At 59.7% G+C, this 230,686-nt stretch carries 167 protein-coding genes, 3 tRNA genes and 1 riboswitch (1 of these 171 running past the window's edge); of the genes, 72 read left to right on the top strand and 98 right to left on the bottom strand.

The window, feature by feature from the left end:
- Positions 1-55: 55 nt before the first annotated feature.
- The 4 genes from CRI94_RS04900 to hpf all read left to right on the top strand — a co-directional run bounded on the left by CRI94_RS04900 (position 56) and on the right by hpf (position 5,191).
- Entirely contained in the window at positions 56-3,001 is a 2,946-nt protein-coding gene (locus CRI94_RS04900) for a glycosyltransferase family 117 protein (protein WP_098074553.1), read from the top strand.
- Positions 3,002-3,789: 788 nt separating this feature from the next.
- Positions 3,790-4,167 carry a cold-shock protein gene (locus CRI94_RS18075; RefSeq protein WP_098074552.1) on the top strand — a complete coding sequence of 126 codons (378 nt, stop codon included), beginning with the start codon at positions 3,790-3,792 and terminating at the stop codon, positions 4,165-4,167.
- A gap of 119 nt (positions 4,168-4,286) precedes the next feature.
- Positions 4,287-4,757 carry an rRNA maturation RNase YbeY gene (ybeY, locus tag CRI94_RS04890; protein ID WP_098074551.1) on the top strand — a complete coding sequence of 157 codons (471 nt, stop codon included), beginning with the start codon at positions 4,287-4,289 and terminating at the stop codon, positions 4,755-4,757.
- Positions 4,758-4,879: 122 nt separating this feature from the next.
- The gene (gene hpf, locus CRI94_RS04885) at positions 4,880-5,191 is read left to right on the top strand and encodes a ribosome hibernation-promoting factor, HPF/YfiA family (RefSeq protein ID WP_245846073.1); all 312 of its coding nucleotides are present in this window, start codon (positions 4,880-4,882) and stop codon (positions 5,189-5,191) included.
- 113 nt (positions 5,192-5,304) lie between these two features.
- Here the strand turns inward: hpf and metF are convergent, their stop codons facing one another.
- Positions 5,305-6,261: a methylenetetrahydrofolate reductase [NAD(P)H] gene (gene metF / locus CRI94_RS04880; RefSeq protein ID WP_098074550.1), complete on the bottom strand. Its 957-nt coding sequence runs from the start codon at positions 6,259-6,261 to the stop codon at positions 5,305-5,307.
- Positions 6,262-6,454: 193 nt separating this feature from the next.
- Here metF and CRI94_RS04875 point away from each other — a divergent pair, with 193 nt between their 5' ends.
- A complete protein-coding gene (locus CRI94_RS04875; RefSeq protein WP_098074549.1) occupies positions 6,455-7,060 on the top strand; it encodes a 5'-methylthioadenosine/S-adenosylhomocysteine nucleosidase family protein in 606 nt (201 codons plus the stop codon).
- Positions 7,061-7,172: 112 nt separating this feature from the next.
- On the opposite strand, the gene CRI94_RS04870 is transcribed toward CRI94_RS04875, so the two are convergent.
- The 20 genes from CRI94_RS04870 to hemN all read right to left on the bottom strand — a co-directional run bounded on the left by CRI94_RS04870 (position 7,173) and on the right by hemN (position 40,014).
- Entirely contained in the window at positions 7,173-7,484 is a 312-nt protein-coding gene (locus tag CRI94_RS04870; RefSeq protein WP_098074548.1) for a hypothetical protein, read from the bottom strand.
- A gap of 190 nt (positions 7,485-7,674) precedes the next feature.
- Positions 7,675-8,160, bottom strand: coding sequence for a cytochrome C oxidase subunit IV family protein (locus CRI94_RS04865; RefSeq protein WP_098074547.1), 486 nt, complete (start codon positions 8,158-8,160; stop codon positions 7,675-7,677).
- A gap of 46 nt (positions 8,161-8,206) precedes the next feature.
- The gene (locus tag CRI94_RS04860; protein ID WP_098074546.1) at positions 8,207-8,935 is read right to left on the bottom strand and encodes a cytochrome c oxidase subunit 3 family protein; all 729 of its coding nucleotides are present in this window, start codon (positions 8,933-8,935) and stop codon (positions 8,207-8,209) included.
- A gap of 161 nt (positions 8,936-9,096) precedes the next feature.
- Positions 9,097-10,842 carry a cytochrome c oxidase subunit I gene (ctaD, locus tag CRI94_RS04855; RefSeq protein ID WP_098074545.1) on the bottom strand — a complete coding sequence of 582 codons (1,746 nt, stop codon included), beginning with the start codon at positions 10,840-10,842 and terminating at the stop codon, positions 9,097-9,099.
- Between the two features lie 161 nt (positions 10,843-11,003).
- Complete coding sequence (coxB, locus tag CRI94_RS04850) at positions 11,004-12,002, bottom strand: cytochrome c oxidase subunit II (protein ID WP_245846072.1); 999 nt, start codon at positions 12,000-12,002, stop codon at positions 11,004-11,006.
- A gap of 89 nt (positions 12,003-12,091) precedes the next feature.
- Positions 12,092-12,991, bottom strand: coding sequence for an SCO family protein (locus CRI94_RS04845; RefSeq protein ID WP_143815305.1), 900 nt, complete (start codon positions 12,989-12,991; stop codon positions 12,092-12,094).
- Positions 12,992-13,126: 135 nt separating this feature from the next.
- Complete coding sequence (locus CRI94_RS04840) at positions 13,127-13,951, bottom strand: hypothetical protein (protein ID WP_098074542.1); 825 nt, start codon at positions 13,949-13,951, stop codon at positions 13,127-13,129.
- Positions 13,952-14,166: 215 nt separating this feature from the next.
- On the bottom strand, positions 14,167-15,429 hold the full coding sequence (locus tag CRI94_RS04835) for a hypothetical protein (protein WP_098074541.1): 1,263 nt from the start codon (positions 15,427-15,429) through the stop codon (positions 14,167-14,169).
- A 129-nt stretch (positions 15,430-15,558) separates the two neighbouring features.
- Positions 15,559-16,236: a c-type cytochrome gene (locus tag CRI94_RS04830; protein ID WP_098074540.1), complete on the bottom strand. Its 678-nt coding sequence runs from the start codon at positions 16,234-16,236 to the stop codon at positions 15,559-15,561.
- A gap of 84 nt (positions 16,237-16,320) precedes the next feature.
- A complete protein-coding gene (locus CRI94_RS04825; RefSeq protein ID WP_098074539.1) occupies positions 16,321-16,944 on the bottom strand; it encodes a DUF3341 domain-containing protein in 624 nt (207 codons plus the stop codon).
- Positions 16,945-17,028: 84 nt separating this feature from the next.
- Entirely contained in the window at positions 17,029-18,528 is a 1,500-nt protein-coding gene (gene nrfD / locus CRI94_RS04820; RefSeq protein WP_245846071.1) for an NrfD/PsrC family molybdoenzyme membrane anchor subunit, read from the bottom strand.
- Positions 18,529-18,607: 79 nt separating this feature from the next.
- Positions 18,608-21,850 carry a Fe-S cluster-containing hydrogenase gene (locus CRI94_RS04815; RefSeq protein WP_098074538.1) on the bottom strand — a complete coding sequence of 1,081 codons (3,243 nt, stop codon included), beginning with the start codon at positions 21,848-21,850 and terminating at the stop codon, positions 18,608-18,610.
- 216 nt (positions 21,851-22,066) lie between these two features.
- Positions 22,067-22,714: a cytochrome c3 family protein gene (locus tag CRI94_RS04810; RefSeq protein ID WP_098074537.1), complete on the bottom strand. Its 648-nt coding sequence runs from the start codon at positions 22,712-22,714 to the stop codon at positions 22,067-22,069.
- A 942-nt stretch (positions 22,715-23,656) separates the two neighbouring features.
- Positions 23,657-24,817, bottom strand: a complete 1,161-nt coding sequence (locus CRI94_RS04805; RefSeq protein ID WP_098074536.1) for a hypothetical protein — start codon at positions 24,815-24,817, stop codon at positions 23,657-23,659.
- A 13-nt stretch (positions 24,818-24,830) separates the two neighbouring features.
- The gene (locus tag CRI94_RS04800; RefSeq protein WP_098074535.1) at positions 24,831-31,643 is read right to left on the bottom strand and encodes a choice-of-anchor D domain-containing protein; all 6,813 of its coding nucleotides are present in this window, start codon (positions 31,641-31,643) and stop codon (positions 24,831-24,833) included.
- A gap of 105 nt (positions 31,644-31,748) precedes the next feature.
- Entirely contained in the window at positions 31,749-33,062 is a 1,314-nt protein-coding gene (locus tag CRI94_RS04795; RefSeq protein WP_098074534.1) for a CsgG/HfaB family protein, read from the bottom strand.
- A gap of 300 nt (positions 33,063-33,362) precedes the next feature.
- Positions 33,363-34,379: a CsgG/HfaB family protein gene (locus CRI94_RS04790; protein ID WP_179862166.1), complete on the bottom strand. Its 1,017-nt coding sequence runs from the start codon at positions 34,377-34,379 to the stop codon at positions 33,363-33,365.
- Between the two features lie 225 nt (positions 34,380-34,604).
- Positions 34,605-36,821 (bottom strand): serine/threonine-protein kinase, encoded by a 2,217-nt coding sequence (locus tag CRI94_RS04785; RefSeq protein ID WP_098074532.1) that lies wholly within the window; start codon positions 36,819-36,821, stop codon positions 34,605-34,607.
- A gap of 68 nt (positions 36,822-36,889) precedes the next feature.
- A complete protein-coding gene (locus CRI94_RS04780) occupies positions 36,890-38,056 on the bottom strand; it encodes an FHA domain-containing protein (RefSeq protein WP_098074531.1) in 1,167 nt (388 codons plus the stop codon).
- Between the two features lie 545 nt (positions 38,057-38,601).
- On the bottom strand, positions 38,602-40,014 hold the full coding sequence (gene hemN / locus CRI94_RS04775) for an oxygen-independent coproporphyrinogen III oxidase (RefSeq protein WP_098074530.1): 1,413 nt from the start codon (positions 40,012-40,014) through the stop codon (positions 38,602-38,604).
- Positions 40,015-40,537: 523 nt separating this feature from the next.
- On the opposite strand from hemN, the gene CRI94_RS04770 reads away from it, so the two are divergent.
- A complete protein-coding gene (locus tag CRI94_RS04770; RefSeq protein ID WP_098074529.1) occupies positions 40,538-43,051 on the top strand; it encodes a heme lyase CcmF/NrfE family subunit in 2,514 nt (837 codons plus the stop codon).
- Between the two features lie 231 nt (positions 43,052-43,282).
- Positions 43,283-43,753 carry an SRPBCC family protein gene (locus CRI94_RS04765; protein WP_098074528.1) on the top strand — a complete coding sequence of 157 codons (471 nt, stop codon included), beginning with the start codon at positions 43,283-43,285 and terminating at the stop codon, positions 43,751-43,753.
- Between the two features lie 28 nt (positions 43,754-43,781).
- Here CRI94_RS04765 and CRI94_RS04760 read toward each other — a convergent pair whose 3' ends face one another.
- Positions 43,782-44,492 carry a rhomboid family intramembrane serine protease gene (locus CRI94_RS04760; RefSeq protein WP_098074527.1) on the bottom strand — a complete coding sequence of 237 codons (711 nt, stop codon included), beginning with the start codon at positions 44,490-44,492 and terminating at the stop codon, positions 43,782-43,784.
- Positions 44,493-44,655: 163 nt separating this feature from the next.
- On the opposite strand from CRI94_RS04760, the gene CRI94_RS04755 reads away from it, so the two are divergent.
- The 4 genes from CRI94_RS04755 to CRI94_RS04740 all read left to right on the top strand — a co-directional run bounded on the left by CRI94_RS04755 (position 44,656) and on the right by CRI94_RS04740 (position 50,082).
- Complete coding sequence (locus CRI94_RS04755) at positions 44,656-45,447, top strand: UDP-2,3-diacylglucosamine diphosphatase (protein WP_098074526.1); 792 nt, start codon at positions 44,656-44,658, stop codon at positions 45,445-45,447.
- 134 nt (positions 45,448-45,581) lie between these two features.
- The gene (locus CRI94_RS04750) at positions 45,582-47,915 is read left to right on the top strand and encodes a penicillin-binding protein 1A (protein WP_098074525.1); all 2,334 of its coding nucleotides are present in this window, start codon (positions 45,582-45,584) and stop codon (positions 47,913-47,915) included.
- 80 nt (positions 47,916-47,995) lie between these two features.
- Positions 47,996-49,294 (top strand): metallophosphoesterase family protein, encoded by a 1,299-nt coding sequence (locus tag CRI94_RS04745; RefSeq protein WP_098074524.1) that lies wholly within the window; start codon positions 47,996-47,998, stop codon positions 49,292-49,294.
- A 242-nt stretch (positions 49,295-49,536) separates the two neighbouring features.
- Positions 49,537-50,082, top strand: a complete 546-nt coding sequence (locus CRI94_RS04740; protein ID WP_098074523.1) for a hypothetical protein — start codon at positions 49,537-49,539, stop codon at positions 50,080-50,082.
- A gap of 93 nt (positions 50,083-50,175) precedes the next feature.
- Here CRI94_RS04740 and ispE read toward each other — a convergent pair whose 3' ends face one another.
- Positions 50,176-51,060: a 4-(cytidine 5'-diphospho)-2-C-methyl-D-erythritol kinase gene (gene ispE, locus CRI94_RS04735; protein ID WP_098074522.1), complete on the bottom strand. Its 885-nt coding sequence runs from the start codon at positions 51,058-51,060 to the stop codon at positions 50,176-50,178.
- A 330-nt stretch (positions 51,061-51,390) separates the two neighbouring features.
- Here ispE and CRI94_RS04730 point away from each other — a divergent pair, with 330 nt between their 5' ends.
- A complete protein-coding gene (locus tag CRI94_RS04730) occupies positions 51,391-52,758 on the top strand; it encodes a DUF5686 family protein (RefSeq protein ID WP_098074521.1) in 1,368 nt (455 codons plus the stop codon).
- A 182-nt stretch (positions 52,759-52,940) separates the two neighbouring features.
- Here the strand turns inward: CRI94_RS04730 and dut are convergent, their stop codons facing one another.
- Both dut and CRI94_RS04720 read right to left on the bottom strand, forming a co-directional pair.
- Positions 52,941-53,399: a dUTP diphosphatase gene (dut, locus tag CRI94_RS04725; protein ID WP_098074520.1), complete on the bottom strand. Its 459-nt coding sequence runs from the start codon at positions 53,397-53,399 to the stop codon at positions 52,941-52,943.
- 333 nt (positions 53,400-53,732) lie between these two features.
- Positions 53,733-55,307 carry a peptide MFS transporter gene (locus CRI94_RS04720; RefSeq protein WP_098074519.1) on the bottom strand — a complete coding sequence of 525 codons (1,575 nt, stop codon included), beginning with the start codon at positions 55,305-55,307 and terminating at the stop codon, positions 53,733-53,735.
- Between the two features lie 403 nt (positions 55,308-55,710).
- Between CRI94_RS04720 and aspS the strand changes: the two genes are divergently transcribed.
- The 5 genes from aspS to CRI94_RS04695 all read left to right on the top strand — a co-directional run bounded on the left by aspS (position 55,711) and on the right by CRI94_RS04695 (position 60,740).
- Positions 55,711-57,594, top strand: coding sequence for an aspartate--tRNA ligase (gene aspS / locus CRI94_RS04715; RefSeq protein WP_098074518.1), 1,884 nt, complete (start codon positions 55,711-55,713; stop codon positions 57,592-57,594).
- 78 nt (positions 57,595-57,672) lie between these two features.
- Positions 57,673-58,113 (top strand): inorganic diphosphatase, encoded by a 441-nt coding sequence (locus CRI94_RS04710; RefSeq protein ID WP_245846070.1) that lies wholly within the window; start codon positions 57,673-57,675, stop codon positions 58,111-58,113.
- 221 nt (positions 58,114-58,334) lie between these two features.
- A tRNA-Lys gene (locus tag CRI94_RS04705) sits at positions 58,335-58,407 on the top strand.
- Between the two features lie 85 nt (positions 58,408-58,492).
- Positions 58,493-58,578: transfer RNA gene (locus CRI94_RS04700), tRNA-Leu, on the top strand.
- Positions 58,579-59,039: 461 nt separating this feature from the next.
- Positions 59,040-60,740: a hypothetical protein gene (locus CRI94_RS04695; RefSeq protein ID WP_143815304.1), complete on the top strand. Its 1,701-nt coding sequence runs from the start codon at positions 59,040-59,042 to the stop codon at positions 60,738-60,740.
- Between the two features lie 383 nt (positions 60,741-61,123).
- Here CRI94_RS04695 and CRI94_RS04690 read toward each other — a convergent pair whose 3' ends face one another.
- From CRI94_RS04690 to CRI94_RS04660, 7 genes are all read right to left on the bottom strand, one after another.
- Complete coding sequence (locus CRI94_RS04690; RefSeq protein WP_098074515.1) at positions 61,124-63,196, bottom strand: TonB-dependent receptor family protein; 2,073 nt, start codon at positions 63,194-63,196, stop codon at positions 61,124-61,126.
- A 545-nt stretch (positions 63,197-63,741) separates the two neighbouring features.
- Positions 63,742-65,277, bottom strand: a complete 1,536-nt coding sequence (locus tag CRI94_RS04685; protein WP_281253291.1) for an aldehyde dehydrogenase family protein — start codon at positions 65,275-65,277, stop codon at positions 63,742-63,744.
- 895 nt (positions 65,278-66,172) lie between these two features.
- Positions 66,173-66,502 (bottom strand): hypothetical protein, encoded by a 330-nt coding sequence (locus CRI94_RS04680; RefSeq protein WP_098074513.1) that lies wholly within the window; start codon positions 66,500-66,502, stop codon positions 66,173-66,175.
- A 231-nt stretch (positions 66,503-66,733) separates the two neighbouring features.
- A complete protein-coding gene (locus tag CRI94_RS04675) occupies positions 66,734-67,354 on the bottom strand; it encodes a metallophosphoesterase family protein (protein ID WP_098074512.1) in 621 nt (206 codons plus the stop codon).
- Between the two features lie 350 nt (positions 67,355-67,704).
- Positions 67,705-68,520 (bottom strand): ferritin-like domain-containing protein, encoded by an 816-nt coding sequence (locus CRI94_RS04670; protein ID WP_098074832.1) that lies wholly within the window; start codon positions 68,518-68,520, stop codon positions 67,705-67,707.
- Positions 68,521-68,573: 53 nt separating this feature from the next.
- The gene (locus CRI94_RS04665; RefSeq protein WP_218919351.1) at positions 68,574-69,155 is read right to left on the bottom strand and encodes a ferritin-like domain-containing protein; all 582 of its coding nucleotides are present in this window, start codon (positions 69,153-69,155) and stop codon (positions 68,574-68,576) included.
- A 389-nt stretch (positions 69,156-69,544) separates the two neighbouring features.
- On the bottom strand, positions 69,545-71,725 hold the full coding sequence (locus tag CRI94_RS04660; protein WP_098074510.1) for a Cdc6/Cdc18 family protein: 2,181 nt from the start codon (positions 71,723-71,725) through the stop codon (positions 69,545-69,547).
- A gap of 369 nt (positions 71,726-72,094) precedes the next feature.
- Between CRI94_RS04660 and CRI94_RS04655 the strand changes: the two genes are divergently transcribed.
- Positions 72,095-72,841 (top strand): DUF3047 domain-containing protein, encoded by a 747-nt coding sequence (locus CRI94_RS04655; protein WP_098074509.1) that lies wholly within the window; start codon positions 72,095-72,097, stop codon positions 72,839-72,841.
- Positions 72,842-72,859: 18 nt separating this feature from the next.
- Here CRI94_RS04655 and CRI94_RS04650 read toward each other — a convergent pair whose 3' ends face one another.
- The gene (locus CRI94_RS04650; RefSeq protein ID WP_143815303.1) at positions 72,860-73,132 is read right to left on the bottom strand and encodes a hypothetical protein; all 273 of its coding nucleotides are present in this window, start codon (positions 73,130-73,132) and stop codon (positions 72,860-72,862) included.
- Between the two features lie 534 nt (positions 73,133-73,666).
- Here CRI94_RS04650 and CRI94_RS17460 point away from each other — a divergent pair.
- From CRI94_RS17460 to CRI94_RS17620, 4 genes are all read left to right on the top strand, one after another.
- Entirely contained in the window at positions 73,667-73,945 is a 279-nt protein-coding gene (locus CRI94_RS17460; protein WP_143815302.1) for a hypothetical protein, read from the top strand.
- A gap of 41 nt (positions 73,946-73,986) precedes the next feature.
- Positions 73,987-74,460 carry a CBS domain-containing protein gene (locus CRI94_RS04645; protein ID WP_098074507.1) on the top strand — a complete coding sequence of 158 codons (474 nt, stop codon included), beginning with the start codon at positions 73,987-73,989 and terminating at the stop codon, positions 74,458-74,460.
- 357 nt (positions 74,461-74,817) lie between these two features.
- Positions 74,818-77,727: an aminomethyl-transferring glycine dehydrogenase gene (gcvP, locus tag CRI94_RS04640; RefSeq protein ID WP_098074506.1), complete on the top strand. Its 2,910-nt coding sequence runs from the start codon at positions 74,818-74,820 to the stop codon at positions 77,725-77,727.
- Positions 77,728-77,977: 250 nt separating this feature from the next.
- Positions 77,978-78,130 (top strand): hypothetical protein, encoded by a 153-nt coding sequence (locus CRI94_RS17620; protein WP_179862165.1) that lies wholly within the window; start codon positions 77,978-77,980, stop codon positions 78,128-78,130.
- A gap of 212 nt (positions 78,131-78,342) precedes the next feature.
- Here the strand turns inward: CRI94_RS17620 and CRI94_RS04635 are convergent, their stop codons facing one another.
- Entirely contained in the window at positions 78,343-78,555 is a 213-nt protein-coding gene (locus CRI94_RS04635; protein ID WP_098074505.1) for a hypothetical protein, read from the bottom strand.
- Positions 78,556-78,785: 230 nt separating this feature from the next.
- Between CRI94_RS04635 and CRI94_RS04630 the strand changes: the two genes are divergently transcribed.
- The 6 genes from CRI94_RS04630 to CRI94_RS04605 all read left to right on the top strand — a co-directional run bounded on the left by CRI94_RS04630 (position 78,786) and on the right by CRI94_RS04605 (position 86,466).
- Positions 78,786-80,189, top strand: a complete 1,404-nt coding sequence (locus CRI94_RS04630) for a TolC family protein (protein WP_098074504.1) — start codon at positions 78,786-78,788, stop codon at positions 80,187-80,189.
- Positions 80,190-80,306: 117 nt separating this feature from the next.
- On the top strand, positions 80,307-81,380 hold the full coding sequence (locus CRI94_RS04625; protein WP_098074503.1) for an efflux RND transporter periplasmic adaptor subunit: 1,074 nt from the start codon (positions 80,307-80,309) through the stop codon (positions 81,378-81,380).
- A gap of 83 nt (positions 81,381-81,463) precedes the next feature.
- Entirely contained in the window at positions 81,464-84,778 is a 3,315-nt protein-coding gene (locus tag CRI94_RS04620; RefSeq protein WP_098074502.1) for an efflux RND transporter permease subunit, read from the top strand.
- Positions 84,779-84,831: 53 nt separating this feature from the next.
- Entirely contained in the window at positions 84,832-85,140 is a 309-nt protein-coding gene (locus tag CRI94_RS04615; protein WP_098074501.1) for a hypothetical protein, read from the top strand.
- Positions 85,141-85,203: 63 nt separating this feature from the next.
- Positions 85,204-85,410, top strand: a complete 207-nt coding sequence (locus CRI94_RS04610; RefSeq protein WP_098074500.1) for a YgaP family membrane protein — start codon at positions 85,204-85,206, stop codon at positions 85,408-85,410.
- Positions 85,411-85,659: 249 nt separating this feature from the next.
- Positions 85,660-86,466, top strand: coding sequence for a hypothetical protein (locus tag CRI94_RS04605; protein ID WP_098074499.1), 807 nt, complete (start codon positions 85,660-85,662; stop codon positions 86,464-86,466).
- A gap of 129 nt (positions 86,467-86,595) precedes the next feature.
- On the opposite strand, the gene CRI94_RS04600 is transcribed toward CRI94_RS04605, so the two are convergent.
- Together CRI94_RS04600 and CRI94_RS04595 are read right to left on the bottom strand one after the other, a co-directional pair.
- Positions 86,596-86,877: a hypothetical protein gene (locus tag CRI94_RS04600; protein ID WP_098074498.1), complete on the bottom strand. Its 282-nt coding sequence runs from the start codon at positions 86,875-86,877 to the stop codon at positions 86,596-86,598.
- Between the two features lie 662 nt (positions 86,878-87,539).
- Positions 87,540-88,244, bottom strand: coding sequence for a DUF4159 domain-containing protein (locus CRI94_RS04595; RefSeq protein ID WP_098074497.1), 705 nt, complete (start codon positions 88,242-88,244; stop codon positions 87,540-87,542).
- 186 nt (positions 88,245-88,430) lie between these two features.
- Here CRI94_RS04595 and CRI94_RS04590 point away from each other — a divergent pair, with 186 nt between their 5' ends.
- The 5 genes from CRI94_RS04590 (at position 88,431) to CRI94_RS04570 (ending at position 92,418) form a co-directional block, all read left to right on the top strand.
- Positions 88,431-88,628 (top strand): hypothetical protein, encoded by a 198-nt coding sequence (locus CRI94_RS04590; protein WP_098074496.1) that lies wholly within the window; start codon positions 88,431-88,433, stop codon positions 88,626-88,628.
- Positions 88,629-88,672: 44 nt separating this feature from the next.
- Complete coding sequence (locus tag CRI94_RS04585; RefSeq protein WP_098074495.1) at positions 88,673-88,861, top strand: Clp protease/crotonase-like domain-containing protein; 189 nt, start codon at positions 88,673-88,675, stop codon at positions 88,859-88,861.
- Between the two features lie 95 nt (positions 88,862-88,956).
- Entirely contained in the window at positions 88,957-90,138 is a 1,182-nt protein-coding gene (locus CRI94_RS04580; protein ID WP_098074494.1) for a cupin domain-containing protein, read from the top strand.
- A gap of 27 nt (positions 90,139-90,165) precedes the next feature.
- Entirely contained in the window at positions 90,166-90,744 is a 579-nt protein-coding gene (locus tag CRI94_RS04575; RefSeq protein WP_098074493.1) for a DinB family protein, read from the top strand.
- A gap of 192 nt (positions 90,745-90,936) precedes the next feature.
- Positions 90,937-92,418: an amidase gene (locus tag CRI94_RS04570; RefSeq protein WP_098074492.1), complete on the top strand. Its 1,482-nt coding sequence runs from the start codon at positions 90,937-90,939 to the stop codon at positions 92,416-92,418.
- Between the two features lie 15 nt (positions 92,419-92,433).
- Here CRI94_RS04570 and CRI94_RS04565 read toward each other — a convergent pair whose 3' ends face one another.
- Both CRI94_RS04565 and CRI94_RS04560 read right to left on the bottom strand, forming a co-directional pair.
- Positions 92,434-94,065: a hypothetical protein gene (locus CRI94_RS04565; protein WP_179862164.1), complete on the bottom strand. Its 1,632-nt coding sequence runs from the start codon at positions 94,063-94,065 to the stop codon at positions 92,434-92,436.
- Positions 94,066-94,624: 559 nt separating this feature from the next.
- Positions 94,625-95,197 (bottom strand): outer membrane beta-barrel protein, encoded by a 573-nt coding sequence (locus CRI94_RS04560; RefSeq protein WP_179862163.1) that lies wholly within the window; start codon positions 95,195-95,197, stop codon positions 94,625-94,627.
- A gap of 277 nt (positions 95,198-95,474) precedes the next feature.
- Between CRI94_RS04560 and CRI94_RS04555 the strand changes: the two genes are divergently transcribed.
- Complete coding sequence (locus CRI94_RS04555; RefSeq protein ID WP_098074489.1) at positions 95,475-96,359, top strand: mechanosensitive ion channel family protein; 885 nt, start codon at positions 95,475-95,477, stop codon at positions 96,357-96,359.
- Between the two features lie 348 nt (positions 96,360-96,707).
- Here the strand turns inward: CRI94_RS04555 and CRI94_RS04550 are convergent, their stop codons facing one another.
- On the bottom strand, positions 96,708-97,295 hold the full coding sequence (locus CRI94_RS04550) for a DJ-1/PfpI family protein (protein ID WP_098074488.1): 588 nt from the start codon (positions 97,293-97,295) through the stop codon (positions 96,708-96,710).
- An 80-nt stretch (positions 97,296-97,375) separates the two neighbouring features.
- On the opposite strand from CRI94_RS04550, the gene CRI94_RS17995 reads away from it, so the two are divergent.
- Positions 97,376-97,498, top strand: a complete 123-nt coding sequence (locus tag CRI94_RS17995) for a hypothetical protein (RefSeq protein ID WP_281253289.1) — start codon at positions 97,376-97,378, stop codon at positions 97,496-97,498.
- Between the two features lie 77 nt (positions 97,499-97,575).
- Here CRI94_RS17995 and CRI94_RS04545 read toward each other — a convergent pair whose 3' ends face one another.
- A complete protein-coding gene (locus CRI94_RS04545) occupies positions 97,576-98,838 on the bottom strand; it encodes a T9SS type A sorting domain-containing protein (RefSeq protein ID WP_179862162.1) in 1,263 nt (420 codons plus the stop codon).
- A gap of 370 nt (positions 98,839-99,208) precedes the next feature.
- Here CRI94_RS04545 and CRI94_RS04540 point away from each other — a divergent pair, with 370 nt between their 5' ends.
- The 4 genes from CRI94_RS04540 to CRI94_RS04525 all read left to right on the top strand — a co-directional run bounded on the left by CRI94_RS04540 (position 99,209) and on the right by CRI94_RS04525 (position 102,086).
- On the top strand, positions 99,209-99,760 hold the full coding sequence (locus CRI94_RS04540; RefSeq protein ID WP_245846069.1) for an NUDIX hydrolase: 552 nt from the start codon (positions 99,209-99,211) through the stop codon (positions 99,758-99,760).
- A gap of 112 nt (positions 99,761-99,872) precedes the next feature.
- Positions 99,873-100,415, top strand: coding sequence for an LOG family protein (locus CRI94_RS04535; RefSeq protein ID WP_098074485.1), 543 nt, complete (start codon positions 99,873-99,875; stop codon positions 100,413-100,415).
- Between the two features lie 58 nt (positions 100,416-100,473).
- Positions 100,474-101,127, top strand: coding sequence for an alpha/beta hydrolase (locus CRI94_RS04530; RefSeq protein WP_098074484.1), 654 nt, complete (start codon positions 100,474-100,476; stop codon positions 101,125-101,127).
- Positions 101,128-101,183: 56 nt separating this feature from the next.
- Positions 101,184-102,086 (top strand): alpha/beta fold hydrolase, encoded by a 903-nt coding sequence (locus CRI94_RS04525; protein WP_098074483.1) that lies wholly within the window; start codon positions 101,184-101,186, stop codon positions 102,084-102,086.
- Positions 102,087-102,189: 103 nt separating this feature from the next.
- Here CRI94_RS04525 and CRI94_RS04520 read toward each other — a convergent pair whose 3' ends face one another.
- Positions 102,190-102,648 (bottom strand): DUF4385 domain-containing protein, encoded by a 459-nt coding sequence (locus tag CRI94_RS04520; protein WP_098074482.1) that lies wholly within the window; start codon positions 102,646-102,648, stop codon positions 102,190-102,192.
- 384 nt (positions 102,649-103,032) lie between these two features.
- On the opposite strand from CRI94_RS04520, the gene CRI94_RS04515 reads away from it, so the two are divergent.
- Positions 103,033-103,608 (top strand): hypothetical protein, encoded by a 576-nt coding sequence (locus CRI94_RS04515; RefSeq protein ID WP_098074481.1) that lies wholly within the window; start codon positions 103,033-103,035, stop codon positions 103,606-103,608.
- Between the two features lie 78 nt (positions 103,609-103,686).
- Here the strand turns inward: CRI94_RS04515 and CRI94_RS04510 are convergent, their stop codons facing one another.
- Together CRI94_RS04510 and CRI94_RS04505 are read right to left on the bottom strand one after the other, a co-directional pair.
- The gene (locus CRI94_RS04510; protein WP_098074480.1) at positions 103,687-105,033 is read right to left on the bottom strand and encodes a TRAP transporter large permease; all 1,347 of its coding nucleotides are present in this window, start codon (positions 105,031-105,033) and stop codon (positions 103,687-103,689) included.
- A gap of 66 nt (positions 105,034-105,099) precedes the next feature.
- Complete coding sequence (locus CRI94_RS04505; RefSeq protein ID WP_098074479.1) at positions 105,100-105,705, bottom strand: TRAP transporter small permease subunit; 606 nt, start codon at positions 105,703-105,705, stop codon at positions 105,100-105,102.
- Between the two features lie 194 nt (positions 105,706-105,899).
- Between CRI94_RS04505 and CRI94_RS04500 the strand changes: the two genes are divergently transcribed.
- Positions 105,900-106,523, top strand: coding sequence for a porin family protein (locus tag CRI94_RS04500; RefSeq protein ID WP_098074478.1), 624 nt, complete (start codon positions 105,900-105,902; stop codon positions 106,521-106,523).
- 174 nt (positions 106,524-106,697) lie between these two features.
- Here the strand turns inward: CRI94_RS04500 and CRI94_RS04495 are convergent, their stop codons facing one another.
- The 3 genes from CRI94_RS04495 to CRI94_RS04480 all read right to left on the bottom strand — a co-directional run bounded on the left by CRI94_RS04495 (position 106,698) and on the right by CRI94_RS04480 (position 114,098).
- Positions 106,698-108,071 (bottom strand): AAA family ATPase, encoded by a 1,374-nt coding sequence (locus tag CRI94_RS04495; RefSeq protein WP_098074477.1) that lies wholly within the window; start codon positions 108,069-108,071, stop codon positions 106,698-106,700.
- 79 nt (positions 108,072-108,150) lie between these two features.
- On the bottom strand, positions 108,151-110,718 hold the full coding sequence (locus CRI94_RS04490) for a serine/threonine-protein kinase (RefSeq protein WP_098074476.1): 2,568 nt from the start codon (positions 110,716-110,718) through the stop codon (positions 108,151-108,153).
- A 2,015-nt stretch (positions 110,719-112,733) separates the two neighbouring features.
- Positions 112,734-114,098, bottom strand: coding sequence for an NAD-dependent succinate-semialdehyde dehydrogenase (locus CRI94_RS04480; protein ID WP_098074474.1), 1,365 nt, complete (start codon positions 114,096-114,098; stop codon positions 112,734-112,736).
- A gap of 590 nt (positions 114,099-114,688) precedes the next feature.
- On the opposite strand from CRI94_RS04480, the gene CRI94_RS04475 reads away from it, so the two are divergent.
- From CRI94_RS04475 to CRI94_RS04455, 5 genes are all read left to right on the top strand, one after another.
- A complete protein-coding gene (locus CRI94_RS04475; protein WP_098074831.1) occupies positions 114,689-115,699 on the top strand; it encodes a zinc-dependent alcohol dehydrogenase family protein in 1,011 nt (336 codons plus the stop codon).
- Between the two features lie 48 nt (positions 115,700-115,747).
- Entirely contained in the window at positions 115,748-116,479 is a 732-nt protein-coding gene (gene rnc, locus CRI94_RS04470) for a ribonuclease III (RefSeq protein ID WP_098074473.1), read from the top strand.
- Positions 116,480-116,868: 389 nt separating this feature from the next.
- Positions 116,869-117,294 (top strand): arsenate reductase ArsC, encoded by a 426-nt coding sequence (locus CRI94_RS04465; protein WP_098074830.1) that lies wholly within the window; start codon positions 116,869-116,871, stop codon positions 117,292-117,294.
- Positions 117,295-117,439: 145 nt separating this feature from the next.
- Positions 117,440-118,366: an OmpA family protein gene (locus CRI94_RS04460; RefSeq protein ID WP_179862161.1), complete on the top strand. Its 927-nt coding sequence runs from the start codon at positions 117,440-117,442 to the stop codon at positions 118,364-118,366.
- Between the two features lie 349 nt (positions 118,367-118,715).
- Positions 118,716-118,800: transfer RNA gene (locus CRI94_RS04455), tRNA-Leu, on the top strand.
- Between the two features lie 78 nt (positions 118,801-118,878).
- On the opposite strand, the gene CRI94_RS04450 is transcribed toward CRI94_RS04455, so the two are convergent.
- From CRI94_RS04450 to CRI94_RS04415, 8 genes are all read right to left on the bottom strand, one after another.
- A complete protein-coding gene (locus tag CRI94_RS04450) occupies positions 118,879-119,298 on the bottom strand; it encodes a DUF6884 domain-containing protein (RefSeq protein ID WP_098074471.1) in 420 nt (139 codons plus the stop codon).
- A gap of 67 nt (positions 119,299-119,365) precedes the next feature.
- Entirely contained in the window at positions 119,366-120,517 is a 1,152-nt protein-coding gene (locus tag CRI94_RS04445; RefSeq protein WP_143815300.1) for a hypothetical protein, read from the bottom strand.
- Positions 120,518-120,608: 91 nt separating this feature from the next.
- On the bottom strand, positions 120,609-121,052 hold the full coding sequence (locus tag CRI94_RS04440; protein ID WP_143815299.1) for a hypothetical protein: 444 nt from the start codon (positions 121,050-121,052) through the stop codon (positions 120,609-120,611).
- 260 nt (positions 121,053-121,312) lie between these two features.
- Positions 121,313-122,200: a phosphorothioated DNA-binding restriction endonuclease gene (locus CRI94_RS04435; protein WP_098074468.1), complete on the bottom strand. Its 888-nt coding sequence runs from the start codon at positions 122,198-122,200 to the stop codon at positions 121,313-121,315.
- A gap of 117 nt (positions 122,201-122,317) precedes the next feature.
- The gene (locus tag CRI94_RS04430; protein WP_098074467.1) at positions 122,318-122,992 is read right to left on the bottom strand and encodes a hypothetical protein; all 675 of its coding nucleotides are present in this window, start codon (positions 122,990-122,992) and stop codon (positions 122,318-122,320) included.
- Between the two features lie 718 nt (positions 122,993-123,710).
- Positions 123,711-124,340 carry a thioredoxin family protein gene (locus CRI94_RS04425; protein ID WP_098074466.1) on the bottom strand — a complete coding sequence of 210 codons (630 nt, stop codon included), beginning with the start codon at positions 124,338-124,340 and terminating at the stop codon, positions 123,711-123,713.
- 62 nt (positions 124,341-124,402) lie between these two features.
- Entirely contained in the window at positions 124,403-126,598 is a 2,196-nt protein-coding gene (locus tag CRI94_RS04420; RefSeq protein ID WP_098074465.1) for a protein-disulfide reductase DsbD family protein, read from the bottom strand.
- A gap of 200 nt (positions 126,599-126,798) precedes the next feature.
- Entirely contained in the window at positions 126,799-129,201 is a 2,403-nt protein-coding gene (locus tag CRI94_RS04415) for an ABC transporter permease (RefSeq protein ID WP_179862160.1), read from the bottom strand.
- Positions 129,202-129,477: 276 nt separating this feature from the next.
- On the opposite strand from CRI94_RS04415, the gene CRI94_RS04410 reads away from it, so the two are divergent.
- A complete protein-coding gene (locus CRI94_RS04410) occupies positions 129,478-130,512 on the top strand; it encodes an NAD-dependent epimerase/dehydratase family protein (RefSeq protein ID WP_098074463.1) in 1,035 nt (344 codons plus the stop codon).
- Between the two features lie 1,305 nt (positions 130,513-131,817).
- Here the strand turns inward: CRI94_RS04410 and CRI94_RS04405 are convergent.
- The 6 genes from CRI94_RS04405 to CRI94_RS04385 all read right to left on the bottom strand — a co-directional run bounded on the left by CRI94_RS04405 (position 131,818) and on the right by CRI94_RS04385 (position 142,024).
- Positions 131,818-133,173 carry a protoporphyrinogen/coproporphyrinogen oxidase gene (locus CRI94_RS04405; protein ID WP_098074462.1) on the bottom strand — a complete coding sequence of 452 codons (1,356 nt, stop codon included), beginning with the start codon at positions 133,171-133,173 and terminating at the stop codon, positions 131,818-131,820.
- The gene (locus CRI94_RS04400) at positions 133,166-134,704 is read right to left on the bottom strand and encodes a hypothetical protein (RefSeq protein WP_143815298.1); all 1,539 of its coding nucleotides are present in this window, start codon (positions 134,702-134,704) and stop codon (positions 133,166-133,168) included. The genes CRI94_RS04405 and CRI94_RS04400 overlap by 8 nt, the downstream gene beginning before the upstream one ends.
- 483 nt (positions 134,705-135,187) lie before the next feature.
- Positions 135,188-136,513 (bottom strand): DUF4856 domain-containing protein, encoded by a 1,326-nt coding sequence (locus CRI94_RS04395; protein ID WP_179862159.1) that lies wholly within the window; start codon positions 136,511-136,513, stop codon positions 135,188-135,190.
- A 110-nt stretch (positions 136,514-136,623) separates the two neighbouring features.
- Complete coding sequence (locus CRI94_RS04390; RefSeq protein ID WP_098074459.1) at positions 136,624-139,191, bottom strand: TonB-dependent receptor; 2,568 nt, start codon at positions 139,189-139,191, stop codon at positions 136,624-136,626.
- A 91-nt stretch (positions 139,192-139,282) separates the two neighbouring features.
- Positions 139,283-139,486, bottom strand: a complete 204-nt coding sequence (locus CRI94_RS17455) for a hypothetical protein (RefSeq protein WP_143815297.1) — start codon at positions 139,484-139,486, stop codon at positions 139,283-139,285.
- A 207-nt stretch (positions 139,487-139,693) separates the two neighbouring features.
- Positions 139,694-142,024, bottom strand: a complete 2,331-nt coding sequence (locus tag CRI94_RS04385; RefSeq protein WP_179862158.1) for a PAS domain S-box protein — start codon at positions 142,022-142,024, stop codon at positions 139,694-139,696.
- A 488-nt stretch (positions 142,025-142,512) separates the two neighbouring features.
- Here CRI94_RS04385 and CRI94_RS04380 point away from each other — a divergent pair, with 488 nt between their 5' ends.
- A complete protein-coding gene (locus CRI94_RS04380) occupies positions 142,513-143,028 on the top strand; it encodes a YybH family protein (protein WP_098074457.1) in 516 nt (171 codons plus the stop codon).
- A 54-nt stretch (positions 143,029-143,082) separates the two neighbouring features.
- On the opposite strand, the gene CRI94_RS04375 is transcribed toward CRI94_RS04380, so the two are convergent.
- Positions 143,083-143,577, bottom strand: a complete 495-nt coding sequence (locus CRI94_RS04375; RefSeq protein WP_098074456.1) for a 6-pyruvoyl trahydropterin synthase family protein — start codon at positions 143,575-143,577, stop codon at positions 143,083-143,085.
- A 246-nt stretch (positions 143,578-143,823) separates the two neighbouring features.
- Positions 143,824-144,414 (bottom strand): hypothetical protein, encoded by a 591-nt coding sequence (locus CRI94_RS17615; protein ID WP_179862157.1) that lies wholly within the window; start codon positions 144,412-144,414, stop codon positions 143,824-143,826.
- 90 nt (positions 144,415-144,504) lie between these two features.
- On the opposite strand from CRI94_RS17615, the gene CRI94_RS04365 reads away from it, so the two are divergent.
- From CRI94_RS04365 to CRI94_RS04350, 4 genes are all read left to right on the top strand, one after another.
- A complete protein-coding gene (locus CRI94_RS04365) occupies positions 144,505-145,677 on the top strand; it encodes a sensor histidine kinase (protein WP_179862156.1) in 1,173 nt (390 codons plus the stop codon).
- Positions 145,601-146,314, top strand: coding sequence for a LytR/AlgR family response regulator transcription factor (locus tag CRI94_RS04360; RefSeq protein WP_179862155.1), 714 nt, complete (start codon positions 145,601-145,603; stop codon positions 146,312-146,314). Before CRI94_RS04365 ends, CRI94_RS04360 begins: the two co-directional genes overlap by 77 nt.
- Before the next feature lie 149 nt (positions 146,315-146,463).
- Entirely contained in the window at positions 146,464-147,624 is a 1,161-nt protein-coding gene (locus CRI94_RS04355; RefSeq protein ID WP_098074452.1) for an exonuclease SbcCD subunit D, read from the top strand.
- Between the two features lie 94 nt (positions 147,625-147,718).
- A complete protein-coding gene (locus CRI94_RS04350; RefSeq protein WP_179862154.1) occupies positions 147,719-150,787 on the top strand; it encodes an AAA family ATPase in 3,069 nt (1,022 codons plus the stop codon).
- Between the two features lie 11 nt (positions 150,788-150,798).
- Here CRI94_RS04350 and CRI94_RS04345 read toward each other — a convergent pair whose 3' ends face one another.
- From CRI94_RS04345 to CRI94_RS04310, 8 genes are all read right to left on the bottom strand, one after another.
- Positions 150,799-151,047: a hypothetical protein gene (locus CRI94_RS04345; protein ID WP_098074450.1), complete on the bottom strand. Its 249-nt coding sequence runs from the start codon at positions 151,045-151,047 to the stop codon at positions 150,799-150,801.
- Positions 151,048-151,137: 90 nt separating this feature from the next.
- Positions 151,138-154,584 carry a UvrD-helicase domain-containing protein gene (locus tag CRI94_RS04340; protein WP_098074449.1) on the bottom strand — a complete coding sequence of 1,149 codons (3,447 nt, stop codon included), beginning with the start codon at positions 154,582-154,584 and terminating at the stop codon, positions 151,138-151,140.
- Between the two features lie 71 nt (positions 154,585-154,655).
- Positions 154,656-157,760: a PD-(D/E)XK nuclease family protein gene (locus CRI94_RS04335; protein ID WP_098074448.1), complete on the bottom strand. Its 3,105-nt coding sequence runs from the start codon at positions 157,758-157,760 to the stop codon at positions 154,656-154,658.
- A 56-nt stretch (positions 157,761-157,816) separates the two neighbouring features.
- Positions 157,817-158,446, bottom strand: coding sequence for an SGNH/GDSL hydrolase family protein (locus CRI94_RS04330; protein ID WP_179862153.1), 630 nt, complete (start codon positions 158,444-158,446; stop codon positions 157,817-157,819).
- A 124-nt stretch (positions 158,447-158,570) separates the two neighbouring features.
- Positions 158,571-159,935, bottom strand: a complete 1,365-nt coding sequence (locus CRI94_RS04325) for a hypothetical protein (protein ID WP_179862152.1) — start codon at positions 159,933-159,935, stop codon at positions 158,571-158,573.
- Between the two features lie 213 nt (positions 159,936-160,148).
- A complete protein-coding gene (locus CRI94_RS04320; protein ID WP_098074829.1) occupies positions 160,149-160,892 on the bottom strand; it encodes a M48 family metallopeptidase in 744 nt (247 codons plus the stop codon).
- Positions 160,893-161,173: 281 nt separating this feature from the next.
- Complete coding sequence (locus tag CRI94_RS04315; RefSeq protein WP_098074445.1) at positions 161,174-161,923, bottom strand: sll1863 family stress response protein; 750 nt, start codon at positions 161,921-161,923, stop codon at positions 161,174-161,176.
- Between the two features lie 97 nt (positions 161,924-162,020).
- The gene (locus CRI94_RS04310) at positions 162,021-163,109 is read right to left on the bottom strand and encodes an endonuclease/exonuclease/phosphatase family protein (RefSeq protein WP_098074444.1); all 1,089 of its coding nucleotides are present in this window, start codon (positions 163,107-163,109) and stop codon (positions 162,021-162,023) included.
- A gap of 274 nt (positions 163,110-163,383) precedes the next feature.
- Here CRI94_RS04310 and CRI94_RS04305 point away from each other — a divergent pair, with 274 nt between their 5' ends.
- Positions 163,384-164,487, top strand: coding sequence for a PA0069 family radical SAM protein (locus CRI94_RS04305; protein WP_245846068.1), 1,104 nt, complete (start codon positions 163,384-163,386; stop codon positions 164,485-164,487).
- 17 nt (positions 164,488-164,504) lie between these two features.
- Here the strand turns inward: CRI94_RS04305 and CRI94_RS04300 are convergent, their stop codons facing one another.
- The 5 genes from CRI94_RS04300 to CRI94_RS04280 form a co-directional block, all read right to left on the bottom strand.
- A complete protein-coding gene (locus CRI94_RS04300) occupies positions 164,505-164,720 on the bottom strand; it encodes a hypothetical protein (RefSeq protein ID WP_098074443.1) in 216 nt (71 codons plus the stop codon).
- Between the two features lie 183 nt (positions 164,721-164,903).
- Positions 164,904-165,140: an N-acetyltransferase gene (locus tag CRI94_RS18145; RefSeq protein ID WP_098074442.1), complete on the bottom strand. Its 237-nt coding sequence runs from the start codon at positions 165,138-165,140 to the stop codon at positions 164,904-164,906.
- A gap of 155 nt (positions 165,141-165,295) precedes the next feature.
- The gene (locus CRI94_RS04290; protein WP_098074441.1) at positions 165,296-167,290 is read right to left on the bottom strand and encodes a PAS domain-containing sensor histidine kinase; all 1,995 of its coding nucleotides are present in this window, start codon (positions 167,288-167,290) and stop codon (positions 165,296-165,298) included.
- 609 nt (positions 167,291-167,899) lie between these two features.
- The gene (locus CRI94_RS04285; protein WP_098074440.1) at positions 167,900-168,094 is read right to left on the bottom strand and encodes a type II toxin-antitoxin system prevent-host-death family antitoxin; all 195 of its coding nucleotides are present in this window, start codon (positions 168,092-168,094) and stop codon (positions 167,900-167,902) included.
- Positions 168,095-168,900: 806 nt separating this feature from the next.
- Positions 168,901-169,692, bottom strand: coding sequence for a hypothetical protein (locus CRI94_RS04280; protein WP_098074439.1), 792 nt, complete (start codon positions 169,690-169,692; stop codon positions 168,901-168,903).
- Positions 169,693-170,058: 366 nt separating this feature from the next.
- On the opposite strand from CRI94_RS04280, the gene CRI94_RS04275 reads away from it, so the two are divergent.
- Positions 170,059-171,141, top strand: coding sequence for an alkaline phosphatase D family protein (locus tag CRI94_RS04275; protein WP_098074438.1), 1,083 nt, complete (start codon positions 170,059-170,061; stop codon positions 171,139-171,141).
- 168 nt (positions 171,142-171,309) lie between these two features.
- Positions 171,310-171,600 carry a DUF3817 domain-containing protein gene (locus CRI94_RS04270; protein WP_098074437.1) on the top strand — a complete coding sequence of 97 codons (291 nt, stop codon included), beginning with the start codon at positions 171,310-171,312 and terminating at the stop codon, positions 171,598-171,600.
- A gap of 100 nt (positions 171,601-171,700) precedes the next feature.
- Here CRI94_RS04270 and CRI94_RS04265 read toward each other — a convergent pair whose 3' ends face one another.
- Positions 171,701-172,735, bottom strand: a complete 1,035-nt coding sequence (locus tag CRI94_RS04265) for a peptidylprolyl isomerase (RefSeq protein WP_179862151.1) — start codon at positions 172,733-172,735, stop codon at positions 171,701-171,703.
- A 416-nt stretch (positions 172,736-173,151) separates the two neighbouring features.
- On the opposite strand from CRI94_RS04265, the gene CRI94_RS04260 reads away from it, so the two are divergent.
- From CRI94_RS04260 to CRI94_RS04245, 4 genes are all read left to right on the top strand, one after another.
- Positions 173,152-173,397 carry a hypothetical protein gene (locus CRI94_RS04260; RefSeq protein ID WP_098074435.1) on the top strand — a complete coding sequence of 82 codons (246 nt, stop codon included), beginning with the start codon at positions 173,152-173,154 and terminating at the stop codon, positions 173,395-173,397.
- A 167-nt stretch (positions 173,398-173,564) separates the two neighbouring features.
- The gene (locus CRI94_RS04255) at positions 173,565-173,777 is read left to right on the top strand and encodes a hypothetical protein (RefSeq protein WP_098074434.1); all 213 of its coding nucleotides are present in this window, start codon (positions 173,565-173,567) and stop codon (positions 173,775-173,777) included.
- 81 nt (positions 173,778-173,858) lie between these two features.
- A complete protein-coding gene (locus tag CRI94_RS04250; protein WP_143815292.1) occupies positions 173,859-174,542 on the top strand; it encodes an SAM-dependent methyltransferase in 684 nt (227 codons plus the stop codon).
- Between the two features lie 90 nt (positions 174,543-174,632).
- On the top strand, positions 174,633-174,992 hold the full coding sequence (locus CRI94_RS04245) for a DoxX family protein (protein WP_098074433.1): 360 nt from the start codon (positions 174,633-174,635) through the stop codon (positions 174,990-174,992).
- A 33-nt stretch (positions 174,993-175,025) separates the two neighbouring features.
- Here CRI94_RS04245 and CRI94_RS04240 read toward each other — a convergent pair whose 3' ends face one another.
- Together CRI94_RS04240 and CRI94_RS04235 are read right to left on the bottom strand one after the other, a co-directional pair.
- Positions 175,026-177,005 carry a PAS domain-containing protein gene (locus CRI94_RS04240; RefSeq protein WP_098074432.1) on the bottom strand — a complete coding sequence of 660 codons (1,980 nt, stop codon included), beginning with the start codon at positions 177,003-177,005 and terminating at the stop codon, positions 175,026-175,028.
- Between the two features lie 800 nt (positions 177,006-177,805).
- Positions 177,806-178,000 carry a type II toxin-antitoxin system Phd/YefM family antitoxin gene (locus CRI94_RS04235; RefSeq protein WP_098074431.1) on the bottom strand — a complete coding sequence of 65 codons (195 nt, stop codon included), beginning with the start codon at positions 177,998-178,000 and terminating at the stop codon, positions 177,806-177,808.
- 580 nt (positions 178,001-178,580) lie between these two features.
- On the opposite strand from CRI94_RS04235, the gene CRI94_RS17990 reads away from it, so the two are divergent.
- From CRI94_RS17990 to CRI94_RS04210, 5 genes are all read left to right on the top strand, one after another.
- On the top strand, positions 178,581-178,775 hold the full coding sequence (locus CRI94_RS17990) for a type II toxin-antitoxin system Phd/YefM family antitoxin (protein WP_098074430.1): 195 nt from the start codon (positions 178,581-178,583) through the stop codon (positions 178,773-178,775).
- Between the two features lie 632 nt (positions 178,776-179,407).
- On the top strand, positions 179,408-181,774 hold the full coding sequence (locus tag CRI94_RS04225) for a choice-of-anchor B family protein (protein WP_098074429.1): 2,367 nt from the start codon (positions 179,408-179,410) through the stop codon (positions 181,772-181,774).
- A gap of 101 nt (positions 181,775-181,875) precedes the next feature.
- Entirely contained in the window at positions 181,876-183,000 is a 1,125-nt protein-coding gene (locus CRI94_RS04220; protein WP_143815291.1) for a YncE family protein, read from the top strand.
- Between the two features lie 117 nt (positions 183,001-183,117).
- Complete coding sequence (locus CRI94_RS04215; protein ID WP_098074428.1) at positions 183,118-184,938, top strand: FG-GAP repeat domain-containing protein; 1,821 nt, start codon at positions 183,118-183,120, stop codon at positions 184,936-184,938.
- A 359-nt stretch (positions 184,939-185,297) separates the two neighbouring features.
- A complete protein-coding gene (locus CRI94_RS04210) occupies positions 185,298-186,041 on the top strand; it encodes a hypothetical protein (protein ID WP_098074427.1) in 744 nt (247 codons plus the stop codon).
- An 8-nt stretch (positions 186,042-186,049) separates the two neighbouring features.
- On the opposite strand, the gene queF is transcribed toward CRI94_RS04210, so the two are convergent.
- The gene (queF, locus tag CRI94_RS04205; protein WP_098074426.1) at positions 186,050-186,550 is read right to left on the bottom strand and encodes a preQ(1) synthase; all 501 of its coding nucleotides are present in this window, start codon (positions 186,548-186,550) and stop codon (positions 186,050-186,052) included.
- Positions 186,551-186,780: 230 nt separating this feature from the next.
- On the opposite strand from queF, the gene CRI94_RS04200 reads away from it, so the two are divergent.
- The 3 genes from CRI94_RS04200 (at position 186,781) to CRI94_RS04190 (ending at position 196,182) form a co-directional block, all read left to right on the top strand.
- Positions 186,781-187,572 (top strand): 7-carboxy-7-deazaguanine synthase QueE, encoded by a 792-nt coding sequence (locus CRI94_RS04200; protein ID WP_098074425.1) that lies wholly within the window; start codon positions 186,781-186,783, stop codon positions 187,570-187,572.
- Positions 187,573-187,633: 61 nt separating this feature from the next.
- Positions 187,634-190,144, top strand: a complete 2,511-nt coding sequence (gene pbpC, locus CRI94_RS04195; RefSeq protein ID WP_098074424.1) for a penicillin-binding protein 1C — start codon at positions 187,634-187,636, stop codon at positions 190,142-190,144.
- A 350-nt stretch (positions 190,145-190,494) separates the two neighbouring features.
- Entirely contained in the window at positions 190,495-196,182 is a 5,688-nt protein-coding gene (locus CRI94_RS04190; protein ID WP_179862150.1) for an Ig-like domain-containing alpha-2-macroglobulin family protein, read from the top strand.
- 134 nt (positions 196,183-196,316) lie between these two features.
- Here the strand turns inward: CRI94_RS04190 and nagB are convergent, their stop codons facing one another.
- The 12 genes from nagB to CRI94_RS04130 form a co-directional block, all read right to left on the bottom strand.
- Positions 196,317-198,290, bottom strand: a complete 1,974-nt coding sequence (gene nagB / locus CRI94_RS04185; RefSeq protein WP_098074422.1) for a glucosamine-6-phosphate deaminase — start codon at positions 198,288-198,290, stop codon at positions 196,317-196,319.
- A gap of 60 nt (positions 198,291-198,350) precedes the next feature.
- Positions 198,351-199,571, bottom strand: coding sequence for an AGE family epimerase/isomerase (locus tag CRI94_RS04180; RefSeq protein ID WP_098074421.1), 1,221 nt, complete (start codon positions 199,569-199,571; stop codon positions 198,351-198,353).
- A 33-nt stretch (positions 199,572-199,604) separates the two neighbouring features.
- Entirely contained in the window at positions 199,605-200,567 is a 963-nt protein-coding gene (locus tag CRI94_RS04175; RefSeq protein ID WP_098074420.1) for a DUF4434 domain-containing protein, read from the bottom strand.
- Positions 200,568-200,616: 49 nt separating this feature from the next.
- Positions 200,617-201,279: a carboxylesterase family protein gene (locus CRI94_RS04170; RefSeq protein WP_098074419.1), complete on the bottom strand. Its 663-nt coding sequence runs from the start codon at positions 201,277-201,279 to the stop codon at positions 200,617-200,619.
- 144 nt (positions 201,280-201,423) lie between these two features.
- Positions 201,424-204,180 carry a glycoside hydrolase family 38 N-terminal domain-containing protein gene (locus CRI94_RS04165; protein WP_098074418.1) on the bottom strand — a complete coding sequence of 919 codons (2,757 nt, stop codon included), beginning with the start codon at positions 204,178-204,180 and terminating at the stop codon, positions 201,424-201,426.
- Between the two features lie 47 nt (positions 204,181-204,227).
- A complete protein-coding gene (locus tag CRI94_RS04160) occupies positions 204,228-206,063 on the bottom strand; it encodes an FAD-dependent oxidoreductase (RefSeq protein WP_098074417.1) in 1,836 nt (611 codons plus the stop codon).
- A 100-nt stretch (positions 206,064-206,163) separates the two neighbouring features.
- Positions 206,164-207,840, bottom strand: a complete 1,677-nt coding sequence (locus CRI94_RS04155; protein ID WP_179862149.1) for a T9SS type A sorting domain-containing protein — start codon at positions 207,838-207,840, stop codon at positions 206,164-206,166.
- 166 nt (positions 207,841-208,006) lie between these two features.
- On the bottom strand, positions 208,007-209,659 hold the full coding sequence (locus CRI94_RS04150; RefSeq protein ID WP_098074415.1) for a T9SS type A sorting domain-containing protein: 1,653 nt from the start codon (positions 209,657-209,659) through the stop codon (positions 208,007-208,009).
- 298 nt (positions 209,660-209,957) lie between these two features.
- Positions 209,958-211,778 (bottom strand): sodium:solute symporter family transporter, encoded by a 1,821-nt coding sequence (locus tag CRI94_RS04145; protein WP_098074414.1) that lies wholly within the window; start codon positions 211,776-211,778, stop codon positions 209,958-209,960.
- 57 nt (positions 211,779-211,835) lie between these two features.
- Positions 211,836-213,626: a glycoside hydrolase family 10-like protein gene (locus CRI94_RS04140; RefSeq protein WP_218919349.1), complete on the bottom strand. Its 1,791-nt coding sequence runs from the start codon at positions 213,624-213,626 to the stop codon at positions 211,836-211,838.
- A gap of 63 nt (positions 213,627-213,689) precedes the next feature.
- Complete coding sequence (locus tag CRI94_RS04135) at positions 213,690-215,246, bottom strand: SusD/RagB family nutrient-binding outer membrane lipoprotein (RefSeq protein WP_179862148.1); 1,557 nt, start codon at positions 215,244-215,246, stop codon at positions 213,690-213,692.
- Positions 215,247-215,329: 83 nt separating this feature from the next.
- Complete coding sequence (locus CRI94_RS04130) at positions 215,330-218,512, bottom strand: SusC/RagA family TonB-linked outer membrane protein (RefSeq protein ID WP_098074412.1); 3,183 nt, start codon at positions 218,510-218,512, stop codon at positions 215,330-215,332.
- A gap of 452 nt (positions 218,513-218,964) precedes the next feature.
- On the opposite strand from CRI94_RS04130, the gene CRI94_RS04125 reads away from it, so the two are divergent.
- From CRI94_RS04125 to CRI94_RS04110, 5 genes are all read left to right on the top strand, one after another.
- Positions 218,965-219,975 carry a LacI family DNA-binding transcriptional regulator gene (locus CRI94_RS04125; protein WP_098074411.1) on the top strand — a complete coding sequence of 337 codons (1,011 nt, stop codon included), beginning with the start codon at positions 218,965-218,967 and terminating at the stop codon, positions 219,973-219,975.
- A gap of 95 nt (positions 219,976-220,070) precedes the next feature.
- Entirely contained in the window at positions 220,071-220,994 is a 924-nt protein-coding gene (locus tag CRI94_RS04120; protein ID WP_098074410.1) for an ROK family protein, read from the top strand.
- 619 nt (positions 220,995-221,613) lie between these two features.
- Positions 221,614-223,212, top strand: a complete 1,599-nt coding sequence (gene pckA, locus CRI94_RS04115; RefSeq protein ID WP_098074409.1) for a phosphoenolpyruvate carboxykinase (ATP) — start codon at positions 221,614-221,616, stop codon at positions 223,210-223,212.
- Between the two features lie 417 nt (positions 223,213-223,629).
- Complete coding sequence (locus CRI94_RS17610) at positions 223,630-223,776, top strand: hypothetical protein (RefSeq protein WP_179862147.1); 147 nt, start codon at positions 223,630-223,632, stop codon at positions 223,774-223,776.
- 166 nt (positions 223,777-223,942) lie between these two features.
- Positions 223,943-224,311: a hypothetical protein gene (locus CRI94_RS04110; RefSeq protein WP_098074408.1), complete on the top strand. Its 369-nt coding sequence runs from the start codon at positions 223,943-223,945 to the stop codon at positions 224,309-224,311.
- A 116-nt stretch (positions 224,312-224,427) separates the two neighbouring features.
- On the opposite strand, the gene accD is transcribed toward CRI94_RS04110, so the two are convergent.
- The 7 genes from accD to CRI94_RS04075 form a co-directional block, all read right to left on the bottom strand.
- On the bottom strand, positions 224,428-225,279 hold the full coding sequence (gene accD, locus CRI94_RS04105; protein WP_098074407.1) for an acetyl-CoA carboxylase, carboxyltransferase subunit beta: 852 nt from the start codon (positions 225,277-225,279) through the stop codon (positions 224,428-224,430).
- Positions 225,280-225,459: 180 nt separating this feature from the next.
- Complete coding sequence (tsaB, locus tag CRI94_RS04100; RefSeq protein WP_098074406.1) at positions 225,460-226,185, bottom strand: tRNA (adenosine(37)-N6)-threonylcarbamoyltransferase complex dimerization subunit type 1 TsaB; 726 nt, start codon at positions 226,183-226,185, stop codon at positions 225,460-225,462.
- Between the two features lie 43 nt (positions 226,186-226,228).
- Complete coding sequence (locus CRI94_RS04095; RefSeq protein WP_098074405.1) at positions 226,229-226,993, bottom strand: 3-oxoacyl-ACP reductase; 765 nt, start codon at positions 226,991-226,993, stop codon at positions 226,229-226,231.
- Positions 226,994-227,066: 73 nt separating this feature from the next.
- A riboswitch (TPP riboswitch) is annotated at positions 227,067-227,161 on the bottom strand.
- 138 nt (positions 227,162-227,299) lie between these two features.
- The gene (locus CRI94_RS04090; RefSeq protein WP_098074404.1) at positions 227,300-228,208 is read right to left on the bottom strand and encodes a DsbA family protein; all 909 of its coding nucleotides are present in this window, start codon (positions 228,206-228,208) and stop codon (positions 227,300-227,302) included.
- A gap of 53 nt (positions 228,209-228,261) precedes the next feature.
- The gene (locus tag CRI94_RS04085; RefSeq protein ID WP_179862146.1) at positions 228,262-229,188 is read right to left on the bottom strand and encodes a thioredoxin domain-containing protein; all 927 of its coding nucleotides are present in this window, start codon (positions 229,186-229,188) and stop codon (positions 228,262-228,264) included.
- A gap of 165 nt (positions 229,189-229,353) precedes the next feature.
- Positions 229,354-230,139, bottom strand: a complete 786-nt coding sequence (locus tag CRI94_RS04080) for an SDR family NAD(P)-dependent oxidoreductase (protein ID WP_098074402.1) — start codon at positions 230,137-230,139, stop codon at positions 229,354-229,356.
- Between the two features lie 145 nt (positions 230,140-230,284).
- On the bottom strand, positions 230,285-230,686 hold the 3' portion of the coding sequence (locus CRI94_RS04075; RefSeq protein ID WP_098074401.1) for a hypothetical protein. Its footprint extends 231 nt past the window's final position; only the last 402 of its 633 coding nucleotides appear in the window; the start codon falls outside the window, past its right edge — the gene reads right to left on this strand; the stop codon is at positions 230,285-230,287.

Raw genomic sequence — 230,686 nt, 5'->3', positions numbered from 1 at the left:
AGCGCGGGCCGCTCGGCCTGCTGCTTCGTCTTCTCCCCTTTGGTAATTCGACAGAATGAACTGGAAGTGGACTGATCGTATCGCCGCCGGCTTCGTCTTCGTGTGGGCCCTGGTGCTTTACTCGCTGACGGTTGCCCCGACGACCTCGTTCTGGGACGCCGGTGAGTTTATCGCCAGCGTGTACAAGCTCCAGGTGATGCACCCTCCCGGGGCTCCATTTTACATGCTCATGGGGCGGTTCTTCTCCATGTTCGTCCCCACCGATTACGTCGCCCTGGCGGTCAACATGATCTCCGTACTCTCAAGTGCGGGTACCGTCTTATTGACCCATCTGATCATTCTCCGACTGGTTCGACGGTGGCATGGCGCGCCGTCGACATGGTCGCCCGAACAACGCGTCGTCGGACTCGGGAGCGGCATTATCGGAGCCCTCGCCTTCGCAGCAAGTGACACCTTCTGGTTCAACGCGGTCGAAGCCGAGGTCTACGCCCTCTCGATGTTCTTTACGGCGCTGGTGGTCTACCTCGCCATGCGCTGGAGCGACGAAGCTGCTGCTGAGGAACGCCTCCTCGCCGGTGGTCGCCACCCGTTTGGCCTTAGCGCGAACCGCTACCTGGTTCTGATCGCCTATTTCTTCGGGCTCGCTATTGGCGTTCACCTGCTGAACCTGCTGGCGTTCTTCTTCGTCGCACTCATCATCTTCTTTACCGAGTACGACCAGCCGGAGTGGGACTCGGGTAAACGCTTGAAGATGATCCTTGTGACGGGCGTGGTCGCGTCGATCGTCTTCTTTACGATCTACCCCGGCGTCATTCTCTACGTGCCGAAGTTCATCGGTGCCGTTGGCTCGCCGCTGATTGCCGTTTTCCTGCTCGTGGCCCTTGTCCTCGGTGGTCTCTACGTGACGCACAAACGGCAGATGCAGGTCGCTAACATCGCGCTTCTCTGCCTCACGGTCATCCTGGTCGGGTATTCGTCGTACGCGCTCATTTTCATTCGCAGCGCGACCGAGCCGAACATTGACCTGAATGATCCGGACACACCCGAACGGTTCGTCTCGTATCTCGAACGCGAACAGTATGGGTCAACGCCTCTTCTGAAGGGCATGACCTACGACGACGAAAGTGGGGTTGTCCCGCGCGAAGGAGAAGCCAGCCCGGAGTGGTTTCCCCGACGCCACTCGATCAGTCAATCGCACTGGCGCGTGTACGATCGGTATGATTCCGACTGGGAGTTTTTCTGGGAATACCAGGTCGGCCACATGTATGTCCGGTACTTCCTCTGGAACTTTGCGGGCCGGCAGAGCGACGTGCAGGATGCTCCGGCCGTGACGGGTATTTCGTTCGTCGATCCACCGGACACCCAACTTCGCCAGACGCCGAGCGAGAAGGCATCACACAACGTCTACTTTGCCCTTCCTCTTCTTCTCGGGCTGTTTGGTGCATTTTACCACGCAAGCCGCGACTGGCGTCGTGCGTTTAGCGTGTTTACCCTGTTCCTCGTGACGGGGATCGGGATTATCATCTACCTGAACCAGTCGCCCAACCAGCCGCGAGAACGTGACTATGCCTACGTAGCGAGTTTCTTCGCCTTCTCCCTGTGGATCGGAATCGGGGCCGGGGGCATGCTCGAACTCGCGTACGACGCCATCCGGAGCAGCCTGAAGAGCATGCAACGAACAAGCGTGATGACGGGCGTTGCTGCTCTCATCTTCGCCGCGGTACCGCTGTGGATGACGGCCGAAAACTATGACGACCATGATCGCTCCGGCAACTTCGTGGCGCGTGATTACGCGTACAACATGCTAAACAGCGTCGCGGAGAACGGCGTTCTGTTCACGAACGGCGACAACGACACGTATCCGCTCTGGTACATGCAGGAAGTTGAAGGTATTCGTACCGATGTCCGGGTGGCGAACCTGTCGTTGCTGAACACCGACTGGTACGTCAAGCAAATGAAGAACGAGCAGGCGTACAAGTCCGAACCGCTACCGATTTCCATGTCGGAGCAGCAGATCAACAACCTGCGCCCGACGCGCTTTGAACCACGACGCGTGCAGATCCCTGTTCAGGCGGATGCAGCGGATCAATTCAGTGACGTCTACCTCGCGGAGCGGACGACCGACTCCCTCTCCATTCAGCGTCCGATGTCGTGGCGGCTTGAGGGGCGGGCCTACGGCCGAGATGTCCGGGTTCTGCAAGTAGCCGACCTTGTCGCCTACAACATGATTCGGACGGCGGCAGAGGACGGCTGGAATCGCCCGATCTACTTCGCAACGACGGTTGCGCGCGATGGCACGTTGAACCTCGACCCCTTCTTCCAGCTCGAAGGACAGGCCAACCGGGTCGTACCGATTCGTAGCGATGCGGCGATCGGCCGAGCAGTGCCCGGGCTGACCGAGGAGCGCATGAACGCGTTCCGCTTCACAAACCTCTCGGATCCGGACCTGTATCTGAATGAAAATGCGCGTCGCATGATTGACGGATACCGGATTAGCTTCTCCCAGGCTGGAGAACAGCTTGCCCGCCAGGGCTACCCGGACCGGGCTCGCAACCTCCTCGGTACCTTCCTAGACCAGGTGCCCTTCTCCACCGTTGCGGGCGACATCCAGACGTTCGTCCTGATGGCCCGAGCCCTCGAGGTGGCTGGCGACATGGACCGAACGATCCGGGTGATGCAGGAGTCCGAACCCGTCGTACTACACGAGGTGCGACAGGGATCGCGCCGCTCCATGACCTACGCGCTCCAGTATGCCGGTTCGATCCGTGGAGCATACCGGGACGCCGGCATGGAGGAAGCACTCGCGTCGTTTGACAGCGAACTCGAGCAAGCACTCTCTGACGCCAACGTGGCCCTATCCGATCGCCAACGCCAGATGCTTGGACTTGCAGGATCTGGCGACACGAATGGAATGCCACCTGAGATGCTGCAACCGGAAGGCGCTCAGCCGAATGTCGCCCCTCCAACAGAGAACCAGAATGGAGGTGGCGGTAGGCCATAACATCCAAGCCTGATTCCGTATCGATTGCGCCTTTAAGAGGGGACGAGCCGTGTGCTCGTCCCCTCTTTTCATGCGCCCGGCTTAATAAACAGAAAAAATGGTTCCTGGCACCGATTACGTCTAGCACCTTTTTGCGACGTGTCCTCTCACCATATCCCACCTGCCTTTACGCACAAATCCACCACGCTGTCACCAACAGATCAGTAGCACTACAACACTCATTCGACATTCTCTTTTATGTTATATATGACATCACTAACAGTGCCGTCTTCCCGCGCTCTTTTACTGCATGACTGGCACCGTGCTGTGATATTGAATCGTTAAGATTATGTATCTTTAGGGGTCACATGCAGCGTTTTTACAGATGCTGCGCCCCTGGCCCTTCACAATTTCTACGATATAGCGCTGGGGAAGCAGATTGCCCCAATATAAGCCTTCGACGCCCTGCCAACGGGTGTATTTGTCGCACTGCGTCGCTTGACAGCGAGGCGAACGAGCGTCTATATTTCTTTACCAAGCAGGTCATGTGCCGTGGTGCTCCCCAACTCGGGGTGCAGGGAACGGAGCTTTAGTGGACATGACATCTCCCTGCGCCAGTAATGCTCGCAAGTCCGTTGAATCGAAGCCTTGGTTGTGGTCCCCCATTTCTGCTCTGGAAAGGACTGAATGGTTGCATGCGCTCTCTAATCGTCGTCCGCACACCGGACACAGGGAATGCGCGCATCTAATCGTCCACGAGAGTTTCGGGGGAAGCCCGGTTTTGGCTTCGTCTACGTGGAGGCCCAGACATGACGACTCAGTATAGTACGGTGAAGTGGTTTGACGCCAAGAAAGGCTACGGCTTCATCAACCATCCGGAAGGAGGCAACGACGTATTCATTCACTACTCGCAGATCGATTCAGACGATGACTTCAAGACCCTCCGAACGGGTCAGTCCGTCCAGTTCGAGATGAACGACGGACCGAAGGGATTGCACGCTGTGAACGTGCGTGCACTAGAGGAGGACGACACGTCCACATCGCAGCCGTCTCCCTCATCCGAGCTCGACACAGAAACGAGCGACATCGAACCCGTCCAGCCGGAAGAACATCTCGAGGCACAGCCCAGCCTGGACGCACCAACCGAGAAGAACGCCCCGGATGAAGGAACCTCGCCAACTCTCTGAGCACGGAGAGTTAGCGATCCGTCCTAGCATATCTCGCTGGGTAGAGTCGCGAACAACATGTCCCCACGGGCGTGAGGGCGTGGTGTGTTTGTCCGACAGTATTCAATCCGCGTGACGATATGTCCGACGCCCCATCGTATGCCGAGCCCGTTTCTATTGTCGTCGATCATGATGACCGTACGGTTGACACGGAGTCACTCACCGACCTCGTTCATGCGGTCGTGAACGGTGAAGGCAAATCCATTCGCCACGTCAGCATCGTTTGTGCTGACCACCAGACGGTGCGCAGACTGAATCGGGAATACCTCGACCACGACTATAACACCGACGTCCTGTCGTTCTCATTGGCCGATCCGGCTGAATCTGCTCTTGAGGGTGAGGTCTACATCGACCTCGACACAGCTGCTGAGAGACATGAGGAGTTTGGTTCGACCTACGAGACGGAGGTCGGGCGCTACGTAGCCCATGGTGTACTTCATCTCGCGGGATACGACGACGCAACCGATGAGGAGAAGCAGCGAATGCACGAACTCGAAGATCTGTATCTTCGGCAGGCCGGATGGTCGCCTGAGTCCGACGGCCGATCGTGAATCCGACAGCCCATCGAAACATTGCAGCGGGGTCGGGAATGTGTACAGTCCTCGAACCCTCGCCTCTCGTTTCACAGAGCGTTCGAGCCTCAGTTATTCGCTCAATCAACCGTCTCAGTATTATGAACACGCAGATCACGGTTCGGCACGTTGACGTTACGGACCACGTGAAAGAGTACGCTGAAAAACGTGCCGAGAAGCTGGAACGCTTTTACGACGGGATCGTGAGCACCCACATCATCCTTGGTGAGGACAATTCGCCCGCCCAGGACAAACAGGTGGAAATCAACATCGATGTCTATCAAAAGCGCCTGACGGCCGAGAATTCGGCCTCGACCTATGAGCAGGCCATCAACAGCTGCGTGGACCAACTGAGGCGCCAGCTCGAGAAGTATAAGTCTCAGCTTCGAAGTAAAAAGCGCGACGCGCACTAGGCGACACATATCTTCCTTTGCACCACGCGTGTGCGAACCAAGAAAACCGCCCGGAACGGTTCATCCCGTTTCGGGCGCTTCCTATGTTGACACTGACGGCATCGTATCAGCCGTTACGCCATCTCGCGGAGAGGCTCCACGATCCGTTTCACCGTTTTGGCACTTGACATGATATAAAAGTGGGCACACGGGACGCCTGCACTCATGAGTTCCTCGGTCTGGCGAAGAGCCCACTCCACGCCAACATCATCAACATGCTCCGGATCAGCAGCCTCAACTTCCGCCGCAAGGTCTTCCGGAATCTCTGTATGGAAGTAGCGCGGGAGCGACCGAAGGTGCCGCTTGTTGGTGATAATCTTGATTCCAGGAATAATTGGAACGTCGATTCCCACCTCTCGGCACCGGTCCACAAAGTCGAAGTACTTCTCATTATCAAAAAACATCTGCGTCACGACATAATGGGCACCGGCATCCACCTTTTTCTTCAGGTGCATGATGTCCCAGGCCAAGTTGGGCGCCTCAAAATGCTTTTCCGGGTATCCGCCAACCCCAATGCAGAAGTCGGTTGGTGCCGCCTCCATCAGGTCCTCCAGATATTCCCCGTGGTTCATCGCTCGAACCTGGCGCACGAGGTCCACCGCATATTCGTTCTGCGAACGTTCATTCGGAATCTGCTTATCGTATCCTTTGTCGTCGCCTCGTATGGCGAGCACATTGTCGATCCCGAGGTAGTTCAGCTCGATGAGTGCGTCCTCGGTTTCTTCTCGCGTAAAGCCCCGGCAGAGGAGGTGTGGGACCGTATCAATCCCGAAACGCGCTTCGATCGCAGCGCACAACCCGAGCGTGCCCGGACGTTTCCGCTTCACACACCGCTGCCACGCCCCATCCGGCATCTGTTTGTAGGACACTTCGGCGGAGTGACTGGTAACGTCAATAAATGGAGGTTCGTACGGCATCAGCTCCTCCACGACGCCTAGCATTTGCTCAGCCGAGCCTCCACGCTTTGGGGGAATGATCTCATAGGAGATCAGGGGATTATTCGCTCGCTCAAGATGCTCTATGACTTTCATGCGACGTGACTTTCAGCCGTTCGATGGTTTACTTAATAGCCCGTCCGTCGAACCGACAGACAGATTGTAATCTCGACAGGATGGATAGGTGCAAAGACCGATCCCAGGCAAGATCCTGGAAGCGTACGTTCAATTCTGCGGCCTAGCAGCCGTAAACACCGTTTGTCATACCTTTCAACCCACCCGGTGTTCGATGACAGGATTAGTGTTTACAACGGCGGAAGAAGCGGACGACATTTTGTCCTCTCTGGACGGAATACGTCCCGACAATCTTATGGAAGGCGATATTCTCTCCCTCGGTGACGTAGTCCTCGGCGTTCTTGGCGTAGGTAAAATCAAAGCTACGCTCAATACAGAGCGCCTCTTGCGCGATCATTCTGTCGCCCGTCTCATCCACGTAGGTACATGCACGGCGCTTTCTGACAACTACGATGTCGGGACACTCCTCGCGGGGTCGTTCGTGCTCGAAGGCGACCGAGTTCACCTCGATGCCCCGAGCTACCCTCGAATGCCGTTAGATTGCCCGTTCGAAACGGATGCGGAATGTACGATTGTCACGCAGGACCATGACATCGGTGATGACGAAGAGCACAGCTATTGGCAACGGATCGCGGATGTCAACGACACGTCGAGCTACGCACTCGCTTATGTAGCCGCGCAGCGCGGAATCCCCTGCCATATCGTTAAGGTCGTTGCGAGTCAGATGGGCGTAGACAGCGACTCGTTTCTTCGGGATCGACAGAAGGCTCACGAGCGGCTCAGTTCGTTTCTTTCCTCCCAGATCCTTGCCGAGGCCTGAGGTCTGTACACCCGACGTCGCTCTTCCAGCACACGGGAGCAAACGCAACCGCCGATTCCAGAAGATGGAACCGGCGGTTATTCAATATGAGAATGTTCTGTTTACAGCACCGCTAATTGCGACGTCGCCAGAGATCTTCGCGCCAGGCCTCTGGAAAGCCATCTGAGCCACCCCAGAAGTAGTTGTAGTCCGGGGATAGGATCTGAGCTCGCTGCCGCTTCTTCCGACGCTGATCGGCTCTGATCTCTCGTACACCGACCGGCACACTCTGTCCTGCTCGCCTCGCCTTTTCGCGAAGCATGACCGGATCCTTCTCGAACGGCAGTGGCTGCTCGGGAAAATATATGCGATACGCTGTCGCCGCGACCCACAGCAGCAGGAAGACGAGGATGGGGCCGAGGATCGTAAAGAATAGCAGAGACATAGTTAGGTGAAGGCTCCGACATCTGCGGTCAAGGAGCGGCCCCGAAAGTCGGGCCCGTGGGGCAACCTGATATGGGGTCAGTTGCCCCTCTTCATGGTATATGCATCCGGCGCAGTCGAAGGTCCCACCCGTTTGGCTCAAGCCGCCGTCGCCACGCAGCGTATACCAGAATGATTACTTCAGGGCTGAATTACTCGGTCGTCTCTGTGGTATCGGATGCCGTCGTATCCGAGGCAGCCGACGTGTCAGAAGACTCACCGTTGCGAAGCGCCTCGTAGTCTGCAGGACTGACGGCCATCTGCTCGGCAGAAAACGTCTTCTGCCGCTCACTCGCTTCGGTCTCCTGCTGTGTGATCTCGTCCACCGTTTCGGCGGATACGTCGCCTAGATCCCCACGAAACGCAGTATCGAAGAGCGTAAACGTGATAAAGATCACGACGAAGAGCGTCCCAACGGAAAACGTCAGGGAGTTGACCGGCTTATCGTACTTCAGCGCCATGAAGAACATCACGACGAGCGAAGCCTTAACCACCGCAATCAGAATAGCCACCGGCATGTCGAGCGGGCCAAGAGGCAACTGAGCGGCAACGACTGTGAGCACAGTCAGACCAATCAGAGATGCAAAGACCGTGGCGAGGGTCTTGAAGGGGATGATGTGATGCGATTCGTGCGACATAGGGAACGTCTTGGATTCGGTGTGTAGCGAGGAGGCAGTTCGAGCGCTACACGAGGTAGAGGAGCGGGAAAAGGAAAATCCAGACCAGGTCGACCAGGTGCCAGTACAGGCCAGACAGTTCGATATGCGTGTAGTACTCGCTATTGAAGTGTCCGCGGTACGTCCGGCTCGCAATCCAGCCGATCAGGATCATTCCCACGACGACGTGGAATCCGTGGATGCCCGTCATGACGAAGTAAATGCTGAAGAACTGCGGGGCGTAGGCATAGCTTGCAAGCGCTCCGTAGTCGACGCCGTGCGCCGTGCCATGAGGGTCAAACATGGCGCCGGGAAAGACGCCGTGTTCGAATTTGGCCGTGTACTCGAAGTACTTGATTACGAGGAAGACGCCGGCAAGTGAGATCGTCGTTATTTGGAGCCAGAAAGATCGCATGGTCTCCCCTTTCTGGATGTAGTGGATCGCCAGAGCGATCGTAAACGACGACGCCAGCAGGACGACCGTGTTGAGTCCACCCAAGTGCCAGTCAAGCGTTTGGCTGGCCACACTGAAGGTTTCCGGGTGCCACTGGCGGAAGACGGCATACGCGACGAACATGCCGCTGAAGAGCAGGACCTCCGTGATGAGAAACAGCCACATGCCGAGCTTCGCGGAGTCAAACTGCTGCTCCGACGAAACAAAGTGGTGTTGCAGGTGAGAGAGGTGCTCCTCGTGGTGATGATCCACCTCCGTCTGTGCCGGAGCGGCCGGCGTTTCGGTCGTGGTATCCGTTGCCATGAATCTAGCGTTCTAGCGATAAAGAGGCCGATGGTACCGCGCGCCGGGGCGCGCAGCGCCAGTCTCCGGATAGCGGGGCAATCCGAGGTGGGGTACACCGGCACGTACAGAGTGAGAAAGCCGTGGCAGGCACGTGAATGCCTGCCACGGTCGGAGTGTGTTTAAGCCTTCGATGACTCTTCTGCTGTCTCCGGTGCAGCGGGAGCCGGCTCCGGGACATCGAGGGTTTTCGTGGCTCCGTCTCCCATGCCGTCGCCACCGAATACCTCGTCGGCGAGGTGGAAGTCGTACGGGCCGCGCGTTACAAGCGGTGTCCGGACGAAGTTGTGCGGATCGGGCAACGCAGCGACGTTGGTCCACTCGAGTGTGGCAGCGGCCCAGGGGTTCGCGGACGCCTTCTCGCCGTAGAAGAGAGAGTAGAGACCATAGAACAGCACGAGGAAGAGGCCGGCACCGAGGATGTACGACCCATAGGTCGAGATCTGGTGGAGAGCCTCGAAGCGCTCAACGTAGTCATAGTAGCGTCGCGGCATACCCTTCGCGCCGAGAACAAGCTGCGTGAAGAATGTCGCGTTGAACCCGACGAAGATCAGGAAGACGGCGATCTTCCCGAGCGTCTCGTTATACATTCGCCCCGTGATCTTCGGCCACCAGTAGTGCATGCCGCCCAGAAGCGCCATGACTGAACCGCCCATCATCACGTAGTGGAAGTGTCCAACAACGTAGTACGTGTCGTGGAGGTGCACATCCACGGCGAGAACACCGACCATAATGCCGGTGAAGCCACCAATCGTGAACAGGAACAGGAAGCTGAGAGCGTAGAGCATCGGGGTCTGCAGCCAGATCGAACCACGGTACATCGTGGCGACCCAGTTGAAGACCTTAATACCGGACGGGATGCCGATCAGGTAGGTGATCAGCGAGAAGATAATCGACGAGATCGCCGACTGCCCGGAGACGAACATGTGGTGTCCCCAGACGAGGAAACCAAGCATGGCGATCGCGACTGAGGACAGGGCGATAGCGCGATACCCGAAGATGCGCTGGCGGCTGAACGTTGCAATCAGCTCGCTCATGATCCCGAATGCCGGCAGAATCATGATGTAAACCGCCGGATGTGAGTAGAACCAGAAGAAGTGCTGGAAGAGCACCGGGTCCCCGCCGAGCGCCGGATCAAAGATCCCTATTCCGAGAGTGCGCTCGAGGATCAGGAGAAGCATCGTGATCCCGATAACCGGAGTCGCGAGCACCTGTACGATGGACGTCGCGTAGAGCCCCCAGATGAAGAGCGGGAGCCGGTTCCAGGTCATCCCCGGCGCACGCATCTTATGGATGGTCACGATGAAGTTCAGCCCCGTAAAGATCGAAGCGAACCCGGAGACGAAAATAGCGGACGTCATCCAGAGGACCCCGCCGCCGGTCGTCGAGGAATATGGCGTATAGAACGTCCATCCTGTGTCAACGCCGCCGAAGTACAACGCGGCGCACGTCATGATGGCACCAATCATGTACACGTACCAGCTCGCCAGGTTGAGACGAGGGAAGGCTACGTCCTTGGCGCCAATCTGAAGGGGCAAGACAAAGTTGCCCAGGATGGCAGGAATCGATGGCACCAGGAACAGGAAGACCATCAGGATGCCGTGCATCGTGAACACCTGATTGTAGGTGTCCGCATCCATGATCGTCTCGCCCTGGGAGACGAGCTCGGTCCGCACCATCAGTGCGAGGACGCCGGCTACGAGGAAGACCACCGCAAGCGAGACGGCATACATGATGCCGATCTTCTTGTGGTCCTTCGTCGTCAGCCAGTTCCAAATGCCTGGCTCGTACTGGAGATAATTCTGGTCATGCGCCTCGTCGTGGTGCTCCTCATGCCCCACTTCGGCCCCTTTCGTCGCGGAGTCCATGTGTGCGTTGGTCCGGTAAATGGAGGTTCGTACAGATGCTTCTCATTTCGATACTCGACCGGACCGGCGCGTGGTTCCAGCGCCGACCGGAGCTCGGATCATGTTACGAAAACCGAGCGGTCGGATCTTGTGTCGCAAATGTCTGCGACGGCGTCTGGTCTTTAGCTGCCGGATCCGTCTTCGGCGTACTGACTGTTTGCCTTCATGAATTCGATCAAAGCAGCCAGCTCACGCTCGCTGAGCGACGAATACGATGCGGGCATCACATTCTGATACCCCTCGACAATCTTGGCTCCAGGCTCGACAATCGCTTCCTTGAGGTAGTCCTCGTCGGCCGTCACGGTCGATCCATCTGCCATAGGGTGATTCGGCTTGCCGTACAGATCTTTCCATGTCGGTCCAACCTTCGGCGAGCCGTCCATCGAGTGGCAGGTCTGGCAACCCTGCTGCTCGTACAGGAGTTCGCCGAGCTCCGGCAGCGGCATGTCGTCTGTCGCTCCCCCACCGGATTCGAGCCACTCGTTGAACTCGGACTGAGAGACAACCTTCACGGTCGCCATCATATCCGAGTGCGCTGTGCCGCAATACTCCGTACAGAAGACGTCGAAGTTTCCAGTCTCGGTTGCTTCGAACCATACCTGACTATACCGATTCGGGACAACATCCTTCTTGACGCGGAAGGCCGGCACGAAGAAGCTGTGGATGACATCTTGGCTGCTCATCTTCATCTTCACCGGCTGATTGACCGGCACGTAGAGATCCTGGCTCGTCGTCCCGTTGGGGTACGTGAATCGCCAGTTCCACTTCCATGCCTCGGCGCGAATCTCGTATGCGTTCGGCGGGGCAACGCCCATCTTGACGAACGACTTGAAGCCCCAGTTGAAGACCAGCAGCACCAGAATCGTAGGAACGACAATCCAGGAAATCTCCAGGATCTTGCTCTCTTTGATCGGCTGCGGACGGTCCCCTGGGCTTTTACGCCGGTAGCGAATCGCGAAGTACAGCATTGCCAGTACGACCCCAACAAACAGAATCGTGCTGACCCACGTCACGAACATAAACAGGCTGTCTACCTCCGGCGCGATCGTGGAAGCGCCGTCTGGAAGCCAAAATGTGCCCTGGTCGCCCATATTCAGGTCGGTAATGGTGTTCAGTTGCAAATGGGGTTACGGCCGATGGCCGAAGCACTCCAGCCCGGAAGAACCTGTGTCTACGACACGATGCTTCCGTCTGTGAGTGCGGGGGAGGTTCATCCGAAACGCTCTTTCAATGCGCCGGTGTCCTCGAGTTCGTCAATTTCCTTTAGAGGATCACGATCCTCCATGTCGCGGAGATCTTCATTCTCACGACGCCAGAAGAAGAACAGGGCGCCACCGAGTATAAAAACGGTGATGACACTCCCGATCTTCATCAGGTTGAATGCGTCGGCCGTATACGTATTGGCCTCCGGATCAAACTGAAAGCAGTACATCGCAACCTGATCAAGGGGGTTCCCCACCGACCCGTCCGATGCTTCAACGAGCGCCTTGCGGACGTCGCCTGCCTTCGGTTCCATTCCATAAATGTACTGCGTGATCTTTCCATTGCCACTGAGAAAGACCCACGCGGTCGGATGCGCATATTCTTGCTGCTCTTCCACCCATCGAAACTGGAATCCAGTCGAGGATGTCAGCGCGTCGATGGAGGCTTTACTTCCCGTGAGGAAGTGCCATCCATCGGCCGCATCCGGTTTTCCAAGCTGTTTGATATACGTTTCTTTCGCCTCCCGTGCCACGCTGGACGTCTCGCGATGGTTGAAGCTGATCGACAACACGCGAAACTCCTCCCCGGGCGTCCACGACATCTCCGACAGAGTGGACGTCATGCCGTTTAGCATGAGGCCGCACAACATCGGGCACTCGTGGTACAGAAAGTTGATAATGACGGGTTTCTCTCCGTCGAAGTACTGCTCCAGGCTAACGGGATCGCCCTCGCTATTCCTAAAGACGAGGTCCTTCGGAATCGTTTGACCGTGCTTCGCATCAATGCCCACCCCCTCGAATTCGCGACGCTTCTGCTTCTCTGGTGGCGCCTGGGCGGCCGCCAGAGACACGCTCGCGAAGAGCAGAATGAGTACGGTGACAAGCACCGTGCGGGTGCGTACCATCATTCGGGTTCAGTCTTTCAAAAGCGCTTCTACCGCCAACAACACAAGGAGGGCGGACCTGACGGAACCTTGGTGTTCTCGTGTGCCGACAGGAGGCGCCGTAGCCACACCTGACACGCCGCTCGGTGTCAAACTAGGTTACGGCTGCCCATCTGGGATATCGTCCTGATTCTGTGCGCCGCCGGTTACCGCTGGCGACTCGCCCACACGTTCGGCCTGCTGCGCGCGGAACTGCTCTGTAGCGATGATGTCCATCGCTTCCTCAATCGGAATCCGGTACACACCGGCCTGCTCATCAACGACACCGGACTGACTCAACTGCTCGTCGGCCTGTGCTTCAATCTCGCGAAGCTGCGTGTATTCGCCTGCCTGACTTGAGGCTTCACGCTGGACAGCCGTCGTTGTATTGTACCAGTTGAACAGTACGATGACGGCAATCCCAATCGCGACGAGGATCGACAATGCGATCGACATGATCTGACCGGTCGCCACGCCCTCGTAAGCAACACCCATCTCCTTCTCTTTCTCGAACCGACTTTCCGGCTCAAGCATTTCTGAGGAGACGTCTTGCTTCGCGGCACGTACGAGTTGGGTTGCAGGGCCCATCTCTTCAGCGGGCGACGAGATGACGCGGTTTGCGTCCTGCTCAGTGGCCGCAATGAAACTCTCGATGCGCTCTCCGGGCGTCTCGCCCCCGTTGCCGCGGGCGATCACACGCCAGAAGTAAGTACTGTTGTCGGTCGGAAAATAGTCTCCAACGGTGACAGCCGTTTGCTTCCCGACGTCCTCCCGCAGTACGACGTTGTTGAACTTCGCATCCGACGACACTTGAAGCGTGTAGGCGTCCGCACCGTCAACGTCATCCCATTGGAATGTGACTTCGCGGCCATACACGACCTCGGCCCCTCGCGGGGATACAAGAGCCGGAGACTCCAAGCGTGTATTCGAGTCGGTGGTATCCATGAACGGTCTCTGCTCAGCGTATGGGTTAGGGAAAAACGCGGACCCGGGTTAGTTGGTCGTCTCCACGCGTGAAGATCATCGAAAATTATACGCACGTGTGACGCAGCTCTACGCCCCGCCTAACAATGTCTCTACATGCGTGATGCCACCCAAGCGGGCAGCACCACGGATATCGCTCGTATTGGTGCGTGGAGACGTACACAACGCTCCGACACCTACACGTTTTCAAAATGTAGCGAGTCTCCCAGGTACGGATCCTTCTCAGGCACCAGGGAATGTCGAGTGAGGCGGTACACGATGGTCCCGGCAAAGACGAGGAAGAGACCCAGTCCAAGGGTCAGGTCAAGCCAGTGGAACGTGTGGTGTGCATCGTGGACCGGGGCCGCAATCCAGTGAATGTCGAACCAGTGCATCCCGATCAACCAGACGGCCATGAAGGAGAGCGTCGGCAGCGACCGCTTCGTGAACCGGGGAAGGAGCACGAGGAACGGGACGATAAAGTGGAAGAGTACAAGGAACGCGCTGTGCCATTCCCATCCGTGCATGAGTCGGTGCTTGTAAAAGATCGTCTCTTCCGGAATGCCGGCGTACCAGATCAGCATGTACTGGCTAAAGGCGATGTAGGCCCAGAAAACCGTGAAGCCAAACATGTACTTGCCGAGGTCATGGTAATGCTCGGTCGTCACGACGCCATCCAGCATGCCACTGATCCGCTGGAACGAGGCGAGGAGAACGACCATGAGCGACACGGCGGCTAGGATGCCGCCAATGAAGAAGTAAACGCCGAAGATCGTCGAGAACCAGTGCGGATCGGTAGACATCAGCAGGTCGTAGCTCGCGAATGCCGTCGCGACCGCTGTCAGCGGAAGCCCCCACGCGGAGGTTTTACGGAGCTTTGCGGGCAGCCCTTCGCCTCCTTCCACATCGCTCCGAACGGAATCCGCATAGAGCTTGTAGCTGAGGAACGTCCACAGCGCGAAGTACACGACGACGCGGGCGATCCAGAAAGGCGTATTCAGGTATCCACGTTTTCCAGCGAGGATGGGATCGTACTCTGGACCTCCGACAACGTAGAGCTCTTCATGCGTCCAGTGATACAGGTCGTGCATCCCGAAGACGATTGGGATGCCTAAGACAAACAGTAAGGGAAAAGCCCAGACGATCGACTCATTCACACGCCGAACGACGACGCTCCACGACGCCTTCGTCAAGTGGTTGAAGAACAGGAAGAACAGCGCGCCCACAGCAATGGTGAGGCAACTAATCCATCCGATGAAGTAGGAGAAGTAGAACTGCGAGGCGTCCGTGGCAAAGCCGACGAGGCTCACCAGCAGCAGGGCCACACCAATCGCGAGAGGCGCCAGGTAGGAGCGCCGGTCGGCGGTAAAGCGGTAGGCACGCTGAGCGGCGTCAGCAGTCGATGCCAGCGGGTCGGCCAGCCATCCCAGTACGGAGTTGGAGCGAACGGAGTCGGCCATGGGGTGTGTCGTGTTCGGTGGTGTCGGGACGCGCCTGAGGGACGGAGTCCCGAAAACGGTCGTGTCGAGTACGAAGGGTTCCGGTGACGTCGTGGCGCGAGCCACCAGAAGGAGTCAGAGGCGGTCGAGTTATTGCGAGCTAGAAGCGCCGGAACGGGATCCGTCGATGTTGGCGCTACGTCCGCTCTGGATCCGGGCAATTTGCTCTGACGTCAGATCCTCACGTGTCGCGTTCTGACTTAACTGTAGCGCCTTGATGTAGGCGACAATGGCCCAGCGATCACGAACCGGGATCTGCTGTGCGTATCCGGGCATGTTGCGAATGCCGTTTGCGATCACGTCGTAGAGATAGCCATCACTCACCTGCCGGAGGCGATCAACGTGGTAACTAGGTGCCGGGGTGTAGCCATACCCTTTCCCCTGTGGACCGCCAACCATAATTACGCCGTTGCCATCGCCGGACTTCCCGTGGCAAACGGCACAGAAAATTTCATAGCGCTCCTTCCCGCGCTCCAGCAAGTCGCGAGTGGTTTCGATCGGAAGGCGCTCCACGTAGTCTCCTGCCTCGGTTCGGCCCGTATAGAAGATCGGGTCCTCTTTCAGCAGTCCACGTGCCACAGTACCAGCAACGGGCTTCCGCATGGCGGCTTCGTCGGCGAAGAACGTGTTCTTCTCCTGGGCCTGGTACTTCGGCTGCCAGTCCATGTTGGGGTTCGGGTGAATCGGATTGCGATCCGACGTCGTTCCCCGGCATCCGGCCAGCAGAAGGACGCTGAGAATCAGTCCGGTCGTGAGTAGGTTGCGCATCAGTCGTCGGGTATCGGTGGTCAGCGGCCGTCGCGGGACAGAAGCACTCCGAGACGGCGGCGGCAGCGGAAGGAGCGGTAAGGTCTAGAGGCTAGAGGCAGGCGCCGTTTCTGCGGTCCCGTCGTCCTGCACGAGTTCGACATTCAACGCCCCCGCCTTGCGGAGCAGGTTCGCTGTGTCTGTCTCATCGAACTGACTGTCGCTTGCAGCGATGTGCAAGAAAAAGGCATCGTCGGTCACGCGCTCGAACCGCTCGGAGTAAAACAGCGGGTTGTACGGGCGGGGCAGACCGTTCAGGGCGAGCATTCCCGCCACAGCGCCGAGCGCGCCGAACAAAATGGTCAGTTCGAACATGATCGGCACAGACGGCTCGACGGCGAAGAACGGCTTGCCGCTGATGTTAATCGGGTAATCGACGGCCGATGTCCACCACTGCAACAGATATCCGACAGCGAGGCCGGTGACAGCGCCCCCGAACGAGAAGAAGCCAACCTTCGAGTTGCCGAGCCCCATTGCACGGTCCATGCCGTGAATCGGGAACGGGCTGTGCGTATCGAAGTGGCTGTAGCCGTTTTCGCGCACGGCCTCCGCCGCGTGGAGCAGAGCCCCGGGATCTGAGAACTCCGCGAGCAGGCCGTAAACCTGCTCCTCGTCGCTCTCATAGATGCCCATCGTGGCTTTCAGTTCGCGTGTCAGTTCGTCTAGCATAGCTCAGGGAGCATTCGTAGTGCGCGTCAGGGTTGCGGCGCGAGGCTCGATCCGATGAGCCTCGGCCGGTATTGCCGGGCCGGATTACTTGCCGCCCCGGGTCTCACCGGCTTCGTTTCGTCCGTTGTCTTCCTGTGCCGGCTGGATATACGGCACCTTGCTTTCAGCCGTATGGCCGTCACCTTCGTCGTAGTAATGCGGATCGGCTTCCGGCATCACGCCCTTCACCTCTGCCATGGCAACCATCGGGACAAACCGCAGGAAGAGCAGGAAGAGTGTAAAGAAGAGGCCGAACGAGCCGATGAACGTCGTGACGTCGGTCAGCGTCGGCTCAAAGTAGCCCCAGGAACTCGGCAGGAAGTCGCGGTGCAGCGACGTGATCGTAATCACGAAGCGCTCGAACCACATACCGATGTTCACGACAATAGAGAGCGCGAACATGACCGGAATCGACCGGCGGAGCTTCTTGAACCAGAAGAGCTGCGGCGAGATCAGGTTACAGGTCATCATGATCCAGTACGCCCAGGCGTACGGACCGAAGGCCCGGTTAATAAAGGCGTATTGCTCGTACTCAACCTGCGAGTACCACGCCATGAAGAACTCTGTGATGTAGGCAAAACCGACGATCGTACCCGTCACGAGAATGATGATGTTCATCTTCTCGAGGACGTCCAACGTGATGACGTTTTCGAGGCCGTAGACCTTTCGCGCGATAACCATGAGCGTCACCACCATCGCGAAGCCGGAGAAGATGGCACCGGCAACAAAGTAGGGTGGGAAAATCGTCGTGTGCCACCCAGGAAGGACGGAGACGGCAAAGTCAAAGGACACCACGGAGTGAACCGAGAGAACGAGCGGCGTGGCAAGACCGGCGAGAAGCAAGTATGCTTTCTCGTAATTGCGCCAGTGCCGGTTGGCACCGGTCCAGCCGAGTGAGAAGAACCCGGTCACTTTCCTGCGCAGCCACGTGCTCGAGCGGTCGCGAATCGTCGCAAGGTCCGGTATCAGTCCCACGTACCAGAAAACAAGCGAAACGATGAAGTAGCTCGAAACAGCGAATACGTCCCAGAGGAGCGGGCTCTTGAACTGCGGCCACATCTCCATCTGGTTCGGGATCGGTAGCGTCCAGTAGATCACCCAGACCCGGCCCACGTGGAAGGTCGGGAAGATGAGTGCACACATCACGGCAAAGAGCGTCATCGCCTCTGCCGCCCGGTTAATAGAGGTACGCCATTTTTGCCGGAAGAGGAAGAGAATCGCCGAGATCAGCGTTCCGGCGTGACCGATACCAACCCAGAACACGAAGTTGACGATCGGCCAGCCCCAGGCGACGGGCTGGTTGTTGCCCCATACGCCGACGCCGTTCCAGACCTGATAAGCCAGGCTAAGGAGTAGCAGCGCGGCCATGGAGGAAGCCAGACCGAACGCAATGTACCACGCAAGCGGCGTCTTCTTCTCTGTGTGCCGCGACACCATCTCCGTGATGTCGTGGAACGAGAGATTGCCTTTGACGAGCGACTCGTTGTGAGCGTGCCCGGCACTGTGGTGATGTTCGGCCGTGGGTTGGCTGGTCGTGTTGTCCACGGTGATCTCGCTTAGATTCTAGGGTGAACGTCAGGGCGCAGGTGCGCCCTGGTAGTGCACGGTGTGTTTCGTTTGGCGGTTACGCCGTCGCTTCTGCCGTCTCCGGCTCGTCGGCGCTTTCCGGCGCGGCGGGCCCTTCCTCCATATCGAGGCCGAGCGCCTCCTGAATGCGCGGGTTGACGTTGCGAACCCGGCCCAGGTACGACAGGCGCGGCTTGACGTTGAGGTACGACAGCAGCTCGTAGCGGCGCGGGTTCTTCCGCTTCTCAACCACCGAACTTTCGGGGTTGTTGAGATCGCCGAACGTGATGGCCTCTGTCGGGCAGGCCTGCTGGCATGCCGTCTGGATTTCATCCGCACGAAGATCGCGCTCTTCCTGATTCGCCCGGTGCTGATTGTCGCGAATCCGGTGAACGCACCAGGAGCATTTCTCCATGACGCCACGGGACCGAACGGTGACGTTCGGGTTCTGCGCCATTTTGACTTCCTGCGGCAGCGTCTTCGTCCAGTTGAAGAAGTTGAACCGGCGGACCTTGTACGGGCAGTTGTTGGAGCAGTACCGCGTCCCGATGCAACGGTTGTAGATCATCTGGTTGGTGCCATCCGGCGAGTGCACCGTGGCTGCGACCGGGCAAACCGACTCGCAGGGAGCGTTCTCGCAGTGCTGGCACATCACCGGCTGCATCATCATCTCGGGCTCTTCTCGGTCGTCCTCACCCGAGTAATAGTACCGGTCCATCCGGAGCCAGTACATGTGACGGCCGTTACTTACGGATTCTTTCCCGACCACCTGCACATTGTTTTCGCTCGTGCAGGCCACGACACAGGCGTTGCAGCCCGTGCACGTGTTGAGGTCGATGACCATGCCCCACTGGTTATCGAAGTAGTTGCTATCCTTCATCGCCGCAGCTTCGCTGGGGTGATTCTTCGCCCACAGCTCCGGAAACTCTTCGAAGGAGTCGTACTCGTCGCCCGGGACCGGTTCGGTCTCCTCCTTGACAAACTCAGGGTTGTTGCGAAACTCCTCGAGAGATCCCCAGCGCACGATGGCTCGACCGTGCATGGAGCCGGTCTCTTGGGTGGTCGCGATCATGTAACCACTACTGGCTTTCTCGACCGTCGCCCCCGTTGCTATGCGCGACCCGGATGGGCGCAGATGCGAGGTCCGCACACCAACGGAATTGACCGGCTCACCATCAGATCCAACCCCTCCAGCAATCGGTCCGTCGAAGTAGACGTCCGTCGCGTTATCTGTATCCCAGAACGGCGTTCCTTCCGGATCGCGTGTGGTCGAGATCGCGCGGCCGTAGCCGTGCGTCAGACCAATCGTTCCATCGGGAAGACCCGGCTGAACCCAGACGGGAATGTTGATGGTTTCGCCGTCGATTGTCAGATTGACGCGATCGACGAAGAAGTTTCCTTCGCTGTAACCGTTTTCCTGACCCTCGTCGTACGTACCGTCGGCGGAGAGGCCGAGATCGGCAGCCGTCGCGGCACTCATCACGGCGACGTTATCCCACGTAATCTTCGTGACCGGGTCCGGCAGCTCCTGCATCCACGCGTTATTTCCATACGATCCGTCGAGAACGGACGGATCAAGGCGAAAGATCACCTCCAGCCCGTCATCGGACGGCGTATCGATGCTGGGAACGCTGGCCGAACCGGGTGATGCCGTCGGATAGGCGGAATCAGCAAGGTAGCCGTCGTGGAGAACGCGGCGCCATCCCTCTTCGAACGAACCCGAGATTTGACCACGCCAGGTGTCCCGGACAAGGTCATATCCCGACTCATCCATTCCCGTACCGAGGAGGTTGAGCACCTCGATTTCGGAGTGGGATGCGCTGTAGAGCGGGGCAATAAGTGGTTGAATGACCGAGAGCGTACCGTCGAAGGTACGACCGTCGCCCCAGGCTTCCAGATAGTGCGCTCGCGGCAGATGCCAGCGTGATGCGCGGGCGGTTTCGTTTCGGCGAAGCCCGACGTGGATGGTGTTGTCCACCCGCTGTAGCGCCTCGCGGAAATTGAGCCCGGCGGGCGCATCGTAAACGGGATTGACGCCCATCATCAGGACCGTGCCCACACGACCGGCGTTCATGTCGTCGACGAGCGTAGCGAGCTCTTCGTCCTGCGCCTCGACAGACTCGACACCCGTATCGAGGAGCATTACGCTGTTCCCGATCGCGCCAAGGCGCTCGTTAATAGCCATCGCGAGGGCGTGAACCTCCGGAGGCTGCGTTTCGCCAGCAACAACAACACCGCGCGAGCCAGCTTCCTGGAGATCTCGAGCGATCTCACGGGCGTGAACAGCCTCTTTCTCGCTCCAGTCGTAGTCGGGAGCGGTACCGAGACCCATCTCGGCAGCGACGGTGGCCGCAAACGCCGAAACGACGCTGGCCTTCATGCGAAGGCGGTGATCAGCCGTCCCGCCCGTTGTGGAATACTGACTTTCCACAACGTAAAGGCGGTTCATGTCGTCATCGACGGAGTCGACGCGCCGACCGGAGAAGAACGTCCGGTTGTTATTCAGAAAGTCCGGCGACTTGCCGTCGAGGAAGTCCGCGTCGAGGCTCAGGACGACATCCGACTGCTCAAAGTCGTATTGTGCGCGGTACGGACGTCCGAATGCTTGCTGCATGCCGAGGCGAGCGTTGTCGTTGCCCTCGGTTGCGTATTCCACGACCCGAACGGAGCCGAAGCGACCGCGCGCCCTCTCTAGCATCGCCTCGAGCGTCGGCGACGAACTCGTTGGCATGAGGATAGCGAGCTCCTGATTCGCCGCCCGATTGGCGAGTTCAACACAGAACGACTTGAAGTCGGCCCATTCCGCCTTGCTACCATCGCGCCAGACGGAGCGTGAGCGATCTGGATCGTACAGGTTGAGAACGGATGCCTGCTCAAACGGGCTGGTCCCCCCGTTCGACCCAGGGTGATCAGGATTGCCTTCCACCTTGGTCGGACGCCCTTCGTGGCTCTCAACCAGCAGCGGGCGCAACGACCCACGGAACGGCATGCCCGTGGCAAAATGCTGTGGAATCCCCGGAATGACATCTTCCGGCTTCCGGGCGTACGGAAGGATGCGCTGATCGGGTCGACGGCAGGCGGTCAGACCCGCCATGGCCATCGCTGCTCCCATCAACTGCAGGAACTGGCGACGAGACGCCTTGCTCGGCGGCTCGCTGGCCCCATCGGAAAACTCAGGTGTCGGAGTGTCAGCCCCATCGCCGGACGTCTTCCGCTCAAGCTGCGGAAGGCTTCGCCAGAAGCGCTCACTAGGCTCCTCGCGGTCGGCCGACTTGGGATCGATGACGTCAAGCTCAATCATGCTACGTAGCAGGGTCGGATGGCGTATTTCGAGAGGCGGGGTGCCGCAAAGGGGCGACAGCTTTCGAGCGAAACCATCTCTCTGTCGTCCAGCCCACGGGCTGGTCAGGCGTAGGCGTATGTTTCAGCCCACTGAGAGACGAAACGGCTCACAATCCGGGGCGGCAGTATGCAACCGCACTGATAGCGAGCCAGAGAGCCGCTCCTCGAACGTGAATTAGTAGTGGCAAGCCGAACAGTTGGTCGGCGGTTGAATCCCCTCTTCCTGAATACGGGCGAGGTTGATCTCGACAAAGTTTTCGGGGTGAACATACCCCATCGTCGTCACCTCCTCGTTGGGACGGAGGTAGAGCTCCGGCTGGCGGTGACACTCAAGGCACCAACCCATCGACAGCGGCTCTGCCTGGTACACGACCTCCATCTTGTCGATACGGCCGTGGCAGGTCTCACACCCCACGCCGTTATTGACGTGCGACGCGTGGCTGAAGTGCGCGTAATCCGGCAGGTGATGCACTTTCACCCACTGAATCGGCGTGTCCGTGGCCCAACTCTCTCGGACCTTCAGCAGCTGCGGCGACTGCGTCTTAATCTGGTTGTGGCAGTTCATGCACGTCTGGGTGGGAGGCACGTTGGCGTGCGCAGAGTTCTCTACCCAGTTGTGGCAGTACCGGCAATCCATTCCAAGCTGACCGGCGTGAAACTCGTGGTTGTATGCCACGGGCTGATCGGGCTGATAACCAACCACCAGAAACTCGGGAGAGAAGTAGTACCAAACCAGGAATATGAGCGCGACGCCGCCCAACAGAGCGCCCCCCAGAGAGAGGATCGGCAGGACGTTAGCCTTCTTCGGAAATATCTGCGGCATACGATCTCGGCGTTGAAACGGTGGTCGACCGGGACACGGACGTAAAAGGTACGTTACGACCCGCGGAAAAGCGGTACCACAGCGCTTGAAATTCGAGTTAAGGGGTCCCGGAGCGCGGGTATCAAATCAGTCGATGCTCATCATAAGGCGTAAGGGGCATTCACCTCAACCCATTCCTGTTGATTCGGCTAAATCCCACGCGAATTACGCCGAACTTTAATCCGATGCGTCGGACCCCTGACAACCCGCACCATACTCGCGTTAGACATTTTGCGAGGAAAAGAAGAGCTGATCACGGAAAAGAGGCCCTCAGATTCACGTGAATGTGACGCCTTGTGCGTGGGATCACCACAATCTTTTCCATCCCGCATCGAGGCTCAGGGTCATCAGACGGTGTTTTTCCAGCCTGGTCCCACCGGTCGACGTAAAGGTGGTGTCACGTTCTCCGGATGAACGAGATCGCTTGAGTCCACGCGCTTCGCAGCCTTGCGAGGTGAAAAGAACGCGTACGCCGCAAGTAGATTCTTATATAGACTAGATCCAAACAGTAGATATCCTCTCCAATCGTCTTAGCATACGACGACATGAAGCACCGGACATCCCGTCGTCGGGGTGTCTGTCTCGGACAAAATCATTACAGTTCAGCACGTGATGTGACCGGGTGATCGATGGCACGAGTCCAAACGATATGACGCACTCGTGCTGCAAGCACCTCGCTCTAACACGCTGCGCCTATGCAACCGAAGTGGGGCCCGACCTGCTCCACTTATACCGTTTCGACTTTAAAATGTCAGTGTCTCCAACGGCTTCGACTCGGCAGACGCGCCACACCCTAACAAAAGAACGTTCGAACATGTGTTGTTGAAACGTTTCTCTTCCCAACTCGGAGCCGCTGCGAGGACACGGTTTGGGCAATCCCGACAATAACATTCGGAAAACGTATTACAGACGAACTTCCGTCCGAATTCGGGCCTCAAACCGTTCGACATCGCCGATAGCATACCCAACTCCGGGGGTGAGATATACGTCGCCCGGCAAATGGAAGGTTGGGGCCACTTCGACCGCGCCCACGACAGCCTCCTCCTGGACAACCGTTTCCTCAAAGCGTTGCCCGGTCAGCGTTACGCCCAGATCCATCCACTCGACGACTCGAGACGACCCACGCGCACGCAGAAGCCACTCCGACGGTACAACCTGATTGTCCTCAAAAATCGGTTCGGCTCCAAAGCCGAGATTGGGGACGAAAATGCGGCTCTCGGGCCAATGCTGAAGTTGTCCCACGACGCGAACCGTCGTAAAATCACGCTGGAAAAGGTACTGAACGGTCCCGGCCAGCTTGTACCGAGCTTCGTAGCGCTTCTCCCCTTCGACGGTGTCGGACCCAAATCGCGTATACGAAAGGTCGGTCGAAATCGCGTGGTGCTGCCCGACGCGCACGTCCGCCCCTCCAAACACCTCCACCTCATTCCCCGGATCGTACGCACCCTGAAGAGCCTCTGTGGGCTCGTACGGGCCGCGATACGTGTAGCCTGCGCCGATTCCCAGCATCACGTTTTCCCGAACCGGCACCGCCCACGTCAACCGTGGTTCGGCGTTGAACCCCTGACCGAATCCACCCACGCGAAAGCCGTAGATGTTTTGACTCGCGAGAATGGACGTCCGCCATTCCACAGCTGAGAGGTTTCTTTTCCCCGTCGGAATCGAGAGGTCCGCCGCCATCACGAGGCTCCCGAGTGATAGCGCTCTAGCGTACGATGCACCAAGACGAACATCGTCCAGCCCCTGCACCGATTCGAGACCGTTCGCATCCGACTGCGCCACGCTGGCCCGAACGTACGCCTGCAGATTTCTGAGCAACGGGACGGACGCCATCAGCCGGGTGCTGAACTGCGACAACTCGCGCCCCTGATGCGTGACGCTCTGATACGCCGGCTCCACGGCGATACGGATCGGGGGCTGCTGACTCGTAAGCGTCGGCCCCGTCTGCCCGTACACAACAGGCGCGGAGCACCATAGCAACGCCATGCCAGAAAGGGCAAGTGCGATGAAGTGTAGAGTCGAGCGCATCAGAGAGAACCGCTTGTCGGAGAGAGAATGCGACATGAAGGGCACGAAGCTATCGAATGAGGGTCATTTTCCGGGTCGCGGTGAAGTCACCCGCCCGCATTCTCAAGAAGTAAACGCCACTCGCGAGGCGAGACCCTCCGCCCTGTGCTCGCCACGTGATCGTGTGCGGACCAGCGGACTTTTGGCCATCAACGAGTACGGCGACACGGCGCCCGAGAAGGTCGTACACCTCCATGCGCACATGCATGGGCTTCTCGAGCTGAAAGTCGATCGTTGCCGCATCGGTGAAGGGGTTGGGATACGTCTTGTCGAGCGCAGTATCGATCTGCTCTAGCGCAATCTCGTCATTATTGCTGCGGGCGAACGACTTGGTTCCCGCTACAACACGGAGCCGGGTCGGAGACGTCCGGCTCACCGGCACGGACACGGATCCATCCGTCACCGGCAACGGAATCTCACGTTCGAGGTCGAACACGAAGAGGTCGAAGCCTTCTGGACGTGCTCCATGCTCGAGTAGGTTCAATGTCACCTGTTCCTGGCCACCACTGCGCGTCTCTTTCGTAAATGCCGTCACGTCCACATCCCATGCCTGCCCCTCCGCATCTAACGGACGGTAGCTGCCGGCCAGGAGACGATTCTTCTCCCGGACGCTGACTCGAACGTGATCTCCAATCGGAGGCGCTTCAGCGAAGTCCAGGCTGTCCGCTCCGGTCGCTGCGCCCTTCCGGATTCCGAGGTAGTTGATGTCGTCACGAAGCGTCTCGCCATTCGAGCGGACGCGTGCCTGAAGTTGCATGGTATAGCCATCCTCCGGTCGGGCCGGGGCACGCGCGGCAGTCTTGGCCGCGAGCGCAGGAGGCTGATCGCGTTTGGCGTTTGCCGCACGCGGCGGGATCGAGATCGTAACAGCCTGACTCGTCGGATTGAACACCCAGGCGCCGTCCCACGGGCGAAGCACGGAGCCGGTGTAGTCGTATTGCGAACCGCTGTAGATCACGGGCGCCTGGAGTGCGCCGGTGTTCTCGACATCAGACCAGGCAATGGGAAAGCCGAACGGCGTCGCGATCTGATTCCATCCGGGGAGGACCTGCATCGTGACGGGTTGCGAGGCGTCGGTGCTCACGCCCGAGCCGACGGTAAAGGGGGTTCCTTCTCGCGTGGCAAGCCACAAGCCCTGTCCAGTCTCGACAGATCGGATTCCCTGTGCTTCGCGATAATCGCTGATTTCGGGATCGTAGCGAAGGAGTCGCCACACGCGGGGATCGAACGCCCCGTAGTCGTCGCCAAAGATTTCGGTGGCGTCCGACGAATTTAGCTGTGCAGGGATGGAAATCATGCGGTGCGCTCCGGCGGGCAACTCGATCGGCGCCGTGATTTCCTCAAACGCAACCTGTGCATGCACCGGAGACGCTTTCGATTGCGCAACGGTGGCCTCCGGTAATGTAATCTGATCCGTCTCGTCTTCGATCAGAAGGAAATAATCGAGCCCACGAAGTGTCGAAAAACGGCTGGGAATTTGAGCCGTCCATTCGGTTTCTGTCTGGCGCGTGAGGGGGATGGCCTCGTACTGCACATCTCCGCCCGCGCGGACGTAGAGACTACTGTCAAGGAGCGTCGTGAAGGTCGGAAGCGTTGCGACCACGTTCGTCGGCTCGTTGAAGCGCGTGTCCGCAACTTGAAGATCGATGTCGACAGCCCGAAGCCGTACGTCGAACGCAGGGGAGCCCCCGTCGGATGCCACCTGAAAGACCCGCTGCGTTTCCCCGAAGGTTGAAGGGTCGGCAGTCATCGTGAAGGACAGGGTGTCGCTGGGAGCGATCGTCCCGACAATATCCTTCGAGAGGGTGAACGTGCCGTCCGGCGACTCGAACCCGGCGCTGGAAATCGTCAGCGTGGCACCGCCCGTATTGATAAATCGGATCGGAAGGGTTCGGGTTGTCTGCCCCGGGATAACGGCTCCAAAGTCCAGGTACGTTCCAGGGTCGACGGTTAGGTTCGGTGGCATGACGGCATTCGCCGAAATCGGAACCGTTTGCTGTGTCGTGTACGGCAGGGCGCCATCGGAATCCAGATCGCGCGTCGTTTCAACCGCCAGCGTGTCCTGAATTTGACCGACAGGATCGTTCGGGTTATAAATAACGACCAGCGTCTCCGTCTGTCCGGCCGGCACCGTAACAGGCAGGGGCGTATCGATAACCATGTCGGCCGTGCCTGCAGCAAGAGCCGTATTTTCGGTAATGCTTATCTGCTGAGAACCTGTATTTTCAACCGTGACCGACAGCGTATCGGATGTGTCGACAAATACCTGGCCGAAGTCGAGATTGGCCGGTGAGATGGCCGGCGCGGGCAAAACTTCTCCCGAGAGGGCGATACTGACTGCCCCGGTCGTCGCCGTGATATCGAGCGAGGCGGAGAAGATGCCGGGCACCGTTGCATCGAGCACAACCGGAATGGAGGTAGACGCACCCGGGCTTAGCGTGGGTAGCGTACTCGGTTCGGCGACGACGAACGCAGATGCGTCCGTCCCCGACAGAGAGAGACTGGTAATTTCGGAGGAGACGTCGTTTTCGTTTGTGACAACCGCATTCAATGTGTCGGGCGTCTCCGTTTCGAGTCGCGGTGGGAAGGTTAGCTCACTTTCCGTCGGTGACAGCTCTTTGATCCCCCGTCCCTGAAGATCAATTCGGATGGTTCCGGTCAGCGTCAATACATCAAGTGCAGCCGTCTGAAGTTCGGCAGCTGTCGGGCCGTAATCGAGCGAGATCTCCAGTACTTCGCCGCTGGCAAGCGACAGCGTACTGCGTCCACTGGTAATGCTAAATGGGCTACCCGAAGGCAACGACAAACCGAGAATCGACAGCACAGCCGAACCCGTGTTCTCGATCGACACGGTCCTGACCGCCGAACGGGTGCCAAGCTGCACCTGGCCGAAGTCCACGACGCTCGTCGTCAGGTTGGAGGCGTAAAACAGCCCGGACCCTTCCAGCGGAACGGACGCTGAGGCAACGACAGAACCGTTCACGCTGCCCTCAACCGTGAGATCAGAGGTGCGCGTTCCCGAAGCGGATGGCGTAAACGTGACCGTCACGGTCCGCGTATCCCCCGCCGCGATCGTACCACTCGTCTGGCCACTTGTGATGGAAAAATCCGCTCCATCGTTCGAGGTGATGTCGCTGATGGTATAGTCGACCGCTGCCGAGCCGTTGTTCTCCAGCGTCACGACTTCGGATGTCGACGAGTCGACAGGCACCGACGCGTACGTAACCTGACTTTGCGTAAATGCAAGCCCGTAGTTTTCGACCGACGCCCCGATCGGCACCTGTAGTCCACCATTCGGCGACGCCACTTCCAACACCGCGCCTTCCGTTCCAACAATCGACGACGAATGAACGATGTCGACGGCGACGGAGCTGTTGCCCGGCACTCCCGTCGGAAGGGGCGTTGACGTATCGAGCGCAAAACCCGTAGTGCCATTCGGCTCCGAAATCGAGATCGACGAAATGGTGTAATCCACTGTCGTCGAGTTCGATAATGTCACCGTCGTGGTGGTCGTGGTGCCCGTCGACACCGCCCCCAGATCAACGGGATCCGGTGATGCTGTCAGCGTGGGCGATATCGCTGTCCCACGAACCGTGGTAGAGTTGTTCAGGTTGTTTGTGACGTACACCGCGAGCTGCGCGCTGTGGTCTCCGGCAGCCGACGGAGCGTAGGTGACATCGACAAACAGCTCATTCGCGCTCGAATCACCACTCAGATCCAGCGCAGTCCCGCCGTTGGTGAAACTCGTTCCGTTAACCGGGTACGTCGTACCCGTTTCATCCCTGATCTCGACAATTTCGAACTGGTTGGGCGTTACCCCACCGAGGGCAATCTCTGTGACATCTTGATTTGAGCCTGTATCGTTGGAGATCGTGATCGTCTCGGTAGAGGAACGGTCGCCGGGTGCCGTATCGGAAAAGCTTGTTGAACGGTCAAATGTAAGCGTGTCGTTGCTCTGACTGTCGATTCCAGCTCCCGACAGATCGACGACCAACCCGCTCGTGGACCCCGACAGATCATCGTACTGAATCGTTAACGTTCCAGAATTCGTCTCGATATTGTCCGGCGTGTACTCAACTGCGATCTCCTCCGACGTGCCAGCCGCTAGCGACGTGCCGAGCGTCGTCTCCGTATCGTCGATAGAAAACTCGCCGTCTCCGTTATTCGCGATCGATCTCGAAATACCGTTGATGTCGACCGTTCCCGTATTGGAGACAGTCACGAGAATCTGGTCCGTCGTGCTGCGCTGCGTTCCCGCGAACTCGACAGGACGCGGACTCGCCGAAATACCAAAGTCCTGCGCTTCCCCTTCCAGGGTGAGGGTGCGATCGAATCCTGCATCCGTATTGACGGTCAGCGTACCCGTCACCGTTCCCGTCGTCGCGGGATCGAAGGTTACGTCGACCGTTTCTGGGGCATTCCCGGCGACCGTAAATGACGTCGGGCTTGCGATCTGAAAGTTGCTGTTGTCGACCGAGATGTCCGTAACCTCAACATCCACCGACTTCGGGTTTTCGATGGTAAACGTTTTAGTGAGGGTAGCATCATCTTCGATTTGGCCGAATGCGAGGGGGTCTGGACTGATGAGGAGCTCCGGCGCAACCCCTACACCTGTGAGGTCCACGCGGCTCTCGAGTCCCTCCGTTGTGTTGACGACCAGTTCGCTCGTACGCGTGCCGCTGACGCTCGGCTGGAAGGTGACATCAACAGCAATGGACCCGTTGGCAGAGAGTGTAGTCTGATCCCCGCCCCCGGTCACGCTGAAGTCGGTGCTACCACTGGACGAGATCCCGATGCCGCTGATACTCAGGTCATCGCTGCCCGAATTCGACAGAGTGACGGTTTGGGTCACCGATGTACCGGTCTCGAGGGAGCCAAAGTCCGCCGGGTTCGGGGACGCCGCAATCGACGCGTCCAGTCCCGTTCCCTCCAGCGGCACGTCGAGCGTAAGTCCACCATCGGTCTCGACACGAAGCGTCGCGCTCCGCATCCCACTTACCGCTGGGGAGAACGTCACATCGACCGGTTCCGTCGAGCCCGAATTGATGGTCACCCCGGCAAGACCCTGCGCACTGAACTCATTCTCGGTGTCGTTCAACACCGTCGCCGAACTGATCGTGACGTCGGAGTCCGAGCTGCTGATGTCGACCGTTTTTGTCCGCGACGTGCCGAACTGAACATTCCCGAAAACAAGCGGACTGGGCTGCCCGGAGAGTCCGGACTGAACGGCCTGACCCGTTAGAGGGACCTCCAACTGTCCGTACAGCCCGGTCGAGATCACGAGCGTGGCGTCGAACGTGCCGGCCGTGCTAGACGAGAATCCCAGATCAAGCGAGTAGTTGTCGCCCGCCGGGATCCCTTCAGAAATCAATGTAGACGCCCCTCCCACGCTGTATTTCTCTGCCCCCGTACCGAGGACATTGACATCCGTGACGGTCAGCGTTGATGCTCCATTCGGTTGGCTGATCGTGACGCTCGAAGACGCCAAGTCATCGACAAGTATGGTTCCAAGGGAGAGACTTTGCGGTGAAACGGACGGGCGCATCGATCCGGAAAGGACAAGCCCATCCTGCGCAGGAACGGCCACATCACCGTTTCCAGCAATTGTAGGCGGTAAATTGGGTGTTGATGCCGCCGGAAGGGGAATGCTCGGCAGGGACTCACCGGATCCGCCGGCTAAAATCTCCACCCTGTACGTTCCGGAGTCATTCGACGTCAGGTACACGGAGGGGTCCGCGTCCCGAAACGATGGAGCCGAAACGTCTGCGTCGATATTACGAGCCCAGATCTCTTCGCCTTCAGAGCTAAACCGATGGACGGTACTAACTCCTGCAGGGTCACTGCTCGTCGTCGAAAGATATACGTCGCCCTCGGGACCGACGGTCAACCCCTTCGCCTTGCCCGAAGTGATTGTCCGCTGCCACCGGAGCCCATCCTCTTCCGAGCTGTTGATATCGATCGCAACAAGCTCTGGACTACTTCCGACCAGATCATTATCCGGATCTGCGGCCGTGATTAGATACAAAACACCGGTATCGCTCATAGCGGGCGGCAGGAGAAAGTCTCCTTCGACATTGGCCATCGACTCGCCCACATCCCCCCCGGGCGACATCGCAATGACCCCTCCGTTCTGCGTTCCAACGACAATGCGTCCGTCCGATGCAATGACAGGAGCAGTGACACGCGTGCCGTCCGTTTCGACGCCCGCAATTACGCTAACATCCGACTCTTGCACGAAGAGCACGGACCCGTCGAATCGTGGGACATAAATGACGCCGTCGTTGCCAATGGTCGGTGTCCCTGAGAGGGGAGTACCGTCGTCGACCACCGTTTCGGGTATGCCCCCGTCCAGCGGTACACGAAATAGAGAGGCGAACGAATCCGAGTTCGAGGACGGCGCAACGAAGTACACATGGCCGGTCTCCGAGATGATCGGTGACGCGCGGAGTTGAGGTGCGGTATTATCCGTCGTATCCGTCACATCGATCTCCCACCGCGTCGTGCCATCGGGCGCATGGGAACGAAGCCGCATGGTCGTCCCATCGTACGTCAGGAAGTACAGGTTTCCATTGCTATCCGTCGCGACCGGTGAATAAACGGGATTTGTCGGCTCGGTCAAAGCGGGTACATCCTGGAGCGCATTACTTTGACTCGTCCTCCGATTGTCGGCCTGGCTTGTCACCCAGGGTCCCGGGTCGAGCTGCGCGCGAGCCGGCGACGAGCCCATCGAGGACGCGAGGACCAGCAGGCAAAGAGCCCAGAGGACCGCCGACCATCGGGCCGCGGTAGGCGGGCGAGGCGAATGTGTAGCGTATTGTTTCATATCGAAGGGGGGACCGAAGAAGAACCGGATCAGCGCTGCGAGCGAGGGGAGGGATCAAAGGGCGCCGCAGCGCACGCAGTGTCGGAGGGCGTGCGTTCGGTCTGATCAGTTTGGGGGCTGGTCGGCGGGAGGTCTCGGAGGAGGCGGCAATGCCTCCGGCGTTCCTGTGACGCTCTCCTGGGCGGGTTCACGAATCGTTTCGGGGGAAAGAGACACCCCGAAGCCCATATTGCGGAGGCGTTGGTCGAGAAGGTCGATCGAAGTCGCTCCGGCCTGTGCCTGAGTGGCAGAAGCCATAGCATTCTGCGGCGATCCGCCACCCGCACCGAGGGCCTTCATCTTATCCTTACGCTGACGCGGCGCATCGAACGTCGGATCGAGCGCCTGCGACCGTCCGTAGTGCCGCTCTGCGGCACCGAAGTCGCCACGATCTTCGTCTTCCAGTCCGCGACAATAGGCCAGAAACGCTTGGAGATTCTCCGTCGGCACCTCTTCGATCTTGGCCCGCTCACGCGGTGTCAACTCGACATCCAGCCCATCGATGATGCGGAAGACAAGTTGCTTCTGCAGCCGGAAGAGATTTCGCAGTTCCCCGGACTCGCCGTCGATGTCCGGAAACTGGACGCCCGCACCAATGGATGCAAGCGTGACGTCAACGCGAAGGCGTTGGTCCGTGGTCACAAAATAGCTTCCACCCACCAGGCGACCCGCGCCGAGCATGCGCCCGAGCCGAGGCGCCGTCGACGAGTTGACATACTCCGTCTGTCCGAGCTCCAGTTCGTCGAGAAGCGCCTGCAGACGAATGCGCTCGACGACCTTCAGGCGACCGATGCCGGCGAGGTCAGTCGTAACCATGGCTGCCAGACCGCGCCCAAGGGGTTTGTACTGGTCATCGGCTCCCTGAAACTCGAGCGGAAGAACGGCCACAACACGCTCAGACACTTGCTGATCCGCAATCTCTGTCTCGCGCTGCATCATCTCGCGCATGTCCTCCTTCGCCTCCTCACGCACGAGCCATTCGTACCGGCCCTCCATGAGTGTGCGATAGTCCGATGCGCGGGACACCTCACCGTACTTTTTGAAAATGCGCAGGGCAGCCTGCTGCTTGCCCACGCCCTCACTTGCAAGCCCGAGATAAAAAAGCGTCTTCGGGTCCTCCGGCTGGTAGGAGTATGCCTTCTTCAACAGGTCATACGCCTGTGCCGGCCGCTGCGTACGCATGTAAATCGCACCAAGGTCGCGGAGGGCCTTCGCGTCGTCGGGTCGCTCGGACAGGCGCGCCTCGAGGTTTTGAACCTCTTTGGCGTACGCCTCCGGATCTTCCTCAAGCGAAACGGAGGGCGAGGAGCACGCCATTAGGCCGCAAGCTAGAACGGCGGCAGCCAGGACGCACCCGATGCCTCGAATCCACATCATCATGGGGGTACGGGAGAACTGAAGAGTCGGGGTACTGGAGGAGAGCCAAGCCTGGAGATGCCTGCCCTCCGTCGCTCGGTGGATGCGCTACGCGACCACCCGTTCGAAAGCAGCACGACAGAGGCCCCGCCCGCAACTCGGACGAGGCAACTGCATGCATCAGGTCGAATCCAACGACCGAAGGGAGCCGTCGCGACGCGTCTGTTGGCGGTACGCCGCAACTCGACGCTGCGACCTAGACCGAGCTAACAAACAAACGCTTGGGCGGAGTCAAGATCAGGCAATCGCCGAAACGTGAGGACGTCAGCGATTCATCTGCGTCGTCGACGTTTCAGAACCTTCCACACCGGCCGTCGAAGCGACCATCGGCTTGATGCTTTCCGCCTTGATGCGTGCACGACTGAAGCTTTCGTCGTACTCGACCGCCTGCAGGAATTTCTCGCGTGCGGCCCGGTACTTTCCATCCTCGAGCAGGCTGAGCCCATCTGAGTACGCCATCATGGCGTCGAGCGACTTGGTTTCACTCGTTCCCATCTTGGCCTCCTCCATCTCGACATTCACGGACCGCGTGATCTTGGTGCTCAACTCTTCGATCAACTCAAAGAACTCGTCCGGTTTGCCCGTGACCTGCTCGCCGAGAAGTACTTCTCCTGTCTCGACCTTCACGACGCGAGCAAGAATCATCATCTGCCCCTCAAACACCGTATAGCTGCCGAAGACGACCGAATGAGCTCCAAGGAGCTTGCCGGTCCGGACCGCGGTGGACTGGTCCACCTTCTGGTCGTCGCGCTGAAGCTCGAGTTCGTTTAGAAGCCACTGAATCCGCTCTCGCTCAATGACCTTCAGATCCGTCCCGCCATTCAGGTAATTGATCATCATGGACGGCAGGCCCTTCTCAAGCCCTTCGAAGCGCTCGCGCTCATCGACGGAGTCGTTCGAGAAGTCCATGACGGCCAGCGTCTTGAGCCCGGCGTCATTTTGCACGCCATATCCATCCATCTCTTTGCGCACATCATAGTAGATCTGCATGATGGGTGGCGGCTCCACATCGGGATCGAACTCGGCCCCCGGCTTCATCTTGAGAAGCTGCCGGACAGCATCACGCGCCTTCGACTGTTTATTCTTCGCAACGTACACGCGAGCCAAGTACCGTAGCGCCTGCGATCGATCCGCTTTGGAGGCAGATTCATTGTCCGCTACCTGCGCAAAAAGTTCGCTCGCCTTATCATACTCCGCGAACTGATACTCCTCCTTCGCCTGCTTGAGAACCGAATCCTGGGCGTGGACGGCCGTCACTCCCATCAGGAGGAGAACCGTCACCAGCAACAGCGGGTGAAGTCGAGACCTTCGAGTCGTAGCACGTTCCTGCATATGGGGTCACCTTAACCTATTGATCGTGCAGCAAGAGATAATCCAATGGATGAATCCAGAAACTCTGTGTACTCCATCCCGCAAGGCGCGGGCCACATTTAGACAAAAAGAAATTACTTTCCGCCCACTACGTGAACGATCGGGGCATTTTGTACCACGAAACTGAAAACAACATTACGATTCCGGGGAGAATGTGATGTAATGCTTGTATTTCTGAAATGCGGGCTCAATCTCCACGTCGTAATAGCTCGTTTCGAACGTTCGCCGCGCCTTGTTTTCCCCGCCTTGAGCCGGAGTGAGGCGGTACGTACCGCCTTGGATGCGAAAATCATCCTCTCGCTCCTTTCGAATCTCGACGCGATACGTTCCTGGCGGCAACGACTTCTCCCCCGGCGTGCTTATTTTGGAGTTGACGCCGTCGATATAAATATTGCCCCAACTCGCGAGAGAGTTGACAGAAATTACGTGCTGATACACGCAGGATATCGATACCGTGTCATTTTGAGACACATTTACCTGCCTTTCGATGGTCTGATACCTGGGATGAAGGCACCGCACCGTTCGAGTGCCTGATGCGAGGCGGAAGGTACCGCCTCCTGTCCGCTCTTCGCCATCGACCCAGACTGTAACTTGAGACGGGGCGGTCACGGATATACGTCCGGACGCCGCCGGCTGCCGGGAAGGCGCAGATTCCGCAGGAGCACGTGTCGACCGAGTAGACGCCTCATCGGCCCGATCGAGCTGTAGTCCCGCCAGCGTGACCTGGCTCCCGGGCTCGAAGGTTATGGTCGTATCGAACGAGGTGTACCCGCCCTTCTCCAATAGCACCCGTGCCTTCCCGGCCTCCACGGTCGCGCCTTGAATGGGCGTGGTGCCAATTTCGCTGCTTCCGACGAGAACGCGTGCACCCGATGGAGCAGAAGACACAGCGAATTGTACCGGTTGCGGGCGTAGTTCGAACCCGCTCAGCACGAGAGTCTGTCCTTCTTTGACCGTGACCGACGTGTCGATGGGCTGGAATCCAGACTTCCGGATCTTGAGTCTGTGCGTCCCCGCCGGCAGTTGATGGTTCGCCAGTGGCGTGACTCCGACACTATCATCGGCGATCTCGATAACCGCAGAACCCGGTTTCGTTTGCAGGGTCAACGTGGACATCGCGGTGCTGCTCGGCTGGAAGAAAACGTACCCGCCTCCAGCGACGGCAAGCATCGCGACCACAATGGCGGCCACAACGCCGACCGGGACACCTTTGTCTGTTGTCCCGTCTCGACCGCGATGATCAGAGGCACTGGGGGCGTGCTGCTTCGTTGGGGCGGGGCCGCCGGACGCTTTCGCCGGTGGTTGGGTCGCGCCCCCGTCGATCTCGTCCAGCAGCGAGTCGTCGAGGATCGTTCCATCGTCCGCCTCCGACGTGTCATCCGCCGGTGACGTATCGGCGGTCGGGTCGCCGTCGGCCGTATCCGCGGCCGTGTCTGCATCGGTATCCTGCGACTGCGTTTGCTCGGGCGCATCACTCTCGGCAACATCCCACATCGCCGACGGACTCGTGTCGTCGATTCGCTCAGCCGCTTCGTCCAGCGCCTCCAGCATGGCATCCGCTGAGGGATAGCGGTCGTCTGCCTTTTGCTCGGTCGCGCGTTCGATCACCGTTGCGAGCGGAGCCGGCAGGTTTGGGACGAAGTCTCCCGCAGGCGGAACGTCTCCCTCAACGACCTTCCGCATAATGTCGAAGTCCGTATCCAGCTCATCGAACGGGAGGCGTCCAGCGAGCATCTCGTACATCGTCATGCCAAGAGCATAGAGGTCGCTGCGGTTGTCAACCTCATCGATCTTCTCGATTTGCTCCGGCGACATGTACTTCAGCGTCCCGCCCTGCCCCCCCTGTGTCACGGTTTCCCCGGAGTCCCGGCGACGGAGCTTCGCGATGCCGAAGTCTGTAATTTTGACGTCGCCATCGGACGTCAACATGATGTTCTGCGGCTTGATATCGCGATGGATCACCCCCGCGCCGTGCGCATCGCGGAAGGATCGCAGGATTTGCTGAACGATGGGTACAGCCTCAGCCGGCGTCATGGGGCCCTCCACGATCCGATCTTTGAGCGTACCCCCGTCGACATACTCCATGACGATGAGCAGCCCGATATCGGTATCACGAAGTGCGTAAATGCTCGTGATATAGGGGCTGTTAATCCGCGCGAGTGCTTTCGCTTCAGCGCGAAAGCGACGCAGGAACTGCTCTCGGTGCGCCTGGGCCGGATTAATCCGTTTGAGTGCAACCGGACGAGACAGAGCGACATCTTCGCCTTTGTACACGACCCCCATCCCACCACGACCGAGAATGCTCTCGATGTGGTAGCCGTCTACCTCCTTTCCAATGACTGCGTCGTCCATGCTCCCGTTCTTCTCCTTCCGTCTATCCGGTGACCGAATTACGTCGGGCCCACCCTCTCATCCGTATTCTATCGATCCTCCACGATTTCGCTCTTGTCCACGTCCCAGGCCTTCGCCATGCGATCGAGGTACGCGTCGATGTACGTGGGGCGAAATAGTTTTTTCTCCAGCGCTCCCCACTCCATCGAGTAGAGTTCGCGCCATTCTTCGTATAGCTTCTTGATCGGCTTGCCGCCCTCACTTCCGGCAGAAAACAGGTTCGAGAAGCCTCCACCGCCCGTGCTGCGGGCCTCGTCGTAGGCGTCGCTCGGGTTCACCTTGCGGAGAAGGTCTTTACTTCCCTTCATAGCCGCTTTTTTGTACCCCGCAAGCATGGCGACGTTATGCGCAACGAGTGTGTTGACGGCCTCCCGAAGGTGCTCAAGGCGCTTCTCTCGCTCTGCATCGCCGATGTCCGGATCCAGCACGTGCTGGCGAAGTGAGTCGATATCGGCTCTGTGTAGAAAGGATTTCTCCGGGGGCTGAACCACCGTGCTACCACTGAACTCTCGCCAGAAATGCGTCGGGATGCTGATCATCCGCGCGACGGACTCGAGCAGCATGTCGACGACCTCGTTCACATGCTCGGGCGCCTGGCCACGGCCGTCCGATGCGGGCGACTCCGCTTGGGCCGATGCCGCGCCGTCGCCCCCGACCTCCATTCCCATCTGAGCAAACATCGTCTGCACCACCTGCTCATCCGTCTTCGCTCCAGACAACGCGCCGCCCAACGCACGGTCGAGTTCCTCGTCTCGCTGGTCGGCAGGCGCATACGTGTACGTTTCGGCCAACCCCTTCATAGCACTCGCGAGCTGTGCAGCGTGCTTCTCGAACGGGTTCTCATTTTCGGACGCACTCGCAAACGCCGTCTGCTCCGAGGACGGCATAAACAGAGGAACGAACTCGATCCGAAAATCCCCGACATTGATCACATCGCCACTCTTCAGAACATACGGCCGATCTTCACCGACCCGGGCTCCGGCAACGAACGTGTGGTTCTTGCTCTCCCGGTCGTGCAGATAATAGTCTCCGCCATCCTGAACGATCCTGGCATGCTGCTTACTGACCTTTTGATCAGGGATGGTGAGATCATTTCCACTTCCTCGCCCAATGGTAATTTCCTCCTGTTCAAACAGATAATCGGCCGGGTCATTACCCTCGGCTCCTTCCTTCACCACCTGAAGTTTGATCGGCATAAGTCGACGCGTTGCAACGGGGAAGACGATGAATGATGTGAAGATAGCTGGCCCGGAAATGGCGGGCGGTCCTTCGGCACCGCGTACATCTTGTATCGCGCAATTTGCGCCAAGACGAGGCCAATCGTGTAACCTAATACGGTTTAAACCTAATCAGCAAGCTTCAAGCCAGCCACACAGGTGAAGAAAGAGCACACGATTCTTACGTCTTCACACTCCGAGTGCTGGCTCCATTGCCCGAGGCATTCCGGTAGAGATGATTCACCGGAAGTGACCTAAGGTATCTCCGTTAGATAAGCAGAGGCGTAGACGCATACAAATCTCGTTGCCGTATTTGCGACGACAACGGCGCTTCATAACCGCACGTTTGCGAGAGGAGCGCGGCTTGAGACATTCGCGTACAGACTCAGAGACCCGGGCGCACCTGAAGCGCGAAGGGACCCGAAACGACGTGAAGCCCGACACCCCTTAACTCTCGGATGCGCGGGCTCCTCGTACGTGGTTCAGCCGCTACCATTTTCGAAAATGTCGACGCTGGACCTCCTCTATACTGTTTTAGAGTAAAGAGGCCGCTTTTGAGAGGCATTCAGATAGGCATCGAACGCCATCGCCGCGTTTCGAATGAAGAGACGCCCCTCGGGCTCGACGCGTACAGCGTCCTCGGTGACCGTCACGAGCCCATCGTCCACCATTGGCTCGAGTGCTTCCATAGCAGACGTGAACGTCGCGTCGAAGTCGATGTCGAATCGAGACTCAATGTCCGCCTTCAACACGAGTGAATTGCACATCAACTCCATAATCACCGCCCGTCGGACTCGGTCATCACGAGTAACCTCGTAGCCGCGGTAGGTTGCCAGGCGTCCCTCATCGATGCGAGCATAGTAGTCTGGCAACCCCTTGATATTCTGTGTGTACGCTCCGTCCAGCTGACTGATGCCGGACATGCCGAAGGCCACTACATCCGCACCGGCCCGCGTCGAGTAGCCTTGAAAGTTGCGGTGCAGGTTGCCGGTATCGAGCGCCACCGCGAGTTCGTCGTCAGGACGAGCGAAGTGATCCATTCCAATAAAACGATAGCCCCCTTCGCCGGTTAGTCGCTCGGTTGCCATCTTGAAGATGCGAAGCTTCTCTTCCGGCTCCGGCAGATCCGCCTCGGGAATAAGGGTCTGGTGCTTTCGCAGCGACGGAATATGTGCGTAGCTGAACAGAGCGATGCGTTCCGGGTCGAGCCGCATGACGGTATCGACCGTATCAGAAAACGTCTCGGACGTCTGGTGCGGCAGACCGTAGACGAGGTCAAGGTTGATGCTTCGAAAGCCATGCATCCGCGCCCATCGGACGGCGTTCTCCACGAGTTCGGTCGGCTGCACGCGGTTGATGGCCTCCTGCACCTTCGGGTCCACGTCCTGCACGCCGTAGCTGATGCGATTGAATCCAGCGTCCGCCGCCGCAGCGAGGTGCTCTTCCGTGAGTCCGCGCGGATCCGCCTCCAGACTAATCTCGGCGTCGGGGTCGAAGGAAAACACCGATCGCGTATGGGTCATCAGGTCGCCGATTTGCTCGGGAGTCAGGTAACTCGGCGTCCCTCCCCCCCAGTGCACCTGTACGACCCGACGATCGAGATCGATGTACTGCGCAGCAATCTCCATTTCGCGTTTTGCGTACCCGAGGTACCGCTCGATCACCTCCGGACGGTGGGTCACCTTCATATGGCACCCGCAATAGTAGCAGAGCGAGCGGCAAAATGGGAGATGAACATACAGCGACAGCGGCGTCTCTGCATTTCCCTCTGACAGAGCTTGTGCAAATGCGTCGTCCGTTACCTCCTCTGAGAAGTGTGGAGCGGTCGGGTAGCTGGTGTACCGCGGTCCGGGCTGGTTGTAGCGCCGGACCAGGTCGAGGTCGACGTGAACCGTGTTTGAGTCGGACGTCGCCGGAGAAGAAGAAAGGGCGCGCATAGATGTCATGGGTACGAACGGACGCGATGCGATCACAGGGTAAGAATGCGCCAGCAGGCAGTGTCGGCACATCACTGAACTACGCGATGTGGTTCGTTCAACCCTGAGAGGATGCTGCCCGTCGCTCCGTGGGGGTCGCCCACGCGACCGTGTGGGGGGATTTCTTACGGGGCCGACGCGAAGCCACATCGTCGTTCCGTGGATCTACCTCCCTCGCCCGTGCCCCCTGGATGGAGATGGCAGGTGAACGGATTTCGTGAACCAGCAACTCGCGGGAAAGCATACCGATGGGTTGTCGCCCCGCAATACCCAATTCGCGCAGCATCCGTCGGCGATGCAAACAAAAACGACCATCAATCCGCCAGAACGTCTGTCTGCCGCGGCCTCTACGGCCAATTCACGGTGAATCTGAACGGGAAGATCTGCGCTGGCTTAGGATCGGGCTATCGATCGCGGAACTGCCGGTCGACACTGCGTTACCACCCTATCGCAAACGTCCTGTGCCCAATTTCCACGTTCGCTCATGCTGGGTACGATTGGTGAGTTTCTCATCCTCGTCTCGTTCGTCGCCTGCGCCGTTTCGGCGTTAGCCTTTTTCCGCGCTGCTCAACGCGAGGGCGCTGCCGGTGCCGTGCTGTGGAAACGCGTCGGCCGCTGGGGCTGGGGCTTGTCAAGTCTGTTCGTCGTCGGCGCATCGGGCATCCTGTGGTATCTGCTGCTTACGCACCACTACGAGTACGCGTATGTCTATCAGCAGTCGTCGAATGATCTCCCGCTCCACTACCTCATATCGACGTTCTGGGCGGGACAGGAAGGTTCATTTCTGCTGTGGATCCTGATGATGTGCGGCGTGGGCGGCGCCCTGATCGGCTACGTTCACAAGGAGTATGAAACGTCGGTCATGACCGTCGTCGCCCTCTGTCAGCTGTTTCTGCTGTCGATGGTGGTCGGCCTTCAGATCGGTCCGGTCGAGATTGGTGCTTCGCCATTCCTGACCCTGGCGGAGAAGTTCACGGATGCACCGATCTTTCAGCAGAACCCGGACTTTGTCCCGGCAGACGGCCAGGGCCTAAACGACCTGTTGCAGAATCCCTGGATGACGATCCACCCGCCGATGCTTTTCGTCGGCTTCTCGTCCATGGTCGTCCCGTTCGCCTTTGCCGTCGCAGCGCTCTGGAAGAAGCGGTTCACGCAGTGGGTCCGCCCCGCCCTGCCGTGGACGCTCGGCGCCGTGCTCATGCTCGGCGTCGGCATCGCGATGGGCGGCTACTGGGCGTACGTCACGCTATCGTTCGGTGGCTACTGGGCATGGGACCCGGTCGAGAACTCCTCGCTCGTTCCATGGCTCGTTGGCGTCGCCGCGTTCCACACGATGCTCGTGCAGAAGAAGAGCGGCGCCAGCCAGAAGGCGTCGATCTTCCTCAGCATCCTCGCTTACATGTTCGTCATCTACAGCACGTTCCTGACGCGGAGCGGCATTCTCGGCGACGTGTCGGTCCACTCATTCGTCGACCTTGGCCTCTACAACCAGCTGCTGATCTGGATTGTCGCGATCGCCGTGGGCGCGTTCGGGCTCTTCTTCTATCGGTACAGCGAACTGCCATCGCCAAAGGAGGAGCCACGCGTATTGTCGCGCGAGTTTATGATTTTCTCCGGGGCCATCCTTCTGTGCGCTACCTCCGCCGTGATCATTCTCGGCACCAGCTCCCCCATTCTGGGTCGCATCTTCCGGGACAGCCCCTCCGCCGTACCGATCGAGTTTTACAACGAATGGACTCTTCCGCTTGCGCTCGGATTCGTCTTCTTGGCCGGCCTCGGGCAGTTGTTCTGGTGGAATAAGATGACCGTAGAGTCGCTCAACCGGGTGCTTCTCGCTCCCGTCGCACTCGCAACGGTCTGCACCATCGCGGTTCTGGCTCTGACACCGTTCACGACGGAAACGGTCGTCGTTCCGGCCACCGCTGCCGCGTCCACCACGCCGACGGAAGCGGGCGTCTTCAGCGGACTGCAGGAGTTCTGGGCCACGTACGGCTTTGCGCTGCAGATGCTGATGCTGGTCTTCGTCGGCTTCTTTTCCCTCTTCGCCAACGGCATGGTGCTGTGGCGCATTGCGCGCGGCAACCCGAAGATGGCGGGCGGCGCGCTCTCCCACGTCGGCTTCGCAATCCTGATCCTGGGTGTCGTGGCGTCGAGTGGGTTCAGCAGCCCCCTCCCTCAGATCGGGCACATGTCGTCGGCCGACGAGGACAACCAGCCACGTGAGAACTTCGTGGTTGCCGAGGGACAGACCCGCATGATCAACGGCTATCGGGTCACCTACAAGGGCCAGTCGACCAATGACCGCGGTCGCGGCATCTACCACCTCGCGTTCACCGACCCGAAAGGCCGATCCTACGACATGAACCCGGTGGCCTACGAGGGCTCGGGTGGACAGTGGTTCATGCACCCGGACGTAAAAGCTTTCGTTGAGAAGGACATTTTCGTCGCCGTCACGCCTCGCGAAGCCACCGGAGCAGCGGATGAATCGAACGGCGGCGAGATTGAGTTGGCTAAGGGCGACTCCACGCTTCTGGGCGAAAAGGAATATGCGGTCGCATTCTCCCACTTTGAGGTGCTTCGAGCGCCGGAAGGCATGCCGATGTCCAGTCAGCAGAACCCACCCGAGGCCGCCTCCTCGCGCGTTCCGGACAACGCGCAGATCGCCGTCGGGGCCGTACTCCACGTAACTCGCCTCGAGAGCGGCGACACCCGCACGCTGATGCCGATCTACATGGTGATGGACAACAATCAGCAACAGTACGTCGAGAACCGGATCGACGACTGGAACCTGCGGATCGCGTTCACGCAGATGAACGTCGGCAGCGGAAAGGCAACATTCGCCGTGGACGGCGTCGACGTGATGCCGGAAAACTGGGTGGTCGTTCAGGCCTACGCCAAACCGATGATCAGCCTGGTCTGGATTGGCATTATCGTCCTCTCGATCGGCTTCATCATTTCAATCGTGCGCCGCGTGGGAGACATCGTCGCCGCACACTGATGTGCTCTGCCCCATTCCTCCCAGAGAACAAAAGGCCGAGGGCGATCCCCTCGGCCTTTTCTATGCTTCATATGTAGGTTTCCGTCCCGGATTCCGCTGCGCTCGACTTCCGTTTTGCGTCCGAGTGTGCGCTATCCGATCTTCCTCGCGCACGTTGACCTCGGATGGCCCTACGTCCGTTCGTGCACTTAATTCTCGCCAAAAACGGATGCCCACTCTTTGCAGCCACCTATGCTTACCGTTCGCGACGACATCTGGATTGCTGCGTCCCCGGAAGCCGTATTTGACTACGTCGACGTGCCCGAACGTCAGCCCGTGTTCACACCAAGCCTTCGACGGTCCGAACTGATCGAACGGCTTCCCAATGACGGCGCACGTGCTCGATACACGTTTTCCCTGCTCGGGCTCTCGCTGTCTGGAGAGGTGCGTGCAACGGACTATGAGCCACCGGAACGAATCGTGTTCGCAATGACCGGCAACCTGCGCGGCTCCATTCGCTGGTACCTCGACGCAGAGGACGGAGGCACGCGGTTTACGTACGCCGCGACCTACGCCGTGCCCGGCCCGGTTCTTCTGCAGCCACTTCTGATGCCAATCATTCGCGGATACAACCGGAGCGAGATTCGTACGCTCCTGCACAATCTGAAGACCCAGGTCGAGCAGCACGAGGAGACAACTCAAGATCCCGACACTGTGTCTTAAGTGATGTTACCGCCAGCCCGTGGAGACCCTATCGCCATCGCTGATCCGATTGCTTCGGCTCTAGGCCCGGAAGCTTCCCGCGCCAGTACTGCGTGAGGAGGTAGCCGACCAGCGCACCGCCGAGGTGAGCGAAGTTTGCCACGCCGGTCTGTCCACCGGAAAAGCCGTAGAAGAGCTCGAGCAGCATCAGGCCGGTGACGAGCCATTTCGCCTTGATCGGAAACAGGAAGTAGAGATAGATTGGCTGGTTCGGGAAGAGGACGCCGAAAGCGATGAGTACACCGAACACACCACCGGAGGCCCCTACCGTTGGCACGGGCGCACTCACCATAAACATGTGAAGGAGCGCCGCACCGATGACGCAGGCAAAATAGAAAATGGCGAATCGCTGCGATCCCCAGCGGTTTTCGATCTGCACGCCAAACATCCAGAGTCCGAACATATTGAACAGGATGTGGCCGAACGTAGCCGGGCTGTGCAGAAAGCTGTAGGTGACGATCTGCCACGGCCAGAAACCTGGGATCTCACCCCGTGCCCCGAAATAGCTCACTCCCGCCTCCCCACTTCCGGGAGGATACAGCGCCATGTAGTTCAACACCTCGGCGAGGAGCGTTCCATGCTGAGGTGCTGCCACCTGAGCCGCGAGGAAGAACAGCCCATTGATGATCAGCAGATTCTTGATCACCGGCGGAAACACCGAAAACTGGGTGGGGGGCCGGTAGTACGTCTGTCGATTCATACGAGAGGTTGAAAGCATCGATCGAGGAGCATTCCGCGCGATGCCCGTGCGAAGGGATCGGCACAGTGCTCCATTCATTTCAACATCGTCCTACGCACCGACCCGATCAGCGTTCGGCGCGTAACAGGCCGTTCCCCTTCCTTCGTCATTTCCCCACGTCGCTGTGGTTCTGTTCGTCTCGGACATGCACTTCGGACGCACCGGTGCACCGGATGCCGAAAAAGCAGAAGAGGCCGACCTGCTCCGTTGTCTCGACGCGTTCGACGACGAGCTGGAGCATCTCTACCTTGTCGGCGATGTGTTTGACGCATTCATCGAGTACTCGCGGCTGGTGCCAAAAGGGTTTGTCCGGTTTCAGGGACGCATCGCTTCCCTCACGGATCGAGGCATTCCGGTCACGTACCTGCTCGGGAATCACGACCCCTGGCATGCCGACTACTTCACGGAAGAGCTCGGCGTCGACGTCGTCCCGGACCACTGCGTCGCCACGCACTACGGGCACCGTGTCCTGTGCGCTCACGGCGACCATCTTGCGGGTTCGGCGGGCGGACTGACGACACGCTTCCGGTCTCTGCTGAGGCATCCCGCGTGCGTCGCTCTGTATCGCACCCTGTTACCGGCAAACCTCGGATTCGGACTCGCCCAGTGGGTTAGCCGCCAGATGCACGACCGCACGCCGAACCCGGATCTCGTCCAGACGCTGGCGGAACGCGGGCACGACCTGATTAAGCAAGACCGCGCTGACATGGTCGTGATGGGTCATAGTCACGTTCCCACGCTTCAGCAAAACGAGCACGGCATGTATTTGAATACAGGCACCTGGTTTGCGGACCGTACGTTTGTCGTGCTTACCGAACCTGCCGCGCGACTCATGCAGTGGAACGGGAGACGTGCTGAAATCATTGAATCAGCCGATTTCCAGAACGACATGGCCGAAGCCGGCCGATCTACCTGAACCGGGCCTTTTTCTCTCCGTCTCTCCGGCCCGAGCCCGTTCTGTTGTACTTATTCATCGAGCCCGGACACGAATTCGGATCTCCGGTCCGTTTTTTCTGTCGCACCCGGCTCATCCTAGACGAACCACGCCTCATGTCTGAGTGGTCTTACTCGGAAGAAGAACTCGACCAGTATTTCAACGAGCCGACTGTCCGTGACAGCCAGGTATCGGAGAATGGTCACGAGAAGCCGTCCCCCGGCGGCATCCGTGGCTATTTCTACGATAAGTTCGACGATCCCCGGAAGGGGCAGGCTGCGTTTCTGCTATCGATGCTGGTTGGGGCTGTCCTCGCCGGCGTGCTCTTTTTGAGCGGTTGGCTGCTCATCGTCTCAAGCGACCTACCGTCTACGCAGAGCCTGGAGAACCCGACGTTTCAGCTTGCCACCGTTGCGTACACGGCGGACGGCGAAGAGCTTGCCCGTTACGCACGGCAGAACCGCTCCTGGCTCCGCTACGACAGCATCGCCACACCGGCCGTCAACGCGCTGGTAGCGACGGAGGACCACCGCTTCCACGAGCACTGGGGCGTGGACATGCGCGGTATCTTTGCTGCGGTCGCGGATATTATGACCGGCACCTTCCGCGGTGCGTCGACGATTACGCAGCAGCTCGCGCGAAACCTATACAACGAGAAAGTGGGCCGTGAGGTGACAATCTCGCGTAAGCTCAAGGAAATGGTTACCGCCGTGGAGCTTGAGCGGCGGTATACGAAGCCGGAGATCATCGAAATGTACCTCAACACCGTCAGCTTCGGATCGAACGCCTTCGGCATCGAAGCGGCGGCGCGGACGTACTATGGCACGTCGGCGAAAGATCTTGAGGTGAGGCAGGCTGCAACACTGATCGGCCTCCTGAAAGCCACGACCTACTACAATCCGGTTCGCAATCCTGAGAATGCGCGTCTCCGGCGCAATGTTGTGATGCAGCAGATGGTCAAGCGGGGCTTTCTCGACCCGTCGTATTACGCCGAGACCAAGGACAAACCGGTTGAAGCAAAATACCACTCTGCCGAGCTCTACGCTAGCCTTTCGCCCTACTTCGCGGAATACGTCCGCAACTGGGCAGAGGACTGGGCAGACGAAAACGGGCGCGACCTCTACGCTGATGGTCTCCGCATCTATACGACCATTGACAGCGAGATGCAGGCCATCGCGCGATCGGCCGTCGAACAGCAGATGAAGGACCTGCAGCGGATTGTCGATTACGAATGGAGCGAGCGCTCCGGTGCGCTGCTTTCTACCAACGTCGCTCCGTATCGCGAAAAAACGCCGGGCGAGGACTTCGAACCATTCCGGTATTTCTGGGAATCGAAGTCTGGCGTGGTTCGTGACTGGATTCAATCAACCGATCATTACAGCTCGCTCCGCGATCAGGGTCTCAGCGATGAGGAAGCCCTTGCGCAACTGAAGGAGACCGAGTCGTTCGTCGATTCGCTGAAGAACATCCGGACGCGCCTCGAGTCGGGCATGGTCTCGATCGATCCACGAAATGGGCACGTGAAGGTCTGGATCGGTGGCCGTGATTTCCGGACCGATAAGTACGACAAGGTCGCGATCGCTCGACGCCAGCCGGGATCGACGTTCAAACCGTTCACCTACACTGCAGCTATCGACAACGGGTATAGCCCGTACGACACGTTCAAGGACAGTACGGTGGTCTGGGAGGACACCGGCGCGGACACGACATGGACGCCCGAGAACTTCGGCGGATCAACGAACCAGGATATGACGCTCAGCCAGGGCCTTGCGCGCTCAATGAACACGATCACGAGCCGCCTGGTGCTGGAGATCAACCCGTCGACCGTGGCGACCTACGCGCGCCGCATGGGCATTAAGAGTGAACTCCAGGAAGTGCCCTCCATTGCGCTCGGAACGAGTGATGTGACCTTGCTCGAGATGGCCGCTGCATACTCTACGCTTGCCAATGGTGGCCTTTACCATGAGCCGACGGCCGTTACGCGCATCGAGGATCGCTACGGCAATGTGCTGTACGAAACCCAGCCGACGCCGCGTGAGGCGTTATCCGAGCGCACAGCGTACACTGTGGTCGACATGATGCGTGGCGTCATTGACTATGGCACTGGGATGCGCGTCCGCACGCAGTTCGGCCTCGGTAAATACGACCTCGCAGGCAAGACCGGAACGACGCAAGAGTCCGCTGATACGTGGTTCATGCTGATGCACCCCGAACTGGTGACCGGCTCGTGGGTCGGCTTCAACGACCGTCGGGTCACCTTCCGCACGAACTGGTGGGGACAGGGCGCCCACTCGGCGCTCTTCCTCGTCGGCGACTTTTACCAGGGCCTCGCCGAATCCGATAGCGTGAAGCTGCCGGAAACGACCTTCCCGATGGTCGAAGATTACGGCAGCCCTGAAGGCAACCGTCAGGACGAGGGATCCGATCGCGATGATCGCTTCGGCTGGTAAACGCTCCTTTCAGCCTCGGAGCACCTGCCCTTCACTCCCTGTCTCCTTTCTTCTCCCACTTCTCTTTCACTCGCTCGACCATGCGCGTTCTCCACACGGCCGACATTCACCTGGGAGTGAAGACGTACGGCAGTCGCGACTCTGCGACGGGACTCAACACGCGGCTGCTGGACGTGAAACACTCATTCGAGGCGGTCGTCCAGCGCGCACTGGACGAGGACGTGGACGCGTTTCTATTTAGCGGCGACGCCTATCATACAGCCGACCCGACGCCGACCCAGCAGAAAATATTTGCGGAAACCCTGCAGCCCGTCGCGGATGCAGACATCCCAATCATTCTCATCGTCGGCAACCACGATCACCCGGTTACCTTTGGGCGCGCCTCTTCCCTCGACATCTTCGAATTTCTCGACGGAGACGTCCACTTCTTCTCGAAGCCAGCACAGAAGGTACCCGTCATCCCGACGAAGAGCGGACCGCTCCAACTCATTCCGCTCCCGTGGCCCGTCCGGAGTCAGATCATTTCGCGCGACGAGTACCGGAAGATGAAGCCGGATGAGTTGAAAGCCTTCATCGAGGAGTTGTACGTGACCTACGTTCAGCGACGGACAGATGACATTCGATCCCGTGGCGTCGGTGTGACGAAGGACGGAGAGGACGTGCCTCTCTCTCCCGAGAATGCGACGATTCTTGCCGGCCATGTGACGGTGCAAGGCTCTGAACTGTCAGGATCGGAACGAACGAGCCTCATAGCCTCCGAGCCGAAGTTCACGGTAGGCCAGTTAGCATTGTCGCCGATCGACTACGTTGCGCTCGGGCACATTCATCAGTTTCAGAACCGGAATCCCGAGGGCCACCCGCCCGTCGTGTACTCCGGAAGCGTGGAACGTGTGACCTTTAAGGAACGGGACGAAACGAAGGGCTCGGTTCTCGTTACGATTGACACAGAGGCCGCCCCGGGAATGTCGTCGCGTACGTCAACGTCGTTCGAGCCGACGCCCGCGCGCCCATTCATTGCTGTCTATGTAGATGCTCGCGATACGCCGGACCCGACGGAGCTCATCCTGCAGGCGATTGAGAAGCACGACGTAACCGATGCAATCGTTCGCGTGCGGTACCGTGTCGATGAATCACAGATCGCCGTCGTCGATTCCGCTCGAATCCGAGACGCCCTTGCTGATGCGGAAAAGGTGGCGGCCATCGAACGCAGCGTCGACCCGTCCGAGCGACGACGCCGTACGGTGGTGACGCGCGACTCCGACCTGGAGGACGCGATGCGGCAGTACGTGGGCCAGCACGACGAACTACAAGACATGGAGGACGACCTCGTCAATGCAGCCCTCACCCTCCAGAATGAACTCGACACAACGCGCCAGTAAGGTGTCGGTAAACGTTTGCCCGAGCAATGTCCGTTCATGCCAACCGAAACGTAACATTCAGAACAACCAGCGCCATCCGGTCACCGCTTGACCGGTTGTTACGCAAAACGTCGTAGACACAGGCGAACCGTTCGCCGTAATCCTACGTACGGTATTTCCAAGCAAACTCGATACGCGGCTCCGAGCCCTCGGCTCGATTCGATGGACCTGGCCGCATCCGCCCAACTGACGTACTCAGACCCGTGACGATTCAAGAGCGCACTGTCGACATCCCCCGCAAGGAGAACACCACCAAGAACGACGAGCCGGTCAAGATCTGGCCTGTCGTCCAGGATGCCCTCGATAAAATCGAGGCGGATGAGCCAACGCGGGAGGCCGCGGAGGCTGCCCTGGAATCAAGTGATGGATGCGTGACACTCGCCAACTACCTCAACGGTCAGGCGAAGCGGGTTCACAAGATGGACTACCGGTTCAAGGTCCCGCTCGTCGTGCTCGGAGCACAGATGGCCCGCGAAGACGATGGCGCGGAGTCGATCTACGACCCGGAGGAAGGGGCAATTTACTTCGAAACCGAAGACCACCAGTTCTCCTTCCACATCGACAAGGAGTGGACCGTCGACTGGGAAAAGGTGGCCGACCGCATCCAAACCGGCTATGAATGGGATGGGATGGAGAAACAGGTCTGGGCCCTCGACTGGCTCATGGCCTATCTCGAAGTCCCGATGGACGACTACATGGTTAGCAGCGACGACGAGGAGGAAGACGACCAGCACTTCTCCCGCATCTGATCTGCCCAGAAGCTTCTGATCTACGAACGCTCCGGCGCCTGCCCTGGCACCGGAGCGTTTTTCTTTTGCCCCCAGCACGTGCCAAGATAGGGCTTACACTCCCCGTCCGACCTCGTACCCACGTGCTCGCGCCTGCACCTCCGCCGCATCTGCGTTCGTGCTGTCGTCGAAAACACCGTAGACAGCGGACCCCGACCCGGAAAGGGAGACGTAGCTTGCGCCCATCTCTACGAGCATGTCGTGGGCGCTCGCCACTTCCGGGTAGGCATCCAGTACCGTTGCAGAAAAGTCATTCACGAGTTCGCGTCGCCAGCGCGTGACATCGGCTGACGCGACCAGGGATCGGAGGTCCGGTCGCTCGTTCTCACGCGGCGTCACCCGTCCATACGCATCCGGGGTCGAGACCTCAACCGGCGGCACGACCACTACCAGCGGCGCATCCAGCTCGAACCCGCCCACCTCTGCTCGTAGCGGCTCCAAGATCTCCCCCCGACCGGTCGCATACGCTGCAGGCAGATCCTCCAGGAAAAACGGCACGTCCGAACCCACGCCGGCGGCCACGTCACGCAGCATCGCGTGCACCTCCGCACGGGGAAGCTCTCCCGCGTCATCCGCCGACAGCCACAGGTCTGCGAGCAGGAGGAGCGTTATTGCCGCATCACTCGAACCGCCGCCCAGCCCCGCGCCATAGGGCACCCGTTTCTCCAGATGAATCTGCGCTCCCGCCATAACGCCCGCTGCATCCTGCAGGTCGAGCGCGGCCTGCATGCAAAGGTTGGCCTCGTCCGTGGGAAGATCCGGATCGGAGCACGTCATCGACAGCCGATCCGCCGGTTCGACGGAAACGACATCGGACCAGCCGATCCGGTGGAAAACGGTCTCAATATCGTGATACCCGTCGTCGCGCTTCCGCAACACGTGGAGACCAAGATTAATTTTGGCCGGTGCCCTCCGTGTTAACCGCTCGGAATTCGCCATACAGATTCAGGTTCTGGTTGAAAATGACTGAATGGAGACGACGTGATCGCTCGAAACTCCGCAGTCCCTGTGGCCACGTCATTTCGCTTGCAACGTACGCTATCGGTGCCCTCACGTTCGCCCCGATTTGCTTTCCAAATCCAGTAACACTACGCCTGCACTGAACGTGCTTTTTATGATTCATTCCGACCCAGAGTGACTGTCCGCGCGCCGGAGAAATCGGATGTGTACCGTTACCTTTAATCATCGGTACGCGGCTATCTCAGCACCTTCGTCACCCTCCCTTCGAGCCGCTGACGCTCCACTTTCACTTCGACCGCTGGTTCTGTCATGAACGTCGCCACCCGCTCCTACCCGACCGCATACGCGCTCTCGATCGCTCTTTTCGCTGTCAGTGTTCTACTTCTGCTGATGGCGATTCCGGCCTCGAGCCAGCCGGCTCCTCCTCCCTCCTATCAGGCTGTCGCCGACTCGTCTGACGGAAACGCACCGGACGCTGAATCCGACCCCAAGCCGTGGGAACGCCGGATCGGCTCGGTCTACCCCGGTCGCGTCGTCCGAACCCACGGCGGCGACTACGTGGGCAACGCGGAGTCATGGCCCTACCGGAGCACCGCGATCGTCGACCGCGACGCTCCACCCATCCGCTACAATCGGGTGGAAGGTCTGACGATCGGCGTTCAAAGAAATTCGCTCGACCTCGAATCGAACGACCGGGCAAGGGTGTTCGGCCAGTTCGGCTTCGCGACCGAATTGAACCGGATTCGAGCGACCGGCGGCACGGAATTTCGCGTGTACTCGGCTCCTCGTCACGCTCTCAAGTTCGGCGTCAAGGGCTACTACAACACGTTCACGGAAGACGCCTGGAAAACCTCCTATCTGGAGAACTCGCTCGCTGGCCTCATCTTCGGCCATGACTTCTTCAACTACTACCAGGCGCGCGGAGCGAGCGTCTACGCCGTTCAGCACATCGCACAATCGGTGCGCCTGTCTGCAGGCGTCCAGACCGAGTTGCAAAGCCCGCTCCGAACCCGGACCACCTGGTCGATCTTCGACGGGGACGGATTCAGCGCCAACCCGCGTGCGGAAGCGGGTCGCTCTACAGCCGCTGTGTTCGCCCTCGACGCCGGACACATCCGCGACTTCGACGGTCTGCCTACCGGTGGAGCGCTACGCGTGAGCGCAGAGATCGGTCACGGGCTCTCCGGACAGGACGACTGGCTCGACTCGTCGCCAACCGAGGACCTGCAATACAACCGCTACACGGCCGACGGTCGCGTCTACCTCCCCACCTCGTACGACACACGGCTCGCCCTCCGCCTTCGCGGTGGCTATGCAACCTCCGACGCCCCGGCACAGAAGCTGTTCTACCTCGGTGGAATCGGTAGCATGCGCGGCTACGGACAGAATTCTGTCATCGGGACGAAGTCTCTCCTCGCCAACGCCGAGTTCATCATCGACGGCGCTACACTTGTTGACGATATTCTCGACGACCTGTATGTCGCGATCCACGGAGATGCAGGATGGGTCGGCCAGCCCGGTGAGGCGTTCGACATGAACGACGTGCTGCCCTCCGCGGGTTTCGGCATCGGCCTCGGCGACCGCGCCGTTCGCCTGGACGTCACGTGGCCACTGCGCGACGTCCCGGAAGCAAATTCCGGTCCGTCCATCTGGCTCCGGATTACGCCGCACTTCTAGACTGGCAACACATCCGGATCTCGAGGTCCCCCTCAGCGCCGTCTCCAGCCATCATGCGTTGGAGGCGGCGTTTACGGTACATGGTTAATGGTTGGTAGTGAATTGGATTGCCCCTGATCGATGAGGCGATTCCTGTCGGGGTCAATCCTATTAACAACCCACAATACACCATCCACTAATCCCTACTTCTTCCCTGTCGAGCCGAAGCCGCCGGCGCCTCGAACGGTTTCTTCGAGCGAGTCCTGCTCCATCCACTCGACGCTGGCGTGCTGGGCAACGACGAGCTGCGCGATACGCTCCCCGCGCTCGATCGTGAAAGCATCCGGGCCGTGATTGATGAGGAGGACCTTGACTTCGCCGCGGTAGTCGGCATCGATCGTGCCCGGGCTGTTCAGAACCGTAACGCCGTGCCGGTACGCGAGTCCGCTACGCGGCCGCACCTGCCCCTCGTACCCGGCCGGAAGCGCGATCTGCACACCGGTCGGGATCAACTTCCACTTTCCGGACGGCAACACGACCGGCTCATCCTCCGGGACGGCAGCACGCAAGTCGGCTCCGGCGCTGAGATCCGTTTCGTGCGACGGCAGGTCAAGCCCGTCGGCGTGAGGTAAACGGCGAAGGGCGATGGTCAGGCGGTCCATGGATTCGAGGCGTGAGGGAAGGCAGAAAAACGTGGTGTCAACGTCGGCATGATCCTCGTCAAAGTCATCTGCTTGCCCGGAAATTCTGCCGTTGTTGAATGAGTGGGGGTTGGTCAGTCGTTTGTTGTGGGTGGTTGGTTGGATTTTCCTTTACGGGATAGGCTATCTGCGATGGGACCGCCAAACGTCCAGAGGTACCATTTCGCATTCCAAATTTCGCATTTCCCACTAGAAAAGGCCTCCCTGCCGGAGCAGGAGAGGCCTTTTCGTACAGTCACAGAATGCAGGAGCGAAGGCCACTTCGACCTTCACACTCCGCATTTCGGGCTTGATTTATTCCACGTCACCCATGAGCGGCTTAACGAACGGCGACGCGACGAGCGCCACGATACCAGCACCACTTGTGATCCATGCAACCATCCAGAACAGGTTGCTCGGGGACAGCGCTTCGAGCTGTCCAGCCAGCAGTCCGGCGAAGAGGTTACCCAGCGCCGCAGCGACAAACCAGATACCCATCATCTGCCCCACGCGGTTGTCCGGCGCGAGCTTGGTCATCGATGAAAGACCGACTGGGGAGAGGCAGAGTTCACCGCAGGTGTGAAGGAAATACGTCACGATGAGCCAGGCCGGTGTGACCGGGTCCTGCGCCGTGGCATTCGCCGCTCCCCAGGAGAGAACGAAGAAACCGCCTGCAAGACCGAAGAGACCAAGACCAAACTTGACCGGGATCGACGGATTCTGACTCCGATTGGCCAACCACGTCCAGAGCCCGCCAAAGATTGGAGCGAAGATGACGATGAACAGCGGGTTGATGAGCTGGAGCGTGCTGGCTGGAACCAGCGTGCCCATGATGTCACGATCTGTCAGCTCTTTAGCGAACAGGTTCAACGACGAGCCTGCCTGCTCAAAGCCGCTCCAGAAGACGGCGGCCAGAATGAATAGCCAGAAGATGACACCGAGTCGCTTCTGCTCTTGCTGCGTGTGTCCTCCGAAGAAAATGATATACCCAAAGAATCCGACCGTGATCGCAACAACCAGATATCCGAGGTACGCAGCGAGCTCCTGGAGCGTAATTCCCAGAGCGCCAACACTGAGCAGGTATCCGACGCCGACAATCACCAGCGCGAAAGCGAGTGCCGCAAAATAGAAATTGCGCTTCGTCGACTGCAGCTCTGACGGCGTTTTATCCGTCTCGAGCAGACCAGCGTCACCAAGACGATCCGAACCGATCTGGTACGAAATCAGACCTGCGAGCATGCCAAAGCCAGCGAGGGAGAACCCGGCGTGCCAGTTCGCTTCAAAGCCCAGCATTCCCGACTCCGCGAGCCAACCGCAAAGTAGCGGACCGAGGATGGCGCCGATGTTAATGCCCATGTAGAAGATTGAGAATCCGGCATCACGTCGGGCTCCCCCTTCCGGGTACAGATCGCCAACCATCGAGGAAACGTTCGGCTTCAGCAAGCCCGTTCCGACTACGATCAGAGCGAGTCCAAGGTAGAACGTGGACACGTCGGGCAGACCGATGATCGGCCCTGCCATGGTGAAGTGTCCGGCCGCGATGATGACGCCACCCACGAGCACTGCGCGCCGCTGCCCCCAGATGTTATCCGCGACCCATCCACCGGGGAGTGACAGAACGTAGACGAAGAAGGTGTAGAGGCCGTAGACGGCCGTCGCTTTTGCGGTATCGAAGCCCAGGCCCGGATTCGCGCCTGCAGCAGCAGCGGTCATGAACAGGACGAGCAGAGCCCGCATGCCGTAGTAGCTGAACCGCTCCCACAACTCCGTAAAGAAGAGGGTAGCAAGACCGCTTGGATGACCGAAAAAGCTCTTGTCGAGCGTAGCAGTAGATGCGTCGGCACCCGCCGATGACGGCGAGGGCGTCGAGGAGGGATTGTTCGAAGCCATAGGGATGGGATGCGTCGAAAAAGGGCGAACAACTCGGCGCGACGGCCGGGGACCGAGTACCAGACCTACCTGCAGGACGTTGGAGTACAGTAAGTATTGTACACCTGCAGCCGGTGGGCCACTCGGAGATCGCGGAGGGTCCAGCAAAAAGAAAACGTACTACGGAACCGTTCCGCGTGCGTAACAGGTTCATAATACTGTTGACAAAGGTAGGTCACAACCTGCTCTCTGTCTAATTCTGCATCTAAATTCACGGTGAGGATGAACCGGGGCTTTCCTCTGCCGTTCGGATCATGCTATTCTAATGGTGTCTGTCTACCCAGGCCCCGGCCTTGTTTGTCCGGCCTGCGGCGCACCAACCGCCGTTTACTGATCTCGTCCGCTTCTTTCCCGACTCCTGCTCATGTCTGAACACCCTCGATCCGACCTGATCGCTGCCGACACGCACGGCACCCGCACGCACACCTGCGGCGACCTTCGTCCGGAGAATTCGGGAGAAGAGGTCGTCCTCAAAGGCTGGGTGGACACGCGCCGCGACCTCGGTGGGCTCGTGTTTATCGACCTGCGCGACCGGCATGGACTCACGCAGATCGTCTTCTCATCGCAGATGAACGAGGAGGCGTACGACATTGCAGGCAAGCTTCGCAGCGAAGACGTCATCAGCATTCGGGGGACGGTGCAGGATCGCTCCGACTCGGCCAAAAACGACAGCCTGCCGACGGGCCACATCGAGGTGTCCGTCGACGACATCTGCGTGCTCAACACGAGCGAAACGACGCCCTTCGTCGTCACGGCCCACGACGACCGGCGCGTAGAGGCGAATGAAGACCTGCGCCTGAAGCACCGGTATCTGGACCTGCGCCGCCCCGAGCTCCAGAAGAACCTCGCGCTGCGTCACCGTCTCTACCAGACGACACGCCGCTTCTTCGACGAGCATGACTTTCTGGAAATCGAAACGCCGGTCCTGACGAAGTCGACGCCAGAGGGGGCGCGCGATTTTCTGGTTCCCAGCCGCATGCATCCCGGCCGGTTCTACGCGCTGCCGCAGTCGCCGCAGACCTACAAGCAGCTCCTCATGGTCGGCGGACTCGATCGCTACGTGCAGATCACGAAGTGCTTCCGCGACGAGGCGCTCCGCGCCGATCGGCAGCTCGAGTTCACCCAGATTGACGTCGAGATGACGTTCGCGACGGAGGAAACCATCTATGACCTGATGGAAGGGCTGATGGCCGCGCTCTGGCGGGATATCAAGGATGTGGAGCTCCAGACGCCCTTCCCGCGCATGCCGTACCGCGAGGCGCTCGAAACGTACGGATCGGACAAACCCGATGTCCGCTTCGACCTGAAGCTGAATGACGTCAGCGACGTGTTCGCCGAGTGCGGCTTCCGCGTCTTCGAAAGCATCGTCGACAGCGGCGGCAAGATCATCGCGATCCGCGTCCCGGGCGAAGGCGATCGCGGCCGCTCCGCGATGGACCGACTCGAGGACCACGTCACGAAGGACATCGGCGCAGCGGGCCTGATCTACTTCAAGCTGCCGTCCGACGGATCGGGTATCCAGCAGAACGTGAGCGAGAACGCGCTACCGACGGAGTACGTCGAGCAGGCGGTCGAGCAGGTCGGCGCGGAGACCGGGGACCTCGTCCTCGTCCTTGCCGGCGACGCCCCCACTGTGTACAAGCAATCCGGTCACCTGCGTCTCCACGTCGCGAAAGAGCTGGACCTCGTGCCAGAACCGGGCGAAGGCGATGACCAGTTCCTCTGGATCACGGACTTCCCGCTGGTCGAGCATGACGAAGAGGAAGACCGCTACGTGGCGCTGCACCATCCGTTTACGTCGCCTCACCCCGACGATCTTGACAAGCTGGATGATGCACCGGACGAAGCACGAGCCCGCGGCTACGACCTCGTGCTGAATGGCAACGAGATCGGCGGAGGATCCATCCGTATCCACCAGCGGCATATCCAGGAGAAGATGTTCGACGTTCTCGGCATCGGCAAGGAAGAGGCGCAGGATCGATTCGGCTTCCTCCTCGACGCCTTCCGTTACGGCGCTCCGCCCCACGGTGGCATCGCCTTCGGCCTCGACCGCCTCGTCATGCTTCTTGCCGGAGCGAACTCCCTTCGGGATGTCATTGCCTTCCCGATGACGCAGTCGGCACAGGAGCCGATGGTGAAGTCGCCGGACTGGGTGGACCCACAGCAGCTCAAGGAGCTCCACATTCGTCTCGAGCTTCCCGACGACGTGGAGCCGCCACAGCGCACGCACTCGCGCCTGGCCAGCTAACGTAATCGGTCGCCCCGCGCTGTGAACTGTTAGGCAGCGCGGGTACCGTTTCAATGTGTACGCGACTTCCCCGTACTCTTGACGCCTTCCGCCCGACGATTTCCGCGCAACCGCTCCGCGTATCGATCGATGCTGAAGGAGCACTTTCCGTGGGAACGCTGGTCCCGACTGATTCGCGACCGCGGCGTCGTGGTTGAACGACCGGCGCATGAGCCGCACCCGGACTACCCCGAGATCGTCTACCCCATCGACTACGGGTTCGTCCCTGAAACCATTGGCACCGACGGGGACGGCGTCGACTGCTTTCTCGGAACGGCGGATACCGGACTCGTCGGCCTAATCCTGACGCGCGACTACCGTCACGGCGATCGCGAAGTAAAGCTCCTGATCGATTGCACGCCCACCGAGATTTACACCGCACAGGGCTTTATCAATTACGACCGGACGCTCCTGGACGGCATTCTCGTCCTCCGTCGTCCAATGCATCAGATCTGGAAAATAATCTCGCGCTCATCCTGATCGGCCCTCCGAAAGCCCGGCTCCGTAAATCCACCGTGAAACCGTCTCCTCCAAGAGAACCTTGTGCTCCCCGACCGTAAAAGGGACTTGCAACAGACGCGAACGTCGCGAGACGGTCGGATTGCCTCACAAACGCTTCAAGCGAAAACAGGTGTCTTCACGAGAACCTGTTTTGCATCGAGGCATAAGCTGTTGTACGATGTAAAGCCCGAAACGGGAATGACTCCGTAGCTCAGTTGGCAGAGCAGCTGGCTTTTAACCAGCGGGTCGCAGGTTCGAGCCCTGCCGGAGTCACTGGTAGCACCTCGCATTCGAAACGCGTCGGAGACGGACCTCACCTCCACTCTCGGCCCTTCGGATGCGGATTTTTTGACGTAATGCCCGAGTGGCGGAATTGGTAGACGCGCATGGTTGAGGGCCATGTGGCCGTTATAGGCCGTGGAGGTTCGAGTCCTCTCTCGGGCACACAGAAAAACCCTTCTTGATACGCTTCGGCGTGATCGAGAAGGGTTTTTTGTATTTATACGCCTTCCATTCCAAAATGGCGAATGTCATAATGGCCTCGTGCTACCAAACCCGCCCACGATACACGTTCTCATTCCATCAAAATGGTCAATGTGGACGCGTACGATTGTTTTCAGAATAGCAGGCGGATGCAGTTGCACCCATCGATAGATAAGACGGTTACGACACACCGTAGCTTCACCCACACTTCACACCATTGTTTGAGATTCCACCAGATCAGCGTTTACGTTTCCGCACTGATGAGAAAACGTAGCTTTCCCTGTACGTAGTCTTTGCAAATGATGCCGGTCAAGTTGGACCGGTTATGCATGATGTTTCAGACTTCGAAAGCCAGATTGGCATCTCTATCCCCGTTCGACCACGTTCGTAGCGTCATCGGTTTTCTCTTATTACCGCTGATTGTGGGACTTCTGGCAGCGGGCTGCGACAGCACGAGTTCGAACGCACCGGACGTGGACCAAACACTTGAGGCCGGCGACGCAGCCAAGACGGACGACGGCGTGTACATGGTTGCGAGCGAGGGGTCAATCGAAGAGCCGGTCGCGATATCGAGTCGGAAAACTCAGGATCCCGAAGCCGAATCCCTTCTGCCCGAGGAAGCGAACAGTCCCGACATGTTCTACCGGGTGTCGGGGGATCGAGACGTTGACCTTTCCGCCGATACGCCGCCTCTCTACACGGCTCTCCCCGTCCCCGACGACGCGGATCCGTCGAATATTGCCCTCGCCGTCCGGATTCCGCGGGAGTATACAACGGACGAGGCATCCTCCGAGGGCTACGGCTGGGACGTTCTTCCCGGCGCCTACGAACCGGAGCGAGACCTTCTGGTTGTGCCGACGCGTTTTGTCGTCGGCAACGGAATCGTCTTTGGCGTCGTCGAGAACAGCGATTATAACGCTCCGTCCATGGAGGGTACTTCAGGCTCCACGCTTCTGGATAAGATCCAAACCTCTTTCTCCAAGCGCGCGCCTACAGAGAAAGCCAGTACAAGCGACTTCAAGGTCAAGTGCAAAGGATTCGGGGGAAGCGGATGCGGCTCCGACGAGAAGTCCGACGTCAAGAACTACCTGGTTGACGTCTACGACGACTACGTCTCTGACTTCAAGAAGCCGGACCTTCGAACGCCGGTCTTCGGCAACAAGTACATCTGGATCATCAAGAAAAAGGGGAAAGCCTGGTGTAAAGGCGACACAGCCGGGAAATACCTTTCCCTCACCAACAAAGCCATCACGTGCTTCGACCCCAGCTCGGGCGGCGATCCCTCGGAAAGCACGACCCGACACGAATTCTTTCACGCCATACAGTACAATTACGCGCCGATTAGCTGGAGCAAGCTACCCAAGCAGCGGCCGGACTGGGTGATTGAGGCGACAGCTGAGCTGACCGAATCCACGAATTCCAATGCATCCAACGTGGAGCGGGCGAACACGTCGCTCCGGGCCATCGACACACCGCTGACGGAGGTTTCAGGCAAGCCGGACTACCCCGAGTATCGTGCGCAGGACTTCTGGGTGCACCTGATCAGTAGCCGTTCCTCGACGCCGGCCGATATTCTGGAGCCGGTGTTCGACCAGCAGTCCAACGGAACGAATAAACCGACGGCCAAGAAGGTCGACGAACTCTACTCTCTGGCCGACGATCACTGGGACTGGGTGCGAAATCAAGCGTTTACTGCGGAGATCACGTCAGGATACAGCGGGGCACTCAACAGCGAATGTGTCATCGATTCGAGCGCAGTCTCACCCACGACCGTTTCGTATGACGCCGGCGCGCGAACGAGCCCGAAGCAAGAAACGATCAGCGCGTCTAAGTTGACAGGGCACGTTGCCGCCGTCGAGGTCCAGACGGGAGCCGACCGGATCGATCTCGAGATCAAAGCGAGTACCAGCGACTCGAAGAGCTACGTACAGATCTATCCTTACACAAAGTCATCCAACACGAACTGCTGGAACAACGCGGCCAACAGCTCTGACACGGTCACTGATATGGTGGTGGAGAACTCGGACAAAACGTACTACGTCCTGGTCGCCGCCACAATGATCTCATCTTCGGAATCCGACTTTACGATCGAGATCTCGCATGAAGATAGACTGACGAAGTGATTCTACAGCCGGCTTGAACCGGTTGAACGTGGGGGGTCCGTTCAACGCCGATCTGATCTGGTTGTCCAGCGCGACGCCGTCCGCTGTTCCAGTTCGGTCTGCTAGGAGAAGTCCGCGTACCACAAGCGGGTTCTGCAAACTGACAATGTCGGATCTCCAGCGAGCCTACATCGAGAGTCCGAGGCGATGCTGATCGGTTCGCGTCGCGTTCTGGGGACCGAATCGACGTCTTCGCTCGCCACGGGTGCGCCTTGCTGATCGATCGCGTGCCACGGCACGTCTTCCCCTCCTTCTCAACGACTTCGGCATGGCGGCAGACGATCTTGTGCGATGTTGGGCATAGAGAAAGCTGACGCTGTATTTCGAGGCACAGTTCTGTCGCCCTAGTCAAAACTCGCCGATATCCCGATGCGGTAGTTACGACCGGCAGCCGGCTCGTAGAAACGCCCGCCAAAGGCATTAACGACGGTGTCGTTGTATCGCACGTCGAAGACGTTATTTACGGCTGCGAACGGGGAGATCGAGAGATCTCCAACTTGTGCGGTGTAGCTCAACTGCAGATCGAAGAGAACGTATCCGTCGTTCTCCGCCGTATTCTCGCTGTCCACCTCGTAGTCACTCAGCCCGTTGGCTCGGATCATCCCTCCGATCCCGTTGCGGCGGATGTCGATTGACCCGCTGAACATGTGCGGCGGCACGCCGGGAATGCGGTTTCCATTGAGCGAGGAGCCATCGGCCGTTTCTGCGTCTGTAAATTCCGCCTTCACGAACGTGTAGCTCCCCCTCACGTCCATCCAATCCGTCGCTGACCAGCGAAGCGCAGATTCAACGCCTGTATGTCGCGTCTCGCCGGCGTTGCGGAAGAAGGTCTGCTCATTGGCCCCTTGTCGCGGCACCAAAAGATCGCTGACACGCGTGCCGAAAATAGCCAGATCGTACCCGAAGCGATACGATGGGAAAACGCCCTGCACGCCGACTTCTACGCCCCAGATGTTCTCCGGGTCAAGTTGAGGATTGAATCCCGTGCGGCCGTCGGCTCTGTTGCTCAGTTCGTTGGCCGTCGGCGCCTCCAACCCGCTGGCTACATTGGTAAAGAAGCGAGCCGTGCCCACATCCACCGAAAGTCCCACCGACGGACTAAACGTCTGAAACGTGCGCGCCCCGTCGTTGTCGTTCAGGTTGTCGTCCGCCTCAAACCGCATCCAGTCGTAGCGGACGCCCGCACTCAGTCGCACACGACCGAGCGGGTAAGAGGCCCGACCGAAGAGTGCGGCGTTGTCGACCGTTTCGAGCTGATCCAGCTCGATGTCCGTGGGCTCACCGTCCTGATTCCCGAATTCGCGCCGATCGTCGCGCTGCACCTTGCCTTCGGCGCCGAAGCCCCACTCCAGGCGCTCGCCATCCGGTCCGTTGTCGCTCTCAAGCGTGACGCGCGTACCACCGACGCGGCGGCTCAAATCGATGTAGCCGAACGGGATCGGGTTCTCCAGGTCGCGGATGATGCCGTAAAGCGTCGTATTGATCGTGCCCACTCCCACGTCGTTGTAATAGGTCGCCCCCACCTGTCCCTGCGTTGCGGTCTTTCCGGTGTCGAACGTGCGCACCGCATCACGCACTTCTCGCGGCGTATCGGCCGCCGCCTCAGCGTCGAGCGTGCTCGGATTCTGCGCCCGCGGCATGTATTGAAGCGCCGCGATCGTCTTGATCCCACTGTCGTCGGTGAGGCGCAGGTTGCCGGTCAGACCGTACCGAAAGAGCTGCGTCTGGCTGTGGGCCCGGTAGCCCTCCTGTCCGAGGTACGAGCCGTACATGCTCAGGCGGTGCTTGCCGACGTCCGGCGTAACCTGCAGGTCCGTCTTGATCAGGCCGTATGACCCGCCCGTGACCTTTGCACGACCGAGATGGGCTCCACGCTCCGGTTTCGTGGAAAGGGCGACCACACCCCCGCTCGCGTTCCCCCAGAACGTCGAGGCTGGACCACGAATGACCTCGATGCTGCGCACGAACGATGGGTCGACAATGCCGATCATCGCCTGTCCATCGGCCACCGTGAGTGGTATGCCATCGAGGAGCACCTGCACGCCCCGAACGCCGAACTGCGCGCGCCAGCCGAGCCCGCGGATCGTCAGCCGGTCGCCCAGCGCGTAGTGCTCGCGGCTACCGACAAAGAGCCCGGGAATACCATCTGCAACGCGCTCCAGACTGAGGGACGGTGAGGTGTTCAGGTCCTGTTCCGTTCGCTCCAGCGCCGTCACGGCGAACGAAGCAGCCTCGCCCGTGATTTGAAAAGGCGTCGCCGTCACTTCGATCGGATCCATGCGAACCTGCATGGCCGTCGTCGTGTCTGCTTCTGCGTCCTCCGTCTCCTCTTGAGCGAGAACGGATACAGGCGACATCACCAGAAAAAACAGCAGCAAGACATAGACACGCTGCAGGACATCGGAGAAGTACGTCATCAAGACGGGTGCGGGGGTATGGAATGATGCGGGATAGGGGTAGACGATCGAACGTCTCCGCGTTATTCCGTTTCCTTAATCGAGAAGGCGAAGGCCTGAATGTCCTCGATTTTGTCATCACCGGTCCAGGCACTCCGCGAAGGCATAGCCGCACGTGGATGTTAAACAGATTCTGACCGTTCTCGATCTCGGGATTCAACGCCCGCTGTTGAAGCCGAGTATATTTTGGTCACGTTGCTGTCCTCGGACCATCAAGACCGTGGAACGGAGGTGCCCAGACGTTCCGCGCTGAAAGAGGCGACAGCGTCACGGCTACCAGAGCATCATCGAACCGCACAGAAGGGAGAAGGAGACGGTCCAGTCGAAACAGTGTATCACGGGTGTCGGCTGAGAACGACCGGACCCGCTACAAACTAGTAGAGCGTGAGGAAGACTCTATGAGCGAAAACGGGGAAACCTAAGTCTCAAACGCACCGGAAGAGCGCCCCCGGTCGAACCAGGAGCGCTCTCCGAACGCGTTCTCGACACGAGTCCATCGACGAGCTTTAGAAGAAGCCCATCGCGTTCTTGTCGTAGCTGACAAGCATGTTCTTCGTGTTACGGTAGTGGTCGAGCATCATCTTATGATTCTCTCGACCAAATCCGCTCTTCTTGTAGCCCCCGAACGCTGCATGCGCCGGGTAGAGGTGATAGCAGTTCACCCAGACGCGACCGGCCTGAATCGCGCGCGGTACCCGGTACGCCTGGTGCATATCCCGCGTCCAGACGCCTGCGCCGAGACCATACAGCGTTTCGTTCGAAATCTCGATCGCGTCGGCCTCATCCTTGAACGTCGTGAGCGACGTCACCGGCCCGAAGATTTCTTCCTGGAAGACGCGCATGCGGTTGTGGCCGCGGAAGATGGTCGGCTCGATGTAGTAGCCCTTGTTCGCAGGCTCGCCATCACCGCCGGCAGCCACGGCGACTCCTTTCGCCTTCGCGACCTTTCCTCCGACGAGTACTTCAGCGCCCTCTTCGCGACCGACATCGAAGTAGTTCTTGATTTTCTCGAACTGGTCGTTCGATGCCTGCGCGCCGACCTGCGTCTCGCTGTCGAGCGGATTGCCGACGCGAATGTTCTTGACGCGCTCGACGACACGCTCCGTGAACTCTTCCGCGATAGACTCCTGTACGAGGATGCGAGACGGGCATGTGCAGACTTCACCCTGGTTGAGTGCGAACATGGCCGCACCTTCGAGGCACTTGTCAAAGAACTCGTCGTCGGCATCCATGACGTTCTCGAAGAACACGTTCGGGCTCTTACCGCCGAGCTCCATCGTCACGCGCGTCAGGTTTTCCGAGGCATACTGCATGACAAGGCGGCCCGTCGTGGTTTCGCCTGTGAAGGCGACTTTCGCCACGCGTTCGCTTTGAGCGAGGGGCTTGCCGGCTTCCGGCCCGAAGCCCTGCACGATGTTCAGTACCCCGTCGGGTAGGATGTCGGCATCATCAATGAGCTTGATCCACTCCATGATGGAGACGGGCGTTTGCTCTGCCGGCTTCACAACCGTACAGTTGCCCGCAGCCAGGGCAGGCGCAATTTTCCACGCGGCCATCAGCAACGGGAAGTTCCAGGGGATGATCTGCCCAACGACTCCCAGCGGCTCGTGGACGTGGTAGGCGACCGTGTTTTCATCGTGCTCCGCCATCGAGCCTTCGTCCGCGCGGATGACGCTGGCAAAATAGCGGAAGTGGTCGACGACGAGGGGTAGATCGGCCGCGAGCGTCTCGCGGATCGGCTTCCCGTTGTCGACGGTGTCACAGCGAGCGAGGAATTCGAGATTCTCTTCGGTGATGTCCGCGATCTTATTCAAGACGCGAGACCGTTCGGCAACCGGGGTTTTGCCCCAGGCGTCCTTCGCCTCGTGTGCGGCATCGAGCGCTCGCTCAATGTCGTCGGCGTTGGAACGAGCAACGCGGCAGAAATTCTCGCCATCGATCGGCGAGGAGTTGTCAAAGTACTCCCCGCTGAGCGGCTCGACGAACTTTCCGCCGATGTAGTTGCCGTAGGATTTTTGGAACGTCGGGCGATCGTATATCACGGGTGGATGACAGTTGTTAATGGAAATCAGAACGGGTCTTCAGGACAGCAGAGCCAGCGCAACGGGAACGCACGTTGTGGCGTCCCTCTGAACGCGCCTTGCAGGATTCGCAGGAAGAAGACGACCTGCCGCCCGTGAATGAAATGCGCTTCCTCTCGGATCGTATGTAGAGTAGGAAGCGCTTCCATCAACAAACCTTCACATCCTCTCAAAAAATATCGCGATCGCTTCAGAAGTAACGGCGCAACGACCGGATCGCGGGAAAAACGTTATTTTTGAGCTTCATGTTGGACCCACGCGTGCAAATTCTTGTCGGGAAGCGGCGTTAAAGTATAAGGGTGTGTGAGTATGGGGGCTGGGAGTATGAAAGTGTGGACGTGTGGACGTGTGAACGTTTGGACGTGTGAACGTTTGGACGTGTGAACGTTTGGACGTGTGAACGTTTGGACGTATGAAAGTGTGGACGTGACAAAGTGTGGACGTTTGGGAAGAGAGTATCGGAGAGGAAGGGTATGAGGGTCGGGGCAATGAAGCCGTATTGAGATGAACAAATCCGTCTGTTCATCGCCAAGCGCTGAGTCTTGAACGCTGGCTACGGGGCCGTTTAATTTCGAACCGGAATGTCTCCGTATGTCATCGAGAAACGGATCTCGTACGTCTCATCCGTTTCGGAAATGAGGCGTGGTCAATAACGACGCACTCTCACACTCGCATACTCACATACTCCCGTGCATTTCGGAGCAGCCGCGGCGGGAAATGCTGAATTGACACACGCTCCAATGAAAGTGTCCGGTAGGTAGCCCTGAACCCTGAACCTTGAACCCTGAACCACGAAAAAAGCCCCAAACCTGGCGGGCAGGTCCGGGGCTGCGATTTCGTCGTGGATGTCGGTCGTTTATGCCGGCTCCGTTTCTCGCGACTGGTCGCGCTGCTGCGACCGAGCGCGTCGGTCGGATGCGCGGATCTCCTCCACGATCGCCGTGTCCTTCCACTTTCCGCTATCTTCTTTCGGCTGGGACGACAGCACCGTCCGCTCCACCTCCGGCTCAATAAATGGCATTGCATCGGGCGTCGGCTTGGAGGTCGTGGGCTCGGAAGACCGACTCGGGCGAACCATGATCGCGGCAATAGCAGCGGCAGCCAATACGACGACGCCAAGCATGACTGCCAACAACATGAGCGGATCGATCACAGGGTCGACGTACGTGTAGTTTTGCAGCATCATGATCGTAAACCTCCCTGCCCGGCTTCCTGAAACGAGCGCGGCCTCGGGGCAGGCGCTGTTGAATGGAGTCGCTAAAGAAATCGGGCCTCACGGCTCTCGTTTTCTCACTTCATCATACGCACTTAGGCGTATTGAGGTTGACTCCAGAAACCTGTTAGAGGCGTGGGGCGATCTTGTGATAGGATGTCGGGGAGACCCTTACACGCCCCGGGTCTACCCGATGGACCTAAATTACGAAGCCACACTTCTGATAAGCCCCACCGGACCGGCGTTGATGACCGTCGTGTCCCCGACCCTCTCCTCCTGCTCCCAGCTTCCGTGAATATGCCCGCACACCACGAGCTCCGGGCGCAGCTGGTCGATCGCCTCCCGAATGGCCATGCTCCCCAAAGATGTGCCGCTGGAGTCGCGGTCCACGAGTCCCTTTGGAGGCGAATGGCTGACGAGAACGTCGACGGTTGTCCCGTTGGCGGTCACATCCCGGAGCCTCTCTCGCGCTTCGTCCTCGGTCAGATCATAGCTCCAATCACCGAAGGGCGTCACCGGGATGCCCCCGCCAATTCCAACGACCTCAATGCCAGCTATCGTCGCTTTGTCGCCGTGAAGTACCATCGCCGCCGGCCAGTCCGAGCACGCGCGCCGTAGCTCCTCCTCGCTCTCCGCATTGCCGGGTACGAGTACCGTCGGCGTATCGATCGCCGACAGCGTATCAATGACCGCCTCGAGACCACGCCGCATGTTGCAAAAGTCACCGGCCCCAATCACGAGATCGACCTCCGACGCACGATTGACAAGGGACCGACAGGCTTGCTGGTCGCTGTGCACGTCACTGAACAGGAGAAGCTTGGGCATGGAAATCAGTTCAGATTGTCCGAGATGATAGGAAAACCGGTCGCTCCGCGCACTGACGTCGACACGTCACAACCGCGTGCGGGCATTCTCGATCACTCGATTCTATCATACCGATACGAAAGTCCGTCTGATTCTCTCATGCTTGACGATCGTGTTTATCCGCAGCCCCCACCTTTACCTAAAAAACGGAGAGCACCGACCCAGAGGGATCCGGTGCTCTCCATCAGGACCGTGACGACGAACGGCCCCGATCCGAGCCGCGTCGTTCGCGCCTCCGGCGAACGGTGAGGAAAAGCGGCCCGGAGATGCGTCTGTTACCGTTGATGTACGCGTTTGCTGACGAACATCGATCACGCAAAGAACGGCGCCGCAATTCCGTTCGAGCCGGCAACATCGTCCATTGTCAGCGGCTCGTCGTATGCCTCCGTCGCTTGAGCTGACGTGTAGGAGCCCAGCGTCGTCTGGTCCACGCCGGCCTGCGTCACATTGTCTTCTCCCGCGTACACAGCATCCGGGGCGCCGCCCGTCTCCACGCCCGTGATCCATGGTTTCAGCGATGCACCGGCCTCGGCCCGCAATCGGCGAACTTCTGCTGCGTGCCGCGCCTCCACGGAGTGGATCTGCAGGGCCGGGGTGAGCAGATCATTCCCGGCTAGGAAGCCTGCCTGCCCTTTGTACGCCCGAACGCCCGTGTCTTCGAACGCCTGTGACAGCACCAGATACGTCGCGTAGTTCTCGAACGGATCATAGGTGCCTCCCGCAGTGAAGTCGAAGTCGCTATCCGTAAAGGAAACCGGCGTGCCGCCGAGGCTATCGATCGTATCTGCCAGAAGCTGCACATGGGCATCCTCGTGCTGCGCGATCTTCCCGTAGATCGTTCGCGCATCCCCCTGGATGAGCTGCGATCCGCCTGAAGTCATCGCGTCGAGTCCCTGTCGGTAAAAGGACTCTTCGAGGTACTCTAGGGTCAGCGCATAGTTGAGAATGTCCACTCCGCTCGGCGCCGACTGAGCCTGCGCGGTCTGTGGACGGCCCGCTAGTCCGAACGGAATCGTAGCTGCGGCGAGTGCCGTGCCCGCCCGACCGAGTTGCCGAAGTGCCGAGCGACGCGTAACGTCGTCTTCGTTGTCCGTATCTGCCGTCGAAAGGAAATCGAGAATCTTCATGTCGAGAATGAGGTCCAGATGAGAAAGTCGGCCGTGAGGAAATGCGTGATCGATCACGCGTTCTGCACTTCGATCTGCGTCGTGACGAATCCTGTGTTGGCCACGGCTGCAAGCACCTCCGCAGGGGGAACGGCCGCGTCAAGCCCGGTCATCGGATCGACAATGTCGTCCCCGGCGAAATCCGCCGAGCCGGGATTCAGGATGGAGCGCACGGCCGCCGCATGCCGCGCTTCGACAGACACAATCTTGCCGGCAATCGTCAGCAGATCGGGATTCTGCAGATAAATCCCCGCTCCGTTGTAGGCCGAGACGCCCGTATCTTCCAGCGTCTTCGCGACACCCAGAACCGACGCTCGATTAGAGAAGTCGACGCTGCTGAAGTCGACCGACAGATTCGGAATGAGCTCTCCGCCCAGGGATGGGATGGCGGCTGCCAGGAAGTCGCGGTGAAGGGCCTCGTGCGCCGCAAGGTCAGCGAAATACTGGCCTTCCACCGAGGAGGCGTCCCCGTAGAAGTTGGCAGCGGCCTCAGCGTAAAATGCGGCCTCGAGTTGCTCCAGCGCGTATGCATAGTTCAGCACGCCGAAGTCGGTCGAGAAGTCAAGGACGACGGGCATGTCGTCAGAATTGTCCATACCGCCCCCGCTGTCGCAACCCGTGGCTGCGAGCACGGTGGCCAGACCTACGCCGCCGCCGACGTACTGAAAGAATTCGCGACGTGAAGATGTCCTGGACGGGGACCGGGTGTCCGGTTGGTCGGGTTGCGTATGTTCTTTAGTAGACGGGACAGACTCAGCGTCAGGCGAAGTGTCAGGCGAAGTGCGATGCGTCGTTTCCATGACGTCGAGGAGAATCGGTCAGAAGGTTGGCGGACGCCTTCCGTCGAAGACGCATCCCCATTCTGCCCATTCATCGTCTCGCGCAACAGGCCATTCTTTGTTCACCTGGTACCCAGCCGGTGTCGAGTCACTCGTTTGTTACACCGATTCCCCCCTCAAACGTACGAATAATCAATTCCTCGACATCAGTCGTTTTCACCGCGGTCGCCCACCTCATCCCGCCACAGTAGATCGGCAACGTGTTGGATGCCCCGCTTCAGATACCGCCGGTACGTGCTGAAGGCAAGATTGAGATGCTCGGCGGCTCGCTCCTGAGTAGGCTGTGGGTTGAGATACGTCGCTCGCACGGCCCGGTAATACTTCGCCGTTTTCGGATCGCTGTCGAGCGAGTACGCCGCCTCATCAAGTCGCGTCCGGAGCGCCTCGATCCGTTCATCAGCGGAGGCGTCTAAGCCCGTTGCCTCTGCGATCAGACGGGAGCGAAGGAGTGGATTGTCGTGCATCGCTTCCGGTCTTGCGTGCGCCTTGAACGCTTCTTTGACGGCATCGTCGAAATCGGATCGGCTGAGCACGATCATGGTCGGAGACGCGGACGCCGGTTCGGGCATCGCAGGCGAAAGGTCGCGGTCGGCGAGACGGTCGAGCCATGCCTGTGGTGGCACCACGCGCCAGTCGTGACCAAACACAGCATACGCGTCGTCTCCCACAGAAAAGTCTGCGGCCGAGACGCGATGCATGTCACCATACGCGAAGAGGAGCTCCCACTGCTCCGGCTTCGCAGCGGGAATAAAGGTGTACGCGAGACCGGGCGTCGACAGGTAGTAGCGAACGCGATAGGCAGAAATCAGGCTCTGCACGGGAGAGATGTCCTGATAGCTATCTCGAGCCATCCAGAAGCGAAAGTGAGATGCGATTTCCCCTTTTCGGAGGGGTGCATCGGTTTCCAGAAACGAACATGCAGCCTCCACGGCTGGATCGGCGTCTCGGTCTTTCTCCGTGACGGCACTCAGGTCGATCTGCATCAAGAAACCGGCCGGTGTGGTGTTATCGTCTCGGAAGACGTGTACCGTGCTCGCATCATGGTTCCACCAGTGCTCGAAGCACTCGGCCGAAGCCTCATTTTCATTCTGAGCCACCATCTTTCTCAGAGGCCCGCGATCCTCACTCGTCGCAGCGTCGCGAACAGGGGGCGTTCGAGCATTCCATTCGTTCCGCAGGCGCTGGAAGAACGGCCGAACGACTGGATTATGGCGAAACAGGTACAGGTAATCCGTCAGGATGCCCTGGGCCTCATTGCCAGCGTCCGTACCGACGGTCTGCGTGGATGTCGCGTCGTCCAGAGCATCGAGGTAGTGCGTACGGGCCCGTTGCTGGAGGCGATCAAAGCGATCATGATCCCGCCAGCGGAGATCGGCAGCAATCGCGGTCCGAACGATGTCGTGTGGAAAGATCCCCTCCGAGCTCGTCTCGATGAATGAAAGTTGTCTCAGCCACGTAAACAGGTCGTGGGCACCGATCAGCCGTTCCGGCGTCCCGTTTCCCGTTGCGTACCCCATCGATGAGCCTCCGTCATCAGTTCCTTTCAGAAGCGTAGACAGCAGTGGCTCCGAGCAGACGCGGACGAGCGCACACGCTTCCAGGGCCTGACGATGACGGTCGGACGGAACGCGCTCCAGGAAACGTCGAACGAGCGTACCCACGAGGTCTGGCGAGTCGATTGGGTCGAAATTCGCGTCCGCCCCCTGCGCCACCGCATCGGCCGCGAGCGACAGAGCGAGCGGGTGACCGTGCGAGAACCCGAGGATGCGCTCTCGAACATCCCCTTCGATCCCGCGCCGGTCCAGGTAGCGCTCCCCGAGACGCCGCGGCAGATTTCGTAACGGCTGGATTTTTAACAGCGGCTCAAGTCCGAGGTCCGATCGCCATGAAGCGGGAGGCGGTGTTCGTCCCGACAGAACGACGATTAACGACGCCGGAAGTCGCGGGATCAGATTCGACCGAAACCATTCGTAAAGCGGTGTCCAAGCCTCAAAGGTATCGACGAACAACACCTCCATCGAGTCGGGCGCTGAGGGATCGACGGACAAGTCCAGCCCCGCCTCTTCGATCGCTTTTTCTGCTGCCTGCGGGGTCGGCTCCACGTTCCGTGCATCAACAGCACACACGGATACGGATCGGTCGGCGCAACGGAATTGCATTTCCTGCGTCAATGCCGTTTTTCCAACGCCTCCCGGACCGTGGATGTAAAGCACGGCGAAGGGGGGCACGTCCGCATCAATAGCGTGTTCGAACGCGTCTAGCTCGCCCTCCCTCCCGACAAATCGGTTCTGGTGGGCAGCACGAAGTCGATCGGCAAATGATGGCATAGACGAGAATCGGATGGCGGCAGCTGTGGGAATACACGACGGCAATGGGCCGTGGTCACCGACGGAGCACGGGCTTGTGGTCGCGTGATGCTACATGCTCAGGGCAATAAAGGATCGCTTCAATTCAGAAAAGAACGCAGCGCGTATCCCTGAGCAGCGATAGCAAATCATCGTGCTCTTTTGCCCATGACCTTCACGCATGGAGCGAAGTTCGGGTCGTGTCAGGTGGCGAGAAATATGTAACATCATGCGCATGAGCAGACTCTGAACACGACCTGATCTGTTAACAGGCACACGTAGAGGATATGCTTCCCGTGCGTCCATCCATTGATGCTCACGTTTATCTACCGTAAACCTGTTTCGACTGCCATGTCCTCGATCCGCTCCTCCAAGACGGTCGCCGGCCTCGCTATCATTCTTCTCCTTGTCGTAGCAGGGGCCGCCACCGTCCACCCCGACGTGCTCACGATCGGTGCCTTTTCGTCCGCCTCGGCCCAGCAGATCACCCCAACCGGATGGGAACGCATCACATTCGGCAAGATCGACGTGGAGACGGAGTACAACCTCGTCCGCGCACCGGACGACTCGACGGTCGTGCTCCGCGCTACCAGCGACGGCGGAGCGTCCGGGCTCGTGACCCGGCGACGCATCGATCCAAACGAATATCCAATTCTTCGCTGGCGGTGGCGCGTCAGCAACGTCCTTGAGGACGGGAACGCGCGAACGAAGGATGGTGACGATTACGCAGCGCGGATCTACGTAACGTTCGACCACGACCTGGGGATCGGCGGACGCATCAAGCGAACGGCGCTCAAGGCGCTTGGCTATGACGACATCCCGTCCCGTGCTCTTAACTACGTCTGGGCCAATCAAGTGGACGCCGGACAGATTTTCCCGAGCGCGTATACGGACTGGGTGATGATGATTCCCGTTCGCAGCGGCTCGTCAGACACCGGGCGATGGGTGACCGAGCAGCGCAACATCCTGGAGGATTATCGCCGGGCTTTTGGCGAAGACCCACCGGCCGTAACGGGAATTGCAATCATGACAGACACGGACAACACGGGTGGAAAAACGACGGCTTATTACGGAGACATCATTTCCGTTCAGAGATAGACGACCGAACCCGTTCCCCTATTCGTCTAGACCCGCGACTCGCTCGAGCGCCTCACCGATTCGCTGGATCTCTTGAGCCACGGCATCAAGACTCACGTCGGCCCGAGCGGCATTCTTTTTGACACCCTCTAGTTGCTCGCTGGAGGCGTCCTCTTCGAGCCTTTCCTCGCACAGCGCCTGTATTTCCCCAAGTGCACGACAAGCTGCCGTAAGTGATTTTTCAGCTCCGTGTGCGGCGTCTCCCATTTCTGCCAACCTAGCGTTTAAAGCGGGAATCAGTCCCTCATCCATGTGCATCAGTGAGTCAGGTTCAAACGGTTACGTAAACCTCGACCCGCACCCAGGCGCAACAAACAGATCGACCTGAGCAGGTCAGAAGCGTAACGTAACAGCTGGTTGTCGAGCACGCAAACGCACTTGGCGACGCCTTTCCAGGTCGGACCGACACCGAGAAATGGATGACACCGTATCCTCTTTTGGATGAAAAGAGCCTTTCCTCAGGCAACTTCGCCTTTCCGAAAGAACCGTAATATGCCGTACGGGCATCCCTGACCGGCAAGTTCACAGATACTACACGCTCGACCTGACTTGTCCCCACACCCTCCCTGCAGATGTCCCTTCACATACCGGAGCGTCGATTACAGTAATTGTGAACGTACCCCGAGCAACCACTGACCGCGGATCGATTATCCGGACAAAGAAACCGGGAGATTGGGATTGACGGTCGAAGCCCGTTTGCATCTGCCGACGTGTCATCGCGGTCGACTCAGATCCAGGCGAACGCTCGTGGGATCGTGTTATCTGAACCTGCTGTCCCCGAACGCTATGAGCCGCTCCCGCTCCCCACGTCGCCCCGGCACAACCAACGTGTGCTGCGAGCACTGCAACGAACCGGTCGTCAACCTTGATCAACTTCTCCTGCTAACCTCCACGGATAGCACACCTGAATGCCGCGTGGCGGTTACGATCCACGCAAAGTGCGCTGATGACTTCATCGAGAGTCACCCTGGGGCATGGCAGCGGTACGCGGGTCGCTCGAGTAGCGCCAGCTGGTTCCTCCCGATGATGATCCGTTGGCCCGGTCCCCGCACGCAGCAGCCGTAACCTGCCTCGTCCCACCCGTTTCATCGAAACCCTGTGATCCCATGGCTGCCCACGTCCGCGACATCCTCAAGCAAAAAGGAACGAATGTATTCACGGTCGACTCCGATGCGACTGTGTTTCACGCAATCGAGCTGATGGTGCAACACAACGTCGGTTCGCTGCTGGTTCTGGACCCGAACCCCGACCCAGGTGAGTCACCGGTCGAGGGTATCTTTACAGAGCGCGATTATCTTCGTCGCATCGCTCTGAAAGGTCGCACCTCCCGCACGACGAAGGTTGAAGAGGTGATGACCTCAGAGGTCATAAGCGTCTCCCCATTCAACACTGTGAAGGAGTGCATGCAGTTGATGACGGAGGCCAAGATCCGTCACCTCCCCGTCGTTGAGGATGGCGAACTGCAGGGCCTGATTTCGATCGGGGACTGCGTGCGCCAGGTCTCGCGCGACGCACAAACCGAAGTCGCCCACCTTCAGAGCTACATCCAGAGCGTGGTCATGGGACGGTACCCTGCTTGAGGTTTGGATGTATGAAAGTGTGGAAGTTTGAATGTAGGGAGAGGAGAAAGATTCTGAGGGTGTGAGCGTGTGGGAGCCTTAACGGGTGGCAAACTCCCCCTCACGACTCAAAGCCCTCAGGCTCACTCCCCAACCCTGAACCTTGAACCCTGAACCTTGAACCCTGAACCCTGAACCCTGAACTTTCCTCCGTTCATGTAACCGCAGTGAAACCCCTTCCGAGGAGGTGTTTCTTTCGGACGAATTGGCGAACATGAAGTCGTGTCTGGTCGTTAGATCGCTGCTTTCAAATAGGACTGAAAGCGGCGTTTTTGCGTCCCCGTTCCCGCCCGGTTCTCGTCCCAACCGTTCCTCGACATGGCCATCGACCTTTCCGTCACCGATCGTTTTGCGTCCCGCCACATCGGCCCGTCCGACGCAGACGTATCGGCGATGCTCGATACCCTCGGCGTTGACAGTCTTGACGCGCTCGTAGATGAAGCCATCCCGGCTTCCATCCGGTCGGATCGTCCTCTTGATCTGCCCCCGGCTGTCACCGAGCGCGCACTCCTCAACCGTGCGCAAGAACTCGCCGGGCAAAACGATTCCCATCGCTCGTTCATCGGCATGGGATACAGCGGCACAGTCACGCCACCGGTGATACAGCGCGACATCCTGGAGAATCCGTCCTGGTACACGCAGTACACGCCGTATCAGGCGGAAATTGCACAGGGCCGCCTGGAGGCGCTCCTAAACTTCCAGACGATGGTCATCGACCTGACCGGGCTGGAGATCGCGAACGCCTCCCTCCTCGACGAGGCCACGGCGGCGGCGGAAGCGATGATGATGCTCAACCGCATCACGAAGCGGCAGAAGTCGCGGACCTTCTTCGTCGCCGAAGACTGCCACCCGCAAACGATCAGCGTCGTGCAGTCGCGTGCCGAGCCGATTGGCGTTAACGTGGTTGTCGGTGACCCGAACACGTTTGAGTTCAATGACGACGTCTTCGGTGTGCTGCTCCAGTACCCGACGACGGACGGCTCGATCGAGAACTACCGGGACATCTGCGAACGGGCGCACGAGAACGATGCCTATGTCACCGTTGCAGCGGACTTGCTCGCACTGACGCTCCTCACACCACCGGGTGAGATCGGAGCGGACGTCGCTGTCGGCTCGACGCAGCGCTTCGGCGTTCCCCTCGGCTTCGGCGGGCCACACGCTGCCTACTTCGCGACCAAAGAGCGCCATAAGCGCCAGGTCCCAGGTCGCATGATCGGCGTGTCGAAAGACGCCGAAGGCAATATGGCGCTCCGCATGGCGCTGCAAACCCGCGAGCAACACATCCGCCGCGGGCGCGCAACGTCCAACATCTGCACGGCCCAGGTGCTGCTCGCTGTAATGGCGTCCATGTACGCGGTCTACCACGGGCCGGAAGGACTGAAAGATATCGCCACCCGCGTGCACGACCTCACGAAGATCCTGGCGAACGGCCTGGAGCAAACCGGCCACTCGATCCGCAACGACCACTTCTTCGATACGCTCCGCGTCGACCTCGACGGCATCACGCAGGACGCCATCCGCGAGGCCGCCGAAGCGCACAAGATCAATCTGCGCTACTTCGACGACGGCTCCGTCGGCGTCTCGCTCGACGAGACGGTGTCCGCCGATGACCTGGACGCCCTGTTCACGGTATTCGGCGCAACGAACGGGAAGAAGCTCTACGCGAAAGACGTTGCCACCGACCTCGACTCCGGCTACGACGGTCCGCTCCAGCGTGAGACCTCGTACCTCGATCATCCGGTTTTCCACAAATACCAGTCGGAAACCGAGCTGACGCGGTACATCCATCGCCTCGCACGGCGCGACCTGTCGCTGACGCAGAGCATGATCCCGCTCGGCTCCTGCACCATGAAGCTTAACCCGACGGCAGCGCTGATGCCGATCTCGATGCCGGGCTTCACCGACGTTCACCCGTTCGCTCCGTCCGATCAGACGGAGGGCTACCGGGCCGTCATCGAGGAGTTGTCGGATTCGCTCGCAGAAATTACCGGGTTCGACGGCGTCTCCCTCCAGCCGAATTCCGGCGCGTCCGGAGAGTACGCTGGGCTCCTCGTCATCCGCGCGTTCCACCGCGCCAACGGCGACAAAAACCGAACCGTTTGCCTCATTCCGGAGTCGGCCCACGGCACCAACCCGGCCTCCGCGACGATGGCCGGCATGAAGGTCGTCACGGTCGACTGCGACGACAACGGCGATGTCGACCTGGAGGACCTGACGGCGAAAGCTGAGAAGCACAGTGATGAACTCGCCGCGCTGATGGTCACGTACCCGTCCACCCACGGCGTCTTCGAGGACCATATCCAGGAGCTCTGCGACGTGGTGCACGAGCACGGCGGCCAGGTCTACATGGACGGCGCCAACATGAACGCACAGGTCGGCCTCTGCCGCCCCGGCGAGTTCGGCATCGACGTGTGCCACCTGAACCTGCACAAGACGTTCAGCATTCCGCACGGTGGCGGCGGCCCGGGCGTCGGCCCGATCTGCACTGCCAAGCACCTGTCTCCTTTCCTCCCCGGGCACCCGATCGTGGAAACGGGCGGCGACCAGGCAATCGACCCCGTATCGGCTGCACCGTACGGCTCCGCCCTCATCACGCTCATTTCCTGGGCGTACATCAAGATGCTGGGAGCCGACGGACTCACGCAGTCGACCAAGACGGCGATCTTGAATGCCAACTACATCGCCAAGCGGCTCTCCGACCACTACGACGTCGTCTACTCGGGCGATCACGGACGCGTCGCCCACGAATTTATCCTCGACCTTCGCCCCTTCCGAAAAAACATCGACATCAGCGAGCAGGACGTGGCGAAGCGACTGATGGACTTTGGCTACCACGCCCCGACGATGTCGTGGCCGGTGGTCGGTACGCTCATGGTTGAGCCGACGGAGAGTGAGTCGAAGGCAGAGCTCGATCGCTTCTGCCAGGCGATGATCAACATCCGGACGGAGATCGAAGAGGTCGAAAACGAGAGTGTGGACCTCGACAGGAGCCCACTGAAGCAGGCACCGCACACGGCGGAGATGATCGCGCGCGACGGCTGGGACCTCCCGTACAGCCGCGAGCGTGCGGCCTTCCCCGCGGACTGGACCCGTGCCGACAAGTTCTGGCCGACCGTCCGCCGCGTCGACGACGCCTTTGGCGACCGGAACCTCATCTGCGCATGCCCCCCGATGGAGGCATATCAGACGGATGACGAGGAGGACCTCAAGGAGGCGTTAACCGCATAATTCCGAATTCGACGGGCGAAATGGGAAGGGCGAAGGGTCCAACTCCCCTCCCCATGCAATTACGAAGCGCCGAGCGGCTCCCAGCGATGGGACGCGGTTCGGCGTTTTCTCTTTATTGCCTGATTCCACTGACCGGCTCGAACACAACACACTGGGACGACCGTATTGTTAGGCCCCCGGCTCCCGGATCAATCTGAGACGCGACCTTCTCCCCTTCCTTTTTCGCGATCCATACGGCAAACAGGTTATCATGCCCGAACATAAGATCTGGCTGATCGCCGGCGCGATCATCATCGTCGACCTCCTCATCTTCATGGTGCCGATCGTCCCAATCGTGGCGGCCTACATCCTTGTCGCCCGTCCGCCGTGGTTCAAGACGTTCATCGACGACATTTATAAATAGCCCCACGCCGACCTCCCGTTGATCCTACCGGAGACCGGAGGCCACAAATATACATCACGTTCCCGACGCCGGGTCGCTCTCTGCAGCGGTCCGGCGTTTTCTATTTGCCCTCTCTCCTCTCCCGGCTCTGTCCACGGGTGTACGCTCCCCTTTTGTTTGGAAAATCTGGGACACGTACACCGTCACAGCATCTTCTGCCAGTGCAGCCGCATCTACCGGGCGCCTCCATCGAACTGAACATACTCGAACGTTCTGCCTCGAGCCCCGGTAGCGCGGTCTGCCCACGTCGTACGAACGGGCTCGCGTGCGCTCGACGCAACCCCGTCCGGCTCAAGGTCCCCCGTCTCGGGCGTGCGAATATCCCCCACATCAAGACGCACCCATGAACCACAACGATATTCTTCGTCGATACTATATTCTTTCATCGGGATGTAGTTACCTTACATGAATCAAACAAACCTCGATCAACAAACCGTCCCCAAAGCGCTCTGAGTACACTTATGGATCTGAATTCCAGCAGATTTGCACACGTACGCTGGACTACTGCGCGATCATATGCCATTGGAACAGATCCTGTAATGCCCCATTACATTACTCGAAAGTGATACAGTATCACACACAGCACCCTTTCTCGCAGGCCATTCCCCGCCCGTTCATGACGTCACCCTCGATCCGTTTTCGTCATCTGCCCGTTCCATCAGGTCTCTCCGTCGCAATCGCGATCATGCTGGCGGGATGGCTCGCCACTGGGGCCACACCGCAGGTGAAGGCCCAGCCTGTCACTTCCGCAGGCGACACGCTGTCCCTCACACTGGAAGCAGCTCTGCAGAAGGCGCGCGCGGAGAGCTTCCCCGTTCGCGACGCGGAGGCGCAGCACCGGGCGCGCCGTGCACAGAAGCGACAGTCACTGGCGGTGTTCTTTCCCCGTATCTCTGCCGCAGAAGAGGGCGCAACGACGACCGATCCACTCAATGCGTTCGGCTTCAAACTCCGACAGGAGACGGTGACGCAGGCCGACTTCGCTCCCACGACGCTTAACGACCCAGAGCGCATCGATAACTTCACGACACGCGTGCAGGTTGAGCAGCCGCTCGTCAACCTGGACGGCCTTTTCGACCGTCGAGCTGCTTCCAGTGCCGTGAAGGCCGCTGCGAAGCAAACCGAGCGAACGCGCGAGGTTGTCGCCTTTCAGGTCAAGAAGGGCTACTTCGGGCTCGTCCTGGCCCGGGAGCAGCTCGAGGTCATCGATGAAGCCTTGAACGCCGCTCGCAAAAATGCACAGCAGTCCGAAGATCTGTTCGACGAGGGTATGATCACGCGTGCTGACGTGCTGGCCGCCCGGGTCCGGGTGCTGGACCTCGAGAGTCGACGCACCGATGCCGTCGCCCGCTTCCGAAGCGCGTCCGATCAGCTGCGCTTCCTTCTCGGCGTCAAAGAACGGGTGCACGTCCAGGCTACGGACTCCCTCACACAGGAAGCACCACCCCAGGACACACTCACGGCCGCAACCGCCAACCGTCACCGGTCGGACATGCAGGCGCTTCGCTTGCGTGCTGATGCCGCACGGGCACAGGTACGTGCCCGGTGGATGGCCTTCGTGCCCCGACTGAATGCAAGGGGCACCTACGCCTGGAACGACGACACGGCGTTCGGGACCGATGCGGCGGGTTACACGGTCGGCGCCTCGTTGACGTGGAGCCTATTCGACGGCTTCCAGCAAATCGGCAAGGCCCAGCAGGCAGAAGCCGAATTGCAGCGGGCCGACATCGCCCTGCAGCGGCAGTCGCTACAAAATGAAGTCGACATCACCGAAGCACAGCGCAACCTCATGGCCGCTCGGCAGCGCATCAAGCAGGCCGAAGCTGCCGTCGAGCAAGCCGAGGAAAGCCTTCGCATCCGCTCCGATCGCTACGCGGAAGGCCTGGAACGCACCTCCGACTTGCTCCAAGCCGAAGCTACGCTCGCCGAACGTCGACTCGCACACTTGCAGGCGCTCTACCAGCACAACGTCACGCTCTACCGGCTTGAGCTTCTCACCGAACGGACTCTCACGAGGTGAGAGAGGTAGGTAGTTGGTAGTGAGTGGTTGATTGGATTTCGCCTCTCACTTTCGTCGAAAACCGAAATGTTTGAATCCGCTCCAATCCACAATCCACCATTCACAATCCACATTTCAATGACCCCTTCCCGCTTACTTGCTGCCCTTCTGCTCGCCTCCGCGCTCACGTTTTCCGCCTGCAGCTCCGAGGAGTCGACAGATCCGTCCGATGCAGAGCCGATGTCTGTAACGACCGCGGTCGCAGCCGAATCGGCGGAGCCCACCGTCTACCGATACAGCGGCACCATTCAGGGCGCCCGCCGCATTCCGCTCTCAACCAAGATGATGGGGACGATCACGTCACTCGACGTGGAGGCCGGTGACCGCGTCCGCCGCGGCCAGACGCTCGTTCAGGTGCGCAGCCAGAACGTTCGCGCACAGAAACGACAGGTCGAAGCTCGGCTCCAGGAAGCACGTGCTGCGCTGAAGAACGCGAAAACCAACTTCGAGCGGATCGAGTCGCTAAAGGCAAAGGATAGCGCAACACAAAAGGAGTTCGACGATGCGGAGACGGGCTTTGAACGGGCCAAAGCACGCGTCGAGGCGCTGGAGAGCCAGCTGGCGGAGATCAACGATACGCTCGACTATTCGACCATAACCTCCCCGATCGACGGGTTCGTCGTGGAGAAACGTGCCGAGGAAGGCGCCCTAGCGACGCCGGGCCGACCGCTGCTCGTCGTCGAGACGCTGGACGAGTTGAAGGCCGTCGTACAGGTGCCGGAAGCCGAGATCAACCGCTTCAAGATGGGCGAATCCGTCAACGTCGAGATTGGCGCCGCAGATGACGCCACATTGTCCGGCGAGGTCACGCAGATCAATCCCGGCGGCAACTACGCGAGCCGTCAGTTCGAGGTACAGGTCAAGTTGAACCGGGACGATGCCGGGGATATCAAGTCAGGCATGTATGCAGAAGTCCTGTACCCCGTGGAAGAAGCCCCAACCCTGACGGTCCCCGCGGACGCGATCGTCCACCGGGGCCAGCTCACGGGGCTCTTCGCCGTACACGACTCCACCGCCCTCCTACGCTGGGTGCGCGTTGGCGAACAGCGAGGCGACCGAATCGAGGTTCTCTCGGGCCTGCGTCCAGGTGAAACCTACATCGCCGACGCAACCGGTCGAATCCTGGACGGCCAGACCGTTCGCACGCAATAAACTCTTCTCTCGCCCTCTCTCCGCGCCCTGCGGCTCGTGACTGAGCGAGCTCGCACGTACCGATTTTAATCCCGCACCTCACCATGGCACAGACGAACGGACTTGCCGGCAGTATCGCACGCGGCTTCATCAACTCAAAACTGACGCCGCTGCTAATGGCCGCCTTCCTCGGCATCGGCCTCTATAGCGCCTGGCTGACGCCGAAAGAAGAGGACCCGCAGATCGAGGTCCCAATGGCCGACATCGCGGTTCGCTATCCCGGCGCAACCCCACAGGAGGTCGAGCGCCGCGTGGCTGAACCGCTGGAGCGCCTCGTGACGAATATCGAAGGCGTCGAGTACGTCTACTCCACCTCGATGCCCGGGCAAGCGCTGGTGTCGGTCCGCTATTTCGTCGGGGAGCGTTCCGAGGAGAGCATGGTGAAGCTCTACGAGGAAATGCTCAAGCACATGGACCAGATGCCGCCCGGCGCCAGCATGCCGCTGATTCAGACGCGGGCCGTGGATGATGTCCCGGTGCTGACGCTCACACTCCACGCCGACCATGAGGACTACGACGACTACCAGCTCCGGCGGATCGGCGAAGAGATGGCGATGGACCTGAAGGCCGTCGATGGCGTCGCGGATGTCAGTGTACACGGTGGACGCGCGCGAACGATGCGCGTCACCCTCGACCCGAACCGCCTGGCCGCTTACCAGATCGATCCACCTTCGATCGCCCAGCAGCTCCAGGCTGCCAACCAGCAGATGGACGCCGGTACGTTCGAGAAGGGCGATACGTCCTTCATGGTAGAAACCGGTGCCTTCCTCTCCTCCGCTGACGAGGTGAAAAACCTCGTCGTGGGTGTACACCAGGGCAGTCCGGTGTACCTGCGTCAGGTCGCTGACGTGCAGGATGGACCGGCCGAACCCAAGAAGTACGTCTCCTTCGGATACGGAGCCGGACATTCCGACAACGCGGAGACGGAATCGACGTCGGCTGAGCAACGTACCGGTGGGCTCCGCCCGGCCGTAACCGTTGCCATTGCCAAGCGAAGCGGCAAGGACGCGATGACGATCGCCGAACGAGCGCTGAAAAAGGTCGAGGTGATGGAATCGACGCTCGTCCCGAACGAAGTGAGCGTGACCACGACGCGCAACTACGGAAAATCAGCGTCGGACAAAGTCTCGGAGCTACTCATCCACCTTCTCGGTGCCATCGCAGCCGTCACGATCATCGTGAGCCTCGCCATGGGCTGGCGCGGCGGCCTCGTGGTCTTCCTCTCGGTGCCGATCAGCTTCGCACTGACGCTCTTCGTCTACTACTTCTTCGACTACACGCTGAATCGGATCACCCTCTTCGCGCTCATCTTCGTGACAGGTATCGTGGTGGACGACTCCATCATCGTCGCGGAGAACATGGAGCGACACTTCAAAATGAAGCGATTGCCGAAATTCCAGTCGGCCATCGCCGCCATCAACGAGGTTGGCAACCCGACCATTCTCGCCACCCTGACCGTGATCGCCGCCGTCCTGCCGATGGCGTTCGTCAGCGGCCTGATGGGTCCGTACATGAGTCCGATGCCGATCGGTGCGTCGATGGCGATGACGTTCTCCCTCATCGTAGCACTGATCATCACCCCCTACCTCGCCTACCGTCTCATTGCCGGCGGAAATGACGAGGAGGAAGACAATTCCGAATCCGACTACAATCTCGAGGAAACGGCCATCTACCGCTGGTACGCCGCGACCATCGAGCCCATGCTGAACAGCCCGTGGAAGCGCTGGTCGTTCATCGGCGTGACCACAGTGCTCCTGCTCGGCGCGGTGTCGCTGTTCTACTTCCGGGTGGTGACGGTCAAGATGCTGCCGTACGACGACAAGGATGAGTTTCAGGTCGTGGTCGACATGCCGGAAGGCACAACGCTGGAGCGTACCGATGCCGTCCTCCGAGAAATGTCGGCCTTCCTCACGAAGCAGCCGGAGGTTGTCGACGTCCAGACGTACGCGGGTGACGCCGCGCCCGTCAACCTGAATGGACTGGTTCGCCACTACGACATGCGCTCCGCCCCACACCAGGGCGACATCCAGGTGAATCTCGCCTCCGCGCACAACCGGAACGAGCAGAGTCACGCGATCGCCAAACGGATGCGCGCCCCCCTCGCGGAGATTGGGTCGCGGTACGATGCCAGCGTGAAAGTGGCCGAGGTGCCGCCGGGGCCGCCCGTGCGCGCCACACTCGTCGCGGAAATCTACGGCCCCGACTTCGACACGCAGGTCACTCTGGCCGACAGCGTACGACAGGTGTTCGAGGAAACAGAAGGCGTCGTTGACGTGGACTGGCGCGTCGAAGACGATCAGACGAAGTACACCTTCAACGTCAATAAGGAGAAGGCGATGCGAGCAGGTGTGCCCGCAGCCCGCATCTCCGAGACAATGCGCCTTGCCCTCGGCGGACAGGACGTGACGACGATGCACCTTCCCGAGGAACGGTCACCGGTCGGCGTGCACCTAAGACTCGGACAGGAGCACCGGTCGAGTCTTGCAGATCTGAAGAACGTTCGCGTGCAGTCGCAGACGGGCGCCATGATTCCCGTCGCGGACCTCGTCACCGTCGAAGAAGGCGTCCGAGATAAGTCGATCGACCGCAAGAATCAGCGCCGGGTCGTCTACGTGATGGCCGACGTCGCTGGAGACATTGAGAGCCCCATCTACGCCATGCTCGACATGGAGGAGAAGCTGGAGGCGATCGATGCGCCCGCCGGCTACGGCTTCGGTCAGCTCTACACCGACCAACCGTTCGCGACCGACGGCTACTCGCTGAAGTGGGACGGCGAATGGCGCATTACCTACAAGGTGTTTCGCGATCTCGGCATCGCCTTCGCCGTCGTCCTGCTGATCATCTATATCCTGATCGTCGGGTGGTTTCAGGACCTCCTGGTGCCGCTCGTGATGATGGTCGCGATCCCGCTGTCGCTCATCGGCATCGTGCTCGGCCACTGGATGCTCGGGGCCTTCTTCACCGCCACCTCCATGATTGGATTCATTGCTTTAGCCGGAATCATGGTGCGTAACTCAGTCCTCTTAATCGACTTCATTAACCTGCGGCTGGCCGACGACGTGCCGCTCCGGCAAGCGGTAATCGAGGCGGGTGCCGTACGGACGCGCCCCATTCTGCTGACCGCAGGTACTGTCGTCATTGGCGCCGTGGTGATCCTCTTCGATCCTGTCTTCCAGGGACTCGCGATCTCTCTCATGGGTGGCGCGATCGCATCGACAGCCCTTACGCTCCTGATCGTCCCGCTGATCTACTTCATGCTCCGCAACGAGCTGGACGATACGACCCTCGTCAGCGACCCCAGCGAAGGCGTTCAACGTTCAGAGTTCAAGGTTCAAGGTTCTAGCGTCCCAACGTCTTAACGCTCCAACGCCCCAACAATTCGCAATTCGAAATCCCCAATCCACAATCAACCATGAAACTCGTTGCCGTCATGAGCCTGGACTCGAATCGGGAGGAGTTGCACCGGATGTACCGGGAGCACTCGATCCAGGTCTTCAGCGAAATCGATATCAGAGGCTATCATCACACCCAGACGCCGTCGGCCGTGGATGTCGGATGGTTCGGGCACGCCTCGCATCCCGCCTACTCGACGCTCACCTGGGCCTTCCTTCCGTCCGATCAAGCCGAACACCTGCTTGACGCGATCGCGGAACTCAACCATGAGACCGACCCGAAACACCCGGTCCGAGCGTTCGAAATGCCCGTTGACCGGAGCATCTGAGTTCTCGGGATCGAGAGCGAAATCAGCCCTCGCGCCAGCAAGATCACGTAACCATCGATTCCTATGCGCATCTGCAACGTACCCTCCACCAGCGAAAAGATCGTCCGCGTCCTCGCTGGCGTCGTGAGTCTCATCGGCCTCGCAATCGGCTACTTCGGTCCCGACTGGGGCTACCTGCTGACGGTTTTCGCCAGTATCAACGTCATCCAGAGCGCCTTTACCGGGTTCTGCCCACCGGATGTCCTGTACCGGTACTTTCAGTCCTCCTGAGAGCTCGTTCTCGGCTCTCTTGAGCAGAGGGCCGTGCGCTTGTCCGGACACACCGTACGAGACAAGCATATTTCTCTCCACGCCTGAGATGACGGACAGGTGATGACACAGACCGCGATAATCCGTATCATGCACTAATCATTTCGCGCATGAACGAACCCGTCGCGTTCTGCCATGACCCGCAACAGACATCCTGTGACTTCAGAACAGTCGACTGACCGTTCGTCGGCCACCTCATCGGAGCGTTCCGTGCCGGACACCAACGAGGACATTCAAGGCGAGACTACTTCGGCGCTCAGACTTCGCAGTCCGTCATGGCTTCCAGAAGCGATCCGCTCGCGAATGACCGGGCGTCGCCTCGCACTGGTCGGGTTTGCTTTGGCGCTCGCTCTCTCCTTCTCCGTCGGGCGCGGGGAAGCGTTCATCGAGGCGGTCGTCATGATCGGCATCCCACTCTTCATCATACTGAAGGTCGCCCGGTCGCGCCTCCGCCAGTCAAATATTTCCCATACCTCGCTCCGTGAGACGCCTCGATCAACCATGGTGCTGACGGCAGGCCGACTTGTCGCTTGGGGGGTGCCGACGTTCGGCGGAGGATTCTACGGACTGGTAGCGACCATTACCTTTGTCGCCTACCAGATTCGCGAGCTCGGTGACGCGGATTGGCTTCAGCCAGACGCCTGGAACGGAGCCGTGACTCGCGCCTATGCCGACCCATTCGCGTTTCTCGCGCACGATGTGGCGATGATGCTGTGGGACCTCCTCCTGCCCATCAGCGCCAACTGGATTCAGGGCCTGATACGCGCCGCCATCTGGCCGGTATACGTCCTGTCGTGGGGCGGCCTCTTGGGCCTAGCTGGGGTGATCATTCTGGGATTCGCATACACCCGATTGATGCCGCGACTCTGGCCGGTTGTGCTGGCGCGCATCGCCACGCGCAACGCACGGATTCGTCCCGTTTCCTCATCTGAAACGCCCATTGTGGAGGTGACAGATTCGGACAAACCTCGCACAGTCAAACAGCTTCCCCGTCGTGAACAGGAACGGGAAGAGTAGTACACCTGCGAGGTCGCTCTCCTGTCAAGCCATCGGGGACATAGAAAAGCCGGCATCCCGAAGGACAACCGGCTTCTTGTCAATCTGAATATGTATCGCCGTAACGCCAGGACGCGGCGAGCAGTCCAACTATGCCGCCCGAGAGTCGCCAAAGCCAAGGTCGGGGCCGTCCTGCAGCGAGCGGTTCATCCGATCCCAAACCTCGTTTAACGAAGCATCTTCAGCTGTCCGATCCTCTGGAGACTCGTCCACTACGTCTTCTGCACCCGTGTACTCTTTGAGGGAAGAAACGCGACGACGCAACAGGTCTTCGATCAGGCTTTCCACGCTCCGGCCCTCGCTGTCTGCAATGCGCGCGGCGCGCTCAAGGAGAGATGCGTCGATCTGAACGCCAACCGATTCCGTAGCCATGATAGAGGTCTGGGGTTGTTTCGTGTCCTTCGTGATGGGCAGTACATACAAGTTGCGTGCCGATCATTCATAACGAAGAACCACGGGGAAGAGTCCGCTGCATGTTCAGTTCTTACACAGCACTCACACTCCTGAGGTAGACCTTTAGAGTATCCGACATATCAAGCGCTCCTCCAACACGTGCTTCACGAAAGCAGCACCAGGGACGCTAAAATAGCCTCTCGCCAAATTCCAACATCTGCGTCAGGCCATATTGACATCTCGAGGCATTGGCCTGGCAAACCAACCAGATTCGACGATGTCCGTGGATGAACGTCGTTGAAGCGATATAAGATGAATCATGCGTCAGGGCAGGAGCACCACTGCAGCCGCGGCATGCACTCACGAGCGCAGGGAGATATTGCCGGGACGTCTGTACCGATACTGGGGAATATTTTCCCATACGCATTAAAACCTATTTGGCAAACAGCCTCCGGCCGGCCAAGAGTGCGGACCTCTCGACGGTCGGTCCTCGCTATGCCCGCAGCACGTTAGCTTCGTGAACCGTACCCACCGTGGCTCCTGCAATCGGATCCGAAGATACCTTCGTTCGGGCCAGAGACGTGAACCCTCGACCGTTCCTTGGCTCATATCAGCTCAAGATCCGGCCATGAAACAAGGTTCTAATGCGTCATCGCGTACGTGAGAATATTTGCTCCCATGCGCAAGGCAGCTTGGCGCTTCTCCGGGGAGTTGTTGTGAACGGACGCAGGCTCCCATCCGTCTCCAAGATCCGACTCGTACGAGTAAAACACCATGATCCGACCGGCATCGTCTCGTATTCCCAAGCCCTGCGGTGCCTTCCCGTCGTGCTCGTGAATCTTGGGCAATCCGTCCGGGAAACGATACCGCATGTTATAGATCGGGTGATCGAAGGGAATCTCTTCCAGTTCGCGGTTTGGAAAGACCTTCTTTAGCTCGCGGCGGATGTGTTCATCCAGGCCGTAGTTGTCATCGACGTGTAAAAACCCGCCGCCCTCCAGGTACTGACGAAGACGCTCGACCTCCGACGGAGAGAGCGATACGTTACCGTGCCCCGTAAGATAGAGGTAGGGGTAGGCAAAAAGGTTGTTGCTCGTCAGTTCGACGGTCTCCGCCTCGGGGGCCACACTGAGCAAGGTGTTCTCGCGAACGAACGACAAAAGCTCTGGCAACGACTGCTCATCGCTGTACCAGTCGCCCCCGCCCCCGTATTTCACGCGGGCAATGACCACACTCGGCTCATCGGACTGCGCCCAAGCCGGAACCGCCTCAGAGAAAAATAGAAGGCTGATGACCAGAAAGGTGAACCACCGGACGCGAAAAGAAGAAGTCAGTGTAAGAGCCATCGACAGCGAGGGACGAAACGATTCAACGGAGGACATGCCGGATGTTAACCCATGGCTGCGGTGCAGGATTCAGCCAGTCCGAACAACCACACCTCCGGGTGCCATTCTTTTCTATCAACGGACGAACCCCTCCACAGAGCAGGCGTTTGCACCTCGAACGCGACTCAACCACAGGCCCGACCCCTCATGTCCCGCTTTCTGAAAGCTCTGCTCATCACCGGCATCGCAACCGGTGCCGCGGCGGTCCTTCTTCGCTCGCTCGATCTCGAATCCGCCCAGCCCGAGATCGACGACGATATCGCCGCTCTTGGCTTCGATCCGAATGATATTCCAGACGAGGATGCGGAACTGCTGCTAAAAGAACTTGCTTCGCACCTGATGTAAATGCGAGCTCGTTCTCGATCCGCGTGGTATCCGAATCCCGTCTTATGCCCGAAGAATATAGCAAATGCCCGTCCTGTGCACTCGAATACGAAGATGACGGCGACGTGGACGTCTGCCCGTACTGCGGCTACGAATTCCCCGAACGCGCCAGGAGCACCCGCTGGGTAGCGTGGGTCCTCGTCCTCCTGATGCTTTGGCCCGCAATCAAAGGCATCATGTACCTGCTCGGCTAATGCCCTACCACAGACGATAGAAGGCGAAAACGCCTGCCCTTCGCCCTTCGCATTTCGCCCTTAGCATTTCGCACCTCGCCCTCCCCCTCTCCTCCATGCCCATTCCTTCGACCCTTCTCGGAGATCTTTCGCCGGAAACATTTCTAAACGAGTACTGGCAAAAGAAGCCGCTCCTCATCCGCGGCGCACTGCCCACCTTTGAATCGCCACTGGAACCAGGCGAACTGGCAGGACTCGCGTGCGAAGAGGGTGTCGAGAGCCGCCTGATTCTCGAAGAGGGCGGCGAGAAGCCATGGGAGCTTCGCTTTGGCCCGTTCGACGAGGAGGATTTCCTGAGCCTTCCGGAGTCGAAGTGGACCGTGCTCGTCCAGGAGGTCGACCGCCTCATCCCCGAGGTTGCTGACCTTCTCGATGCCTTTGCGTTCGTCCCGAAATGGCGTATCGACGACGTCATGGTGAGCTACGCGCCAAAGGACGGAAATGTCGGCGCCCACATCGACAACTACGACGTCTTCCTGCTTCAAGGGCAAGGCACGCGCCGGTGGGAATGGGGCGAGGAGCCGGTCCAGAACGAAGAGATTGTGCCCGACCTCGATGTTCGCATGCTGAAGGACTTCGAGGCGGACCGCGAGGCCGTGCTCGAACCGGGCGATATGCTCTACCTTCCCCCCCGCGTGGCACACCACGGCGTGTCGCTCGACGATGAGTGCATGACCTATTCGATCGGCTTCCGCGCGCCGAGCCACGAAGAACTCATCGCCGACTTCATGCAGTACGCGATGGAACGGATCGACCCGGACGCGCGCTACGGCGACCCCGACCTCACCGTCCCCGATGAGCCGGGAGAAATCTCGGCCGATGCGCTTGCGTCCATCCGTGGCCTCCTTCGCAGTCTCACGGAAGACGACGACACGATCGACCGGTGGTTCGGCGCGTTCGTGACGGAACCCAAACGGGACCGATTCGCGATGCCCCTCCCCGAGGACGTTTCTGCGGGCGAGATCGCCGAAGCCATACGGTCGGGCGAGGGACTTCGCCGCGGCCCGGCGACAAACCTCGCGTTCATCCCCCACGACGATGGAACGGCGAGCCTCTTCGCCAACGGGTCGGAGATCCTCCTCGGAGACGAGATTGCGTTCGCCGCTCCGCTTTTGACGGGCACGGAATTCATCCCCTCCAGAGAGCTCACTCCCCATCTGGACGATGACGCCTTCCTGTCGCTCGTTCAGCATCTCGTGAACGACGGGCTCCTCGAGCTCTCTCCTCCCGTCGAGTAGCCTCTTTTCTGATAGACCTTTCCCCGAATGCCCAGCCCCGACATTGCCTCGCCTCAGATCGAGCGGTACCTCCAGGGTTTCCGTGACATCAAATCCAACGCGGAGGCTCTCGTGCATGGCACAGACGACGAGATTTTGAACACGCCGCCCGCGCCGGATGCGTGGTCTGCCATTCAGTGCTTCGACCATCTGAACACGGCTGGCTGGCTCCTGCTCGCGCGCATGGAACGGTCAATCAATGATGCGGAAGAGAACGGTCCATACGGAGAAGGGCCATTCGAATACGGCTTCGTGAGTCGCATGATGATTCGACTCATGCAACCGTCCTCGCGGCTTTCGATTCCGGCGCCCGCGTCGTACGCCCCCGATGCTCACAACACCCTCGAACCACACGCGGTCACGACTGAATTCCTTCAGCTTCAGGACGACTTGATCCACTGCTGCGAACGCTCCACCGGACTCGACCTGCGCAACGTACGCGTCGCATCTCCCGCCGTCCCGATCGTCTCGATCAGCCTGGGCGCCTGGTATGAAGCGACGATCGCCCACGAAGAACGGCATCTTGCACAGGCGAGGAATGCGGTCCGCGCGGCTATTGACGTGTGAAGGTCTGAAGGTTTGGAGGTTTGGAAGTATTAGAACCTGTTTTGCGAACAGCCTTCGCCCATCCAGAGGTACAGACCTCCCGACGGTCGGTGCTCCGTCCATCGTGAATGGCCGACTGCTTTTTCCTCGGGTGAGTTCGCCGGACGCCTGTCCGTGACTCCAATACACAATCCACAATCCACCACAATCGCGATGTCCGCTCCTCTCGTCGATCCCCGGCAGTTTCCGGACGCGACAGACCTTGCTGAGGCCATCCGGTCGGGTGCCCGATCCGGCGAGTCGGTGGTCGAGCTGCATGTCGAGCGCATCGAACGGTTCGATGACACACTGAACGCCGCCGTCGATGTGCTGGGCGAGAGCGCGTGGGCGAAGGCCGAGGGACAGGCCGCGAGCGGAGGCCCCCTGGCAGGCGTGCCGATCAGCATCAAGGAGACGTATGGCCTGAAAGGTGAACCCGTCACCGCCGGGTCCGTCCGTGCGCCCGAGCATCTCCCGTCTCAGGATGCCATCGTGGTGCAGCGACTGAAAAAAGCCGGCGCCGTCGTCCTCGCTCGGGGCAATGTCCCGGAGTTTGCGATGACACACGAGACGGTGAACCTCCGATATGGGAAAACCAATAATCCGCTGTCGCCCGACCGCATTCCCGGGGGATCCAGCGGAGGAGATGCCGCCCTCGTTGCATCGGGCGGCGTTGCTTTCGGCATGGGACCGGATTTAGGCGGGTCGATCCGCTACCCGGCGCACTGCTGCGGCGTCGTTGGCTTTAAGCCAGCCTCCGGTCGCGTCGACCCGAATGGAACGTGGCCTCCTCGCGACCCAAATGCGCCGGAGCTTTTTGCCGACACGATGATGTCGCTCGGGCCGATCACACGGTCCGTGCGCGATGCACGCCTCGTGTACGAAATCATTGCGGATGAGCCCGTCCCAGCGTCATACGTCAAGACGCCTCGCATCCTCGTGCCGCAGGACTTCGAGATGGAGATTCGCGAGGATGTGATCGACGATGCCTGGTCGGACGCCGCGCGTGCCCTCGCCGATGAAGGCAATGAGATCGAAAAACCGTCTGCGTTCCCTCCCGCCGGGCGCATCTACAGCGATTTCCTCAACGTCATCATTCGCGACTATAATCGCTTTTTCTGGAAGGGCCTCCAGACTTCGGAGGGCGAGGACCTGTCGGTGCCCATGGAGCTGTTTCGCCACGCCACCGGCTCGCCAACCGTGCACTGGCATTTCCTCCGCCTCCTCCTCGGCATGCAGGCGATGCGACCGTCGAACGAGGAGGCCGTGCGCAGTCAATCTCGCCTGATTCGCCACCGCCGCACCATACGTGAACACCTCGGCGATGACGGTCTGCTCCTGCTCCCGACGAACGGCGCGCTGGCGATGAAGCACGGCCGGGCGGCATCGTACATGGCGCGGCCCGGCGTCCGCAAGCTGTTCACCCCGACGATCTTCGCGAACGCGATGAACCTGCCGGCGATCAGTGTGCCCGTTTGGACAAGAAGGGATCGCAGTACCGGTCTCGTCCCCGGCGTTCAACTCATGTGTGCGCCCGGCGCCGAAGACCTACTTTTCCGGACGGCCGAGACACTCGAAGCTACGCTCCGCAGTCCGGCGTCCATCACCGATCGCGAAGCGGAAGCGCTCAAAGACAGCACTGACACATCCAACTGAGCGAGCGATTGGATATTATCTCAGCATTTCGCCCGCCGCTTGCTCGATTTGCGACGCCAGCCATTCGGCCTCTGCGTGATCGGCTAGAAGACGAGCCGCGACCACGCGATGTCCCGTCAGGCCACGTCGCTCCAGATAGGCGTTCCAAGATTCTCCCGAGCCCGGCCTCCCGATCCCAAGGTTGCTGAACATACGGCGCGTTGTGCTCACTGTATCATCCCGTGCCGGCCGTACGCGATGAACGTGAAGCTGGTACATATTTGCGGACGGCGCAACCGTCACCCGATCGACATTGTCGGCTACAAGTTGCGTTGTCGATTTCATTCCCAGGGCTCCTTCCTCAATCCTCACACCCTCATGTGTTACGGTGATGCGGCTCCGATGCGTTGCGTAGTTGTACGTGGCCCAAGCAAAAAGGAGGGCGACCATCCCGAACACGACACCCGAAAAAACATGCGCGTGCAGGAGAAAAGAATAGCCTCCTGTCCCGAATGCCGCGGTCAGAACCGTGAATGCGGCGATGTACCACGGATGGCGAGATGGACCGAAATAAATATCAAGCCCTCCTCCCGGCAGGCGTTCCACGTCTGCCTCTCCACGAGCTGACGCCTCGTCGTAGTCGACCTCAAATTCGTCGTAGTGAGGGACGCTGTCGGCTTCAGGGAGCGGGACCGGAAAAACGGGTACCTCGATGACGCTCGTGTAGTCCACACCGGGGACGGCGGCGGTTGTCCGTAACACCCACTCGTACCGCACATCCGTACGTTCGGGCGTGGACGACGGGCGGTCGGCGGGCAGGTCGAAGCTCACGGGCACGTCGACGGTTTCCCCCGACGACGGCAGGGGACGCATCTGCTTCTCGTCACGCCAGAGCAAATCGCGTCGGACATCCCTTTCCCCACGACCGCGCGCGACAAGTCGACGCCGGTAGCACGACAGCTTTACCCGCACGCCCTCGCCCACGACCTGATCGGCCGGGATCTCCGTTTCGAGGACGGCTCGGAACGGGCCGCCCAGCACACCGGGATGCGGATTGAGCTTGAGCGTCGACGCACCAAAGCGCAGTCGCTGCCGCATTCGGTACAGACCGATAGTCAGCGTCAGCAGGCCGAGCGCACCGAACACGCCGGCCAGGATCCACTGCTTTTCGCCCCCCCAGACCGACAGCGCCAATAAGCCACTTGCAACGACAATAGCACCCGTACCGATGATCGTGGTTGTACGACCCGTGGCTATTTCTTCGAAGGTCGAACGATCGGACGAAATCGTTCCGTTCCTCCATTCTTCCCGAACGGTCCACGGCTCCTCGTCGGAGGACAGCCGATCGATTTCAGAACCCGGCTCCTGCGCATCGTCCGACTCGGGATCTACACCGGAATCGACTGACTTTCGGCCGCCTCTCGCGTCGTCCTTTTCATCCCGCGCCACATCGACAATAGAATCCGACTCGACGTCTTCGGGCTCGACCTCCTCCATCGATGCTTCGGAAAGCGTTCCGTCCTCGGCCGCGGACGACGAATCGTTCCAGAGATAGATTAGCAATCCCGTTCCAATCCCACCACACCCAAGAACGACCGCAGTAAATACACCAATTTCCTCGCCCGTCATGGACGAAGAGGTCCCAAACAGGAGTAGAGCAGCAAACATGGCTGCAGCGAGAAGGGGTAGCGCGATCAGATGACCGCATCCCATTTTCAGGGTTCTCAACATGGGGGAGATTCAGAAATCGAGCAAGCACGGAGAGAGGAATCGAGAGCCTGTTTGGCGGACAGCCTTCAGCGATCCAACGGTTACGGACCTCCTGACGGTCGGTCCTCGCTAAGCTCACAATAAACGACTCGGTTGACCCTCCGTACCGCATCTACTGCGTCATCGCAAAAGGCTCACCGTTCGTCCAACTAATAGGCACAAACAACGGTCTCTGCGTATCGCGATCCATCCGCCAAACAGGTTGTGAACGTCACGCATTTGAATATGCGCAATCGAGGCGACCAACCGGAAAAATAGCCTGCGACAACTGGAGTGGCATCGCGTGTTTCATCTGCCACTCACAAACGATGGTCACGACGACTCTGCCAGGGCAAAGCATTCAACAATTACAACGAATAAAGGCAAAGACCGGAAGTGAATTCAAATCCCTCCGATCTTTGCCCTTGATTCTCTCTCCGTTTTGTAACCGAGCCACCCGTACTCGGAAAGGACCGTGCTAGAACCTCCATCCAACGGACGCGCCGACGCTAATGTACGTTAGATCCACCTCGAACTCCGTCCCGGCAACGTCTACATCCTGCGAGAGCGAGTGGTACCGGATGCCCGGTTTGATGGACCACTGATTTCCAAACGTGAAGAGCGGTCCGACCTCGACCTGCCAGCCGAGACTGTGGTCGGTACTAAAATCACTACTTTCCGTGTCAAACTCCATGTGATTGAGAAGGCCTCCGGCCCGTAGGAAGTAGCCAAAGCTGCGATCCGGCAGAAGGTTTTCGAACTGCACACCAAACGTGTATCCCGTTTCCTCGAGAACGACATCATCTCCGCCGAATGTATCGTCGGACGTGAACCGGTGGTATCCAAAACCGGCGTACAATCCGAACTGAGGCAGGAATCGGTACGATACAATGAACTCGGTGCCGAAGCCCGTATTGAGATCTGCTTCGCCGACGTCCTCAGTTGCAAAATGCGCTCCGGCGCGAAATTCAGCGCCAAACCGATCCTGGGCTATCGCCGGCGAGGTGACAAAGATGAGCGTTGTGACAAGTGCTACAAGAAGTCGTTTCATGGTGACGTGTAGATATTTGTCGACTGACCGCATCTCGATGCGGCATTCGGCCGTGAATCTACGTCTATACCAGGTCTACGGATGTAGTGGATTTCCACATTCTGTCGAAGGGCCTGTTTGACATCCGACCTAGGATCACCTGCTATCGTGACGTTCCGATGGGGTGAAAGACAACATCGGCGGAGCACGAAATCCACGTCTTTCCGCGCCCCCCAATTGTCGATCGCTGCAGGAGCCGTTATGTTGTACCCATTCCTACGATACGACTACCTGCGACATGAAATCTTTTTTCTCCGGTATCATCGAACGTCTGCGCTCGGACCTGAACCCGCAGACGCTCGCCGACGGTACGGCCGACCTGCTCGCGAATGTGGTCGTCGGCGGGCTGGTCTTTGTCGTGTTTTATGTTCTCTGGAGACTGATCAATGTCGCTCTGCAGCGCGGCCTGAACCGCTCGACGATCGACAAGACCACGGCAAGCTTCATCCAAACCATCGTCAAGTACGTTTTGCTGGGAATCGGGCTCATCCAGGCGCTCGCCAGCATCGGAATTGACGCGACTGCCTTTCTCGCGAGCCTCGGCATCGTCGGTCTCACCATCGGCTTCGCAGCTCGCGATGCGCTGTCCAACCTCATCTCCGGATTGCTAATTTTCTGGGACCGTCCCTTCGTCATCAACGATCTCGTGGAGGTGGAAGGAAGCTACGGCCGCGTTGATACGATTACTCTTCGATCGACGCGTGTCGTCACAACCGACGGACGGATGCTCGCCATTCCCAACACGACGATCGTAAACTCCGTCGTGGCCAGCTACACCAACTTTCCGCACGTTCGGCTCGATATTTCCGTCACGATTGATGTCGAGGAGGACCTGAATCGAACGGAGCAAATCCTGCTGGACCTGGTGATGGAAGATCCCGACTACCTGTCTGAGCCGATGCCGCGCGTAGTCGTGACCGCGCTGAATGACTACAACGTGGAATTGCAACTTCAGGCCTGGTACCGAAACGAGTACAACCATCTCGCGGAACAATTCGACCTCCGAAAGCGGGTGTTTGAGGCGCTTACCACGGCCGGGGTTGCCATGCCATACGAAACCATCGAGGTTCGAACGGGCCCATCTCACCCGTTCCAGATTGCGGGTCAAACGAAAGAGGGGTAGTGTTCGCAGGCGGCCCCGGTCTCGTCCATCTCATGCCACGTTCACGCTCGAACGCAACCCGATTTAACTCAACGACAAAAAGCCCCGAAGGAGATCGCTCCACCGGGGCTTATGCGTCGCTACGAGACACAATGGGGCTCCGAAAGTAACGGTCGTGCTTGCGGAGCACGTGCTCGTGCCAGCGTCGCAGACCGGATCGCTGTAGCTACCGCCGCCTCGCTGGTTGATGTTGTCCGTGTAGGCCCCGTCGTTCGGCGTTGTCGTTGTTACCGCACCATCGTGATACACATCGACGTTCGTTCACATGGCTGGCGTCCCAGAAACGAGATTCACCGTTCTGATCTTGGCCTATTCCGTCCGACCACCGGCGTACTCGAGATACGCTCGCACGCGGTCCGCTTCCTCCCGCGTTGACCAGGCCTCTACGGCAGCCAGCGCCAGATCGATGCCCGCCGTTACGCCAGCCGAGGTCCAGATCGAGCCGTCTTGCACGTACCGAGCGTCCTCATCGAGGTCCGCCTCGGGCCACGCCCGCACTTCACCAAACGCCTCACGGTGCGTCGTGACTGTTCGCCCCCTTAGAAGACCGGCCGCTCGAAGAACTCGGACGCCGGTACACACGGACAGCACCGCGCGCACGTCCTTCGACACGTCTCGTACGAATTCGATGAGGTTGGCATTCTTGGCGGCTTGTCGGGATCCATCGCCCCCGGGGACCACCACAGCCTGAAGCGGCGGAGTCTCCCCGATGGACACATCCGGCGTCACCGTCAACCCGAAGCGACACCGTACCGGATCGGTGCTTGCTCCGATCGCAACGCATGGCGGACCACTGCCCGTCTCTCCCCAAGCGGAGAACACCTCCCAGGGCCCGGCAAGATCAAGTTCTTCGATGTCGTCAAATACCAGAATGCCGATGGCCGCCTCATCGCTCATGGTGTTTTTTTCTGTAACCAGGGATAAGCATGAATCGTATAATTAATTAAACACATCCCTCTTACTTTTCCCGGCCGACCATGCTTCACATCGTGCGGATGATCCAAAAACGGTATCCAGAACACGGAGACACCATCGTACTCGCTATTGTCGTCAGCTCCGGTGCGGCTCTTGTGGCGGGTATCGCCCTCCTTCTAGCGTGAGTGTCTGCGTTCACCCTGAACGACGGAAGCCCCGACGCTTGACCCGCCGGGGCTTCGTACGTCGTTATCCTTTGATTCTACCGGGCCACGACGACTTTTTGCGTTTGAACCTGGTCTCCAGCGACGAGTCGAAGCAGGTAAATTCCCGACGCGAGACCGTCCAGCTTGACTTGCCTGGCCGTGCGCCCGGTCGCCCCGACGGCGAACGTCCGAACGGTCCTGCCAAGCATATCGTGGAGCGTCAGTTGCACATTGGCAACGGTCTCCGGGACCTCAAATTCCACAGTGAACTCGGACTGGGCCGGGTTCGGGTAAACAGAGCGAAGCTGCAACCGCTGGGCTGCCGTTCGGTCGACAAAAACAGCATCGGAGAATGTCGCCGTGCCGTCCACATCGACCTGCCGTAGACGATACGCGATCCGGGATGCGTCGAATGGAAGGTCAGTATCGGCGATACGGTATGTTTGCTTTGCTGTCGTCGTGCCGGCCCCCTCGACGGAAGCGACGGTCGTCCAGCCTTTATCAGCGACACGGCGCTGGACATCGAACCCGGCGTTGTTCGTCTCCGACGTCGTCGCCCATTCCAGGACCACGGTTCCCTCATTCAATGCGGCGGTAAATGACGCGATTTCGACCGGGAGAGGTGTCGCCGTCAACGTCGCATCGCCAAAGGAATCGGGCTGGCCAAACGCCTCTTCTGTACCCTCGTCGTTCCAGGTCAGCTTGTGATCCCGTCCACCTCCATCGTCATCGTCGTTGATGTGAACGTCGATGCCGATCACGTCACCAGCGGTCGGAGCGGATGCGCCGAGCGCCGTCCATGGAATGGATGCTTCGACACGATATCCACTGGCAGTCCCGGACTCGGCAAACGTGACGGCCGGCATATCATCGCCGCTCGAATCGCCCCCGAAGTTGCAGTACCCGAGGTACGTGATATCGTCCTCAAAAATCAGCTGATAGTCATTGTCATCGTAGTAGCAGTTTGGCCGTGAGCTGCCGGGCGAAGCGTTCCCGCCATGATCCAGATCGATGTATAACTCGGGCGAGTCATCGTCGACTCCAAAACCATCATTCGCCTCGTTGTCGTCGTTCACCTGGTCGTCCGTGACCTCGATGAGAATGTAGAGGTTCGTATCGTCCCAGGCGGCCCGCCACTGAGCCTGCAGATCACTCGCATCGGTCGGCCCGGACACGCCGTCCACCGTCCGATCGATCGGTGAAATGGTAGCATCATCCCAAAGGTCGTCGACCTGACCGTCGATCGTAATGGCATCGTTTCCGGTGAGACGCTTCAGGTCTACAGAACGCGTCTGCGCCTGCGCCTCGATCGAAAACACAGACAGAAAAAATAGAAGCAACCCGAGGCTGCGCAAGGCCCGTATCCAATAGTGTGTTTCTGCTGTAGCGTGATGCATCATCAAGAAGGAGGATCAGGGAAAGATCGAGTGATTGCAACGTCGTCCCACGGCTTCAACATAACCCCATAAAGACTCATTTTCTACTGCCTTTTACCGTGCGTGTATTTACATCACGTTCTACTAATACTCGGAAATCTTCTGCTACGCAATCGCACCTTGCACCACAGCCAGATCGTCGCTCACGGTGGATTAGCGAATTGGGAAAAGCCGGCCGCATGTGGATACATTCCTCTGGACGCAACGTATGGACTACAGATTCACCGATCCTCTTCGCAAAAGGGCTTGCACCGTGGACTCCTGGACCCTGCTCGATCGATCGCACCTGGGCAACTTCCGCGTATTCGACGTATTTCGTCACCTGCTAAAGTCACCCGAAACCGGTGAGGCCCACGACTTCTACGTCATCGACGCACCGGACTGGGTCAACGTGATCCCGATCACGTCGGATCGCAAGGTCGTCTGTGTCCGGCAATACCGCGCCGGCACCGATACGGTCACGCTCGAGATTCCGGGCGGTATGATGGACCCGGGGGACGAGGATCCTGTCGCGGCGGCCGTCCGCGAGATGCGCGAAGAGACCGGCTACGTTGCGGAACGATACGAGTCACTCGGAGACGTCGCTCCGAATCCTGCAATCCAGAGCAATCGTTGCTATACGATCTGCGCGTGGGATGCCTACCGCGACGGCCCACAGGCCCTCGACGGCACGGAAGTGATCGACATCGAACTCGTCGATCTAGATGCCATTCCATCCCTCATCGTGAACGGACGCATCACAAACAGCCTCGTGGTCGCCGCCTTCTACCTGCTGGACCGATCCAGAGAGCCGTCGGCAACCTGAGACCCCGCTGACACACAAAGTCGGATCGTGCGTCGTTGATCGTTGGTCGGATTGGGCCCACGATCAGCTCTCTCTCCCTATCCCCCTCTCTCCCCCTTTCCCCCTCTTCCCCATGCCGCACATTGGCGTCTTCTGTTCCTCCAGCAATGCCATCGACTCGTCCTACCCGCCCATTGCCGAGACGCTCGGCGCCGGCATCGCCCATCTCGGGTACACCTTCGTTTACGGCGGAGGAGATGTGGGCTTGATGGGAGCCGCCGCGCGGAGCGCCACGGAGAACGGAGGCAGCGTGGTCGGTGTCATTCCTCGCAAACTGGAATCGCGAGAGGGTCTGTACACGCTCGCCGATGAGCTTATTATTACGGACACAATGAGCGAACGGAAGCAGACGATCTACGACCGATCCGACGCCTTCGTTGTGCTGCCCGGCGGATACGGCACCCTCGAGGAGTTCATGGAAATCCTGACGCTTCGAAATCTCGGCTATCACGGCCATCCAATCATCCTCGTTAACACGGACGGATTCTACGATACGCTCATTCAGTTCTTCGACGAGCTCTTCGACAAACACTTCGCTCGAGAGCGCGCCGAGGAGGTCGTACACATCGTGCCAAGCGCCGAGAAGGCTCTGGAGCTCCTGGCCTCCCTTGACTGAATTGGAGCACCGCCGGACATCACTGCAAGACGCCTTCTTCTTGCCAGCAATTGCGCCTATGCCCGAACGTACTCGACGCACGCTCACCGTCTCACGAACAGCCCGAATTTGCTGTTTGGGCAACCCGGACGCGCCCGAACATGTCTTCGTTCTGCATGGCTACGGCCAGAAAGCTGACGATTTTATCCGGCCCTTTGAGCGAATTGCAACGGACGGGCGGTACATCGTCGCGCCCGAGGCCCTCTCGCGGTTTTACACGGACGAGATGGGCGAGCATAAAACGGTCGGTGCATCGTGGATGACGCGGCGTGATCGCGAGCAAGAAATCGATGATTACGTCGGGTACCTCGATGACGTCGCCACCTCCGTTTCGGCAGAAGAAACGCCCAACACGCGGACGGTTGTCGGATTTTCGCAGGGAGCAGCCACGGCCTCGCGGTGGGCGCTGCTTGGCTCGACCTCCGTTGACCGGCTAATTCTATGGGCCGGGGCACCGGCACAGGACCTCGATCTTGACGAGCATGCACCGCGGCTACGGGACATGTCGCTTACGATCGTTGTCGGAAGCAACGATTCGTGGATCACTCCGAATCGACTGGAGCGCATGACTCGCGTCCTTGAGGCATACGACATCCCAACCGACATTCACCGCTTCGACGGCGGTCATCGGCTCCATGGCGACACCCTCCGGTCGCTATTTTCGTCCGTGTAGGTTTAGGCCGCCTGACCGTGCATCGTCTCACCCACCCCGACAGATAATCGACTGCCATGCCGCCCCTTGACGCGACCGATCTCCGACACCGCTACGTGTCCGCCAATGGCGTCCGACTTCACGTGGTTGAAGCAGGTCCAGAAGACGGCGTACCCGTGATTCTCCTCCACGGCTTTCCCGAGATGTGGTATGGCTGGAAACACCAGATCCCTGCTATGGCGGATGCGGGATACCGAGTCATCGCCCCCGACCAACGGGGCTACAATCGAAGTGGGAAGCCGGCGTCCGTCGCTGCCTATGACCTTGACCTGCTGGCAGGAGACGTCGTTTCCCTAGCTGATGATGCGATCGCCCGTTCGCCGGCAGACGGCGTCCATGTCGTCGGGCATGACTGGGGAGCGGTTGTCGCATGGCATCTTGCGTCGACAGCATCCGACCGGCTGAAGAGCCTCTCGATCCTGAACGTACCGCATCCGTCCGTCTTCATCGACACGCTGACGTCGGATCTCGATCAGCTCTCGCGAAGCTGGTACATCTTCTTCTTCCAGATCCCGTGGCTGCCAGAAGCGCTGCTCCGTCGAAACGACTTTGCCGGCCTTCGCAAGATGCTTCGCGCCTCCGGCCACCGGAACACGTTTACGGCCGCCGATGAGGAAAGGTACGTCGAGAGCTGGCGCACACCGGGTGCTCTCTCCGGGATGATCAACTGGTACCGCGCGGCCGCCCGGCGAGGACTCCGACAGCGTCCGGACCGATCGTCCATTCCGGCGCCAACACAGGTGATCTGGGGGGAACAGGACGTCGCACTCAAAGCGTCAATGGCCCAACCGAGCGTCGATCTGTGCCGAGACGGTCGACTTGAGATGATTCCCGAGGCCACGCACTGGGTCCAGCATGATGCCCCCGACCGCGTGAATCGGCTTCTACTTGAACACTTTGAGCGGACAGCGGGAGGTTGATCGTTAATTGTGGATGGTAGATTGGATTGCTGCGCGTCCGTTGGGGGCATCCGAAACTCGATTCGATTCCCAATCCACAACCCGCAATCCCCAATTCGCAATCTTACATCGGCGAGACCTCCGGCTCGAACACCTCGTCAACGTGGCGCTGCTTCCGTTCCTGGTAGAGATCGTCTTCGCGCACCTCCTGCCATGCCTGGCGAAAGATGACTGCGGCTTCGCGCTTATCCGGATCCGCCCACTCCTGAGGCTCTCGCTTCTCCCCGTCGTCGTCGTACTTCTTTCCGCCGGGATACTTTGCATATCGCATCGCCCGCGTGAATCCCATCTGCAGGTATTTCCGGGCCATATCCATCCCGACAAAGTCGTTCGCGTCCCGGTACGTTAGATAACGTGACTGGATCGCCGCCACGGACTTCTCCGCTGCCTCTGCATCTACGTACGACCAGTGCGGCAAGAGCTCGCTTTTGTACGGCTCGACCTTGAACACCCCGCGCTCGTCGGAGGAGTACCGATAGGCCTCCGGCTGGCTTCGGAAGTCGATGTCATATTCGACAGGCATACGTCGTTGAAATCGTTAGTTCGGTACGACAAATCGAAAGCGTGCCCCTGCTCCATCATGGGTGGTGTTCACAGACGGGGTGTGCCTGCCTAGACGGTGAACTGGCGTGTCCTTCACTCACGGAATTAAGACGGTGTGTTCTCTTCACACGTTTCGCACCGACATTCTTCCAGGATCATCTAGACGATTACCGCAGGCCACGACATACCGGTCAATCACTGCTTTTCTCCTCAATATCCATCGCACAAGCGCATACCATGAAAGGGGACGTGTCCGCTCTACCATCGGGTTTACGCCTATACCATTACAGTCGCGTAAATGAGATGGCGGCTGGCATTAAATAGTTGGCACTAACTCTACCCCCTTCAGTACACGACTCCCCCCATGGCTACGCGTGCAACGTCCTTTCTTTTCACCCTCTTTCTCGCGGTTACGCTCACGATGGGCCTGACTGCCTGTGATTCGAGCGACTCGGACGACGGTATGTCCTTCGGCGGATCGGCAGATGTTACCGTATCAGGAGCTAGCGGCGGAGGAGGCGACTTCAGTGGAAACTCCCTTTTCGCCACGAGCAATGATCTTGACCAGACCGAACCCGCCTTTTCGATCGTAATGTTTAATGTTACGTCATCGGATACTACCATCGTCGCGATCGGCCGGGATGGCGACGCACTCCCAAGAACCGGATCGTTCGATATCGGAGATGGCTCCGAGAGTACGGAGAAGTTTACGGGCGTATACATCTACTCGGATGGAGGCGACATGCCGAACCTGGGTATCTCGAAAAGCGGGACGCTCAACCTCTCAACGGCGACGGAGTCGAAGATGACGGGCGACTTCAATTTCTCCGCGGTTCATCCCTTCGGTACATCGGACATGTCCGTGAGTGGCAGCTTTGACGCCGACCGCGCCACACCGGAACAGATCGACGAACTCGAGTCTGTTCTGAACGAGTACTAGAAGCATGCTGGACATTGAAGACGTAGCGGAAAGGGTGCCTGGCCGAGCGCGGGGCACCCTTTCTCTATTTGAAAGCGATCAGATGCCCCAGGTGACGAGCTCCGGATAGAGGATGATGAGGATCAACCCAATCAACTGAATCACGATAAAGGGAATGGCGCCCCGATAGATCTGCATGGTCGATACGCTGTCTGGTGCAACCCCGCGGAGGTAAAAGAGGGCGAATCCGAATGGAGGCGTCAGGAACGAGGTCTGAAGGTTCATCCCGACCATCACGCCGAACCAGACGAGCGCGGCATCGGCTGTGGCCCCGAACTCCGGTGTAAGCAGGCGCGCCGCAGGGACGGCGAGTAGCGGGATGATGATGAAGGCGATCTCGAAGAAGTCGATAAAGAAGCCGAGGATGAAGATAGCGAGGTTGGCCACGATGAGGAAGCCGATGATGCCGCCCGGCAGATTCGTGAGCAGGTCCTCGATCCAGAAGTCCCCGCCCAGTCCGCGGAAAACGAGCGCAAAGGCGGTCGACCCCACGAGCAAGAACATGACCATGGCCGTGAGCCGCGTCGTCTCGTCCATCGTCTCGCGCAACGCCTTGAAGGAAAGACGTCCGTTTGCCGCTGCGAGCCCGATCGCTCCGACGGCGCCGAGTGCACCGGCCTCCGTCGGGGTCGCGACGCCAGCGAAGATACTTCCGAGCACAAGCAGGATCAGCACGAGCGGGGGCATCATCACCAGACCCACGCGACGGAGCAGCTGGCTACGGTCGATATCGAGCGCTTCGTCCGGTAGCGCGGGAGCCGACGTTGGACGAAGGAACGCGACCGAGATCGCGTACAACCCGTACAGTGCGGCAAGCGCCAGTCCCGGGACCAGTGCTCCAATGAAGAGGTCGCCGACGCTAATGCCCAGCTGATCGGCGAGGACGACGAGAACGATGCTCGGCGGAATAATCTGGCCGAGTGTGCCCGACGCCGTGATGACGCCCGACGCGAGTTCCTCGGAATAACCGTACCGGAGCATCACGGGCATCGAGATCAGCCCCATCGCGACGACCGACGCGCCAACGACGCCGGTTGCCGCTGCCAGCAGGGCACCAACCAACACGACAGCAATGGCGAGGCCTCCGCGGGTCCGTCCGAACAACTGCCCGACGGTCTTAAGCAAATCCTCCGCGAGCCTGGACTTCTCCAGCATCGTCCCCATAAAAATGAAGAAGGGGACGGCAAGAAGAACGTAGTTCGACATGACGCCGAACACGCGATCCGGCAGCGCCTGCAGAAGCGCCCAGTCCAGCAGCCCCACCTCCACGCCAATCGCAGCAAAAGCCAGCGCCGTCCCTCCCAGCGCGAACGCAACGGGATATCCAGAGAAGATGAGCACAAGCGCGCCAATGAACATCAGGGGCGCGATAACATCAGGATCCATAAGAAAGACAGGAGAGAGTCAGACGAAGGGGGCGGGGAAGCAAGCGGGGGAGAGAAAAAACCAGAGCTACATCCCCGCAGAGGTGTCGTCGGACGGCAATGTCGGATCCCGCGGCTCAACACTGACGGAATCGCTGGGGTCGACCTCCTCGGGATCGTGACCGCGCAGAATGGCGACCTGTTTGATGACCATCGACACCCCCTGAATCAGAACGAGGGCAAACGCGATCGGAATAATCGTGCGGATCGGATATCGCGGTAAGCCTCCCGGATCCGGGGACTGTTCGAGGACGGCCCAAGAGTTCTCGACCATCGGAATCGACATGTACAGCATCAGGACGCAGAACGGGAAGAGAAAAAGAATCGTCCCGGCGAGATCAATCCAGGCTTTCCCGCGCGCCGAGAGATGGCTGTACAGCACATCGACGCGGACGTGGTCGTCGTGCTTGAGGGTGTAGGCGGCACCCAGAAGGAAAACGAGCCCGAAAAGGTACCACTGCAGCTCGAGCCACGTATTCGAACTCATTCCCAGCCCGGTATATTTATCCGTGTATCGGGCAATGGCATTGAACGCGCCGATGACAATCATGGCCAGCGTGCAGTAGTAGATCACGCGACCCGTTCGTTCGCTGAAGCCGTCGATTCGGTGGGCCCAGCGGAGCCAGATGTCCATATAGACAGGAAATTGCAGACAGAAGGACGGGAGTCGTGTAGGATATGCGTCAGAGCCCGAAGACTCAAGACTGAACCTTGCCCGAACTCCATCATTTGCAGTAGGCGACAAACCGTCATCTGCCCAGAGCAACGGGCCGAGGTCTTCTTTGTCTGCCCCCACTTGCTCTATCCCTCGTTTCCAATCATTCCTCCATGATCAAAAAACTTACTCTCGCGGGCCTTCTCCTCCTTCTCATTGGCGCATCGCCTACCTTCGCCCAAATCGACATCAAACCCGGCGTGAGTGTTGGCCTCAACCTCGCCAGCGTTCGTGGAGATGACGCTCCCGATGAACTCGACCGACGCAACGGTTTTCGAGCCGGCGCCATCCTGATGATCGACCCCGTTGGTCCGCTCGCCTTTCAACCCGAGGTATTGTACCAGCAGAAGGGGTATAAGAGCACCATTGAGTCCGGCCGACAGGAAATCACCTCGACGTACAAAATCAATTACGCGCAGATCAATGGGCTCGTCAAATTCCAGGTACCCCTCGCTGGACCGGTATCCCCGTCGTTCTTCGCTGGTCCCGCCATTGGCTTCAAGGTAAGTGAGTCTGTAGAGAGAAGCGGAGATACGGGGACGATCTCGTTTCCCGACCAAGACGCGTCCGGAACCGACGTAAGTGCCATCCTCGGCCTCGGAATGGATATCTCGATCGGCGTCACAACGCTCACCGTGGACGCGCGCTACGGCCTTGGCCTCACCAACCTACCGGAGGACGGCGATACCTCAATAAAAAACAGCACGTTCGGCATCTCGGCTGGCGTCCTGTTTTAGGCCCTGCAACATACTGAGAAGGAACACAGCGCGTCTCCGCTCCGGCGGGGCGCGTTTTTTTGTTAATCGTAGATGGTCGGTTGTGGATTGGATTGATGTACGAACGTTCGGATATGACGGCGACGACTGCCGCACAACCCAATCAACCATCCACAATTGACAACCCACAGTTCCTCAAGACGTGTCCTTATCCTCCGCGTAGCGGTGCGCGCGCTTCGTGATCTCCTCGGCGGCATCCCGGTCGCGCCACTCGGCCAACCGCTCCGCCACTTTTTCCTCGTAGCCCTGGTCCGTGGGCTGGTAAAAGTACACCCCTTGCATTTCGTTCGGCAGGTACTGCTGCGGCGTGTAGTGCTCGCGGTAGGCGTGCGGGTACTTGTACCCCTTGCCGTGGCCGAGCCCTTCCTTGTCCCGGTTCGCGTCCTTCATCGGATCCGGCACCTCGCCGGACGTCTCCTTCTTGACGTGCTCCAGCGCATCAAAGTACGCGAACGCCGTATTGCTCTTCGGTGCCGTGGCGAGGTACAGACAGCACTCGGCGAGCAAGAACTGGCCCTCCGGCATGCCCACGTACTCAAAACCTGCCGCTGCGCTCTGCGCCATCTTCAGCGCCTCCGGATCGGCGAGGCCGATGTCTTCCGCGGCGAAGATCAACATCCGTCGGAGAATGAAACGAGGATCTTCTCCGGCGTAGACCATACGCGCGAGCCAGTACAGCGCCGCGTCCGGATCGGAGCCGCGCAGGCTCTTGATGAACGCGGAGATCGTGTCGAAATGAGCATCTCCCTCCTTGTCGTAGAGGACCGCACGCTGCTGGATGGAGTCCTCCGCCACTTGCAGGTCGATGTAGATCGTTCCATCGTCCGGGCGGGTCGTTTCGATTCCGAGTTCCAGGGCATTCAGGAGGGAGCGTGCGTCCCCATTCGACGTGCTCACGAGATGATCCATCGCCTCCTGGGTGACCGTCACGTCCAGATTCCCATAGCCGCGCTCCGCGTCCGTGATTGCCATGGCCGCCACCCTGCGCAGGTCCGCTTCGTCCAGCGTCTGCAACTCGAACACACGCGACCGGCTCACCAGAGCATTGTTGACCTCGAAATAGGGGTTCTCCGTCGTCGCGCCCACGAACACGACGGTCCCGTTCTCGACGTGCGGAAGCAGCGCGTCCTGCTGCGACTTGTTGAACCGATGCACCTCATCGACAAACAGGATCGTCCGCGTCTGGTGGTGGCGCAGCCGATTTTTCGCCTTCTGGATCGCCTCGCGGATGTCCTTGACGCCCGAGAGGACGGCGTTCATCGAGGTAAAGTGCGCCTCCGTCGTGTTCGCGATGATCCGCGCAAGCGTCGTTTTGCCCGTCCCCGGCGGTCCGTAAAAGATCACGGAGGTGACGCGGTCGGCCTCGATCGCGCGACGGAGGAGCTTGCCTTCGCCAAGGATATGATCCTGCCCCACAAACTCGTCGAGCGTACGCGGACGCATCCGGTCGGCCAGCGGGGCGCGCTCCTGTCGGGCCTGCTCGGCCTGCGCGTCGAATAGATCAGCCATTGGGGGGTGAGGTTTGCGGTGTGGGGGATGAGGGACGGAGCGCCCCTGCTACGGGCCGATCGACACAGCTACGACGGGATCAATCGGTTGTGGTTGCGGCGGTTGTATCCGTTGAGGCTGCGAAGCGATCGGCCTCTTCCGGTCGGTCCCAGTCAGTGTAGAACTGGTGGACCTGGGACCGGGCGCGATCAAGCGCGGGCGACTCGTGATCCAGACCGGAGCGAATAATTTCCCACCCTCTTAGGATCTCTATTTCCGCCTCTTCGAACCGGTTCTGCCTGGCAATTGCCTGGCCGATCCGGAGATAATCGTTTCCAATGTAGAAGTGGCCGGGAGGGAGAAGGTTTTGGTCCATGGCGAGCACGTCGCGATATCTCGTTTCAGCCTGCCGGTAATCGCCCCGTCGCATGCTCAGACTGGCAAGATTGCTCAACGTCGATGCAATACCGGGATGGGCCTCGCCGTGATTCGAGCGGAGGATCTCGAGGGTTTCCCGATACAGCTTTTCCGCCTCATCGAAATCCTTCTTTCTCTCCAGGCACACCGCGAGGTTGTTGATCGTGGATGCGAGCCGCGGATGATTGCTATCGAGGCGCTGTCGCTTGAGTGCCAGAGCCTCACGCAGCAGCGCCTCCGCCTCCTCCAGTTGCATTTGCTTCATGTGGATGACCGAGAGGCTCGACATCACACGCGCAAGCGAAAGCGGCCCCACACCCGGACGGTTTCGATAGAGCCGCAGACTTTCGGTAATCAGCGACTCTGCCGGTACCAGCGCGCCTTCTTCTCCACGTAAAATACCCAGCCCGTGCAGTATGTCGGCCCTTTGCCCTCGCTGATCGAGTGGAAGCGTCTCTTCGACCGACAGGGCCTTCTCGTAGCTCGCCCTGGCCTCGTCATTTCGGCTCATTTCACGCTGCGCATCCGCGAGCCGGTCTAGCGCATGAACGAGGTCGGAGCCGGCATCGTCGGCGTCCGTCAGTATAGCGATCGATTCGACGAGCAACGATTCCGCCCGTGCGTACTCTCCCTGAGCCATCCGAAGCCCCGCGTGCACGTGATACGCCACCGCCAGCTCGGAATCGCGCATGTTGAAATTCCGCTCGTGCGTTTCAACCGCCAGCGTAAGAAGCGAGTCTGCTTTCTCATACTCACCGATACTCTGATAGGCGCGTCCCATCACGCGAAGAAGACGCGTTTGAACGCGCGGTTGATTGCCGAGTAGGCCGATGCGCTCCAGACCTTTGTCGAGGAGCTCTGGTGCCGTCGGTGGATCTGCTTCAAGCCGGTTCGGGTCGGTGGCACCAAACAGGTCGACCAGGTAGTCGGTCACAGCTGCACTCGTTTGCGCCTCCAGTCGAACACGGTCGCGCTCTTCGGCAATGCGTTGACGTTGCACCGTGACCGTGGCGAGGTACGCGAGCAAGAGCGTACAGACGATCGCTCCCGCCACAACGATCGGACGGTTCCGCCGGACAAACTTGCGCGTTCGATAGCCAAGCGTGAGTGGACGCGCCTCGATCGGGAGTCCGTTCTGTGAGCGCTCCAGGTCGATGCGAAGAGCCTCGACGGACATGTAGCGCTGCTCCGCATCCTTCCGCATTGCCTTACTGACGATGGTCTGCAGATCGCCGCGGAGTGCGTGTACGATGCCAGCACTCTTGCCCTCTCGTTCGGCCGCCTCCGACAACGGGTCCGCGTCCGTTTCCAGGACCACCCGCTCGATCTCCGTAAGGCTTCGACCCTGGACTTGAAACGGACGGGTCCCCGCCAGCAGTTCGTAGAGCAGAACGCCAAGCTGGTAAACATCCGTCGCCGTCGTGATCGCCTCCCCTCGCACCTGCTCCGGCGCGGCGTACTGCGGCGTCATCAGATACTCTCCCGTGCGCGTCACTGGCGCCGTCCACGCCGTGTCGTCCTCGTCCAGCAGCTTTGCAATACCGAAGTCGAGCAACTTCACAGCCGGGCCGTCGGCCGTTTCGGTGACGAGAATATTGCCGGGCTTCAGATCGCGATGGACGATGAGGCGACGATGTGCCTGCTCGACCGCACGACAGACATCTTCGAACATGGCGAGCCTCGCTTCGACGGAGCAATTATTCGCTTCGCAATACTCCGTGATCGGGACCCCATCTACCAGTTCCATTGCCAGAAACGGTCGTCCCGACTCCGTGACGCCTCCGTCAAGCATCGACGCAATGGACGGATGCGTGAGATTGGCCAGGATCTGCCGCTCGGCTCGGAAGCGAGCAATCCGCCGTTCGGAAGAAAACGCACGGGGCAGCACCTTCACTGCCACCTCCCGGTCGAACTGTCCATCCACGCGACGGCCACGGTAGACGACACTCATTCCCCCGCGCCCGATCTCCTCCTCCAGGCGATACGGGCCGAGACGCGCTCCGGCCGCATCATCCGCGAACTCTGCCTCAACGATCTCTGCTGCCAGTGGCCCCGCGATCGAAGCCGCATCCCGCTCGAGCACAGCATCCACGTTTGCCTCATCATCGAGAAGCGCTGCAACCTCGTCGCGCAGCGCCGCGTCGCCATCGCAGAGTTCGAGCAAAACCTCTGCACGGTCAGCGCCTTCGTCTTCACGGTCGAAATACGCGTCCAGGATGCGCTCGATCTGCGCCCAGCGTTCAGGAGTCATGGAGGGACCAACATTTCGTTAGGGGTGCAGCCCAAGGTACAATCGTAAACCGAGCCGATCCAGAACGCCTTAACATCGACCGATCTATCGTTCTGGCTGTCGGTGTTCTTGATGGTACCGGGGCAAGCCGTGACGTGAACCGAAGCAAACGGGCCCCTGGAGGGATGGGACTTTTCGGTTCTTGTTTTTCGACCCAATTCGAGGTGAGCATGAAAAGGGCTGGAGGGCGTTTCCACTCGGTGGTGCCGGTTTTTTGCTTGACCAAAAAACCGGCAAAAAAGGTCAAGGCCTCCCGAAGATCGCCTGAGCGGCTTTTCACCTACGCTGAAATTCTCCAAACTTGGTCTCTCTGGATTCGCCCGAGATACTACTGTCGAGGTTGCTTCGAGACCTTCACACAGGGAGAATTTCCCCATCGATCGATTCGCCAACCCACAATCGATGGCAATTGAGGGGACGCTCCGGTTCGCGGCCGCTCTCTCCGGCGATCTTCGCAAGGGCCGAAACTGCAAAAGGCCACGCATCCGTACTGAAAACTGATCGCGTTTCTCCCGGCCTTGCGCGGTTCGTCGTCTCGAGCGTGGAGACGGAGCCACGAACAAAACGAATCCTTGTTTGAGCGAGCTTGTCTCGCGAGTCCACGGGATGACCCTTTGGCCGTTCGGATTCGTTCCGCGACGCGAGCAACGCGAGCTAGTGCCCGTTGGTGGGAGTTTTTTTACGTCTCGTTGTTTGGCGACCCAAAAAAATGAGACCGTGAGGATCGGGAACGCCCCCATCCCCTGGTGCCGATTTTTGGCTTGACCCAAAAACCGGCAAAAAGGTCAAGGCCTGCCGAAGATCGCCTGACCGGTCCTCCACCTGCGCTGAAATTCTCCGAAGGGCCTGAAAGGTCATCCCGTGGACTCGGTCTCTCTGGATTCGCCTCATCAGACCCTGAACGGATTGCTTCTAGACCTTCAAACAGGGAGAATTTCCCCTTCAATCGATCCGGCTAGCCAGCAATCCATGGCGACAATGGGACGCTTCTGTTGCGGACCGCTCGTTCCGACGATCTTCGCAAGGGCCAAAATGACATATGGATTAGAGGCTGGTGTCACTCAACCAGAAGCCGCTTCCCGGCGATGTGAGCGAAGCGAGCGAGCGGCATAGGTACCAGGCTCGAACGAGGGGGCTGCTCCTCCCGGCCTTGCGCGGTCCGGCGATTCAGGTGACGTAGCGAGGACGCGATCAGAACGAATCGTTGTCTGAGCCTGCTCTGCAGGCGAGTCCACGGGATGCCCCTTCGGGCCCTTTCGATTCGTTCCGCGACCGAGAGAAGACCCCAGCCGGAGCGCGAACAGACGGCGACTTTTTCGCGTCTCGTTTTTCCTGGTCGCCCAAAAAAAGAGACATCAAGGATCGAGAAGACCCTCCCCATCCTTCGTGCTGGTTTTTTGCTTGACCAAAAAACCAGCGAGAAAAAAGTCAAGGCCCGCCGAAGTTCGCCTGACCGGTCCTCCACCTGCGCTGAAATTCTCCAAACTCGGTCTCTCTGGATTCGCCTCATAAAACCCTGAACGCATTGCTTCGAGACCTTCAGACAAGGAGAATTTCCCCTTCGGTCGCTCCGGCTAACCGGCAACCGATGGCGACAATGCGACGCTTCCGTTGCGGACCGCTCTTTCCGGCGATCTTCGCAAGGGCCGAAACTGCAAAAGGCCACGCATCCGTACTGAAAACTGATCGCGTTTCTCCCGGCCTTGGGCGGTTCGTCGTCTCGAGCGTGGAGACGGAGCCACGAACAAAACGAATCCTTGTCTGAGCGAGCCGTGCTCGCGAGTCCACGGGATGACCCTTTGGGCCGTTCGGATTCGTTCCGCGACGCGAGCAACGCGAGCTAGTACCGGTTGGTGTGGCGAAGGCGAAGCGCTAGACGAAGCGCGGACAGCCGGCGACGTGAGCGAAGCGAGCTAGTGCCCGTTGGTGGGAGTTTTTTGCGTCTCGTTTTTTGGCGGCCCAAAAAATGAGACATCTCATTCGACCCAGATCGTCTTGGCATTGACAAACTCCCGAATGCCGTGCCGTGAAAGCTCCCGGCCGTAGCCGCTGTCCTTGACGCCACCGAACGGCAAGCGCGGGTCGCTTTTCACCATCTCATTGACAAAGACGCAGCCTGCCTCAACTCGCCGGGCGAGCCGTTCGCCTTTTTCCCGGTCTTCGGTAAAGATCGACGCGCCGAGACCAAACCGCGTATCATTGGCCAGGTCGACCGCCTCACGAGCGTCCTCCGCAACGATAAGCGACGCGACAGGACCGAAGATCTCCTCGTCGAACGCAACCGTTCCCCGCTCGACCTCCGTAAGGACCGTCGGCTTGTAGAAGAAGCCGTCCCGGTCGACCGAATGCCCGCCGGCCTCTGCCACCGCACCGTCGCGAATCGCCCGCTCAACCTGATCGTGGACCGTGTCACGCAGGTCCTCCCGCGCCATCGGCCCAATGTCCGTCATGTCATCCATCGGGTCGCCGACCTTGAGGTCCTCAACAGCCGAGATGAACCGGCGCGTGAATTCCTTTGCGATCGACGAGTGCAGGATGAATCGTTTCGCCGCGATGCAGCTCTGTCCATTGTTCTGCATCCGCGCCGTCACGCCGATGTCGACGGCCCTGTCAAGATCTGCGTCGTCGAGCACGATGAACGGGTCCGATCCACCGAGTTCGAGGACGGAGGGCTTGATCGCATCTCCCGCCTCTCGCCCGATGGCCGAGCCGGCAGCCACGCTCCCTGTGAGCGCGCTTCCACGCACGCGACGATCCTGGATGATGTCCGAAACATGCTTCCTGGCCGGACGCACCACCTGAAATTCGTGGTTTTCGAAGCCTGCCTCCTTGAACAGATCCTCCATCGCGTCCGCGCAGCCCTGCACATTGGATGCGTGCTTCAGCAGAACGACGTTGCCGGCCATGAGCGCCGGTGCCGCGCAGCGGAACGCCTGCCAGAACGGGAAATTCCACGGCATCACCGCGAAGATCGGCCCGAGCGGTTCGTACGCCACGAAGCTCCGTTTGGCCGGCGTCTCCTCCGGCTCGTCTGCCAGAAAGGACTCCGCATGCTGCGCGTAGTAGCGGCAGACCCAGGCGCACTTCTCGGCCTCCGACACCGCCTGGTCGATCGGCTTGCCCATTTCCCGAGTCATCAGCTCGCCGTACTCACGGGCCCGTTTTTCCAGCAGATCAGCCACCGTCTCCAGCCGCTCGGCCCGCGCATTGTACGTGCGGTCTCGATGATCCTTGAACGCCTCCATCGCCCAGTTCAGCCGTTCATCGATCTCATCCGCGTCGTGGGTGCTGTAACGAGCGATCTCTTCTCCGGTCGTCGGCGAAACCGTCTGATAGGCCATGGCAGCTGTCTGTCGGGATCGTAATTACGGTCGATACAAAATATACTTGCACTTCGGAAATGGGTTTGGCACAACGACAAGTTCAGAGTTCAACGTTCAGAGTTCAGAATACTGATAGTTCAGTGTTCAGAGTTCAGAACCTGTTCGGCGGACAGCCTTCGGCCACTCAACGGTACGAGCCTCCTGGCGGTCGGCCCTCGTGACGCTCACAACGCAGAGTCGTCGCAGACTTTCGCTTATCGTGTCTACTGCGTTCGCGTCAAATGATTACCTGCAGGCGTAGCTGATACTCGACCCTCGCCTCCTGCTTTTCGCGGCCCATCCGCCAAACAGGGTGTCAACGTTCAGAGTTGGGGGGCACACCATCAGACTTCCGATCACCGGCGAAACCCGTGACACGCCGCGCCATCTCGTACCGCTCTCATACTCCCACATCCTCACACCCTCATCCCCTCACACTCAAACACGTCCACACGTTCATACATCCACACTTTCATACTTCGGGGGCAACAGCGAACGGACGGCATCGTAGGTACCATGTCCATCGACTTCCTGCACCAGCAGCCACAGCCATGCCCCTTCCCGATACGATGAATGCGTGGGTCATCGAGGAATTTGGTGGCCCAGAGGTTTTTAGAAAAACGACGCGCTCCGTTCCGTCGCCCGGCCCCGACGAAGTCCTCATCGATGTAGCCGCAACGAGCGTCAACCCCATCGACTACAAGCTCCGGAGCGGCGTGGCGGAGGCGTTTGCGCCCGACCTGCCGGCCATCCTGCACGGGGATGTCTCCGGCACGGTTGTCGCCGTCGGGGACGATGTCGACACGTTCGAGGTCGGCGATAGGGTTTACGGATGCGCAGGCGGATTTAAAGGGGCTCCGCACGGCGCGCTGGCCGACTTCATGCCGGCCGATGCCGATCTGCTGGCGCCGATGCCCGAGTCTCTCACATTCGAGCAGGCCGCCGCGCTTCCGCTGGTCACGATCACGGCCTGGGAAGCACTCATCGAGAAAGCCACGATTGGCCCGACGGATCACGTCCTGGTTCACGGCGCAACGGGCGGCGTCGGGCACGTTGGACTGCAGATCGCGCATGCACATGGTGCGCAGGTCTCGGTCACGGCGTCGTCCAGTGACGCGCTCAACATGGCGATGGACCTCGGTGCCGACCACGGCATTCGCTACGACGAAGAGGCCGTGTCCGACTACGTCGACCGACTCACCGATGGCACCGGATTCGACGTCGTTTTTGACACCGTCGGCGGCGACAACATCGAGCGCTGCTTCGAGGCGACCCGTCTCAACGGTCGCATGGCCACGATTGCCGCGCGCGAAGAACACAACCTTCTGCACGCCTATGTCAAGGGGCTGTCGATCCACACCGTCCTGATGCTCATCCCGATGTTGCATGGCGTCGACCGCGCCCGCCACGGACAGATCCTCCGCGATGCCAACGTCCTCATCGAAGGCGGCAAACTCCGCCCACTGGTGGACGAACGAACCTTCACGTTCGACGATATCGGTGCCGCTCACGAGTACACCGCCTCTGGCGCGCATCATGGCAAGGTCGTCGTCACCCGAACGGCTGCCGACCCAGCTTGACCGACTCGCGTCTGCATAACTCGCTCTCCGCTCGCTTCTGTCCGACTTATGTCCTCCCATTCGAAGACACCGGCCGATGGTGCCCCACTCACCACGTCCATGGTGTCCGACCTCCTCCAAACCCCCATTCAGGATCTTACTCTGTACCGTCGCGCACTGACGCACCGGTCGATGCTTCGAAGCCGAAACCGGGAAGCCAACGAGTCGAACGAACGACTCGAGTTTCTGGGCGATGCGCTGCTCGACCTGATCGTCGGTGAACTTCTCTACCATCGCTTTGCCGATCGAAACGAAGGATTTCTCACCCGGCTGCGCGCCAAGCTCGTCAGCGGCAAAGTGCTCGCCGAGTACGCCCGTCGGATCGATCTCGGCGACTACCTTCTCATGAGCAAAAACGCCGCGAAGGGCGAGGGGCGAGATAACCAGAGCATTCTCGCTGACGCGTTCGAGGCCATTGTCGGCGCGCTCTACCTCGAGCAGGGATACGAGGCGGCGCGAACATTCGTCCGAGATGAGGTCCTGGACGGCATCGACCTGCTGGAGGTGGCGGAGCAGGAGGAAAACTACAAAAGCCTGCTACTTGAGCGGATGCAGGCCGACGGTCGCCCCCAACCGACGTATCGCGTCATCCAGGAGGAAGGCCCGAGCCACGACAAAACGTTTACCGTCGAAGCCCTCGTCGACGACACTGCCTACGGACAGGGTCAGGCCGGGAGCAAGAAACAGGCAGAACAGCAGGCCGCGCGGGAGGCGCTGAAAACGATCAATAATAGTTCATAGTTCAGGGTTCAACGTTTAGTGTTTTTGCGTTGAAACGTTGAACGGTGATGCGTTGGGCGTTTGGGATTGTGAATCGTGGATTGTCGATTGTGGATTGGCTTCTATTTTCGCGTTTTCGCGTTGGGGCGTTGAAGAGTTGGAACGTTAAAGCGTTAGACGTTGCTAAAACAGCGTGCCTGTATCGAACCGTCCAATCTTTCGCACTTCCAGACCTCCGCACATTTTCCCTTTCCCCCACTCTCCCTTTCCCCCAGACGCCCTGGCCTCCCGAGCCGGAGCGCCAGCCCCCGGAATTCACACCGACTGACCCGGGAAAGCCTTGCGGCTTGGCCACGTTCTGCTTTACTTCAGCGTTGCAGTTTCGCTCCAGTCTGCTGCCTCTCACGCTCATGACTGCCCAGGATACGACGCGGGTTCTCTTCGTCTGCACGGCGAATGCCGCCCGGTCTCAGATGGCCGAAGCCCTCCTTCGCGCTCGCGGAGGGGACGCTTATTCCGTCTACAGCGCGGGCTCCGAACCCACGGAGGTGCATCCGTTGGCCGTGGAGGCCATGGCCGACCTCGACATCGACCTGACCGGTCACCGATCCGAGTCGCTCGACACCTATCGCGACGACGTCTTCGACTACGTCATCACGCTTTGCGCTGGCACGCGCGACGTCAGCCCCTCGATTCGGGCCAATGAGATGGTCATCCACCGTCCGTTCGACGACCCCGACGGCTATCCCGAGGCGAAGCAGCCCCAGGCCTTCCGCCGCATCCGCGACGAAATCGCCGACTGGATCGACCAGCTCTTCCTCCTCCAGGCGGCGTAGGTGCCGCTCTGCCTTCATCCGCCCGCCTCGCGATGATCTTTCCGTAAGGGCGCATCGCACGAATCCCACGCATGCATTTTCTCCGCATGTATACGGGCGCATCGCAATGCGCCGCAACGTGTATATTAATCGAATCGGCTCAATCATGGCACTGCCTTATCCTATGCGGATGCTTGCACTCGCACTGACGATCGTCCTCGCCAGCCTGTTCAGTGCGTCAGCGCACGCACAGGAAACACAGCCCGTTAGGATCGAAGACGAGCAAGGCAACACGATCACGTTCGAGGTCGGAGAAAAAGCCTTTGCCGACACCGTCACCTCGTTCGACCCGGGCGACCCGATGTCAAAGCAAACCGCTGAGGACGGCACACTCGCCCTCGGCCTCCCGAACTACGAGCGCGGCCGCGGCATCGAGACAGCAATAACCCTCGGTTGCGGCGGCGTGCTGGAGCTTCAGTTTACCGACAACGTCCTCATCGACCGCGAAGGCCCCGACCTGCACGTGTTCGAAGTCGGCCCGGACGTCGAACCGACGTTCGTGTCCGTCTCCACCGATGGGAATGAGTGGAACGAAGTCGGAGGCATCGAAGGCGGCACCGCCTCGGTCGATATCTCCGACGTCGCTGACGCGGGCGATGTCTTCCGGTTCGTTCGGCTGACCGACGACGGCGAGGACTGCAGCGGCAACTATCCCGGGGCTGACATCGACGCCGTCGGCGCCATTCACGCGAGCCAGGTGATCGAGCTCGCCGGCGCCCTCCTCTTTGATCTCGACAGCAGCGCCCTCCGTGCGGAAGCGAAGGTCCGCCTCCGCGAGATCGCCGAGACGCTGGAGAAACGCGAGGTCGAGTCCGCCACCATCGTCGGCCACACCGATTCGCAAGGCTCTGCCGCCTACAACGACTCGCTTTCGCTGGAGCGCGCACAGAGCGTGCGGACGTACCTGACCGAGACGCTCGACGTGAGCGGGATCGAGTTCACCGTCCGGGGTGCCGGCGCCAGCGAGCCGGTCGCGCCGAACGACACCGCCGAGGGTCGCCGCCGCAACCGCCGCGTGGAGTTTATATTTTGAGCCGCACACAAAACTTCATTCGGCCTGCAAGCGTGCCCCAAGGGCACTTGATCGCTTTGCTCACAGCGCTCCAAGGGCGGGTCGCCGCGTTCCGCACCATAGGCACCAGGTTCGCGTCGCTGCATCGTCGTACCGCTCCGAGTACGACTGCTTCGCGCGCCTTGCGAGCCCACCCTTTCGCTCGCTTTCGGCATCAAAGCAAGTTTTGTGAACGACTCTTAGCGCCCACTGCGGTGTGCGCCGGTAGCCTCCCTCAATGCAACTTCACGAAACAAAGACCCAGTATAGAGACTTCAAGCGTCACGAAAAAACGGGACGCCGGCCCCGCGCCGCGCCCCGACAGTCACTCGCCCGAGTGGCGGAATTGGTAGACGCGCATGATTCAGGTTCATGTGGCCGTTAAGGCCGTGGAGGTTCGAGTCCTCTCTCGGGCACACCCAAAAACGCCCTCTGACGCTCTCAACAGCGATCGGAGGGCGTTTTTCTTTTGGGTAAACCCGTTTTAGTATTTCTCATCCGTCGAGCTGCTCATTCAGATACCGGAGTTGCTCGCCAAGTCCGAGCCCTTCCATTGGAATGCGCACGGTGACTCCGTTCTCACGGAGAGGGTCGATGATGTACTCGCGGTACCGCTTGCCGGCAAGGATTAGAACCTCATCGTGGATACGCAGAAGTGGATGCAAGCTCTTCAGTACGGAGGAGGTCCATTCCCAACGCTGATCGGCGCTAAAATCGTAAAGCGTCGTTTCGTAGGGAGGAATCTTCGTTTCTGGATGAAGCAATCCGTGTTTGGCAGACAGAATACGCCACGTCTCGCTTTCTTGAATCGCGTACTGTCGAGCCTTTTTAAACCATGGACTGGTGTACAATTGCTCGGCTGGTGCCGGCTCCGATCGTTTCGTCTTTACGCAGGCCACGAGAGCTAAAGACATCCTGGATTCGACTGGGATTCCGTGTCTAGCGAGTTATAAAGCGTCGCAATGCAACTACGCCTCTATATCAGTGCATCCGAAGAGCCCAATGGTCTTCAGCAGGCTTGTAAGACTTTGCGCTATTTGACTGCAAGCCCGTGTCTTCGAGGATGCCCGCGTGCTGCAGGATACGCTTCATCTGATAGAAGGTCGTCGAGCGGTAGTGCATACCGTCAACCTGATCCCACAAGATCCTTCCGGCTTTGTCCATCATGCTGTCGATTCGCTCCGGCGTAAAAAGAAGTGCCGGCGTCCGGTCGTGGTCGATGGAATCGCACGTTTTCGCAAGCTTCGGCATCGCGGCCTCCTTATCATCGAATTGCCGTAGCGCACGCACCAGCAGGCGAACTTCGGGTTCTCGAAGAAGCAAAATCCGAAGTGCAGCGCCAGCGCGAGGGAAGACGTCAGCCAGCGGCTTATAGATTGCCCGTTTGTGAATGTCGTTCCATTCCTCAAGCGAGGTATCTAAAATGTCTCGTACGGCACAACCCGTGGGCGTCAGCTCGACTGTATTGCCGTGACGCCGTACAAGCCCCAGCTTCTTCGCCCCGCGGAGTGCTGCCTTCCAGTCCTTGGGCATGCGGTGGTAGGGAGCGATCACATCTTTCACGCTGCCCGTAGCATGCAGCATCTCCGGATCCAGTGCGAGCGTCCACGCCAGATAATGAGTTGGCAGATTGTAGGTAAACGTGCTCCATCCCTGTGCACGCAATCCAGTGTCGATCTGGCGCCAGACGGACCGATATGCTGTCTGCCATGGCTGCCTGGGCCGCGGCCAATAGAGCGGCGTCACCTCTTCCGCCACGGTCAAAAGCCCCACATTCTTCTGTGCTGCCATGCGTTCGATCGCACTCGTAAAACGGTCTGCAGGAAGAGCAAAAAAACTTCTCTGCACACCTTCCTGATACCGTTCCGCCTGACCGATCCCTTTCACGAGATCGCCCTCCCCTTTGGCTTCGACGGCAAATAAGCTTTCACCATCCGATAGCTGACCAACAAGATCAGGATGCATAATTTCGTCGGCGTATGGCATCGAGACCCGCTGGTATGGTCCCAGTCCGCCGTGCTCAACCAGCGTGTGGTGCGCATCCGTGCATAAATGCTGGACAGACGTTTCTTCTGGAAATCGAGTGTCGAGCAAGAACGATCGGACCCGCTCGATAACCTCTGGCTCAGTCATTCAATGCCCTTGTGTTAACACTGAGACTCGCTCGCAATGCCAGCATGACTAAAGCAATGTTGCTGGACACTGTTTTTCGCGCCTTACACAGTTATTCCGCATACATTTCTTCCCAGGTCCGCGTGACCCTACGGCGCTGATTGTCTGCCGTATTGACGAATTCAATTTGCAGACCAGCGTTCGTCGCCGTGAGGTTCAGCTCGATATCTGGCGTCCCGATCGGATTGGGAATCTGCTCGATGTCCACTGCCTGTAAATACTCGCTTGCGGACAACTGGTAGGCCCGAGCATATATTTCCAGAAGGCTCATGTAAGTGATCATCGACGTGAGATTGACGAAGTTATCTCGACTGATAATTCCGTCCTTCGGAGCCTCCGCGTAAAGCTTCACCTGGAGGTTATTCGTCTTCTGTCCCTCCACGTTCAGCTTCAAGAGTGCATACTCCTCCATCATCATCTTGTCACCTCGAATCTGGACAATGTCCTCGCCGAGTTCGGCTTTCCAATCGGGCGTCTGAGCCTGAACTACAGACACAGAAACGAGAAGAAGCAAAAGTACAGCAGTTAAACGGTGCATGACGAGCATTCTCTTCTAAATTTGAGATATAGATAGCGAAGGAACTATCTGAAAAACTTCTAGGACGTGCACATCCAATCCCGCTTGCCTACGTAGCCAATAAGGAGCTATTAAGTGACCTTCGAACGTCACATATCGGCCTCAGAGCAGAATCGTAACGACCGGTGTTGCGAAATAATTCCCCACCTATCAACGACCGTGGATTCGTTCGGCGAAATCTATCCGGCGGCGTACTCCCCGCGGAAGACCTCTTTCACGTGCCACTGCACGAAATTCTCGTCCGGATAGTATGCGTCTCGCTGCGGGACGTGAATTCGCTGGCCTTCCTGATCCTGCAGTTCCCGAAAGTGCGGATTGGATCCATGCAGCGACTCCGAGAGCATCAGTTTGAGGTCGACCGTAAAATGAATGGCACCTTTGTCGAGCATCTTGTGATGCAGGGCGCACAGGCAGATGCCGTTCGAGACCTGGTCCGGTCCTCTCGCCTGGCGCCACTTGATGTGCGCGGCTTCCAGGCCGATCGGACGCGCGTCGAGTTTCAGGTCAAACCCGCATACGGCGCACCGGTAGCGATAGGCACGGAGCACATCCTGCCTGAACGCTGGATCGCGCGATGGACGCTTCGTCGACCGATACGTCAGGTCTAATCCGACGGCGTCGAGGATGTCCTCATGGAGAGAGTCGGCGAAGTGCTCGTCCAACAGCATCCGGGCGATCTCGTGACGGAGTGCTGCGTCGTCTTCGAGCGCTGACCAGACGTCCGGCAGGAATCCGGCCCGTGTGTTGTGTTCTTTGAGCTCGCTCTTGAGCGGATCGGTGTTCGAGGCACGGCGCGTCAGATTCTCCGCATCCAGCACCGTCCAGACACCGTCGTTCTGCAAACGCCAGAACGGATACTCCGCGTGATGGCTCTTCCGCGGTGGACCAAACTCTTTTAAAAGAGCCGTCACATGCTCATCAACATCGAGAAAGCCCACCCACCGATTTCCTCGCTCCAATTCTGCGAGAGCGTAGAGAACGAGTAACGGCTTATGCGGCGCACGTTGATCTCCCCGACTCCAGACAGTCAACTCCTCAAATCGGCTACGTATCGTGTCGCGTTCCATACAAAACGTGTACAAACGAGTCTACTACTTCGGAAAACGGATCTCGATATACGCTACGATCGAAATACTAAAACGTAATATGACCTTTCACGATGAGAAGTTGCCAAGTTTGCCATTTCACACCACCGTACCAGGAAGCGATGCGACCAGCAGGAGCCGATCCCCACAGGCCTCGTCCACTCCCAGATCGTCGAGGAGCGTGAAGTTGTGCTTTTCTTTGACGGCGTCGATCCGCTGCCGCTCGACCGTGGAGTAGCGCGTGGACGGCGCCTCGTTCTTGAGCACGAATGGATGTTCTGAGGCGGCACGCTCCGCTCCCTTGTATCGGCGAATGGCTCGGGCAATCTGAGCCCCTTCCTCCGTGTACGCGCCCGCCACACCCGGCTCTGCGCCAGTCCAGAGCGTTTGCACGGCGTGGACGCTGGACGGCGTCGCGGCCGTACCCCAGCAGATGACGTTCATTCCGAGCTGGTCTTCCCGCCTCCGGGCATCGACGATAAACCGGGCGTAGAGCCCTCGCACGCGACCGGTGTTCTTGGCCGACGAATCCGTCGCGCTCAACCCCATGTAGACGGCCGGACGCTGCCTGCCCTCGACCTCTAATTCGTGCCACGCAACCAGAAAGAAGGAGTGGATGTCGCCGCTCTCCCAAAGTCTGTATAGATCTGTCGCCTGTTCGACTTCCCGGCGGATGAGCGGCCAGCCGTCTTCGTAACTCGGCTCAATAAGCGGATGCAACTGCTCACTCAACTCCTCGCGATCCAGATCAGAAAGGCGGTTATGCGTGATCATTGGACAGGCTCGTGAACGAGATGTATCCGAATGCCCCCAACCTGCTGCCCGCTGGCGTTAAAGTCAATTCTTTGGTTGGGGATGTCAGTTCTGAGAATACCCAAGTGTGGTTGGTGTGGTCGATCGTTGGAGTCTTCTTCGGCCCGAGGTACCGGTTTTTTGCTTGACCAAAAAACCGGCGTAAAAAAGTCAAGGCCGGGGAGACCTTCGCCTGACGTCCGCTCCTGCTCCGCTGAAATGCTCCAAGGCCTTGACCTCTCTGGTAGAGACCTGCAAATAGCTGACGGTCCTGCTTCGAGGCCTGCGGGCAGGGAGCATTTCCCACCAAACGTTTTCGCTAACCGGTAGACCAAACAGCGATTGGACGCGGCGCCTCCGCTCCCGTTCGGACGACGAACGTCTCCAAGGGCCGGAACGACGCACGTACTATCACTGAACCGAGGGTGCTGTCTCCCGGCCTTGCGCAGTTCGTCGTCTCGAGTGTGGAACGGGCGGTGCGGCAAAAACAAATCGCTGTTCGAGTCCGCGCCGCGGACGAGTTTCGATTTGTTTAGCGCCGCCCGTGAAGCACTAGACGAAGTGCGGACCGCCGGGGAGCTTTTTTGCGTCTCGTTTTTTGGCGGACCAAAAAATGAGACAGAAAGCAATTCACAACAAGAACGACCCGCCAGCCAACGCCAGCAGGTCGTCCCGTTACTGCTCAAAATGCCATCAAGAACTACCGGGCCGCATACTTCACGGTGCAACCGTACGGCTTCGCGGTCTGAATCTCAACCTCCTCCCCGTTCATCGCGGCGTCGAGCGCCAGCTGGACGTAGTTCGTCGCGCCCTCGATGTCGGCAACGTCGGTGGTCGGCTTGTCATCGATGCCGCCCATGTAGATGAGCTGGCCCTCCGGATTGATCACGTACATGTGCGGCGTGACGCGAGCGCCGTACGTCTGGCCCACCTCCCCCGACGGATCCATCAGGATCGCGGTCATCTCGCCGTCGTGCTTCTTTTTCTGCTCGACCATCTCGTCCGGCGGGTAGTAGCCCTGCTTCCCTTCCGCGCTCGAGACGATCGACAGCCAGACGACGTCCTTCTCGGTGTATTCCTTCTGTAGCTTCTGCATGTTGCCGCTCTGGTAGTGCTTCTGAACGAACGGGCATCCGTAGTTGAGCCACTCGAGGACGACGTACTTCCCCTCAAAATCGGACAGGCTGTGCGTCTCCCCGTCAGCGGCCTGCAGCGTGAAGTCCGGAGCCGGCTGGTTGACCTGAGCCTGCTGGGCCTGCGCGGCGAGAGGGCCGAGGCCCACGATCAGAAGGAGCGTGAGAAATGTGGCGATGCTTCGGCGAAGTATCATGGGATCGAAACGTGAGGTATGATTGGGTATCGTTCGAATGCAGCTTTAGCTAATCGATAAGGTCAGGACGACCCGTCGAGTCGGCGTAGCACAATGTCTTTTGTCAGGACTTCGGGCAGAATGTCGGGGCGGGCGTCGGGGCCGTCGTAGTAGACGTACAGCGGGACGCCGCTCCGTCCGTGCGACTCAAGAGCCCGGGTAATCTCGGCGTCCCGATTGGTCCAGTCCGCCCGGACGAGTGCGACATCTTTTTCGCGAAACGCCTGCTCTACGTCCGGTGAGGTAAGGACGGTCTGCTTATTCACCTGGCATGTGAGACACCAGGCGGCGGTGAAGTCGATGAAGACGGGGCGTCCGCTCGCCCGAAGGCTGTCGACAGCAGCCGCAGAATAGCTCTGCCATGCCGAATCCGTCGACATCGACGTGTTGGTCGAAGCGCTGACAGACTGGCTCTGCGAACCGAGAATAGCCAGCGCCACTCCTCCAGCGAGTAATACTGCTGCCACGGTGCGCGAAGCGACCCGCGCGGTCCGAGTGAGCGTGGCCGGCGACCATCGGTTCAGAATCCATGCGGCAACGCCGAAGAGCAGCACCCCCAGCAGGAGCATCGCAACGGCGGTGTCACCGGTCTGCTGCGCAAAAACCCAGACGAGCCAGATGGCCGTCGCAAACATCGGGAAAGCGAACGCCTGCTTCAGCGTCTCCATCCAGGTGCCGGGGTTCGGCAGCTTCTCCAGCAGACCGGGCGACATCGAGAGCGCGACATACGGCGTGGCCATTCCAGCGCCGAGCATGGAGAAGATGGCGAGTGCCCCGACGGTCGACGACGCGAGCGCCACACCCAGAGCGGCTCCCATGAACGGAGCCGTACACGGCGTTGCGACGACGGTAGCGAGAACGCCCGTCAGGAAGGCGCCACGGTTGCCGTCACTCGGACCGGCCGTCTGCATGCGCCCGCCCCAGTTCATGAGGCTCGTGCCGACATCGAAGGAACCCAACAGATAGAACCCGATCCCGGTGAACAGCAATGTCATCAGCGCGACGAACGCCGGCGACTGAAGCTGAAAGCCCCAGCCGATCTCACTTCCCGCTGCTCGCAGCCCCAGGAGCGTCCCCGCCAGAATCCACATGGAGACGAGCACGCCCGCGCCAAACAGCCAGCCGTGTCGCCGCATCGCGGAGGGATCGTCGCCGGAGGAATCGGCAAACCCGAGGATTTTGATCGAGAGAACGGGAAAAACACAGGGCATCAAGTTGAGTAGCATCCCGCCGGCGAACGCCAACACGAGCGCCCAGACCAGCGACACACCGCCTGCCCCACTCGACCCGGCCAAGGCAGCCCCGTCGAGAATCGAGAGCTGGCCTGTGCCTTCCTCAACGACGGGTGCGGAAATTTCGATAGCTCGCACCTCTCTATCCGGGTGCCATGACGCCCCTTTCGGTGCGACAAGAACGCCTCGAAGCGTATCGACAGGGGACCTGGCGTACTGCGATTGCTGCAACGCCATGAGAAAGGCATCTCCCTGTCGGGTCAACGGCTGCGCAGCGGTATGGTCGAGCACCTCGCCCTCAGTCGGGAAAAAGCCAGCACTGTCGATCGCGGGCACGTCACCATCCGTCTGCGTGAACGCCAACCCATAACTGCCCTCGCTCTGCGACGCCTCCGCAACCCATCCGTCGAGTTGCTTCGGAATCTGCTGTCGCGTTGTCTCGATACGCTGCACCTCCTCCGCTGAAGCCGAGACCGCCTCTTCGCGCACCTCAAACGTTCGCTCAATCGTGCCCGAAGCCGGCAGACAGACGTCCGCACAGATCAGCCACGTAGCATCTCCTGAGATGGTGATTTCCGTCCCGGCCTGTAGGTCGTCCGGCGCCTGAACCTGCGCGAGCAGCTGCACGCGGTCGGAATACCCGTAACTCGTCAGAATACTGGCGTCGATGCGGTGCGGAAACGGAAACTGGAGCTCTCCGACAGTAAATCCACCCGGGAGCGACCAGTCGACATCGATCGGTTCCCCGGAATCACCCGGATTGATCCAGTAGCTGTGCCACCCGGGCTCCATCTCAAGATCGAGGGCCACGGTGAACGTCTGGCCGGGTGCAATCGCCTGCACGTCGCTCGCCAGAGACGCTTCGCTGTGCGGACTCGAATCCGTCGTGTCGATCGCCGTCTGAGCGACCGCATTCGGGCCGGTTAGGAAGAGACTGGTCATCCCGAGCACGACGACCCAGACAGAGAAGCGAAGCGTGGACAACATGATGCGTGTACGCAAGGAAAGGTGGAAGCCAGAGCGCGATCGGAGTAACGCGTGCCGACAATGTATGTCACAGGCGCGAAAAAGCACTGTTCTGACCGTCTTTCCACCGGCGAGGTCCATTCCGTATCACGAATTACACATTTGTGTTCGCAGCGGAAGGGACGTCGTTACGAGCGGTTGATCATTGCCGCGACGATATACTACTCCGCGCGAAGCACCGCAGAGGGATCAACGGAGGCGGCCCTCATGCCGTGAGCGGTTACCGTGGCAACTGCAACCAGGAAAGCGACGGTTCCGGTAACAACAAATGGCCAGACCGGGATCTCCGTTGCAACGGCATACGATTGCAACCACCGATGCACCGCGACCCACGCAATCGGAGCACCGAGCAGAAACGCGGCGGCGATGATTCCGAGATACTCGCGATTCAAAAGCGCCAAAATGCTCGTCTTCGACGCCCCGAGCGCTTTCCGAATCCCGATCTCTCGCTTCCGTTGCTGCGTGAGTTGCCCGACCAGATTGGCCAGTCCGACGACTGCAAGTAGCAGTGCGAGACCGCCAATTCCTGCTGCAAGCAGCGTGAAGCGTCGCTCCTGCGCATAAAACTGTTCGTGTTGCTGCGTGAGAAACGTTGCCGCAAACGGCGTATCCGGACGAATGCTCGACCATATCTCTCGAAGATGCTCCATGCCGTCCTTCGTCTGGCTTGTCCGGAAGCGGACTACGGCGTTCCCGGCCCATGGTGGGTTCGAAAAGACTCGATACACCGCGGGCGGGATCGCGTGACGCTTCGACACCAGATGCAGATCCGGAATGACGCCGTCGATTTGGAATCCGGTCGCGGACGGATCTTCGGGCTGAAAACTCCAGGTTGCTCCTACTGGATCGCCCTTCACCAGATCGGAAGCCGTTTCATTGATCAGCCATCGGACGGGAGCGTCGTCCCCCTGGGCGATCATCGAGTCCACGACCGAGTGCTCGATTCCCATGGCCTGGCACCAGTGAACATCGACCGCATGACTCGCGCCCGCCTCGAACGTCCGTCGGTCTCCATCCTCGCTCGTAATGGCAAATGCGATATGGCCTTCGATGTCATTCGGCACCGCGGAGCCCATACCGACAGCTTTAACGGTAGAGGATTGTAACGCGAGACGACGAAATCGCTGGTACGCCTGGCGATCGTTTTGAATGCTCGTCACCTCCACGACACCGCCCGGGTCATACCCGAGTTCGTCCGTCTCCATACTCTGCAGGTGCTGGTAGGCGACGAGACTCACGCTCCCGAGCAGGATCAACGTGCCAAACTGCAGAGCGATCAGGGTATGCCGCATCGACCACCCGCGTCCCGCAAGACCGGACGGACGCATCGACGGGCGCAAGAGATCGGTTACACCTTTCCGTGACAATACGATCGTTGGATAGCTCCCTGCGACCAAGCCCGCAAGCGCAGCCACCCCGGCCAACGCAGATATGATGGTTGGCTCGACCAGCCACGCTCCCGAGATGTCCGTTGCCATCACGTGATTTAAAACAGGCAGCCCTACTGTAGCGAGTGCCATCGCCAGCGGGACACTCGCGACGGCCAGAATCAGGGTTTCCGCCAAAAATGTCGTCGCAATCTGCCAGTCATCCGCGCCGACGGCCTTTCGCGCGCCAATCTCCTGCGTCCGCCCCGCATGGAGAGCCAGTCCGAGGTTCGCGTAGTTAATCACGGTGATCATCAACACGAGAACAGCGATTCCCACAAAGATCCAGAGCGACCGGATATCGCGATTCGGGCCGCGGTCGTAGAGGGTGGGAGCGCTCAAGTAGACATCCGTCAACGCCTGAAGACGCGCTCCCTCCCAATCGCTGTCTGGTTCTGTTAGCGAGGGATTCACGGTGGTCATCGCCGACTCGATCGCTTCGTCAAGAGCATCCGGTGCTGCACCTTTCTGCAGAAGCACGTACTGAAAGGCAGCGGAGTGGTCGATTACGGACACACGGGTCGCGATCCCAAACTGAATCCGCGAGTCGTCCGGTGGCTCTTCGATCACCGATCGCACGGTGAATGCCGACGTCTCCCCGCCGCCGCGATGCACCGTTAATGTCTGTCCGATCGGATCGGCGTCGGCAAAATACCTTTCTGCCGTAGGTCGCGTGAGAACGGCCGATCCGGGCTTCTCCAACGCCTGACTTAGCGGGGCACCGGAGACCTTCTCAAACGAAAACAGGTCAGCAAATGCGGCTCCGGTGTTCGTCACCAGGCGCGGCGGGGACACGTGGCGACGGCCATCGGGCGTCTCGATATAGTCCAGAGCCTCTTCGCCTCGAAGAATCGTAAACTGGGCGGCCCGCTCGACTTCCGGAATCGAGGCCTCGAGCTGGTGCGGGAGTGCGAGCTGTGCGACCGGATCGTCGTGGGCCGATCGAGAAAAAGAGACGCTTGACCAGAGCTCCCCGCCGCGCTCGCTGATGACCCGGTAGATCCGTTCTGCGTCGTCGTGGTGCTGCTCCCATTGGCGCTCGTGCTGTACGAAGGCGATGGCCAACAGGCAGCATGCCAGCCCCGCCCCCAGACCGCCCAGATTAATCGATGCGTACATCGGAGAACGCATCAACATGCGAACGGCGGAGCGGAGCGAATGAAACACCATAGCAAACGATATATCTCAAACAGAGCGAATACGCCGGCGCACCTCGAGGACAAAGTATACAATATGCCTGCAAAAAGGCGACTTCAGGCGTCTATCGATTCGCTCAGTCTCTGGAAACCAGTTACTCGTAGCCGATCGTTGCCGCGACTCGGCCCTGATGAACCGGGATACTGCTCGAGGAATGTGAGGCAATGAGGAACGACAGCGAAATCCCGCTCGACGCGGCCTGTGCGTGCGGCGCGCATGAATCTACGTCTTCCTCTCCCTGGTACCATTCACCTATTGGGTTCGCACCATCAGCGCTCAGAAATGCAGGTTGTCGTCACCGGCGCAGCCGGATTCATCGGATCGCATCTCGCGGAACGCCTCGCACGAGATGGGCACCACGTCGTGGGCATTGATAATTTTGCGCCGTTCTACGACCGTTCGCAAAAACGACGCAACGCGGAGCGGCTCGCAAATCTCGGCATCACCATCCACGCAGCGGATCTGGTCACCGACCCGCTCGCGCCGATTCTGTCGGACGTCGACGCCCTCTTTCACCTCGCGGCGCAGCCGGGCCTCTCTCCATCGACGACACCTGAGGCATTCACGCGCAACAACGTTCGGGCAACGGAGCGTGTCGTCGCCCATCTCGACGACCACCCGACGCTCCGCGCCTTTGTCTACGCCTCCTCGTCCTCGGTCTACGGCGCCGATGCTACGGTCGCGGAGGACGGCCCTCTTGCTCCCACATCGATCTACGGAGAAACGAAGCTAGAGGGCGAACGCATCATCGATGCTGCAAGCGATCACGCGAGCTGGGATGCGTGCACCCTCCGGCTCTTTTCCGTCTACGGCCCCCGCGAACGGCCCGACAAGCTGATCCCAAAGGCTGCACGGTGTGCTATCAAGTGCGAGCCGTTTCCTCTCTTTCGGGGAAGTGAACATCACCGTCGGAGCTTCACGTACGTGGGGGACGCCGTGGACGGGCTCGTCGCCGCCCTGGACCGCTTCGACCAGTGTGCGGGCGAAACCATCAACGTCGGAACCCCCAGATCCGTATCCACCATGGAGGTGCTCCGCTGCATCACGGACGTCGTCGGTCGACGCCTGTGTATCGATCGGCTTCCGCCGCGGGAGGGCGACCAGCAACGAACCGAAGCCCGCATCGACCGGGCCCGACGCCTACTCGACTTTGAGCCGCGCACGTCGCTGCTGGAGGGCATCCGGGCCGAGGTGGATTGGATCCTTCAGGTCCTTGATCCGCGGACGGTCACGCCCTGCGGATTGTCGTAACCGATCTATCGCTCCTTTTTGGACCGTACGTACTCGTTTCTTCCTGCGACAAAAATGAGACTCAAGAAGCGGAGGTCTTCTTTCCCCATCGGGTATACCGGTTTTTTGCTTGACCAAAAAACCGGTGCAAAAAAGTCAAGGCCTGCCGAAGATCGCCTGACTGGCCCTCCGCCTCCGCTGAAATTCTCCAAACTTGGCCTCTCTGTTACGGTCCATAGCGCAACCTGACGTGATGCTTCGAGGCCTTCAGACAAGGAGAATTTCCCCTTCGATCGATCGCGCCAATCAGCAAGCCAGAGAGATAATGGGACGCTTCGGTTTCGGTCCACTCGTTCCGGCGATCTTCGCAAGGGCCGGAACGGCCCTCGGGCCCAGAGGCCGAAGCCAATCACAAGGGCCAAATTGGGAAACCGCCATGGGTAGCTTAGTAGTGCTGTTCCCCCGGCCTTGCGCAGTCCGGCGGTTCAGGTGGCGAAGTGAGCTAGTGCCAGTTGGTGTGATTTTTTTGCGTCTCGTTTTTTGATCATTCAAAAAAATGAGACAAAGCAAGAGCAAGGATCCGTTCTCAATCGGTGGTGCCGGTTTTTTGCTTGACCAAAAAACCGGCGAGACGAGCGAAGCGAGGGCCGAAGGTCATGCCTCTGGTACTCATGCAATAAAAAAAGTCAAGGCCGGGGAGACCTTCGCCTGACGTCCGCTCTGGCACCGCTGAAATGCTCCGAAGGGCCTGTAAGGTCATCCTATGGACTTGATCGCTCTTAAGCTGTGAACTCAGACCTGGAATTCGCTGCCGTGCGATCTTCAGACAAGGAGCATTTCCCACTGAACGTTTTCGCTAACCGGCATACCAACCAGCAATTGGACGCGGCGCGTCCGCTCCCGTCCGGGCAACGTGAGCAAAGCGAACTAGTGCCTGTTGTGCGGCGAACGCCTCCAAGGGCCGAAACGACCCACGGATTCACTGGCTGCGGACAGCCACAGCGGCCGGTATAGCAAAAGCGACATCGCTTTATCACTAGTGCTGTTCCCCCGGCCTTGCTCGGTTCGTCGTCTGGAGCGCAGAGTCGGAACCACGACCAGAACGAATCCCTGTCTGAGCGATCTGTGATCGCGAGTTTGGATTCGTTCCGTGGTGACGTCGGAGCGCTAGACGAAGCGTGCATAGTCGGGTCGCTTTTTTGCGTCTCGTTTTTTGGCGATTCAAAAAATGAGACGAACAGGGTCCGGAAAGCTCGCTTCATGGGCAAAAGGCGACTACTCCCTGCAGAAACGCACACCGCGTAAACGCGCAAACGTCCCAACGACCTAACGAGCCACTGCAGACCCCACAAGCTCACCCGCCAGTGCCTTCGCCTCCGCGTAGAGCTCATGAACGTGCGTGTAGGCGAACCCGGCGCTCCGCCCCAGCAGGTGGAGATTTTCGAATCGGTCGAGGTAGTCACGGATCTCGGCGGCGACATCGGCGGCGCCGACCTCCAGGATCGGGTACGCGAACGGCATCGCATGATGCTCACGGGCGACGACCTCGTCCCGGTGCGCGAGACCCTGCGTTTCCAACAGATCACAGGCAGCTTCGAACAGGGCATCGTCCGGCTGCGTCCATGCGTCATCGTCCGACTGGCACGGCCGTTCGAGCACGACGACGGTCTGATCGGCCGGCGCAGTGTCGGCGCTTCGGTTCTTGGGCTCGTAGAGGCGAGTAAACGGAACGGAGCGTTCGGGAAAGTATAGCGAGGCGTTCCGTGTGACATGCGGCCGGTCGAGGCCAAGCACGACCAGCCGGAGATTGCGAAAGCGAATCGAGTCGGCAAGCGCAAGCACCTCCTCCGGCGGTGCCGGATGAAGTTGGCGGAGAAGGATCGTGAGCGGTAAGGTGCTGACGACCGTCTCCACGTCGGCAATTTCTTCGCCATTCACTTCGACGTGCATGATGCGCCGGCCGTCGTGGACGAGCCGGGTGATGCGCGCTCCGGTCCGGATGTTCTCCCGTCCAGCCGCATCGGCCGTCGCGTCCGTGATCTGTCCGTAGCCGTACTTCGGGTAGTAGAACGAGCCGTCCAGGTGCCGCGCCTTCCCGATGCGTGAGCCGAAGGCTTCCAGAAAGAACGTCTTGAGGTCGAGCCCTTCGAGCCGATCGCCGGCGACGCGGGGCGACAGCTCACTCGAGTCGGTCCCCCACAGCTTCTCCGTGTAGTTCAGCAGAAAGAGATTCGCTAGTGTCGGGCCGTAGCTCTGCAGCGCCATCTCGTGGAAATGCTCCGCCCCGACGGAGACGCGCGGAATCGAGAACTGCTCGCGAGAGATCCGCCCGAGAAGCGACCACGGCAGCTTCCGCATCAGGTCGTACGGGGCGAGCGGGAAATCGATACGGCGGCCACGCCAGCAAATCTGACTCGGCGCGTCGACAAGTCGGAGGTCGTCGCCCAGGAGCGCTTTGACGTCGGCCGTGATCTCGGCGTCCTTATCGTGCCAGCGGTGGGCGCCGGTGTCGTAGCGAAACGGTCCCAGCCGCAATGTCCGCGCATTTCCCCCGACCTCGTTGTTCGCCTCATACAGCTGGACGTCCAGCCGTTCGCGACGGCCATACATACCCATCGCCAGTCCGGCCGGACCGCCGCCCAGAATCGTGATTCTCTGTTCGTCGGCAATATCCTTACTCATCGTTTGCATGCTGCGTGGCGTCGTGGGACCGGCGGTGCGATTCGTACATGCGCACCGTGATGTCCGACCACATTCGGTTGACGAAGGGGTTGTGATAGAAGGTACGGGTTCGACTCTCCGGTTGATCGACCAGTCCGGGATAGGTACCAACGACGATGCTTGCGCCGGAATCGGCTGTCATTGCACGCCGTACCGCCGCTGTGTCCACGACGGAAATGTACCGTGCGTCGATGTCTTGAGCATCCAGGTAGGTGTTCACGAGCGGGTCCGAAATCACGCGGAGCGGTCGGCCTGTCGCTTCTTCCCTCTCGACGAATGCTTTCACCTGGGCGATCGCGGTCGGCGACCGGTGCTGCCAGACGAGAACGAGCGATACCGCCGCGTAGGCGATTAACGTGAGCGATACTGCCGCCCGCGAGAGCCTCTGTTGGCGCGCAGCGTTCCAGAGGACCGTCGCCCCCATGCTGGTCAGCCAAAGAACCATCGGCAGCAGCGGCAAGATGTGGCGACTTTTGTGGATTACATTCTGGAAAAAGAAGACCCAGACCGCATACGCAAGCATCCCGGCCGCACCGACCCAGACGTCGGTTCGATGCCAGACGTTTTCTCGCAGAAGTTGCCGAAGACCGAGGGCACCTAAACCAAGAGCACCGGCACTTACAGCTAGCGTTAGTGGATGACGTCCCGGCCACCAGGCGCCAAGACCGTCGGCCCACACGCCCCGGACGAAGCGCACGATGCGGCGTCCCATGTCGCTCTCCGTCTGCACCGTGCCGCCAAACTCGGTGAAGTGACCCGTCGTCTGCGCACTAGCCACCTGGACAAGTTCACTCCATCCGGTGTCGATAATCATCGGGATGAGCCAGACCGCGACGCTCACGACACCCGCCAGAATGATCCGTCCGAGAGTAGCCATCTGCCGAGCCGCGAAAAGTCTCCAGAGAACCACCAGAACCGGTATCGAGAGAAGCGGCAGGTAGGAGAGTCGAAGTCCGGCAAGCCATCCTGTCAGGATCACGCCGAACAGAGCCAACCCCCGATTCACCCCGTCGTCGCTCGTTAATGACCTCAGCAGAAGCGCAAACGCGGCCATAGCACAGGCCGTCCCGAGCAGGTCGGGCATGTATCGGTTGCCCATCAGCCAGATCAGCGGATTAAACGCAACAATAGCGGCGACAATGGCTCCTTCGGTTGAGACCAGAGGTTTTTTCCACAGAAACAGTAGCGCCGCGATGATTCCCGCCGTTGCAAGGCCGCCGACGACCGAGAACGCCGTGCTGAACGAGCCGAGAACCACGTACAACGGCTTCACGACCGCCCAGAACACGGGATAGCCAGGAAAATGCGGCTGCATCGCCGCTACGTCGTACTCATTCGCCACACTTAACGCGAACCGGAGGCTGTCGGGGTCTTCGATGTAGGTTATCGTCGTGGCAACCCGGGTCAGCACGCAGACCCCCACCAGCAATAGCCACGCTATCCGGGGAGACAGCGCCTGGATTGCATTGGTTCGTGTTTGACGTGTGTACACCACAGGGGGTAGAACTGAACGTGGATTGTCGATTGTGGATGGTTGATTGGATGCGCCTCAACCGCGACAGTATCAACCGAACACTGGGAAAGTCAACGACCAGATTTTACTCGCTTTTTCCGGCCTTTTTCGGTGCGGCGTCTCGGAAGGCGGAGTAAAGTGCAGCGACGCCTCGCGAATCCCTGTCTGAGTGAGCACAGCGAACGAGTTTGGATTCGCGGTCGCGCAACGGCACGCAGCCTTCAGACGCAGCGCAAATAGCCGGAGGGCTTTTTCCGTCCCCCTTTTTGGCCCGTCAAAAAGGGGACACAAACGGAAAAACACGGAGAAACTCTCGGTTGGCAACTCGAATCGTGCGAGACATCTCAACCACTCAAGCCTCCAGAACCAGGACAGCCCTCCCCTGCCGGAGCAAGGGAGGGACCGTCGCGGGAATCAACATCATGCAGGACGGTTACGCTGTATTCGTCCCACATCGTCCAGCTACCAGTTGTTCATGTTGGCGTCCGGGAACTGGTAGGCACCTTTGATCAGGGCCTTGGCGTCGTTGATGTCCTGCACGACCTCCGCCTTGGTCTTGCCGTACGGAGGGGCGCCTCCGAGGATCTGGTGGAGCGACTCGAGCTCCGAGTCGGAAATCTTCTTGTCCGGATTGTACTGCAGCGCCCAGGCGAACGGCTTGGCTTCGCCCCAGTGCTCGTTGAACGACTCTGCTCCATCCGAGCCGAGTGCGGCGCGCGTCACGGTATCGCTATCGGAGAGACCGGCGACGTCGCTTTCCATCGCGTTCAGGTAGTGAACGACGTTCGAGGCAACCAGGTCGTCCCACGTCGAGCGTGCATCGGCAGCATGAGCGCGGATACTGTCGATCGACGCCTGATTGATGATGGCCGTCCGGCCTTCGCGGAAGGACTCGAACAGGTCAATGTGGAAGTTGATGCCGTTAACCGTGCCGCGGTCGACGGAGTAGTCGGCCCAGGTGAAGACGACTTCGCTCTCGAGGTCGATCTCACCGTCGCCATTGCGATCATCGGCCTTCGAAACCAGACCGTTAGCATCGTAGAAGACGCCGGACTCGCTGAAGTCGCGGGCAGCGCCGTAGTATCCGTAGGCTTCATCCCAGACGTGGCCCATTGTGGAGTACGGCTTCTGTCCGTCCTGCGTGTTCGGGGAGGCCTGCTGCGTCAGCACGTCCTCGAGGTACTTGGCCGTACCCTGCGAGTACGCGACCGCGCCGAGGAGCAGCTTGTTCACGATCTGTCCCATGTCGACGCCTTCTGCCGTCGTGTAGGCTTCCGGTGCCGTCTCGCCATCGGCGTAGTTCGTCGCGATAGAATCGAGGTATGCACGGATCACGACGTCAGCCGTGGCACCCGAGGAGAAGTTGGCGAGATCACCGACGCCAATGAGAGCCACGTCGGAGTACGAAGCCGTCGCTTTGCCCGAGAGGCTTTTTCCCGTTGCGATGTCCGGGTAGACGGACTGGGCCGGCGCCGGATCGGTCGAGAGCAAAATGTTCAGATTCTGCGCATCGTACTCGTAGCGGTTGAAGAGATCGTCCCGCGTCGGCGTGCCGGCGCGCTGATCCGTGAGGGCTTTGATGTCGGAGATCAGAAGGTTACGCGTCACCTGACCGGGATAAGCCACCGCACTCTCTCCTTCCACGAAGCGGCTCTGGAAGGTGTACGTGGCCGGAACCTCGATCTGGTCAGCGCCATCGTCGTCGCTCATCGAGCCGGTGCTGTCGCAACCGGTCAGGACGAGCCCCACGAGGAGGAGGGGGAGAAAGAGAAAAGAAAAGCGTCGCATGATAAACGGTTCTGAGTACAAAAGCAGTAAAGGAAAACGTGGATGGCGGTCGATGACCGCAGGCATGGAGCAGGCGTAATCGGACGTGCTGCGTGTCCGAAAAAGCAAGCTTAGAAGTCGTAGGTCACAGACAGATTTACCTGGCGACGCGCACCGGGAATGATACCCGTGCTCAGACTGGCGTCTCGCTGCCGCGGATTCGAGTGGATTCGGGAGCCGATGTAAACGTTGTCCGTCACATTCTTGGCCGTCAGCTGCAATCGGACGGCGTCGGTCGCGTCGTAGCGGATGCCGGCGTTGAAGATCGCATTCGACGGCACCGGTCCGCGTTCACCGTGACTCGGTGGCGCCCCGGACTGATTCACCGGCAGGTTCTCGAGATCGGTGAAATACATCCCGCGATATCGCATGTCGCCGTAGACCATCAGGCCGAGATCCTCGAGTGTTTTGGAAACCCGAACCGTTGCGGTGTGATTTGGCGCAGCCGGTAGCTGGTTGCCGCTGATGTCGACGAGGCCGGTCCCAAGCGCACGCGGAATGATGCCCTGGACGACCTCGGAATCGAGATAGGTGTAGGTGGCATCAACGCGGGGCATCCAGCCGACGTACGTGCCGAAGTCGAACGACGCCTGCGTTTCGACGCCGTAACTTTCCACCACACCCAGGTTCTGCTGAAAGCTCGTCCGGCCGCCGACGAGGTCTTCGACGTAGAGGTAAAATCCCGCCACCTCGAACTGGGCGGCGCCGGATCGACCGCGGAGGCCGAGTTCAGAATTCCAGCTCTTCTCTGCCCGGAGGTCGAACCCGTCGTCATCGCCGGGAAGCGCACTCGGGTCTTCGAATCCGACGATCTGAAAGGTCGCACTCGAGGGCGGCGTGTATCCGCGATGAATGCCACCGAAGAGCCAGAGACGGCTGTTCTGGAAGCCACTCCCAAGATCGTAGTTACCCAGGTCGAGGTTGAAGCCAAAGCTCGGGAGCGGCACGACGCTTGTCTTGTCGTCGTAGGTCGAGCCGGCGAGCCGGTTGATGCGCGACTGCTCGAACACCTCGAGGCGAAAGCCCGGTGTCATGCGCAGACGGCCCCACTGAATTTCCTCCTGACCGTACAGCGCGAGCGCCGTGGTCTCGTAGGTCGAGCTACCACCGACGATCTCGATTGAATCCAGATTGGACGGGTCTCCGCGGAAGTACACGCCCTCCTTCTTGCCGACCTCATCGCTGATCTTCCGGTCGTCACGGAACCGTTCCCAGTGCACACGTCCGCCAATTTCGAGGTTGGACGGCTGACCGAAGACCCCGTGATCGATCTCGAACGTTTGCTCCACGCCGCCCACGTAGAAGCGACGTTCGTTTCCGTAGTACGGCCCCGTCAGGTCGCCTTCGACGGCGTCACTGATCCCGACGCGAATGAGTGGACCCGGCGTGGACGGCGCAACGGGCTCGGCGTCAATGTTGGGGTTCTCGTACTCGTCCGCCCGAACGAACACATCCTTTTCCCGCCACCACGGGCGGTCGAGCACGTTGGCGTAAACCGTTGTCGATGCCTCGACCCGATCGCTGAACCGACGTTCGTAGATCGCTCCCAGCGACGCGCGGAAGATGCGATACTGATCGTCGTCCTTCGGATTAAAGTCAGGATCGGTCGCCAGCGTGTAGGGCGTGACACCCGTGTACGTGGCGTTCATCCGCTCGTAGTCGACGTTCGCCTTGACGTAGATCGAACGCGCCGACCCGATCGTAGCCTGAAGCTTGGCGGTCCCGTTGAACTGAATGAAGTCGTTGTTTTCCCGAAAACCATCGCCCCGCTTGAAAATCATCTGCACCTGCGGACGGACATCCGGCGTGCCGAACCCACCGAATTCGCTAAAGACGCTCGCATACCGGTTCGTGCCTCCGGTGACCTTAATCCTCCCTCCCGGCGTGATGCGGCGCGGGCGACTCGTCACGTAGTTGATCACGCCCGCCATCGTCTGCGGACCGTGGCGAACCGACGACGCCCCCTTGATCACCTCCACGTTGCGGATGCGATCGATCGGCGGGTTGTAGTAGAGCGGCGAAAAGACGTACGGAGCCGGCTGAATGGGAATACCATCTTCCATCACCAGTACGCGCTGCGTGCGTCGCGGCTGGAGCCCGCGAAGCCCGACGGACATCCGCGTCTGCCCCATGCCGTCGTCCGACAGGCCGTAGACACCCGGCACGTACGACAGCGCCTCCTGCATCCCGATCGGATCGATCCGCTGGATCTCCGCCGCATCCACCGTTGTCATCGCTCCCGTTAGCGCCGTTCGCGCCTCCTCGTTCGACCCGGTGATCTCAACACCGGCAAGGGCAACCGTCGATCGCTTCAGAGCGACAGACAGGGTTGCGACCTCTCCGGCACTCACGTCCACCGTACGCGTCTCGGTAATGTATCCGACGAATCGAACCTGAACCGTGACCGAGCCAGGCCGAACCTTTGTGAGTTCGAAGCGCCCGTCGCGGTCCGTCGTCGTGCCGCGCGTCCGGTTCGCCCCCTTGATCCCGACCGTCGCCCCCACAAGTGGATCGTCGTCGCTTTCCGCAACGATGCGACCCTCAATTCTCCCGAATGAGGCGTCCTGGGCTAACGCGGGTCCGTTATTTAAACTAAGTAAAAATACGGCGGCCAAAAGAAGCCGGCTGCAATCGAGCATGAGGCAAAAATCAGCTTAGTGAAACGACATCCGGAGGACACAACCCCGTTCGTCTTGCGGGCGACAGGGTTGGCTCGAGATTGAAGAGACGTTAGAACTGCTCCGGATTTGGAGACGTCTGGGCGGTATCACCCGGCGCAAACTGCTTAATCACACCGTAACTTCCTCCGCCATCGTCGGATGGACCTTCGGGTCCCAGAATGGGATCATCCGCACACCCGGTAGCGATGACCATCACGAAAAAGATGATGACCCCGGCAATAGTGGAAATCGAACGTCGAAGCAAAGGAGACACGGCGATAGCGGGCTTGTCTATTTGGACTGGTTCTATATAAGAGGATCTCGGAATCCAGTCAAGCGCTCATCGCATCTGAGTGTGAAGAAGATCGCAAAGACGTTGCGACCTGAGCGACGTTACGAGAAACGAGCAATTTGCCCGTCGAAATGCGTGCTCCAATACCGGTGAATCCGATGTCTGTAGCCCGGAGCATCGTCGCCGTTGCTACGCGCGCGGGATCCGCAACGTGACGGTCGTTCCAACGCCTTTCTCAGATTCCAGCGTCACACAACCGCCCAGGAGATCGGCGTAATGCCTCACCAGGGCAAGGCCGAGTCCACTTCCCTCGTGTGTCCGCGAGTTGCCGGTGGACTCCTGCTCGAACGCCTCGAAGGCTTTCTCTGCAAACACCGGAGACATCCCGACCCCGGTGTCTTCTACCGCGATGAACACCGTACTGCGATCGGCGGAATCTTCCTCCGAGGGCGTTTCCGCCCAGGTGCGTATCGATACGGACCCGCCTTCATCCGTGAACTTGATGGCATTCCCGACGAGGTTTACCAGGATGCGGTACAGGATATCCGGATCGGTTTTGAGATCACCGGACAGGCCTTCCGTTTTGATCCGGATGCCCTGCGCCTCTGCAAGGGGTCGGAGTTCTTCGAGGACGGCCCGCACTTCATCGTCGACGCAAACCGGTTTCTTTGCGGCTGCAACGGCACCGGCCCGGAGCTGAGAAAGATCAAGGAGATCGTTCATGGTCCGCAGCAAGCGATCACCACTCTCGCGAATAAGGTCAGCGAAGCGATCGAACGGATTCTTCAGATCGGCGGAGCTCAGCACTTCCGCAAAGCCGATAATCGACGTGAGGGGGGTCCGGATTTCGTGACTTACGTTGGCAAGCATAGCAGATTTTAACCGGCTCGCTTCTTCTGCTTTCTGCTTCGCCTTCAGCAGCCTGTTTTCCCACTCATGCGCCTCCGTCACGTCGCGAATGTTGGCGAGCACGCGTATCTCTTCACTCGTCGTCTGAATCTGGCGCCCGCGAATAGCGAGATACCGAAGGGATCCGTCGCGGTGACGATACTGACCACTGACATCGATCGTCATTTCGGGATCAGCGAGCGCATTCCGGAACTGCTCCTTAAACTCCCCGACATCTTCCTCGTGCACGCGATCGAACGCATAGACACCAATCAACTCTTCCCGGGGGAACCCGGTTACGCGCTGGGCGGAGGGAGATAGATACTCGAACTCTCCCTCCTCATTCAGGGTCACGATCACGTCCACGGCCTGCTCGGCCACGGCGCGGAATCGTTCTTCGCTCATCCGCAGCGCCCGCTCGGCCTCCCACTGCGATGTGATATCCTTAATGGCGAAAACCGCCCCGGTCGGCTCTCCCTCACGCTCGGCGGCTCCAGAGCACAGAACTTTGCCGTCCTTCGAAAACGAGATGTCATCATTCGCAAAGAGAGGAGCCCCGCTCACAGAAAGAATCCGCCGGGATTTATCGGGCCAGGCAATCTTCATCTCGGCATTATGCAGCGGTTCCGCGGTCGACATCACCCGAGTGAAGGGCAACTCCTTCTCGCCCATCGGAGTGCCATCCGGATGCGTGATGTCCCATTCCATGTCGTTGTATCGACAGCCCTCGACATCACGAGGCGGAAGCCCCAACACCTCCTCCGCACGTTTGCTCGCTTCAATGATCTCTCCCGCACGATCCAAGACCACGATCGGAGCGGGACTCGCCTCACAGATGCGCGCGAGCAGATTGCGCTCCCGCCGCAGGGCCCGCTGAATCTGATACCGCTCCGTGATGTCCATATGCGTCCCGGCCATCCGGCGAGGCGTTCCGTCCAGGTTCCACTCGAGAATGCGACCGCGATCCAGAATCCAGCGCCAGGAACCGTCCCGGTGCCGCATGCGGATCACGAGATCGATCTTCTCTTTTTCCCTTCGGACGCACGCATCGATGGCCTCCCGGACACGGTCGACATCCTCCGGGTGCACATGCTGAAAAAAGAAGTCGGCACGATGCTCGATTTCGCCGAGATCATAGCCGATGATTTCAGCCCAGCGCTCGTCGTACATGCAGCTCTCGGTTTCAAAGCCGTACTCCCAGGTGCCGAGATCCGCGCCGGCGAGTGCCATCTGGAGCCGCGCCTGCTTCTGCTTCAGGTCCTGCGTTTCAATCGAGGAGCGCATTGTCACGTACACGGCAACGCTCGACCCGGCCGGATACAACCGCGTGGGAACGGGCTGCTCGTGATGTGGAACGGTCAGGTTGAGGCACACCGGCCTATGGGTCCGAGCCTGTGACAGCGCTGCCTGAAAGGGTGCGGAGCGGAAAACAGGGACCGATTCGACCGGTGTGCCAACCAAGTCATCAACGGAGCTCCCGAAAAACTGAGCCGCTTCGGGCTGGAGATCCTGAAATCGCCCTTCCTCGTCGATGATAAAAATGGCTTCTCCCCCCGAGCCGCTGACGGATCGACAAGGCCGCGGTAGCGACCACTCAGACAGAACGTCATCCACCGTACCGGAATCATGCATCCCCGTCGTTACCTTTGCACTGATTCGATGTCTACTCATCCTCCACCAACAAACTTCTGGGAATGCCGCCTTTCCGATGCAGCCGCTTTTCTGCTGGCAACGCCCTCCATCGGACTCAAAACAGCCAATTTCTCGGCTGTGCCATTGCATCACCGAATCGAATCTAGCTTCTTCTCAATGTCGATGACTGCCCGCGCATATGCTTGCCCGAAGCGAAGAATAGATGGTACCTGTTAGCGGTGAGTGAGCCGCTGACTACCGGGCGAAGCGACAGATAGAATGCGTGAAGAAGTTGTTACCCACTCAGACGAACAAAGAGTGCGCCGATTCGGCGTCCGCCATCGGAGAGGCGACTCTTACGCGCGGAGTCTTTAAATTCCGGACAGTTAGACCTGAACCACACCGGGCAGGGACGGGCTGCACGATCCATGTGATTTCGGTGGACGCCGTGCCACCGGTAGATTTTCTCAACACGACGCGTTTTCACCATGACAGTACCTCGGGACGATTCCCACCCCAAAATCGGTTATGGTCCGGCGAACGAACCCGGTCGTATCGCAGAGCTCTGGGTCGAGGCGTGGAATCGGCACGACGCCGACGAGATCGCCGGACTCTTCGCCGATGACGCGGAGTTTGTCAACGTCACGGGGCTCTGGTGGCACTCCCGAGAGGACATTCGCCGCGCTCATGCCTACGGCTTCGACCGGATCTTTGGCGACTCGACCATCACCCTTTTGGAAACCTCGACGAGGTGGCTGTGCGGGGACGAGGCTGCAGAGGGGCACGCCGTGGCGCTGATTCATGCACGAATGAAGCTCCGTGGTCAGACGGCCACGGGTGACACCGAATCGCCGGGCATCCGCCGAAACCTCTTTTCCTTCGTCGTCCGCCGAACCGGAGCCAGATGGATGTGCGTCTCTGCCCACAACACGGACATCGTGCCCGGTTCAGAAACGAATGTCGTGGACTCCGACGGACGGCTCCAATCGGTGAGTTATCGCTGACGCCGACGGAGAGCGTGACTTATGGCTGCCCGTTCCCGAACACCACCGGGCCCGCTATCGCATCGCCGCCAGCACTTCTTCTGCAGAAGCGGGATCGGAACGCCCCTCCGGTACCTCCCGCTCTACTTCTGCGTAGCACGTCTCCGTTTCCCAGACCTGCACGCGGATCGTGTGGACACCGTGCGTACGCAAGACCGACGCGCCGTCGTCGCGGACGCTTTCCGCCACGTGCCGTGCAATGTTTTCGGCCGTAGAATCGTACGGCATGACGTACACTTTGGACTCCAGCGCCTCGATCGCCTCGCGCAGCTCCGTATCCGACGCGTTGACGATGGTCGCGTGATCCATCGCATCGACGAGTGGCTTGACGATCCGCTTCACGTGCTTGAAGTCGATCAACATCGCGCTCCCGCCCGGCGTGTTCTCGGTCGGCTCTCCTTCCAGTTCGACCATCATGCGATACGAATGGCCATGCATGAAGCGGCACGATCCCTCGTGCCAGGGCAAACGGTGAGCGGCCTCCCAGCGGAAACGTTTGGAGACTTTCATGTCGGTGGAATACGATGCGTCGAGATGATAGGCGGATCAGGTATTTTACCCACCAGCGGCTGCATTGTCTCATTCCGAAGCATGAAGGTCAGACGGATCATTGGCTGAGTCCCGGCAAACGCCCTGACCTCACGCGTAAAGAATACATTGCCCCTGCCGGCGAGGATGCCAACGGATCCGATTGACACCCTCAACCTCGGGGCCTCGCGCCGGAGTCCGACCCGGCCCGGCGCGTCTCCAACAAATCTACCGCGAGAACGACCGCGCGGCCAATCGCAGCAGCACCGCGATGGCAAAAATGCCGATCCCCATCGCCGGTCCGATCATAGAGAGCTTCAGTCCGCCGGCCACGAGCGCGGGGGATACCGCTCCCACCCGTTCGATCGCGCCCATCATCTGATACAGGCTGATGGCCTGGCTGAAGAGCCCGAACACAAAGGCGAAGAGTCCAATCTGAAAGGTGAGTTCTCCATACCACTGGGCGGATTCTCCATTGTGCACAAAGGCCATAATCGCTGCTCCCACCACCGCGAGGGCTGCGATGACGAGCGGAACGGTGAACGTGAGATTTCCCTGGACGAGAAGCTCAAACATGGGTCGTTGACGGCTAACTAATTGGATGTCGATCGTTGCGACCGTAGAGTCGGGATTCGCGAGCACAAAAATGAGACATTTCGACGGGTGGCTGCCACTCAACGACCGATTCGGCAATGATCGATGGATCGCCTGCTCGTGTAGACGGATGCCGATCACCATCGCGTGATGCCCACTCACCGACGCATCGGTGCGAGTCGTCGACGAGATGATGTAACTCAACGAATCCGTGTCCCGAGACACGCCTTGCCTGCAATACCTGCGACGGCTTTCTTGTTTGCTCCTGGCACTTCCCCTCCATGCGCCGTTCCGGCCTTTTCAACCGCCATTATCATGTCGCGCCGCTTCCTCGACCGACGTCCCAATGCCGCCTCGTCCCGGGAGAAGAATCGGACGCTTATCGCAGTCCACGCGGGTTTCTGGGTCGCCGTCTTCGGGTTCTTCGTGTTCTACTTCGGGCGCGGCGACGGAAGTTTCAGACAAAGCCTCATCTTCGTGACGCTGTTGCTGCCCGTCACGATGGCGACGACTTACACGGTGACGTACGTGCTCATTCCCCGCTTCCTTCTTCAGCGGCGGTTCGGAAAATTCGCGATCTACGGCCTGTACACGCTGGTCGGTTCGGTCTATCTCGAACTCCTGGTCGTTCTCGCGGCTTACATCTTTCTCGCGCAGTACGAGATCGAGGCGATGAACCCGGCCACGCTCGACATCGTCGGGCTCATCGTGGGAACGTACGTCGTCGTCTTTCTTGCTGTATCCGCGAATCTTGGTCTCCGCTGGCACCGGCTCCGCGAACGCAACCTGCAGGCCGAACTCACGCTACGTCAGGCGGAACTGGATCGGCTAAAAACGCAGATTCGCCCGCACGTTCTGTTCAACACGCTGAACAATCTGTACGGGCTAGTCCTTGAGCAATCGGAGAAGGCGCCCGATGTCGTCCTCCAGCTGGCGGACCTGCTGGAATACATGCTCTACCGCGCCGATGATACGTTCGTCCCGTTGAACGCCGAAATCGAACATATTCGGACGTACCTCGACATCGAGCGGCTGCGCGTCGAGGAGCGTGTGAGCATCACCTTCGATGTCGACCCTGTGCCCACGGGCGCTCGCATCGCACCGCTGCTCCTGATTCCCCTCGTGGAGAACGCCTTCAAACACGGCGTCCGCCGCCGGTCAGGCGCCTCCTGGGTTCGGCTGAACCTGCGCGTACGGGAGGAGCAGATGTTCTTTTCCGTAGAGAATAGCCGGCTGCCCGACGACGATGACGAGCAGGATCCGTCCATCTCCGGAATCGGACTACCCAATCTCCGAAAACGACTCCAGTTGCTCTACCCGTCGGCTCACGACCTCGACCTCACGAGGGACGAAACGACATTCACCGCCCGGCTCGCGCTCCCTCTTCACCCGCCCGCTCCACAGGCCTCCCATGATTCGAACCCTGATCGTCGACGACGAACCCATCGCCATCTCGGTCCTGCAGAACCATCTGGAGCACCTGAATGATGTCGACGTCGTTGCCACGGCATCGTCCGCGCTGGATGCTCTCGAGATCGTGCGGGAAGGCGACATCGACCTTGTGTTTCTCGACATCGAGATGCCCGGCCTCTCGGGAATGGACTTCGTGGACACCCTCTCCGACCCGCCCGAAGTCATCTTTGCAACCGCTCATCGCGATTACGCCGTGGAGGGATTCGAGGTCGACGCGGTCGATTTTCTCGTCAAACCGATCCGACTACCGAGACTGATCAAGGCCATCGAAAAGTACCGGCGCCGCACCGGCACGTCATCCGACCTGGACACGGCCCGGCTCCCCGAACGCGGACCGACGCTCAACATCCGCGTCGATCGCCAGACTGTCCGCGTGGACATTTCGGCGATCCGCTTCGTCGAAAGCCTCAGCGACTACGTCACCGTGCGCACGATTGATGACTCCCACATCACAAAAATGACGATGTCAGATGTCGAAGATGCGCTGACACCGCACGGCTTTGCGCGCGTCCATCGGTCGTACGTGGTGAATCTTCGACGCGTCGACGCCTTCACGCCCCGCGAACTGGAGGTCGGGAACAAGACGATTCCGGTGAGCCGAACGTATCGGACCGACGTAATGGAGCGCCTCGAGTCTTCGGATCGGCGATAGGAAAAGCTGAAAACGGGTATACTCTGTGACTGCCTGCGAGCACGACTGCACGAAAACCAAAGCAGGTTCTCACATCCAGCGGTTGTAATTCTGCGGACGAGTAGATTAGCATTACGGTCCGCCCCCTTCGACCGTTAGTATGCTTCTCCATGCGATTCCTCCACACCGCCGACTGGCATCTCGGCAAGCTCCTCCATGGTGTTCACCTGACCGACGACCAGCGCTACCTCGTTGACCAAATCGTCGAGATTGCAGATGACGCCGACCCGGACGCGGTCGTTATTGCCGGAGACGTGTACGACCGTTCGGTCCCACCGGCAGACGCCATAGAGTTGCTCGATGACGCACTGACGAGGCTCGTGGTAGACATCGGCGTCCCCGTAATAGCGATTGGCGGGAATCACGACAGCGCCGAGCGACTCGATTTCGGTTCGTCGATCCTGGAGCGGCAGGGACTGCATGTTTTCAGCCGGCTCCGCAAGAAGCCCGGGCACGTGGTTCTGGAGGACGAACATGGGCCGGTGCACTTTCTCGCGTTCCCCTTCGCCGAGCCCGCCATGGCGCGGTCGGTGTTTGGGAAAAGCGACATTCGCTCCCATGACGAGGTGCTCGCGGCCCAGGTCGAATCCGCCTCAGACCTTCTGCCCGACGGCGAGCGGGCGGTCGCGATTGCCCACGTCTTCGCTCAGGGCGGCGATCTTGCCGACTCCGAGCGTACGCTCTCAATCGGCGGAGCAGAGACGGTTCACATCTCTCGCTTCCAGCGCTTTTGCTACACCGCCCTCGGTCACCTGCACCGCCGCCAGCACATCGGCGCGTCGAACGGCGAGGCCCCGCGGCACGTCCGCTACTCCGGCTCGCTGATGAAGTACTCGTTCAACGAAACCGGCCATGATAAGTCGGTGCACATTGTCGATGTGGATGGGGACGGAACGTGCGAGATCGAGACTATCCCACTAGAACTCCGACGTGACCTCTGCCGGATCGAAGGTACGATGACGGAGATTCTGGACGGCCCCGCGGACCACGTCGACCCCGACGACTACATCTGGGTCACACTCACCGACGACGGTCCCGTCCACGACGCGATGAGCCGGATCCGCGAGGTCTACCCAAATGCTCTCCACATCGAACGCCCGCGACGCGTCGAAACCAACAAACTTCAGCAGATGACAGGCGACGCGTCCTCACTGTCTGTTGACGAGGTGTTCGAGACGTTCTTCACCTACGTCACCGGTCGCGACGACATGCCCGAGCAGCAACGGGACATCCTGCACGATGCGCTCGAACGGAAACACAAGGAGAGCTGAGAAGCACTTGCACGCCCCATTTCGCAGTTCGAGTTCCCCACTTCGAACTTCGTGCTCCGCATTTCGCATTTCGAATTCCGCATTTCGCCCTCGAATGACGCCCCTTCGCCTTACGCTCTCCGAGTTCGGTCCGTACACGAATACGCAGACGATCGATTTCGATGAGCTCGACAACCAGCGCCTCTTCCTGATTCACGGCCCCACCGGCTCCGGCAAGACGGCGCTGCTCGATGCGATCTGCTTCGCCCTCTACGGCGAAACGTCCGGCGACGAACGGGACGGGCAGGAGCTACGCAGCGATTTCGCTAATGACGATGATCCGACCGAGGTCGAACTCGACTTCCAGCTGGGCGAGCGACTCTTCCGCGTCACGCGGCGGCCGCGACAGGACCTCGCCAAGCAACGGGGCGACGGGCTCACGACCCACAGCGAAGACGCGACATTGTGGGAGCGCACGGACGTAGACGACACGGGCGGCCCCGACGAAGGCAAGGTCCTCGCCGAAGGAAAGCGCTCGGTGGACAGCACAATCCACGACCTGCTCGGGTTCGAGGTCGACCAGTTTCGGCAGGTGGTCATGCTGCCGCAGGGAAAATTCCGACGCTTCCTCTCCTCCAGCTCCAAGGACCGCGAGAACCTGCTGAAGGTGCTCTTCGAAACGCGGCCGTACGAGGAGCTGGAAGACACGCTCAAGGCGATGAAAAAGGAGGCGCGTGAGGCCGTCGATCAGGTGTTGAACCGGCAAACCGTGGAGCTCGAACGACACGGCGTGGAGGATGTCGATGCGCTGGAAGAAAAGCGCGATCGAGCCCGCGACATTCACCAGAAGGCGCTTGCCTGGCTGAACGACCTGAAGTCGCGGCACCAGGAGGCCGTCGAAGCACTTCAGTCGGCGAAGAAGGACCGCGAGCGGCTGGACGAATTGGACGAAGCCAAGGATGCGCTAGCAACCCTGGAGCAGCAGACCGACGCTCACGCCGAGAGGAAGCGAACCCTCCAGGCCGCGGAGCAGGCGGCGAAGGTTTTTCCCTACCAGAAGACCCTCAAGGAACGGCGCGAGGAAGCGGAGCAGGCAAAAAAAGCCCTGGATGACGCCGTGTCCGCTCAGGAGGACGCCAAGGTGAAGCTCGAAGCCGCACAAGATGCGCTTGCCTCGGAACGGGATCGCGACGAGCAGCGGGACTCCCTTCGCCAGCGTCTAGCGCAACTTGACGAACTGGAGGACACCGTGGAAGAACTTGACCGGGTCGACGGTGACCTCGACGCAGCGATGTCGGAAAAGGAGAAAGCGGAGACGGCATACTCGGAGGCCAACACAAAGAAAGCCACCGTCGAGGAGAAGCAGTCTGAGGCGCGCGAGCGGCGAGAAGAAGCGCAGCAGATGGTCGTGCAGCTGGAGCTGTTGCAGACGAAAGCCGAGGACGCGGAACGGCGCCTGCAGGAAGCGACGGCCCTCGAAAGAAAGCGGGAGGAGCTGGAAAAGGCCGAAGCCGCCGTACGCTCGGCTAAGGAGGAGATTCAGAAAAAAGAGAATCGTTTATCCGACGCACAGGCTCATCTTGACGGTCTTGAGCAGCGTCGGATGGAGGGCTACGCGACTGTGCTCGCTGAGAATCTTTCGGCTGCCGAACCATGCCCCGTCTGCGGCGGGCGCGAGCATCCCGCACCGGCGACCGGCGCCCACGACGTTCCCGAACCGTCGACGCTAGAGGAAGCACGTGCTGCCATCACGGTCGCACGTGAGGAACTCACCGTCGCACGAGATGACCTTAGCGAGGCAAAGAAGGAGGAGGCACGCGTTCAGACCGCGATCGAAGGCATCCTCAAACGGGACGACGACCTGCAAGACACGGACATCCCATCGCTGGAATCGGCGCGCCATTCCGCCCAGAAAAAGCTCGATGCCGCGCAGTCGGCAAAGAAAGAGCTGCTGACCATCGACGAGACGATCGAGCAGCACGATGAGAAGTTGTCGGAGCTTGAGGACGAGATTTCCGCGGCGCGTGCGGCTCTGCAGGATGCCGACACCGAAATTACGCGCCTCCGCTCCCGACGCGACACCCTCGCCGAAAAGGTCCCGGGCGACCTCTCGACCTCGGACGCGCTCAGCGAGGCCCGGGAGACGGCGGCGTCCACGCTCGAAGAGCTGGAGGAGGCGCTTGAAACCGCAATACAGACTCGCGACAATGCGAAGACGGCGTTTGCTGAAGCCCGTGCTACCGTCAAGAGCGCTCAAACCCGACTGAACGACGCAACCGAGAAGGCATCGAAGGCGGAGGAAACGTTCCGCGATGAACTGGGAAGTGCCGGATTCGAGAGCCGCTCTGCGTATGACGACGCCCGTCGACCGGAAGATGAGAAGGAGCGGCTTCGCAAACGCATCGAACAGTTCGAGTCGGATCTAAGCGACGCCCGGGGACGTGTCCAACGAGCGCGAAAAGAGGCCAAGGGAATCGAGGCTCCCGACGTCGAGGCCGCTGAAGCACGGAGAGATCAGCTGGCGACATGGGTCGAGCATCAGCAGCAGCGCGTGTTCAAGATCAAGAACGCGGCAGACGAAGCAGCAGACGGACTCGAGGCACTGGCGGACCTTCGGGATGCACTGCAAGCGGCCGATGAACGGTTTAGCGACGTGGGTGCACTCGCCGATGCCGCACGCGGCGACAACGACCACAATCTGAGTCTTCAGCGCTTCGTCCTCGCCACCCGACTGGAAGAGGTGCTGGAGGTCGCAAACGAGCACGTCGCGCGGATGAGCCAGGACCGCTACCGGCTGCGACGCCACGACGAGGTGCGTCACGGCGGCCGCGCGGCCGGACTCGACCTGATGGTCCATGACGCATTCACCGGCACCGAGCGACCCGTCAGCACGCTGTCCGGCGGCGAAGGCTTTCAGACGGCACTGGCCCTCGCGCTCGGACTCAGCGATGTCGTTCAGCGCGTCGCGGGTGGACGGCACATCGAGACGATCTTTATCGATGAAGGCTTCGGGAGCCTCGACCCGGAAGCCCTCGACCGGGCGATGGAGTCATTGCTGTCGCTGCAGGAGAGCGGGCGCCTCGTCGGAATCATTTCACACGTCACAGACCTGAAGCAGCGCGTACAGGCCCGTATCGAGGTCATGCCTTCGCAGCAGGGAAGCACCGTTGAGTTGGTGAGATAACTCCGTCGGATTCACTCGGAACCATCCTCCGCACGTTTCTGCAATTTTTCTGATGCAGCATCCAGAATCCTGGCTGACTCGCGACAGAGTCCCCGCAGGTCTTCCAGATCTTTACGCAGATCGTCCGGCGTCTTCTCATCCTCGCGTTTCTCCTCGTACGCCTCCGTCATCCGCGCCGACAGCGATTCGAGAGCCGTCGCCACCTGTTTGACGGTCTTCATCGTCGCCATCAAACGATATTCGTCAGCCTCATACTCCATCTCGGTCGACCTGATTACGTGATGATGCTGGAGGTGAGAAGTGCTTGTACCGAACGGACATCGCGTTTCACTACGGGTGCACGGTAAACATCACCGCTCCGATTCGGCGGGACCTGTAGTATCGGGGCTCTGCACGACGGACACAAATGCATCGGCGTCCGCAAACCAAATCCCCGCGTGATCGACTTCCTCTCCCTGCAGCCGACGCCACGCAGCTACGTACGCCTCAACCTGAGTGCTGTACTTACCTTCGGCCCGCTTCTTGGCGTCCGTCGCTGGATTATTCGGATCGAGGCGATCACTCTTAAAATCGATCACGGTCCAGCCGTCGTCAGTTTGATAGAGCAGGTCGACCTGACCCCGCGTCAACTCGTCCGGCCCCTCATCCGATGCGGTCATGTGAGCGAACCGATACTCTGTGCGAACATCGGAAGCCTCTTCGATCTCGTCCCAGATCCACGACGCCCGGAACGAGTCGACCATTCGCTGCAGCGTCTCTACCCGTTCCTCGACCGTCGCGTCGGTCGAACGGTCCAATCTCAAAATGCCCTCTGCCTCCAGCACCTGTCGGAGCATCGGCGCGGTCAGGCTTGGTGGATCTGTCCGGTGCTCGACCAGCAGTTCCAGACAAGCGTGGAGCGCGTTGCCCAGTGCGCGTCCGTAGCCCGGAGCTCCAGCAGCCCCAGAAGATGACTCGGCCTCGTCGCTCGCAGCCCTCGTTTCGTCATAGCTCTTTTGCGCTCCAGCCTCGATGCGCGCCTCCAGATGCGCACGCGCGCCGTCGAGATCCGGTGCCGACGCCTCAACGGTCGTCGATTCAGAAGCATCACGTTCGGGAATGTCGAGGACGGGAGCGGTTTCGTCTGTCAGGTACGGATGCAGCGCGCCCCAGTACCCTGCGCCGGCCTTCTTCGGGTATGTCGACACGACCAGCAGCCGCTCGGCACGCGTCGCCGCGACGTACAGGAGTCGATGCTCTTCCGCCTCGCCGATCCGCTGCTCCTCGGAGATAAACGACCGCTCGTTATCTTCGTGCCACCCGCGAGGAGCGTGCGTAATCTTCGAGTACACCCCCTCGCCTTGAATCACTGGGACCACCACGTCGTCGTGCTCCCTTCGCACGTGCTGCTCCGGGGTCGGTGACGAACCGCGGGTGTAGGGGTCCGCGAGGAAAACAACCGGCGCTTCCAGCCCTTTTGCCTGATGCACATTCATGATGCGGACGGCGTCGTCCTGCCCCGTCTCTAGCGTCATGCCATCCATCTCCTCCTCGCCCTGAAGCACGAGGTCCAGTTCCTCGACGACCTCACTCCAGCCGAGTCCGTCGCTCCCCCACGCCTGCACGACATGAAGCAGCCTCATGACGGCTCCCGCCCGTGTGGATGCCTCCGACGCCTTCTCCGGATGGGTGGCGCCGGCCAGCAATCCCGTCCGGTCAATCAACTGCTCGATCCCGACGCCCGGACGCGTGTCGTGAACGATTGTACGCACCGCCTCAAGCTGCTCGGCTGCGTCCTGAAGTCGCCCACCGCGCTCCTCATCGAGCTGATCGATGGCTGTCTCGTGCTCTTCCGCACCAAATGCTGAGAAGCTTCCGCCCGCCATCGCGTAGCGATACAGGTCGTCGTCACTCGCGCCGACGAGTAATCCTTTCAGGTAAGCCACCGCGTCCACGGGGTCGTCCGGTCGGAGCGCCGCGCGCAGCACATCGACGATGGCCTTCAACTCCTCCGAATCGCTCATGTCGCGGCTTCCGGTGACCGTGTACGGAATGCCGTGCCGGGCGAGCGCGTCCGTGTATTCGCTGAGTCGCGTTCGCACCCGCGTCAGAATGAGGAAGTCGGAGAACCGCACCTCACCACGGAAGACCGCTCCCTCCTCGTCATGATAAAACTCCGGTTCGGCATCGCCGGCGCGCGCGACCTGAATGAAGCGCGCAATCTGTTCTGCGTCCTGACGCGCGATGCGAGAACCGTAGTTGCCCTTCACAGCATCGACAGGCTTGCGTCGGATGGACGTATGCTCCGGCCCCGCGGGGCGCTGCGGATCGAAGTCGACGTACTCCGCCTGTACGTCGGCAAAGGCTTCGTCGCCAAAAAGATCGCCGAACACATCGTTGCACCACGTGCAGATCGGGGCGCGCGAACGAAAGTTCTTTGTGAGGTCGACCGCCTCGCCATTCGGCTCATCATCAATTCGCTGACGAAATGCCTCAAACACATCCTTGTCCGCGCGGCGGAAGCGATAGATCGACTGTTTGTCGTCCCCCACGATGAAGAGGCTGCCGTCGCGGGGCCGACACGCCCGCCAGTCCGTCTCCTCCGGGTTATTGCTCGCAAGGAAAGACAGGATCTCAGCCTGAAGCGGGTCGGTGTCCTGAAATTCGTCCACGAGCAAACGAGGATACCGCTCCTGGACGTCGCGCAACACGTCTGGACGATCTCGCAGCATGTCGCGCGTAAGGCTGAGCAAGTCGTGGAACGTCAACATCCCCTCGCGCCGACGCAGCTCGTGGTACCGTTCGACCGCAGGAGCCGTGCACGCTACGGCCACGCGATGCACGTGCGCCTCCCACTCCCGGAGCACCGGCTGCACGGTCGATCGGATCAGGTCCGGCAGCAGCTCGTCGCGCAGTATCTTCGCCCAGCTTGAGTTATTGACGTTCTCTCCCTTCCAGTACGTCGTCTTGACACTGGCACGATCGGTGTCCGACACATTCGCTATGACGGATAGAAATTCTGCCTTTTGTGCCGGCGCGTCCATACCGAGGTACAGAACCATGCGCTCCGCCTTGTCAAATGCCTTCATGACCGCATCCGAACCTTTCACCGGCTGATCCGGACGGTATTCGCTCCATTCGCGGATCTTCTCCCGTACCGCTGCTACGGCAGCGTCCATTTCCGGCGGCTCGTCCGCACCGTCCGTGAACGGCTCCAGGTCAGGAAAACGGCAGAGGCGTTGAAAGAAGGACGCAAGTTTCTGGGCTTCGAGACCACAGTCGGAAAGCTGATCCAGATGGTCTCCGTCGCCATCGTGAAGGGCCTGCAGGTGCTCGTGCCACGCGCGCTCCCGTAGCTGCCGCTCGTCTCGATCGGACAGGCCTGCAGTGAAGTCGGGGGGCAGCCCAGCGTCAAGCGGCCGCTCGCGGAGGAGACGGGAGCAAAACGCGTGGATCGTCCCGATGAACGTCGACTGCACGTTTCCGAGCGCTGCGACAACCCGACGATACTCCGCGGAATCCTTTGGCAGGTCACGCCGGGCCTCCTCCAATTCTCGAGAGAACCGCGCGCTCATCTCCCCCGCGGCCTTTCGGGTAAACGTAATGGCCGTCAGGTCCTCGACCGGAACGCCCGAACGAACGAGTGCCACCATTCGCCCGACGAGCGCGGTCGTCTTCCCGGATCCGGCCGCCGCCCGGACGACAAAGTTCGTGCTGGCGTCGAAGTCAGACAGGTCCGGCACGCCGGACGGTGCCCAGGGCCCGATGCGTCGGCGCACGGCCTCATCGTCACGAACAGCTTTCGTTTCGTTACTCATCCTGTACTGCAGTTAAGGAATACATCTGTAGTAAGCTCGAAAGCACGGGTCGCTCCCGAGATCGCTCGTGACTAAAACGAGGGTGGCTTCGGGCGGTCGTCCGGGTAATTCTTGTTCTTGGCCCGAACCTCCTTCTTTCGTGCGCCGAGGTCCTGGACGAGCCGGTCGTAGCCGTTCCACTTCCAGTCCGTGACGCCATCGAGGCGGGGCGTGACGGGGAACGTGCCGGTCCGGGTCAGGTCGCGCAGCGTTTCGATAATCTTCTCCGCCTCCGATCGATGCGGCGCCGGTGGAAACCCGATGCGGGCCCCAACCTCCGTCGCATTGGCAAAATAGTATCCCGCCCTTTCGACCGTTTCACCGGTGAGCGCTTCGAGCGCGAAGGCGTAGAGCGCCCACTGCAGCGTCTTTCCGTCCTGCAGCGGATCGCTCTCGTCGTAGGATTTCGCCCGCCCGGTTTTGTAGTCCCAGATCGAGAGCGCCCCCGTCCCGTCGTGACGGTCCACGCGGTCGATCTTGCCGTGCACCTGCAGCGTGGCCCCCGCGACCGACAGGTCGGCGGCCTCGAACGCATTGTTGTCTTGATCATCCAGACCAAAGCCGATCTCGAACTCGTGCGGGATGGCATCGTTGTCCCGGTCCATTTCCGCACGGAAGAAGACCCTCGCGTGCGTTTTGAGTTCACGCAGTGCGGCGGATCGAACGAGATCGCTCGATGGCTCGAAGCGTTCCGTCTCCTCCTGCAACACCTCTTCCACGATACGGAGAAGAGCTTCCTCGTCCGACATTTCGGGGATACGACCGTCCAGCTCCCGTACGAACCGTTCATAGATAGAGTGCAGAAGTGTGCCCTTTCGGAGACTGTTGAGCCACGCCTCATCGTCAATAGCCGGTTCATTGAGCGGCTCCACACCCAGCACGTACTTGAGAAAGTAGATGTAGGGTGCCTCAGCGAGTGTTTGTAAGCGCGAGGCCGAAACGGGACCGGTCGTGGAGGCGAAGAGATCGAGGTCAGAGTACTCGCCCTCCGGGAGCAGTCCGTCATGCTCGGTGTATGTCTCAGATGCGCGCGCCGCCCGTGCAGCCGCTCCATCCAAAATCGACGGGTGGCGTTCGGCCAGCCGATCGCGGGCCGACGTCTTCTCATCTTGCTCGTGCCTGCGGGCGTAAGCAGCAAGCCACGCGTCCCGATCCGAGAGCGGGATATCGCCCGACTGGGGAATCAACGGTACGGTTCGAGCGGTAGCGATGTCGCCAGCCTGACGCTCACGGGCGAGAAAATAGGCAGACGGATCGCACTCTTCGCCGGCACCGACATCGAACGTGCGGCTGTAAAACATGATCGGGCCGCGGTGACGAGCGAGGGCCTGATCCGTGCGCCAGAGAAGTTTGTCTGCAGCGGTCAGAGACGAATCCCGAGTCGCAGCATCTAGCTCCTGCAGAACATGGCGGTCTTCTTCTCCCAGCAGACTGTTTTCGCCGACCGGGGCATCGAAAGACGCACTATCCATCCCGACAACGTAGAGGTGGGTTCTGTCGCTGTACCCGACGGCATCGAGTGGGAGGATCTGCACGTGTCCGGGCCGCACCTGCTGCGGCTGCACGTTCTGCGCGGTCAGCCACTTCTGGAGGAGACGCGCGATCCGTCCCGCGTCCGTTCGCAGGGAAATGTCTGCATGCTGCAGGTCCTCCAGCTCTTCGTACAGGCGCCGGCGCGCGACCTCATCGAGCGTACGCTCTTCCTCCGGCTTGTCGGAACCGTCCGGTGGACCGAACGAGCGGAGATAGCGCCGGGTGCCTCGCGCAACCTGTTCCAGCGTAACCGGCTCATTTAGCTTTGACGGGTCGATGCACGTCAGCGCTCCGTCGCTCACATCCGCATCCGGGCGGCGCGTCCCCGGCTGCAGCAGGTCTACGAGAAACAGCACGTGCTCAAAAAGCTTCGTTCGCTCCTTCAATTTCGAACGTGCGGCGTCGGTGCGTTTCTCATCTGCGTCGTTTCGGGCCTGATCCACCGCTTTGCCCAACCCTTTCAGCAACCCCGAACGGCCCGCTTCGTACGACCGCTCTGCGATCAGCGTCGCTGCCCGCTGTGGCGTCAGGAGACCCGGGGCGGCCGTGTCCCCATCCTGGTCCTCCATCCGGAGAAGATTCTCCCGGAGCATCGTTATCAGCGGAACGGCGCTGAAGTCGTCCCGCACCCATTCGTAGAGGTAATGGAGCGCGCGACCGGTGCGCGTCATCATCGCCGGCTGTCCGGCTCCGGAGACAAAAGGCAGGCTCGCCCGGGCCGCCCGATCCGGAAGTAGCGTTGCGTACGGAGTCGACGACGTGTACGCGATGGTGACGTCGTCGAAGGCCACGCCCGACTCCAGGATGTCACGAATCACGGCATCGGCCTCACTCAGCGCGCCCACGCACCGTACGAACGCCCGGTCGTCGGACGCTCCATCCGATTCCACCTGGATCTCCGAAACGTCACTGAACCGTGCGCACGCCGACTCTCGGGGCGCACGCTGAGGCGTCGACACGCCTGCACGAAGAAAGCCCGTCGCTGTGTCCTGAACGGCTCGAACAAAGCGATAACTCCGCTCGGGAAGGTCGACGCCGTTCAGCAAAACGACCACGCTGTCTTCGATGCCCGGTGCCGACCCGCTCCGCACCCGACGCTCGGCCCACGTCAGCAATTGCGCATCGTCGTAGAGACCGTTGCTTTCCAGACGATCGAGATACGCATCGTAGGCATCCGCAATGATACCGAGTGTGCCGTCGCGTCCTTTCTCCGCGGCATACGTGCGGAGGCGGTCCGGATCGACGGCGTCGAGGCGTAGTGTCTGAATCGCATCGGAAACCGTGCGTGCGAGGTGGTGTGCCCCGGGCGCAGACGTGTCGCGCAGGGCTGGAGCCATGTCTCGAAGAATATCGGCGGCGTAGAACAGCCGTCCGACGGAAAGCATCTGCCTGCGACCGGACGTTAGCGCATCGATCATAGCGACCTTCTCCGCGAGGTTCGCGGGAGGTAGCGACTCGATTCCATGCCAACTTCCGAGCCGACGGGCGAGGTCCGTTTCCAGGGAATAGCCAACCTGAAGGGTTGGGACAAGCACAATGAGGGGCGCCTCCGGATACGATCTGCGCGCCGAAACGAGCTGATCAAGCACAGAACTGGGGTACATCACCGAGACAAGGGAGCGAGGGGCGAAAACAGAGGGAAGACGTACGCGACTAGAGATCAGCCGCGAGGAGAAAGGGGAACGCTGCAGGTATCGGGCTCCGTGATCGCGGAATGGATCGCCGTCGCGATTTTGCGTCCACCCTTCTCGTTGGGCTCGATCTGCCGCACGTAGTCCGACGTTTCGTCGCAGACCCGTCCAAGCTCGATGATCGGGCAACCATGATCGAGCGCGGCCTGCGTGATCGCGTGATTCCACATCGTCAGCGCCGCCGAGATGACGCGCTGCTGACCCTCCTCGCTGAAGTCGCCGGGATAGATCGTGCAGACCGTCGTCGGCAGCCCGAGGTTGAGCACTTGCTTGAGGCATCGGCGATAGCTGCCGGCGAAGTCGTCGACGATGTCCTCCAGTTCGAGCAGAGCATCCGCGATCGTATCCACGGATTGCGTCAACGCATTGACGCTGAGAAGTGCGTCGTTCCCTCCGACGCTCAGGACGGCGTGAGTGGCTTCATCCTTGACCGTATCAACCTGGTAGCCGACGTCCCGCATCCGAGCTCCGTCCACCGCCGCCAGGGACGCAGAGCCGTCGGGGCCAAGCAGGTCGTTGAGAATAGCAGTCACGTGCGGGCCGCCGGCGGTGTAGGCGGCATTATCAAGCGTCGAGTCGCCAATCAGCGTAATGTGCATGTAGACAGGCAGGAGACGAGGACAGAGCGAAACGCTCGGGTCGAATGGAATCAAGAGAGTACGGAATGCGGCGCGTAGAAGAAAGCCGCCGCTCTCCCATTCGATGTGCCACACCCTCATTCGCTCAACGATCTTCCTGGAATCGGAGATCGTCCAGACCCTCCTGGCCCCTGGATTCCGCCTGGGATTCGCCACGGACATCCCAGAAGCTGTCGTCGAGATTGAACTCCGGAGCCGTATCCGTGAAGGGCGGCTGCAACCGGGCTGTCATCATTTCCTGCGACTGTGGAACCAGATCGGTCGGTGGCTCCTCGTCCTCCTCTGATTTTATCAGGTTCGGTAAGCGGATAATCTGCTCGCGATACTTCACGCCGATCGCTACGCCCACCATGCCCATCAATATTCCAACGAGGAGAAGCCACCATCCATTCACCCCGGCCGTGGATTCGCGTGGCACCCGCTTCGTCGGCGGGATCCCCTCGACACGAGCAACCGACCGAACGTCCTCGCGGGAGGAATGTCGAAGCTCCGGGTCATCGGATTCCAGCGGAATGGGATCGCGATCCCTCACCTGGTCGGCAGGACGGCCGCCCCGGCTCGCGAACTCGTCGTCGGGTGGCCTGACGAACGGAATCTCTGTATTCGATTCCTGCTGCCGCGGGGTGCGCTTCTTCTCTTGGACTCGATCGTTCGCGGTCCGGCTCGATGTTCGCTCAACGGATTGGCGGTTGCTCGCTCGTGCCGTATCTCCCCGTTCTCTCTCGAAAGGACTCGACGTGCCCCCTGACACACGTGGCAGCCCCCCAGATACAGCAGCCAAGGCCGATGAAGCGACCTCGGGCAAACCAACGGGAAACAAGACGCTGTCAAAGAGACGGTTGATGGCGTCGACCGAATCATGGGGCACCGGCCCCATCGTCATCCGCCCTGACCAGACGGCATCGAACCCTGGTGTGTAGCCATCCTTCCCCGCATTGACGTAGCTTTCGAGGAGTTCACCATTTGGAAGGCGAGCCGCTACGTACGTAATGAATGTCGACGGTGACACCCCCGAGCCGCGAGGTGCCGTGCCCGCATACCGTTCTCGCGACCGCCCCAGACCGTTCAGTGTGTCTACCCGCACGTTGCTGCCAAGCCCCCGCTGCCCTGTTCCCGTGACTGTGCCCACGATCTGATGGACAAGGGCGTCACGCGAACTATACCCTTGCCGGTCGATGGTGTGCGGTTCGTCGCCGTACTCCTGATACACAACGATGATGGTGCCTGCCGGAAGCGTCTTTCCCCTGTACGCGGTTTCCCCGGGCGCACGGACGGCTCGACGCAGCGTCAAGACATGATCCTCGGCCGATGGCATTTCTGCGATCGCATCGGGCGGACCCGTCGCCTGCCATTTTCGCTCATGCTCACCACTGCCCAGCGTCACAGCCCCCACAAGCACGAGAATGAGCATCATCCTCCACCGGCCCAGCGTGCGGCAGCGAGAAACCATCCATCGAGAAAAAAACGGGATATCATCCACACGATCAGACTCGGACATCGAACCACCACCCATTCTTTAGAGACCGTCGAAACGGGCGATGTGAACCACGTAGACACGCCGCCCAGGCCTGGAGACTCGGTCCAATATCAACGCGCCTGAACTCTCGCACCCCGGTATTTTGCGCATTCCGACATGCGCCATGGACGCAGTATCGCAATTCGGCTATACGTGACGACCATCGAAAATGAGCGTCGGACCATGCTCGTCCAGCCACCGCTCTTTCTCCCGGTACGTCGGATCATAGCGCTCGACCACGCGCCAGAATTTGGCACTGTGGTTTGCATGCAGAACGTGGGCGAGTTCGTGCACGATGACATAGTCCACGATTGCCGGAGGTGCCATCAACAGCCGGTAATTCATGCTCAGGGTACCGGTTCGAGGCGAGTAACTCCCCCACCGCGTCTTCTGATTGCGAATCTGCAGGCGATCGTACGTGAGTCCCATCACGCTTCCGAAATGCTGTGCCCGATCCGCGTAATGGGCGCGGGCAGTCTCCCGGTATAGATGCTCCAACTCGGCATGCACGGAGGTGGCCTGGACCCGGTCGCGGCACAAAACCAGCGAATCGCCGTCCAGCAGCGTGTCGCCGGACACGTGAGACTGGTCGCATGGCTCGACGCGGACGGTACGGTCCCGCCCGAGTAGCGGAAAAACCGCTCCGGGCTCAAACGTTCGCACCGGGAGCCGGTCACGGAGCCGGGCGAACTTGTCCAGATGCTTTTGCACCCAGGACGCCTTCCGTTGCAGAATGACGGCTGGGTCAACGGAGGCACGGTGCGGAAGAACGACGGTAATTCCCTTCAGATTCGCTCGGATACGAACGCGTTTTGCCCGCTTGCTTCGACGGACACGATAGGTGATCTCGCGGCCGCAGAGCGTCATGGATTCGGTCGAGGTAGTGGACACGTGGGAAAGGTACGTTGCGACGTTGGAGGGAACGCAGGATAACATACGCACTCCCATCTGGATTCGAAACTCGCCTCGAACGGCATCGGGGTACCGTTCGCTGTGATGCAGTAAAAAAAAAGGCCTCCCGCCGTAACGACGGGAGGCCTCATCGTGTGTCCATTCCTCCTCCGTTCTGCTACACGCTACGTCTCGTGATTCTGCGATGATGCGACGGCATCAGAGCGTACGCTTTCTCCCGAGCACGCGAACGGAACCAAAAGGTGTGGAGTCCGAGGTGATTATTGGTTATCTGGATTGGACATCTCTCTATTCGGCTCGATTCCCTCTTCCATCTCATCCAGAGCCTGGGCCGTCTCGGAACGTGCCTCTACGATGCCATCGACCAGGCCTGAACGCATCTCAGCGAACTCCTCTTCCGTTGCCTGTTCGGCCTGTTCGAGCTGCTGCTGCAATTCGTCGCGTTGCTGCTGCAACTCTTGAATTTCTTCGCGCGTCTCGGCTTCCATTTCGTTCTCCGCCATCTGCGCTTGCTGTTGGAGCTCGTTGATCTCGCTGTCTAGTCGCTGCAAACGTTCCTCCGCCGCGGCGACGAACTCATCCTGCTCCTCTGCGGCTTCAAGAACAAGGCGGTCGACGTTTTGCTGCAGCTCCCGACGATTCTGACGGATATTCGCTCGGAGCTCGGCCGCCTCCTCTTCGCTGGCCTGCTCGAGTTGATTCATCTGATTGTCGAGCTCCTGACGCTGCTGCTGAATCTCTTGATATTGCTCTTGATACTCCTGCTGCATCTCGTCTCCGGCAGCCTCCCCGGCCTGTTCGAACTCCTGTCCCAGAGCCTCGATATCATTGTCGATACCCTGGAAGACTTGCTCGAAGTCCTGCTCCATATCCTCCATTTCAGCAGCCACCTCACCGTTTTCTGCTGTCTCCGTGGAGGCCTCGTCCGCGTCGCCGGCCTCCTGGCACCCCGCGAAGAGGATGAATACGGCGAACACTGCGGTGCTTAGAGTCATCGATAACGTCTTCATGGCATCAAGCGCTTGTTCGAGTCCGATGTGAGTCCGAAACGGAACGGAAGGCACGCAGGTTGAGCCTATCTTGTGAACGGCTCGAGCCATGCCTCCGTCAGTGCTGCGATTCTGCGGCGCGTTCCACTTTCTCCTGGGCCTCCTCAACATCATCCGAGGAGGGCTCTGGCTCCGGTTGGTCTTCAGGGGCTCGCCACTCATAGTGGAGCTCCGTACAAACTGGAAAGTGGTCCGATCCGACGTAGTCTAAAAGCTGCAGGTTGACGAGCTTGAAGTGGTTGGAGTGAAATATGTGATCAAGTGGGAAGCGGAAGATCGGGTACTCCGCATGAAAGGTATTGAAAATGCCCCGACCCTTGCGAGGATCGAGCAAGCCACTTAGTTGAATGAAGAGGTCTGTCGTATGTGACCAGGCGACGTCGTTGAAGTCGCCCGCAACGACGGTCGGAACGCTGCCATCGACTTCTTTCATCTCGCGGCCGAGCAACACCACTTCTGCATCACGCTCTTCGGCGTGATTGTCGCGGATCGGCTCGGGGGGGCGAGGATGCACACCATAGAATGTGACCGTTTGGCCGTTGCGCATCTCGATTTGAGTCTTGAGCGATGGTACGTCGTCCTCCACCAACGTGCGGATCTCAGGGTCTACGAGGGGCAGGCGCGAGAGCAGCATCATCCCGTAGTAATTGTCCTGAGGCTGTGCGACGACGTGAGGGTAGTCGTCCCGCAGCGATAGCATCGCTTTCTCCCACTCCGCATCCACCTCGAGTGCCAAAATGACATCCGGATCGGCCGCGCGCACAACGTCGATCCAGGTCTGATACCCCTCGTTTTCCTGCATCACGTTTGAGCTCACGATACGGAGCGTATTTTCCTGACGCGGCCGACGCGCCCAGTCGACCGGACGCGGCATCACCGGGAGGTAGGGTGCAATGCGGCGAATCTGCCATGCCACCGTCAATCCCATGACAGCAAGAAAGGCGATGTCCCAGAAGCCGCCGTTGTAGAATCGGAGCATGAAGATGATTCCAGAGATCGCGGCCAGTGACGCAATAAGCGGACGCGGAAAGTCCCAACCGCGAATGAACCAGTGGGGATGCCGGCTCAAACTGAGGGCTGTACCAACGGCCATCGACAGTCCGAGACTGACCGTCACAACGTGCAAAGCGATCCAGAAATAGGTCACGTGGCATTTTCATGGGGAAACAAGCCATCGATGCCGGATGAAACTGACTCACAATTGGATGTTTCCGCGGGTTCGCCATCGTGAGTCAAAACATGCACACCTGCAACGGGAACCGTGCGGTCTTACATCAACCTGCGCCGTTCGTCCATGTCGACGACGGGCGATCAGATCCATCGGCGCGTAATCTCATCCATCACCTTCTCATCGAGAATTGCGTCGCGAGGATCTCCCCTCACGCGATTGAACATGTATTGCACATATCGTACATTGGTACGTGAGTCGACCCTTTCTCCCGAAGATCGAACCGGTCATGAACGACGAGATGCCGTGGCGCCGAGGTCGTGGGGCACGCCGCAATGTGCCGAACCGTTTTGAACCGATGTACGTGGATCTCGACCCGGGTGAACTGGATGAAGATGAGCGGAGAAGCGTCGACACCACATTTTTCACCGACCCCTCGACCTCCATTCTATCGAAAAATGACAGCCCGGATGTCCCTTTCGAGTTCTCGCTGAACCCGTATAAGGGATGCGAGCATGGTTGTCCCTACTGCTACGCCCGTCCGTCACACGAGTACTGGGGCCTCTCGGCAGGCATCGACTTCGAATCGAAGATCTTCGTCAAGACACAGGCGCCCACCCTTCTCGCGGAGACGCTGCAGAAACCGTCCTGGACGCCTCAGCCGGTGGCTCTCTCCGGCAACACGGATCCGTATCAACCGGTCGAACGCGAGCTAGAAATCACACGGCGCTGCCTGGAGGTGTTTCTCCGACACCGAAATCCGGTGTCGATCGTGACGAAGTCGGCGCTGATCCGCCGGGATGTCGATCTGCTGGCCGAAATGGCGGAATACGACCTCGTGACCGTCAACATTTCCCTCACGAGCGTCGATGATTCGCTCGCTGGCACGCTGGAGCCACGAGCCGCACGTCCCTCTCTTCGCCTGAAAACGATTCGAACGCTGAGCGAAGCCGGCATTCCGGTCCGTATCCTTCTCGCACCGCTTATCCCGGGACTGAATGACGAAGAGATCCCGGAGATTCTATCCTCCGCTGCCGAAAACGGCGCTCGGGCGGCGAGCTACATCTTGCTACGTTTGCCCGGACCCGTCGAGGATATATTTAAAGACTGGCTCGATGAGCATGCTCCCGACCGGAAGAACCGGATCCTGGGACGTCTTCGGGAGCTTCGAGACGGCAAGCTGAACGACTCCACATTCGGTCGTCGCTTCCGCGGTCAGGGCGAGTGGGCGTCCGTTCTCAACCAGCTCTTCCATAGCGCCAGACGATCGGCGGGCCTTGACGTACGCACCGACGCGCTGAAGACGAACGAATTTCGCCGCCTGCCCGGTGGACAGATGTCTCTGTTTGACACCTGAGGCCCCCTCATTCTCACTCACTGCTTCTGCTGCCAGTCGACCACAAGCAGCACGCCGCCGACCAGGATGAGGCCGCCAGCAGCATATGTTGGAATCGGAAGCGTACGCTCTTCTTCCTTCTGAATCTCCAACGGACCGGCGTCAACGACCGTCTCCTCCGTGCTGAATGATACGCTCGTGAGTATCATTCCGACGATTCCGAGTACAACGAGAGCGATTCCGACCTTTCTCATAGCGAGTCTTTTCTTCTCCGTGGATTTAGCGTGGGCTGCAGTACGCGACGTGTGCCAGTACGTTCATACCTATTTGGCGGATGGGTCGCGAGGAAGGCAGAACGCTACGTCTGAGGTAGGACTGAAGGCTGTCCGCCAAACAGGTTCTCACAGTGTCATCCACTCACGTGCTCGGTAACGAACTCAACGGGTGTAAGCGTCGGGCTTACGTCGAGTCTCTCTGCGCGCAAACGGACAAATTAGATTGCCGGGCAGTTCGTTGCTTTGTGCATAATCGATCGCCTCACGCGCGAGCTCCGACCCAGGACCATATCGTTCAAGTGCCGGTCTCACGTCCGCGTGAGCGATGACCACGTTTTCGTTGATCTCGATGTCGTCGAGACACGCCAAATCTCCATCAGAGGAGAACTCGAACTGCATCTCCGCCGCGTTCTAGGTGAACGTTGGAGTAGAATCCGGCGCCGGACGCCAACGTGACTCAAGGACATGCTCCGTCCGCAGGATACCGCGGACGTATGCCGGCTATCGAAGCCTTTGGCGCATCTGGATGTCCACACGGTCCCAGTCTCGCTTGCTCACCCATTGTCGAGCGGCAACGTCACGGTAAACCGCGTACCCTCACCCTTTTCGCTATCCACGTGAACGGTGCCGTTCATCATTTCAGTGAGGCGCTTCGTAATCGCCAGCCCGAGTCCGGCACCTTCATGGGTGCGTCCCACACCGTCCGACTCTTGCCGAAACGCTTCGAAGAGATGCGGAACGAAACTGGCGTCGATACCCACGCCGGTATCAGCGACCGTAATCCGCGCAACGGGCTGGGTCGCAGCTCCCTCGTCGCGCGATACCTGAACACGGACCGCTCCACCTCCTGGCGTGAACTTGATCGCGTTGCTGATGAGGTTCGTCAGAATGCGATCCACTGCGTTTGAATCGAGCCGCCCCCGAACATCGTCGTCTGGTGTGGCAACGGAAAGATCGATGTCGGCATTTTCAGCCATCGGCATCATCATTTCCACGGTTTCGCACACGTGGTCGGTTACGCTTACGTCGGACCGACGAAGCGCGTAGGCACCTGCGTCCAACTTCGAGAGCTCAAGTACCGAGTCCAGCGTATTCATCAACCGGTGACTGCTACGCCGAATGGTCTGGGCAAAACGTGCATTTTCGGCGTCGAGGGACGCGTGGAGAATTTCCGCGAAACCGATGATCGCGGTAAGGGGTGTCCGAACCTCGTGGCTCATATTCGCAAGCATAGCGGACTTGAGCCGTGCAGCCTCTTCTGCGCTCTCCTTCGCCTGGCGCAACTTCCGCTCATACGTCTTGTGATCCGTGATGTCGGTATAAATCGCGTACACTTCGCTGTCGCTCCCGGTGGAGCCGGGTCGCAGAGCCGCCCGGACGCGGAAGTCACGCTCTTCGCCGCCCGCAATCCGACGAACCTCCGCTCGCACCGTCGCTTTCTCCACCACGGTACGGTTGATCACCACGGCGTTTTTTCGATCATGCACAGGCACGATCGCAGCGTGTAAATCGCGACCCTCGAGCTCATCGGCGGTGATGTCAAATACCGATTCGAATGCCGGGTTCAGCGTGCGAACGATAAACGAGTCGTTCTTTGGAACGCCGTGAACGACAGGGGTCGGCAGATTTTGAAACAGCGTGGCAAAGCGATCCCGCTCTTCGCGGAGGGCGTTCTCGTACGACTTGCGCTCCGTATCGTCGAACCCGAGGGCCAAACGGCGTCCGCCGGGGAGTACGACACACATCCACTGCGTCGTCACGGTGGACCCACACGAGGTGTGCATGTCGAGCGAAATCCACCGGGCCGGAGCCTCCTTAAGGAAATCAACCGCCTCTTGTCGCACTTCGTGATCTGGTAGCAACGCCTCAACGAAGGCTCTCGTATCCGGTAGTGTCTCCCGCTCGTAGCCGGACAACGATTCGAGCTCCGAGTTCACGTGCAATAAGCGGCCCTGGTCGTCCAAGGTACAGCATAGAATGGGCGCGTCGTCAAAAAGCGCCGGCAGATCGCCGTGCGCTATTTTCGGGGCTGCACCGTGAGTGTCGTCGTGCGATTCCACCCGATCTTCCAGGGTCGAATAGGCGAGTGCGGCAATATCTTCGATCTGCGCCGCGGACGTGAGCCAGCACTCATCCGGCTGCTCACACACAACACAGAGCGTCCCGATCGCGTCGTCCGCGCTAGCGCCGTCAGCGGATGGAGGGCGGATGGGAAAAAGTGCCACACCTCCTATGCCCAAGTCGCGAAATGGCTTCAAGCGTGACACACCGCTCTCCTCGGAAGCTGCTCGATCCGAGACATTCTGTGTTTCGGACACGTACGGGCCGTCGACTGAATCAGCAAGTCCAATCAAGGCCTCAGCTATGGCCGGCGAGACATCGAGATCAGCAACGACGGTTCGCTTCGAGCGGCCTAAAAGTGCCGCTCCCGTCGCAGAGGCAACATTGACCGCTGCTCGCAGAACGCGGTAGACAGGATCTAAAGGATCCGGTGATGACGCATCAGAAAGGGTCGAGTCCACAGAGGACGACGACGAAACGGGTAGCATGTGTATCAAGGGGGTGACGCGAGTCGGGAGACGGCGTGCGTGCGGGGAATACACGTCCGCTACTAGGCAGAGAGGTTAAAAGCCAAGACGGCGCCAATCCAACGAGTTAACGCGGAGCGGGCGCACGAGTACGTGGGCGTCCGGGATTCCGGGAAGGAGTCGTGGCACTACGTCGCGCACCAAGCCACACTCCAACGCATTGACCTCACGTCGTCACAAAAAGCCTTCCAGAGTAATAATCCATCCACTTAAGGTAACGGCTACGCTCAAGTTAGGCCCAGTTCGGCACCGGCTGACTTGGTCTTAAAACCGCTTCCAACAGTAAAAAGGAAGTAGTGTACAGAAACAACAGGTGTCGTGCCCTTTCCCCCTGCAACGCAACCATCCATTAGCGCTCGGTTGCGGGTGCGATCAGTTGAAAACCTGTTTAGTGGATGGATCGGTTGCCGGGGCCGACTGAAAGGAGGTTACCCCGTGGGGAACTACCGGGCAAGCGCAGTAGCTCCACGGGACAAGATCCACGAAGTCGTAGGCCAGAGATCGTCCGCCAAACAGGTTCTAAAACGGCACATTTATCACAGACTCCCTGCTCAGTCTGCCCTCAGCGTCCTACAACTCTTCGAAGTCTACGACTTTCGAGAGCTTGCGGTAGAGCTCCCACGAAATCAGCACCGCTTCCGGTGTGTTATTCCGCTGAATCGCGATACCTCGCGAACTCTTATTCACTGCATCAATCAGAGCTGCCGTTTCCATTCTGATCTCAGTGACGGTAGCAATGGCGTCAACGCCTTCAGTCTGGTACATTGGAAAAAGGTCTGTATGGGGAAAGAAAATATTTTGCTATCAACGCTCGTATCATACAAAAAGTGACAAAAAGAAATAAGTACATCCCGAACGCACACTCGTACCTATCTAATTCTTCACGTTAATGCCTACGAGGCTTACCTATTCCATATGAGAATACCATGCCATGTGCCGAGTAACCGATCAGAGTGGAATACGATATATTGTTTCTTTTATGGCACCACAACGATATCACTACCACGATAGCCCCAATCGACCCTACACCTCGACCTAGATTTCCCCCCTTCACCGAGACGCCATCGATCGTGCATAATCCTGGATACCGGACGACGACGTTCTACGTATTGCACGAATAAAGATAGATTCAACCGGCGCAATGGTGATCTTTATAAGGTGCTGTCAAGATCGAGTTATCGCACCGAATATAATCCGCTGCCCGAGAAGCTGAGATACGACTGACTGTTAATACATTATCGCCGATAGCACTAAAATCATACACGTAAACCTATTCCTCTGCGGCGTATCACAACACCCGTATCAGTGATCTACGTCTTTCACCTACGACACAAAGATACCCAAACAGGCGATTAGAGCCGCTTTTATTGCCCTAATCTGCCTTGCCATGACTACACATCTACATTCGTCAATCGGCTTTCCCTGATGCGTTTCACATCTTGGATCCATTCAACTCGTCTGATGAGCTAGACGTGGCCGAGCTGTCTTTTCGTCGATAAAACAAACCCCTCCCTTCCATGCTGGAAGAGAGGGGGTTTTGCCTTCGTACGCAGCGAATCGCTCCGCCGTGATTAAAATGCACCCTCCGGCAAGTCGGCGTTGACGGTCACGCTCTGGACTGTAACGACAACAGGATCGCCACTCATGATGGCTTCCATCTGCTTACCCATCATGCTTTCCATCCGCTCGCGCTGAGCCTCCGGCATCTGCTCCATGCGCTTCTTCATCTGCTGCATCTGCTGGCGCTGCGCCTCCGACATCTGCGTTTCAAACGTCATCTTCCACGGCAGCGTCACCCCATCCGTCGTGCGATAATCACCGAGGTGGATCGTCATGCCTGACATTCCCTGCTGAGCACCATTGCCAGACATCTCCATGCGATGGATGTGGTTGTCGTCAACTCCGATGAAGTACTTCATCTCGTTCATAGACGACAGGTTCGGATCGATCTTGCTCGGATCACCCACGGTGATGACGTAGCACTCGACGCCGTCGATGGTCTCCGTCCCACTGTACGTTCCATGCTCGGCGAGCTTGTCAAACTGCTCAAATTGATTTTGGACCGTCTGACCGCCCATCGGAGAGGACTGCCCCTTCAATTGAGTCGATGTTTTGAAAGCAAGCGGGCCTCCTCCGTTTTCTCGCTTGTAGTAGGTTGTGTACAGGTCGCTTTCAACGATATAATTGTCTACGCCGTCGAACATTTCAACGTACGACGAACGAACGTCGTCCATGATCGACGCCGCGTCCTGCGCTGTGGCGGGTGCCGCTGCAAAGCCTGACAGCATGGCGACAACGGCCATCACCAGGGTCCAGCGGCGCATCATCGACTGCATGCGGGGCGAGGTGGTCTCGGTTTTCATAACGGTTCAGATGCAATGACAGAAATCGAGGTTCAACGCTGAGGGACGATCGCCGCTACATAGCACGTCGACCGCTTGAGCATGTGCTTCACGAAAACATGAGCACGTACCCACATGAGTGTCCCATGTTTGCGGTCCGTATCCAGAGCAGCCAGGCAGAAGATGCCTGGACGTGGCCCCTCGGATTCTACAAGCCGCTACTCGCGCTCGGTTCGTAACATACCAACACCCGTGAACACGATCAAAACGAACGTTGGTTGTCAACGATCATAGCATGCGAGGTCTTCTTTGGACTCCGGCGGACGGAACGCACTTTTCCCCGGGAGGGTTGACAAGATAACGTTCCGCAGAAACGCTCCCGCTCCCATGGCATCGTCGCATATTTGTCGCCTGCGTCTGCTTGCTATGGCCGTGCTCGTAGCATGGCCTCTCGGATGTCAGGCCCCCGAGAGCCCGCAGACCCATCGCACCACGACGTCCTCGTCAGATTCTGTTATCACGCGCATCGCATTCGGCTCCTGCAACAACCAGCGGCTGAAGCAACCCCTCTGGTCCCCGATTGGCGAGTCCTCACCCGACCTCTGGATCTGGATGGGCGACAACATTTACGCCGATACAGAGAACATGGCGAAGATGGAGGCGGAGTACGACCACCAGAAAAGCCAACCAGGATACGAAGCCCTACGCGAGAAGGCGCACGTTCTGGGCACATGGGACGATCACGACTACGGCGTGAACGACGGCGACCGAACGTATGCCAAGCGTGACAGCAGTCAGCAACTGTTTCTGGACTTCCTGGGTGTGTCGGCTGACAGCCCACGCCGCGACCGTAAAGGCGTCTATTCGTCTCACACATTTGGACCACCCGGAAAACAGGTCAAGATAGTTCTTTTGGATACCCGGTTTCATCGCGACCCGCTCACCAAGCTGGACACCCCGAGTCGACTCTACGCACCGGACTCAAGTGCCCGGCTTCTTGGCGAGGAGCAGTGGAGATGGCTTGAGCAGGAATTACGCGAGTCTGAGGCGCGCGTTAACCTGATCGGCACCAGTATCCAGGCGATTGGCACGGAGCATCGATGGGAGAAATGGGCCGATGTGCCGGCCGAGCGTGACCGACTGTTTCGCACGATCCGAGAGAGTGGCGCGTCCGGCGTAATCCTACTCAGCGGCGACCGCCACCGCGGAGAGCTGTCTCGCCACGACACAGCGATCGGATACCCACTCTATGAGTTGACCTCAAGTGGACTGACGCATACGACGCCGGCCCCAGGCGAAGTCAACAAGCATCGCGTCGGCGACCTCGTGGAGGTCCTCCACTACGGACGAATCGATTTATCATTCGAAGCTCCCGATCCCCACGTCCTCCTTGAGCTCCGAGGCCGAAAAGATACGCTCCTGCTCCGCGAGCGCGTCTCCCTTTCTTCGCTGAAGCCCGCGTTGAACTAGAGCGTAGGGGGCAGATTATTTTCGAACCCCCGGCGAAAACCGCTGGGAGATGCACCTCCCGACGAATCGCGGCAGACTGATCTGTCGTACGTGCCGTGTCATTATGCCTGGATTCGTCTCTGCCGGACCGAGCCCAACCGCCCCCCGCCCCCCTGACCTCAAGCTCCCATGTCGCTCTTCTTCTCCTGGCGCATGAGCGCCATCATTGAAGGCATATCTTACATCGTCCTGCTCTTCATCGCCATGCCGATGAAGTACATCTACGGCATGCCCGAAGCCGTGAGACTCGTTGGGTCGATCCACGGCCTCCTCTTCGTCGTGTTTATGGCGCTCCTGGCGGTAGTCTATCTTCGCGACACCATGACGTTGAAGCAGTGCGTCATGGCGTTCATTGCCTCCGTGATCCCGTTCGGTGCGTTCGTATTCGACCACTACATTCGCCAGCGCGTCCCGGCATAGAACACAACCGGCCGGTGAAGACAGAAAAGCCTCCCCGGCCGGTCGCATTATTACTTGTCTCAACGCACGGAAGGTCATCAACACCGCCGTGCTCGCGCCTTTACTTGCGAAGATCCGACGTTGCAAGCGGGACAAGGTCCGGATTCATGCGGACCATCACGTCTTCCATGAGCCGCTCCATCTCTTCTCGGAAGGCCGTCTGTACACGCTCCTCCATCAAGGCACCGCGGGCCTCCTCCATCTCCATCGGCTGCGGGGCTTCAGTCAATTGAATCACGTGGAATCCGTACTCGGTGCGAACCGGATCCGGGTAAACCTCGCTACTGTCCTGCATCGAAAACGCCGCATCAGCGAACGGTTTAACCATTCGCTCCCTGCTGAACGTGCCGAGGTCGCCGCCTCGCGAACTGGAGGGTCCATCGCTGTATTCTTCGGCGAGCCGTGCGAAGTCCGCGCCGGCGTTCACGCTATCAATCAAGGACGCCGCGACCGTGCGTAAAGAGTCGATGTTCTCTTCGCTCATACCCGGCTCGACCTGCAGAAGGATATGCCGTGCGCCGACGGTTCCCTGTTCTTCTGCGTAGGATTCAACACTGTCTGCCGGCGGCGCTTCGACCGTCTCTGCTACCGTGTCCCGGTAGGCGTTCATGCGAAGGCTCGAAGCGATCATCGACCGCAGCGAGTCCTCCGTCATTCCGGCCTGCGAGAGAGCGTCCGAAAAGGCCGTGCTATCGGGAAAGCGTGCGCGCTGCTGCCGAAACTGTTCGCCAACAGCGGCCGTGTCGACGTCGAGACTCTGGATCTCATCAGCATGGGTGGTCGCCATCCGGACGACCTGGCTGATCACGGCCTGGCGGTGGACGGCGGTTTCCTGCCCCGACGGAATCGGTCGCCCGCGCGTCATCGACTGCACCGACTGTTCGTACGATTCTGCGCTTACCGTGCGCGTCGCATTGTTGTATGTCAGAATCAGAGCGACAGACGTGTCGGCGACCGGCTCACCGATCTGGAAGGGCAGGTCTCCATCCGAGGCAACCGGAGGATCGGGAGACTGACCGAACGTACTGTGCGGATACACGCTCAATATGGCGAGAACGCCGAGGAGCGCAGCGAAAATACAGCGAGAACGAGTCATAGTCGACGTAGAGAGATAGATCAATGTCGGTTCGCGTGGCACGATGCGAGCGCGCCGGTGTTTCTCGTCCATACGCCATGGTGCAGGTAAAGCGGCGCTCCTGTCTATTCACCAACGGCGCGGACGCAACTGTCACTTCCCGCGCCAGAAGACGACCGATGATCCATCAGTTTTCGTCGCCTCGGGATGCGCGCTTCGCACGGACGCCGCCCGGCTCCTGTGGCTTCGCTTCGTGCAATCCCCCGCTCGGTTTGCATCGCTTCGCCCCAGGAACGAACAAGAAGCTTTGCCCCGGGTCATCTTTGGCTTCCGACCTTCCGTAAGGATGTCCTCGACGGGCAACTTTAGGTTAGATTCCACTCGTACCACATCTTCCACGTTTGCATGTAGCCGAACCCACCACCCAACCCTCTCCCATGCCCACAATCGACTACGACCTTCATCCGTTCGCTCTCGCGTTCAGTATCCTTTGCTTCCTCGTGACGTCCGGACTTTTCGCCACGTTCTTCTACGTCGTGCTTCGCGGCTCGCCGGAGGAATCCGGCTCAGACGTACCGGACTTCGTCTCCGAGTCTGCTCAAGATATCGACCTTTCGGCCGGTCATGCACATTCATTTCGTGCCCCGGCGTACGACGAAGAGACGGGAGTAAATGTAAATTGATGTCCGACAACAGATAGCGATCGCTCAGCGTAGGTACGCGAACGCACTGTCCCTGTGATGCACGCGTCTGCTCTCGACATCGCACCGATGAGCCGGTCTGTCAGGACCGGCTTTTTTTGTTTGATGGACCGTGTGCCGAACAGTCGCGATTCTAGACTTTCGTAACAGTGTACTCTATCATTCAGGATCCGGACCGCCGCACGGCCAGGCTAACCATCTTTCCCTCCCATCACCCGTTCGCCCGGACGATAGCAATAACTCAGGTTGACCTGCACGGCGTAACCCGAGAGGATGGGTCCGACATCCGGAAACTGAGTCAGGACGTTGAGGACGAGCGGTGTCGATTCAACCGCTACATGCGATCGCTTACGGTCGATTGACCGCGGCTCGGTTCACCGAATCACATCCGCACGCCTTTTGTCGAAGACCCTCTCCCCCCGACGCAGCCTGCACAACCCGAAATGTCACGATTATCGCGCTCCGCTTCGAGCGGTTTCATCCCGGTACTCATCCTTCTGTCCGTGGCCATGTCCTGGCTCGCAAGTGGATGTACGTCCGATTCGAACTCCGAGCGCCCCATGCCGGTGGACTCCGTGTACAGTGAGGGGACGCCGTACACCACCGACGTGCCCTATGTCGCAACGCCGCAGAAGGTCGTCGAGAAAATGTTGGCGATGGCGGAGGTCACCGAGGACGACGTCGTCTATGACCTCGGAAGCGGAGACGGGCGAATGATTATCACCGCGGCCCAGCAGCATGGCGCTCGTGGCGTCGGTATCGAGATCGTACCCGAACTCGTGGAGCAGTCTCGATCGTATGCCCGGCTCGCCGGCGTTGCCGACCGGGTCGATTTTTATCGAGCGAACCTCTTCGACACGGACCTGAGTGAAGCGACGGTGCTGTCCATCTACCTGCTTCCCGATGTCATCGAGAAACTACTTCCGAAGATCCGGCGGGAAATGGATCCCGGCGACCGCATCGTGTCCCACAACTACGGCGACAAGCTGTGGACGCCGGACCGCAGCGAGCGTGTTGGGCCGGATCACGTCATTCACCTCTGGGTCATCCGCGACTCGACCTCCATCCCCATTCCCTCCGACTCAACCAACCTGGACCGCGTACAAGATGCCGGGACGATGAAGTAACCTATATTACGTTTGCGGCTCATTGGAGCCCGCGTTCCCCGCGCGAGTAGACGGGCACACCACTCGTCCCATCCCTATCAACTCTTCCGTATGCCCTCGATCTCCGTTCTCGCCATCGCTCTCATTTTTATCGCGGCCGGTATCGGGCATTTCGTCTGGCCTGAGATGTACGTCCGTATCATGCCGCCGTACCTTCCCGCCCCGATGACGCTGGTCTACATCAGCGGCTTCTTCGAGATATTGGGCGGGGTCGGCGTACTGTTGCCCGGGTATCGGGTCTATGCCGGTTGGGGCCTTATTATACTCCTGCTCGCTGTCTTCCCTGCGAACGTGCACATGGCCCTCCATCCAGGAGACTTCAGCAAGATTCCCGGCTGGGCGCTCTGGGCGCGATTGCCTCTACAGTTCGTCCTGATCGCCTGGGTCTACTACGCGACCTGCCGGACGTGAGCGGAGACAGATGTGACCGAGGGTCGGGCACCCTCAAACGGAGCGTGGAAGATTCACGCGAAACGTGCTCCCGCTTCCTTTCTCTGTATCCACAGCGATAACGCCACCGAGCATTTCAACAAGGCGCGCCGAGATACTTAGACCGAGCCCGGTCCCCTCAAAAGACCGACGGAGTCCCGTAGACTCCTGCTCAAACGGGACAAACAGGTTGGGCAGAAAGTCTTGGTCGATACCCACGCCCGTGTCCCGTACCAGAATTTCTACCGGGAGATGCTCCGCGTCCGTGCGTCCGACCGCCACACCATACCGCCTGCTTCGCTGCAATGATCGAGCCCCATCGGTCGCCGCGGAGAGGGCCTCGGGACGATCTTCAGTACCTACGCTCACTTCGACAACGACGCTTCCTTCGGGCGTAAATTTTAGAGCATTCGAAATGAGGTTATTCACGACGCGCTCGAGTGCAGCGGCGTCGGTATAAACGAACACCTCATCCTTAGGGACACGTACAGATAGACTCACCCCGTTCTGCTCCGCGTGCGGTCGAAAAAAGCTGACGGCATCAGCGACCAGTTCGCAAATGTCGACCCGGCTCGGACGAATACGTACCGTTTCGCTTTCCAACTGCGCATGATCAAGAACCGAGTTGAGGGTCTGCAGGAGCCGTCGCCCACCTTTCTGAATGTGTAACACGAGGGAGCGCTGTGAATCGGGCACCTCCTGGGCGAGCACATCCGCGAAGCCAATCACATTCGTGAGCGGCGTTCGAATCTCGTGACTCATGTTGGCGAGAAATGCGGACTTCAATCGATTCATTCTCTCCGCGTACTCTTTCGCCCGGATGAGCCGTTCTTCGAACGACTTCCGCTCGGTTACATCGCGCGACGTGGTCAGAAGCTTGACCACACGTCCCTCGTCATCCTCCACGGGTCGAGTGAGCGTCTCGAACCAGACGGACTGCCCGTTTTTCCCTTTCAGGCGAAACGTCCCGCGCGCGCCGGCGTCTCCGGCAAGTACCGGGTCGTAGGCGTCGGCCCAGAGCGCGGGCAGATCGTCCGCATGGACAATGTCTTCGAGCTTTCGCTGGCAGAATTCGTCCGGCGTGTAGCCCGTCAGCTGTTCTACGGACGGGCTAACCCACTCAATGCTTCCGTCGAGCTGGTGTAGACATACGAGATCACGCATGTTTTCCGCAACAATGCGATAACGCGTTTCGCTCTCTTGAAGCTTTCGCTTCGCCGTTCGGCGCTCCGTCACGTCCACGGCGACGACCATCCCGGCCGCAATGCTTCCTTCATCACCCGTGATCGGAACGAATTGCGTCTCGTAAACGCGGTCTTTGTACGTGACTTGCTCGCAGCTTCCGGTTCCGTCCAGCGTGGCGCGATAGACCTTCTCAAGCTCCCGTCCGACGCCATCCGGCACAACCTCCCGTAGGGATTTGCCTACAACGTCCGACGGAATGAAACCCGCGGACCGCAACGCTTCTCCCCCAGCCAGCTCGAACACCAGGTCATCGTTGAAAAGAAAGATTGCGCCGTTGGGAAAGCTATCGACGAGCGCATGATACCGCGCTTCACTATTTCGTGCCCGATCTCGTGCCTCTCGCTCGAACGTGATGTCGCGCTGAACGGAAACCCAGTACCGTGGACCGGTTGGATCCATCTGCATCGGAGCAATCGTACACCGCGCCCAGAATGTCGAGCCGTCGCGGCGATAGTTCAAAATATCCTCCGAGATTCGATCGCCCTGCTCCATCGCTTCGGCGATCCGGTCCAGCGCATCCTGATTCGTCTGAGGTCCCTTCAACAGGAACAGGCTTTTCCCAATGACCTCCTGGGCCTCGTAACCCGTTAATTTCGTAAAGGCGTGGTTGACCAACACCACGCGTCGACCCGGGTGACCGTCGGAATCATCTTCAAGGAGAATCATCGCTTCGCCCGCCTGATCCAGGGCTGCACTCTGCAGCTGGACTAGGGCGTCATCGTCGGGCGGATTCGGTCGTACAGAGGCCATAAGACGTCACGCAAAATATGTATCACGGTCGCCATCGAAGATGCACCGATCGTGTACCGGCGATGGAGGTGCTGTTAGCGAACCGTATCGGCTCAGCAACCAGACTGCACTTCTGTAGAATGGCGACATCACATTCAAGAGCCTGTTTGGCGGACAGCCTTCGGCCATCCAAAAGGACGGACCTCCCGGCGTTCGGTCCTCGCAATGCTCGTAACACCATGCCTCGTTGATTTTACACATCGTGTCTACTGCGTACGTGCCAAAGGACGATCATCCGGCCTACGACTAGATATGAACGACCGCGCTCACGTTTTCGCGATCCATCCCCCTCAGAGGTTTTAAACCTGGCATATACAGAAAAAAATGTTGACCAACATCGATCAACATGAAAATCTTGACGACCCAGCGTTGAGCCCGGTTCCGCGACGGACTTCATCGGCCTAGAACCGCTCCCGGACCATGTAGCGGAGGTTTCGGGATACACCGGGTCCAGTGCAAATGATCATGGCACCGTGACGGTCGCGTGACGCCCCGCTACATGACTGAAACGTGCTGCGTCCCACGTACTCTCCTATACGCGAAAGCGAACGCTGAACGATCATCTTTTAAAAATCCGTATCAACGACGTTCACTCGAATGATCCACAGCCGTTGAGATACCGCTCTTTTCACCGATTCAGCCCACCTATGACCTTTATGACCAATAAAAAATCCCGCTCATCAGCGCGATGAGCGGGATACCCGTGCGAAATGTCTTCCCCGGGTGCCAGTGCCACGACGTACCCGGAGAACAAAGCGATTCTACAAATTACGCAGATCGACTCGATCCTTAATCTGCTTGTAGAGATCCCAGGAAATGAGCACCGCCTGTGGATCGTTATTACGCTGAATCATAATTCCACGCTTGCTCCCCTGAACCTGATCGATCAGTTCAGATGTCTGACTCCGGACTTCTGTAATGGTCGCAATCGCGTCAACACCTTCCGTCTTATACATGGTGGTTGATTGGCTAAGGATCAGATGGTGACGGAGGCTACCCCCCCTGAGTTCATAAATATAGATATATAATCACTCGAAGTCAATTTATTTTGCCATACGCTACATACAGATTTTATTCATCTGTTAACGGGTGGGGTATTAAAACAACGGATCGCAGCGCACTCCGAAGTAACGTTCGGTATCCCAGTTCAGGCTTCCCTTCTCGTGAGCCGAGACCTGAATCACTCCAGATGGGCTCGCCCGGTGAATGAGCCGTCGTTACCATGGTCAACCGGAGTAATATTTAGCATCCCAAGATAATTAATATGTAACCGATCGCGATTCGAATAAACTTTTGAGTATCGAAGAGGAAATTAAGCTTCCTCGCCGTTTATCGCTTTACAAGAAGCCAAAAATCCGTCAGTGACGACGAGAAAAGCCATACTTCACACTCTATTCCCATATCATACTACGTCTTTCTGCAATGTATTATACCCACGAAACGCTGATTTAAGGGTTGCACACGTATGTTTTGTTGACAAAGATAAAGGGACTGCTCCCTTCACGACTTCGCTACGACCAGATTCTCACTACAGAAATGTATCATACAGAAGGCGTTGATTCTATCGCTACCATCACTGAATTGCGGGCTGAGACGTCTGAACTCATCGATCATGTACGAGACTCGAAAACAGGTGTGCTGATTCAGAAAAATAACGAGCCGCACGCTGTTCTTATATCGTGGTCCATGTACAAGGCAATCAAGGACAAGGTCAACCTCGACGAACTCTAGAACGACCTGCTGACGTACGATCAGTACGTCGCGTGTGACGGTCATTACCAGCTCACACGGACGACACCTTTTACGTTTCGTTTCCCGGTACAGCCGGGGGACGTATCCCCAGGGTCATGCTTTCGGAGCACTAAATCCCCGCTGTGCTCTGACGGGAGTCGTACAATTAGGCAATCGACAGAGGGCATGCCGCTCAGGCGTGTCCTCTTTTTTGTCGTCGCCCACATTGTGTCGCGAAAAAAACGAATATGGATTCCTTGCTGGTGAGTCACTGTATTCAAAACGAGATGCAACACCCGTCTCGACAGTGAAGCGACCGTCATCGCACGGCCGTAAGCACGGTCAACGACCCATGAGCCAGCGTCCGAATGACAATGCTCGTTATCAACTACGCTCTCGCGTCATGAGCGGCGGAACCGACATCCCTGCAACTGCTATCACTTTCTCGACGCCGACCGGCTACTCGTCATTGTCCGGGTTGGCATGTTCTCTCTGCCGTGCTCCATCTGTATTGTCCCGGCACGGCGCCGCATACGAAATGGGCCACCTGGTTCGTTTTCCTCGCGACGCCTCACCCTGTGCCCCGCGCGCCGGGTCTTCGATCTCACTCTCCTAAACTCGTGCCCCGATCTATGCGCACGTTTTTACTTGCCCTCGTAACGGCGCTGTTATTCGCGCCGCCAAGCCTTGCTCAACGATCCGGCCCCTTCTCCTCGTCCCTTGCGATTCACGGTGACGATGTCTTGGTCGGGGCACCCTCCCACCCACACGATTCTGGCCGCGTCTACGTTTTTTCGAAAGAGGACGACGGCACGTGGAACCAGTCGTCGTTCGTCCGCGCGGAGAACGGGGATCTGGAAAACGGCTTCGGCACATCCATTGCCGTTAGCGAAAACCGGATGATCGTCGGCGCCCCAGGCGCGCAGGCGGCTTACATCTTCGAGAGTGACGCAGACGGTTCGTGGACGCAAACGGCCCAGCTCGCCCCGTCCGACACCACCGAGGGGTACGGCACGCGCGTTGCCATTGACGGCTCGCGCGCCGTCGTGACGGCCGCCACAAGCTCCGGCGACGGCAGTGCCTTCATCTACGAACGCGGCACGGACGGCTGGAGCGAATCCGCCGTCTTAACGGGTAGCGAAGCACGTGAAGGCTCCCAGTTTGGCGCCTCCGTTGCCCTGAGTGGAGACCACCTCCTCGTGGGTGCACCGGCAAGCCGCAGTGGCACCGTCTACGCCTTCCAGTACGATGCCGACACCGGCACCTGGTCCGAAGCAGGTCAGGTTACGCGTGATGCCATCGAGCGCGGCGCCCAGTTTGGCGCTTCCCTCGCCATGCAGCGCGATTCGCAGAACATCCTCCGCCTCCTCATCGGCGCACCCCGCGAAGGAAGCCGCACCGGTGCCGCCTATACGTTCGTCTTTGACGCGGATGCCGACGCCTGGCGCGCGGACGACCGCCTCCTCCCGTTCGACGGCGAAAGCCCACACGCCTTCGGTTCGAGCCTCGCCTTCGACGGCGAAAGCCTCTGGATCAGCGCTCCGGGCGCTTCAGACCGGTCCGGCGCCATCTACCGCTTCGACAAGCGGGATGGTGACGTCTGGGGATCGGTTCGTCGCATTGCCGCCAACGACGTCAAACCAAACATCGGGCTGGGTGCCAGCCTCGCCGCCTCCAACGGATTGCTCGTTGCCGGCCAGCCTGGTGCGGTCAACCGTACGGGAACGGCAGCCATCTTCACACCGAACGCCGACGGCAACTGGGCGATGAGTTCGGTTCTCGATCCCGGACCGTACGATGTGCTCTCCCGCCATACCGGCGATAAAGTCCGCTGCGAAGGCGGCACGGCCGGACGCTTCAGCTGCGAACAGGTCGACATGTCGGCCTTCCTCCCCGTCCATGAAGTTGGCGGCGGGCGCGGCAATGGCCTGAACGACATCTGGGGCTGGACCGACCCCGAGACCGGACGCGAGTATGCTCTCGTCGGCCGGTTCAACGGCACCTCGTTCGTCGACGTGACCGACCCGGGCGCTCCGAAGTACGTCGGCAACCTGCCGATGACGGAAGGGTCCCGCGCGAACGTATGGCGTGACATGAAGGTCTACAAGAACCACGTCTACGTCGTCGCTGACAATGCTGGCGATCACGGCATGCAGGTCTTCGACCTCACGCAACTCCGCGACGTGACCTCTGACGACATGCCGGTCACGTTCGATCAGACGGCGCACTACGACAACGTCAACAGCGCGCATAACGTCGTCATCAACGAGGACACCGGCTACGCCTACATCGTGGGCGCCGGTGGCGGTGGAGAAACATGCGGTGGCGGACTCCACATGGTGGACATCCGCACGCCGGCCGAGCCGAGCTTCGCGGGTTGCTTCGCCGACCCCTCCACGGGTCGCACAGGCACCGGCTACAGCCACGACGCGCAGTGCGTCGTCTACAACGGCCCCGACACCGATCACCAGGGCAAAGAAATCTGCTTCGGCGCGAACGAGACCGCCATCAGCATCGCGGACGTAAGCGACAAGGAAAACCCGAAGGCGATTTCGACTGGTTCGTACCCGGATCACGCCTACGTGCACCAGGGCTGGTTGGACGACGAGCACCAGTACTACTACGTGAACGACGAGCTGGACGAAATCAACGGTCTCGCCGACAACACGCGGACCCTCGTCTGGGACGTCTCGGACCTCGATGACCCGCAGCTGGTGAAGGAGTACTTCCTCCCGGAACGCTCTTCGGATCACAACCTGTACATCATCGACGACGTGATGTACCAGTCGAACTATCAGAGCGGTCTGCGGATGATTGACATCAGCAACCGGACGGAGCCGGTCGAGATCGGCCACTTCGACACGGTACCGTTTGGCGACAACGGCCCGGGCTTCGGCGGCTCGTGGAGCAACTACCCGTTCTTCGAGAGCGGTACGATCGTCGTCAGCAGCATGAACGAAGGCCTGTTCATCCTGAAGCGCTCCGAGCAAGGCCTCTAACCGCTGCTCACGCGCTTTCCTGAACACCTGCTGGATCTGCCGGCGGCGCGATGATCGCTGCCGCCGGCATTTTTGTTTTTCCACATTACGATATCTGGATCATGACTCGACTGCTCTCACTGACCGCGACGTGGCTTACGGTCTTCCTCTTTTTCGTCGGCTGTGCTACCGCTCAACCGTCGACTGCCCCGACGGACACCGCTGAGTCGAGTGCGACCGCCGTGACTCCGCGCGTGTACGTCTGCAACCAGGGCTCGGCGACGGTGACGGTGCTCGACGCCGCCACGCACGACGTCATCGACACCATCGACCTTCAAGAACTTGGCTTTTCGGCGAACGCGAAGCCCCACCATGCTGTCGCTGAACCCGACGGATCGTTCTGGTACCTGTCGCTCATCGCGGAGAACACGGTGCTCAAATTTAATTCAGAGAACGAGATCGTCGGACAAGCCGACATGGACGTGCCGGGCATGATGGCCATTCAGCCGGAGGGCGAGCTGCTCTTCGTCGGACGCTCCATGAGCGCCGTGAACCCGCCCAAGAGCCTCGGCGTGATCAACCGAGCGGATATGAGCCTGGAAATGATCGACACATTCTTTCCGCGGCCGCACGCCCTGACCACATCGCCCGACGGCAAGCGCGCCTATGTTGCCAGCCTTGCGACGAATCAGTTGCTCTCGCTCGATGCCGACACCCGCGACATTTCCCTCACGCGACTCGGCGGCGACAACCAGACACTTGTTCAGTTTGCCTCCACGCCGGATGGTTCGACCCTGATCGGCGGCGGACAGGTCACAGGGCAGCTTCTGTTTTTCGACGCGTCCGACCCCGCGAACATCACAGTCACGGACACACTCGACGTCGGAAATATGCCGTGGCACCCGGTCATCTCTCCCGATGGTAAGACCGCATACGTTCCGATCAAAGGAGACAATGCCGTGGCCGTGATCGACATAGAGGAGCGCGCGGAGATCGCGAGAATCACTGGAAATGGTCTCGCGCAGCCTCACGGCTCTGCACTGTCAGCAGATGGCACGTACCTCTTTGTCACGAACAACAACCAGAACGAGTCTTACGCCCCGGAAGGCGACGATAAGCAAAGCGGCACGGTCGTCGTTATCGACACGGAAACACGTGAGATCGTGAAGGTCGTCGAAACCGGAAGAAACCCCACGGGGATCGGCACTTTCGGTGGCCAGAACGCGACGCAAACTCTTGCGCCGTAACGAACGGACGCACACCGAGCATAGGGGGAGAGAGTGACCGAAATGCTTTGTTAAAAGCCACGGCACTCTCTCCCCTCGTTTCATCGCCTACACTCTTACTGTTCAACCCGCCCCGCTATGCCGCGTCGCGCCCTCGACTGCGCCGCCCTCCTCCTCGTTTTCGCGCTCGTTCTTCCGGTGCTCGCTGGATGCACGGGAACTCCAGCAGCAAGCGATCGCGATTCTGGCTCCGACTGGGTGCGCGACGTATCCCCGTTTGCAGTCAACGACTCGTCGGGCACGCCCATCCAGCACCCGTTCCTCGGGGGGCTCAACGTACCGCGGCCCCAGCTGGTCGACATCGATAACGACGGCGACCAGGACCTCTTCCTTCAGGAGGACACAAACGAGCTGCGCTTCTTCGAGCGCGTGGACGTGGGCGCGGACAGTAGCCGTCTTGTGTGGCGCACCGATCACTACAAAGGGCTCGACATCGGGGAATGGTTTCGGTTTGCCGATCTTGATGGCGATGGAGATGCAGATCTGCTCGCCGAGAAGCCGTTCAGCTACATCCGGATGTACGAAAACACCGGATCGAGCGGTCAGCCCGAGTTTTCGATGATCACAGACACACTGAAGACGCCCGGTGGGGAAGCGGTCTTTTCCGACCGACAGAATATCCCGACCGTCGCCGATGTGGACTGCAACAATCGGCTCGATCTATTCATCGGTCGCCTCGATGGGACGGTCGACCGCTACGAAGCCTCTGAGGAAATGCAGGCGGGCACGATGCCCATGTTCGAACTGGTGACGGAGAAGTACGAAGACATTGAGATTGTCAACCAGATCGGCACGTTGCACGGGGCCAACACTCTGGCCTTCGCCGACCCGGATCAGGACGGCGACCTCGACCTCTTCTGGGGCGACTTTTTCGAGCCAGGCCTTCTCCTAATCGAAAATCGGGGCCGGGCCTGCGCCACGCCGGATCTGCGCGGTACGCCTCAACCCTTTCCGCCGAACAACCCGATGAGTACGAGCGGCTACAACGCTCCGACCCTCGGCGACGTGACGAAAAATGGTGACCTCGACGTACTCGTTGGAGTACTGGGCGGCGCGTACGACGCGACGAAAACGCTAACGAACAACCTCTATTTCTACGAGAACGACGGCTCGAATTACACCCTCCAGACCCGGCAGTACGTGGGCGGACTCGACGTCGGAAACGAGAGCGTCGGTGCAGCCGGTGACATTGATGGAGATGGCGATATTGATCTTCTTCTGTCGAACAAGATCGAACCGTCGACCGGCATTTCGTCTCAGATCCGAATCATCGAAAATGTCGGATCGACGGATTCACCTGCGTTCCAGATGAGAGGCCAGATCGACATGCCGGACGCCTACCGGTTCGCACCGGCACTTGGCGACCTCGACGGCGACGGTGATCCGGACATGATCGTCGGCACGTGGAATGGCGACCTGCTCTTCGCCGAAAATGATGCGGGATCCTTCACCGTCAACGAAACACCGATCGTTAGCATTCCGCGGGGAAGCAATGCCGTCCCATCCCTCGGCGATATCGATGGAGATGGTGATCTGGACCTGCTGGTAGGCGAAGGTTCCGGCACCATCAATGTCTTCCGTAACGACGGCTCGCCCGAAGCACCAGATTTCACGCTGCAGACGGAAGACCTGGAGGGCGTCTCGGTGAAGGCGCGAAGTGCTCCGCACCTCACGGACCTCGATGGCGACGGCCACCTCGATCTACTGGTTGGCTCTGAACTGGCCGGGATTTTCGTCTATCGTGGTGCGGGCGACGGCTCCTTTGAAGCGAATGGGGAGCTTTCGGTCGATGCGCCCAAATTAACCGCGCCGTTCCGCGCCGACCTCGACGGCGACGGCGCACCAGAGCTTCTGAGCGGTGGCGACGGCGGGGGCCTCCTCTTCTGGAACCTCCGATAGGCCAATTATCTAGAGCCCAACCACGCCCCCAACGCTGCCCCCCGTGGTCCCGGCACCATGGGTAACATCTCAGGACCATCCTGACGCGTCTTTTCCGGTTCGGTTGGACACTCATCCCGCCTTGCACTTTTGACGGGATCAAGCGTCGCACAGCCGTGCGACGTTTTTTTTAATATCTCAGTAGGCACTCCCTTCAGGTTATTCGGCAACCTGTCGAACCCTGAACTGTGAACCCTGAACTCTGAACCTTGAACTCTGAACCTTGAACTCTGAACCCTGAACTCGCCCCCCGACTTGTACTTTTCGGAGCGTGGCAATACCCTTGAGAAGACCCTCGCCTGCCGAATGCCACGAAATCCATGACGATTCGCCCCCTCGCGCTTGTTTGTGCCCTCTGCCTCACCGGCCTGTTCGTTGCCTGCTCCGGCGCGGAAACCACGACGGACGAAAGCGGTCGCCCGATGCCGTCTGAAAGTGCCGCCGAGGATGCGATCACAGAGTCGCTGATCGCGTTCAATGACGCCTGCATCAACCCGCAGGCGCTTTCACAGGGAGAAACTTTCCCCGTCACGCTGATCGAGCCGGACACAACGAGACCTACTGTTGCCGTACGTCAGTTTCTGACGCTCGAAGACGCAGAACTTCTCTCCTCGAATCGCATCGTGGACGAACGCGGTCTCGTCAAAAACACGTTCACGCTCACGGATGACGGCCAGAAATCTCTCAAGACCGTGTACCAGTTCCGCGGGTGGCGCTCGGCCTTCTGCTACGCTACGCCGGAGGTGACGGAGATCGACACCATTTTCGCCCTCCGCCAGCGCGCCCAGCAACCCCTTGCAGAGGTGCAGTACTCATACGAGTTGACCGATGTCGAAGATTGGGCCCGCCGGGACGATATCCAGCGCAACTACAGAGACGTACCGGACATTCTTCGCGAAACGAACCAAACAAAATCAGGCCGTGAAACCGTCGCTCTAACGGACACCGGGTGGCGCTCCCTGCGCGTCATTCGTCGGACGGACGAGAGCAATGAGCCGACGCCGGGCCAGGATGTCACGGAGAAAAACGCAGATGGAACCTCCAACATGCGCGAGTGGCAGTAATCGGCCCTTTACTGCTCGCGTGAGTCGATCGTACACGTCGTGTTGATGCCGCCGCGGACGTTGTACTCCGTTTCGACGACGAGATACTCCGGATTCTTCAGGTGCTTCATCAAATCCTGGAAGATAATCGGCGTCAGATCCTCCTGTGCTGCGCCAATCTGCCGCCACGACACGACGTAGTACTTCAGGCTCTTCAGCTCGACGATCCAGTCACCGGGAACGTACTCGATGCGCAGCGTGCCGAAGTCGGGCAGTCCCGAGAATGGGCAGAGCGCCGAAAATTCGCCGGGCTCCGTTTCGTAGGTCACGACCTGTCGAGTCTCATGCTCGTACGGGAGACGCTTGATCTCCTCGTTGCGCTCCGATGGCGGTAGGAACGGTCGCACCTCCCCTTCCGGCTCGATGCCGTACTCCTTCATGTGCTCCAGCGCAATGCGGGTATGCCGCACGGCCTCCTCCTCCATTTCCCGATAAACCTGTTCGAGATCTGTGTTGTTTGACGCGCTCATATTTGTCGTAACATAGAAGCGAATAAAATACTTGGGCCGGTCGCTTCACCACCTTCGGTTGCAAGGATCTACCGCCACCGACTGCTGCTTCACATCCGACCCGTGTTGTGATGAGACGGAAACCTGCCATCGCACGCTTCGGTTCGCTTCTTGCGGTGGTTTTCCGTCCGCCTTCACGCCCTCCAACGAAGTGTGTCCGGATTCGCTCCTCCCCCCTTCGCCCCACACCAATGATCGACTCACCGTCTAGCGATGGGTCACGGCCCTCGTCTCCGGCATCCCTCGATGAACGGCATCCCAACAGTTCGTCCGGTTCACAGGACCCCGTTTACCGGGTAAAAGAGATCTTCCGGACGGTGCAGGGAGAAGGATTCTGGGCCGGGCGACCGGCTGTCTTCGTGCGCATGGTCGGATGCAACATGTGGACGGGGTACGAGGAAGACCGTGCGCGGGATGCCGAACGCACCGGAGCCGACTGTCCCACCTGGTGCGACACCGACTTTACGAAAGAGGGCTCCGAGTCGCTAGAGGCCGCCGAGGTCGTCGACCGAATGAAGACGACCGGCGGTCCCATCGATTTCTGCGTCGTGACCGGGGGCGAACCGTTTCTCCAACTCGACGCGACACTGGTCCGCGCCATGCAGGACGCGGGATACGAGGTCGCGTGTGAAACGAACGGAACGATCAAGATCGAGGAAACCTTCTGGGATGACAAGGAGCAACGCGTCGTGATGCCGGACTGGATTGTGTGCAGCCCGAAGCTTCCAGAAGACGAGCTCGTCCTGGAACGATTCGACGAACTGAAGTTGGTCGTGCCGGACTATCACCCTGATGCATACGGCGATTTTGCCGAGCGCGCGACCCGTCACGAGATCGGTCCCGGGCTCCGTCGGCTCCTGTGGCTGCAGCCGGAGGACGGACCCCGCCTGGAGGAGGCGAAGGATTCGGCAATCAACCTCGCACTCCAGCACCCTGCCTGGCGCGTGAGCGTTCAAACACACAAGGTTCTCGGTGTCGAATGACGCTGCGTTGCGTGAACGCCTTTTCACCACTGTCCTCCCCTGACGGTCGACCCCATGTGCCATGAGGATCGACCCTGCTGCCATCTCTCGACATCTCCGCCGTGGGTTGGTTCGTCTTCGCGCCGTCGCTCGCAGGCGTCCATACGGCGTTGTAGCAGCATGTCTTCTCATCTTTCTCCTCCTCTCCCTCGCGTGGCCCCTACCTGAAACGGCCGACCCGCAGACGAACGTCGTCAGCCTGCACGTCACCGATCGATCAGGACTGTTGCTGCGCGAAATTCGGCCTGCCGGTCGCGGGCGCCCCGTGCCGCTGGAGGCGGTCGACCCGTCCGTGAGAGCCGCACTGATCGCTACGGAGGATCAGCGCTTCTATCGTCACCCGGGCATCGACCCGGTTGCCGTCGCCCGGGCCATCTGGTCCAACCTCTCACAGGGGCGAATCGTCAGCGGGGCCTCCACTCTCACGATGCAGGTGGCTCGGCGCATCCGCAATGCGTCTCATCGCGGATGGTGGGACAAATTAGCCGAAGCGCATCTCGCCCTGCGTATCGACCTGCGATGGTCAAAGGATCGCGTTCTCGCAGCCTGGCTGAATCGCGTGTCGTATGGTAACCGGGCGCACGGCATCGAAGCGGCGGCCCAGCTCTACTTTGGAAAGAGCGCGATCGACCTCACCCTGGCCGAATCGGCTCTGCTGGTGGGCCTGCCGCAGAGCCCGACGCGGTATAATCCCTTCCGGCACCTCGATCGAGCGCGTGAGCGACAGCGGCAGGTCCTTCGTGCGATGGCGTCCGCGGGCGATCTCTCCAGCGCCGAGGCCGACCGTCTCGCTACGCTTCCGCTGGACCTGAATGAGCCGCGACACATTTTTCGAGCCCCGCATTTTACCGAGTGGTTGCGCGTGACTCGTGGCCTCGACGATCCCAATCGTGCTCGCACAGGTCCCGGGCATTCTCAACCCGTCGAGGTTCGCACGACCCTTGATGCGCGATTGCAGCACACGGTAGTGCAACTTGTTCGCTCGCACGTCCGGCGCCTCGACAACGAAAAAGTCACGAACGGAGCCGCCGTCGTGATTGAGAATCGGACGGGCGCCATTCGGGCGTACGTCGGAAGCGCGGATTTCTGGAACGCAGAGATTGGTGGGCAGAACGACGGCGTGCGGATGCGTCGACAGCCCGGAAGCGCTCTGAAACCATTCACGTACGCTCGCGCCCTCGACGCTCGCCTGCATACCGCGGCCTCCGTCTTGCCAGACATCGAGCTCAACGTCCCCGAAGCTGGCGGCGCCTTCACCCCTACGAATTACGACGGGACGCTCCACGGTCCGACGCCGCTGCGGGAGGCCCTTGCGAACAGCTACAACATCCCCGCGGTGCGTGTCGCGCAGGAGCTCGGTGCTGGTGACGTGCTTGCCACGATGAAAGATGTCGGCCTTACCTCGCTCGATCGGTCTCCGGAGCACTACGGCGTCGGCCTGACCCTTGGGAACGGCGAAGTACGCATGCTCCACCTCGCCCGTGCATACGCCGGCCTGGCCCGGGGCGGAATGCTTCCCGGCTTGCGCTCGGTGTACTGGACTCGGACGGCGCAAGAAGACACGCTGTACGTGTCGCCCCGCACTGAAAAGGCGATGGACCTCTCACCCGGTGCCGTCCGCATCATCACGGATATCCTGGCCGATCCATTCGCCCGCGCAGAAGCTTTTGGCCGGCACGGGCCACTCGAATTCCCCTTTCCAGTCGCCGCAAAAACCGGCACGTCGAAGGATTACCGGGATAACTGGACGGCTGGCTTTACCCCGACGCATACCGTCGTCGTGTGGGTAGGTAATTTCGACGGTTCTCCGATGCGACGTGTGAGCGGCGTCACGGGCGCGGGCCCCCTCTTCCACGCGATCATGTCGCACCTCGGCCCGGGCGGCGCCTTTCGCGATCCCACTCGCGCCGGCCTGCAATCGGTCGACGTCTGTCCCGCGAGCGGCAACCGTCCCGGCGCCCATTGCCCGAGCCCTCGCTCCGAATGGTTCCTCCCAGGCACTGCCCCCGCCGCAACCGACACGTGCACCGTGCATCGGAGAATCCCGATCGACCGGCGATCCGGCTTGCTCGCGTCAGACGATACGCCCGCCGATGCCGTTGATCAGAGGCTTTTCACCGTCTACCCTGAAAAATACCACGCGTGGATGCGCGACAACGACGTCCCGCTTCCTCCACGTGTGACGCATGCCGAGGCCCGTCGAAACGACGATGAACGAGCCTGGCAGAAGACAAACCGACTCCAGATTCATTATCCGCTGCCGGGTATGAACTTTCACGTCAACCCGGTGCTGCACGATCAATTTCAGCAGATCCATCTGCAGGGCACCGCACCGACCACGTGGCACGATGTCCACTGGGTCGTGGACGGCGAACGGCTGTCCGTCGATTACCAAACCGCACAATGGCGCCTCTCGCCGGGACGCCACACCCTCCACCTCCGCGCGATCGGCCCCGATGGGACTCGCTATCGTAGCCGCAGCGCTCCAATCGTCGTACACGACATGCCCAAGACCGCGGGCTGGAGCAGATAGATCACTTCACGTCCGACGCCAAACAGGTTGTAAAGCGTTCATGTCGAGCCGGGTGACACACTTCCATTCGCCCTTTCCGGAAAAAGGTGCAAGAGAAGGATTGGACAAAAGCACACGATTTCATACATTAAGAACCGATTTGGCGGGCAATCTAGGGCTGATCCGGGGAATACTGACGTTCCAACGCTCGACCCTCCCCGCGCCCGAGCGCTGTGATGGCGTGGGTTCTGGCGCGTGAATCTCGTCACCGAAATGATCCGTCAAATAGGTTTTCAACCTGTACTCGCCCTACCGCCTGTTCGATGCGATGGCGTGTGCACCCTCCTCCTTCTTGCACCTCTCTGTTTCCCATGTCGGGCCCCTCTGCTTTACCACGTTTCACTGTCTTTCTCGCAGCCATCCTCCTCGGGCTGACGCTTGCCCACTGCGGCGGAAGCAACAAGGAGGCGTCGCAGGCTGCCCTTCGAGAGAGAGGCTATGATATAGGAACGGCCGACCTGCCGGAGCGGGCGAATGGCGCGACGAACTACACGCCCACGCTTCAGGGCCCGCTTCGCGTGCTGAGTTCATCACCGACGGGATCGATGCACTCCCAGAATCGTCGCCAGCCGATCACGGTGACTTTTTCCAAGCCGATGGTGCCCATAGGTCCGGACCCGGCGATTCCCGAGGACGCAATCGAGCTGGCCCCCGCCGTGCCGGGCTCGCTGCGGTGGGAAGGTACGCAGACACTCGTTTTTCAGCCTGCCAGAGACCTTCCGGTGGCGACCACGATGACGGCCACCGTACGTGCAGACATCACGTCCCTCGACGGCGAATCCCTGGACGATACGTACACCTGGTCGTTCGAGACCCCGCGTCCTCGCCTTACTGCATCCACGCCGGAAGATGGAGCTCGATATGCCGACCCGAGTGCGACGGTAAAGCTGTCTTTTTCACTTCCAGTGAGCGTCGACGACATCCGCCCCTATCTTTCGATTGACGCCTCCCGGACCTCCAACCCGTACACGATCGAGCAGGCGAATGACACACTAATCACGCTTACTCCACAGCGCGCTCTTCCGAAAGGTGCCAATGTGCGCATCATCATGAAGAAAGGCCTACCGACGTCGGCTGGCGAACTCGGGTTTGCCGAAGACAGAGAGGTTGCATTCCGTGTTCGCCCCGATCTGTCCGTCGTAGAGATGAACCAGGGCGGTCGCGGCTTCGACAGCAGGTTCTACCCGGGCAACGGCATGTACGTCGGATTCAGCACGCCGGTCGAGTTTGGCAAGCTAAAGGAGGCCATCAGCTTCGATCCTGACGTCCAGTGGCCCGACAACATCGACTCCCGTTCGGGGAGCGAGAAGACGGTTCACCGGCTGCCCGTCACATTCGAACCGGAAACCTCCTATCGCGTCCGAATCGAGGGCCTGACAGATGTCTTTGGCCAGTCTATGTCCGTCTTCGCACGTAGCTTTCAGACGCGACCGTACCGCCCGCAGCTTCAGGCAGACCAGGGCATGATGGTCATCGAGGCCGACCAGTATCCCATCATCCCGGTTCAGGCGACAAACGCGGGCGGTGTCGATATCGGCATGCGTTCCTTTTCAAAGGACGATGTGGTACCGCTCCTGAGCAACTTGAACCGATATGGCGACGATCGCGAGGAGTATTTTCAGCAAACGATCCCCCGAAATCGGTACTGGGACTTCGGCCTTGAGCGCAATGCGCCGAGCGTTGTGCCGATGCGGCTCGACTCGATGCTCACCGACAGCACGGGTCTTGTCGGAATCAACATGCGGTGGGACCGGCCGAACTCAGATTACGACGCCGAATACGAGGCGCTCGCTCAAGTCACGTCGCTGGGGGTCACCGGGAAATTCAGCCCATACGAGAACTTGGTCTTCGTCACGCGGCTCAACAATGCCGAGCCGGTACGGGGCGCCTCCGTCGAGATCCGCGATGAGACAAACAAAGTGCTCTGGAGCGGTACGACGGATGCCAATGGTCGTGCGAAGACGCCTGGCTGGTGGGCGCTGGGTATCGAGCGCACGTCATCGTATCGAGCGCCGAAGCAATTTGTCATTGTTGAGCACGGTGAAGACCTCGCCGTTACGAGCAGCGAGTTCGACGATGGCGTCGAGCCGTACCGCTTCGGCATCAACTATGATCGCGGACCGGAGGCGCAGTCGGAAAAAGCGATCGTCTTCTCCGACCGTGGCCTGTACAAAGTGGGCGAAACCGTTCACCTGAAAGGCTTCGTGCGACAGAAAACGGACGGTGCGTGGTCCAACCTGACGGACCCGATCGACATCGACATCAATGATCCCAGAAATGAGGACGTACTGGATTCGACGGTCTCACCGGGCACGATGGGTTCGTTCGATCTCTCGTGGGATGTCCCGGAGGACGGTGCCCGCGGCCGGTACACGGTTCGCGTCCACCACGAGGATGAGACGATCGAATACGCGTCCTTCCGCGTGGAGGACTTCCGTCGTGCTACCATGGACGTCGACGCCACGACAACGGCAAAACAGTATGTCGCCGGTGACTTCTTCGAAGGCTCGATCTCGGGCCGCTATCTCTTCGGGGCCAGCATGGAAGGACAGCCGGCCCAGTTCCGCCTCTCTAAATCTGACACACGCTACACGCCGCCTGGCTACCCGTCCTATCGCTTCGGCCCAACGGATGCACGCGAGTACGGCACCCTTCTTCGCGGCGAACAACCGCTCGACTCGACCGGCGCCGTAACGATTCGGCACCAGCTCGAGGGAAATAACGAAGGCACGCCCGTCCGCCTAACGTGGAGTGGCACGGTGACGAGCCCGACCGACCAGACCATGAGCGCAGCGACGTCGGCCACCATGCATCCCGGCCTGTTCTACATTGGGCTGAAGGCCGAAACGACGTTCCTGGACCTCAAGACCGACACCACGTTCACGGTCGACATTATGACGACCGATCCCGGCGGTGTGCCCGTCGGCGGCAAGGATGTCGACATCGAGGTTGTCCACGTCCAGTGGAACAGCGTACAAGAGGTCGGAGCCGATGGACGCCTGCGCTGGCGAAGTGAGCGCACCGAAGAGGTCATCTACAACACCAGCATAACCACGTCTGCGTCGAAGGCCCAGCGCCTGAGCATGGTTCTCCCTCGGGGCGGGCGCTACGAGATTCGGGCGAAGGCTCAAGACCTGCGGGGCAACGAGATTCGAACCGACACGCACGCCTACGCAACCGGTCGCGGGTACGTGGCCTGGCGCCGCGACGACGATGACCGGATCGACATTGTCCCAAACAAGGAGACGTACGCTCCCGGAGAAACCGCGAAGTTGCTGGTCCAGTCACCGTACGAGGATGCGACTGCTCTCGTCACGGTCGAGCGGGAAGGCATCATCTCCAGCCGCGTGATGCAGATCGACAAGACAGCGCCGCAGATCAACATTCCGATCGAAGCGAAGCACCTGCCGAACATTTACGTCAGCGTGATCCTGCTCAGCGGTCGTACAGCGCCGCCGCAGAAAACCAGTGATCCGGGCGCGCCCGGATTCAAGATCGGGTACACAAGTCTGCGCGTCGATGCGAATGAGAAGCATCTTCGCGTCGACGTGTCACCGGAGGAGACGCAGTACCGGCCCGGCGAGGAGATCACCGTTGACTTACGCCTGACAGATGCGTCGGGGAGCGGCGTATCAGGCGAGATCGCGTTCTCGGCCGCAGATGCCGGTGTCCTCGACCTCATCGGCTACTCGCTACCCGATCCATTTGACACGTTCTACGGGCCCCGCGCGCTGAACGTAACCACGAGCGAGCTCCGTGCGGAACTCGTCGAGCAGCGCGACTACGGACAGAAGACGGAAGACCCGGGCGGAGGCGGTGGCGTCGGACGAAACGCCGTCCGGACCGATTTCCGACCGCTTGCCCACTGGGCACCATCGGTGCGGACCGGCAACGATGGGCGCGCACAGCTGACCTTCAAGCTCCCGGAGAGCCTGACGACGTTCCGACTCATGGCCGCTGCGGCGTCGCGTGACCAGGCCTTTGGGAAGGGTCAGGCAAACATCGTCGTGACCAAGCCACTCGTGCTGCAACAGGCCATGCCTCGCTTCGCGCGGCTGAATGATGATTTCCAGGCGGGCGTTCTCGTGTCGAACCGAACGGACGAAGACGGCACTGTAGAGGTCACGGCCGAACCCGAGGGTGGACTCGCGCTCGCGGGCGCCTCGACGCAATCCATAAACCTTCCAGCAGGAGCCACGCGCGAGGTCCGTTTCGACTGGAGTGCCGACCAGCCGGGCAACGCGGCCGTCCGCTTCCGCGCTTCTCTAAACGGTGAGACCGATGCCTTCGAGACGACCGTACCCGTTCAGCTCCCACGCACGAAGCTGGCCGACGGCACGTTCTCGTCGACGGACGGCACGCAGGAAGAGGCGATCGTGCTGGCGGGCAACCGTATCCCGGGCGCCGGGGAGTTCAGCATGAAGCTCTCGAGCACGGCCCTCGTGGGACTCGACGGCGCAATCGAGCACCTGTTCGAGTATCCGTACGGCTGTCTGGAGCAGACGACCTCCCGCGTTCGTCCGCTGCTCCTCGCGAACGATGTGGTGGATGCTTTCGATATCGAAGTCATGGACGGCGATCGCAACGCAGCGGTGCAGTCGTGGCTTCGCTCCCTGAGGTCCTTCTGGGCCGGTAACGGGTTCTCGCTCTGGGAAGGCAGCCGCCACGACAATCCGTACGTCACCGGCTACGTACTGCTCGGTCTCGCGGAGGCCCAGGACGCGGGCTACGACACGCCGTCATCCCTGACGAGGAAGACGATTGAAGCCGTTGAGGCGTACGTCCGCAATCGCAGCGAACGTCCCGCCTTCTACTCGCGTGACGTGTGGAAAACCACGCGAGCCCAGATGCTGTATGCCCTGACACGGCATGGGCACGTGCTGGAAAGTGAAATCGACGCCCTCGCATCCGATCCGCCCGCCTCACCGGAAGGGCTCAGCTTCCTGCTGCGCGCTCTTGTCGCAGCCGACCACGATGCCCTCTCCCGCTTCGAGCCGTCCATCGCCGAGCGTCTCCGTAGCATGATTCGAGTGGAGGCGACGCGAGCATACCTTGACGCGCCGGATCGCGACGACTACCGCTGGATCTTCTCCAGCGACGTGCGTGCCACGGCGTTCGGGCTCAGCGCCCTCATCGAACACGGCGGTGGCGATGGATTCCAGCAAGTCGCCCAGCGAATGGTGCGCTACCTCATGGCCGAACGACAGAACGGACACTGGGCGTCGACACAGGACAACGCGGCAGCCGTGGACGCCCTCCGGGCCTACTACGACGCCTTCGAAACAGCAAACCCCGACTTCCGCGCCGAAATCAAACTCGCTGGCCGAACGGTCCTCCAGGAATCGTTCGAAGGACGCAGCCTGCGTGCCGCTACGGACACCGTTGGACTCGGCGCCGTACCGTCGGGCCGCGAAGTGCCGGTTACCGTATCAAAGGACGGAACCGGAACGGTCTACTACTCCCTCCGGCTCGAAGCGTACACAGCGGATCCCGTGCCAGCACGGGAGCAGGGCATGGTTGTCGAGCGTCGAATTCAGCGACTCGATGACAGCGGGTCGCCCGTCGGCGAGTGGATGACGACAGGTGAAGGAAACGTTTCGCTCACGCCGGGCCAGCTCGTGCGCGTGCGGCTGCGGGTCTCTTCTCCGACGTCTCGCAATTACGTCGTCGTGGATGATGCGCTCCCCGCCGGACTCGAACCCATCAATGCTGCCTTCGCGACGACCTCAGGCGAGATATCGGAGAATGCAGAGACAGGCTCCGACCGCTGGTGGGGCTCGTTCAATCACACGGAGAAGCGTGATGACCGCGTGCTGCTCTTTGCCGATTATCTCCAGCAGGGAGAGCACGCGTACACGTACGTCGCTCGCGCCACGACGCGCGGCACGTACACCCATCCTCCGGCGGAAGCAGAAATGATGTACGAACCGGAGACCCGCGGTCGCACCGCCACCGGCACACTGATCGTCACCGAGCCGCCCGCGCAGGCCGGTCGCTAGTTCATGGGAGGCTTTCGCCGAACGGGCACACAGAAAACGGCGCGAGGGTGCGATTCCGACCGCACCGTCGCGCCGTGTGTATGTTGAGACGACCGAGGGCTGCCGCTCGATTCGCTACATGATTGCACAGGCGATTACGGCATCTCGTGCGTCGTCACGAACGCTTCCGCTGCATAGAATTCCGGCAGCCCCAGACCGTTCAGGGTATCTGCGGTGTCGCAGTTTCGGTCCCGGGCGCGCTGCCAGAACTCGCGTTCGTCGTAGGCGCCGGGGAACATGGCCCGGTCCTTCTGGCTCTCGTGCTTGAAGATCGCTTCGACCTTTCGACCAAGATCCGCCTTCGAGAGCGGCACGAAAATATCCGCGCGGTCGATCTCCCACTCCTGCCACGCACCACGGTACAGCCAGACGAGCGGAGCAGCGTTAGCAGCAGGTTGCCCATCCGATCCAGCTCGTGCATCACGATATTCACCGAGCGCGTCGCGGATGGCCTGGTAACACATTCGGTGCGTGCCGTGCGGATCCGAGAGGTCACCGGCAACGAAAACATTGGTCGGCTCGACCTCCTCTAGCAGGTTTCGGACGACATCGACATCTGCCTGCGTGACCGGATCCTTGCGCACGCGGCCCGTCTTGTAGAAGGGCATGTCGAGGAAGCGGCAGTGCTCCGGCCCGAGGCCCATCACCTCCGTCGCCGCGACCGCTTCACCGTACCGGATGTAGGCTTTCAGCTCCTGCACCTCCTGAATATCCACCTCGCCCGGACTTTTCTGATCCAGGAAGCTCTCGATCTCCGCCCGCTTTGCGTTGAAGTGTTCGAACGCCTCCCCTTCGAGTCCCATCGTCGGGCCGCACATCTCGATAAAGCGGAGGTACCGTCGAACGTCGGAATCGAAGACGGCCACGGAGCCATTCGTCATGTAGGCTACCGTGACGTCGTTGCCATTGGCGACAAGTTTGTCAAGCATCCCTCCCATCGAGATGACGTCGTCGTCCGGATGCGGACTAAAGAGGATGACCCGCTCGTTCTTGATCAGATTGTCGCTGTAAACAATCCTCTGTCGGAGGTCCTCAAATATCTTGCGAGTCAGGTCGTCAATGCTGTCATAGCGATGGACGACGCCATGCATCTGGTTGCGGTAGAAGTCACCTGACTCCAGACGCGGAATCGCCTTGTTCAGCTTCTTGGATAGCCAAATCACGGCCTGCTTTTCGAGCTGCTCGTTCCACTCGATGTCGCGCACCAGCCACGGCGTCTTCACTCGCGTCAGTTCGCCAGCCGCGGCCCGGTCGAGGTAGAAGCTTGCGTTCGGGTGATCCTGCAGGTAACTCGCCGTGACGGATCGGTTCGCCTCTTCCTCCACAGCCTCCCGGACGATCGGAGCCTTGTGCTCACCGGTTGCCATCAGGATAATCTCGTCGGCGTCGAGGATCGTCCCTACGCCCATCGTGATCGCCTCCTGTGGCACGTTCTCCTCGCCGAAGAAGTCGCTCGCCGCATCCTTCCGCGTGATCTCGTCCAGAATGATCAAGCGCGTTCGCGTTTGCCGGCTCGATCCCGGCTCGTTGAAGCCGACGTGCCCGCTTCGCCCGATGCCGAGCAAGATAAGGTCAATGCCACCGGCCTTTTCGATCGCATGTTCGTATTCAATGCAGTGCCGCTCGACCTCCTCTCGCGGGATGTCGCCTTCCGGAATGTGAATCTGCGACTCCGGGATATTGACGTGATTGAAGAAATTCTCCTCCATGAACCGGTGATAGCTCTGAAGGCTCTCTGGATCCATCGGATAGTACTCGTCGAGATTGAAGGTCACGACATTAGAGAAGTCAAGACCTTCCTCCTGATGCATGCGGACGAGCTCCTGATAGACGCCAATGGGCGTCGAGCCTGTCGGCAGGCCGAGGACGAGCTCTTGCCCGACCGCCTGGCGTTCTTCGATCAGGTTGGCGATCCGTCGGGCCACGCGATGGGACATCTCTGAGGGCTTCTCAAAGATCAACACGGGCAGCCGTTCGCGCTGGGTTCCTCGGTTAGAGGCCTGACGCGATGCTTCGAACGCGGGCTCGTTCTGGGCTTTGGACGTTTGAGAGGCGGTCTTGGCATTCATCGTTTCAGAGGTCGGTTGAGCGAGAAGGTCGGAGCGATGCGAAAAGGAGCTGTTCCGGTGTCAATCGGATGCGTCGAGCATACCCAGAAGGCGTTCACACAGCCAGAGCGTCCGCGGAACGTGGAAGCAGCCTTTGTAGGCTGCACCTTTGAATCTGTGCGTCACGCGACCCTCGCGGTCGAGATAGCCAAACCACTCGCCGTGTTCGGGATCGGAAAAGTGATCAAAGGTGTAAGTATCCACGGTCTTGAAGGCCTGCCAATCTTCCTCGTCACCGAAGAGAGCGTAGTTGAGAAGATGGGCGTAGAGGGCTTCGCAGTGCGGCCACCAGAGCTTCATGAACCACTCGAGTTGCATCGGGCTGTAGCCGTCGGCGTCGAGGAAATAGAAGATTCCACCGTGCTCGTCGTCCCACCCTCGATCGAATGACCATCGCACGATGTCACGTGCGGTCTCCTGAAGGTCCGGCCGAGAGAGTCGTTGCGCCCAGTGTTGGACGAACCAGCCGGCTTCAATCGCGTGGCCTGGATTCAGGACCCGACCATCGGCACCGTCGAGTCGAGAGCCGTCTGGCGCCACGGATTCAAGCACCATCTTGTCGTCTGCATGGACGTGGAGCAGGATTCGCTCGAGTAGTTTGTCGACGCTGGACGCGTAGTCGGACGTATTCTCGCCCGCTACGACATCAATCAGATTCAGCAGAATCATTGGGATGGCCAGTGACCGTGCATCCGCCTGTCCCTCGTGCTGCGGGCGGCCCACTTTTGTCAAATCCGAGGACCATTCCCACAGCCGACCCAATCCTTCTTCGGCCTCTTTCAGGAGGTCCGGCCGGTCAGCTGCGCGGGCATACTCGGCGAGAGCCATCACGTAGAAGCATTCCGAGAAGATCTTCCGCTGCTGGTAAATCGGCCGGCCGTCCGCTGTGAGCGAGAAAAACACCTGTCCGTTCGGGCGAAGCGCATGATCGCGGAGAAATTTGAGGCCGTGTTGTGCGATGTCGAGCCATTCATCGCGTGGTTCGACGGTGCGATACAGAGCTGAAAACATCCATACCTGTCGACCCTGAAGCCAGCTGTGCTTTGTCGTGTCGTATACCGCGCCGTCGCGATCCAGACAGTTGTAGTATCCACCGTTCTCACGATCGATGGAGTGCTCCATCCAAAACGGAAGCACGCGGTCATACAGTTCACTCCGGTACCGCTGGCGAATGGACGAAATCTGAGTGCGCCGGTCGGGCGAAAGAGTCGCCGGATCGAGCGTCGGTGTAGGTAGGCGCATGTGCGTGCGTCGAGTCGATCGAAAAGAAAGGGTTTACGACTGCGTGATGGAGGAGCGGTCCTCTACGGACGGTTCGGCTGCCTGTGGAGATTTGTCCACATCGATCCACTCACGGTACCGGCGATGCAGGGCACGAGCGGCGGGGTGATCGGCGTTCGGACTCAGGAAGTGGGAGAACTCGAACGTAATCAGCTTGTCGAGCCCTGCCTCAGCAGCCTGTTCAATCTTGTAGCGAAGCTTCCGAAAATCGATCGGGGGAAATTTAATTCGGACATCGCGATCGAACGTCTCGACGTTCCCCCAGCTCTCGATTCCGTGGGCGGCGGCGAGCTCCCGGTTGGCCGCGAGGTAGCGCGGAAGCTCGGTCAGCGGCACATTGCCATCCTGGAATGCGACGACATCAACGAGGCCCTCGAGCCGCTCGAAGGCCGTACTCCACTCGCGGACGTGCTCGTCAAATCCAAGCGCCTCGTCCCCGAATTGCTTCACTCCCTTCATGTACGGTGACATCAGGATTGGCACATCGACCAGCTCGCGAAGATGATCGGAGAGCTCCTCGTAGACGTTCAGCATCCCGTCATCGTAGGCGTTGATCTCGTGACTGATGTACCAGCCGGCGAATGCCTCTCTATCGCCGTACTTCTCCGCGACCTCTGCACAGAACGGTTTGTTGATGTCAACCTCGTGCCGATAGTCGCCCTCGTCCCAGAACGTGCCGGCATCGTACGTGCCGAACCAGAAGTCCATGCCGCACCGCTCCGCTTCTCGTAAAAAGAGATCGACCAGGTCGTCGTAGGCCGGCATCATATCACGAGCATCCGACAGCACCTCCGAGTCGAAGACAGCACGGTCCCGGTAGCCGGCACGAATCAGAATGACGGTATCGATCCCGACGGCCTTCATGGCGTCGAAATCACGTGCCCACTCCCTCGCGCCCCAGTTTTGAGACGGAATATCATGGGTAATCTCGTCGAGAAAAGTCCCGGTCAGCTGCATCGTTCAGGAAGAGCGAGTTCAGAGGAAAGCTTCTACAGGATCCGCATCGCTAATCGCGCGGCTTTAAGAGCCAATCATAGATTTCCGTCCCACGGTACACATCCGTCCAGACCTCGTGTGCGGCGTCGGGGTCAATCGTGAGTTTCGCCTCCCCGTCAACGGACCGGATGGCGTCGACCATCGTTTTGGATTGCTCCGCCGGAATGACGGTATCCTGCGCACCGTGGAATGCCCACACCGGCACATCCACGAGCGAGGGAGCCCGCAGTGGATCGGCGCGACCGCAAATGGGTGCAACGGCTGTCCAGCGCTCAGGCGTACGCGCCGCCAGCTCCCACGCGGCGCTCCCGCCCATGCTGATGCCGGTCAACGCCATTCTCGCCTCGTCGACACGGTAGCGCTCCAGGCACGACTCAACCAGGGCCTCTAGAGCGGCAGCATTCCACCAATCCTCCAGATCGCACTGCGGTGCCACGATGATCGCTGGGATCTCATCCGGTGCGCTATCGGAAAGCGGTCCGTGCCGCTGCACAAGGTTGAGGTCGCGCCCCCGCTCCCCCGCCCCGTGGAGAAAGAGCAGAAACGGCCATCTGCGCGACGGATCCGTACGATACCCTTCCGGAAATCGAACAAGAAACCGTCCCTGATGCTCTGTCGTGACGACCCGAAGGAAACTGCGAGCGTCGATGTTCGAAGGAGAATATTGAGCCATGATCTTGGGTGTGCAGTAAAGACTGCAAACGTTTGCAATATCGAATCTGTCGGCTGAAGCCGGGTTCCGAATTTGCAGGGGAAGAAAAAAGGATGTCGCCCGCAGGCCGCGTGTACTGATTGGCAAGCGAGAAACTGCGCCAATTTATCGGAGAAGCAACGTCACCACTTCGTGCGGCCCTACCGTGATGTCGATCGTCCCTCTGTTTACATCGCGAACGGAGGCCTCGTCCCATCCCTCCTGCAGCGTCGAGACGCACCATTCTTCCACCTGGAGTCCGATCGAAAGGCGGGCCGTTTGCTCGTCGGCCGACAAATTGCAAAGTCGAATCGCCTGAGCGTCGTCCGTAACGGAAGGACGGAGCGCCGTAAGATCGATGGCTGGATTGTCAATCCTGGCGATGGAACGTGAGCGCGACCAGCGTCCCCTCGACTCGGCGTACGGGAGGTACGGAATTTCAGTCGCACGGGCCGGGTGTGCGAAGGCACGAGCGCGGCGCACCGCCTCGAATCGGGGTATGATGCCATGTCCCCAGGCGAGCTCGGCGTGCATCTCGCGCTGACACTGCGCACCGGGTGTTGGAACCGTCGGTCCGGCCTGACAGCCTCGGATGCGTCCATCCGCAACGGAGAGCCATCCAACGGCGCGATGAAGCGTCACGGCAACCTGCGCCTGCTCACCGTCGGTCAACAATTCGTACTCCGGGAGCCCACGGTTTGCGATCCACGTCCGTCGGCCCTGGTCGGAATCATCGGATGTCTGTTCTACCATCACAAAATCCCCCTGGTGCTGTGTCGGATAGTTCAGTTCGCCGGGATAGCCGTCGTGGCGCTCCGGCTCGTCCTCGGGGGTAAGCCATGGCGGCTTCTTCCTCGGACGCAGCGCGAAGTGGCCATCCGCCAGCGACTCGTCCCGAATCAGGCCCGTCGGGAGAACGATGCGAAGGCGCCCGTCCCGAGCCGTGTTCTCATAACGAACCGAGATGCCAACGGCCTGCTGCAGCGTGAGCGTGATATCGACCGTTAGATCGAGCGTCGTCGTCCCAATCGGCTGTTCGGCGTCACGATCGTACTGCTCCGGTACGGCGAGAGCATACTGAAGCTGTAGCGTCTCCCGGCGATCAGGATGGTGCTGACTCGAAACAAACTCTGCGTTCCACGGCCCATGGTCAGGAACCGGACCGTATGAGTAGGTGTCGCCGGCGTCGAGATGGTACTCGAATCCGAGTGCGTCACCGAAACGAGTCCCGGTTTCCTTCTCGAGAATCTGCAGGCGTTCACCCTCAACCCACACGCGGTACGCGTCATTCTCAAGTAGGACCTCCGCGGGGTCGTTCTTGTCCTCGATAGCTTGTAGCGTTTCGGCAATGCGAACGACCTGGTAGCCCAAGGGCGGAAGTTCGACGTCGAAGGAGACGCGGTATCGCCGTCCCCAGGTCGCCTCCAGATAGTTGCTGCGGACGACATCGCCCTCCGTTTCGAGCGTTTGGATGTCAACGGGCGTGCCGTCGGGCATCAACCCAGCGAGAGGTCGAGCCGGGCGTGGATCGTCGGACCGCGTGCCCTCGGGTTCGGGCATCATGATGGTGGCCTCCACGCGCTGCCTGTGCGCGAAGGGGTGCGGATTAAACACGAACACGTCTGTGGTACCAAGGTCAGGTGCCCCCTCGTCCAGCCGGTCGTCAGACGGCCATTCTTCGTTCCCCTGCGGTTCCTCAAATCCTCCGGACAGAACGAGTGACTCGAGGTGTTCGCGAAGAAGCGACGTTCCAATCTCGTCAATCTGCCGAAAGCGTTGCTCGTCGTCATCATGAACGGCGTCGACACTACATCCACAGATGTCGTCATGCGGATGATTACGGAGAAGAAGGCGCCACGCCTGATCGAGAAAGGGCCGCGCGTCCGGACCAACGGACTCCGTCTCAAGCCACGCGCTCATCGGCTCGACATGGCGCGTCAGGAGCGACTGCGCTCGGTGGTTCTGCTGCTTCAGGTAGATGCGAGTCGAGTAGACATTGAGCAGAATGGGATGATCGGCATTTCCGACAAGATCCCCTTCATACGTCTCGTGCGTCCCATACTCCGCAAGCAGAAGATCGACAAACTGGGGGAGCGTGCCGTGCTCCAGGTCCACATCCGTCATTCGCTTATTCAACGACGTGAGGAGATCGGGTAGCTCCGGCTGCTCCGGCATGTGATCGAAGCCGTTGCTCAGGAGGAGTGTCTTTTCCTGCTGAACGTCGCTGAGCGTCTCCACCGCCTCGCGGACCCGCTCCTCGGCGAGGTCGACCGTCGGCGTGTGACCGTCGAACCGGCCGTAGACCTCCGGATGTCCGAGATTCCCGGCCGGGAAGTAGCCCTGTGGCTGGTAGATTGCTCGCACCGTGGACCCATCCGGCGCCCGCCAGTCGAACGTGCCCCCCAGACGTTCCTTCTCCTCGCGCCCGAGACCGCGCATGAAGATGTACGTCTGCATGCCGAAACCGCGGAGGATCTGCGGCATCTGAGCGAAATGTCCGAACGGATCTGGAATGTATCCGACCGTCATCCCGCCACCAAATTCGTCGCAGTGCGCGCGGCCAACCTGCAGGTTGCGCACGACGGATTCGGCCGAGACGAGAAACAGGTCCGGCAGCGTGTACCACGGACCGATGAGAAGACGCCCTTCGTCGATCAGTGTACGGAGTCGCTCCTCCTGGTCGGGGCGAATCTCGAGATAGTCGTCGAGTAGAACGGTTTGCCCATCCAGCGTGAAGGCACGGTACTCCTCGTTCGTCTCCAGCAGCTCGATGAGCCGGTCGACGAGTCGCACAAGCCGGTGCCGAAAGACCTGAAACGGCAGGTACCAGGCCCGGTCCCAGTGCGTGTGGGAGACAACAATGCCGTGGAGAGGGGCGTCCATGATGCGGAAAGGGGAGAATGTTTTTGCCGGGGAGGCGTCGACCAATTCTATTGTGTGAGACTGTTCAGGGCCGTCACAAAGGCGCCGCGCGAAATCGAGGATGACCCGTAATCCATCGGAAGTGCCTCAGCAAGACGACCCGAGACATCCTCTTGCGTAAGTGAGTCTGTCGTCTCGTTCGTGGTAACGGCATCCGGCATTCCCGCGCGCGTTGCCCACTTGACCGCCCACTCTGCCGGCATGGGTTGATCGGGATGGAGTCGGGTCGGATCGTCCGCGCGAAGCACACCCTGAAGCGCGAGGTTTTGCACCGGGCGAAAGAGATCATGCCCCGTCGGGACGTCGTACATGATGTATAGCTGACAGCCAGCATCGAGCAGACTCTCCTGTACGCGCGGCACCGGGACATCCGCAGGAGCGCTGCCATCGGACACAGCATGCGCTGCGATGGCCCCGATGGCCTGTCCCATTAGCATCACGACGGGTTGCAGGCGCGTGCAGCCATTCACGATGTGCGTCACGGCGATGCTCTTTTCCCCGACGAGAAAGCTATCATCTCCATTCTCCGGGAAAAAGACGTTCGGTGAAACCTGGAATGGTTCGTTGTCAGGGAAGTCTTCGTCCAGACGGCAGTCCGGTGGGAGATGGTGCTTCGAGTGATGATGGTCCAGGAAGTAGTCGCCAACCGCAATGCTGTCCTCGATCACCGGTGCACGCGGGTTATCCCCGTCCGGCACCACGTCGGACTGCTTCATCACGTGGTCGTTGACCAGCCGGCGGCTCTCCCGGATGTACGGAATGGGCGGCAGATTGTCAGCGGTCGGGTACTCGTCCGTCGCGAGTTGCCACTCCGAATGCCCCAGCTCCGTCTGCATGTAGCGCACGAACTGCATGGTGTGCTGCTTTGCGGCAGCCAGGTGTCGGCGACGGTAATACCGATCCTCAAACATGGCCACCGGAGACGGAAAGTCGTTCGCGTGATGCGGCCAGTTGAGCAGAACTTTGTTGTTCGGGAGCTCAGCATACGTGATAAATCGCTCCCAACTGTGGACCGTGTGCCCGAGAAGCTTCTCGTCCGGATTCGGGCAATCCAGTTTTGTGCTGCACTGGAAGAAATCGAAGTGCTCCCGGTCCAGCGCCGACACCGGCAGGGCCTCTGCACCCGGCTGTTTGACCAGCGTGGCGGCATAGGTGAGGTCCTGCATCTCCTTGTCGGGCGTCTCGGGTGCAGCCTCTTCTCCGGTCTGCGCCTGGCTCTCGCGTCCGAGGCGGTACGGAATCCCGGCCAGCTTCAGGCCGTCGCCGTACTCGGTTGCATCCACAAACACCGAGCAGGTGATCGTCTGATCGGCATCGGTGCAGACGGGCGGCCCGTACGCCGGATCCGCTTCCGTGACGCGAATGCGCCGCTCTCGCGGTCCCACGCGCTCGTATCCGGTCGCCTCCACGCCCCGGAGGACGGTCAGCGTGTCGAGCGGGGCGATCATCTCCTTCAGAATGCCGTGTCCGACGTGCGGCTCGTAACAGTAGAGACTGATCCACCCGGTAAAGAGTGCATCGATCGAACCGTAGTGGTCGGCGAGTGCCTCGCGAAACTCGTGGACGAGGCCGCCGCCCGCACCATACTTATTGCCGTCGAGGGCGCTGACGCCAGCGGCCGTTAGCATGCCGCCGACCCAGGGTGACGGTTCCAGCACCACGACCTCTGCTCCCTGCCGCGCTGCCTGAATCCCGGCACACAGTCCGCCGGCGCCACCGCCAAAGATCACGATATCCGTTTCCCGGCTCGCTCGGCCCTGAAACCATGGGCCGTGAACATACGGACGAGCCGCGAGCCCGGCGAGGCCAAGCCCTGCATTACGGAGAAAGTCGCGGCGCTTCATCTTCGAAGGGGGAATGAGGCGAAATGACGGATGGCCGAAGCCGCTTCCGGGGTTCGCCTCTTCACAAGACGTGCGAACCCCGGCGAGCGAAACTCAGGCTTTACTGAACGACACTGACACGGGTGGTCTTCGTCTGCCCCATCGCCTCCAGGCGGATGAAGTAGACGCCGCTCGATAGACCCGATGCGTCGAACGACACGCTGTGCTCACGCGCAGCACGGGCACCCTGCTCAAGTACACGGACTTCCCGACCCAGCACGTCGTAAAGCGCGACGCGGACATTGGCTTGCTCCGGTAGCGCGTATCGGATTTTGGATGTACTGATGACCGGGTTCGGCGCACTGCCGAGTAGCTGCAGTCGGTCGGCCGAGAGGCGCACCGTGACCACGTCGCTCATTGATTCGCCACCATCCACATCCACCTGGCGGAGACGGTAGTCGATCGTCTCAGCGCCGAACGGAATTGAGGCATCGACGAACGAGTAGCTCGTGGCTTCAGTAGACGTTCCCTGCCCGGCGCGCTGGCCGATCGTGGCGAAAGAACCACCGTCAATAGCACGCTCAATTTCGAAGCGCTGGTTGTTGGTTTCGGACAGCGTCTTCCACGTTAGGGAGACATCGTCGCCGCTCTGACGCGCGTCGAAGTTTGCGAGTTCAACGGGGAGAGCCGAGCCCGTCGTGTACGAGCCCACGCCGTTATTTGTCGCCAGTACGAAAATAGTCGCCGTGTCGTCATCGTTGACGCGGACGGCGACATCGCCCGTCCCGTTCGTGTTGTTCTGCTCGTTCGCTCGCCCGAAGTTCGGCGTGCTTGCATACGGAAGGGCGGTACCAAGACCAAGGGAAACGTCGACAAGCTCAGCGAACTGATTTTCGCCGGTCGTATCCCATCGGAAGGAGACGGCCCACTGTTTGCCGCCCGCTTCGAAGTATTTGATTGAGTTGGTAAACGCAGTAAATGCACCCTGGTCCTGTGCCACCTCCGCTCCGGTTGCGTCGTACTGGATTGGAGCCACGTTCAATACATTTACGATGAATGGAGAGGCTCCAGGCCCAAGCGGCGCAACGCCGTTGATGTTGCCCGTTGGAGGACGGCCTGTTCTTTCGATTGCTTCCCCAGAGAAGGACTGGCCGTTGTCAGATGTCGTAAAGCGGTACACATATGAGCTCTCCCGCGCCGCCGTCGTAAGAATGGTCGCGCTGTTGTCACTCATCGAACCGACCATCGTGACCTGGCGTCCGACCCAGTCGCCCTCTGTTGAGCCGTTGCTCGGGCTATTGTCCGGGACCGAATAATCCACAACCGTCTCCGGCGAGCTATCCGTCAGACTGTCCCAGCGATAGCACTTGAAGTTCTCCGTCGTGCTATCTGTCCCAAAGGCGTTGTTCACCTCGTTGCAGGCGATAATGAAGCCGTCGTCGGAAATTTCGATGTCGGTGAGCTTTCGCCCGTCGCTGGGCGTCGGGAGACTCGTGACCGCCGGGAGCGTGCCCAGATCCGTGCCGTCGTTAGCGTCCAGGATGCGAATTTCGTAGGGGTCGTTCCCGCCACTCAGAATGAGGACGCGTTCAACCATTGTTCCGTTGCCGTCGTCCACCTGACCATACGCGAGGTAGCGCGTGTCATTGTTCGTTCGAAAATACGACGGTAGATTGCCCTCCGCCGTGGAGAATTCCCAGTCTGTCGAGAAGGATTGAGCTTGAGCCGGCGTCGTCGAAACAACGAGCCAGGACAGCGCCGTGAGTATGATCGCGAGTGTCGTTGCAATCCGTTTCATAAGCATCGGTATCGATTTGAGAGCCGTCCGGTGACGGCTCAGTTGGAAGAAACGGCAACCCTCGTTCTTCGGGTCACCCTTTTATATCCAGGCGGGCCCGGCGACGGCGCGATGCGGTCCGTCACCGGGGCTCCCGTCCTGAACATTCCGTCGATGCATCGTCCCGTTATCGGGCGATGGTCATCTTGCTCGTGGTGGCACCCCGGTCTGTCTCCAGACGGATCAAGTACGTACCACTGGCGAGCGTCGACGCATCGAAACTCACGCGATGCTGCTTCGCCATCTGCTCTCCATCAACCAGCACAGCCACCTCGCGGCCGAGGAGGTCGTAGACGGACAGGCGAACGTTCATCGCCTTCGGCAGCTCGAAGCGAATCTCTGCCTGACCGGATGCGACCGGGTTCGGCACAGAGCCGACGAGCGACACCGAGGAGGGCGTGAACGTGATGGACCGCGCATCCGTCAGCGTCTCATCGCCATCCACATCGATCTGGCGCAGACGGTACGTGACGTCGGAAACGCCGTACGGAATGCTGTTGTCGACGAATCGGTACGACGTAGCTTCCGTCGTCGTGCCCTGTCCCGGCTCGAAGCCAACCTTCGTGAAGGCACGTCCGTCGATCGAGCGCTCGATGTCGAAGCCCGAGTTGCCCGTTTCCGACAGCGTTTCCCAGCGGAGGGCGACGTTGTTTCCATCTCGGTCAGCCTCGAAGCTCGCGAGTTCAACCGGGAGAGGATCGGTATTGGTCGTGAATGAACCAATTCCCGTGTCGGCAGAAACTACGAATACGGTAACCGTACCATCTCCATTGTTTCGGACATCGATGTCGCCCGCACCATTCGGCGGACCGCCCCCCATTGACGGCGTCGAGTCGTACGGCAAGGCAGCGCTGAATCCACTTGTGACGTCGACAACTGTCGCCTTCGATCCGTTTCCGCCCATCTCGTAATTGAACGTTGCGAAGAACGAACCGGAGCTCGTCTCAAAGTACTCCACCGAATTCGTAAATGAAGAAACGATGCCTGCACCGCTTGGCACGGCCTCAGGAGACGTCCCATCAGCTGCGTACCGAGTCGGAGGAGCCCCTCCTGCATTGTAAATGAAGGGGGCATCGCCCGTGCCTATTGCGGCAACTCCGTTTAGATTGTCAAAGGGCTCGCCATCTGGACGATCAACTGTCTCAGAAGAAAAGCTCTGTGCATTATCAGTCGTTGTAAACCGGTAGACGTCGTTCACGCCACTGTCCTGAAACGCAGAAGCTGCCGTCAGAATCGTGAGCGTATTGTCGTTGGCGTTCCCCTTCACGTCGACGAGGCGTCCGATGTAATCAGACTCCCCATCATTATTTGCATCTGGAGCCGGGAAGCTTAAAACCTGAACCGGGTCTGCCCCGAGATCATCCCATCGATAACACCGAAAGTCTGTGACGTCTCCTGGAGCGAATGTGTTGTTTACAGAGTTGCATCCGATAATGATGTTGTCTCCCGTCACCTCAACATCCTGAATATTCCGTGTCGAGGTGCCCTGTATACCGTTCGTACTCAGCGTGCCGAGGCTCTGCCCGTCGGCTGGGTCGACAATCTCCACGTTGTCGCCACCGTGGCTCACGAGCAATCGCCCAACCATGGTACCGGATCCATCATCGACCATCCCGTAGGCGATAGCACGTGCATCCGTTAGATAGGCTGGTATCGACCCTGAGTTGACGTTCGCGGAGAACTCCCAATCACGGTCGAATGAGGTTTGCGAAAACGCCGGTGCGGCACACCACGCCGCGACGACGAGAAGCGTTAGGATTGAGGTAACAGTCCGTTTCATGAGATCAAAAGGGTTTGATTCGTAACGAGCGGGCGAGAGAAGCAGCAGGTGGCTTATTCGTTCATCGTTTCTTTCCAAAGTGTCGTCAAAAGCGCTTCCGATTGCAAACGTTTGCAATAGCGCGTCACGACTGTGTTACACTCTATCTGCACTCATGGTAGTGGAGAGGATCTCAAATGTCTAGTTTTGACGAAGCACGGGGTAGAAACAACCGAAGATTACGCAGAATATGCAATCCTTTGCATCACATATTCCGTACAACAACATCATCCATCGATGTCTCGATCCGCCATGCATTCTACCCTGCTGCCTCTTCCTCCGGGCCATCGGAGGCAAGCGCGAGGTCGACGGCACCCGGCAGGTGCCGGTACCATACGAGGTAAAGCGCAACACTCAGGACAATGAGCACACCCAGGAGTGTGAGGAACGCATCCCACTCCCGCGTCACGAACATCATCGTCGTGAGAAACAGAACGAGTTGCCACGGCACAGCGAGGAACAGTCCGGCGATGTCGCGGCGGTTTTCCTTCTTCACCTCCTTGATCTCCAGCGCATCGATCTTGTCCCGTACGGTGTTCCAGAAACCGAACGGCTTCGTTTCACGGTAGAACTCGTCAAGCACCTCTTCGTCCGTCGGTGGGGTCATCAGTGCGATCACGATGCAGGCGATAAATGTGATCGACCCGATACCAACGAAGATCCAGAGTTCGGATAGTTCGGGAAGGAATATCTGCTGGAGTATGGCGAGCGACATGCCGATAACGGTTCCGCCGGCGTAGCCGTACCCGTTGAATCGCCACCAGTACCACCGGATCATCTGGGGTACGATCAACCCAGTGCCGAGACCCATCGTGAGCCATCCCCACACGTCGTTCAGACTCTCAAACGCGTAGGTCGATAGCATCCCGACGACAACGATAACCGCGGTGGCCGCGCGAGAATGCCAGACCAGACGTTTCTCCGTCGCCTCTGGCTTCAGGAACCGCTGGTAGATATCGCGCACCCAGTAGGCAGCCCCGGCGTTCACGACCGAGTCGAAGGTCGACATGGCGGCCGCGATAAGCCCCGCCACGAGCAGCCCTTTCAATCCGGTCGGAATCATTTCGAGAATCACGATCGGGAGAACTTCCTCCGGGTTCGCGATGACCTGGTTCGACGCGCCGTAGGAGATCCCCATGATGGCAATGCTGATGACGAAGGGCCACCGGAGCGATAGCAGGAGGATCCAGAACATGCTGAGGAGCCCGGCCTCCCTCTCATTTTTCGCCGCATAGAACCGCTGGATCACGTATCCCCCGGTCCCGCTCATACCATCGATGCACGAGCGCATCAAATAGAACAGGATGCCGATGCCGAAGAGGCTGTATTGTCCGTACGTCCCCGGCAAGTCCTTCTTCCAATCGGGTATAACGTCCGTCCACGCCTCCCGGGTGGTCATAATCTCCCGAAAGGAGCCATCCCCCATCGGGACCGACACGGCAAATTCCTGCGGGATCGGGTAGCCGGTAACCACGAGATAGATCACGTAGGCGATCGCTCCAAATACGAAGAAGCCCTGGAAGACGTCCGTGTAGACGACGCCGTACAGACCACTCGCAATGGTGTAAATCGAGGCAAGGGCGATCATGCCTATCGCCGCTGCGTCTGCCGGGATCCCCAGGATTTCACCGAGGAAAATACCTGCGCCCTGCGCAAAGTAGGTCACCGTCGCGATCGCGAAGGCGAGATTCGCTACGGCCGCGAGGACGCGAGCCGTCTGCCCCTGGAATCCAGAGCCAAACCGGTACTCCATCCACTCCGCCAGCGTCATGACCTTCGCCCGCCGGTTCCACTTCCCCATCGTGATCATGAAGAAGGCCAGCAGCAGAACGACGCCACCGCGAATCTCGATGTAGAAGCCCTGCACCCCGAGCGCGTATATCAAGGCCGCGATGATCATCGTCCCCGACACGTCGAGGTTCGACGCCATTCCCGACGCGCCGAGTGCCCACCAGGGAATCTTGTTGTCGCCGAGGAAGAAGTGCCCGATGCTCGACCCAGCGCGCCGCTGCAGATAGAGCCCGATCCCGATGAGGGCGATCAGGTACACCACCACAATGGCATAGTCGATAAAAAGCATGCAGCGTTATCGGGCTGAAGGAGACAAGATCGGGAGGTAGGGTCCGCGACTAACGTGTCACTTCGTGCTGGCGCGACGGAACGGAAGCGGCGCCGGATCACGATAGACGGTCCGATCGACCAGTGCCTGGGTCACGTCGCCGTTGTACGCACGGAGGCCTTCGTAGAAGAAGAACACCTCGCCGTACACATCATTTGCCCGGTTCTCTTTCACCACAGCCACCATGTCATCCGGCTCGGCAACGTACCCGCCGACTTTCAAGAGAATGCCCGGGTAGAAGCCGAGGAGCTTGCTTCGATCCGTGATGCTGAGCTGCTGGCTCAATAGCGACTTATACGACGGCACATCGCGGCGGTACAGCTGCGGATGCGCGATGTCTGTGATGCCACGGTCGACCCATTCGGGATAGTCCTGCAGGTACTCATCGTATCCGAACGAGTAGGGGCTCGGGGACCATGAGACGATGAGGTCTGAGTCAACGCCCTTCACATTGTTGTAGACGCGCTCTCCAAAGGCGGTAAGCTTATCAGCGCGCCACTTCTTCCAGTCCGGATTCTGTTCGTTCGTTGGCGGATTCTGGCCGTTATGTTCCGAACGGTAAAGCTCCTTCGTGTATTCGGAGTACCCGCCTTCGACCGGATTTGCCGGAAGCCGATCGTCCCCCTGGATGCCGTCAATGTCGTAGTTGTTCACGACTTCCATGATGAGGGACATCAATAGATTCTGCACCTCCGGCCGGTAGGGATTCATCCAGTCAAAACCATTCTTGACCAGCAGGTCGCCATTCACGTCTTTCGCGGCCCAGCTGGGATATTTGTCGATAATCGGGCCTCCATTTTGACTGTACGAAGACGAGAAGCCGAACTCGAACCACGGAATCACCGCAATCCCACGCGGCTTCGCCTCATCAATGATCTCCTGTAGCGGATCGCGTCCGGCGTAGGCAGGATCGATGGGCCGGTTGAGCAGCGTGTCCATGACTGTGCTCGGGTACATGGTCGCGGCCTTATTCCAGACCACGGGGAAGACGACGTTGAAGTTGTTTGCCTCCAGGTACTCCATCGCCTCACGGATATTGGCCCGGCTGTCGAGCACGTTCGAGTCCACGTTCGTCAGCCAAACGCCCCGGAGCTCATGGCGGCGCACATCGACGTCCACCTCGGTGGCAGCCGCCTTCTCTGCCTTTTGAATGTCAGAGACGCTCGCGTCCGGCGCAGCACCGGAGGAAACGGAAAAGTGCGCCATCCCGTCGCCCAGTCCGCGAACCGTCACCTCCGTCCCAACGCTGTCGCCTTCGATTGCGGCGCTATCCGGTGTAACGCTCGTCCAGCTGAACGTGTAGCGTGAGAGGTCGCTGATGGAATTGCCAAACTCGTCGGCCGCATCGACAACGGAGAGCGTGGTGGTGCTGTCGACGGCGATCACGGTATCGGTCACTGTCGCCGTAATACTCCCCACGGCACCAGGATTGACTGACACGCTCTGCTCGTCCGACTTCCCCTTCGCCGTTTCGACACGGACGAACTGTGCATCCGCGCCGGTCTTGTCGGTCGCTAGCGTCCACGTCGCCACCACCTCGCCGTCCGCGTCCGTGGTGCCCGTAGATGGCTGGAAGCTGCCATCACCCGAAAACGCAACGGTGTCGCCTTCGACCGGATCGCCGTCGACGGTCGTTACCGTCGCCGTCACCCCGACGTCATTTCCTACGACGTACGAGGCGTCAGGGGCAAAGGAGAGGGCAACTTGCGTGTCAGGATCTGACGGCCCGTCTCCGCCGGAGTCGCAGGCGGCCGCCGTCAGAACGAGGAGAGCGACAACAGCCACCCAGGAAGCAGAACGAGGAAACACGGTCGGTATCATCGGTCAGTCGCGAAAACGGGAAGGGAATGAAGGGCAACACGTGGATTCTGGCTAGTCGACGTCCCACCACACGCGTGTCGTGGGCGTGTCTCCACCCATACGCTGTGCGGCTTCGTTGACGTTGGCCGAATTGAGCGAACGCTCGACATTGGGATACAGAATGCGGGTCGGGACCTCACCGCCCGTTGCGCCCTGCCCGGAGATGGTCAGCAGCTCGGGGTAGCCGGTCCGCCGCTGCTCGGCCCACGCTTCGAACCCCTGCGTGTAGATGGCAATCCATTTCTGTGTAATGATCGCCTCCAGCTTCTCCTCGAAGGTGCCCGATGCCGGCCACGCCACGTTCGGCTCCTGCAAATAGTTGTCTACGGTCGTCGGGTCGTCAATTCCATACATTTCGAGCGACGCTCGAATGCCGGCTTCGTAGTGATCTTCTGCTGTCGTCGAGGCCCAGCCGCGAAGCGCAGCCTCGGCCTGGAGGAACTCGACCTCGGGGTACAGAATGACCGGAACGGGATTGTCAGCTTCTCGGAAGCGATCCCCGATGCGCGAGTAACGAAACGACTGGATGCCGTTCAGCTCCGATGCGCTGAGCCCATTCGGCAATCCACGATACAGAACGCCGTCGCGCGGGAACGTAATGGTTGTATCAGCGATCTCGCCGATACGGGGATCGTTGCGGTCGCTCAGAATCTGAACGGCCAGCTCACTCACGCGCTCGTCCCCGAAGCCGGCGATAATCGAAAGCGGATTGGAGTTCACAAACTCGCCTTCTGCTGTTCCCATGATGAGGCGGGCGGAGTCGTCGTTGCCCTGCATCACCTCGCCGCTGGAGAGCACATCCCGCACATGCTGTTCTGCCAGTGACGGCGCAGCCTCCGAAGCGCGGATCGCCAGGCGCAGGCGGAGTGCGTTCGCAAACCGCCGCCACCTGGTCAGATCGTCGTTGAATAGAACATCGGCGTCCCCGAACCGAAAGCTGCCGCCCGATATCGACGGATCGATTGCCTCAGCGGACTGCTCGAGGACAGCAAGCATATCGCGGTAGATCTCTTCCTGCGGATCATAAACCGGTGTCCGGTTTCCTTCATCCCCCTGATAGGCCTCGCTGTACGGAACGTCGCCCCAGGCATCGGTCACGCGATGCAACAGCCAGACTTTCCAGATGCGCGCAATGGCCGTCTTGTTGACCAACTGCGGATCATCCTGTGTGAGCTCGATGGCCTGCTGAATATTGATTCCCGGATTGCTGACGTTCTCCCCCACGTTCGCGCCGCCACCGTACGCAGCGTACGACGTGTTCCAGAAGGCTTCCGCCCAGTTGTCGTACGCACCGCTCGTTTCGTACCGGTCGGTCGGGAAGTTGGGAACGAGGTTGGCAACGTACTGCGCGTACATGTTGCCAAAGAGATGCTGACTCCGTTGATACACGTCGTAGCGCAGCGTGCCGTACACGAGCGAACGCGTGAACAGCAGATCCGGGTTGATCGTGTTGGGCGCCGTCGGATCGTCATTGGTCGAGCCGAAGTCGCACCCGATGAAGAACATGGGGACGACGAGCAGCACTGTACACGCGAGAACGAGAAGACGAGGCGGTCGGGTATTCGACATTGAATCGTGCACGTCGGGATGGGACAGCAATTGGGAATACATTTCCGGTCGGAATCGAGCTTTTGGCGTCAGGTCGCAGCCGATCACAGCGTCAGGTTTAGACTAAACCCGATACTCCGCGTAGGCGGATAGGCAAATGCTTCGCGGCCCTGGTTCGAGAGCGAGGTACTATACGTCGACTCCGGATCGAATCCAGGCGTATTCTTGAAGAGGTAGGCCAGGTTACGACCGAACACCGATACGCGGGCCGATTGCAAGCGGGCGGGCTGAATCCAACCCGAGGGCAAACGATAACTCAGCGTCACCTGACGCAGCTTGACGTAGCTGGCATCGTAGACAAACTCCTCCGTAATCCCGCCTTCTCCGCCCACGCGGGACCAGTACGCCTGCGGATCCACGGCTTGCGTGTTTTCTTCGTACGTCGGGTTGCTGGCCGTACCCGTGTTGACGACGCCCTCGGCGACGATGCCGCCATTACCATTGTAGAATGCCTCGCGTCCATCGACCGTGAAGGCAGCGGTTCCCTGCTGGGCCGCAACAGCATTCGAAAGGGAGAAAATGTCGCCTCCTTTCTTGACATCCAGTAAAACGCTCAGTCCGATCCCCTTGTACCTGAATGTGTTGGACACGCCGCCGACCCAGTCCGCCTGAAAATTCCCCAGGAGTGCAAGCGAGTCCGACGAAATACCAACGGGGAGACCATTCTGGTCGACGATTCGCCGGCCGTCGTCGGTCCGCTGGTATGCGGTGCCGTAAATCTGTCCGAACGGTTCGCCTTCGCGTGCCTCGATCGTCACGCCTAGATCAGACGATAGCTCGTAGGTATCGATGTCGTCGGTTAGTTTGACGATCTCGGAGGCGTTGGTCGACCAGTTCACATCGATATCCCACTGAAAGTCGTCTCCGTCCACCGCGGCGGCTTCGAAGCGAAGCTCTACGCCCTCGTTTCGAACCTTCCCAGCATTGATGATTCCGCTTCGCCATCCGGACGCCGGCGGAATGGGAAGATCCAAGATCTGATTCCTGGTGTTCGTCAAGTAATAGGTGCTGGAAAGAGCAAAACGTCCATCGACGAACTCAAGGTCGAGCCCAGCCTCTGTCGTTGTCGTCATCTCCGGCTTCAGATCGACACCCGGCAGAGCGACCTGAACACTTCCGAACGACTGCCCGGCATGCCCCTGCCCCTGCACGTCGTACTCGAGCATCGTGCGGTACGGAAACGTGTCGCTTCCCACCTGAGCAACCGATGCGCGAAACTTCCCGAAGCTCAGCCACGACGGCCCCCAGATGTCTGAGAAGATAAATCCGGCCGTCGCCGACGGGTAAAAGTACGAGTTGTTGTCCTCCGGTAGCGTGGACGACCACTCATTACGAGCGGTGAGGTCAAGGAAGAGGTAGTCGCGATACCGGATCGTGAACAGCGCGTAGAGCGACCGGACTTCCTTCTCACTGAAGCCGTACGTCGGCGTCGGCGATGTCAGGTTACCCGCCGTAAAGAAGTTGGGGATGCTCAGTCCGCTTCCGGATGTCCCGGTGGTCTCACCGCGCTCGAAACGCCACTCGCCGCCCACTCCCAGGCGTCCAGTGACATCGTCCGTGAGCTCACGCTCGCCGTCAAGTAGCGCATCGAACGTGGTCTCCTGACTCATGGTCTGCTCGGCCAGATACTCGCCGCATCGGCGGCTGCCGTCCGATCCACACTGGGCGACTTTGTAGCTCGTGCCCGATGCGACGCGTACCTCACGACGGAGCGTATTGTAATCCGTCCCACCCCGGATGAAGCCGTTGAGCCAGTCCGCGAAGTCGTATTTCAAGCGCATGTACCCGAGGACACGACGGCGCTCGTCTTCGTTCGTGTTCAGGTTGACCGTCCAGTACGGGTTGTTACGGGTCGAAAAATCGGCAGCCGACTCATCCAACCAGAGTCGAGGATCGCCGTCGCTCGTCCGGAAGTCCTCCAGGTCGCTGAGGCGGAGGTTTCTCGGGAAGTAATAGGCGTTGTAGATCGGGTTGTCGGGACTCTTTGCCACGTTTACCCGGTTGAATGCAGACTGCGCGACATATCCAACACGCCCGTCCACTGTAAATCGGTCTGATAGATCCGCCGAACTCGCCAGCGAGATGTTTGTGCGATCGAGCTCGTTGCCGGGAAGCGTGCCTGCACTCTGCACGTTCGAGATGGTCGCGCGGGCCGTCGCCGTCTCGTTCCCCGTCGCGAACGAGATGCTGTTGTTGGTACTGTACGACGTGTCGAACAGGTCTTCGACGTTATTCGGCTGCGGACTGTAGGGCTGGACGCTCCCGGTCCAATCCCTCACATCCTGCCCCTCCATACGCGGCCCCCAGCTAATGTCACCAGCCGGGACGACGGGAATGCCGTCGCTTCCTTGCGTGAGCGTACCGTTATTTCCTCGCCCGTACTCGTTCTGAAGATCAGGCAGAACGAGCGGTTCACCGGCGGTCGTCTGCGAACTGACGGTCACCTCGGTCTCCTGCGTTCCCTTTTTCGTTTCGATGACAATTGCCCCGTTGGCGCCGCGTGACCCGTATAGAGCGGCCGCGTTTCCACCGCGAAGTACCGTCAGACTGGCGATGCTGTTTGGGTCAATGTCCCCGATCCCGCCTCCGTAGTCGAACCCGCCGAACGAGCCCGTCTGCTGGCGGCCGCCCCCTTGAATGGGAATGCCATCCAGAACGATGAGGGGTTGGTTGCTCGACCCGAGGAAGCGGATTCCGCGGATTACGATGCGCGACGATCCGCCCGGCCCGGTTCCCGAGGGCTGAACCTGTACCCCGGCAAGCTGTCCCTGCAGGGAGTTGATGACGTTGAGCTCAGCCGTCTGGCTCAGATCCGAACCCTCGACCTCCTGCACGGAGTATCCGATCGTGCGCGACTCTCGCTCGATGCCGAGCGCCGTGACAACCAACTCCCCCGCTTCGAGGGTCGCCGGGGCTAGCGCAACATCGATCTCCGTTCGCCCCGCGAGCGGAACCGTCATGGTCTCGTAGCCCACGTACGAGAACGACAGAGAATCCGCCTCTTCAGAAACCGTCAGCGTGTATGTTCCGTCGATCCCCGTCGCTGTTCCCTGTTTCGTACTCGGGACAAAGACGTTCACGCCAGGTAGCGTTTCGCCGGTGACAGCGTCGGTCACCTGTCCAGATATTTCGCGGTCGGACTGCGCCTGCGCCGGCGCCGGCGTCCAGGTGATCATTAACAGAAGGGTACTGAGCAAGAGGCTCAGGGTCCAGACTCGTGTCATCATACTATCGGGTCAGATCAACACTCGTTGGTTGAGACGATTTCCTCAAGAGGAAAACGCCTTCGCTCCGATGGATGTGCAGGCAAATCTCGAGCGACGTACACCAAACCATCGATGCGGCTATGTGGAAAAGGCGGGCGGATCATCGCACTCGACTGCGAAGCGCTTCCACGGTAGGTGGAAATCGAAAACGCGATCTGTGGTCGAAAGAGCGGGAAAAAGGGCGCCACCTCATCATGTTGCGGTACCTAAGGTGCACAAAGAAATGGATAGTTGCAAACGTTTTCATTACATTGGCATTCACTCATCGCGTGCTGGAACGTTTTTCAGCCGATTCAATGTAACAATTCTCGTCAGATCGTTCTTTTCCTGAAAACGTTTGTGACGTGCTTGTGTCCGCTTCGTCCATTTGATACTTTCGTCGAACGTCCTCAAGAACGGCTTACACCTTTCCCATGGCCACGTTAGAAGACGTCGCGCGCCAGGCCGGCGTCTCGGTCAGCACAGTGTCACGCACCATCAACCGCCCGGACATGGTCAACGCCGACACGCGAACGCGCGTCGAAGCTGCGATCGATGATCTGGAATACCGCCCGAACCGCGTCGCACGTCGGTTGCGCCGGTTGGATGGCCGGGCCCACATGCTCGGCCTGCTCATTCCGGACATCCAAAACCCGTTCTATTCCGATGTCGTCCGCGGCGTGGAGGATGTTGCCTATGCACGCGACGCAGCGGTTATCCTCTGCAATACCGACGAGACCTCCGATCGCGAGCAGTTCTACGTCGATGTACTTAAGGCCGAGTCCGCAGATGGCGTGATTCTCCCACCGATCGCCCGAAGCGACCTGAATCTGGATATTAAAAATATCGGGATGCCCCTCGTGTTCTTCGATCGGCGCATCTCCGATGCCTCCGTCGATACAGTGGTCGTCGACAACGAACGGGGCGCACGCGATATCGTCAACCATCTGATCGAGCTTGGCCACCGGCGGATCGGGTTGATTAATGGTCCTGAAACGATTGCGACGAGTGCAGAGCGAGCGGCTGGGTACCGACGAGCCCTACATGATCACGGCATCCCGTTCGACGATGAGCTCGTCCGGGAGGGGCGTCCCACACGCGACGCTGGCAAAGCCTTAACCGACGAACTCTTGCGACTGGATCACGCTCCCTCCGCGCTGTTTGCGGCAAACAACCAGCTCGCGCTCGGTGTCCTCGAGAGCGTCCGCGAGCACGACCTGCGCGTTCCAGAGGACATCGCGGTGGTAACCTTTGATGATGCGCCCTGGGCGAAGTTGCTCGATCCTCCCCTGACGACAGTCCGCCAGCCGAGCTACGAAATGGGACGCCGGGCCGCGGAGCTTCTGTTTGACCGCATTGCATCTCCCGACCGAGCTGCAGCTCTGATCGTCCTCCAACCGGAACTTGTTGTCCGTGCGTCCTGCGGCAGCGGAATGGACACCTAGACGATTCCGCCGGCCTTCGCATCCGGCCCCGATCTGTTGCAGGGATTCGGTCCCCTCTCTATCTGCTCTTCTGTATTTTCTCTCGCGCACTCGAAATGACATTTGGAGCCATCGAAGCAGGCGGTACCAAATTCGTGTGCGCCACTGGATCCGGACCGAATGACCTGCAGCGAGTCACTCGCATTCCGACGACCGCGCCCGACGAAACATTGACGGCCGTCCTGGACTTCTTCCAGGCTCATTCTTCCCCGCTTCGCGCCCTGGGCATTGGATCGTTCGGTCCAATCAACCCTCACGCGGACTCCCCCGCGTACGGTCGCCTTCTCAACACGCCCAAGGCACGCTGGTCGAACGTCGACATCATCGAGCCCTTTCAGGCCCTCAACTGTCCGGTTGCTGTAGATACAGATGTGAATGCCGCAGCTCTAGCCGAGTACGTCTGGGGAGCCGGCACGGATGTCGACAGCCTCCTCTACTTGACGATTGGCACGGGTATCGGCGGAGGATTTGTCGTCGATGGCACCCCTCACCATGGGCTGCTCCATCCGGAAATGGGTCACCTCCGCGTGCGCCGGCTCGAAGAGGACACGTTCGACGGCCTCTGCCCGTACCATGGCGACTGCCTGGAGGGCCTCGCATCCGGACCCGCACTGGAGGCACGTGTCGGTACACAACCGGAGAAACTCCCTTCGGATCATCCTATCTGGTCCATCCACGCGCAATACCTCGCCCAGGCCTGTGCCACGCTGATCTACGTCCTTTCTCCCGAACGATTCGTGCTGGGTGGCGGCGTTATGCAGCAGAAGCACCTGTTCCCCCGCATTCGTCACCACCTCCGACAGGAACTGGCAGGCTACGTCGATCTCCCCCGCCTGACGAGCGACCTCGATTCGTATGTCGTGCCGCCTCACCTCGGCGACAGAGCCGGTGTGCTCGGTGCCCTCCACCTCGCGCAGCGGAAGGCACTTGAATCACACAGCCAGGTCCCTTCGCACGAGCACCTTTCGGAGCACGACTGAGGTCGCAAACGCCATTTCTCGTGTCGCACGCTCAAGCCGGCCAGCATCAGCCGGAGGTTCAACCTCCGATCGATCCGGTCCGTACTGAGTCGAAGTAGCTGATTGACGATTCATCATTCCGCACGCGTCCACCTCAGGACAGCATGTCGCTGTACTGCAACGCTTAGCGTCGGTCGACGCAAAGACAGAAGTCGCCTCTGGCCTTGTCCAACCGTTCGGGTGGCGAACGGTCCATGCCCCCAGCCAACATCCAGGTCCATCCATCTCGGTCACGATCAAACTCCAGATCATCTATTCATTCGACTTGACAGTTCACGTCAAGTTTTAGACTCTACCCTGTAAGAGTTGCCCCCACAGGAGAGGACGCATCCGAACCGACATCAACGTTCTCTTCGAGGTCGGATATTACAATGAAAATAGGCTTTGGCGTTCGTCATTCGAAGCACGATTATAGCGTCGAACATCGCCGAATGTATTACCCTACCTGACATGTGTCGTCTGGCCTGGCTACGCTGAGTTCTCCGAGCCACATCTTTCCTCAGACAGCATATTGGCCCTCCACCCGACCTCACAATCCACGTCATTCTTCTGAACACCCCTGGCTACAGGGATCGCCTCTATGCCTGACATTAATCTTTCTGCCCACGGAATTGACGTCAAAGACGTTCTCCGTAATGCTACGCCTGCTCAGCTGTACGAAGAGGCCATTCGCGTCGACTCTTCGGCTCAGATCACCCGATCGGGTGCGCTCCGAATCGCATCCGGCGAAAAGACCGGTCGTAGTCCGGCCGACAAACGCATCGTCCGCCACCCGGAGAGCGAGGATGAAATCTGGTGGGGACCGATCAACATGGAGATCGACACGCACACGTTTCGCATCAACCGTGAACGTGCTCAGGACTACCTGAACATCTGCGACCGGCTGTACGTCATCGACGGCTTTGCAGGCTGGGACCCGAATCACCGCCTGAAGGCACGGATCATTTGCTCCCGGCCGTACCATGCGTTGTTCATGCACAATATGCTCATTCGGCCGGAGCGAGAGGAGCTAGAAAACTTCGGCGAGCCGGACTTCGTTATCTACAACGCCGGTGCGTTCCCGGCCAACCGGCAAACGCAGCACATGACATCGAAAACGAGCGTTGACGTCTCGTTTGAGGACAGCGAAATGGTCATTCTCGGCACGGAGTACGCCGGGGAAATGAAAAAAGGCATCTTCACGGTGATGCATTACCTGATGCCCGAACGCGGCGTACTATCGATGCACTGCTCCGCAAACGAAGGTGAGGACGGCGACGTATCGCTCTTCTTCGGTCTTTCCGGCACAGGGAAAACAACGCTCTCTGCCGATCCGAACCGTAAGCTCATCGGGGATGATGAGCACGGCTGGAGTGACGAAGGGGTCTTCAATATCGAGGGCGGTTGCTACGCAAAAGCCATTGACCTCTCCGCCGAGAAAGAGCCGGAGATTTACCAGGCGATCCGCTACGGAACCGTGCTTGAGAATGTCGTGGTGGATAAAGCATCACGCGAGGTCGACTACAGCGACACCTCCATCACCCAGAATACCCGGGCCTCGTACCCACTGAATTATATCCCGAATGCCAAGCTGCCGGCCGTTGGCGATCACCCGTCGAATATTATTTTCCTTACGTACGATGCGTTCGGCGTGATGCCGCCCGTGGCGAAGCTGACGCCCGAGCAGGCGATGTACCACTTCATCAGCGGCTACACCGCAAAGGTTGCCGGCACGGAGGTCGGGGTCACGGAGCCGAAAGCGACATTCAGTGCGGCATTCGGCGCGGCGTTCCTCGTCCGGCACCCGAGCGTGTATGCGGAGATGCTGGCGGAGAAAATGCGCGAGCATGGCTCCAACGCGTGGATCGTAAACACAGGCATCACTGGAGGACCCTACGGAACCGGTCACCGCATGCCGCTTCCACATACGCGGTCCATTATCGACGCGATTCACGACGGGGCGCTATCCAAAGCAGAAACCACGCGCGATCCGGTCTTCGGCTTCGATGTCCCGCTGGATTGCCCAAACGTACCGGCAGAGATTCTGCAGCCGCGGGAGACCTGGGACAACCCAGCCGCGTACGATGAACAGGCGCAAAAGCTCGTGGGACTTTTCCGCGACCACTTCAAACAGTACGAAGATGTTGCCGGAGCAGAAATCGCAGAGGCCGGCCCAACGCTGGAGCCTGCAAATGCGTAGTTGCGTGTCGGCCCGAGTCGTTGAATTGCCGTCCGGGGACCGGCGCAATCCGGTCCTCCGGTACGGTGTAAGGCGACCGACGATTTCGTGCACCGTTGGCTTATATTCTACTCGTCCGAACGTACCCGCACGGTCGCTCTACATATCCGTAGATCCTTTCACAGCGCTGGTGTACCCTGATAGCGGTACAAAAACAAACGCCCCTCTCGGTATTCGGCAGCCACTTCACACGACCTGCCGATCCGACACAGCGCATCACACCTGAGTTTCACCGAAGGGGGTGAAACCGGCGCTCGGTACGGCCTGCTTGGTGTCCTTACGGACGCGCAGGCAGCCGACCGACGCCGGGGGGATGCGACGCCCCGTCGAGATATCTCGGCGGGGCGTCTTTTTGTGTGTACCTACTCTTTTCTCTGCATGTCAACGGATCAGAAGCTGTTTGGCGGATGGCTCAGCAGCCGAGACACAGTGGACGAAGCCCCCGTGGAGCGCTCAAGCGAGCCGTGTAGTGAGGCCGACCGCAGGGAGGTCACCCCGTGGGGAACTACCTGGCAAGCGCAGTAGCTTCACGGGGCGAGAGCCACGAAGTCGCAGCGCTGGGAGCGTAGCGACCGAGTGCCCTTGGGGTGGCCAGTGACAGTTCGCCAAACAGCTTCTCATGGTCTCTGCATTGGGCCATCGCACCTCGCTCCCCAGCTAAGAGCGGCATCCAGTATCGGTCCAACCTCGAATGACTTCCTTGCCACTCGCTCTCGTCGTCACCTTTTCATATACGGAACGATGGGGTCTGAGTGAGAACGGGGTCTTCACGGCGTCGTACCCACAGTCCGAAAAGATTTACCACGTGCTATCGCTGAGGTTGATGGACATCCCCATTCTCGTCCCCCTTCTCGTCGCCGGCTGCATCTTTGGCCCCCTCTTCCTAAGTCTCCGGGAAGTCCGCGACTCATCCGGGCCATCTCCCGGAGGCGGTGCCAGCCCGAAGCCCTCGCCTGACAGCCCCACGCCCCTCTGGGGAGACGCGCACACGGTCGACATAGATGCGATAGATATCCAGCCGACGGTGCCAGACGCGGACGAAAACGTCACTGCTGCCTGACGACGAAAAACGCTAACGTTTCAGCGTTCCGACAACAGAAAACATCCTCACAAAGGAAACGCACGAGCCATTATTCGTAGCTCGTGCGTGAAACCGCCGAAAATGGGGTGACGCGTCTAGCGATCGTCCATCAGGAGGTCGAAGAGGTGGATGATGCGCTGACGCAGACGCCGGCGATCCACGACCATGTCAACGAAGCCCTGCTTGAGCAGAAACTCCGACCGCTGGAATCCCTCGGGCAGGTCGGACCCGATCGTTTCGCGGATCACGCGCGGCCCGGCAAATCCGATGAGCGCTTCCGGCTCGGCGATGTGGATGTCTCCCAACATGGAGAACGATGCCGTCACGCCACCCGTCGTTGGGTGCGTAAGTACCGAGATGTAGGGAAGGCCGGCGTCGTCGAGTCGAGCAAGGTGGGCGCTCGTTTTCGCCATCTGCATCAGGCTGAGGGCTCCCTCCATCATGCGCGCTCCACCACTCTGCGAGATGATGACGAGCGGAATCTCGCGGGTGTACGCTCGCTTGATGGCACGCGCGATGGTTTCTCCGACCACCGACCCCATCGAGCCCCCAATGAAGCTGAAGTCCATGCAGGCCATCGACACCTCGTGGCTTCCCATTTCGCCGGTGGCAGAGCGAGCTGCGTCGTTCTGCCCCGTCTTCTCCCGCGCTTTCTTCAGGCGCTGGTCGTACGGTTTTCGATCCTCAAAGTCGAGGCGGTCGACACTCATCAGATCGGTGTCGTGGAGTTCGTACTCGCCGTCATTGAATAAGAAATTGAAGTATCGCCCGCTGCTCATGCCGAAGTGATACCCCGAGCTCGGGAAGACGAGCAGATTATCCTCCAGTTCTCGCCGGTTGATAATCTCCCCCGTCTTCGGGCACTTCACCCACTGCCCCTCCGGTACCTCATTCTGCTCTTTCCGGGTGGTGAGGATGCCGGCTTTCTTGCGCTTGAACCACGGCATAACGGAACGGTCGTCGAATCACGAGGAGACAGGCGAAGGAAAAACGAGGGGCGGAAGCGATCCGCCACAGACATTCTATAATCTGGATTACCGAATCCAATGTCCAAATCCACAGCAGCTGTCCGCGTGAAATTCCATCGCGCACGCACTGGCACCGGACAAGGGCGGATCTCCCACGTCTCAGCCCACATGAAACGCCTTAAGATACATGGGCTCGAACGTCTTGGGCTCCGCTTTCTGGCCACGGCCAACCATTTCGAGAGCACACCGTGCCACCCACGCGGCCGACGGACGAGAGACCACGTCCGGCACAACTCGCACCTTGATGCCGACCGACCGGAGGACGGGCTCGACCTTCGCGGCACCCGTGCCGATTACACGCACCCGCGCCTTCTTGACGCCGATCCAGTCCGGCAACTCTTTTACGTTCATCGCGGAGGCGGCCGCTTGCAGCTTCAACCGGCCCGTCCACGGGTGCGGATGCGTCTTCTCGCCATCCCCCACAACTTCGCGCATCCGGTACGCAGCGGCAAAGACCTCGTCGCGCCGCGCATCGAGCGCCGCACAGACAACCTCCCCTTCACTTGCGTGGGGTGTCACCGTCGCAGCCAGCGCCTCGAGGGTGGGCACGCCGATGAGATCCGCCCCCGTCGCCTCCGCCCAGCCTTTCGCCGTACTGACCCCGATGCGGAGCCCGGTGTATGATCCGGGCCCTTTCGATACCGCAACCACGTCGATCTCTGAATGATCGACCGAAGCACGCGTCAGCACGTCCTCAATGATCGGTGTGAGGTGCTGCGCGTGAGCCCGCGGCCGGTGCATGTGGTTCTCGGCCACAACGTTGCCATCCACACAGACCGCAGCCCCACAGGTGTGCGTCGCGGTTTCGATCGCTAGAAGGACCATGATAAAACGGTTTGAGACGAACGCTAGAGTGACGGTGCACGACCTACTTCATGACCAATCCGCCGTCGACGATCAAGTTCTGCCCGGTCACGGCACGTGCCCATGGGGACAGGAAAAACAGGACCGCATCGGCCACTTCCTCCGGGGTCGTGACGCGACGTAGGGGCGTCGTTTGCTCGATGATTCCGAAGACCTCGTCGGATGTCGCTGCACTGGCGTCGGTCGTCTGCAGAAGGCCTCCAGACACCATGTTGGCCGTGATGCCTTCAGGCCCCAGCTCCTGAGCAGCGTTGCGCACGAATCCGAGAAGAGCGGACTTGCTCGTGGTGTAGTCGTGATACGGCACCACCGGGTTCTGAACGAGATTCGACCCGATCGCCACAAAACGCCCTGCGCCGGCATCTCTCATCGACGGCAGGCACGCCTGCATCAGGTTGAGCGCTCCCTGCACCGCCCCTTCCGTCTGCACCTGATACTCGTCCCAGTCGATCTCCTCGAGCGTGGAACGATTTTCGGCGTCGAATTGAAAGTCGATCAGCGCGTTGTGCACGGCACGGGTCACCGGCGCACCGAAATGATTCTCGGCCGCATCTACCATGTCACGCACGGCATCGGCATCGCGCACGTCCGCCTGAACCGGTAGAGCTGCCTCCCCGATCTCCTTCGCGACGGCATCGGCTTTTGCCTCGCTCTGGAAATAGTTGACCACGACGCTAGCGCCTTCATTTGCGGCAGCGCGGGCAATGGCAGCACCAAGGCCACGACTGGCACCGGAAATAACGACGACCTGGGAGTCAAGAGACGACATAGAAATGGAAGCTGGCTTCAAAAAGTGATTGACGCGAAACCAGCGGTTCCCAAGGACCGGATGATCGGCACCATCGGGTCGCGAGAAGCTTTCCTTCGCCGGTGCAAACCGGATCAGGTTCGAAGAGACTCTCTCAGCCCGCGCAGGCGGGCACCCCTAGCTTCGCATCGGCCAACATACCGCCTCATCCCTCTTCATTCAAGCCTCTTAGAAAAGGATTCTTGCCAGGCTCGCCAAAAACCGTCCTCGTTCCCACCTACATTGCCAATACCCAATCCCCAATCCCCAATCCCCAATCCTCAATCGTCAGTTCCCCGCTGCAGCTTCGATCTTCTGAGCCAGCGCGTCCACTGAGCGCGCACCCTGTACCTTTTCGCCGTTAACGAAGAAAGATGGCGTCCCTGTCACGCCGGCCTGCTTGCCGGCTTCGAGCGAGGCATTCACCTGCTTCACAACGGAGCGATGCACATCCGATTGGCGATCCGTGGCGCACGCTCTCCACTGCTGCAGATCAATCGTCGCGTCTGCCAACTGCTCCTCACTCTGCGGAACCACGTTTTTCGGAGTGAAGACATCCTGGTTGGCGAAATAGAAGTCGTGGAGCGTCCAGAACGCATCCTCACTTTGGCGTGCCGCGCACTGGGCCGCGACGGCAGCCGGACGCGCCCACTCGTGCGACGACAGCGGGAAGTGCATGAACACGATACGGAGCTGATCCGGATATCGGTTGTGCAGCTCTTCGACCATCGACGTGGCCCGCGCGCAATAGGGGCACTGGAAGTCCGAAAACTCAAGCATCGTCACCGGCGCTTCGTCCGGCCCGAGAGCCGGCATCCCCTGCGACGCGTTCTTCAGTAGATCCGCTCGTTCCCGCTGCTGGTCCTCCTTGGAGGCCTGCATCTCTTCGGCCGTGCGCCCGATGTCGAGCGGCGGGCCGGCAAGGAGCAGCGCCTCGGACTCGTCCTTCCGGATCATCACGTAGACCCGATTCCGATTGTTCACGACCAGCTCTCCCTGGTAGAAGCCATCCACCTGACTTTCCTTGAGGGAGTCGATGCGCAGCGAATCGGCATCGCGAACCTGCGGAATTTCCAGTCGGAGATTGGCGAGGATCTTTTGCTCATTCACCTCGGGACTGGAGTCCGACGCGCCGCACCCCATGAGGAGGCTGGAAGCGAAAACGACGCAGAATGCAACAACGGCAAAACGTGACATGTCGGGCGAAGCCAAATGGGAGTCCGTGTAAGCAGGCGTCCAGAAGCGAGTCTCTACTGGGCGTTCGCCGCAGCTTGGTCGATCAGACGGGCAAATGCTTCGACCGAGCGCGCGCCCTGCACCTTCTGTCCGTTGATGTAGAAGGAGGGCGTCCCCGTGACGTTGACCGAACGGCCCGCCTGCATATTGGCCTCAATCGTCTCCTGCACTTCCTGGTGCGCAGCTGAGTCCGAGTCCTGTGCGCACGTCCTCCACTCGTCCATGTCGATCGACGCGTCTGCGAGATACGACTCGCTCTTCTCCACGACGTTTGCCTCGGTGAGGTCGTTCTGATTGTCGAAGTATGCGTCATGTAGCGTCCAGAATGCGTCGTCGCTCTGGCGCGCGGCGCACTGCGATGCGACGGCTGCGGGTCGGGCCCACTCGTGCATCGGCAGCGGGTAGTGGATGTACACGACATTCAGCGTCTCGGGATATCGCGACATCAGCTCGTTGACGAGACTCGACGCTCGCGCGCAGTAGGGGCACTGGAAGTCCGAAAACTCGACCAGGGTCACAGGCGCGTCGGCCGGACCGCGCACAGGCATCCCTTTTGCCGCACGAGCCAGGGCTGCGCCGCGTTCGCTTGACTCCGCAGCCAGAGCGTCCTGTACCTCTTCTACCGACCGGCTAACGTTGATCGGCGGCCCTGCGAGCAACAGCGCCTGCGATCCGTCCGGCGTTACCAGCATGGGAATCTGACGCCCATTTACCGTGAGCGTCGCGCGCTTGAATCCGTCGATCTCACTATCCGAGAACGAGCTCAGCGAGACCTGACCAGTCTGGCGAAGCTGAGGAATTTCCATTTTCAGGTTATCGATGATGCGCTGCGTATCCAGTCCCTCGTCCTGCGCGGACGTAACCGTAGGGAAGAGCAGCACAAGGAAACTGACAAGCGCGATCCCGCGGCCGATGCGGGAAAGGATAGACGAAGGACTCATGAGACGCTTGGATGGTAACGGAAACTCGACGGGGCAGCACGCGAAACATCGCTGCAAAACATGGGGCAAACGACAGGCACCGACCGAGGTTGCAAAGACTCGCCGAAGAGGAATCATAACGCAGCGCACCCTTCGAACGAATAAACGACTCGGTTCAGAACCGAGCTACCCGTCCCTATGCAGGTAGGCCGCGACTTTACTCGCAACCGATCGAGGGAGGAAGCGCGTCGCGAAAGCCCCGACTTTGTTCGGGAGTCCCGGTACCGCGAGCGTGTCGCCCCGCCGGAAGGCATCGTAGCCATAATTTGCCACAGCGGCAGGCGACATCGCAGCTCCAGACTCGAACAGCAACGTATCGTGCATCTCCGCCCGATCCGCAAAGTCCGTTTTCGTCGGCCCCGGCGCGAGGCATGTCACCGTCACGCCGCTGCCTGACACCTCCTGCGCGAGCGCCTCGGAAAACGAGAGTACGTACGCCTTTGTCGCATAATAGACGGCCATGTTCGGCCCCGGCTGGAATCCAGCGGTGGAGCCTACATTCAGGATGCCTCCACGGCCCCGATCGAGCATGCCCGGCAGCAGCAAGCGTGCGAGATGCGTCAGCGCACTGATGTTGACATTGATCATGTCAAGTTGCTCGCGATCCTCGGTATCAACAAACGACCCTCTGTTGCCGAACCCCGCGTTGTTGACCAGCACGTCGATCGTCAGGCCGAGCGCGTCCACTCGATCGACCACCTCGCGCCCGATGCCCGGCGTGCTGAGATCAAACGGCAGAACGTGCGCCGCGACGCCGTACGTGTCCTGTAGCGACTGAGCATGCTCGTTTAGTGCCTCCTCGCGACGGGCGAGAAGAGCAACATCGGAGCCGGATCGGGCAAAGCACCGGGCGAGCTCCGCACCAATTCCTGAGGATGCGCCTGTGACGAGAACCGTTTCGCGAGAGTTCATGCCTGGTAGCCAGTCTTCCCTTGGGAAAATGAACAGGCGGGTCACCCTGAGCGCTTCTGAAGGTTCCACTACGGCATACGAAATTGGAGCCCCACGTGGATTGAGAGGGGCCATACATGGACCTCGAACGTCCCACACGCTGTCCCTAGCGCGTTATGCGCTCGGGCTCGGGCAGCCGCATGAAGCTCGGCAGAAGCGCGTGATCGATGAGTGCAGCAATCAAATCGTCGGCGATGCCGCGGCCAAACTTCTCGTCGCTAAACGCTTTCTTGCTCGGTCGCATTTCCGCAACCCACACCTCCTCCTCCGTCTGGACGTCGTAGACGCGGGCAAACATCACCATCTGAATCCCTCCACCGGGTGACATCATGTGTCCCGAGGGAGTCATCACTGGTTCCGCGACATATGCTTCCTTGTCTGGATCGGCAAGAACAAGAACCTGTTTGGCGTTGGCCTCGCGGCCTTCCTCAAGCGCCTTCTCCAGAAGGGTACCCTTGTATTCCACTTCGAATTCGCCATCGGAGATCTGAAGAAACGAAATGGTCCG

The organism is Longibacter salinarum, assembly GCF_002554795.1.
GTDB lineage: Bacteria > Bacteroidota > Rhodothermia > Rhodothermales > Salinibacteraceae > Longibacter > Longibacter salinarum.
The sequence above is the reverse complement of the archived record's forward strand: the minus strand, read 5'-3'. Positions and strand labels throughout refer to the sequence as shown.

Coding starts and splice junctions, on each gene's coding strand:
- metF (WP_098074550.1), bottom strand. CDS start 6,261: ATGAAAGTCATAGAGCATCTTGAGCGAGCGAATAATCCCCTGATCTCC.
- CRI94_RS04245 (WP_098074433.1), top strand. CDS start 174,633: ATGCCCTCGATCTCCGTTCTCGCCATCGCTCTCATTTTTATCGCGGCC.
- CRI94_RS04520 (WP_098074482.1), bottom strand. CDS start 102,648: ATGCCTGTCGAATATGACATCGACTTCCGAAGCCAGCCGGAGGCCTAT.
- pbpC (WP_098074424.1), top strand. CDS start 187,634: ATGAGGATCGACCCTGCTGCCATCTCTCGACATCTCCGCCGTGGGTTG.
- queF (WP_098074426.1), bottom strand. CDS start 186,550: ATGAGCGCGTCAAACAACACAGATCTCGAACAGGTTTATCGGGAAATG.
- CRI94_RS04200 (WP_098074425.1), top strand. CDS start 186,781: ATGATCGACTCACCGTCTAGCGATGGGTCACGGCCCTCGTCTCCGGCA.
- CRI94_RS04665 (WP_218919351.1), bottom strand. CDS start 69,155: ATGGACAATTCTGACGACATGCCCGTCGTCCTTGACTTCTCGACCGAC.
- CRI94_RS04330 (WP_179862153.1), bottom strand. CDS start 158,446: ATGCACATTACGCTGATTGGCGACTCGACGCTTGATAATGCCGCCTAC.
- CRI94_RS04235 (WP_098074431.1), bottom strand. CDS start 178,000: ATGTATAAGACGGAAGGTGTTGACGCGATTGCGACCATTACAGAAGTC.
- CRI94_RS04835 (WP_098074541.1), bottom strand. CDS start 15,429: ATGGCCGACTCCGTTCGCTCCAACTCCGTACTGGGATGGCTGGCCGAC.
- CRI94_RS04325 (WP_179862152.1), bottom strand. CDS start 159,935: ATGGTTTCTCGCTGCCGCACGCTGGGCCGGTGGAGGATGATGCTCATT.
- CRI94_RS04500 (WP_098074478.1), top strand. CDS start 105,900: ATGATCAAAAAACTTACTCTCGCGGGCCTTCTCCTCCTTCTCATTGGC.
- CRI94_RS04555 (WP_098074489.1), top strand. CDS start 95,475: ATGAAATCTTTTTTCTCCGGTATCATCGAACGTCTGCGCTCGGACCTG.
- CRI94_RS04630 (WP_098074504.1), top strand. CDS start 78,786: ATGACGTCACCCTCGATCCGTTTTCGTCATCTGCCCGTTCCATCAGGT.
- CRI94_RS04285 (WP_098074440.1), bottom strand. CDS start 168,094: ATGTACCAGACTGAAGGCGTTGACGCCATTGCTACCGTCACTGAGATC.
- CRI94_RS04550 (WP_098074488.1), bottom strand. CDS start 97,295: ATGAGCGATGAGGCGGCCATCGGCATTCTGGTATTTGACGACATCGAA.
- CRI94_RS17990 (WP_098074430.1), top strand. CDS start 178,581: ATGTATCATACAGAAGGCGTTGATTCTATCGCTACCATCACTGAATTG.
- CRI94_RS04575 (WP_098074493.1), top strand. CDS start 90,166: ATGCCCAGCCCCGACATTGCCTCGCCTCAGATCGAGCGGTACCTCCAG.
- CRI94_RS04145 (WP_098074414.1), bottom strand. CDS start 211,778: ATGCTTTTTATCGACTATGCCATTGTGGTGGTGTACCTGATCGCCCTC.
- CRI94_RS04750 (WP_098074525.1), top strand. CDS start 45,582: ATGTCTGAGTGGTCTTACTCGGAAGAAGAACTCGACCAGTATTTCAAC.
- CRI94_RS04345 (WP_098074450.1), bottom strand. CDS start 151,047: ATGGAGTATGAGGCTGACGAATATCGTTTGATGGCGACGATGAAGACC.
- CRI94_RS04170 (WP_098074419.1), bottom strand. CDS start 201,279: ATGGCTCAATATTCTCCTTCGAACATCGACGCTCGCAGTTTCCTTCGG.
- CRI94_RS04095 (WP_098074405.1), bottom strand. CDS start 226,993: ATGTCGTCTCTTGACTCCCAGGTCGTCGTTATTTCCGGTGCCAGTCGT.
- accD (WP_098074407.1), bottom strand. CDS start 225,279: ATGCCGTGGTTCAAGCGCAAGAAAGCCGGCATCCTCACCACCCGGAAA.
- nagB (WP_098074422.1), bottom strand. CDS start 198,290: ATGAATGCCAAGACCGCCTCTCAAACGTCCAAAGCCCAGAACGAGCCC.
- CRI94_RS04830 (WP_098074540.1), bottom strand. CDS start 16,236: ATGCGCAACCTACTCACGACCGGACTGATTCTCAGCGTCCTTCTGCTG.
- CRI94_RS04595 (WP_098074497.1), bottom strand. CDS start 88,244: ATGGCTCTTACACTGACTTCTTCTTTTCGCGTCCGGTGGTTCACCTTT.
- CRI94_RS04865 (WP_098074547.1), bottom strand. CDS start 8,160: ATGTCGCACGAATCGCATCACATCATCCCCTTCAAGACCCTCGCCACG.
- CRI94_RS04660 (WP_098074510.1), bottom strand. CDS start 71,725: ATGCCATCATTTGCCGATCGACTTCGTGCTGCCCACCAGAACCGATTT.
- CRI94_RS04425 (WP_098074466.1), bottom strand. CDS start 124,340: ATGATACTTCGCCGAAGCATCGCCACATTTCTCACGCTCCTTCTGATC.
- CRI94_RS04150 (WP_098074415.1), bottom strand. CDS start 209,659: ATGAAACGGACTGTTACCTCAATCCTAACGCTTCTCGTCGTCGCGGCG.
- CRI94_RS04490 (WP_098074476.1), bottom strand. CDS start 110,718: ATGACTCCTGAACGCTGGGCGCAGATCGAGCGCATCCTGGACGCGTAT.
- CRI94_RS04120 (WP_098074410.1), top strand. CDS start 220,071: ATGACATTTGGAGCCATCGAAGCAGGCGGTACCAAATTCGTGTGCGCC.
- CRI94_RS04495 (WP_098074477.1), bottom strand. CDS start 108,071: ATGGCTGATCTATTCGACGCGCAGGCCGAGCAGGCCCGACAGGAGCGC.
- CRI94_RS04375 (WP_098074456.1), bottom strand. CDS start 143,577: ATGAAAGTCTCCAAACGTTTCCGCTGGGAGGCCGCTCACCGTTTGCCC.
- CRI94_RS04610 (WP_098074500.1), top strand. CDS start 85,204: ATGCGCATCTGCAACGTACCCTCCACCAGCGAAAAGATCGTCCGCGTC.
- CRI94_RS04780 (WP_098074531.1), bottom strand. CDS start 38,056: ATGCCGATCAAACTTCAGGTGGTGAAGGAAGGAGCCGAGGGTAATGAC.
- CRI94_RS04085 (WP_179862146.1), bottom strand. CDS start 229,188: ATGAGTCCTTCGTCTATCCTTTCCCGCATCGGCCGCGGGATCGCGCTT.
- CRI94_RS04410 (WP_098074463.1), top strand. CDS start 129,478: ATGAATCTACGTCTTCCTCTCCCTGGTACCATTCACCTATTGGGTTCG.
- CRI94_RS04165 (WP_098074418.1), bottom strand. CDS start 204,180: ATGGACGCCCCTCTCCACGGCATTGTTGTCTCCCACACGCACTGGGAC.
- CRI94_RS04670 (WP_098074832.1), bottom strand. CDS start 68,520: ATGAAGATTCTCGATTTCCTTTCGACGGCAGATACGGACAACGAAGAC.
- CRI94_RS04350 (WP_179862154.1), top strand. CDS start 147,719: ATGACGCCCCTTCGCCTTACGCTCTCCGAGTTCGGTCCGTACACGAAT.
- CRI94_RS04870 (WP_098074548.1), bottom strand. CDS start 7,484: ATGTCTCTGCTATTCTTTACGATCCTCGGCCCCATCCTCGTCTTCCTG.
- CRI94_RS04180 (WP_098074421.1), bottom strand. CDS start 199,571: ATGCGCCTACCTACACCGACGCTCGATCCGGCGACTCTTTCGCCCGAC.
- CRI94_RS04620 (WP_098074502.1), top strand. CDS start 81,464: ATGGCACAGACGAACGGACTTGCCGGCAGTATCGCACGCGGCTTCATC.
- CRI94_RS04515 (WP_098074481.1), top strand. CDS start 103,033: ATGGCTACGCGTGCAACGTCCTTTCTTTTCACCCTCTTTCTCGCGGTT.
- CRI94_RS17620 (WP_179862165.1), top strand. CDS start 77,978: ATGCCCGAACATAAGATCTGGCTGATCGCCGGCGCGATCATCATCGTC.
- CRI94_RS04360 (WP_179862155.1), top strand. CDS start 145,601: ATGATTCGAACCCTGATCGTCGACGACGAACCCATCGCCATCTCGGTC.
- CRI94_RS04110 (WP_098074408.1), top strand. CDS start 223,943: ATGACTTCCTTGCCACTCGCTCTCGTCGTCACCTTTTCATATACGGAA.
- CRI94_RS04365 (WP_179862156.1), top strand. CDS start 144,505: ATGTCGCGCCGCTTCCTCGACCGACGTCCCAATGCCGCCTCGTCCCGG.
- gcvP (WP_098074506.1), top strand. CDS start 74,818: ATGGCCATCGACCTTTCCGTCACCGATCGTTTTGCGTCCCGCCACATC.
- CRI94_RS04260 (WP_098074435.1), top strand. CDS start 173,152: ATGCCCACAATCGACTACGACCTTCATCCGTTCGCTCTCGCGTTCAGT.
- CRI94_RS04805 (WP_098074536.1), bottom strand. CDS start 24,817: ATGTCGCATTCTCTCTCCGACAAGCGGTTCTCTCTGATGCGCTCGACT.
- CRI94_RS04220 (WP_143815291.1), top strand. CDS start 181,876: ATGACTCGACTGCTCTCACTGACCGCGACGTGGCTTACGGTCTTCCTC.
- ctaD (WP_098074545.1), bottom strand. CDS start 10,842: ATGGACTCCGCGACGAAAGGGGCCGAAGTGGGGCATGAGGAGCACCAC.
- CRI94_RS04645 (WP_098074507.1), top strand. CDS start 73,987: ATGGCTGCCCACGTCCGCGACATCCTCAAGCAAAAAGGAACGAATGTA.
- CRI94_RS04335 (WP_098074448.1), bottom strand. CDS start 157,760: ATGTACCCCAGTTCTGTGCTTGATCAGCTCGTTTCGGCGCGCAGATCG.
- CRI94_RS04355 (WP_098074452.1), top strand. CDS start 146,464: ATGCGATTCCTCCACACCGCCGACTGGCATCTCGGCAAGCTCCTCCAT.
- CRI94_RS04475 (WP_098074831.1), top strand. CDS start 114,689: ATGAATGCGTGGGTCATCGAGGAATTTGGTGGCCCAGAGGTTTTTAGA.
- CRI94_RS04415 (WP_179862160.1), bottom strand. CDS start 129,201: ATGTTGATGCGTTCTCCGATGTACGCATCGATTAATCTGGGCGGTCTG.
- CRI94_RS04405 (WP_098074462.1), bottom strand. CDS start 133,173: ATGAGTAAGGATATTGCCGACGAACAGAGAATCACGATTCTGGGCGGC.
- CRI94_RS04390 (WP_098074459.1), bottom strand. CDS start 139,191: ATGCTCGATTGCAGCCGGCTTCTTTTGGCCGCCGTATTTTTACTTAGT.
- CRI94_RS04215 (WP_098074428.1), top strand. CDS start 183,118: ATGCCGCGTCGCGCCCTCGACTGCGCCGCCCTCCTCCTCGTTTTCGCG.
- CRI94_RS04825 (WP_098074539.1), bottom strand. CDS start 16,944: ATGCTAGACGAACTGACACGCGAACTGAAAGCCACGATGGGCATCTAT.
- CRI94_RS04565 (WP_179862164.1), bottom strand. CDS start 94,065: ATGTTTGCTGCTCTACTCCTGTTTGGGACCTCTTCGTCCATGACGGGC.
- CRI94_RS04650 (WP_143815303.1), bottom strand. CDS start 73,132: ATGGATGAGGGACTGATTCCCGCTTTAAACGCTAGGTTGGCAGAAATG.
- CRI94_RS04430 (WP_098074467.1), bottom strand. CDS start 122,992: ATGATCACGCATAACCGCCTTTCTGATCTGGATCGCGAGGAGTTGAGT.
- CRI94_RS04730 (WP_098074521.1), top strand. CDS start 51,391: ATGAACGTCGCCACCCGCTCCTACCCGACCGCATACGCGCTCTCGATC.
- CRI94_RS04590 (WP_098074496.1), top strand. CDS start 88,431: ATGTCCCGCTTTCTGAAAGCTCTGCTCATCACCGGCATCGCAACCGGT.
- CRI94_RS04505 (WP_098074479.1), bottom strand. CDS start 105,705: ATGGACATCTGGCTCCGCTGGGCCCACCGAATCGACGGCTTCAGCGAA.
- pckA (WP_098074409.1), top strand. CDS start 221,614: ATGCCTGACATTAATCTTTCTGCCCACGGAATTGACGTCAAAGACGTT.
- CRI94_RS04765 (WP_098074528.1), top strand. CDS start 43,283: ATGCTTACCGTTCGCGACGACATCTGGATTGCTGCGTCCCCGGAAGCC.
- CRI94_RS04680 (WP_098074513.1), bottom strand. CDS start 66,502: ATGATGCTGCAAAACTACACGTACGTCGACCCTGTGATCGATCCGCTC.
- CRI94_RS04240 (WP_098074432.1), bottom strand. CDS start 177,005: ATGGCCTCTGTACGACCGAATCCGCCCGACGATGACGCCCTAGTCCAG.
- CRI94_RS04845 (WP_143815305.1), bottom strand. CDS start 12,991: ATGATGGTACGCACCCGCACGGTGCTTGTCACCGTACTCATTCTGCTC.
- CRI94_RS04280 (WP_098074439.1), bottom strand. CDS start 169,692: ATGAAAACCGAGACCACCTCGCCCCGCATGCAGTCGATGATGCGCCGC.
- CRI94_RS04800 (WP_098074535.1), bottom strand. CDS start 31,643: ATGAAACAATACGCTACACATTCGCCTCGCCCGCCTACCGCGGCCCGA.
- CRI94_RS04460 (WP_179862161.1), top strand. CDS start 117,440: ATGGCACTGCCTTATCCTATGCGGATGCTTGCACTCGCACTGACGATC.
- CRI94_RS18145 (WP_098074442.1), bottom strand. CDS start 165,140: ATGCAGTTCGAGTTCTCCTCTGATGGAGATTTGGCGTGTCTCGACGAC.
- CRI94_RS04560 (WP_179862163.1), bottom strand. CDS start 95,197: ATGAAACGACTTCTTGTAGCACTTGTCACAACGCTCATCTTTGTCACC.
- CRI94_RS04815 (WP_098074538.1), bottom strand. CDS start 21,850: ATGATTGAGCTTGACGTCATCGATCCCAAGTCGGCCGACCGCGAGGAG.
- CRI94_RS04840 (WP_098074542.1), bottom strand. CDS start 13,951: ATGGATACCACCGACTCGAATACACGCTTGGAGTCTCCGGCTCTTGTA.
- ybeY (WP_098074551.1), top strand. CDS start 4,287: ATGTCCGACGCCCCATCGTATGCCGAGCCCGTTTCTATTGTCGTCGAT.
- CRI94_RS04770 (WP_098074529.1), top strand. CDS start 40,538: ATGCTGGGTACGATTGGTGAGTTTCTCATCCTCGTCTCGTTCGTCGCC.
- CRI94_RS17460 (WP_143815302.1), top strand. CDS start 73,667: ATGAGCCGCTCCCGCTCCCCACGTCGCCCCGGCACAACCAACGTGTGC.
- CRI94_RS17610 (WP_179862147.1), top strand. CDS start 223,630: ATGTCAACGGATCAGAAGCTGTTTGGCGGATGGCTCAGCAGCCGAGAC.
- dut (WP_098074520.1), bottom strand. CDS start 53,399: ATGGACCGCCTGACCATCGCCCTTCGCCGTTTACCTCACGCCGACGGG.
- CRI94_RS04785 (WP_098074532.1), bottom strand. CDS start 36,821: ATGGACGACGCAGTCATTGGAAAGGAGGTAGACGGCTACCACATCGAG.
- CRI94_RS04615 (WP_098074501.1), top strand. CDS start 84,832: ATGAAACTCGTTGCCGTCATGAGCCTGGACTCGAATCGGGAGGAGTTG.
- CRI94_RS04635 (WP_098074505.1), bottom strand. CDS start 78,555: ATGAAAGAATATAGTATCGACGAAGAATATCGTTGTGGTTCATGGGTG.
- CRI94_RS04580 (WP_098074494.1), top strand. CDS start 88,957: ATGCCCATTCCTTCGACCCTTCTCGGAGATCTTTCGCCGGAAACATTT.
- CRI94_RS04160 (WP_098074417.1), bottom strand. CDS start 206,063: ATGAAGCGCCGCGACTTTCTCCGTAATGCAGGGCTTGGCCTCGCCGGG.
- CRI94_RS04155 (WP_179862149.1), bottom strand. CDS start 207,840: ATGAAACGGATTGCAACGACACTCGCGATCATACTCACGGCGCTGTCC.
- CRI94_RS04265 (WP_179862151.1), bottom strand. CDS start 172,735: ATGACTCGTTCTCGCTGTATTTTCGCTGCGCTCCTCGGCGTTCTCGCC.
- CRI94_RS04450 (WP_098074471.1), bottom strand. CDS start 119,298: ATGTCTTTAGCTCTCGTGGCCTGCGTAAAGACGAAACGATCGGAGCCG.
- CRI94_RS04130 (WP_098074412.1), bottom strand. CDS start 218,512: ATGATGACACGAGTCTGGACCCTGAGCCTCTTGCTCAGTACCCTTCTG.
- CRI94_RS17995 (WP_281253289.1), top strand. CDS start 97,376: ATGCTTCACATCGTGCGGATGATCCAAAAACGGTATCCAGAACACGGA.
- CRI94_RS04380 (WP_098074457.1), top strand. CDS start 142,513: ATGACAGTACCTCGGGACGATTCCCACCCCAAAATCGGTTATGGTCCG.
- CRI94_RS04225 (WP_098074429.1), top strand. CDS start 179,408: ATGCGCACGTTTTTACTTGCCCTCGTAACGGCGCTGTTATTCGCGCCG.
- CRI94_RS04420 (WP_098074465.1), bottom strand. CDS start 126,598: ATGTTGTCCACGCTTCGCTTCTCTGTCTGGGTCGTCGTGCTCGGGATG.
- hpf (WP_245846073.1), top strand. CDS start 4,880: ATGAACACGCAGATCACGGTTCGGCACGTTGACGTTACGGACCACGTG.
- CRI94_RS18075 (WP_098074552.1), top strand. CDS start 3,790: ATGACGACTCAGTATAGTACGGTGAAGTGGTTTGACGCCAAGAAAGGC.
- CRI94_RS04275 (WP_098074438.1), top strand. CDS start 170,059: ATGGCATCGTCGCATATTTGTCGCCTGCGTCTGCTTGCTATGGCCGTG.
- CRI94_RS04190 (WP_179862150.1), top strand. CDS start 190,495: ATGTCGGGCCCCTCTGCTTTACCACGTTTCACTGTCTTTCTCGCAGCC.
- CRI94_RS04210 (WP_098074427.1), top strand. CDS start 185,298: ATGACGATTCGCCCCCTCGCGCTTGTTTGTGCCCTCTGCCTCACCGGC.
- CRI94_RS04690 (WP_098074515.1), bottom strand. CDS start 63,196: ATGACGTACTTCTCCGATGTCCTGCAGCGTGTCTATGTCTTGCTGCTG.
- CRI94_RS04760 (WP_098074527.1), bottom strand. CDS start 44,492: ATGAATCGACAGACGTACTACCGGCCCCCCACCCAGTTTTCGGTGTTT.
- CRI94_RS04530 (WP_098074484.1), top strand. CDS start 100,474: ATGCCCGAACGTACTCGACGCACGCTCACCGTCTCACGAACAGCCCGA.
- CRI94_RS04135 (WP_179862148.1), bottom strand. CDS start 215,246: ATGTCGAATACCCGACCGCCTCGTCTTCTCGTTCTCGCGTGTACAGTG.
- CRI94_RS04860 (WP_098074546.1), bottom strand. CDS start 8,935: ATGGCAACGGATACCACGACCGAAACGCCGGCCGCTCCGGCACAGACG.
- CRI94_RS04745 (WP_098074524.1), top strand. CDS start 47,996: ATGCGCGTTCTCCACACGGCCGACATTCACCTGGGAGTGAAGACGTAC.
- CRI94_RS04270 (WP_098074437.1), top strand. CDS start 171,310: ATGTCGCTCTTCTTCTCCTGGCGCATGAGCGCCATCATTGAAGGCATA.
- CRI94_RS04090 (WP_098074404.1), bottom strand. CDS start 228,208: ATGTCACGTTTTGCCGTTGTTGCATTCTGCGTCGTTTTCGCTTCCAGC.
- CRI94_RS04445 (WP_143815300.1), bottom strand. CDS start 120,517: ATGACTGAGCCAGAGGTTATCGAGCGGGTCCGATCGTTCTTGCTCGAC.
- CRI94_RS04340 (WP_098074449.1), bottom strand. CDS start 154,584: ATGAGTAACGAAACGAAAGCTGTTCGTGACGATGAGGCCGTGCGCCGA.
- CRI94_RS04175 (WP_098074420.1), bottom strand. CDS start 200,567: ATGCAGCTGACCGGGACTTTTCTCGACGAGATTACCCATGATATTCCG.
- CRI94_RS04585 (WP_098074495.1), top strand. CDS start 88,673: ATGCCCGAAGAATATAGCAAATGCCCGTCCTGTGCACTCGAATACGAA.
- CRI94_RS04600 (WP_098074498.1), bottom strand. CDS start 86,877: ATGGCTACGGAATCGGTTGGCGTTCAGATCGACGCATCTCTCCTTGAG.
- CRI94_RS04675 (WP_098074512.1), bottom strand. CDS start 67,354: ATGCCCAAGCTTCTCCTGTTCAGTGACGTGCACAGCGACCAGCAAGCC.
- CRI94_RS04250 (WP_143815292.1), top strand. CDS start 173,859: ATGTCACGATTATCGCGCTCCGCTTCGAGCGGTTTCATCCCGGTACTC.
- CRI94_RS04385 (WP_179862158.1), bottom strand. CDS start 142,024: ATGCATGATTCCGGTACGGTGGATGACGTTCTGTCTGAGTGGTCGCTA.
- CRI94_RS04315 (WP_098074445.1), bottom strand. CDS start 161,923: ATGAAGACGTTATCGATGACTCTAAGCACCGCAGTGTTCGCCGTATTC.
- tsaB (WP_098074406.1), bottom strand. CDS start 226,185: ATGGTCCTTCTAGCGATCGAAACCGCGACGCACACCTGTGGGGCTGCG.
- CRI94_RS04535 (WP_098074485.1), top strand. CDS start 99,873: ATGCCGCACATTGGCGTCTTCTGTTCCTCCAGCAATGCCATCGACTCG.
- rnc (WP_098074473.1), top strand. CDS start 115,748: ATGTCCTCCCATTCGAAGACACCGGCCGATGGTGCCCCACTCACCACG.
- CRI94_RS04080 (WP_098074402.1), bottom strand. CDS start 230,139: ATGAACTCTCGCGAAACGGTTCTCGTCACAGGCGCATCCTCAGGAATT.
- CRI94_RS04655 (WP_098074509.1), top strand. CDS start 72,095: ATGTCCTCGATCCGCTCCTCCAAGACGGTCGCCGGCCTCGCTATCATT.
- CRI94_RS04510 (WP_098074480.1), bottom strand. CDS start 105,033: ATGGATCCTGATGTTATCGCGCCCCTGATGTTCATTGGCGCGCTTGTG.
- hemN (WP_098074530.1), bottom strand. CDS start 40,014: ATGCGCGCCCTTTCTTCTTCTCCGGCGACGTCCGACTCAAACACGGTT.
- ispE (WP_098074522.1), bottom strand. CDS start 51,060: ATGGCGAATTCCGAGCGGTTAACACGGAGGGCACCGGCCAAAATTAAT.
- CRI94_RS04125 (WP_098074411.1), top strand. CDS start 218,965: ATGGCCACGTTAGAAGACGTCGCGCGCCAGGCCGGCGTCTCGGTCAGC.
- CRI94_RS04900 (WP_098074553.1), top strand. CDS start 56: ATGAACTGGAAGTGGACTGATCGTATCGCCGCCGGCTTCGTCTTCGTG.
- CRI94_RS04525 (WP_098074483.1), top strand. CDS start 101,184: ATGCCGCCCCTTGACGCGACCGATCTCCGACACCGCTACGTGTCCGCC.
- CRI94_RS04810 (WP_098074537.1), bottom strand. CDS start 22,714: ATGCCGCAGATATTTCCGAAGAAGGCTAACGTCCTGCCGATCCTCTCT.
- CRI94_RS04435 (WP_098074468.1), bottom strand. CDS start 122,200: ATGGAACGCGACACGATACGTAGCCGATTTGAGGAGTTGACTGTCTGG.
- CRI94_RS04625 (WP_098074503.1), top strand. CDS start 80,307: ATGACCCCTTCCCGCTTACTTGCTGCCCTTCTGCTCGCCTCCGCGCTC.
- CRI94_RS04875 (WP_098074549.1), top strand. CDS start 6,455: ATGACAGGATTAGTGTTTACAACGGCGGAAGAAGCGGACGACATTTTG.
- CRI94_RS04465 (WP_098074830.1), top strand. CDS start 116,869: ATGACTGCCCAGGATACGACGCGGGTTCTCTTCGTCTGCACGGCGAAT.
- CRI94_RS04720 (WP_098074519.1), bottom strand. CDS start 55,307: ATGGCTTCGAACAATCCCTCCTCGACGCCCTCGCCGTCATCGGCGGGT.
- CRI94_RS04795 (WP_098074534.1), bottom strand. CDS start 33,062: ATGATGATGTGGATTCGAGGCATCGGGTGCGTCCTGGCTGCCGCCGTT.
- aspS (WP_098074518.1), top strand. CDS start 55,711: ATGTCTGAACACCCTCGATCCGACCTGATCGCTGCCGACACGCACGGC.
- CRI94_RS04480 (WP_098074474.1), bottom strand. CDS start 114,098: ATGGCCTATCAGACGGTTTCGCCGACGACCGGAGAAGAGATCGCTCGT.
- CRI94_RS04395 (WP_179862159.1), bottom strand. CDS start 136,513: ATGCGACGCTTTTCTTTTCTCTTTCTCCCCCTCCTCCTCGTGGGGCTC.
- CRI94_RS04570 (WP_098074492.1), top strand. CDS start 90,937: ATGTCCGCTCCTCTCGTCGATCCCCGGCAGTTTCCGGACGCGACAGAC.
- CRI94_RS04300 (WP_098074443.1), bottom strand. CDS start 164,720: ATGAGAAAGGTCGGAATCGCTCTCGTTGTACTCGGAATCGTCGGAATG.
- CRI94_RS04290 (WP_098074441.1), bottom strand. CDS start 167,290: ATGCTACCCGTTTCGTCGTCGTCCTCTGTGGACTCGACCCTTTCTGAT.